A 230,686-nucleotide genomic window follows, 5' to 3' on the forward strand; every position below is an offset into this window, starting at 1 on the left:
TACTTTCTTCGGTTGTTTCTGCAGTATTTTCTCCATTCACTGCATCGCGGCGGCCGCGGCGGCGTTGCTGTCCGCGCGATCTGCGGCCAGCGGGGCGGCGAGAGGGACGTTGTTCACCATTTTCATCCTGATCTTGTTCTGCAAGGATATCTTGCTCACTCGCGTCGTCGGCTAAATGCTGAACTTGGCGTAAGTTGTCCTTTTCTTCGCGAATATTGGGTTCTTCGCGTGAGGGACGTTCGTTGCGACGGTCTTCGCGGTTGGAACGATCCTCACGATTGGAACGTTCTTCACGGGGTGTCCGTTGACGACGATTACCTCTTTCTTCTGCACCTTGTTGGGGATCGCGCTGCTGGCGATTGTTGCGCTGTTCAGGTTCTTGCTCTTTGACTTTGTTGTCGTTGGCACGATGCTCCAGGTTGTCGCGTATTTCTCGATCTTCCTTGCGGTCGCGACGGCGGTTATCACGGCGGTTGCGCGATGAGTTGCGGCGATTGTCGCGCTTGTTGTCGCGTTTGGATTTTTTCTTGTCATCTTCATCGCGGGCAAACAAATTGCCAATGCCTTTCAGGATTCTGTCAAGCAACCCTGGTTTTTTGGCGGGCTCCGGTGCAGGTTGACTGGGGGCGGTGAGCTGTACCAGGGGTTTTGGCACATTACCTACCTTAACGGTGGCATCCTCTTCCTCTTCTTTATGTTCATCTACATGCGGGACAATTTTATAACTGGTTTCAAGGGTGCCTTCGTCATCATCGCGGAGGCGCTGTACCTCAAAGTGAGGGGTCATCAGCTCGGCACTGGGGACAATCACTACACGGGTATTGTTGCGTGCTTCAATACTGGAGATGGTTTTGCGTTTTTCGTTAAGCAGGTAAGTCGCTACAGATACAGGGCATATGGCGCGTATTTCTGCACTGCGGTCTTTCTGTGCCTCATCTTCAACCAGTCGCAAAATGGACAAGGCCAGTGAACGTGTACTGCGAATAGTACCTACACCTTCACAGCGAGGGCAGATCTTGGAATGGGTCTCCCCCAGCGATGGACGTAAGCGCTGGCGAGACATTTCTAGTAAGCCAAAGCGGGAGATCCTGCCAATTTGTACTCGTGCACGATCCATCATCAGTGCATCGCGCATGCGGTTTTCCACTTCACGTTGATTGCGCACGGGTTGCATGTCGATAAAATCGATAACTACCAGGCCGCCCATGTCGCGCAAGCGCAATTGGCGGGCTATTTCATCGGCTGCTTCGAGATTGGTTTGTAGCGCCGTTTCCTCAATATCGCCGCCCTTGGTGGCGCGCGAGGAGTTGATGTCTATGGCAACCAGGGCTTCAGTGACGTCAATGACGATTGATCCGCCAGATGGCAATTTGACTTCACGCTGGAAAGCCGTCTCAATCTGGGATTCAATCTGGTAGCGATTAAATAGGGGGATATCATCCTGGTACAGCTTTACTTTGCTGCGATAGTTGGGCATAACCTGCTGAATAAACCCTGCCGCCAGGTCGAAAGCCTCTTTATTGTCAACGATGACCTCACCAACATCCTGGCGCAGGTAGTCGCGGATAGCGCGAATAATTACATTGCTTTCCTGGAACAGGAATTCGGGAGCAGGGGAGCGTTTGGCTGCATTTTCAATGGATTCCCAGAGCTGCAGCAGATAATTCAGATCCCACTGCAGTTCTTCAGCGCTGCGACCAACACCCGCGGTGCGAATAATGACTCCCATGCCTTGAGGAACTTCAATCTCTCCCAGGGCATCTTTTAATTCGGCGCGATCTTCACCTTCGATACGGCGTGAAATACCACCAGCGCGTGGATTATTTGGCATAAGAACCAGGTAGCGGCCGGCCAGGCTGATAAAGGTTGTTAGCGCTGCACCTTTATTGCCTCGCTCTTCTTTATCAATTTGAACAATAACCTCAGTGCCTTCCTTCAGGACATCTTTGATCTTGATACGACCATCGTTATTGTCACCGGGGTTTCTGCTGAAATACTCGCGGGAAATTTCTTTGAGAGGGAGGAAACCATGGCGCTCTGCACCATAATCAACAAAAGCCGCCTCCAGGCTGGGTTCTACGCGGGTGATTTTGCCTTTGTAGATATTCGATTTTTTTTGTTCGCGACTGCGATTTTCGATATCCAAATCATACAGCCACTGACCATCGACCAGGGCTACACGCAACTCTTCCGGTTGAGTTGCATTAATGAGCATTCTTTTCATGTGTTACCTAAAGCAAGTACCAGGTTGTTTTATGCGCCTGGCACAGATGCAATCAGAGTTAACACAGCGTGTTTTGTGCAACCTCGTAGACTGGTGCGCTGCCGTATGGGCTCGAACCAGCGGTTGGTGGAAATATTGGGATTGTTCAGTATTTTCGCTGATCAGCGACTGCCAAACCCATCATAAATCATTTCCATTTTTCTCATTTTTCAGGCTCAGATAACTGGCCTGTCTATTTGTACGATGCGTATTTCAACGCTGCCAACCAATGGGCAACTGCTTTCGCTTGCTTTGCAATCCTTACAGGATTGCTTGCATCTTGCCACATAAAGCCTGGATAGCCACATGGGCTCGCTATATCAATCCTGGATTAACTGGATGTCTCCAGCAAACTGGTTGCTTGTTTGCCTGCCGGAGCCTACGTTGGTCTCTCTTGCTTAACGGATCTTATGGATAGCTGAAATCGATTCAGCGATAAGTCATAAGCAATAGCTACTTGCGGTAACCCGGTTGGTCAATTTTGTGGCCTTTGGCACTGAACAACCTTTGTTTTGATGGTCAGTAATTGGCCGTTTTACGATTTATACAAATAGAAGCAAGAGTTCTACAAAACAAAGCGCTGCGAACAATAACGATAATCTGTGTTGGCGCGTTTGCTATGGCAGATGACCGGTTAAATTGGACAGCTGCCTTTTCGTCAGTTTTCAAGGGGGTGAGTCAGGTCGATGATTACGTTACCAGCATTTGCGGTGCGTTTAGCGCCTGTTGGCCCCCTGCTGGCAGCGGTATTTCCTCGCGACACGCCTTATAAACTTGCGTTGTCCGGAAACCAGCCTGAAACAGCCGTTTGACTATAGCAGTTATCTATCACATCAGCAATCAAATAACCTTTGCCTATGAAGGACTTATTACTTAGGTCATGGGTTTGAGGTATGATGCGGTATATGAAAAATCCTCCTCCCACATCATCTCCTGAAGTTCCTGTCGCGTCATCAAGTAGCTCTCCATCCTCAGACACCCCCCGGGCAATAACTGTCAGGTTCTTGACGATTGATGCTGAGTTGGCTGGTCAGCGCCTGGATAATTTTTTGATGGCTCAGTTAAAAGGGGTCCCTAAGTCGCGCATATATAACCTGGTGCGCAAAGGCGAGGTGCGTGTTAACAAGGGGCGCTCCAGGCCTGACTACAAGCTCTGTGCAGGGGATTTGGTTAGGGTGCCGCCGGTTCGCACGGCGGAAGCTAGAGTTGCTGCACCAGCCAAGGCAGGTAATCAGCTTGTCGCTTTACTTGACCAGTCTGTTTTGTTTGAAAATGAAGGGCTTCTGGTCATTAATAAGCCCCCGGGCTTGGCGGTTCACGGCGGTAGTGGCGTTAACCTGGGATTAATCGAGACACTGAGGCAGATGCGCCCTGAGGCTCGTTATTTGGAGTTGGTCCATCGTTTGGATAGGGATACGTCCGGTTGCATCATGGTGGCTAAAAAGCGCAGCTACTTGCGCCACTTGCAGGCTGCCTTGCGCGATAAGGTGGAAGGGCAAATAGAAAAGGTTTATTGCGCCCTGGTGGTCGGTCATTGGCCGGCAAGGCTTCATCAGGTAAATGCGCCGCTACTGCGAACAGAGGTGGGGGCTGATGAGCGTTATGTCCGGGTTCATCCCGATGGCAAGCCGAGTTTGACATTATTTAACGTTATCCAGCGTTATCAGGGGTTTACCTTGGTTGAGGCGCGTCCGGTCACCGGTCGCACCCATCAGATTAGGGTTCATGCCCGGCATGCAGGCCACGGGCTGGTGGGGGATGAAAAGTATGGGGATGATGACATTAATCTTCATATGCGTAACCAAGGGATAAAGCGGTTATTTTTACATGCTTCTTCACTGGGTTTTTGTTTGCCTGGAGAGGCTCAAATGACATGGGTGGAGGCTCCCTTGCCGCAGGATTTGGCCCAACCGCTTTCCTGTCTGGAGTCACTGGGTGATTAATTGTTTTTGGAGAGTTTGTTTTGCTGTTTATTTTTGATTGGGACGGTACGCTGTGTGATTCCACGGCAACCATTACCCGTGCCATGCAAGCTGCTGCCCGGGATATGGGATGGGAGCCATTGGTGGATCATGAAATCCACGAAATCATTGGTTTGGGGTTGCCTGAGGCGCTGATGCGTCTTTATCCACAAGTTTCAACATTGGAACGCCAGCAGTTGAGGGATATGTATGCCCAGCGTTTTGTTGAGTTCGACCAGGCATGCCCGGCAGAGTTTTTTCCGCATGTTAGGGCAACTCTGGATAACCTTAGGCAGCAAGGCCACATTCTGGCCGTGGCTACGGGTAAGAGTCGGCGAGGGTTGGATCGTATCTTTGGTGTAATGGGATTGAGTGACTACTTTCACGCGACACGCTGTGCCGATGAGACGGCCTCTAAACCTAACCCTTTGATGCTGCAGCAGTTATTGCAGTTGTTTGAGGTTGATGCCAATGGTGCTGTGATGGTTGGAGACACAGAATATGATATGGCAATGGCACGATCTATTCAGATGCCGCGCATTGCCGTTAGTTATGGAGCCCATCACCCTAATCGCTTGAAAACATATAACCCGGAGCTTTGCCTGGACCAGTTCTCCCAATTACTGGAATGGCCAGCATTGAGAGGGTGAGTCATCTTTAGCCAAGAGGGTCTATTCCTTCTTTATATAGCATCCTGATCAGCGCAATAAGTGGTAGGCCGACCAGGGTGTTGGGGTCGTCCCCGGTCACTTTTTCAAAGAGGCTGATCCCCAGTCCCTCTGATTTAAAGCTTCCTGCGCAATCATAGGGTTGTTCCCGGTGCAGATAATGAGTGATTTGGATATCGCTGAGTGTGCGAAAATGCACCTCACAGGTCTCAACACTGGTGTGTCTGGTGTTATTTTCCGGGTTAAGCAGGCAGAGTCCTGTGAAAAAGGTGACGCTCTTCCCGCGAAATGAACAGAGTTGCTGGAAGGCCGCTTCAAAGTGCAGGGGTTTACCGAGAGTTTTTCCTTCAAAGCTGGCAACCTGGTCTGACCCGATAATGACGTGGTCTGGATAGTCCTGGACCAGGGCACTGGCTTTTGCGCACGCCAGGCGCTCGACTAATTGTGCTGGTGTTTCCCTTGGGGCAGGGGTTTCATCAATGGCGGGATTGGCTGTTTCGAATGGCAGTTCTAGCTTCTCAAGAAGCCGACGGCGATAGATAGAGCTGGAGGCAAGCAGGATTTTCTTCATGTGTAGCGATGTCTTTGCTGGTTAGGATACCCAATATGCAGGGGGATTTTTCTTCTTTGCCGATTCAAAAGTGACCCGTGTCAAGGATACCCAATATGCAGGGGGATTTTACCTGCAAACCACTAAATAGCACTCTCTCGTTGATTTTGGCCCAGTTTTTCTTTGACAGATCAAGGGCATATCCCTATGATTGCGCGCTTATGTCAAAGCCCCCATTTCACAAGCCATTTCCACGCCAGGGCGACCCTCGCAAATTTGCCCAGCAAGGGGTTGAATTGGAAGGAGTTATTGCCATTGCTGATCTGTCTCGCCTGGCCGATGCCGTAGAGGGCAGCAAAGGTGATATTCAGGTAAAACTGGCTTTTGGTGTTAATGAAGAGGGTAAGCGAGTAGTAACTGGCAACGCTAGTGGTGATGTTTCCCTGGTGTGTCAGCGTTGTCTTGAGCTGGTTACTTATACGCTTGAAAGTGATATTTCGCTGGCTATCGTGTGGGACGAAGATGCAGCTAAAGCGCTGCCTGCTTATCTCGATCCCTGGATAGCCGGAGAAGGCGCAGCAGACTTTTACGAGATGATCGAAGAAGAATTGTTGCTGGGTTTACCTCCAGTGGCCTACCACGGAGAGCCTTGTGTTGATAGCAGGCTCTACTCCAGTGGTAAACCGGTTGAGGTAAAAGAAACCAAAAACCCTTTTAAAGTGCTGGAGCAACTCAAGAGCTCGCCGAAATAATGAGGCGCCTCGGTTCCAGTGAGTATGTAAATAGGAGCAAACCATGGCTGTTCAACAAAACAAAAAATCCCGTTCCAAGCGCGATATGCGTCGCTCACACGACGCACTGACTGGCCCAACCCTGTCAGTTGATGCTGTTAGCGGTGAAAAGCATCTGCGTCACCATGTTACTGCCGACGGTTTTTACCGCGGACGTAAAGTGATCAATAAAGGCAGCGACGAATAAGTCGGCCTGGCGACGAGTAACACTTGTCGGCAACTATTCGAATAGCAGTAGATGCTATGAGCGGGGACTTAGGTCCCCGCGTTGCTATTGATGCTGCCCAAAATTTTCTGCAATGCCATTCCGATCTTGAAATCACCTTGGTTGGCGATGAATCCCAGCTCCAGCAGGCACATTCCTTAACCGGTAAAAACTCTCGTCTGCATTACCTGCATGCTCCTGATGTCGTCACTATGGCGGATGATCCATTGTCGGCTTTGCGCCATAAGAAAAATTCCTCTATGTGGAAGTCTTTGGAGCTTCTGTGTCTGGATCGGGCAGATGCTTGTGTCAGCGCAGGAAATACGGGTGCGCTTCTCGCGATGGCCAGGCACCAAATAAAAACTTTGCCAGGTATAGAAAGGCCTGCCATTTGTAAATCTATGCCAGTGCGCTCAGGTGTAACTTATTTGTTAGATCTGGGGGCGAATATTGACGTGGGGCCAGAGTTATTGCATCAGTTCGCACTAATGGGGGCTGCATTGGCGAGAGCTGCGGGTGTTGCAAATCCCCGGGTATCTTTATTGAATATTGGTACAGAGGAATACAAGGGTACTCAGGTATTGCAGCAGGCCCAAGTGTTATTACAGAGTGATAACAGCTTTACCTATAGTGGTTTTGTTGAGGCTAATCGTATTTTCAACGGGGACGTGGATGTGATTGTCTGTGATGGTTTTCATGGGAATGTAGCGCTTAAGGCCAGTGAGGGTGTTGCACAGTTTATTGCAGACAAGATTGCTGTTGAATTTAAGCGGCATGTTTTCAGCCGGGTGATGGCATTTTTGGCATGGCCAACACTGCGTCGCCTTAAGTTACAGTTAAATCCTGCACGCTATAATGGCGCCAGTTTTTTGGGCCTGCAGAAACCTGTGATTAAAAGCCATGGCAATGCTAATGAGCAGGCCTTTATTCACGCACTTGAGGTGGCGCTCCAGCAGGTACAAGAGCGTGTTCCTCAGCGTATTCTCGAACAGATTTCCCTTCATTAATATCATCGAAAGTAATCAATTATGACTCAACAACATCTTGCTTTTGTATTTCCTGGCCAGGGTTCGCAAAAAATTGGCATGCTTGCTGAATTGGCAGCCGAATATCCTATTGTGCAATCAACTTTTGCGGAGGCCTCAGAGGTACTTGGGTATGATTTGTGGGCTTTAGTTCAAACTGGCTCGCAGGAAGAGATTAATTTAACTGAGCGAACCCAACCTTTATTACTGACGGCCAGTGTTGCTGTGTGGCGTGTATGGAATCAAAAGGGTGGGGCGCAACCTGCTTTGGTTGCAGGGCATAGCTTGGGTGAGTGGAGTGCATTGGTCTGTGCTGGTGTAGTTGACTTTAAAGCGGCTGTAAAAATTGTACAATTACGTGGCAGATACATGCAGGAAGCGGTTCCAGCAGGCGTTGGTGCTATGGCGGCAATTATCGGGCTGGATGATGAACTGATTAAGGATGCCTGTAAAAAGGCAGAACAAGGTGATGTGGTTGCTGCCGTGAATTTTAATTCACCTGGCCAGGTAGTCATTGCCGGTACCGCAGCAGCTGTTGAACGTGCTAGCGCACTGTGTAAGGAGGCCGGTGCCAAACGTGCTTTGCCGCTGCCGGTGAGTGCACCTTTCCATACAGAATTAATGCGCCCTGCGGCCGAGCGCCTTGCTGATTTAGTGAGTGCAACAGTCTTTTCTGTTCCTTCAATTCCTGTTGTACACAATGTTACAGCCGCAACCGAAAGTAATCCTGAGAAAATTAAAGCGCTCATGATTGAGCAAATCTATAGTCCTGTGCGCTGGGTGGATTGTGTCAATACTATGGTTGAGTTGGGAGCGACTACCACTATTGAATGTGGTCCAGGCAAAGTGCTGTCAGGCTTGAATAAGCGTATTGCTGCACAATTGAGTGCGTTGTCTGTTGAAAAACCTGAAGAACTGGATGTGGTATTGGCTGCTGTTTAATTTGATTAATCTGTGAGTGACATCATGAATATAAATGACAAAGTGGCGTTGGTAACTGGAGCCAGTCGCGGTATTGGTGCTGCTATCGCTGAGCAATTGGGTAAAGCGGGGGCAATTGTTATTGGCACTGCCACTAGCGAGTCCGGGGCTGCAAAAATTTCTGAGCGTTTTGCCGAGCTGGGTATTCGCGGTTCCGGTAAGGTATTAAATGTTACCGATGCTGAATCAGTGGCTAATTTATTGAAAGCCGTTGGTGACGAATTCGGTGCCCCCGCCATATTAGTGAATAACGCCGGTATCACCAAAGATAACCTGTTGATGCGGATGAGTGATGAGGAGTGGTTTGATGTAATCAACACCAATCTGAGCGCTATATACCGTCTTAGTAAGGGGGTATTGCGTGGCATGATGAAGGCCCGCTGGGGGCGCATTATTAATATCAGTTCTGTTGTCGGGTCTATGGGAAATCCCGGACAGTCTAATTATGCGGCAACAAAGGCTGGTGTCAGTGGTTTTGCCCGCTCTTTGGCGGCTGAGGTGGGGTCCAGGAATATCACTGTTAATACAGTGGCTCCCGGTTTTATTGATACGGATATGACCAAAGCCCTACCTGAAGAGCAAAAAGCACAATTGATGGCGCGCATCCCTCTTGGCAGGCTGGGGGCACCGGAAGAGATTGCGGCGGTTGTCCTGTTCCTGGCCAGTGATGCAGCGGGTTACATTAGTGGCGAGACAATCCATGTTAATGGCGGCATGTATATGTCTTAACTGCATATAAATTATCATTTTTAATCACTATTAATTATCAAAAACCCAATTTTTTTAGATTTCGGCATTACCAGAGTCGCAAAATAGATGTAAAATGCCGGACGATTTTGACCGAAACACCCGGAGTTGCTTTCAACTCAAGTCAGGTTGTTTCGCTTATACAACCACTAGGAGTTACATAACATCATGAGTAGCATTGAAGAACGCGTAAAAAAGATCGTTGCTGAGCAACTGGGTGTGAAAGAAGAAGAAGTAAAAAACGAAGCTTCTTTCGTCGAAGATCTGGGCGCTGATTCTTTGGATACCGTAGAGTTGGTAATGGCTCTCGAAGAAGAATTTGAAACTGAAATTCCCGATGAAGAAGCCGAGAAAATCACCACTGTTCAATTGGCTATCGATTACATCAATGCCAATCTGGCGTAAGCTTCAAGCTAGCTGATTTGTACTTCCAAAGGAGCCGTATTATTGAAAAATAGTACGGCTTTTTCTTTTGTTAGCTTTATCTATCAGTCAAAAGCGCGTTTAACCCCTTGTTTGTTGTTATCCGTTAGCTAACAAGACATGGCCGTTGTTATTTTTCGACGGCGGTGATTTTTTGTCCTTTGCAGGAGAAGCCTTAAGGTGTCACGCAAAAGAGTTGTAGTCACTGGTCTGGGTATGATCAGTTCCCTGGGCAATACCGTTGCTGATACTTGGCAAGGTATTGTTAATGGCAAAAGTGGTGTTGCTACTATTACTGCATTCGATGCTTCTGCTTTTAGTACACAATTCAGCGCATCGGTTAAAAACCTCAATGTTGAAGATTATTTTCCGGGTAAGGAAGCCCGTAAAATGGATCCTTTTATTCAGTATGGGATGGTTGCGGGCATTCAGGCTATTCGTGATTCAGGCCTGGAAGTTACCGAAGCCAATAGTGGGCGCATCGGTGTTTCCATTGGCTCCGGGATTGGCGGTATAGGTACCATTGAAGATGGTACCTCCACCCTTGAACACAAGGGACCGCGCCGTATTTCACCATTTTTTGTGCCCAGTGCCATTATCAATATGATTGCGGGCAATTTGTCGATTATGTATGGCTTGCGTGGCCCTAATGTGGCGATTACTACGGCTTGTACTACCGGTACCCATTCCATAGGTTTTGCGGCTCGCATGATTCAGTATGGCGATGCTGATGTCATGATTGCTGGTGGGGCAGAAATGGCAACAACACCATTGGGGTTGGGTGGCTTTGCAGCGGCACGCGCCCTCTCTACCCGCAATGATAATCCGCAGGCGGCAAGCCGCCCCTGGGACAAAGATCGCGATGGATTTGTCCTGGGTGATGGAGCGGGTGTGCTCGTGCTGGAAGAATATGAGCACGCCAAGCGGCGCGGCGCTAAAATTTATGCAGAGCTGATTGGCTTTGGTATGAGCGGCGATGCTTATCACATGACCTCTCCACCGGAGGATGGCTCAGGTGCTGCTGCATCTATGCGCAATGCTATTCTTGATGCGGCCATCTCTCCTGAGTTGATTAACTATATCAATGCTCACGGTACTTCTACCCAGGCGGGAGATTTGGCAGAGTGCCGTGCTGTTAAGTCTGTTATGGGCACAGCTGTTGATCAGGTCGCGGTCAGTTCGACTAAATCGATGATTGGTCATTTGCTGGGGGCAGCCGGTGCGGTTGAGGCTATTTTCAGTGTGTTGGCTATCCGCGATCAGGTTGCGCCGCCAACAATTAATTTGGAGAATCCGGATGAGGGCTGTGATATTAATCTGGTCCCCCATCAGGCCCAAGAGCGTAAAATTGAGGCGGTATTGTCCAACTCTTTCGGTTTCGGCGGGACCAATGGATCGCTGATTTTCCGTAAGGTGTAACTCCGGTAATTGCTGCTTTCCAGAAAACGCCGGGCTAAAGCCCGGCGTTTTTGTTTGGATAACTTTATGGGTAGACTTGGCTCATGCCTGCAAACTTTCCTTTAATCAGTGTAAATGGTCAGATCGGGGGAAGCATCTCTCCTCTTGATCGAGGTTTTGCCTATGGCGATGGGGTTTTTGAAACCTGTCGTTTATGCTATGGACACATTCCCCTGTGGGATTTCCACTACCGGCGTTTGAGCAATAGTTGTCAGCAGCTGCGAATTCCTTTGGATGAAAGGAAATTATTGGGGTTTATGCATTCATTACTGAGTCGCGATGATGTGGTTTCCCTCGCCGATGCCGTGTTTAAACTGGTCGTTACACGCGGTGTTGCGCAAGACCCGGAGGCTCGTGGTTACCGTATCCCGGCTTCGAGTCATACTACCTATTGTCTTTCCATTTCCCCTGCCAAACCCCTGCTGTCTGCCCAATACCAGCATGGGATTCGTGTGCGTATTTGTCGCCAGCGCTTGGCAGATTCTGTATTGGCCGGGTTGAAACACCTGAATCGTTTGGAGCAGGTGCTGGCCCGTAGTGAATGGACTGATGAGTATGATGAAGGCTTATTGCTGGATCTGCGTGGTAACCTGATAGAGGCAACGGCAGCCAATATCTTCATCCGTAGGGATGGGCAGTGGTTTACGCCGGATTTATCGAGTACTGGTGTCGCAGGGGTAATGCGCGATTTTTTGCTGACCACACTGATGCCGACACTGGGCGAACCTGTTCGGATCATGCCCTTGGGATTAAACAAACTTGCGATGGCTGATGAGGTCTTTTTGTGTAACAGCATGATCGGTATCTGGCCGGTTTGCCTGGCAGACACTGCTAACTTGAGTTGGCAGGTAGGAGCGGGCACGCGTCAGTTACAGTCGGCCTATGAGGCCTGGCTTCAGGCGTTTGCCAATATCAAACAGTAAAGATAGTGACTTATGGTGTCGATTAGCCGTTTTATTGTTTCTCTGTGGCGCAAGTTGCTGATTCTGGTGTTCGTGGTTTTGCTGGTTGCCTTAGGCTTGGCTTATGGTGCGTGGCGTTACTTCAATTATTGGTTGGATCAACCTTTAGCGATTCCTGCTGAAGGGTATGTTTACGAATTGAAGCCGGGGCAAAGTCTTGGCCATTTAGCGGCCCAACTGGGCGCTGATGGTGTGCTAGAGCACCCTGTTTTGTTGCGGGTATATGGGCGCCTGCAAAATGCTCACAAAATTCACGCGGGGGAGTATCGATTCGATGTAGGTGCCACCCCTAAAAGCCTGGTGAGCAAGTTGCTGAAAGGCGAGGTTATTCTCTATCAAGTGACGATTGTCGAGGGGTGGACCTATGCGCAGGCATTGGATGCTGTTGGTAAAAGCCCTTATTTGCGGCATTTGCTAACAGGTAAGGATATGGAGGCGCAAAAGGTATTGTTGGGCTTGGAGGATATGCACCCGGAAGGTTGGTTTTTCCCGGATACCTACAGTTTTCCTCGCAATACAACCGATGTGGATTTATTAAGGCAAGCTCACCAGAAAATGCGCCATGAGCTGGAGCGGGCCTGGGAGAATCGGGCCGGGCAACTACCCTATAAAACGCCTTATGAGGCGCTAATTATGGCATCGATCATTGAGCGGGAGACGGGCCACCATGCTGAACGGGACCAGATCGCCGGCGTGTTTGTGCGACGTCTACAGCAGGGGATGAGGCTGCAGACAGATCCTACTGTTATCTATGGTATGGGGGAAAAATACCAGGGCAGGATCTCGCGCAAGCATTTGCAGGAGGCTACGGCCTACAATACTTATGTGATTGATGGTTTGCCGCCCACACCCATCGCCCTACCCAGTGCTGCGTCGATTCGTGCTGCGTTACATCCGGCAGATGGCAACGCCTTGTATTTTGTTGCCAAAGGGGATGGCACCAGCGAGTTTTCGGCAACTCTGTCAGAGCATAATGCTGCAGTGAGGCGTTACCAGCTCAAGCGCCGTGCTGATTACCGCTCATCGCCACCGTCACCGCAAAGCACTAACCAGACACCCTAAGCCCCTGAAATATCGGGATTTTGCCTGATTGCCCCGGTATCAAAAGGCCGGGCGACTGAGTACAATAGAGCCATTTTTATCCGTACCACAACCATCCGTTGGTTATTGGTGCACACCTTCGTTGATTGATTGGACATACCCACGCTATGAGCGAACACGATTCCGCCGCCAACACCCATTCTGACGCAAGCGCCGAAGTTAAAAGCAAGCCCCAACATTTTATTCAACAGATCATCCGTCGCGATCTGGAACAGGGGCTGCACCAGAAGATCGTCACTCGTTTTCCGCCTGAGCCCAATGGTTATTTGCACATCGGTCATGCCAAGTCCATTTGCCTGAATTTTGGTGTTGCCCAGGAGTTTGGTGGTGTGTGTAACCTGCGCTTTGATGACACCAATCCGGAAAAGGAGAGCGAAGAATTCGTTAACTCCATTATGGCGGATGTGAAATGGCTCGGCTTCCAATGGGATGGCAAGGTGAAATACACCTCCGATTATTTCGACCAACTCTATAATTGGGCCATCCATTTAATTAATGAGGGTCTGGCGTTTGTGTGTGACCTGAGTGCAGAGCAGATGCGCGAATATCGCGGCACCCTGACCGAACCGGGTAAAAACAGCCCTTACCGTGATCGATCTGTGGAAGAAAACCTGGCGTTGTTTGAAAAAATGCGCGCCGGTGAGTTTGACGAGGGTACTTGTTCCCTGCGCGCCAAAATTGATATGGCTTCGCCTAATATCAATTTGCGTGACCCGATTATCTACCGCATCAAAAAAGCCCATCACCACCAAACCGGTGACAAGTGGTGCATTTATCCTTCTTATGATTTTGCCCATGGCCAAAGCGATGCTATTGAGGGAATTACCCACTCCATCTGCACGCTGGAGTTTGAAGATCATAAGCCGCTTTACGATTGGTTTATCCAGCATCTACCGGTGCCAGCGGTGCCGCGTCAGTATGAATTTGCACGCTTGAATATCAACTATGCGGTGACCAGCAAGCGCAAACTCAAGCAGCTGGTAGATGAGGGTTATGTGGATGGCTGGAATGACCCGCGTATGCCCACCATTTCCGGCATGCGTCGTCGTGGTTATACACCATCGTCTTTGCGTGAATTCTGTGAGCGCATTGGTGTAACTCGTTCCGATGGTGTGGTTGATGTCAGTATGCTGGAGTTCTGTGTACGTGATGACCTGGATAAGAATGCACCACGTGCTATGTGTGTGCTTCGTCCGCTCAAGTTGACTATCACTAATTATCCGGCAGACAAAGTGGAGTATCTGAGTGTACATAACCATCCCAGCCGCGAGGACTTGGGGAGCCGCGAACTGGTATTTTCCAACACCTTGTATATTGAGGATGAGGACTTTCGCGAGGAGGCCAACAAAAAGTACAAACGCCTGGTGATTGGGAAACGTGTGCGTTTGCGTGGTGCTTATGTCATTGAAGCCGATTCCTGTGTGAAGGATGACAATGGCAATATCATCGAAGTAAAGGCGCGCATTATTGAAAATACGTTGGGCAAAGATCCGGAGGATGGTGTGAAACCCAAGGGGGTTATTCACTGGGTATCTGCCGCCCATGCACGCGATTGCGAAGTGCGCCTTTATGACCGTCTGTTTAATGATGAGGCCCCGGATGCAGGCGGCAAGAATTTCCTCGACGCGATTAATCCCAATAATTTGGCGATACTGCCAAATGCCAAGGTGGAACCAGCCTTGGCTAATGCAAGCGTTGGAACTACCTTCCAGTTTGAGCGCCAGGGTTACTTCTGCCTGGATAGCAAGTACTCAACGGCAGAACACCTGGTGTTTAACCGCACCATCGGTTTGAAAGACTCTGCTGGCAAGAACGAGGATTAACAGGCATGGCATTGCAGATTTACAACACGCTCTCACGCCAGAAGGAAGAGTTCAAGCCATTAAAGCCGGGCAAGATTTCCATGTATGTCTGTGGCATTACGGTATATGACTATTGCCATATCGGCCACGCACGCGTATTGGTTGCTTTTGATGTAATCACCAAATTTTTGCGGAGCCAGGGGTGGGATGTCACCTATGTGCGCAATATTACCGACATCGACGATAAGATCATCAAACGCGCCAACGAAAATGGTGAGCAATACACTGATCTGACCAAACGCTTTATCGATTATATGCATGAGGACGAAGCGCGTCTGGGGATTGCTCGCCCGGATATAGAGCCGCGTGCTACGGCTTTTATTGATCAGATCATCAATATGAATCAAGCCTTGATCGACAAGGGTTATGCCTATCCAGCCAGCAATGGCGATGTGTACTATCGCGTAACCCGCTTTGCGGATTACGGTAAGCTCACCAACAAAAATGTAGATGAGTTGTTGGTTGGTGCGCGCATTGAAGTAGATGAAATTAAAGAAGACCCGCGTGATTTCGTGCTATGGAAAGCGGCTAAAGCCGGTGAGCCCGCCTGGAAATCACCCTGGGGGCAAGGTCGCCCTGGTTGGCATATCGAATGCTCGGCCATGAGTAAAGATTGCTGCGGTACTACCTTTGATATCCATGGTGGTGGTCCGGATTTACCTTTCCCGCATCACGAAAATGAAATTGCCCAGAGCGAAGCGGCCAATGGTTGCAAGTATGTAAACTATTGGATGCATGCAGGCGCTGTGCGTGTGGATGGGGAAAAAATGTCCAAATCTCTGGGTAATTTTTTCACTATTCGTGATGTATTGGAAAAATACCATCCTGAAGTCGTGCGCTTTTTGCTAGTGAGCAGCCATTACCGCAGTCCTATCAATTACGCGGAAGATAATCTGGTAGAGGCTCGTACAGGCTTGGAGCGTTTCTACGGTGCACTGCGTGACTATGCCGATGTGGAATCGTTACCACTGACTGAGTTACAGGCCAGTGATTATTACCGTAGTTTTGTTGCGGCTATGAATGACGACTTTAACACTCGCGTTGCTTTGGCGAGTATGTATGACCTGGTTAGGGAGTTGAATAACGCTGGTAAAACTGATGTTGAGCGTGCGCAACGTCTGGCAGGGGAATTGAAAGCATTGGGATTGATTCTTGGCATTCTGCAGGAGAATCCCAGGGTCTTTTTGCAGACTGGCACCAGCGGCCAGATTGCTGCCGAAGAGGTGGATCGTTTGGTTGCCGAGCGTATTCAGGCTAAAAAAGAAAAGAATTATGCCCGTGCTGATGAAGTTCGTAAGCAATTAGCTGATAACGGAATCCTGATTGAAGATGCCAAAGATGGTACTACCCAGTGGCGTCGTGAGTAAGTGAGGTATTGTTGTGTTTAATGATCAGGCCATGATGTGGGCGATAAGTTTTTTGGTGGTTTATGTTGCTGCACAAGTGTTTGTGGCGCGCCACCCTCGTTTTGCCAGCTATAGTCCAATTAAAAGAAGTCTTGCAGTAAAAGTTATTTCTTTAGCGGGCTTTGCCTTGGCTTATGTATTTGTCCAGATGGGAAATTCGGGCATTTAGGAGTTGCTGGGTGATGTTGCTGCGCAAGCTATTAAAAAATCGTGGACTAGGTATGAATCTGCTGGCCAGTCTGTGTCTGCTGGCGTTGTTTATCTACACCTGGGATTTGGATATGGGTGAGCTGGGCAGGAGACTGTTAGCGATTTTGCTGGCGCTGGTGATTCTTGTTGCGGCGGCGGCATGTATAGGATGGTGTTTGTATCGATTTCGCCGACGCACCCAACAGGATATTTACCCCGCTGACGATACTCCTGGACATGAGCGGGGTATCTCGACAGACAGAAAGCAGAAAGATGACTGATCTGCGCATGACAAATTTAAATGCGTTGAAGAATCATCTCCAGAACCAGGCGACTTCCGAAATAAGCCAGCATCAGGCAAATAAAACCGGCCAGTGCCCAGCGTATGGCTTTGTTTCCTCTCCAGCCCAATTGCCACCTGCCCCATAGCAAGACGGCGTAAATTACCCAGGCACAAAGTGAGAATACTGTTTTGTGCACCAGATGCTGGGCAAACATATCCTCCAGAAACCAGAAGCCAGACACTATTGCCAGCGTCAGCATGATCTCTCCCACCCACAATAACTCAAACAGCAGGGCTTCTATGGTTTGCAGCGGGGGGAGCAGACGTACACCGGGTGTCAGGTGTTTGTGTTTCAGTTGGTGGGATTGATACGCAAGTAGCAGAGCCTGGAGACTGGCAATGGTTAGCAGGCTGTAGGCGATAATCGATAAGATCACATGGGTGGCAATAGAGTAGTCCAGCAGATGGCTTGCCTGATTTTTACTCACGATTGATGCCAGAACAGAGAGTGCCGACAAGGGATAAAGAAGGACAAACAGGTTGTGAAGTGCTTTCTTCAGGCTGCTAATCAGCACCAGCAGGTTAACTGCCCAGAAAATCAACGAGGACACCCCGAAATAGCTTAGGTGGAAGCCCTCGCGATAGAAACCATTACCAATGACCCCTATGCCATGGAAGACCAGGGCAACAGCGGTGGTGACTAACAGCGATTTACGCTCCAGGTCGTGCTGGCGCAGGAGGCGGGTAATAAAATAGAGGCTTCCAGCACTGTAAAAAACCAGGGCAAGCAAGTTGGCGCCAAGAGTCAGAGAACTGGAGATAATCATGCCGTGACAAGTTCCATGGGCAAGCGATGAAAGGTGCCCAGTGTGTCACAAGGCGCAACTAATTTGAAGGGAATGAGAAATATCCTTATTTGGTAAGCTGATTTTACCAGGGCACAGGGGGTGTATTTGCAGGTATAATCGCCGCCACTTTCAGACCGGGTATGAGACCCGTATTGCCGCAGCCCCTAATTAATCGAGACTGTCCATGTTTGAGAACCTAACTGATCGTTTATCCCACACCCTGCGCAGCCTGACAGGCAAGGCGCGCCTGAGTGAAGACAATATCAAGGATGCCTTGCGCGATGTCCGCAAGGCCCTGCTGGAGGCCGATGTGGCCTTGCCGGTGGTAAAAGCGTTTATCGACCAGGTGCGCAGTCGTGCTCTGGGCCAGCAAATTAGCAAGGCACTCAATCCGGGCCAGCAATTCCTGAAAATTGTTGAGGCAGAGCTGGTTGCTACCATGGGGCAGGCCAATGAGAGCCTGAATTTGGCACAACAACCTCCTGCGGTAGTCCTTATGGCAGGTTTGCAAGGTGCCGGTAAAACCACCTCTGTGGCCAAGTTGGCGCGTTTCCTTAAGGAGCGTGAAAAGAAAAAAGTATTGGTGGTGAGTGCGGATGTGTATCGTCCTGCCGCCATCAGGCAACTTGAGACCCTGGCAGCTGATATCGGAGTGGATTTCTTCCCTTCCAGTGGTGAGCAAAAGCCATTGGATATTGCCCGTAATGCACATGATCATGCCAAAAAGCAATTCTTTGATGTATTGATTGTGGATACGGCAGGTCGCCTTCATGTTGATGAAGAGCTGATGGTGGAAATCAAAGAGTTACACGCATCACTCAAACCGATTGAAACCCTGTTTGTCATCGATGCCATGATTGGCCAGGACGCGGTCAATACAGCCAAAGCCTTTAATGATGCATTGCCGCTTACCGGGGTGATCCTCACCAAAGCGGATGGTGATGCGCGCGGTGGTGCTGCACTTTCCGTGCGCCATATTACGGGCAAACCCATCAAGTTTTTGGGGATGGGGGAAAAAACCGATGCCCTGGAACCCTTCCACCCGGATCGTATTGCTTCCCGTATTTTGGGCATGGGCGATGTGCTCTCTTTGATTGAACAGGTAGAGCGTAATGTCGACAAGGCCAAAGCGGAGAAACTGATTAAGAAAGTCACCAAAGGGCAGAAGTTTGACCTGGAAGACCTGCGTGATCAGTTGCAGCAAATGCAAAATATGGGTGGCTTGACATCGATGCTGGACAAGTTGCCTGGGCTTGGCAACGTAGCGCAGATGGCGCAAACAGCCACGATGAACAAGCAGTTCAAAACTATGGAAGCCATTATTAATTCCATGACACCGGAAGAGCGTCGCAACCCCGACGACTTGAGCGGTTCACGCAAACGTCGTATTACCATGGGTTCGGGCACCCAGATTCAGGATTTGAACCGCCTGCTCAAGCAGTACAAGCAAATGGCAAAGATGATGGGCAAAATGAAGGGCGGTGGTATGCAGAAAATGATGCGCGGTTTGGGTGGTGTTCTTCCGGGGGGAGGTATGTTACCCCCGGGATTCAAATAAAATACGCTCTGTTTATAACAAAAAGCCCGCGTTTGCGGGCTTTTTGTTTTCTGGCGAACTGGCGTTACAGGTCACCTTGCAGGGTTAATACTAAGCTGCGGCTGCCTCCGTGGTTGCGATGTTCACAGAGGTAAATACCCTGCCATGTACCAAGGTTGAGCTGGCCATTGGTTACCGGAAGGTTCACGCTGGCACCAAGCAAGCTGGCTTTGAGATGTGCGGGTAAATCATCCGGCCCTTCATCATTGTGTTCGTAATAAGACTGGTTTTCTGGAACTGCATGGTTAAAAAAACGCTCGAAGTCACGCCTTACACTGGGATCTGCATTCTCATTCAATGTGAGTGAGGCTGAAGTGTGTTTCAGGAGCAGGTTTAGCAGACCAATACGCACCTGTCTTAATTCCGGAAGTTGATCAAGGATCTCATGGGTAATCAGGTGAAACCCCCTTGCTCGGGCTTTCAGGCGGAACTCTTTTTGAATCCACATGGGCTAGTCCGTTTTCTTTGCTTGTTGTTCGCAACTGCCTGGACGGTAGCTGATTACCTGGGGATCGGCACATGCCATACAAGCATTGGAGAAAGTTTGTTGTGTACTGCTGGGGCAGGGGGCTTTGACACAGCGGATGCCGGTATCGCGTTTTGCACAGACGGGATTAAACTCCATGGTACATATCTGTGGACGCTGTTCCGGGCAGGTATGTGGTTTGGGAGTCTCTTGTGAGGGTGGTGATGATGTTGTACTGCAGCCCGTTGTCAGGGCCAGCAAAAGCATGGCAGCAGCATATCGAATACCCATAGATGTCTCCTCCTCTCCAAAGCGGGTTATACATTGATGGGGGTAAGTGCTTGTCCGTCATAGCGGACGCCATCCCATCCATAGCGGATAAAGTTGCGAATGTTTTGGTGGTCGCTGTTTTCCGGGTGCTGCAAAACATCAATGCGATAGTAGTCGCCAAAGCAGGACAGGGTTTGGTTTTTATCCAATTGGTGCATGAGGGCAAATGCAAAAAGTTTACAGGAACCGGAGTTTTGCCCTGCCTCGTTGCGGAGTTCGCCGTTGGTAAAGGATGTCGGGCTAAAATGATAATTAGCCTCAATAACAGCCATAGTATCGTTAAACTGGAGGCTTTCAGGGCGGTTATGAAGCTTGTCAAGAAATTGCTGGATCTGCATGGTTTGGTTCAATCTCTGTGAATAAAAATGGATATTCTAGTGTACCGATATGTATACCTATCTATGATCGATTTTTCGAATAAAAATTATCGATCCATCGACTGGTTGTTATTCAACAATTGCGCTATGGTTGGTGCAAATCCCGCATAGGTTGCAAGTGAATTTTTCATGGCGAAAAAACGTCCAATTTATATTCCCTTCGCCGGGCCGGCGTTGCTGGAAGCGCCATTGCTGAACAAGGGTAGTGCTTTTACCCAGCGAGAGCGCCAGCAGTTTAACCTTGAAGGCTTGCTTCCTTACAAGATTGAAACCATCGAAGAGCAAAAAGCGCGTGTTTACCAACAACTATGCTCGTTTCAATCGCCTATGGATAAGCATATCTATTTGCGCAACATCCAGGATACCAATGAAACCGTCTATTATCGTCTGGTAACCGATCACCTGACGGAAATTATGCCATTGATTTATACCCCGACGGTGGGGTTGGCTTGCCAACAATTTTCCAAAATATACCGGCGAAAACGCGGGCTGTTTATTTCCTATCCAGATCGCGACCGCATTGAAGACATGCTGCAAAATGCAACCAAGCAGAATGTCAAAGTGATCGTTGTAACCGACGGCGAGCGCATCCTTGGGCTTGGCGACCAGGGCATTGGTGGCATGGGTATTCCGATTGGCAAGCTGGCACTTTATACCGCCTGCGGTGGTATTAGTCCCGCGTACACTTTACCAATCACTCTGGATGTAGGCACCAATAATGCTGCATTGCTGGATGACCCCATGTATATGGGGTGGCGTCATCCGCGAATTACTGGTGATGATTATTACCAGTTTGTGGATGAGTTTATCCAGGCCGTGAAGATCCGCTGGCCCAATGCCCTTCTGCAGTTTGAAGACTTTGCCCAGGATCATGCAACGCCATTATTGCAGCGTTACCGCGATCAGCTCTGTTGTTTTAACGATGATATCCAAGGGACTGCTGCAGTAACCGTTGGCACTTTATTGGCTGCTTGCCACGCGAAGGGAGAGTCTTTGTCTCAGCAGCGAGTGGTATTCGCCGGAGCTGGTTCTGCGGGGTGCGGCATTGCAGAGCAAATCGTTAAGCAAATGATGGATGAAGGGCTTAGTGAGGCTCAGGCTCGCCAGCGTATTTTCCTGTTAAGTGTTGATGGTTTGTTGCGAGAAGGGGCTGCCAACCTGTTTGATTTCCAGCGACCTTTGGCGACTTCGCTTTCTGTGATTACAGGATGGGGATTGTCCGATGAGGCAAAGATCAATTTGCTGGATGTCGTGCGTCATGCAAAGCCGGGTGTATTGATCGGGGTTTCCGGCCAGGCAGGGTTGTTTACCAAGGCTGTAGTAGAATGCATGCAAGAAACCTGTGAACGGCCTATTATCCTGCCCCTATCCAATCCCACATCCCAGGTTGAGGCCCAGCCTGTGGATCTCTTGCGCTGGACTTCGGGCAAAGTCCTATTGGCTACAGGCAGTCCCTTTGAGCCGGTAGATATGGGGGATAAGCACTACGATATTGCCCAGTGTAATAACAGCTATATTTTCCCGGGTATCGGATTGGCTGTGATTACTGCCAGGATCACGCGTATTACGGACAATATGTTGATGGCTGCCAGTCGCGCCCTGGCGGACTCTTCCCCCATTGTAAAAGCCGGGCAAGGGGCACTTTTGCCGCCACTGGAGGCTATTCGTGAGGTGAGCAAACTCATTGCGAGAGCTGTTATCAGGCAGGCGATTGAGGATGGAGTAGCCTTACCTTTCCCTGGCGACTTGCTGGAGCAGCAAATAGAAGGCCAGTTTTGGTATCCCGAATACCGCGAATATCGTCGCACTTCTTTCTGACGGAGTACTTGATGGAGTCAGTTGTGCCTGGCCTGCGTAGTTTTGAGCCATTCAGTGCGTTGGCCGCTTTCCTCGAAAGTCCGGCAGTACCCGCTAATAGCATGAATATCTTTCAGCTAGATGGCTATCTTCGTGCTATTGCGCTTGCACCAGGGGCAATAGCAGAGGATATGTGGATACCATTGGTGTTTAATGATTTGGAACCTGGCTATGAGTCAGATGTACAGAGGTTGCTCATTTTGGGGCAATTACATGCACTTTATGACTACCATCGCGGCGAAATTGCCATAAATTTGTGCAATTTACCCTGTTGCGCGGTATATGCTAGGCTTCAAGAGGAGAGAGTTGACCTCGAACAGTGGGCGAGGGGGTTTATACAGGGATACATCATCCGGGAAGAGGATTGGAATAAAGCGTTAACCCGGATGACAAATAGTCAAACGGATCATAAAATCAGCGCCAATGCATTTTTTGATGAATTTGACGCCATTCTCACTATCGTTTCTACTGTGGCTGATGCAAAATATGCAGTAGAAACGGGTTTCAACCCAGGGGATCTCGTTGAGGTTTTTGAGTCTTTTCCTGATTCGATTATCCGCTGGGGACGACTGGGAAGAAGCTTAAGTGAGCGTGATCCGGTTTATGCTTAGGATGAACCGGTTACAAATATGAGCCTTAGTCAAAAAATGAAAACACTCGCAGCAACACCGGTAAGTAGGATGGGGATATACAACCCCCAGACGCTGACTGGTAAAAGCCCTGGCGCCGTTGCTTGCATTAACCCATTTGTCGCTTTCTACATCGACCTGAGTTGTTCGATAAAGGACTAAAGCATGGATTTTCTTTCTACCCAAAAATACATACTAAACAAGCACCAGGCCAAAGAGATGTTTCCCTCTGGCCCCGATATGGCGGTATACAAGGTGTGCCACAAGATGTTTGCCACCCTTACTGCCGAAGGTGGTGTTCCTCGCGTCAGCCTCAAGTGTGACCCGGATCTAGCGTTGCAGTTGCGTGAGCAGTATCCCGCAGTACGTCCGGGATTCCAGATGAATAAAAAGCACTGGAATACCATCATCCTTGATGGATCTGTGCCCAGCGCCCAGATCCAGCGTATGATTGACCACTCTTACCAGTTAATTGTGGACAACCTTCCCACGGCTGATCGCGACAGGTTGCTTGCAGCCAAGCCTTGATCCTTCCGTGCCCCGATGTTATGCATCGGGGCCGGTTTGCTTGGATAGCCCTGTTTTGGACGTTTCTGCCTCACCAGCTCTATACACTTGGAGCCACTAGCCGCGATGAATGAGGCCAATGATACCGTCATTCCCCCCTCCCTTGATTCACACATGGATCTTGGACGCAAGTTAAAAGCAATTCGTGAAGCCCATAACCTGTCACAACGGGAACTGGCTAAGCGGGCCGGTATTACCAATAGCAGCATATCGATGATTGAGCAGGGGCAAGTAAGCCCAAGTGTGCAATCCCTGGAGCGTATCCTCACGGCTTTTCCCCTGTCATTGGCAGAGTTTTTTTCTCCTGGTGGCATATTACCTGCTCCCGTATTGATAACGCGCCAACTGCTCGAACTACAACAGGATAATCAGGTTTACGGTGCGACTATCCAGCATTTGGTGAATGGAATTGATAAGCCTGAACTGGATATGCAGCGGATTTTCCTGCCTCCAGGTACTCGCTCGGCTCTTGCCTATGCAAGGGTTGGTGATGTGAGTGCCGTGCTGCTGGACGGATATATCACGCTTTATTGCGGGGAGGTGATTATGTCATTGCAACCGGGTGACGGTGTTTACCTCAGGCGTGGTCATTTTTATCGTTTTGGCAATACCCATACTGATACAGCACAACTGGTGTTGTGTACATTGGTTGACCAGTTTGGTGCTAAATAAGTCGTATCCTTCCCGTCTTAATTAATTCAAGTGCACTTCTTTCTTGTTGGAGTGTCTTTCTGTGGAACAAGGCCGGGCAGAGTATGCCCGGCCTGCTACACTCAAAAGCGCCTTTTCCCGTTAATGGTTTGCCAAAAACAAGCATTGTCCGGGAATATTGATTCGGCATATGTCTTCAATAACGATAGAGAGAAATACCATGTACCAAGGAAAAGCCCTCTCACTTACCCTGGCACCTGATGGGATCGCCGAGCTGACCTTCGACCTTCAAGGGGAATCGGTTAACAAATTCAGTTTGCAGACAGTGGCAGAACTGGAGCAGGTGCTTGACCTGCTGGAAAAAAATCCGGTTAAAGGCCTGTTGGTAAAAAGCGCGAAAGATGTCTTTATTGTCGGTGCCGATATCATGGAATTTGGCGCTGTATTCGCCGCCGGCCCGGAGCAGATTACCGGTCATCTTGCTAAAAACAATCGCAATCTTTGTCGCTTGGAAGACCTGCCGTTTCCTACGGTAGTTGCTGTTAATGGGTTTGCCCTGGGGGGCGGTCTTGAGTTTTGCCTAGCCTGTGATTACCGCGTTGCCAGTACGGCAGCCAAGGTTGGTTTACCCGAGACCAAGTTGGGGATTATTCCCGGTTGGGGGGGGACGGTACGCCTGCCACGCCTGGTTGGCTTGGATACCGCCGTCGAGTGGATTGCTGCTGGCAAGGAAAATGGTGCGGAAGAAGGCTTGAAAGCCCATGTGTTTGACTCCGTTGTTGATCCGGCAAGGCTACTTGATGCAGCGCGCCATACATTGAACCTGGCAATTGCCGGTAAGTTGGATTACCAGACCCGCCGCAATCGTAAAAAAGCACCACTGCAGCTTAACTTTATTGAGTCCATGATGGCCTTTGAAACATCCAAGGCTTTTGTGGGGGCCCAGGCGGGACGCAATTATCCTGCCCCGGTCACTGCGATCAAAGCCATGCAAAAAGCAGCCGATAAAGGGCGTGATGAGGCCCTGCAGATTGAAGCGGAAGGCTTCGCCAAAATGGCACAAACTCCGGTTGCTCAATCGCTGGTAGGCATTTTTGTCAACGATCAATTGCTTGGCAAAAAAGCGAAAACCTGGGAGAAAAAAGCCGATAAAAAAATCACCCGTGCTGCCGTGTTGGGTGCAGGCATTATGGGGGGTGGTATCGCCTATCAATCTGCCCTTAAGGGTGTCCCTATCAAAATGAAGGATATTGCCCAGAAAGGGATTGATATCGGACTGGCGGAAGCCAATAAATTGCTGAGCAAACGTGTTGAGCGCAAAAAGATGACGCCTTCAGAGATGGGCAATGTGCTCAATCGTATTGAGCCTGCGTTGGCCTATGATGGTTTTGAGCAGATCGATATCGTTGTTGAAGCAGTTGTGGAAAATCCCAAGGTTAAAAAATCGGTGTTGGCCGAGGTAGAGACCAAGGTCAATCCGGATACAGTGATTGCATCGAATACATCCACTATTTCCATTACTTATCTGGCTGAGAGTTTGAGTCGTCCGGAAAATTTTTGCGGTATGCATTTCTTTAATCCGGTGCACATGATGCCGCTGGTTGAAGTTATTCGCGGTGAGAAAACCTCGGATGTTGCAGTGGCACGTACAGTGGCCTATGCCAACGCCATGGGTAAAAAGCCCATTGTTGTAAAAGACTGCCCCGGTTTTCTAGTCAACCGGGTGTTATTTCCTTATCTGGCCGGGTTTGCCATGTTGGTGCGCGATGGTGTGGATTTTCTGCGGATCGATAAGTTAATGGAAACCTGGGGCTGGCCTATGGGGCCAGCCTATTTGCTGGATGTAGTGGGCATAGACACTGCGGTTCACGCCGAGAAAGTCATGGCAGAAGGTTTTCCGGAGCGTATGCAACGCAATTTTACGTCTTGTACCGATGCACTTTTTGCCGCAGGGCGGCTGGGGCAAAAAACAGATAAAGGGTTTTATAACTACGAGTTGGACAAAAAAGGTAAACCGGCCAAGATTGCTGCGGCCGAAGTGCTTGAGCTGCTCAAGCCCGTCATCAATGGCAGTCTTGATATCAGTGATGAAGACATAATAGCGCGCATGTTAATTCCTATGGCGACTGAACTGGCACGCTGCGTGGAGGAGGGCATAGTGGAGAGCCCTGCAGAGGCTGATATGGCATTGGTGTATGGCACAGGCTTTCCTCCATTCCGCGGTGGCGTATTCCGTTGGATTGATTCCATAGGCGCTCAAGTCTTCTGTGATATGGCGGCCAGGTTTGGTGATCTTGGTCCCTTGTACCAGGCTCCAGCCAGCTTGTTGGCGAAAGCAGCAAATAATCAAAAATTTTACGGCTAAGGAGTTATCACCATGAGTTTGCAACCACGCGATGCCGTTATTGTTGACTATGCTCGCAGCGCCATGGGGCGCTCTAAAGGCGGCTGTTTCCGCAATGTGCGCGGCGATGATATTTCCGCTGCCATTATCAAAGGACTACTGGTGCGAAATCCGCAATTGGATCCTGCAACAATTGACGATTTGCTTTGGGGCTGTGTAATGCAGCGCGAAGAGCAAGCCTTTAACGTTGCCCGTAATATTTTATTGCTGGCAGGATTGCCCCATACAGTGCCGGCGCAGACGGTTAATCGCCTGTGTGGCTCGTCCATGAGCGCCTTGCATACGGCTACAGCCAATATCTGGGCTGGATTGGGTGATGTTTACCTGATTGGTGGAGTGGAGCATATGGGGCATTTACCTATGTACGATGCTATCAATCCCAATCCGCTGTTGGGCTTATCGGTTGCCAAGGCTGCTGGCAATATGGGGATGACCGCTGAATATCTGGCGTTATTACATGGCATTACCCGTCAGCAGATGGACGAGTTTGGCGCGCGCTCTCACCAATTGGCGGCCAAAGCGCGAGAGGCTGGCAAGTTCAAGCGCGAAATTATTCCTGTGGAAGGGCATGATGCCGAAGGTTTTTTTACCTTGGTGGAGCATGATGAAACCATTCGCCCGGATACAACAGTTGAGGCATTAGCCAAATTGCCGCCTGTGTTTGATCCCAAGAATGGCCAGGTAACGGCGGGGACCTCTTCGCAAATCAGTGATGGCGCATCGGTTATGTTGGTGATGTCTGCCGAGCGCGCCCAATCACTCGGGCTGAAGCCCATAGCAAAAGTTGTCTCTATGGGGCTTGCCGGTGTTGATCCTTCGATCATGGGTTATGGCCCGGTACCTTCGACGGAAAAAGCCCTCAAAACTGCCAATCTCTCGATAAATGATGTGGAAGCCGTGGAGCTGAACGAGGCTTTTGCTGCGCAAGCCTTGCCTGTGCTCAAGGACCTTAAGTTGCTCGACTCCATGAATGATCGTGTGAACCTGCACGGTGGTGCTATCGCCCTTGGCCATCCGTTTGGCTGCTCTGGTACACGTATTACCGGATCATTGCTTACAGTCATGCAGGATAGGGATTTGACCATCGGGGTCTCCACGATGTGTATTGGCTTGGGGCAGGGGATTACTACGGTACTTGAGCGAATCAACTAAGCGGATGGTGGATGTCAAATCAAAAGCCGACCTCGGGGTCGGCTTTTTTAATTCTGTTACACTGCCTATCGCTTGACTGCACTTTTATTGCTTTTTACTGAACTTTCGTTGCTTTGATTTTTGGATAACACATTGCAAACGCTGTTTCTTGATATCGACGATCAATCCCCTGCCTCTGTGGTTGCTGCCTATCGTCGGCGTGCAGAGTTATCTATTGCTGTGGCCAATTCGGAAAATACCCAGCGGTTATTGATACAGTACCTGCATAAACCCTGGTATTTGTTGGATGCTCAGCCAATAGCACTGGTGGCAATTGTGCAATTTGATCTGTTGCAAACCGGTCTTCAAGTCCATGCCAGTGTTTTGCCTGTTGAGCAGTTCGACGCGCCTTTCTGGGGCTCCCAGCCATCTACCGATCTTGTTTTATCGCACTTGGTGAAGGCTTCTGCGCCCTGGCTGAATCTGTCTATGCCCCTTGGTTTGCAGCCTGTTCATATTCCTAAACCCTGGGGGCAGGAGGTTTGGTTTACAGGTATGGAGATTCGTGGGCAATCCGGTGTTGGCGATGGGCATTTTTCCCTGCCTTTGCCCTGGATACTGGATTTATTGGGTGAATCACACTCACTGACGTTATTGAAAGTGCTTGATCCTTTTGCTGAGGAGGTATTGGGGGATCTTTATTTCGAGCTGCATGAGACCAAGCAGGAAGTCTATATCGTGACCCGTGTCGACCCACAGGCGTGGCCTGATGGTGTCGGTGAGATATTCATGGGGTTTTCCAGTGAAAAGCGCAATCAGTATCCCTCTCGTGAGGCATTTGTACAGGCATACCTTGCCGTAGTTGATGAGTATCGCCAATTGCGTCAGCAGCTTGATGCGGCGATGGATGGTATTGGGCTTCCGGAACACCATGCGCGGCTTTCACCGGTGGAGATCTATGCCCATAAACAGCAAGCCATTGCCGATCTGGCAAACATGCCGCCGCTCATTGAGAAGGAAACATTACTGCGTCAGCAGATGAACCAATTTATTGCCCGTCGTCCCTTGCGGGTTGGGGATGTCGTCAAGGTTCCGTGTTTGACACCACACTCACTGCAGCATGGTATCCAGGTTGTAGAGTTTCAGACTCCGGTCTATGAACGCAAAATCCTGAGTTTTGGGCAAAAAGTCATGACCCAGGTGCATTGGGATACCCATGAGGCTATGGCTATTGCCAATCTTGATGAGCCACGCCTGGATGGATTGGTTGCTATTCATGCCGGTCAATCTTTCCTGTTGGAGTTGATTGCGGATTTTGATGAATTTCGTGTTGAACGCCTGGGGTGCAGGAGTGAGTGTTCCCTTGATCTTGCCCCAAGCGATGGTTTGTTATTGATGTTGATTCATGGCGAGGCAAGTTATATTCAAGGTACTTCCCGGCAATTGGACAATACAGGATCTGCTATTGGCCTGACACCGGGAAGTGCTTGGTTATTGTCAGCTATCACGGGGCCGTTGGTGCTTCGGTTAAAGCCAGGGGCGTTGGTTCTGGCGGCAATATCTTCTTCCCAACCTTGGTTGGACTTGCCGAATTAACTCTTTGGGCTTTACCTCGGGGGTTAGGGTGTTAGAATGCCGCCCCGATTTGCGCCTGCGCTGGAGATATCATGTCTTTATATGAGATTGTTGAGCTGACCAATGGCGATGTAGCCCTGCAGCGCGCAGATGATGAGGGCCATGAGCCTCTTGTCGTGATTCGTTTTTCCGAAGAGTCTTTGGCTTTTCTGGGGGAAGCCAAGTTTAATGTAGCTAAAGCCATGATTGAGGCGGGCATGGATGCGGCGGGTGAGTTAGCGGATGAACAGGCAGAAGCCATGTTCGATGACGCAACAAATGAACCCGATGAACAGGAAAAGTTGATGCTTCATTAAACCTTGCTGTTGGTAGTTGATAGCAGGGCTTTTGTCTCCCTGGCCCTTGAATAGCCTACTGCTTCCCTCCGGCCTGAATCTGCCACCTCTGAACTTTATTAATCATCCTGCGCTAGCGTAACCTCAACAGTAAACCTTGGCTGTTGCCGCGATAGGCTGCCTGTTCCAGTTGCAGCAAGTCTTTATCGGCAAGTTTTCCCGGGCTGGCAATCACTGTGTGGCTGGTTCCGGCAGCCAGGGCCTCCCAGGCAATCCAGCGCGCACTCTCACCATCCTGGGCATGGATAAATCGCAGCACCCTGGTGTTGACGCCGTAGGTTTCAAGCAGGTCACGGCTAATCGGGTGAGGGCTGATCCAGGTAACCCAACGCTCCTGTTGACTGTTGCTCAGAAACGCGATCATAGGCAGTATGAGTGCCAATTGTTCAATTGAGTCGTTGGCAAGTACCAGCTCGGTAACGCCGGAGTGGCCGGCTTGGGCGCTGCTACCCGTTGTGGTGAATGTGGCGGCACTAGTCACGGCGAATCACTCCTACGCTTAGGCCTTCGATACTGAACTCTTGATCGCGCATATCGACATGAATGACCTTAAAGTCCGGGTTTTCAGGCCACAACTCGACTTGTGCCTGATTACCCTGGCGTTTGAAGCGCTTGACGGTAACCTCCTCACCAATACGTGCAACAACAATTTGCCCATTGCGTACCTGGTCGGTGCGATGTACTGCGAGCAGGTCTCCGTCAAGAATGCCTGCGTCTTTCATGCTCATCCCATGAACACGTAAAAAATAATCGGCGCTGGGAGAAAAAAAGCTATTGGGGATATTGCAGTAGTCTTCAATATGCTCCTGCGCCAATATGGGATTGCCAGCAGCAACACGACCGACAATGGGAATACCACTTTGACTTTCGGTCAGGCGTATACCGCGCGATGCCCCCGGCATAATTTCAATAGCGCCTTTACGGGCAAGGGCCTTGATGTGTTCTTCCGCTGCGTTGGCTGATTTAAAACCGAGAATCCGTGCAATCTCTGCCCTTGTTGGCGGATAACCGGTTTCTTCGGTGTACTGTTTAATCAGTTGTAGTACCTGTTCCTGGCGCGAGGTGAGGTTGTACATAGCGACTCCGGGTTCTGTGTATTTATACAGTTATTGTGATTATATACAGTATTGCTGAAGGCGCAAGCCCCAGGTTTGAACCAAGGCTTGGATATGGGAAAAATCTCAGTCGACGCGGTCGCCACGCTCGATCCGGCGCAACCGGCCCTCGGTAAAGTAAAGGTGCTGGATGAATTTGCCTTTACCGGGTTCGTAGGTCCAGATATCGACATCCTGGCAGGACTGGATTGCAATATTGTTTTGTATGTTGTTATCGCCCTGTTGTGTAGCCTGTATTTGCAGATTGGTTGTCATGGGTGCGCAATAGTGGTCGGTAAATACAGGATCGCCGCATTTGGCAATGACTTCAGCCTTGGTATCACCGGTTTGGGTGACTTTGGTACCGCAGCGCAGGGTGTCCGCCTGGCAGCCCAGGCTTATGCTAATTAAGGCAAGGGGTAACAGTGGGTAAAGCGACGTGCGCAGCATGGGAGCTCCTTGGATCCGGGGATTGAAAAGGATTTACACCTGTTTTACTGAATCACCTATGAACCTGAACGTTTCTGATCAAACATGGGGACTAATCACGCGAAGGATTTCTAGTTACCCATGGCCTTGACCAATCGATCCAGCCAGCGTGACGGCAGAACGCGCTTCATAAAGCCTACCAGATAAGTCGGAAAGGTCACGTAATAGCGTACCTGGGGGCGCGGTGATTCCAACGCGTGGAGCAGGCGTTTGTATACAGCTTCGGGGCCGAGGGTAAATGGAGTTGTGGTCTCTTGTTTGGCCAGGCGCTCTATGGCTTTTTGATAGGTTTGGTGGTGTCGGCTTTGCTCCATATTAATGTTGTCATTCAGGGCCTTGAGGGCATTGTGTCGAAATTGGCTGCGGATCGGCCCGGGTTCTATCAAGCTGATATGGACACCACTCCCCATCAGTTCCAGGCGCAAGGTGTCGGTAATCCCTTCAATAGCATATTTGCTGGCGTTATAGGCGCCGCGCAAGGGCATAGCGGCAATACCCAATACAGAGCTGTTTTGAATGATTCGCCCGTTGCCCTGCTTGAGCATGACGGGCAATAACAGGTTGGTCAATTCCACCCAACCAAAGACATTGGTTTCGAATTGCCGGCGTAAGCTGTCGCGTGATAAATCTTCAATGGCTCCTGGCTGTCCGTAAGCGCCGTTATTAAATAGGGCAAAGAGGTTGCCACCCGTTAATGTCAATGTTTCCTGTACAGCAGAGTGGATGGAGCTTGAATCATTAAGATCCAGGTGTACCGATAAAAAACCTTCGCTACGTAAACGCTCTACATCATGTAATTGGCGGCAGCTGGCAATAACCTGGTAACCACGGGCGCGAAGCTGTTGTGCCGCGTAATAACCAATGCCGGTAGAGCATCCCGTCATCAAAATGGATTTGTGCATTTTTATAACCTTCGTGCATTAAAGATTTTCGTGTTGGCGCCGCTAGTATAAAGCAGGCGCGTCAGTTGATTTGTTTGGTTATTGACAGCGCGTATATCCAGACCAGGGTCTTAGCGATTGATTTATGGGTGCTTTATGAATTCATTCTCTGCTATTCAGCATTACGCCAGCGTTAAGGTGCATTCAGGGGTAGATGCTGCTTCTCCTCACCGCTTGATCCAGATGTTATTCGAAGGTGCCCTGGAACGTATTGCCCAGGCTAAGGGGGCTATGCAACAAAACCAATTGGCGCGCAAGGGCGAGCTTCTGGGGAAGGCGATCAATATTGTTGGGGGATTGCAGGGTAGCCTGAATGATCGTGAAGGTGGCGATCTGGCAGCCAATCTGGATTCCCTTTATGACTATGTCATCCGCCGTCTAACCCAGGCCAACTACGAAAACAATCCGGATTACCTGGATGAGTGCACGGGCTTGTTGAGCGAAATCAAAGCCGGTTGGGATGCTATTGGTACGGCTTCCACTGTGCAAGCTACGCAATCCTGAGGCCTATTTATGCAATCGCATTTGAAGCTGGTTAAACCGCCCCTTTACTCTGGCCAGGATGGTATAGCTGCCATGCGTGCGTTGCAGCGTGAACTGAGTCTTGCCCTGCAAGTAGAGGACTGGGCCCGGGTTCGGCATCTGGATCGTATTTGTGTACTGTTAATTGAGCGAGTAATTGCTGCCAATAAGGATGACAAAAGCACTCTTATCTGTGCGCTGAGTGAGTTAAAAGGGGTGTATGCCGGTCTTATTGCCCAGTGCCAGCAAGAGGTTAGCCTTATGGCGAACCATTAGGCTTTTGGCAGGCGCTGTCGATTAAATCCGTTTTTAAAACCACTGGCTTATAACAAAACTCGCAAATCTATCCGAGCCCTGCTAGCCTTATGGGATTACCTCATGGTTAGCAGGAGACACTTGTGTCCAACTACAACCCGCAAGAAGCCCTCAAACAATATCGCAAGCTGGGGATAGAATCAGAGGTTAGCAATGCCTCGCCCCATCGTTTGATTCAACTCCTGTTTGAAGGCGCGCTAGGGCGACTGGCGGCTGCCCAAGGCGCCTTGCAGCGCGGTGATCTGGCCATCAAGGGAGAAAACCTGAGCAAAGCCATAGGAATCATCGCGGGGTTGCGCAGTTCCCTGGATATGGATGCCGGTGATTTATCCGAGAACCTCGATAAGCTCTATGAGTATATGAATTTCCGTCTGCTTGAAGCGTCGACCCAAAACGATGGAGACAAAATTGCTGAAGTGATTCAGCTGCTTAAAACGCTTAAGTCCGGTTGGGATGAAATTAATCCGCAATAGTTTCCCTCGGTCTTTCACGCGTTGATCGGCACATATTTTTGCCGCTTGTTTTGCCAACTTTTTGGCTTTTATTTGTTCTTGTTGCCTCTCTCATGTGCATTCGCCAATTTTTTTCCGCCATAAATTTGACTAGGTTCACAGTCTCGTCTATTACTTAGCTCAATTCAGTCATAGGTCCGTGGGTTGATGTATCAAAACACGATCAGCCTGGTTGTGTTTTAAACCCATAAAAAGGGCATGTAAAAAGGGCTTGGGGTATGTGGCGCAATAACAAAGTGCTGGTCATCGATGACAATGTGGCGCGTAGTCATGATCTGAAAATCCTGTTGGACTTCCTCAATGAAACAACACTGGTAGCGCCCAGCGATGCCTGGCAGGCAGTGGTTGCCGAGGAAAATGCCGGTGAGGATTATATTGCTGTTTTTATCGGCGATTATCGCGATAGCAACCAGGGGCTGGCACACTTGCTCAAGGAAATCCGCAGTTGGAATGACGAGTTGGCTATCATTTTGGTGGGCGATGAGAACCAGGCTATTGCTGATACCCTGGAAGATACCTATCGTTTTATGGTGATCGCCACACTGTCGGTACCGCCGACCTATAACAAGCTGGTCGACACACTCCATCGCGCCCAGCTTTACCGCGAAGCCCAGTCCAGTTCCAAACGCCAGCCTTTGCGTCGACCTGTGCATTTATTTCGCAGCCTGGTGGGCACCAGTCGCGAAATTCAAAATGTGCGTGAAATGATGTCACAGGTTGCCGATAAAGATGTGTCAGTCTTGATTACCGGGGAATCCGGTACTGGTAAAGAAGTGGTTGCCCGTAACCTGCATTACAATTCTCCGCGTCGTGATAAACCCTTTGTCCCGGTAAACTGTGGTGCAATTCCTGCCGAGTTGTTGGAAAGTGAATTATTTGGCCATGAAAAAGGGGCCTTTACCGGTGCTATTAATTCGCGTGCCGGTCGCTTTGAGTTGGCGGAGGGGGGAACCCTGTTCCTGGATGAGATAGGCGATATGCCGCTCAATATGCAGGTAAAGATTCTGCGTGTGCTCCAGGAGCGATGTTTTGAACGTGTTGGCAGCAACCGTACCCAGAGTGTTGATGTGCGAATTATTGCGGCAACGCACCGCAATCTGGAGCAGATGATTACCGATAACAGTTTTCGTGAAGATCTATACTACCGCCTGAATGTATTTCCTATCGAGTTACCTTCCCTGAAAGAGCGTGCCGAAGATATTCCCTTGCTGATTAATGAATTGGTTTCGCGCATGGAAAGTGAACAGCGCGGCTCCATTCGCTTTAATTCCGCGGCGATTATGTCCCTGTGTCAGCATGAGTGGAGTGGCAATGTGCGCGAGCTTGCCAATCTGGTTGAGCGCATGGCCATTATGCATCCCTATGGGGTTATTGGGGTGCAGGACTTACCGCCCAAATACCGGCATGTGGATGTGACAGATGAAGATTTTGTGTGTACTCCGCAACTGAATGGCAATCGGGAGGCCAGTGCGAATTATGTCAGTATGCAGGATACTCTCCTGCTGCCGGAGCAGGGGATTGATTTGCGTGAATACATTACCAATCTGGAGATGAGCTTGATCCAGCAGGCGTTAAATGATTGTGGCGGCGTGGTAGCGCGTGCGGCAGATAAACTGTGTGTACGTCGCACTACCCTGGTAGAAAAAATGCGTAAGTATGATATGCAGCGTTAAGGTTTTAGGAAAAGGTTGACCCAACAAAAAAGGTGGCATGGCCCACTGCTGTCCCATAGTTTGTAGATAAAAGAAAAGCCTGTTTTCCAAGTTGATACAATGTAAGTGCGACCAAACATTGGTAAAACAAAGGAAAACAGGCTTTGTCACATTCTAACACCGCATTTCATCAACTACTCAAACCTTTATCGAGACATGAATTTGAAGCGGAAGCTAAAAAGCATCATGTCGGCCAAAAATTGCGCTCGGCCACCCGCTGGGATCAATTTGTCGGCATGGCCATGTCGCAGCTCTCTGGCCGCCAAAGCTTGCGTGATATTCAATCCAATCTCGAAGCACAGCAGCATAAACTTTATCATCTCGGTGCCAAGCCAATAGCCCGTTCAACGTTGGCACGAATCAACGAAGTACAGCCCGCCGAACTCTACAAACACGTATTTGCTCGTCTGCTTCACCGCTGTAAATCCATGCAGGGCAAACACAAATTCCAGTTTAAAAATCCGCTGTACTCCCTTGATGCCAGCGCGATTGATTTATCGCTGTCGGTATTTCCCTGGGCGGCGCATCGAGATGACACAGCAAATGTAAAATTAAGTGTTGGCCTGAATCATGGCACCCAAGTGCCGGAGTTTGTCGCACTCAGTGATGGCCAGGAAAACGACATGATTGAGGGACGAAAATTTGATTTTCCCAAAGGCAGCATCGTTGCGTTTGATAAAGGCTACGTGGATTACCGCTGGTTTAAGTTATTGACAGATAAAGGAGTTTTCTTTGTAACCCGCTTGCGCGCCAAAGCCGTCTATCGCGTGGAAGAACGTCGCTATGCCGACAGCAGCAAAGGTATTATCAGTGATCAGGTCATTCAATTATCCAGCGCTCATGCGATCAAACGCGGCGCACCGAAGTTGCGTCGAATTGGCTATCGTGACGCAACAACCGGCAAATTCTATGAGTTTCTCACCAACAACTTTCAGCTGGCGGCGGCCACAATTGCAGCGATTTATAAGGATCGCTGGCAGGTGGAGTTGTTCTTCAAAGCGATCAAACAAAACCTGAAGATCAAAGCGTTTGTGGGCACTTCAAGAAATGCGGTGTTAACACAAATTTGGATTGCCATGATTACGTATCTATTGTTGGCATTTTCGCGTCACAGCACTAAAGCGGGATGGACAGTTCAACGGATCATGAGGGTAATTCAGTTAAATTTGTTTGAGCGTAGGAGTCTAAAAAGCATCCTGATACCGGACCCGCCGAATCATAAAAAAAGCGAGCCTCAAATGAGGCTCGCCTTATGAGTAGAACTATGGGACAGCAGTGTGGCATGGCCACCTTTTTTGTTGTTGGCTTGGATAGATTTGATTGGTTTACACCGCAACCTTGGGGTTAGCGGATGGTGTAGGGCGTTTGTGGTTTGGTTTGCCTGGCTGGGATGAACGGGCTTGCTGTGCCGGCTTTTGTCCGCTGTTACCTGATTTGGCTTTGTTGCCCTGTTTATTGCTTCCGTTTTTAGGCTTGGTGCCTAGTGCCAGCTGTGGCTTGGTGGGTTTGTTGGGATTACCCCGATTCTGTTGCTTGCCGTTTTTTCCGGCCCCCACCCCGATAGTCATCCGGCGCCCCAGTACAATAGGCTCGGCCTTGATACTGGGATCGGGTTCAAAACCGCTAATCATTTCGCGTGGAATCTCACGCTTGATCAGTTTTTCAATATCGCGCAAAAAACTATGTTCATCGACACATACCAGGGAAACGGCTTCGCCTTCTGCCTGGGCTCGACCGGTGCGGCCGATCCGATGTACGTAATCTTCGGGTACATTCGGTAACTCGTAGTTGACGACATAGGGGAGCTGGTCAATATCGATACCGCGTGCAGCTATATCGGTAGCAATTAGCGCGCGAATCCGGCCCGTTTTAAAATCTTCCAGTGCTTTAGTGCGTGCGCCCTGGCTTTTGTTGCCGTGGATCGCCGCGGCAGAAATGCCATCATCCTGTAATTGTTCAGTTAGCTTGTTGGCGCCGTGTTTGGTACGGGTAAATACCAGTACCTGCTGCCAGTTGCCACCGCTGATCAGGTGCGATAAAAGTTCGCGTTTACGGTGGCGATCAACCGGGAGTACGCGTTGCGATACGCGTTCGCTAGCAGTATTGCGACGGGCCACTTCGATCAGGGTGGGCTGGTTTAGTAACTTGTCTGCCAGTGCTTTGATATCGTCGGAAAAGGTCGCAGAGAACAGCAGGTTCTGGCGTTGCTTGGGCAGCAGGGCAAGTACTTTTTTTATGTCGTGGATAAAGCCCATGTCAAGCATGCGATCTGCTTCATCCAGCACCAGTATTTCCACGTCCTGAAGGTACACGGCATTTTGATTGACCAGGTCCAACAGGCGGCCTGGGGTTGCTACCAAAATATCGACACCGCCGCGCAGTGTCATCATCTGTGGATTGATACTGACTCCACCGAAGACAACGGCTGAGCGCAGGCGCAGGTATTTGCCGTAGGTGCGCACACTGTCATGCACCTGGGCGGCGAGTTCGCGTGTCGGGGTGAGGATGAGTGCGCGTACCGGGCGACGTCCCTGGGGTGTTTTACCCGGATCGCGCTGGCTGAGCTTTTCCAGCAGGGGCAGGGTAAAACCTGCGGTTTTTCCCGTGCCGGTTTGTGCGGCAGCGAGAATGTCACCACCGTTGATCACGGCGGGAATGGCTTGTTGTTGAATAGGGGTTGGCGCACTGTAACCTTCATCGGCAATAGCGCGCAGAATATCGGCCCGCAGACCGAGAGACTCAAATGACATAAGGATTTCCTGTGGGCTCGGCCTCCCGCGTGGCGGGCAAGGTCTGGCGAGCAGAGATAAGGCAGACTCCGGGCCTGCATTAAGGAAGAGAGGCGACACTGACCTTCGGAGTGTCGCCGCGCATGGTACGCACTTGGACGGGACTTGGCTAGCAATAGTTTTGGCTGGTAATCGCTACTGCTGATCAAGGGCCGGTTTATCATCGGTTGATGCAGCCGGTTCGGCTGGGGGGACATTAAGTGCCTGCTTATCCTTGTACCCACCGGCTAGCAGCAAGATGCCATAGGCCATCATGCCCAGGATCAAAAAACCACAGGTGATGGGCATCAGGGTACCGTTATACAGTTGGCCAATTACAGTTCCGATGGTCATGGACATAATTGATGAAAACGCACCGATAATTGCCGCCGCTATGCCGGCAACATGTCCCATAGGCTCCATAGCCATGGCATTGACGTTACCGAATACCAAACCAAAGCAGAAAAATAAAACGGCGGCATAAACCAGGAATGCCCAGAGGTTTGGCTCAATAACAAGCTGTAATGCCAGAAACAGGGCTGAGCTCAGCACAATGCCCAGGACAGCACGATTACATAGGTAGTCCATTCCCCATTTTTGGACAAAACGGGCATTAACCAGGGAGGAGGCACCAAAAACCAAGGCCAATATCCCAAAGTAGAGGGTGAAGAGCTGGCCGGTATTGAACAATTCCTGGAAAATTTGTTGCGATGAATTCAGGTAACCGAGAAAGCTCCCGAAAAACAGACCCATACACAGGGTGTAACACATGGTGGTGTAGTTACTGATTACCTCCTTAAAGCCATCTACAAACCCCCGTGTGCTGAAGGGAATACGATAGTCCCGCGGCAGGGTTTCCTCCAGGCGCAGAAAAATCCATACCCCGATAATCAGTGCATAGACAATGTACAGCACGAAAATATAACGCCAGGAGCTGACCAGCAACACCGCTTGTCCCAGGCTGGGCGCAATAGCCGGAACCAGGATAAAAATCAGCATGACCAGTGACATGATGCGCGCCATTTCATTGCCGGTGTACTTATCGCGCACGATTGAAATGGCGGACACATAGGGGCCAGCAACTCCCAAACCCTGGATAAAACGCCCCAGCAGCAGGGTATTAATATCCTGCGCCATAAAACAGATAAGGCTGCCAAGCAGGATCAGCACAATACCGGCGTAGAGGATTTTTTTGCGACCGGTTGCATCGGACAGGGGGCCGCACACCAACTGGCCAATAGCCATACCCAGGAAAAGAATACTGATCAGGTATTGGGCCTGGTTTGGGTGGGCAAGGGGAATGTCATTGGCGATAAACCCCAGCGCAGGCAGCAGGGCATCAATCGAGATAGCGACCACGGACATCAACAGGGCGATCAATACAATAAATTCCCGCGCTGAAATTCGCGATGCGGTGGGGTGGGTAGAGTAGTCAGACATAGTTGTTTCCATAACCGCTAATTAAAGGCAGGGCGGGCATCATAGCCTTAACTTCCTGCCAGATGTTGTCAGTGAGTTGTTAAGAACAGGGCGCATCTTGACGATGCCTAAGTAGTCGGTGCAGGGGGCGGGATTTCGACATAGCACCGAATTAAGTCGTCAAATTCATTGCTGATAAGCATGCCATAACAGCCAATAGTTTGACTGCTGGAAGGAGTAATTATTTATAACTTATTGAATAATATATAAAAAATAGATTGGCATCTGACTTGCAATAACCTGCATTGAATCGCTTTCTCCTGTCGGTAGTGATGATTTATTGACGACCAGCAAAGCGCCACGATGAACAGGCTGTTGAATGAGGCAGTTATGACACAAGCAGTGACCAGTCTGGTAAAAGCGCCCGGTAGCAATGGCAAAGGCCGTTTAAACCTGCTGACAGCCGGTGCAACGGAAACCTTTACCCAGGAAAAAGGGCAGGATCTGAAAAGCGCTTTTGAATTGTTTAACCAGATGTCACAACAGTTAGCCAATTCCTATTACCTGCTGGAAAACCGTGTTGCCGAGCTGAATCAGGAACTGACCAGCTTGAGCGACCAACGCATTGAGGAGCTGGCGGAAAAAGAGAAGCTGGCCCATCGCCTCGAAAGCCTGTTGAATTTTTTGCCCGGTGGTGTTGTGGTACTGGATTCCCGCGGGCGGGTATCCGAATGCAACCCAGCTGCCAGGGACTTGTTGGGAGAGCCCCTGCAAGGAGAAGTGTGGCGCGATGTGATTGCCCGTGCGTTTGCGCCGCGCAAAGACGATGGACATGAAGTGTCCCTGCGCGATGGTCGTCGTATCAGTATCCAAACCCGCAACCTGGGGGATGACGGCCAGATTATTTTGCTCACCGACCAGACGGAAACCCGTCGTTTACAGGGGGAGTTAAGTCGCCATGAGCGCTTGTCCGCCCTGGGCAAAATGATGGGTGCCCTGGCACACCAGATACGCACCCCTTTATCGGCAGCCATCCTCTATACCGGCCATTTGTGCAGCGGCAAGCTGGATGATGGGCGCCGCCAACAATTTTCGGAAAAAATCCTCGGGCGTTTGAACAATATTGAACGCCAGGTTCAGGACATGCTGTTTTACGTTAAGGGTGAATTGCCGCTCAATGATGTGATTAGTGTGGCGGAATTGCAGGAGTCCCTGGCTGAAGCCATGGAAGTGCCGCTGATGACCAGTGAATCCCATTGCGAATGGCAAGTGCAATGCCGTGAACACTATATCGAATGCAATCGCGAAGCATTAATCGGAGCGTTGCTCAATCTGGTGAATAACGCAATCCAGGCGGTAGAGCGCCAGGCGCAAATCCGCATCGAATTCCATTTGTATCCCCAGTCGCTGAATAATCCCTCGCTTGCCCATGAAACACCGCAGTTATGGGTGCGTGTCTGTGATAAGGGACCGGGGATGTCGCCTGAGCTGCTGGCGAGTGTGGGCGATTTATTTGTCACTACCAAGGCGCAGGGGACAGGGCTTGGGTTAAGTGTGGTGCAAGCCGTAGCGCGCGCGCATCGCGGCAAGTTCCTGATTAATTCCAAACCGGGGCAGGGCACCTGTGCCAGCCTGTTATTACCTTTTGCTCAATCGACCGCGGCTGTTTAACAGGAGGCCTATTTCATGGCACTGGCATTAAAACAAGATGACCTCGCGCATGCCATCAGCATTTTAGTGGTGGAAGATGATAGTAATCTGCGCGAGGCATTGACTGATACCTTGCAGTTGGCGGAATACCATGTCATTGCGGTAGACAGCGCCGAAGCGGCGCTCAGGCAACTGGCAATGGGCGGCGATATCCGGATGATCGTTTCCGATGTCAACATGGGTGGCATGAGTGGCCATGCGTTATTGCGCCATGTGAAACAGGATTATCCACAAATTCCGCTGATGCTGATAACGGCCTACGCCAGTATCAAGGAATCGGTTGAGGCCATGCAGCAAGGGGCGGTGGATTACCTGGTAAAACCTTTTGCGCCGCAGACCCTGGTGGAGACTGTGGCCCGTCATTTGGGGGTTGCTCAGTTTTCTGGTGATGAGCCGGTTGCCGAAGCCGCGTCCAGTCGCCAATTGTTGCAATTGGCCTGCCGCGTTGCACAATCGGATTCTACGGTGTTAATTGTGGGGGAATCGGGCACGGGTAAAGAAGTCCTCGCTCGTTATATTCACGATCATTCCCAGCGTCGCAACCAGCCCTTTATTGCCATTAACTGTGCAGCTATTCCGGAAAATATGCTCGAAGCCATGTTGTTCGGCCATGAAAAAGGTGCTTATACCGGTGCTCACACTTCCAGCCCGGGAAAATTCGAACAGGCTAATGGTGGCACTTTGTTGCTTGATGAAATCTCCGAAATGGATATAGGTTTGCAAGCCAAACTGTTGCGCGTATTGCAAGAGCGCGAAGTGGAGCGCCTGGGTGGACGTAAAACTATCAAATTGGATGTGCGTGTCATTGCGACGTCTAACCGGGATATGCGCAGCGAAGTGGTTGCCGGTAAATTCCGCGAAGACTTGTATTACCGCCTGAGTGTATTGCCATTGCAGTGGGCTCCCCTGCGCGATCGTATCGAAGACATAGTACCGCTGGCCGAGCGCTTGCTGCATAAGCATGCACACAAGCAAAATCGCCGTGGTGTTGTGTTGTCCATGTCGGCCAAGCAATTGCTGATGGCCTATGCCTGGCCGGGCAATGTGCGTGAGCTGGACAATATTATGCAGCGTGCGCTGATTTTACAGCCAGGGCGCAGTATTGAAGCGGAAGACCTGGGGCTGGATGCTGGCGGTAGTTATCAGCAGCATCCGGCCAGTTACAGCCAGAAGCCTAATTTGCTGCAAGCGGCCCAGGCGTTGCAAGGGCAGGGGACGGCAGGTTTCGGTCATCCGCCGGTGATGCCTTTTGCTGTTTCCGGTGTGCATCGCGGCGATGCGATTGCTCTGGTCAGCAATACCCCGGTGCAACATTCGTCGTTGAACAACCCGGCATTGGGTAATGACCTGAAGCAGCGTGAATATGAAATTATTATGAATACCTTGCGTATGGAGCGTGGCAGCCGCAAAAACACCGCTGAGCGCTTGGGAATCAGCGCGCGTACATTGCGTTACAAAATTGCACGCCTGCGTGAAGAAGGCTATGACATTACCGAGTAGGTGCGAGTAGGCGATAGTGTCGCAGGGCGTTTAATGCGTCCTGCGGCGCCGTATTTCAGCATCCAGCTCTGATGCATATTCAAAGTCGTATTCACGCAATTCCCTGCGCAGGCGTTTTTCCTCCAGCATTTTTTCCACTCGACGGCGACATTCCATGTTGCGCCTTAGTTTTTGTGTCTTGCTTTTGGCAACCACAATATCGGCAATAAACTCACTCATCGCCTCATCAAGTACATCCCATTCCGGTGAAACAAGCGCGCTCATCATCCTGCTCCTGTGCTGTTGGGTTGTGCAGGAAATTACTCTGGCTCAATGACAATCCAGTGACACTGTGATGGCAGAAGACGTGTATTCGCATCTGCATGGCAGGTGAGCTATTGCCGGGCGGCAAAGATTGGCCTGTTTTGTGCAAAAACTCCCACAGCAACGGCAAATCCATCAGGAATGCCAATTTTTTGTCAGTGTTTTGTAGGGTGTGAACCATGACCGATCGCGTTGATATCAGCCGCCTGCTCAGCGATATGCGCGCGCTTAAAGCGCAAACCCAGGTATTTCAACGTCCTGAAGCCCTGCGTGGTGAAGGTTTGCACAATGGTATGCGCACCCTGGAGGGGGTAGAGCAGCCCACCAAGGTTCCCAGCTTTGGCGATTTAATGACGCAAGCGGTCAGCAAGGTGAATGAAACCCAGAAAGCCTCCAGCGCAATGGCCGATGCCTATGAGCGCGGTGTCGCCGGTGTGGATATCACCGATGTCATGATTGCTTCGCAAAAGTCATCGATCGCTTTCCAGGCAACTGTTCAGGTGCGCAATAAGTTGATTGAAGCCTATCGCGATGTAATGAATATGCCCATTTAATGGTTAACCGGATAAGCATTAAGCGCCCAGCTATTTCCTGTCCCTATAAAAACCAACACACTTTTCAGAGTTACGACTATGGCAACCGAAGCAGCAATAACCGACTCCAAAGTGCCAGCGCAATCCCGCCTTGGTGGCGATTTCCTTGAGGGTTTCAGCAGCCTGAATTTGCTGCGCCAGATCGGCTTGATTATTACCCTGGCCGCCAGTGTTGCGATTGGCTTTGCGGTTGTCATGTGGATGCAGGGTGACGATTACCGTCCGCTCTATGGTCGTATGGATAACCTTGACGCGGCCAATGTGATTGATGTGCTCGACCAACATAAAATCAAATTCAAAATGGACACCAACACCGGGGCCATCCTGGTCGCTGCTGACGATGTACACATGGCGCGTTTGAAACTGGCGGAATTTGGCTTGCCCTCAAGCCCGGTTGCCGGTTTTGAATTAATGGATAAAGAACAGCCCCTGGGCACCAGCCAGTTTGTTGAAAACACGCGCTACCAGCGCAGTATCGAAGGCGAACTGGCGCGCACCATTACCAGTATTACCAGTATCCGCAGTGCGCGTGTGCATCTGGCCATGCCGAAAAAAACAGTTTTTGTACGCGATGCCGCCAAGCCCACCGCTTCTGTGTTTGTGGAAGTATTTGCCGGCCGCACTGTGGCACCGGCACAAGTGAAGGCCATCATGAACCTGGTCGCTTCTTCTGTGCCGGATATGAAGATGGAAAACGTCACTGTGGTCGACCAGCATGGGAGTTTGCTGTCCACCGGTGAGGAAAGTTCGGATTTGCTGTTGGCAACCCGGCAACACCAATATGCCAAAGAAGTGGAAACCAGTGTTATCCAGCGTATCAACAGCATCCTTGAACCGGTGGTTGGCGATGGTAAATTCCGCGCCCAGGTCAATGCGGATATTGATTTCACTGCAGTGGAGCAAGCCGCTGAAACCTTTAACCCGGATTTACCGGCAATCCGCTCCGAGCAAACCCTGAATGAATCGCGCACCGGCAGCGAGCTGGCGGGCGGCATTCCCGGGGCACTGACCAACCAGCCACCTGGCACGGCAGCCCAGGCGCCTGAGCAAATCGATCCTGCGACGGGGCAACCCATACAGCAACAGCCGCCCAAAAATAATCGCGAACAGGCGACCCGCAACTATGAACTGGATCGCACCATCAGTTATACCAAGCATCAACAGGGCACACTGAAACGCCTTACTGTCGCCGTTGTCGTCGATGATAAAGTGGTGCGCAATGCGGAGGGGGTAGAAACCCGTGTGCCCTGGACCGATGCTGAACTGGAGCGCTTGTCTATACTCGTGAGGGACGCCGTTGGATTCAGTGCTGTCCGGGGCGATAGTGTGAATGTGCTTAACTCCCCCTTCTCTGGCATTGATGCAAGTGTGCAAACCCAGGTTGAAGATGCCATGCCTTGGTGGCAGCAATGGATAATGGCCAATATTAAGTACCTGGCCGGTATCCTGGTGATTTTGATCGTTGTTTTTGGCTTGCTGCGCCCCCTGTTTAAAAGCCTGTCGCGTACCGGTAGCAGTATTGCCGATGAAGAGGAGGCGCGTGAATTGGCTGCCCTGGAAGCTGCCGGTGCGGGTAAACTGGACGGTATTTCCGATGAGACCGTAACCCTGACAGGCGGCAGTGCCTTTATGCTGCCAGGACCGGAACAGGGCTACGAAGAACAGATTAATGCGATCAAGGGCCTTATTGCCGATGATCCGGGCCGTGTGGCCCAAGTGGTTAAAAAGTGGATAAACCGCGATGACTGAAAATACCGAAAACAAAGCAGTCGCCAAGATGACCAAGCTGCGCTATGTCGACCAGGCAGCCATCCTGCTGATGTCATTGGGCGAGCAGGATGCGGCTGAAATCCTGAAACACATGGGCCCTAAAGAAGTACAGCGCATAGGTGCGGCCATGACCCAACTGCAAAATGTGCAGCAAAACGAGGTGCAAACGGTCATCGGCAATTTCCTGGATGAAGTTCGCACCCTGACGGGACTGGGTGTTGGCGCGGATAATTACATTCGCAAGATGCTGATCACAGCCCTGGGGGAAGATAAAGCCAATGGCTTGATTGACCGCATTTTGCTGGGGGGTAATACGACGGGGCTGGATACCCTGAAGTGGATGGATGCCCGCTCGGTTGCCGATATTATCCGCAATGAGCACCCGCAAATTCAGGCGATTGTTATCGCCTATCTCGATGCGGACCAATCTGCCGAAATCCTGACCTATTTTACCGAGAAGGTGCGCCTCGACATCATGATGCGCGTCGCTTCCCTGGATACCGTACAGCCCAGCGCCTTGCAGGAACTTAACGATATTCTCGAAAAACAATTCTCCGGTAACGCTGCATCGCAAACCAAAGCCATGGGTGGCTACAAGGTGGCAGCGGAGATCATGAATAACCTCGATGGCTCCATCGAAGCCGAATTGATGGATAGCATCAAAGAAATTGATGAAGACATGGGCAACCAGATCCAGGATCTTATGTTTGTCTTCGAAAACCTCAAGGATGTGGATGACCGCGGTATCCAGGCCTTGCTGCGCGAAGTGTCATCCGACGTGCTGGTGGTTGCCCTTAAGGGCGCCGACGAAGACCTCAAAGAGAAAATCTTCAAAAATATGTCCAAACGTGCAGCCGAATTGCTGCGCGATGATCTGGAAACCAAACCGCCAATGCGCCTTGCCGATGTGGAAGCGGCGCAGAAGGAAATCCTTATCACGGCGCGCCGTATGGCCGATGCGGGCGAAATTGTACTGGGTGGCAGTGGCGAGCAGATGCTCTAACCCCGCCGGGATGTATTTATGACCGAGAACCATACTATCAACCGCATCCCGGCGGAAGAGGCCAAAGACGCTCGTCCCTGGGTATTGCCGCCGGTCAGCGATAACGGGCGCGTGCTTTCATCGGCTGAAAAAGAGGCGAGGGAGCGGCGCGATGCCCTGTTGCGCGGGCGCAATGAAAAAATTGAAGTGATCGATATTCCTGAGCCGCCGCCGGCCCCCGGCATCAGCGCAGAGGACATGCAGGCCATGTTCGACTCGGCGGAAAAAGAAGGCTTTACCCAGGGGCATAAAGAAGGCTTTGCCAAAGGCAATGCAGAAGGCTATGAGGCGGGGCGCCAGCAGGGCTTGATGGAAATGCGCGCCCAATTGGTTGCCGAGCAACAGCGCTTCCAGAAGTTGGCCAGTGCCTTATTGCATCCTGTTCAGGAACAGGATGATGACCTCGAACAACTCCTGTTGGATGTGATTTGTACGCTCACCCAAAGTGTGGTGCAGCGCGAGTTGCTGACCGACTCCTCACAGATTCTCGAGTTGGTGCGCAAAGCGGTGGATGCACTGCCGGTGGGGAGTAAAAATATCCGTATCAGCCTTAATCCCGATGACTTGGCCGCCGTGGAAGCCTATGCGGATGAACAGCAGCTCGATTGGAAATTCCACGGTGACAATAGCTTGCAACCCGGTGGTTGCCGGATAGAAACACCGGACAGTCGCGTGGATTATTCGGTATCAACGCGCTTGCAAACCCTGCTGGAACAGTTTGTCTCCCAGCAATTGGCCGCTAGCGATGAACCGGGGTTATTGGATGAAGCCCCTGACGACAGTGTCCAACCTGCGGGCTAGCCCTATGTTTGAACGCCAAACAATCAGTTCCCGCCTGCGTCGCTACGCTCCCCGGCACCTGGCGGTTACCGAGCCGCAGGCAGAGGGCCGTATTACCCGTGCAGTGGGACTGACCCTGGAGGCGGTTGGCCTGAATGTGTCGGTGGGGCGCCAGTGTGAAATTATCAATAGCGATAATCGCCGTATCGAAGCAGAAGTCGTCGGGTTTGCGGGTGACAAGGTTTTCCTGATGCCGGTCAAGCGGGTAGAGGGACTCCAACCCGGTGCCAGGGTCATTCCTGTTGCCGGACAGATGGGCATGCGCATAGGCCCGCAGTTGCTGGGGCGTGTTATCAATGGCATCGGACAACCGCTGGATGCTAAAGGGCCTTTGGCGGGCGATGAATACCTCGATTTTAACCCGCGCGATATCAACCCCCTGCAACGGCACCCGATCAGTGAAACCCTGGATGTCGGGGTGAGGGCGATCAACGCCCTGATTACCGTGGGGCGCGGCCAGCGACTTGGCCTGTTTGCCGGCTCCGGTGTGGGCAAGAGCGTCCTGATGGGTATGATGACCAAGTTCACGACGGCCGACATAGTGGTGGTTGGCCTGATTGGCGAGCGTGGCCGCGAGGTGAAGGAATTTATTGACCATATCCTGGGCGAGGAAGGCCTGCGCCGCGCAGTGGTTGTCGCCTCACCGGCCGATGATGCTCCCTTGATGCGTTTGCGCGCCTCCCTGCTCGCCAGCCGGATTGCCGAGTATTACCGCGACCAGGGGCAGAATGTCCTGCTGCTGATGGATTCCCTGACCCGTTTTGCCCAGGCACAGCGCGAAATTGCCCTGGCAATTGGCGAGCCACCTGCGACCAAGGGGTATCCTCCATCCGTGTTTGCCAAGATTCCCCAACTGGTGGAGCGGGCCGGTAATGCCGCAGAAGGTGAGGGTTCGATTACGGCTTTCTATACCGTGTTGACCGAAGGGGATGACTTGCAGGACCCGATTGCCGATTCGGCTCGCGCCATCCTCGACGGTCATGTGGTGCTATCGCGCCGTCTGGCGGAAGAGGGCGTTTATCCGGCAATCGATGTGGAGTCCTCTATCAGTCGCGCCATGCAGAATATTGTTGATGACGAACACCTCAAGATGATGCAGCGCTTCAAGCAGCTCCTGGCGCGCTACCAGCAAAACCGTGACCTGATTGCTATCGGTGCCTATACCCAAGGGGCAGACCCGGAAACCGATGCCGCTATTGAGCGCTTTCCCCACTTGCGAGCCTTTATTCAGCAGGGCATTCGCCAGCCGGTGCATATGGCGGAATCTATTGGCAATCTCAAGGCACTGCTCAAGCCGCCCGCCAATACCAAAGGCAATAGCCCTTTGGCGGCACAACATCGGACACCGGGGTGACCTGAGCCATGGCTGAGTCCCGTGCACAGCGAATACGGGTAGTGCTCACCCTGGCCCAACGCCAGGAAGACACCGCGGCGGAGCGCCTTGGGCAGTATCGCGACCAGGTGCGTGGTGAAGAGGAGCAATTGGCACAGTTGCGTGATTATGCCGCCCAATACACACAAGACTATGCCAGTCAGCGCCAGGGAATCTATGCCCACCAGTTAATGAACTACAGTGGTTTTGTGGCTCGCCTTGGCGAATTGTGCCGCGAGCAGGAAGCAAAACTTAAACGTATGCAACTGACGCTCAATAAAATGCAAGAGCAGTGGCGCCAATGTCATCAAAAGCGCAAATCCATTGAAGATCTGATTGAACGATTCAAACGTGAAGACGCTGTATTGCTGGATAAGCGATTACAAAAAGAACTGGATGAACTCACTACCCAGAAATTTTCCCGTATACCTTCCCGCGACGAATAAACAAAAATGCTCTCATGTGCTTTTTTATAGACTAGGCTCCAAATCATCATAACTGGGCTATCCTTAGGTGGTGTGGCAGGAGCGCTGGCTGAGGGTATGGCATTCGCGGAAAGGTTCCCTGTGGTTTTCCTAGCGTATGTATCAACACCAGAGATGCGTATCATCGTTTACACTAGCCCGGTGAAACCAACCCCATGAGATTTACGAGGTAAGACATGGCGATAACGTCAACAGTTTCTCCTGACGGTAATCAAGTCACTATTTATATTCAGGGGCGATTTGATTTCAGCTCTCACCAGGATTTTCGCAATGCCTATGAGAAGCTACCCAAAGTGCCATCACAATATCGGGTCGATTTGCAGGGGACTACCTATCTGGACAGTTCTGCATTGGGCATGTTGTTGTTGCTGCGCGATTATGCCGGTGGTGAGCAGTCCCGCATCCAGGTGGTTAATTGTTCGCCAGATGTGAAAAAAATCCTGCTGATTTCCAATTTTGAACAGTTGTTTGATATTGAATAGTGCACCCTTGTGATCAGGCTTTGTGCCTGCTCCTGTTGTCAGGCCATGGGAGATTTAGCCTATGCACCAGCCAGGGATAGCCACAGGGGCGCCAGTACAGGAGATACAGCCCCCGGATGAAGCACCTACAACCATGAATAATCGTCGTCTCAAAATTCTGGTGGCTGACGATACGGATACTGATCGGCTGATCCTCGAAAGCATTCTGCGCAAAGAAGGGCATCAGGTGCTGTTGGCGCGCAATGGCCTGGAAGCGATCAGTGCCTATGAAGCGGAGCACCCGGATATTGTCCTGCTCGATGCCCTGATGCCGGAAATGGATGGATTTGGTGCTGCGCGAACGATCAAGCAACTGGCCGGTGATGAACTGGTCCCCATTATTTTCCTCACGTCGCTCTCCGATACAGAATCCCTGGTGCGCTGCCTGGATGCAGGTGGCGATGATTTCCTCTCCAAACCCTATAACCGTGTGATCCTCCAGGCCAAGATCAAGGCCTTCAACCGCATGCGCGAATTGCATAGCACTATGCTGACCCAGCGCGACCAAATCGTGCAATACAACAACCGGCTGTTACAGGAGCAGCAGGTTGCCAAGCATGTATTTGATAATGTCGCCCACAGCGGTTGCCTCAACGCCAAGAATGTTCGCTTTTTCCTGTCGTCCCTGGCGGTATTTAACGGTGATGTGTTGGTAGCGGCCATGCGCCCCAACGGCAACATGATGGTGTTGTTGGGGGACTTTACCGGCCATGGCCTGCCCGCAGCCATAGGTGCCATGCCCCTGGCGTCCACCTTTTACGGCATGGTGCCCAAGGGTTTCGGCATGAGCGACATCCTGCGCGAAATCAATGGCAAGTTAAAAAACATCCTGCCGGTCGGTATTTTTTGCTGCGCCATCATGCTGGATATCAATTTCCGCAAACGCCGGGTCAAGATCTGGAATGGCGGTTTACCTGATGCCTTTATCTATCGCCAGAAAACGGCAACTGTGGTGCCAGTCCGCTCCACCCATCTACCCTTGGGGGTCCTGTCCAACCGGGCGTTTAAAGATAACTGTGAATATTTTGAGCTGGCCATCAACGACCGTATTTTCCTCTGGTCAGATGGCATCCATGAGGCGCGCAACCTCAATGGCGATATGTTCGGCGAGGAACGACTCAAACAAGTCTTTGTCCAAAACCGCGAGCCGTCACGGCTGTTTGATGAAATTATTGAACAGGTGCAGCAATTTGTCGGAACCAATGATAAAGACGATGACCTTTCCCTGCTGGAAATCCGCATGGATGAACCGGCCCAGGTGGATCAGGCATTTGTGGATGCCAACCAGCGATTTGCCAATGCCGAAGTTGAGTGGTCTATGCGCTTTGAGGTAAATCCGCGTAGTTTTCGTGTCTTTGATCCGCTACCCATGCTACTTAATGTGTTGATGGAAGTGCCCAGCCTGCGCAGTTTTAGCAGCACCATTTACACCATATTGGCTGAGTTATATGCCAATGCCCTGGAGCATGGTGTACTGCAACTGAATTCCACACTGAAGAAAACGCCCAGTGGATTTAGCGATTACTACCGTTTGCGTGAAGAGCGCCTCCAACAACTGGATACAGGTTATGTGCGTTTCCACATTAACCATCGCACCCATGATGAGGGGGGTATTTTGCGTGTGCGAGTTGAAGACAGTGGCAAGGGCTTTGATTACCAAAACCGTAACCGCAATAGCCTGCATAGCCTGAGCTACAGCGGACGGGGCTTGGCATTGCTGGAGAGTTTGTGTTCGTCGGTCAATTTTATCGGTGCCGGTAATACCATAGAGGTAGAGTTTTGCTGGGTGAGTGACGATTGAATGAATAATATAACTGTGGAATTCTCCAACATGAACCATCTTGATTATGACGCACTAAATACACTCAGGGATGTCATGGAGGGTGATTTCCCTCTATTGATTGACACCTTTATTCTTGATTCCACCGAGCGCCTGCAAAAGCTGCACACCATTATTAATAGTGCCAATGCCGACTTGATTCGGCGCTCTGCACATAGTTTCAAAGGGAGCAGCAGTAATATCGGCGCGATTCAATTAGCAGCTCTGTGTGCATCCCTGGAAAAAAAGGCCCTCGATGGTGACTTGGTAAACCTTGATCAGGATTTGCGTGCGATAGAGCAGGAATATGCCCAAGTGGAAAACCTGCTGCGCGCTATGTTGCAGGTGAGCCGCTGATCAGCGAATGCCCCTACCACCTGCATTCCTTTATCTGTCCTGCGCTGTTGGCACCTACCTTGCACTTATTCCCTGTGGAACACGATATCAGCCTTTTGGGCGGCAAGCATTTGCCGCTCTTAATGGCACTACCTGGTATCGGGACGTCGATGTGTAATGGGAGCCAGTATTCATGCAACACTCCGCGCAACAAAGCGGTCTAGCCGTTAATTCGCTGCTTAACCTGAGTGCCAATGTGCCTGCCAGGACGACCAAAAGTCAGTCGAACCCAGCCAACACAGATGCAACCAGTTTCCAGCAGTTAATGCAAAATACCCGGCCAGAAGTTGCCACCCGTCCAGCCGTCAAACCTGCTGCAAGTCCTGTGCGCCCCCAGGAGGAGCGACAAGCAGATACCAGGCCGGCGCCTGCTAATCACTCGCATGAGTCTCCTCGTAAGAATCCTTCAAATCCCCAAGCGCCATCGGCTAAGTGTTCCGAGCCAGCCATGTCAGAGCAGTCTGGTGCCAACCATAAAAAACTGGCAACAGATTCGGCAGTAGAAACGAATACAGAAACCGGGATAGCAACAGACAAAGCCGATGAGACTTTAATCCCGGAACAAGAGCTAATGACATTAATGATGGGTGAGTTACCCGTCGAGCCGTCCGTATTAGTAACTGAACAAGGGGATGAAACACCAGAGCCCTTAGTGGCCCCGGAGGCGTTGCTGCTGACCGCAGGGCAAATTGCCAGTCCATTAACCGGTGAACAATTGTCTGCCGATCTTTTGGTGGAGGAGGGCGAAAGTGCATTAAAAAGCCCTTTGCTAACCTTTGCCGGACGTGGCCAGGTTTTGGTACCTGAAGGGCTGAAGCCTATAGATCCCGCCTCATTAGCGACAGACCCGGTGATAGAAGGGGAATCTGATCAGGGGATTACTCTCGATCTGGATAACTTGCAATCACAGGTGTCGAAGGTGATGCCGGAGCTGGCTAAATCCCTGGTATCGGATAAGAGCCAGGCAGGAGATAAGCCCATTTTGGATGCGTTAAAAACCCCAGCTCCACCGGCACCTGTTCCGGTGGATGCACTGGGGCGTCCCCTGGATGCAAATTCCCCTTTATCTCCGACAGCGCGGAGTTTTGTGGCGCAAATGAACCTGCCGCAGGCTATGGGGAATCCCCAGTGGAGCCAGGCTGTGAGTGATCGTGTCCTGTGGATGGCTGCTCAAAACCTGTCGGCAGCCGATATTCGCCTGGATCCGCCGGATTTAGGCAGCATGCATGTCAAGGTCAGTGTCAGCCAGGATCAGGCGAGCGTGACTTTCGTTTCGCCACATCCACAGGTGCGTGAAGCATTGGATCAGCAGGCAACACGCCTGCGTGAAATGTTTGCCGAGCAGGGGTTGAACCTGGTCAATGTCGATGTCTCGGATCGCCATCAACAGCAACGAGCACAGGATGAGTCCACCTCTGGCAATCGCTCTTCCGAGTCCCAGGCGGAAGAAGAGGCTCTCCAGGTTGTGGGTGAGAGCAGCATTGGTCAATTACGTTTAATTGATCATTACGCCTGATAGTCTGTTCTTTTTATCGCCATTCCCTCCAGCCAATGCCCGGAATTATCCCGGGTTGTTGCTAATACGTTGTTTTCGCAAGACATTCACCAGCAAAATAGTAAACCACTGCTAAGCTATCTGGCATAACAGGCAGTGGCATGGCTATTGCTGATACTATTTTGGCAGAGAAAAGCGACGGAGTTTTGACATGGCGGCAGCCCCCAAGAAAACCGATAAAGCCAATGACGCAAATGCAACAGATACCGGCACTGTAAAGTCGGATAAAAAAAAGTTGTTCCTGATCATTGGTGTGGCGGTTGTATTAATTCTGATATCCGTTGGTGGGACTTTGGCTGCGCTCAAATTTTGGCGTGGGGATGATAATCCGGATGAGGCCGTGCAACCGGCAGGGCCAGTCGCTTTGGCTCCGGCTATTTACCTGCAGCTCAATCCCAATTTCACCATCAACTTTAACGTGAATGGGCGCCAGCGTTTCTTGCAGGCAGAAATAACCCTGATGTATCGCGATCCTGTATTGGAACCCTTGTTGAAACTGCATATGCCTGCCATACGCAACAGCCTGGTTATGCTGCTCAGCAGTAAGAATTTTGATGAATTACAAACCCCGGAAGGTAAAGAGGCATTGCGTACAGAGGCGCTCAGTGCCGTTCAGGGAATTGTCGATAGAGAACAGCAAGCGCAAGCCAGTGCTTCGTCCAGTGCCGCGGCTACCAGCAAGGTGGAGCAGGTACTGTTTACCACTTTCGTTATGCAATAAGGCCAATCACTGTGCAAGACTTACTCTCACAAGACGAAATTGATGCCTTACTCCATGGTGTTGATGACGGCGATATAGAAACTGAATCGGATCTGGAGCCGGGAGCGGTCCGCGCCTACGATTTAACCAGCCAGGATCGCATAGTGCGCGGGCGCATGCCCACGCTGGAAATGATCAACGAACGCTTTGCCCGCTATACCCGCATCAGCATGTTTAACCTGTTGCGTCGTACAGCGGACGTTTCGGTCGGGGGCGTACAGATCCAGAAGTTTGGTGAGTATGTTCACACGCTTTATGTTCCCACCAGCCTGAATATGGTGAAGTTTCGCCCACTGCGCGGAACCGCCCTGATTATCCTCGACGCGCGTTTGGTGTTTAAGCTGGTTGATAACTTTTTTGGCGGCGATGGTCGCCATGCCAAGATCGAGGGGCGTGAGTTCACTCCAACGGAATTACGTGTAGTCCAGATGGTGTTAAACCAGGCATTTGTGGACCTGGGGGAAGCCTGGAAAGCGGTATTTCCCGTCAGCTTTGAATATGTTCACTCCGAAGTGAATCCCTCCCTGGCCAATATTGTCAGCCCGAGCGAAGTGGTTGTGGTCAGCACTTTCCATATCGAATTGGATGGCGGTGGTGGGGAGATGCATATCACAGTGCCTTACTCCATGATCGAACCCATCCGCGAAGTGTTGGATGCCGGTTTGCAGAGCGACAGTGAGGAACAGGACGAGCGCTGGGTGCGTGCACTGCGTGAAGACGTACTGGCAGCCAAGGTAGATTTGGAGTGTGATGTGGTTCGGCGCGATATTACCCTGCGCGATATTGTCGATTTGAAAGAGGGCGATATTATTCCGGTGGAATTTCCGGATTATCACGTAGTTACCGCCAATGGTGTACCTATGTTCCGCACGCAACTCGGCCAGCACAATGACAACCTCGCATTGAAAATACTCGAATTTATTGACCGTAGCAGTGCCTATAACGTCACGGGTACGGGTTCCGCAAACAAAGGTGATAAAAATGGCAAATGATGATATTGATCAGGATGCAATGGCGGACGATTGGGCTGCTGCCATGGCTGAGCAAGCTGATGCAGAACAGGCGGCTGCCAATCCTATAGCCTTTGAGGAGTTAATCCCCGAGCCGGGTAAAAGGAATTCCAATCCGGATCTGGATGTTATTCTGGACATACCGGTTTCCATTTCCATGGAAGTAGGGCGCACCTCCATTACAATCCGCAATTTGTTGCAGCTAAACCAGGGGTCGGTTATCGAGCTGGATCGCCTCGCCGGTGAACCACTCGATGTGCTGGTCAATGGCACATTGATTGCCCATGGCGAAGTGGTGGTAGTCAATGAAAAATTTGGTATTCGCATGACCGATGTAATCAGTCCTGCGGAGCGCATCAAAAAACTGCGCTAATCTAGGCGGGCGACAGGATAAAACCTGTTGCCCGTTTTTCGGCGCCCGTGATTGGCCAGGCAAGCATGAATTTCCCGATACTCACTCACTCCCGAAAAAAAAGCGCCGTTACTCTCGCCTTGTTCTCGGTGATATGTTTTTACCTCATGATGTCGGTGCCACTTGCGGAGGCACAAACAACATCAACTGCTGCTAATGCCAGCTCCGCCGCGCAGATTCCATCGGTGGGTTTGGAGGAACCGCTAGAGCAATCCGTTCATACAATCGATAAACCTGCTGCCTCGCCTAATTACTACAGCAAAAATACACCGGGTAGTAGCGGTCATTTATTAAGTGTCACCTTGGCGCTGGGGCTGATTGTGGTGTTGATTTTCGGGGTGTCCTGGTTTATTCGCCGTTTTGGGCAGGGCATGTTGAGTGGCAATGCCCATATGAAGATGATTGCTGCCATGCCCCTGGGAACGCGCGAGCGTATCTTGCTGGTAGAGGTGGGAGGAAAACAGTTGCTGTTAGGGGTAACTGCACAGCAGGTCAATACATTGCATGTGTTTGATGAGCCTGTTGTGACCAGTGGGGGTTCTGTAAAACATACAGAGTTCAGCCGCAAACTGATGGCAATCCTGCAGCAGAAACCGGGTGGTGCATCGACTGCCTCCGATAATAATTCATCGACACAGGGTTGAGCGGCTCATGATGTTTTTTCGGCGATTTATTGGTTGGACGAGCTTGCTGTTGGCACTGTTGGTGTTGGCGCCATGGACGCTGGCGCAAACCGCACAGCCACCGGTAACGGATTCCAATCAGTCCCTGCCGTTGGCACAGCCCTCATCGTCCCTGGGATCGTTGCCCGCTATCCCGGGATTGCCTGCACTGACCATCCAAACCAATCCGGATGGCACCCAGGAATATACCGTAACCCTGCAGATCCTCGCGCTAATGACAGCGCTGAGCTTTTTGCCGGCGATTTTGATGATGATGACCTCATTCACCCGGATCATTATTGTATTTTCTATTTTGCGCCAGGCATTGGGTTTGCAGCAGTCTCCCTCCAATCAGATTTTGATTGGCCTCGCATTATTCCTGACCCTGTTTATTATGAAACCGGTGTTTGACCAGGCTAACCATGATGCCCTCCAGCCCTACATCAATGGGCAAATTTCAGCACAGGAAGCCTTGGCTAAAACAGCAGCGCCTTTCCATCGCTTTATGCTGGCACAAACACGGGAATCAGACATCCTGTTGTTTGTCGGGATTGCCAAGCATCCACCTATTGCAACACCGGAAGACATTCCGTTCACCATACTGGCGCCTGCTTTTATCATCAGTGAGCTGAAAACGGCATTCCAGATAGGTTTTATTATTTTTATCCCCTTTCTCATCATTGATATTGTGGTTTCCAGTGTGTTGATGGCGATGGGTATGATGATGCTCTCGCCGCTGATTATTTCGCTGCCGTTTAAAATTATGTTGTTTGTGCTCGTCGACGGTTGGGCCATGATTGTGGGAACCCTGGCCGCCAGTTACGGTGTATAGAGGAGCAATATCATGACACCTGAAGTGGTAATGGATATTTTTGCGGATGCGTTCTGGCTAACGATCCTGATGCTCACCGTCATCGTAGGCCCCGGATTGATTGTGGGGTTGGTTGTGAGTATGTTCCAGGCAGCGACCCAGATTAACGAGCAAACGCTGAGCTTTTTGCCACGTTTGCTCGTCACCATCGCAACCCTGATGGTGGCCGGCCCCTGGTTGTTAACCAGGTTTATGGATCTGTTCAATCGCCTGTATTCCGCAGTGCCCGGATTAATTGGCTAGGTAAATTGTGCAGCCCCTGATCATCAGCGAAGACCAGCTCATGCAATTTATTGGTCAATATATCTGGCCAATGCTGCGTATCGGCGCTTTTTATTTTGCAGTACCCGTTATTGGTGCCCGCACTGTGCCAGCGCGTATTCGTTTGATCCTGATGCTGCTCACCGTATTTTTGCTGGTGCCCGTATTACCTCCTGCACCTGTTGTTTCCCTGCTATCGCTGGCGGGGCTTATGTTGATTGCACAAGAGGTGCTGATTGGCTTGGCGCTGGGGTTTACCATGCAGGTTGTCTTGCATGTTTTTGTATTGGCAGGTCAATACATCGCCATGAAAATGGGGTTGGGGTTTGCTGCTATGAATGACCCGTCCAGTGGCGTCAGTGTCACTGTGTTATCCCAGTTTTATTTGCTGCTTTCCACACTGTTATTTCTCAGTACCAATGGTCATTTGGTGGTGTTGCAGTTAATGATCGATAGTTTTCGCTTTTTCCCCATAGGCGGTGACGGGATAAGTACCTCTGCCTATATGGTAATAGTCCAGATGGGCTCTTGGATGTTTAGCGCGGCCTTGTTGATTGCATTGCCTTTATTTACATCGCTGATGATTGTCAATATGTCATTTGGTGTTATGAGTCGTGCAGCACCGCAAATGAACGTATTTACTGTAGGGTTTCCGATTACCCTGGTCTTTGGTTTGGCGTTGATGTATTTCAGCCTGGGGAATTTCCTGCCGCTCTATATGGAATTAATGGAAGAGGGGATAGGAATACTGCGTAACCTGGTCGAGGTGCCCTGATGGCAGAAGGCGACGATAGCAGTCAGGAAAAAACGGAAGAGCCCAGTGCGCGGCGCCTTGAAAAGGCCCGCGAAGAAGGTCAGATTCCCCGCTCGCGCGATCTCACGACGACCGCTGTTTTATTGTTGGCAGCTATAGGCTTGTGGGTTTTCGCAGAATTTATGGGAGGAAAGTTACTGGGGATTACCCGTGAAAATTTTATTATCAGCCGCACGGATATCTTTGATACCAATGCGATGATTTCACATCTGGTGCGCGCGATTTACCAGGGCATGCTGAGCATGGCACCGTTAATGGTGTTATTGTTGATCGCATCTATCGTGGGACCTATTGCCCTGGGTGGCTGGTTGATGAGCTCCAAGGCCATGATGCCCAAGCTGAGCAGGATGGACCCTATTGCCGGACTCAAACGCATATTCTCATTGAAATCCCTGATTGAACTGTTCAAGGCCTTGCTCAAGGTATCTATCATACTCTTGACGACTATCTGGCTATTATTCCTGTATGCACAAGATATGTTCCGTATCAGCGATGAAGCGGTAGGTAATGCCATTGTGCATTCATTGGAGATTTCCATTTATGCCACTATTGCATTGGCAGCTACCACGATTGTTATCGCCGCTGTGGATATTCCGCTGCAGCTCTATGAGCACAATAAAAAGCTCAAAATGTCGCGCCAGGATCTCAAAGATGAAGCCAAGGATACAGATGGCAAGCCTGAAGTCAAAGGTCGTATTCGCCAGTTGCAACGTGAGATGGCGCAGCGCCGTATGATGGCAAATGTCCCTATGGCAGATGTTGTTATCACCAACCCGACGCACTTTGCGGTTGCCCTTAAGTATGATCCTGAAACGATGGATACACCGATTATGCTGGCCAAGGGAGGGGACAATATTGCCTTGAAAATTCGTGAAATTGCCAAGGCACACAACATCGAAACCATAGAGTCGCCGCCTTTGGCCCGCGCCATTTATTACACCACGGAAATAGACCAGGCAATTCCGTCAGGCCTATACCTCGCCGTTGCACAGGTTCTTGCCTATGTTTTCCAATTGCGTAATTACCGTAAAGGCAAGGGGCAAAAACCCCAGTATCCGCGCAATATCACCCTGCCGAAGGATATGCAGTTTGATGAGTAAGGGATTTTGCAAGCCGGGGGTTTTATTTTGCGATAGGCGGGTGTATAAATTTTATCCTGGTCTATTATACTGAAGGCACCCGGGGATCAAAGGATACAGACTTCATGAGTGAACCTCCCACTTTTTACCAGACGGCCAAATCCTTAGCGCGTAACCCCTTGGGGATTATTGCCCTGTTTATCATCCTGGTTTATGCCGTTGCCGGTATTGTGATCAGTATGGCCAAGCCGGATTTTTACAATAATCCCCTGCATCCGGCAGTGTTATTCCTGGCCATTTTCCCTGTTGTTGTACTCGCTGTGTTTGCTTACCTGGTGGTAAATCACCATCGCAACCTGTATGCACCCGAGGACTATGAGGATCAAAAGGATTTTTTCCGTGGCCTGGCTGTGCCCGCGGCCCTGACAGGTGCACCGGGTGAGGTGGCCATTGCCACTTCGGATACCTCTCTAAAAATTGCCGATGTGCAAGCACAAACATCATTGAATGAGTCCTACACCGGTTTAGTGTCTTTTGGCTATGCGCTTCTGCATCATGCCGAGGTAATACAGGCGCGTACATCGCCGCGCTCGGGCCGCTATCGTGTCCGGGTCTGGCTTGAATCGATCGAGCATCGCTCGCTCTCGGATATAGAATCGGTGACTTACCATGTGTGGGATGACTTTAATCAGTCAGTTATTTCCACCGCCGATGCCAGCTCCAACTTTGATTTATGGTTGTCTATTTACGGTGAGTTTCCGGTATTGGCCTTGGTCAAAACCAAAGAAGGACAAACCTATGAATTGCAGAGATACATTGACTTGCCAGGGCGACCGCCCGATTAATGATTGGGAGTTTGGGGTAATATCTTCCCGTGTGTTCCTTGTTTTTCGTTTTTCAACAATTCATCTGCTATTACCGACGTTTTGTCCCGCGCCGATTATTCCTGCCAGATAATGCTTGGGCACATTAAGCATTCGTTTACCAGTTAGCTTATTGACTTGTTCATTGATGGGGCCTAAGGCAAGTGCGTGTGTGACACTTGCCGATGATAATGTTGGTTTTTAATGCATAACCCTGGTATCAGGGTTGTGGTTGAGATTCCGTCGGTGTGCCCAAGATGTTGTCTACAACACCATCGGTAACCTGATCCAATAGGTTATTGCGGGTATTTTCGAGCGTGCGTTCTACCTCTTTGGCTTTGTCATAGGCCGTTTGCAATTCTTTGGGCAGTTGTGGCGTCAATTTTTCTTTGGCTCCTTCTATTTGCTCTGAAATAAGGTCAGCTTTGCCATTCTGAATCAGCATAACGGCTAACTGGTTAGTATCTGCATTCCATACCATACCTGCTTTGTCAGCAACTGCCTGGAATTGTGGCGGTGCGTAGCGTGATGCAATATAGAAAAGAGCCCCCTCTTGCTGTATCTCCTGGGCAGTATTGAGCAACTTCATGGCGGGTTCGTACTTGTCTCCCAATAACGCCTGCATACGCTCCTTGATGATGGGGCGCTCCAGTAATTTCACTTCAGTCGGATCAAAACCGACCAATGGCTTAAATATAGCCTTCATCAACATAGCTTGGGCGCGGTTGCCAATGAGCACAGACGCACAGGCAGTGAGGGTGGTCAGGATCAGGGTAATAATCAGTAGTCGGCGAGCGTTCTGAGACATAGGTATTCTCGATAACAGGAGGGTGGATAGACTGGGTAAGCACCAGGATGTCGCCGATTGTGCGCGATTAGCTGCCTGTCGTCCAGTTGCAGGAAAATAGTGGGATAAGTAGCCAATTTATGGGTTGTTCCTGCTTGATTGGCATTGGTTATAACCACTTAAATAGGATTGTCAGTATAAGTGTATGATTTTTGCTCGCCTTCGGCCTAAACTTCATGTGCTCTTTTCGTTACAATAGCGGCCTTTTTCTCTCTGCCCATGCCTGACAATGGATATGGTTGCGGAATTTCCTTTTCACTATTGACAGCAGGTTATGCCTTTATGACGGTTGAGCAATTTGAAACCTGGTCGCTCTATATTTGTGTTTCAGCCCTTATCCTGTTCATGTTTTTTATCGTGTGGGATTTGGCCAAAAAATCCAAGGCAGGCAAGTTGGGGACCTTTGTGCTTTTTGGTGTCCTGGGCCTGGCATTGATAGTGTTTGTTGGTAAAGAAATCGCAGTACATGTCATTGAGGGTTAGGACGTTTTCGTCATTCATGCCTGCTGCTTACAGGTAAAGGGCTGTATATGTTCCATTTTTTCGTACCCACCTCCAAAGTACAGAAAGACCGTGCCATCATGCGTGAAACGGATGCACGTGTGGCCAAATACAGCCGTCGCGGCCTGGTGCTGAATTTTATTGTCTTTGTGCTCTGCCTGGCATTTGGTAATTTCGAGCAACAGCATCACAACATCGCCATTATCCTGGTAACAGGATTACTGTTGGTCACTCTCTGGCGAAGTTACTTTTTATTTCGCTTCGATACCCTTTATGCCCGCGCTCCAGCCCGCTGGCGAAACCAGTATTTCTTTGCATCCTGCCTGGGCGCCGCCTGGTGGAGTGTTATTTTGGTGACACTGACGTGGCTGCATGGGATGCGTGGAGAAACCCTGGTCATGTGGCTCTATTCTGTCGTGTTCTATTCCAGTGTTGCTAACGTCTTTGCCCCATATCGCAATTTTCTGACTCTTTATCTGGCAATAGGACAGGTTCCCGCCGCGATTACCGCTATATTTTTGGGAGACGCTGAAGGAATCCTGTATGGCTTTATCATGCTGACCTTCTATGTCATGTTGGCGCATCAGGGTAAAGTGACTTCTATAGCATATTGGGAGCGCCTTGAAGCGAACTACGCCCTGCGTGAGCGTGCGCAGGGACTGGAGAATGAAAAACGCAGCTCCCAGGCACAACTGGAATTGAAAAATGAATTTTTGGTAAACCTGGGGCAGGAGTTCCGCTCTTCTATCAGCGATGTGATCAGTACCTTATCCCTGATCGACGAGAGCCAGCTTTCCGAGCATCACCGCGAATTATTGACCATGGCAACCAAAGCGGCAGGTCGGCAAATTGATCTGGTGAATAATGTCGTGGATTTTTCCAAAATTACAACCCACTCGCTGACGCTGGAGGATGTTGAATTCGATTTGCGTCGCGTGCTTGAGAAATTCATTCAGGATTTCTCGCTCGATGCCCATCAGCAAGGTATCGACATTTATTATCTTTTTGATCCCGCTATTCCCTTGCGCGTTAAGGGTGATGTGCTGCGCATGAATCAGATTCTCAGCACCTTGATGACCCATGCGCTGAAATCCAGCCGTATTGACCATCTGTATATCGAAGCGCGTTTTGAACAGGCAGACGATAATTTTGGCCAGCTACATGTGGTTATCAGTGATAGTGAGAAACTGGCAGAGCAAGGTTCGGAATCTCGTGAGTCATCGTATCGCGGTATCGGCTTGGCGATATGCAAGGGACTGGCTGAGTGTATGAATGGTAGTGTGTATATTCGCGAGGATAAAAGCCGGGGTAATCGTATTTTTATTCACCTTGGTTTACACGTCGTGGCTCATGAGGATCGTCGTTTTGGCTCCGAACAAAAATTCCAGGGCAAGCAATTACTGCTGGCAGATTGGCCGGAAAGTAATGTTCAGGGATTGGCAGATGAGCTGATTACCTGGGGTTTCAACACCCAAATTGGATATGGTCGAGATGAGATACTGACCAGGTTTAGGGACAGTAAGCAGCACAATAAATCGGTCGACCTGGTATTGATATATAACCGTTTGGGCAATATGAACGGTATGGTTCTTTCTGCTGAGATAGCGGCTAATCCCGAGTTTGCCGATGTAAAACAGATATTGGCTATGAGCAGTTTACAAATAGATACCCCGGAAGTAAAAAATCACTTACGCCTTTATCCTCAGGTGGCTGTTATTGAAAAACCGGTCATGCGCAAGCGCTTGTATGATGTTACTACGCAGCGTTTGCTCAATGTTGCCGTTGATTTGCGCCATGGTAATGAGCGGGAAAACCATGCGGTGACGGTGGTATACAAAATTTTGTTGGTAGAAAACCAGCGCGTCGACCAGATGGTGATTGGCGCTATGCTAAAGAAAATGGGCTGTTATGTGCAGTTGGCCCAGGATGGGCACGAAGCATTGGAAATTCTCGGCAAAGAGCGGTTTGATCTGATCCTGATGGATTATGATGCAGAGGAAAAGGATAGTTTGGTGGCCGCCCAGAAAATTCGTGAGCAAGAGCGGGAAAGCCATAGCCTGCACCATTTACCAATTGTTGCGGTTACCGCTTCTCAACTGGAAACCGATGATGCTGTTCTAGGTGCGGGATTTGATGATTATGTTGCCAAACCTATTCGCTTTGATGATCTTGAGCGGCGTTTGCAGCGATGGTTAGGCGAGAATGTTGATTAATGACACCCATACTGTCCTATAGACAGCATGGGGCTTGAGGGAATTTATTGGAAGCTTGCCCAGATAGGGCAATGATCGGAAGGTTTTTCCATCCCGCGTATATCGTAGTCAATACCGGTATCGATGCATTTATTGATTAAAGGATTGGTTGCCAGGATTAAGTCAATACGCAGGCCGCGTTTGGGATTATCCTCAAAGCCTCCACTGCGGTAATCAAACCAGCTGAATTTTTCATTACTATCCGGGTTTAACTCCCGGTAAGTGTCTTGTAATCCCCAGGCCAGTAATTTATCCAGCCATTCCCTCTCTTCGGGTAAAAAGCTGCATTTACCCGTGCGCAACCAGCGTTTGCGATTTTCCTCACCAATACCTATATCAATATCCTGATGTGAAATGTTCATATCCCCCATCACAATTAACTGTTGTTGTGGTTGATATTCCTCTGTCAAATATTGCAGCAGGTCAGCGTAAAATTTAGCTTTGCCGGGAAATTTTATCGGGTGATCACGACTTTCTCCTTGAGGGAAGTAGCCGTTTAACAGGGTTACCTCGCCTATTGGCGTATCAAATACCCCGCCAATAAAACGGCGTTGGGCATCATCGCTGTCTGTGCGGAAGCCTTTGATGACTTTTTTGAACGGATGCCTGGATAAAATGGCAACACCATAGTGGGTTTTCTGACCGAAAAACTCGATGTGGTAGCCCAGGCTTTGAATAGCCTCCAGTGGAAAGTCTGGATCATTGACTTTCGTTTCCTGCAGGCCAATAAAGTCGGGGTTATGGTTATTTACCACAGCTTCAAGCTGGTGCATGCGGGTGCGGATACTGTTGACGTTAAAGGAAATAGCTTTCATGCAGTTTGCCCGTTAACAAAAACACCCGGGCATCGCTGCTCGGGTGTTTGAGTGAGTGAAAAAGAGGGGTTAATCTTGAGCCTGTTTGGCTACTTGTTTCTCCGGAACCTTAATTTGGCCAATAAAGTCAGCTAGTACATGGCCCGCCTCTAAAAGATAGGGATCTTCAAGTGGTTTCAATTCTTTGTCCTGATCCTGGTTTTTCTTCTCATCTTCAGCTTCCTTGGCTTTTTTCAGGTCTTCGTAGGTTGCGTAAACAGCTTCTCCCTTGGCCTTGCGGCGTTCGTTTTCATTAGCAAGGGTTCGCTGCTCTATCGCTTTTTGCTCCTGCTGGCGGGTTGCCTGGCGCAGTGAAAGGGTTTTTTTGTTAGACGCCTCTTTAAAAAGCTCACTTTGTTTATTGAGATAAATGAACTCGGGGTCTTTAGCCATGCGCTCCTGGTGTTTTGTTTCTATCTTGGGAAGATAGTCGCTAATTTTGAAGTAGTTTTGGTGTGGGGCAGGGTGGATACGATCCCAGGGCAGGGCATTGTCATAACTGCTTTCACCGATTTCGGCAGGGTCGAGCAGGCTGGGTAGCTGCACATCGGGTATGACCCCTCGATGTTGGGTGCTATCGCCGGAAATACGATAAAACTTGGCTTCAGTAATTTTCAAACGGCCGTGACGCAGTTCTACCAGATTTTGTACAGAACCTTTACCAAAGGTGGGGGAGCCAATAATGATTCCGCGTCCGTAATCCTGGATGGCACCTGCAAAGATTTCAGAGGCCGATGCGCTAAGGCGGTTAACCAGTACAGCAACCGGTGCGCGGTAAACTGCAGGCTGGTATGCACGGTAGTTGCGTGAGACAGTGTCGTCACTTTGGCGAATTTGTACAACAGGACCCGGATCGACAAATAAATCCGTCAGCATTGCTGCTTCGGGAAGCGAGCCACCACCATTATCGCGCAAATCAATAATAATACCGTCAACCTTGGCTTTGTTTAATTCGTTTAACAGATTGTAAACATCGCGTGTTGTACTTTTGTAATTGGGGTCACCTTTTTGGTAAGCCTCAAAGTTCATATAAAACGTGGGTACATCAATTACCCCTAACTTATAGGTTCTACCGTTTTCGTTAACCTCAAAGATGGCTTTTTTGGCAGCCTGGTCTTCCAGTTTTACGGTTTCGCGTTTAATCGTGATCAGTTTGTTAGTGGCAGCAGTAGGATCTGCTGGAATCACCTCCAGCCTTACCAGGGTTCCCTTGGGGCCACGGATCAGTTTGACGACCTCATCAAGGCGCCAGCCAACTACATCGACCATTTCTCCATCGGCACCCTGGGCGATGGCAACAATCTTGTCATTGGGCTTTAACTGGCCCTGTTTTTGTGCGGGGCCGCCGACAATCAAGCTGCTGACTTTGGTGTAGTCATCTTCACTTTGCAGAACAGCACCAATACCCTGCAGCTCCAATGACATGCTGATGTCAAAGTTTTCTGCATTTTCGGGAGACAGGTAATTGGTATGGGGGTCGTAAAGTGTCGTGAGCGCATTCATCATCACACTAAACGCTTCTTCATTGGTTTGCTGCTTTGTCCTGCGCAATTGGTTGGCGTAGCGTTTACGCAGGGTGGTTTTGCTTTCCTCAAGCGATTTTCCCGAGAGCATGGAGTTGAGTAAACTGGATTTCAGATAAAGATGCCAGAGCGTATCGGCTTCAGCAGCGGTCTTGGGCCAGGCAGCATCTTTGCGGTCAGTTTGCAGGCTGACCTCTTCGTTAAAGTCGAATTTAACGTCCGGGTTATCGAGATCTGCAATAATTTTTTCCAGGCGAGCAATCAGGCGCTCGTTATAGCGATTGTAGATGGCAAAGCCCGCATCAAGATCGCCTTTTTTGTACAAGTCATCAAAGGCGAGGCGATATTTCTCGAATGCCTTGATGTCACTTTGCAAAAAGAAATTTTTTTGCCCATCAAGGGATTTTAAGTACTCATCAAAATAACGAGAAGACAGTGCGTCATTAAACTCTTGCTTACGGTAATGCTCTTTATCCAGGCGCTTGACGATATCAATGGCGGCTTTTTTTTGGTCAGCACTTGGTGCAAGGGGTGAGGCTTTTTCGGCAATAGTAAATGTTGAGAGTGTTATGCCCAGAACCAGAGGGGTAATCAGGGTGAAAACAAGGCGTCTGACACTAGGGGAGCTTTGTTTTACAGCGCGGTTTTGCATCAACATAAATCACAATCTCGGGGGAGTATGGCAGGCCGTCACAGGTCGGCATTACAAAGAGGAATACGCCGCTACTATAGCGGAATTATGGGGTTTAGGGCAGTTTGGATCATGGCGATACTTGGGTTTTGTGATCCATGAAGGGCTTCAGGCGACACCCTGGCGAATCCTTGCCGTTCCCCATAGAGCTGCTGGTGTTTATAGGGTTCATCCTGTTTACGCTTCTTTAACGAGGCTTTAATGGCCGGAAGGCTTACTCGTTGGCCGAAGACAGGCTTGCTGCTGATTCACCTTGCGCTTGGGAACTATGGTTTCCACCGGTGAGATCCAGCCATAACTCCTTACGGTTTAGTGGTGTTGCCTTGGGTAAGAATGGATTGTTTATACGAATCGCCCGGCGATTCTTGAGGTCAGCTTTGGCCAGCGCCTCTTTAACTTCAGGGCTATTAAAGAAGTACTGATCAAAGCGTCCATCCTTAATGGCGGATTCAAGTCCAAATTCAATATCTTTAGCCAATTGTGGGTCATGGGGTGTGACGAAGAAATAGGTAGGAAGCGGGTAAATTAATACCAGATTCTTCTCAACGGTGAGTTTGAGATTGGGAAATGCTGCCAGCTCGGTAAAAACTTCGTTGGCCCCGCGGGGAAAGGCATCGAAGCGTTCGCCATCCAGCATGTAGTAGAGGCTGGGCTTTTTGGTCGCTTTGATAACAGTCAGCCCGGCGCTTTCCAGGATTTCAGCATCCTGCCAGCTGCGCCCCTGGCCGAACTTGATACGACGCAGGTCATCCAGGGTTTGTATCTGGTCAAAACGTGCCTGGTCGCCTTCGCGTATAAAGAAGAGCCTGTGATTCATCAGGCCCCGGTAGGCATCGATGCGTACCGGAATAAACTCCCGCTCCATTTCTTCCGAGGTTCCACCCCACATGACAGATATCTGGCCCGACTTGACCGATTCCATCACCCTTGGGCGAGAGTAGACTTCATTAGTTGAGGCAAAGGTGTATTGGGTATCTGAGTAGGATAAAGCCAGACGCAACAGCCCGTTCATATAGTCGGTCTGCACATTGGACTTCATGTTGGTGGTAACTGTTTTAGTGGCTGCTTGTGTGGGGGTAGTGAGTAACGCGCCGCCTAGGGCCAATATTTGAAACAAACCGATGATATAGCTAACCGGCTTCGGGTGTTTATCTCTCATTGCGCACGCCTGCTATTGACTGATTTATCTGTTTTTAGGTCTTTTCAGCAACATTAGCACAGAAACGCTATAGGTAAAGGAGGGATATGAAGAAGATATACGCGCCGGACTTTTAATAGCTGCTACTGCAATCCCACAGCATGCGCATGAACTCCTGCTGTTCCGGTTGTATAACCGGTACTGGTGTAACTGCCTTCAGGTGTTGCCTGTTGAATGTAAGTTCATAGCGTATGAATTGCGGGTAATCAGCATCGCTGTCATCTATCTGAACCAGGGCCGCCTGTTGGAGGCGTAACTCCAGTATTTCCAGCAGTTCCTGCAGGCTTTGTAATAGGCGTTTTTCACTAAATAGTTCAGGGCATAATTGGGCGTTAATGAATACGTAATCACAGCCAAGCAATTGGCTGTGGCCGATTTGCAAGCGATTCTGGTGCAGGGCCTGAGCCAATTCAAAATGGTATAGCGTTAACGGGGAATGCACCTGTTCCGGGGCGGCAATGGCGGCTTGTGCTGGACTGCCCATTGTTTGGGAAGATGACATAGTGACTCTGCCTGTAGCGTTAATGGGGTGGCGCTTTTGACTAGGTTGCTATTGCTGTGTGCTTAGCCTGTGTTGTTCACAGCTTTGTTATTGGTGTTTGGCCATGGTGAAGCAGCACATTATTGGCACCGGGTAATATTCATCAAAATTTAACAGGCCTATGCCGAAAATACCACCAGCATTGTCGAATTATTTGACAGACATAATTAACATCATAAAAAAAGCGGCAAATGCCGCTTTTTTGTAATAAACCCTGTTTCAGGGTTGGCGCTTGCACTTCATTCATGATTCCTGTAGATGCTTGCTCGCGCTCGATTTTAGCGTTTGCTTAAAGCGTCCTTGATGGTATTGCGCATTTTGTGCAAAGCCTTCTCGGTTGTCTCCCAGTCAATACAGGCATCGGTCACAGAAACACCGTACTTCAGGTCGCACAGATTGGCAGGAATGCTTTGGCTGCCCGCACCTATATTGCTTTCTATCATCAGGCCGATGATGGATTTATTGCCTTCCAGAATCTGGTTGGCTACGTTTTCCATCACCAGGGTTTGCAACTCATGATTTTTATTGGAGTTGGCGTGGCTGCAGTCCACCATAATATTGGGGATGACTTTGGCTTTAGTCAGCTCCTGTTCGCAAATGGCTACACTGACAGAGTCATAATTTGGTTTGCCGTTGCCACCGCGCAATACGACATGGCCATAGCCATTACCACGCGTGTGGATGATGGCAACCTGGCCCTCACCATTGATTCCCAGGAAGCGATGGGGGCGAGAGACAGACTGCAGGGCATTGATAGCGACGGTCAGGCTACCATCGGTACCGTTCTTGAATCCTACCGCTGACGAGAGGCCGCTCGCCATCTCGCGGTGGGTTTGGGATTCAGTGGTGCGTGCGCCAATCGCGGACCAACTGATCAAATCATGCAGGTACTGCGGTGATATGGGGTCCAGTGCCTCTGTTGCAGCCGGCAGGCCTATTTCGGCAATATCCAGTAACAGCTGGCGACCTATGTGCAAGCCTTCTTCAATTTTGAAGGAGTCATCCAGGTAGGGATCATTGATCAATCCCTTCCAGCCAACAGTAGTACGAGGTTTTTCAAAGTAGACGCGCATGACCACATAGATGGTGTCACTGACTTCATCGGCCAATTTTTTCAGGCGCTGGGCATAATCCTTGGCCGCAGCAACATCGTGGATGGAGCAGGGACCTATGACCACAAAGATGCGATGATCCTTGCGATCCAAAATATTGCGTATGGTTTCGCGACCGCGGGTAACAATATCGCGGGCTTTATCGGTCAGGGGGATCTTGGCTTTGAGGGTTCCTGGAGAAATCAGCAATTCCTGGGATACCACATTAAGGTCGTCTACTTGTTTATTGGTCATGATGCTATTCCATAAAAAGGCCTAAACGAGGTGCATTGTACTTGAAAAAGTTTATTTTGTGGGATGTTTTACTTAATAAGTCCCATAAATTAAGGCAATGTTACTGCTTTTGATCGCGGAGAGGTTTGCTTGTCCTCTTTCAAGGGGGCAATTGGGGACGTAAAGGTGGAAATATTGGCATTTTGGTTTTTTGGTAGGATAAATGTTTTATAGGGCTGGGCCTGTTTAGGTCAGAAAAACGAAAATCGTTAAAGAAGGATGTAGAGCTTGTTTTCACTTGTACGTGTTGTATTGCCCTTGATGGGCGGATTAGGTATTGCCTTGTGCACATTGCCTGCTATGGCAGAACAAGCCTCAGGAGCTTCTGGCAAAAGGCCGGTGACGGCATTGGTACTTGGCGGCGGTGGTGCCCGTGGTGCGGCGCATATTGGCGTACTCCAGGTGCTGGAGCAGGAGCGGATTCCAGTGGATTGTGTTGTCGGTACCAGCATGGGCGCGCTGGTTGCTGGTGCCTATGCTGCCGGCCTGGCTCCCTCGGAAATGCTGGACAAGCTGGCAGAAGCCGATTGGACTGATATGTTTCTGGATACGGCCGATTATTCCCAGCTTAGCTATCGCAAAAAGCGAGTGAACAAAGGACTGCTATTAGGAACAGAAATGGGTATCACCAAGCGCGGGGTGCAAATAATGCCCGGGGTGATCGCGGGGGAGAAGATCAAGCTGTTCTTTAACTTTTTGGTCAGCGATGAGCAGGGACAGCACCAGATCGAGAACCTGTCCCTGCCATTAGCCATAGTGGCTACTGATATAGGAACAGGGGAGCGGGTAGTTATCCGTAAAGGCAGCCTTACCCATGCCATGCGTGCCAGTATGTCGGTACCGGGGCTGATGGCACCGGTTGAATATGAGGGGGGGCAATTGGTGGATGGAGGGCTTGTCGACAACCTGCCGATTGGTATTGGTCGAGGCTTGTGCAATGCCGATCGGGTGATCGCGATTAACGTAGGGTCGCCGCTGCGGCCCGCTGATGAGGTTGGCTCTCTATTGAGTGTCACCGGCCAGATGATCGGGATACTCACCAAGCAGAATGTCGAGCGCTCCCTTGCCACCCTGACGGGAAATGACATTTACATGGCTCCCGAGCTGGGCAATATCAAATCTACAGATTTCAAGCGTTATGCCGAGGCTGCAGAGGCGGGACGTCAAACCGCATTGCGTTATCTCTATGCACTGAAAGATTTATCGGTATCACCGGAGGCTTACGCGCAATGGAATGTGCAACGCCGTGTTGAGCGGGAGCCCATAGTGCGCATTGACGAGATCCATATTGCCCCGTTAAACCGGGTTAACTCCGATTTTGTCGAGCGTCTGGTACGTCAGCGTCCGGGGGAAAATGTTGACCGTCGGCGCCTGGAGCAGGATCTGATCCGTATTTATGGTGCGGGGTACTTTGACAGTGTGGACTACCGTATTTATCAGCATGATGGTGTTAATCGCCTGGATATACTAGCGCGTGAAAAAAACTGGAGTTCTGATTATGTCACTTTCGGATTTACGGTTGCCGAGGAATATCGACATGGCGCCAGTGTAAATCTGCGCGGAGCCTATCGTAATACCTGGATAAATTCCTATGGTGGTGAATTTTTTGCCGTGCTGGATGCGGGCACTGATCCCTATGTCGAGCTGGATTTTTATCAGCCATTGGATACGCGCCACAAATATTTTGTCGAGCCGCGCTATATCAGTAATCGCCAGACCTCCAACATTTTTATTGATGGTGACAAAATTGCGGAATATGAGCTGACCACTCATTCCGTAGAGCTGATGCTGGGGCGCAATGTGGGCATCTGGGGGCAGGTGCGCAGCGGGTGGCGTGAATATGATATTAAAGCCAGTGCAGATATCAGTCTGTTGAATTTGCCCGATGCCAATGAACGCTATGGTGGCTGGTTAACTGAGGTGTTATTTGATGCGCGCAATCGCCTGTATTTCCCATCGCAGGGATGGAGTGGTGACCTTGGGTATTTTGCATCGCCCCAGGCGGACTACGAAAAATTATTCACCCGACTTGATTATGCCCATCCCCTGGGAGATTTCGTATTGGGAGCCAGGGGTAGCTTTGTGACGTCAATCAATGATCCTTTGCCGGTATACGATTCTGCCCAGCTTGGGGGCTTTTTAAACCTATCAGGCTATGCAAGGAACCAGATATTGGCTGATCAAGCCCTGTATTTGCATTTGCGTGCAGAAAAAATTGTCGGGCGTATGCCCCTGGGTTTAAGCGGTGATTTGCGTATGGGGCTGGCATTGGAAGGCGCCAAGCTGGAAGATGCTTATACCTTGACGAAAGATGATGATTGGCTCAATTCCGCCGCTATCTATTGGGGTGGGGAAACACCCGTAGGTCCCGTTTATATCGGATATGGTTTTACCTTTAGCGGCGATTACAATTTCTATTTCCAGATAGGCCCTTAACCCTGCCCGGTAAGTTACAGGCTTGCCAGCTCCCATGACATGAGCTGGCAAGCCTGTTTATGCGGTTGAATCCCTGGAAATGAACAATCAGAAATGGAAAATTGCGGCGATATAGGGGCCTTTCAATTCGAGATTGGCTTCTACATCGTCCTCATAAACTTCAAGGTTGATTGCGCGATAACCTGCTTCAATACCAAAGTCCATAACAGAGTCAAAGACATAGCTGATTTTGGCGGCATAGTCTGAAACGGTCGAGTCTTTGTAGCTAATATAATTACCTTCGAATCCCGCTGAAAGGCCGGTGAAAGGCAAGTCGAATTGAAACCTGCCATAAACTAGGGGAAGTGGTAAGTCGACATCTATTTTCTGGTTGACGGTTTCTGCTTCTGCCGTCAAATGACCGGAATATTTACGCAGGGTCAGGCCGAGATCCAGATTGAACCAATTATCGAGGATTTCGTAATAGAGTGTTGCGTCGGTGTAACTTAAGTCGAAATCGCTGTGAACCCTGGAGCCGGCAGTGAATTCCGTTCCATCCAGTTCAAACGTTTGGTCGATAGTAGCGGTTTGCTGGCTGCTGATATCGTTGTATTGCAGCTTCACGTTGGGAATAAGTGGGAGCGGGTGTTCGATAGCAATGTAGTAGTAATGATTGCGCTCGTCGCTTGCTCCCAGTTCACTCATGGAAATAGCCGGGTCACCTACATTACCTTCCAGTTCCGCATTCCAGGAGCCAGCACCGGCATAAATACCAAATACTGTGTCTGCTTGCGCTGCACAGCTCAAACCCAGTGCGAGCATACTACTGGTGAGTAAACAGGGGGAAAAACGTGATTTCATGGTTGAGTCCTTCTGCGAGGTGTGTGATTTACGTGTGGCTAGTCTAGCCGTTTTTGCGGTTTGAATCTGGGGACGATGCGCCGGATTTATTACCGGTATCGCTTTGGTGTAACAAATTCAGGAATTGGTTGGCTGCATTGCTTAAGCTGCGTTGGCGATGATGGATGGCTCCCAGGGGGCGCACAATAGCTGCCTGGCTTAATGCCAGCCTGCTGAGGCTGCTATCTAGCAGCCGCTTGGGCAAAACCCCCCAACCCAGGCCAATTCCCAAGAGCATTTTAATGGCATCCAAATGGTTGGTAACCATAGCGATATTGAGTGGCAAGTGCTCCGCGTCAAACAGTGTTGTAATCAGGCGAGTGGTATACGTATTGGGGTCGGGCATGATGGCATCGTAATGGCTTAATTGCGCCAGATTGAGAGTTTGCATGTGTGCCAATGGATGTGAAGGGGCGGCAACAAACTGCAATTCATCCATCCATAGTGGGTGTGAGGCGATGCGTATATCCGGCTCCAGTGCCAGGGTAACCAGCGCCAGGTCAAAGCGGCCCTGGACAACCTCCTGGTGCGCCAGCTCTGAATCAAGAAAATGCACATCCAGTTTTACCAGTGGAAAATCCTGCGCGAATTGCTGGAGGTAAGGGGGGAGATAATGCAGGCCAATATGGTGGCTGGTGGCAATACTCAGCTTGCCGCTCACTGTTCCCTGCAGATCGGCAACTGCCTGGGCGGCAGCATCTACCTCGGCAAGAATCAATTTGGCCTTGGGTAACAGGATTTGCCCTGCCTGGGTCAAGGCAATCTGGCGCCCAATGCGATCAAACAGAGGTGCTTTTACCTGTTCTTCCAGCAAGGCAATGCGTTTGCTGATAGCTGGCTGGGTTAAATGCAGTTGGTTGGCTGCCTGGGAGAAGGAGCCGGTATTGGCGATGGCGACAAAAGCCTGTAGTTGCTGGGTATCCATGGTTGCTAGATTTAAATCATTCCTTTTGGTTATGCAATATATAAAAAAGATAAATTTGTTTTATGGTAAGTGTCGGCATACCATAGGTTCCATATTAACAAGCAATCCTACCCGTTAGCCGTAATACTGGAGATTCCCCATGGTAGCCAAAACGCTTTACGACAAGCTTTGGGATGCCCATTTGGTTCACGAAAGTGACGATGGCTCTGCGCTTATCTACATTGATCGCCATATAGTGCACGAGGTGACTTCACCCCAGGCGTTTGACGGCCTGCGCATGGCCGGGCGTAAACCCTGGCGAGTGGATTCCATCCTGGCCACGCCCGACCACAACGTACCCACCACGCAAAAAGAGCGCGCCCACGGGGTAAGCGGCATTCAAGACCCCGTGTCGTTGATTCAGGTGCAAACCCTCGATGACAACTGCGATGAGTTCGGTATTACCGAATTTAAAATCAACGACAGTCGCCAGGGCATTGTGCATGTGGTAGGTCCGGAAAGCGGCGCCTGTTTGCCCGGTATGACCATCGTGTGTGGCGATTCCCATACCGCCACCAACGGCGCCCTGGGTGCCTTGGCCCACGGTATTGGCACCAGTGAGGTAGAGCATGTGATGGCAACCCAATGCTTGGTGGCCAAAAAAATGAAAAACATGCTGATCAAGGTGGATGGCACATTGGGTTTGGGGGTAACGCCTAAAGACGTCGTGCTCGCCATTATCGCCAAAATTGGCACCGCTGGCGGCACTGGCTATGCGATGGAATTTGGCGGCCAGGTGTTTCGCGATATGAGCATGGAAGGGCGTTTGACCGTGTGCAACATGGCCATTGAGGCCGGCGCGCGCGCCGGTATGGTGGCGGTGGATCAAACCACTATCGATTATGTGAAAGGCCGGCCCTATGCACCCAGCGGTGATGTGTGGGAGCAAGCCGTGGCCAACTGGCGTGAATTGGTGAGTGACGAAGGTGCCCATTTTGATGCCGTAATAGAAATTGACGGCGCATCTATCAGGCCACAAGTGAGCTGGGGTACTTCGCCGGAAATGGTGGTGTCGGTTGAAGATAAGGTACCAGACCCTGCCAACGAGCCGGACCCGGTCAAGCGCAAAGACATGATCCGCGCCCTGGAATACATGGGGTTGCAAGCCAACCAGCCGATTACTTCTATTTATGTGGACCGCGTATTTATCGGTTCCTGTACCAATTCACGCATTGAGGATATTCGCGCGGCAGCAGAAGTAGTGAAAGGCAAGCAAAAAGCCGCCAATGTGAAAGAGGCCATTGTTGTGCCCGGTTCCGGTGTGGTGAAAGCACAGGCCGAAGCCGAAGGGCTTGACAAGATTTTTACCGCAGCGGGCATTGAATGGCGTGAGCCGGGGTGCTCCATGTGTTTGGCCATGAACGCCGACAAGCTCGGGGCAGGTGAGCACTGTGCTTCCACTTCCAACCGCAATTTCGAAGGGCGTCAGGGCTATGGCGGCCGCACACATCTGGTGAGCCCGGCCATGGCGGCAGCAGCGGCGATTGCCGGCCACTTTGTTGACGTTCGCTCATTTAATTAAGGAGTTGCCAAGATGAAAAGTTTTACTGTGTTGGATGGCTTGGCAGCGCCTATGGATCGCGCCAATGTCGATACCGATATGATTATTCCCAAACAGTTTTTGAAATCCATCAAGCGCACCGGCTTTGGCAAAAACCTGTTTGATGAGTTGCGCTACCTTGATGAAGGCAAACCCGACCAAAGCTGTGAGGGGCGCCCGTTGAATACGGAATTTCCATTGAATTTTCCGCGTTACCAGGACGCCAGTGTGTTGTTGGCGCGGGAAAACTTTGGCTGCGGTTCCAGCCGCGAGCACGCACCCTGGGCGTTGGATGATTACGGCTTTCGCAGTGTCATCGCGCCCAGCTTTGCCGATATTTTCTTTAACAACTGTTTTAAAAATGGCCTGTTGCCCATTATGTTGGACGAAAAAATCGTCGACCAGTTGTTCCGGGAAATGTATGCCAGCGAAGGTTATCGCCTGAATATAGACTTGGCGGAGCAAACGGTAACCACGCCAAGTGGCGAGAGCTTTGGCTTTGAAATCGATGCTTTCCGTAAACACTGCCTGTTAAACGGTTTGGATGATATTGGTTTAACCCTGGAAAAAGCCGATAAAATTCGCGCCTACGAAACCCGGCGCCGCGCTGAGGCGCCCTGGTTGTTTGATGTGGTGAAATAAGATTCATTCATTGGAGTTTGATTGTGGGTAAACATATTTTAATTCTGGAAGGTGATGGTATTGGCCCGGAGATCGTGCGCGAAGCGGTGCGTGTGCTGGACGTAGTCAATCGACAATTTAATCTGGGTATTACGACTGAACACGGCTTGATGGGTGGCTGCTCTATCGATGCCCACGGTGTACCGCTGACTGACGAAACCCTGGCGCGTGCACGCAAGGCCGATGCGATTCTGCTCGGCGCCGTGGGCGGTCCCAAGTGGGACAAACTCGACCGTGCCATTCGCCCGGAAAAAGGCCTGCTGAAAATTCGCTCCCAGCTTGGTCTGTACGCCAACCTGCGCCCGGCGCTGCTCTACCCGCAATTGGTGGAGGCCTCATCGCTCAAACCGGAAGTGGTATCTGGCCTGGATATCCTGATTGTGCGCGAGTTGGCGGGCGGTATTTACTTTGGCGAACCGCGCGGTATTCGCGTGTTGGAAAACGGTGAGCGCGAGGGTTATAACACCTACAAGTATTCCGAAAGCGAAATTATTCGCATTGGCCGCACCGCCTTTGAAATGGCGCGCAAGCGCAACGGCAAGGTCTGTTCGGTAGATAAAGCCAATGTGCTGGAGGCTACCATGCTCTGGCGCGAGGTGATGGATGAACTGCACAAAGACTATCCGGACGTTGAGCTGTCGCACATGTACGTGGATAACGCCGCTATGCAGCTGGTGCGCGCGCCCAAACAATTCGACGTGTTAGTGACGGGCAACATGTTTGGTGATATTTTGTCCGACGCTGCTGCCATGTTGACAGGTTCTATTGGTATGCTGCCTTCGGCCTCACTCGACAAAGATGGTCGCGGCATGTACGAACCCTGTCACGGTTCGGCCCCGGATATTGCCGGCCAGAACATTGCTAACCCCCTGGCAACCATCCTCTCGGTTTCCATGATGCTGCGCTACTCACTTAACGAGCCGGCTGTGGCAGATGCCATAGAAGCGGCAGTGGGTAAGGTTCTGGATCAAGGCTATCGCACGGCAGACATTTATACCGAAGGTAAGACCAAAGTATCTACCTCGCAAATGGGTGACGCCGTAGTGGCGGCCCTGAACTGATTTTCGCCTGGGACAAATTAAGAGAGATTGCAATGAAAGTAGGTTTTGTAGGCTGGCGCGGTATGGTGGGCTCGGTATTGATGGAGCGTATGCAGGCTGAGGGTGACTTTGCCGATATCGAGCCGGTATTTTTCACCACGTCTAACGTTGGCGGTGCAGCGCCTGCCGTGGCCAGTGGCTTGCCAGCGCTGAAAGATGCTTATTCTGTCGACGACCTGAAACAACTGGATGCCATTGTCACCTGTCAGGGTGGCGACTACACCAACGAGATTTTCCCCAAGCTGCGTTCTGCAGGTTGGCATGGTTACTGGATAGACGCGGCTTCCAGCCTGCGTATGGAAGAGGATGCTGTCATTATCCTCGATCCGGTTAACCGGGGCGTTATCGATGCCGCCTTGAAGAAGGGGGTTAAGAATTACATCGGTGGCAATTGCACCAACTCCATCATGCTGATGGGTGTGGGTGGCCTGTTCCATGCGGGATTGGTGGATTGGGTAAGCTCCATGACTTATCAGGCTGCTTCGGGCGGCGGTGCTAATCATATGCGCGAGTTGCTGAAGGGGATGGGGGTGATCCATTCCGCCGTGGCTGATGAGCTGGCAACACCCGCGTCCGCTATTCTTGATATCGATAGAAAAGTGGCCAGTACTATTCGCCAGGACGTACCTCGCGAATTCTTCCCGGCACCCCTGGCAGGTGGCCTGATTCCCTGGATTGACAAACAACTCGAGAATGGCCAATCCAAAGAGGAATGGAAGGGACAGGCTGAGGTTAATAAGATTCTCGGCAACAGCAACCCCATACCGGTGGATGGCTTGTGTGTGCGTATTGGTGCCATGCGTTGCCATAGCCTGGCATTGACTATCAAGCTTAAAAAGGATCTTCCGCTGGCTGAGATAGAGTCCGTTATCAAATCAGGTAATGACTGGGTGAAATTTGTGCCAAACGAGCGCGGGATCACCGAGCAGGAGCTGACACCTGCTGCTATTACGGGCGGCCTCAAGATAGGGGTTGGCCGTGTACGCAAGCTTAATATGGGGCCGGAGTATGTGTCTGCTTTCGTAATTGGTGACCAGCTGTTGTGGGGTGCGGCTGAGCCGTTGCGCCGTATGCTGCGTATCCTGAAAGAGGCCTGATTGGCGCCTTTTTATACGGGTTGTCACTGACAAAACCCCGCGAGCTATGCTCCCGGGGTTTTGTTTTTATAGCGATTGGTGTGCTCTATGGGGATTTAAATGTCAGTCTTTTTTCACATTTTTGCCAAAAGAGGGCTGGAATGCGCCAAAAAAGGCCGGTATTTGGCCCGATGTCAAGTCCTCGAGTATTGATAAAATGCTATTTATAATGAATACTTACGAACGATACTGAAGATACATTCGAGGTTTTTACCCGTTCCAAACCAATAATTCAGGGCAGGGTCGGAACCGATTTCATCAACTAGAATGTCAACCTGATTCTCGTGCACTACGGCCGTGGAATAATATAAAGGATAGCGCTATGCGTCTTCGTCAGTTGGTTTTAGCCTGTGGTCTCTCCTCTCTCATGCTGTCGCAGTACGCCAGTGCATTGGGGCTGGGTGAAATGACTTTGAAGTCTGCACTCAACCAGCCGTTGGAGGCCGAGATCAAACTGCTGGATACCCGCGATCTAAGTGCAGAACAGATCCTGGTTGCACTTGCCTCACCGGCTGACTTTGAGCGCAACGGGGTTGACCGCCTCTATTTCTACACAGAATTTCAATTTGATGTACGCCTCGATACTCCCGATGGCCCTAAAGTCGTCGTAACCAGTCGCAGCCCGGTACGTGAACCCTATCTGAATTTCCTGATAGAAGCGCGTTGGACAGCAGGGCGCCTGTTGCGTGAATACACTTTGCTGATGGATTTGCCAACCTTCGATGATGCGGCACCAAAAGCAGCGATTAATACGGCCGCTACACAGGCTCCGGTTGCGCAAAAACCTGCGGCTGCTCCCTCGCGTCAGGCGACCAGTCCGCGTCCAACCCAGGCAGCACCTGCCACGCGTCCCGCTGTATCCCGTAGTATTTCCGGTAATGAATACCAGATTAAAGCGAATGACACCCTTTGGAATATCGCCCGCGATGTAGGTGCCAGCAGCGGTGCCAGTATTCACCAGGCCATGATGGCACTGTATGAGGCCAATCCCGAGGCCTTTATCAATGGCAACATCAACCTTCTACGCCGTGGTCAGGTGTTGCGTATTCCCTCCAGCGAGGAAATGACCTCTCGTTCAACCGGTGAGGCTGTGCGTCAATTTGCGGCCCAAACCGGCGATGCCAGTTTGGGCGCTCAGTTGAATGCCTCACGTCGCACTACATCTGCCAATACCGCATCAACCCAGACCTCAGGCCGTGTAAAACTGGTAGCTCCGGGAGGGGGTACAGGTAGCGCAGGGCAGGGGAGCGGCGCTAATCGCGGTTCTGGTGCAGGCCTTGAAGCTGAATTGGCGGTGACACTTGAGGAATTGGATAAGTCCAAAGCTGAAAATACCGAGTTATCCTCGCGCGTGCGTGATCTGGAAGCCCAGATTGATACCATGGAGCGCCTGGTTGAGGTCAGTAATGAAAAATTGCGGGCCATGCAGTTGGCTGCCGAGCAAACCCAGCAAGCGCAAGTTACTGCTCCAACATCGACCGAGCAGCCCCCGGCATCCACGGAAACTGCTGCAACGCCAGCAGTAACAGCACCTGCTGTATCTACCGAGCCAGAGACACCTGCAACAGCACCTGTTGCGGCAAGCTCTGAAGCTGCCAGCAGTAAAGCGGCTTCATCTGCTGCGGCAGTGAAACCAGCGCGCGTTGTGAGCCCACCACCACCATCCCTGGTTGATACTGCTATCCAGAATGCTCCCTGGATTGGCCTTGGTGTATTGATCCTGGGGGCTGGTGGATATTTCTTCTATCGTCGCCGTAAAGAGCAACAGGAAGAAGCTGAGGCTAATGATGCATTTGATCAGGATGTATTTGCCATGGATTCCTCAATCGAAGATGAGGAATTGTTGGAAGATTCTATTGCGGAAACTGCGCTGCACGATGAGCAGGAATCTGATTTTGAGCTGGATCTGGATGCAGGTACAGACCATCAGGATGCTGACGATGATGTCAGTGTGATTGATAAGGCGGATATCCATATTGCCTACGGCCAGTTGGATAAAGCAGAAGAGTTGCTGTTAAAAGGGCTGGAGAAAGATCCCGGTTCTGCAGATATTCGCCTCAAGTTGTTAGAGGTCTATTCGCATCAACGTGATGTGCCTTCATTCGATAAACACTATGCCGCGTTAGCGGCTATCGGCGGTGCAGCTGTATTGGCGCGGGCAAGCGAGTTGCGTGCCGCCATTCCCGGTGCGAGTGAATTTGAGGTGGAACTGCCTGAGGCTGTGGATTCCCCGGTTGAACAATCGTTGAATTTTGACGATTTAAATTTCGATGACCTCCATGCAGACGATCAGCCCGCTGCAACTCCGGCGGCGGTGGATCTTGCCGATGACAGCCTTGATTTTAATCTGGATCTTGATGATGACCTGCTGTCGCTGGACGATCCCCAGCCGGAACCTGAACCAGCCCAGTCCTGGGATTTGCCGGAGGAACTATCCAGTTCATCAGACTTGGGGGAATTCTCGCTCGACGTTGAACCAGCCAGTGATCCTGAGCCTGCTTCCGGTGTTGAGTCCGGTACAGCGGTGGATGACGGTGAGTTTGATGTGCAGTTGGACGCTGATCTGCCAGCGCCAGCGCTGGACCCGCAGGATACCCTGGGTGAGTCGCTGTCACTGGAGCCGGAAGTAGAAGCGGAAGACCTGTCAGAGTTATCCCTGGCATTGGATGGTCTTGATGATGAAGCCTTGCCTGATGATTTGAGTGCTGCCAATCTGGCTTTGGATGATGAATTCAGTTTCGACCTGGAAGAACCTGAAACCCCCGCTGTCCCTGCTGATGTGCAAGATCTGGATGTGACCGCGGATGATTTCAATCTGGATATGGATGTTAACGATGTTGACCTGGCTGCCCTCGACCATGAAATGGAGGCGCTCGATAATGACCAGGATTTTTCTTCCCTTGATCATGAACTCACCAGCCTGGATTCAGCGTTTGATGCAGATGACCTGAATGTTCCCAGCTCGGGACTCAACCTCACCGATGATCTGGATAAGCCTGCGCAACCGGACGCTATCGATGAGGAATTCCTTGATGAAGCATTGGTTGATGCTGCCGCGCCTGTCGTTGATACCTCCCCGGCTGAGTTGCCCCATGATGACGATGTGTTTGCAGAAGCCTTGTCGGAACTGGACGCTGGTGGTGATATAGACCTCGACAAGCTGGCGCCCGAGAATTTTGAAATCACTGATGAAGATATGGACGCTGAGCTGGATTTCCTCGCTGATGCTGATGAAGCCGCGACCAAGCTGGATTTGGCAAGGGCATACATTGATATGGGAGATGCTGAGGGCGCCAAGGACATATTGGCCGAAGTCGTTAACGAAGGTAACGATGACCAGCGCGCAGAAGCACAGGATTTGCTGAGTCGTATAGACGCCTGATTGGCAGGTTGATCATCGAGCCTTGCACGGCATGCTGTGCAAGGCTTTTTGTTTTTATAGGCGGTATTTTCTGTTATGAGTCAAATCTATCCTCCGCGGATTAAACCCTACGAACGCAATGGCGAAGTGTTGGATATGAATCTCTGGCCCGAGGGAATGCGGCGCGTTGCGTTGGGGGTTGAATACAAGGGAGCCGATTTCCATGGGTTTCAGGTACAACCCAATGGTGTGAAAACTGTTCAGCAGTCGCTGGAGAAAGCCTTGTCGATTGTGGCGGATGAACCCATTACCCTGGTCTGCGCTGGCCGTACTGACGCCGGAGTTCATGCCACCAACCAGGTTATCCATTTTGATACGCTCGCCCAGCGCCCCCTTAAAGCCTGGATGCGTGGCCTGGGGCCTCACTTGCCGGATACCATCGGTATTCGCTGGGCCCAGGATGTTTCCCCGGGATTCCATGCCAGATTCAGTGCCCAAAGTCGGACCTACCGATATTTAATGTCGGATGGCGCCAGTTCGCCGGCGCTCTTGCATGACCAGGTCTCGTGGTCTTCGCGCCCACTGGATGTGGCGTTGATGCGCCAGGGGGCGGCATGCCTGATTGGTGAACATGATTTCACTTCTTTCCGGGCTACCCAATGCCAAGCGAAAAGCCCTGTGCGCAGGATCGAGTATTTGCATCTGGTGCGACGCGGCGAGCTGATTGTCATGGAAATACGTGCCAACGCTTTCCTTCATCATATGGTGCGCAATATTGTCGGTGTGTTGATGCAGGTGGGAGCCGGTTTCAAAAAACCGTCCTGGGTGGGGGACGTTCTGGCGGCACGCGACCGAACGGCGGCTGGGGCAACGGCCAAACCCAATGGCCTCTATTTAGTGGCGGTGGATTATCCACAAGAGTTTTCACTGCCATGCTGTTTGCCAGGGCCGTTGTTTTTTCCTGAGCCTTTGGGCGGTTTTGCCGATGCGGATTGAGTATCGGCAAAACCGACAGCGTTTTTTTAATAAGGAATTCTGTTAGTATCGCCGCTTCATTTTTGCCATGGCTTTGGTGTTTGTGTGAAATCACTGCATATCAAAATTTGTGGATTGACCAGCCTGGTTGATGCCAGGGCTGCCGTAGCGGCAGGTGCCGATGCCATAGGCCTGGTCTTTTACGCACCCAGCCCCCGTGCAGTGTCAGTAGCCCAAGCGCGTGCAATAGCCTTGGGCATAGGCCCATTTACAGTAGCGACCGGTCTTTTTGTCGATGCTGATCCTGGGTTTGTGCAATCCGTATTGGCAGAGGTGCCTCTGCAATTGTTGCAATTCCATGGCAGCGAATCCCGAGCTTACTGCGAATCTTTCCAGCGTCCCTACATGAAAGCCATTCGTATGCGTCCGGAGTTGGATGTGGTGGCAGCTATGGCTGAATACCCCAGTGCCTCGGCGATTTTGTTGGATGCCTATCGCCCGGGAGTTCCCGGCGGTACCGGGGAGACGTTTGACTGGGGCAGGGTGCCGCAGCATACGTCTCGCCCACTGGTGTTGGCAGGTGGATTGGCACCGGAAAACGTCGCTAATGCTATCAGCGCGACTCGCGTCTATGGGGTTGATGTGAGTGGTGGTGTAGAATCGGCGCCCGGCGTTAAAGATCATGAAAAAATACATCGCTTTATAACCTGCGCCCTGCAAGCGTCGGCGCAGTTGAATTCGAAAGGTGACTAAACAGTGAGCAATTCCCAGCCTTTTTCTACAATTGATTACAGCGCATTCCCCAGCGAGGATGGCCACTTCGGTCCTTATGGCGGCCGTTTTGTATCCGAGACGCTGATATATGCGCTCGACGAGCTGCAAAGTATTTATTCCCGCCTTAAAGATGACCCGGGTTTCCAGGCTGAATTTGATAAGGACCTGGCCTATTACGTAGGCCGCCCTTCACCGCTGTACCTTGCCGAGCGCTGGACCCGCGAGTTGGGTGGCGCACAGATTTTCCTCAAGCGCGAAGACCTTAACCACACCGGCGCCCACAAGGTCAATAACACCATTGGCCAGGCATTACTGGCCAAATTCACCGGTAAATCCCGCGTGATTGCCGAGACCGGTGCCGGGCAACACGGTGTTGCCACAGCGACCGTTGCTGCTCGCCTGGGGCTTAAATGCCGTGTTTATATGGGTGCCGAGGATGTAAAGCGTCAGGCTCTTAATGTTTACCGTATGAAGTTGCTGGGAGCAGAGGTTTTTCCGGTCACATCCGGCTCGCGCACGCTTAAAGATGCCATGAACGAAGCCATGCGCGATTGGGCTACCAATGTGGATGACACTTTCTACATTATCGGCACGGTTGCCGGTCCTCATCCTTATCCGCAACTGGTGCGCGACTTCCAGGCGGTTATCGGGCGCGAAGCGCGTCGCCAGTGCCTGGAGCAGGCTGGGCGCCTGCCGGATGCCCTGGTAGCCTGCGTCGGTGGTGGCTCCAACGCCATCGGCCTGTTCCATCCTTTCCTGACCGATGAGTCCGTCCAGATGTACGGTGTTGAAGCGGGCGGGTTGGGGATTGAAACCGGCAAGCACGCCGCTCCGCTCAATAAGGGTATTCCCGGGGTGTTGCACGGTAATCGCACTTATTTGATGGAAGATGAAAACGGCCAGATTATCGAGACTCACTCGGTTTCTGCCGGTTTGGACTATCCAGGTGTGGGCCCTGAGCATTCCTGGTTAAAGGACATAGGGCGTGTGAACTATGTCGCTATCAACGATGACGAGGCCTTGGCTGCGTTCCGCAAAGTGACCCGCACCGAAGGCATTATGCCGGCGCTGGAGTCCAGCCATGCCCTGGCTTATGTTGAAAAGCTGGCGCCCACGCTGGGCAAGGACAAGATCATTATTGCCAACCTGTCGGGGCGCGGCGATAAAGACATCCTGACGGTAGCCGGTTTGGACGGCATTACGGTTTAATTTTTCACTGCATAACCTCTCACTGCCGGGCCTACCCGGCAGTGGCATTTTTAGGATCTGTTGTCGATGAGCCGAATTTCCCAACAGCTGACCCACGCCAACGCGGCGGGTAAAAAAGTTCTGGTTGCCTATATTGTGAATGGCGACCCCTATCCCGAGGCGACCCTGCCTGCCATGCATGCCCTGGTGGCTAATGGCGTGGACGTGATTGAATTGGGCGTTCCCTTCTCCGACCCTATGGCGGAGGGGCCGGTTATCCAGCGCGGCCATGAGCGTGCACTGGCGCATCACATCAGCCTTACAAGCACGCTGGATATTGTGCGCCAGTTTCGCCAGACCAATGGCACTACGCCAGTGGTGCTGATGGGTTATGCCAACCCGGTTGAGCGTTTTGGCTATCAGGCATTTGCCAGGGCGGCGGCCGAGGCGGGTGTTGATGGCCTCCTTACAGTGGATTTGCCCCCGGAAGAGGTGGGCGTCCTCAAACAGGCTCTGGATGAGGTTAACCTGGACAATATTTTCCTGTTGGCTCCGACCACAACAGTAGAGCGCGCGCATAAGATTGCCAGCCACGCCAGCGGTTTCCTCTATTACGTGTCACTGAAAGGGGTCACTGGTGCCGGTCACCTGGATGTCGAGGCGGTTAAGGCTAAACTGGCAGAATTTGGTCGTTTAACCGATTTGCCGGTCTGTGTTGGATTTGGTATCAAAGATGCCTCTACCGCCAAAGCGGTTGCTCAACTGGCCGATGGTGTGGTGGTGGGCAGTGTATTGGTTGATAAAATGGGCGCCATGGCCGATCAGCCGGCAGCACAAATAGCAGACTCCCTCGGCGACTTGCTGAGCGAGATGCGCCAGGCGCTGGATAGCCTCTAGCGATATAATGTTTCCGGCTCTGGTAAGCTTGTACCCATGTCGCGGCTTGCCAGACCCGGCTAACCTCCAATATTCATACATAGATTAGGCATACAAAGAGACGCAACCATGAGTTGGCTAGAAAAAATTATCCCCAGTATTTCCCGCACTGAAACCAAGCGCAGCAACAAAGTCCCCGAAGGGCTTTGGGAAAAATGTGTCAAATGCGATGCGGTTTTGTATAAGCCGGAGCTGGAGAAAAATCTCGATGTGTGTCCCAAGTGCGATCATCACATGCGTATTGGAGCGCGTTCTCGCCTCAATATCTTCCTCGATCCGCAAAATCGCCAGGAGTTGGCCACGGACGTTGAGCCTGTTGATCGCCTCAAGTTCAAGGACATCAAAAAATACAAGGATCGCCTCTCTTCGGCCCAAAAGGACACCGGCGAAAAAGATGCGCTGATCGCCATGCGTGGCGAGTTAAAAGGGATGCCTGTCGTTGCTGTTGCGTTTGAGTTCGCCTTCCATGGAGGCTCAATGGGCTATGTGGTTGGTGAGCGTTTTACCCGCGCGGCCACTGTGGCCTTGAATGAAAATATTCCCTTGGTTTGCTTTTCGGCGACGGGTGGTGCCCGTATGCAGGAAGCACTGATTTCATTGATGCAAATGGCCAAGACCAGTGCGGTCATTGAACGTCTCAAGATGCAGGGCACGCCCTACGTATCGGTCATGACCGACCCTGTTTATGGCGGTGTTTCTGCCAGCCTTGCCCTGTTGGGGGATATCAATGTGGCTGAGCCGGGCGCCCGCGCCGGTTTTGCCGGGCCCAGTATTATTGAACAAACCATTCGCCAAAAACTCCCGAAAGGCTTCCAGCGCGCTGAGTTCCTGTTGGAGCATGGCGCTATCGATATGATCATCCACCGTGGTGAAATGCGTGACAAGCTGGCGTCGCTGTTGGCTAAATTTACCCGTCGCGCTGCGGTCTGACACCCCTAATGATGTTTGACTCTCTCGCAGCCTGGCTGGAGTGGCTGGAAAATTGCCATCCGCGCGAGATTGATCTGGGATTGGAGCGTATTCGCCTGGTTGCCGGGCGAATGGGGCTGCTCCAGCCGACAGCCCGGGTCGTCACAGTGGGCGGCACCAACGGCAAAGGGTCTTGTGTGACTGCAACGGCAGCGCTGTTGCGCGCTGCCGGTTACTCTGTTGGTGTCTATACATCCCCCCACCTGAGGGTCTATAACGAGCGGGTCACGATTGACGGTGAACCCGTCGATGACCAGGCCCTTTGCAACAGCTTCGAGCGGATTTACGCTTGTTGCCATGCCAACCCTCCTGCTGAACCTATTAGCCTGACCTATTTCGAATACGGAACACTCGCGGCCCTGGATATTTTTCGCGCGCGATCCGTTGATGCCATGGTATTGGAGGTTGGGTTAGGCGGGCGCCTGGATGCGGTCAATATCCTCGATGCAGATATCTCCGTGATTACCAGTATCGATATAGACCACAAGGATTGGTTAGGTGATAACCGTGAAGATATTGGCTTTGAAAAGGCGGGTATTTACCGTGCAGGACGCCCTGCGATCTGCGCTGACTTCGATCCTCCACAGAGATTGCTGCAGGCAATTATCGATCTTGGGGCCAAAGGCTACCTGCGTGGTAAGCACTTTGATTATCACCAGGAAGACACCAATCATTGGCGTTGGAGCGGCAGCGCGGGACATTTCGAGCACCAGCCCTTGCCGCAATTACCCCTGCCCAGTATGGCTGCAGCCCTTGAGGCGGTTACCCATCTTGGGGTAACAGTTACTCCGGCGTCATTTGCATTGCTGGCAGAACTGCGCGTTCCCGGGCGCTTCCAGCATCTCGCTTGGCAGGGCAGGACTGTTATTTTGGATGTCGCCCATAACCCGGCTGCAACCCTTCACCTTGCCAAAGGTCTGAGCGACTGGCGCAATACAAATCCTGGTGCACGGGTCTTTGCCGCTGTGGCTATGATGAGTGATAAGGATCGCCCAGGCAGCCTGGCTAATTTGCAAGCATTGATGGATGGCTGGCTTTTGGTCGATCTGGATATCCCTCGTGCTGCCAGCAGCGAGCAGTTGCGTAAAAACCTGCAGGATCTGGGGTTTGAGCCGCTGGCAAGTGGCAAGATGAAAGCCTGTTTGCAGGCGCTGCTACAGGTGTCAGTCCAGGGGGATCTGTTAGTGGTCTTTGGTTCTTTTTTTACAGTGGCAGCAGCCCTGGAGGTTTTGGCTCCGGGTGTTGATGGGGCCGGGCAATAGCCGGCAGGGGGATCAGGGTGAAAGAAGCCTATAAACATCGCCTTATCGGTGCGGGAATCCTGGCAGCGGTGGCTGTACTTTTCCTGCCCAGTTTTTTTAAAGACCAGCAGCAATATGCGGTTGATACCGAAAGCCATATCCCCCAGCGCCCGACGATCACGACCATGGAATTTGGTGAGCCTGAATCGCCTGCCGATATAGAGCCGGCCCCGGCTCCTGAAACCATGTTTATTCCCGATGAGTCCCAGGCTGTAACAGTACCTTCCCCGGCTCCAGAGCCCTTGCCGGAACCTGGTGGAGCCCAGGTTGTGCAAACAAAGCCCTCGCCGGATAACTTGCCGGAGATTCCCCTTAATGCACAGGGGTTGCCAGATGCCTGGATGGTGCAACTGGTCAGCCTGAGCAGCAGGGATGCGGCGCAGAAACTGCGCGATCAATTGCAAGGTGAGGGGCACAGGGCCTTTATTCGCACGGCGACCACCACTAAGGGCGAAGTGCATCGTATTTTTGTAGGACCCCTGCTGGATAAGGCTGAAGCGGGGCGGGTTAAGCAAACCCTTGACCAGCGTTTGAAGGTCAATGCCTTGATACTGCCTTTCAAGCCTTGATTCAGTGCCATTATCCCTATGAATTGTCCGCCATAAATGCATTGGCTCTGGTAGAATGCGCGCCTCTCTGATTGGAGTTGGGCGCGCCGGCCTGCTCTGATCCCAGACTAAACCGGGAGCTATCCGTGAGATGAATTGGGCAGACTGGGCAATCATCGCTATTTTTTCCCTTTCCTGTCTTATTGGCCTTATTCGCGGTTTTGTGCGCGAGGCCCTATCGCTGTTTATCTGGGTAGCTGCCGTGCTGGTGGCCCGTGTGTTTGGCGGCCAGCTTGAAGTCCTGTTGGTTGGCCATATTGAAACTCCCTCGGTACGTCTGATGACGGCTTATGCGGTTTTGTTTATCGCGACACTTTTGCTGGGTGCCATGCTCAGCTATCTCATTGGTGCGCTAGTGCGCGCCACCGGTTTATCGGGAACCGATCGCCTTCTGGGAATGGTATTTGGTGCAGCGCGCGCGTTTATTATCGTGATGGCGCTATTGATTCTTTTACCCGGTTTTTTGCCCGTCAATCAGGACGATTGGTGGAGTCAGTCGCAGATGATCCCTCACTTCCTCGCCTGTGAGGATTGGGTCAGGGCGGCGTATGGCGAGTTGAGCCTTTGGATTCAACAGTGGTTTGGCGGCGTCAGTAGCGGCCAGGCAATCTGAATGACAGGCGGAATTTGTGTTGAAGTTGTTACTACCAGTTGAGGCAAATTTATGTGCGGCATTGTAGGTATAGTGAGTAAGCGCGACGTCAATTTACAGCTCTATGACGCGCTGACCATCCTTCAGCACCGTGGCCAGGATGCGGCCGGTATAGTGACCTGTGAAGATGGTCGTATGTCCCAGCAAAAGGCGAATGGCCTGGTGCAGGATGTATTCCGGACTCGTCACATGCAGCGCTTGGTGGGTTCAATGGGGATTGGCCATGTGCGTTATCCCACGGCGGGAAGCTCTGGTCCGGCACTGGCCCAGCCTTTTTACGTGAACTCTCCCTACGGCATTGCGTTGGCCCACAATGGCAACCTCACCAATGCTGACAAGCTCAGCGAGGATCTCTTCAAGACCGATTTGCGCCACGTAAACACCGACTCGGATTCCGAGGTGCTGCTCAATGTGTTTGCCCATGAGCTGCAGTCCCAGGGCAAGTTGATACCGACCCCGGATGATATGTTCGCTTCGGTTACCGGCGTGCATAAACGCGTTACCGGTGGCTATGCGGTGGTGGTGCTGATTGCCAATTATGGCCTGCTCGCTTTCCGCGATCCCAACGGTATTCGCCCGCTGGTCTACGGCAAGCGCGAGACGGAAGAGGGAACAGAGTACATGGTAGCCTCCGAGAGCGTGGCACTGGATGTGCTCGGCTTTGACTTGATTGATGATGTGGCGCCCGGAGAGGCCATTTACATTACTGACGAAGGCGAGTTGCATCGCCGCCAGTGCGCTGATAATCCGCGCCTGCGCCCCTGTATTTTCGAGCATGTCTATTTCGCCCGTCCGGATTCCATCATGGATGGCATTTCGGTGTATAAGGCGCGCTTGCGCCAGGGTGAAAAGCTGGCGGACAAAATCCTGCGTGAACGCCCGAATCACGATATTGACGTTGTCATTCCCATTCCTGATTCGAGCCGCGTTGCAGGCCAGGCGTTGGCGCAAAAGCTGGGTGTAAAATTTCGCGAAGGCCTGGTGAAGAACCGCTACATTGGTCGCACCTTTATCATGCCTGGCCAACAGCAGCGCAAAAAATCGGTACGCCAAAAGCTCAATCCTATTGAGCTGGAGTTTAAAGGCAAAAATGTATTGCTGGTTGATGACTCTATTGTGCGCGGTACCACTTGCCAACAGATTATCCAGATGGCACGTGATGCCGGTGCCAAAAAAGTGTATTTTGCGTCAGCGGCGCCTGCGGTGAAATTTCCCAACGTCTATGGTATCGATATGCCAACGGCGACGGAGTTGATTGCCCATGGACGCACTGACGAAGAGGTATGTCGTGAAATTGGTGCTGACTGGTTGATCTACCAAAACCTGGAAGACCTGATTGCGGCATCTGCCGAAGGCAATAACAAGGTGACAGAGTTTGATTGTGCTGTCTTTACCGGTGAGTACTGTGCCGGTGATGTGACCCAGGAATACCTGGATAAGCTTGCTGCCATGCGTAACGACAGTGCCAAAACCGGTAAAAAATCCAACAAGCAAATGGAGTTACCCATCGGCTTGCATAACGGTGCCCTGAGCTGATTGCCAGTGCTGACTCCATGATATCCGGGCACCTCGCTAACGGGTGCCATGCCCACCAGAAGGTTATTATCCTATGGATGAATTTGATCCCCTTTTCGGCGCTGCACTGGATACCCTGGCGGTTCGCGCCGGGCAAACGCGCTCCCATGAAGGTGAGCACAGTGAAGCCCTGTACCTGACATCCAGTTATGTCTTTGCCAATGCCCGGGAGGCGGCTGATCGCTTTTCCGGCAGCCAGCCGGGTAATGTCTACTCGCGTTATACCAACCCCACCGTGCGTACCTTTGAAGAGCGTATCGCGGCACTTGAAGGTGCGGAAACGGCGGTTGCCACGTCATCCGGCATGGCGGCTATTTTGTGTACTTGCATTGCGCTGCTAAAAGCGGGCGACCATATCGTTTGTTCCCGCAGTGTGTTTGGTACGACCACAGTATTGTTTACCAAATACCTGCAGAAGTTTGGGGTATCTACGACTTTTGTAAATCCAACCGACTATTCCGCTTGGGAGGCTGCATTCACACCGGCAACCCGCCTGGTTTTTGTAGAGACACCCTCAAACCCGTTGTGCGATGTTGTTGATATTGCGCGCTTGGCTGACATCAGCCACGCACACAGCGCTTTATTGGTCGTGGATAACTGCTTTTGTACACCAGCACTACAAAAACCTCTGGCATTGGGCGCAGACCTGGTTGTTCATTCAGCTACTAAATATATCGATGGCCAGGGGCGTTGCCTGGGCGGTGTTGTAGCCGGTCCCAGGCAGTATGTGGATGAGGTATTGGGATTCATTCGCAGTGCTGGTCCCAGCATGAGTCCTTTCAATGCCTGGGTTTTCCTCAAGGGATTGGAAACCCTGCGCCTGCGTATGGAAGCCCATTCGCGCAATGCTATGAGCCTGGCCCAATGGCTTGCTGCACATCCGCAAGTGGAAAAGGTCTTTTATGCGGGCTTGCCTGACCATCTTGGCCATGCATTGGCTGCCAGGCAACAATCCGCATTTGGCGGTGTATTGTCATTCCGTGTTAACGGTGGGCGAGAAGAGGCCTGGAAGGTCATTGATGCAACCCGCATCATGTCGTTAACCGCCAACCTGGGTGATGCTAAAACCACCATTGTCCATCCGGCGACCACAACACACGGGCGCTTAAGTCCGGAACAAAAAGCCGACGCCGGTATCACGGAGAACCTGATCCGCATTGCGGTTGGCCTGGAAGATATCAATGACCTGAAGGCGGATCTTGCCCGTGGTTTGGGCGACTACAGGGTTTAATTGCCCAGGTAATCGCGAGTTGTTTAAGCGCACAGTCAATGCCATAAATTGCAACAAAATCTGTTTCAGGTCTTGTCCTGATGCAGATCACTTGGTAAAGTGCGCGCCCTGTCACCTGCTAGGGTGACGGTTTTAGGACTATAGCTCAGTTGGTTAGAGCACCACCTTGACATGGTGGGGGTCAGCAGTTCGAGTCTGCTTAGTCCTACCAATTTTAAAAAAGCGCCTTTTGGGCGCTTTTTTCGTTTTTAACCTTTGTATCAAATACAAAAGGCTTCTTCTTTCACCCCTTGAATTTTGTTTCCCGTGCCCCATTTCCTGCCCATAGCATTCGGCGGGATTGATGTCCGCCCATGTTTTAAGCGCTGAATCCTGCGTTTTTTAGTATTCCCCAACCTGCTACTCGTGATCTGTTAGGAGTTACATCATGACCGTTGATGCCCGCAAAGAAACTCGTGGCTTTCAGACAGAAGCCAAACAATTGCTGCATTTGATGATTCATTCGCTTTATTCCAATAAGGAAATCTTTCTGCGCGAGCTGGTTTCCAATGCCTCGGACGCTGCCGATAAATTGCGTTTTGAAGCGGTTTCCAATGGCGATCTCTATGAAGGTGACGCGGATCTGAAAATCCGTATCGATTTTGATAAAGAAGCCAAAACCCTGACCATTAGCGACAATGGTATAGGCATGTCCCGCGAGGAAGTCGTTGATAACCTGGGGACCATCGCCAAATCAGGCACTGCGCACTTCATGCAAAACCTGACGGGTGATCAGAAAAAAGATGCCCAATTGATTGGTCAGTTTGGTGTGGGCTTCTACTCTGCCTTTATTGTGGCCGATCGCGTTGTGGTCACTACGCGCCGCGCGGGCAGTCCTGCCAGTGACGGTGTGCGCTGGGAGTGTACCGGTGAGGCTGAGTTTACCGTTGAATCCGTTGAAAAGGCTGCGCGCGGTACTACCGTAGAGTTGCACCTGAAATCCGATGCGGAAGAGTTCGCAGATCACTGGCGCTTGCGCTCTATCATCAAAAAATATTCTGATCACATCGCTATCCCTGTCGTCATGAAAAAGCAAAATCCTGTTGGCGAGGATGGCGACAAGCAGGAGCCGGAAGACGAGGTTATCAATACCGCAACAGCGCTCTGGACCCGCTCACGCAGTGATGTCACTGACGAAGAATACAAAGAGTTTTACAAGCACATCAGCCATGATTTTTCCGAGCCGCTGAGCTGGAGCCACAACCGGGTAGAGGGCAAACTGGATTACACCAGTCTGTTGTTCATTCCTGCTCGCGCTCCCTTCGATTTGTATAACCGCGATGCTTCGCGCGGCCTCAAACTGTATGTTCAGCGCACCTTTATTATGGATGACGCTGAACAATTCCTGCCGCTTTATTTACGCTTTATTAAAGGCGTGGTGGACTCCAATGATTTGAGCCTCAACGTTTCGCGCGAAATCCTGCAGAAAGACCCCAATATTGATGCCATGCGTTCAGCATTGACCAAACGCGTACTGGATATGCTCGATAAGATGGCGAAAAACGAGCCGGAAAATTACAGCAAATTCTGGAATGAATTCGGCCAGGTCATGAAAGAAGGGCCCGCCGAAGATTTTGCCAATCGCGACAAAGTTGCCAAATTGCTGCGCTTTGCCTCTACCCATACCGACAAGCCTGAGCAGGATCAATCGCTGGACGATTATGTGGCGCGGATGAAAGACGGGCAGGAAAAGGTTTATTACATTGCTGCCGAAAACTTCAATACCGCCAAAAACAGTCCGCATCTGGAAGTATTCCGCAAGAAGGGTATTGAGGTATTGTTGTTGTCCGACCGTGTCGACGAATGGCTAATGAGCCATCTCTACGAGTTCGAAGGCAAGCAATTCCAGGATGTCGGCAAGGGTGAATTGGATCTGGGTAAACTGGATACGGATGAGGAAAAGCAGGCACAGGAAAAAGTGGCTGAGCAACTTAAGCCCTTACTGGAGCGTGTGAAAACGGTATTGGATGAGGCTGTTTCTGAAGTGCGTATCACCCATCGCCTCACCGAGTCGCCAGCTTGTGTGGTCGTGGGGGCTCAGGATATGGGCGCTCAAATGCGTCGTATTCTGGAAGCGGCGGGTCAGAAAGTGCCTGATGCCAAGCCCATTTTTGAGCTTAACCCCGAGCATCCACTGGTGCAAAAACTGGAACAAGAGGCGAATGAGCCCCGTTTTGCCGACTTGACCCACATCCTGTTTGACCAGGCCAACCTCGCCGAGGGGGCGCAATTGCAAGATCCGGCCGTCTATGTCCAGCGCTTGAACAAGTTGTTGCTTGAGTTATCCCATTAAATAACAGCTTGTGGTGCCGGGTGGTTTCACTGGCTAAAAAAATGACCTTGGCCGATACTGGCCAAGGTCATTTTTTATGTAGGTCCAGATTTCAACAATTCGAACAGGATTGACTCATGGAATATAAACAAAGCCCATTGCCTGCCAATAAAGCGATTGCACTGGTTGCGCATGACAATAAAAAGCAGGACTTACTGGCTTGGTGTCGTAAACACCTGGACGCCTTGCGTCACCACCAGCTGATGGCGACAGGTACTACCGGTGCCCTGATTGAGCGCGAGACCGGATTAGCCATACATAAATTGATCTCCGGTCCTTTAGGCGGCGATCAGCAAGTGGGTGCGCTGATTACCGAAGGCAAGGTCGATATGTTGGTTTTTTTCTGGGACCCTTTTGAACCTATGCCCCATGATCCGGATGTAAAAGCCTTGCTGCGCATTGCGGCTGTGTGGAATATCCCGGTCGCCTGCAACCAGGTTTCGGCGGATTTTATGGTAGCTTCTCCCTGCTTTTCGACACCTGTCGAGCGTTTGATCCCTGATTATGCGGCTTATATGGCAAGGCGAGCCCAGGGCAATTGACAGTGTGATTTGAGCGATGGATTCGCAGGGATTAGGGGTACGTTTGCCGGTAGTTTTTACCTGTCAGGCTGCAAAATGCGGTTTGATTTACCGTTTTGAGCAAAGAATCAGCAAAAAAAGACTCGCCTTATAGCCTGCTTTTGTTAATATCTGTAAACACCTGATGGCTTCGTTCTAAGTATCAGGTGATCGGAATAAAAATCAGTCTAAGAACCCGTGGTTCGATAGAACACTGAATAATCATCGGATGAAGCAAACCAAGCAGATAACAATAAGCTTTAAGAGCTGTAGAGGTGTTTCATATGGCAGATCGCGAGATTGGCACAGTGAAGTGGTTCAATAATGTCCGTGGATACGGCTTTATTACCCGAGGCGAAGGTAGTGAAGATATCTTTGTGCATTACCGCAATATTCGTGCTGAAGGGTATCGTTCATTAGCTGAAGGACAAAGCGTGGAATTTCAATTACAAAAGGGCGAAAAAGGGTTGCAGGCTGAAGATGTGATTTTGTTGAGCTAACCAAAATTACTGGCCACTTACTTAAAAAAACACCGGCATCTGCCGGTGTTTTTTTATCTGCCTTACTGCGATGTACCGGTCGGGTTATAGGGCGTCACCTTAACAATGACACCCAGCAGGGGGTGATCCAGATAATGCACTTCGTTGCTGCGCATATCGCGCACCTCTTTCATGAGAACAATCTGACGCGGAACATAGGGAGTTGATTCTTCTTCTGCTGCAAGCACATTGGCAGTACTCCAATCGGCCAGGGGATCATCCAGCAAATTGATATCACTTTCGAGGGTTAATGCTGGCTGGCTGGCTGGGCGATAGTTAGGGCGTAGTGGAATAGAGGGCCATTCCTGGGCTGTGGCCTGGTCGACATTCACATTAAATTGGGTAAACCAAAGGGTAGTGCTGAGCTTGAGGTAAGTCGCCACACTCAGGGTAATACTGCCCTCCAATTCCAGGTGTTTACCATAGGACTGGCCACCACTGATCAGGATACCCTGGGCATTTTTCGCCGATGTAACCGGCTGGCGCCAGGCTTCATGAAACAGCAGCTGGTAACCGCTGTTATGGGCAAGTCGATGGGCTTGGTCATTGAGTGTGCGCTCTGTTGCAGGCAGTAGCCAGTAGGGTTCGCGGGTCAAATCCACATTGGTACTGCCACTCGCCGATGTGTGGGTATTGTCGGTATGGCTGCTTGTCTGGTTTGGGTTTTTCAGCTCAACCCAGCGGCTCGGGTAACGGAGCTTAATGTCCCTTGGCCAGTGTTCTTCAGTCTTGGCATTTCGCCGCGCAAATACGACCAATTCCACTTGATACCAGCCTTCATTGCGCCCCTGGGCATTGGCGGCGCATGATCCGCCGACGGTCAGCAATATCAGCAGGATCGATAGATGGAGACGACTTTGTGATAGCAACATGTGTTTAACCTTTACGCATGGTGTTGTGAGCCCGGTTTTACATCACTGCGACAGACTCAGCTTTTCGGGGTTAAATAGTCGAGCAATTCGCTCAGGGTTTGCAAACGTTTTTCGGTTGATTCGAGATCCTGTGCGAATTTTAATTGGTTAGCCCCTTCCAGTTTATACACGCGCGGTTGGCTTTGTACCAGTTTGACAATTTGCAGGGGATCGACGCCGGTAGCGCCGGAAAACTCGATTTTTCCACCGCGGCTGTTGGCTTCGATTTTGGTAATACCCAATTGCTCGGCAGTAATCTTGATCTGGGTAACCCGGAATAAATTTTTGACCGCGTCTGGTAACAGGCCGAAACGGTCAATCATTTCGACTTGCAGGTCACGTAGCGATTCTGCGTTCTCGGCATTGGCCAGGCGCTTATACATGACCAACCGCAAATGCACATCAGGTAAATAGTCGGAGGGGATCAGGGCAGGAATGCGCAGGTTGATATCAATGCTTTCCTTGAGTGCCTGCTCAATATCAGCCTGTTTACCCTGGCGAATGGCCTTGACCGCACGGTCGAGCATTTCCATATACAGTGAAAAGCCAATGGTTTGGATCTGGCCGCTTTGCTCTTCTCCCAGGAGTTCGCCGGCACCGCGTATTTCCATATCGTAGGTTGCCAGGGTAAAGCCGGCACCCAGGTCCTCGGCGGCGCTGATCGCCTCCAGCCGTTTCACCGCATCATCGGTCATGGCGCGGCGTTCGGGCGTTAACAAATAGGCGTAGGCCTGGTGATGCGAACGTCCTACGCGGCCGCGCAATTGATGCAACTGGGCCAAACCGAATTTATCGGCACGGTTGATAATAATGGTGTTGGCACTGGGAATATCGATACCGGTTTCGATAATGGTGGTGCACACCATGATATTGAAACGTTTGTGATAAAAATCCGACATCACCCGTTCGAGGTCACGCTCACGCATCTGTCCATGGCCGACAGCGATACGGGCCTCCGGAATCAGCTCCTGTAATTCCCGCGCAACTTTTTCAATGGTATCCACTTCATTATGCAGGTAATACACCTGGCCGCCGCGCAGGATTTCACGCAGGATTGCCTCTTTGATAACGGCCTCATCATAGGTGCGGACAAAGGTTTTTACAGAGAGGCGACGTGCTGGTGGTGTGGCGATAATCGATAGATCGCGAATACCTGCCATGGACATATTCAAGGTGCGCGGGATAGGTGTTGCGGTCAGGGTAAGGATGTCGATTTCGGCGCGCAAGGCCTTGATCTGTTCCTTCTGGCGTACACCGAAGCGATGTTCTTCATCGATAATCAACAGCCCAAGGTTTTTAAATTTAATGTCTGGCTGTAACAACTTGTGGGTGCCAACGATAATATCGACCTTTCCTTCCGCCAGCCGCTCCAGTACCTGGTTGACCTCTTTGGTGGTGCGGAAGCGGGAGAGCACTTCAATGGTAATGGGCCATTCAGCAAAGCGATCCTTGAGCGATTCATAGTGCTGCTGTGCCAGCAGCGTTGTGGGGGCGAGAATAGCGACCTGTTTTCCGGCATGGCTGGCGACAAATGCCGCGCGCATGGCCACTTCGGTTTTACCAAAGCCAACATCGCCACACACCAATCTATCCATAGGTTTGGGCGATAACATATCCTTGACCACCGCTTCAATAGCACGCTGTTGGTCTGGTGTTTCCTCGAAAGGAAAACTGGCTGAAAATGCCGCGTAGGCTGTTTGCGGATCGGGAAATGCAAACCCCTTGCGCGCTGCGCGGCGGGCATAGACTTCCAGCAGTTCAGCGGCGGTATCACGGATCTGTTCAGCGGCCTTGCGCTTGGCTTTTTGCCAGGACTCGCTGCCCAGTTTATGCAATGGCGCCAAGTCATCTTCTGCGCCACTGTAGCGACTGATCAGGTGCAGGCTGGTGACGGGTACATAAAGTTTTGCGTCGTCGGCGTATTCAAGTGTGAGGAATTCATTGGTCTGGTTATCAACAGTAATGGTTTCTAGCCCGCGGTAGCGGCCAACACCGTGGTCGATATGGACAACCGGCGCCCCGATTTTAAGCTCCGTCAGATTTTTAACGACCAGCTCGCTGTTATCTTGCGCTTGTTTACGGCGGCGTTGTTGCTGGATGCGCTCACCAAATAACTGCGATTCGGCAATCAATACTGTATCGGGTTGCTGTTGTTGCAAGCCCTGTTCCAGTGGAGCAATCGTAATGGCAATACTCTCCTTGCTGGAGAGAAATGCTTGCCAGCTTTCTGCCGGTGCGGGGCGAACGCGAATACGGCCAAGCAGTTCAAGTAATGTTTCGCGGCGACCGGCGGATTCAGCGCAAAACAGAACACGCCCGTGATATTCCATCAGGAATGCTTCTATCGCTGCCAGGGGCTGCTCAGCTTGGGCGCGAATTGGCAGGTTGGGTGGTTGGCAGCTGGCAAAATTATAATGTCCGGCCCGCTCCTCAAGGATGTCATTGCTGATAAACGTGCGCGAATAAGGTTTTAGCTGGGTATAGAGCTCGTCAATACTCAGGTAAATATCTTTGGGGGGCAACAGTGGGCGCAACGGGTCGACGCGACGGCTTTCGTAGCGACGCAACAATTCAAGCCAAAAATTCTCTGCCGATTTTTCAAAATTACCCAGAGCATAGACCAGTGTATTTTGCGGTAAATAATCGAACAGGTTGCTGCAACTATCGAAAAAGAGAGGCAGATAATATTCGACGCCGGGTGGTGAGATACCTGCACTGATATCCTGAAATACGGGACACTCCTTGTGGTTGACATCAAAGCGTTCCAGCCATTGTTGTTTGAACAGATTGATGCCGGGTTTGTTGAGGGGAAACTCCTTTGCGGGAAGCAGCTGGATTTTTTCCACCTTATCGATCGTCATCTGGGTTTCTGGATCGAATGTGCGCAGGGTTTCCACTTCATCATCGAACAGATCGATGCGATAGGGCAGGTCGCTGCCCATGGGGAATATATCCAGCAATGCACCGCGCACGGCAAATTCACCGTGTTCGTAAACTGTATCGACGGCGTGGTATCCGGCGCGCTCAAGATTGTGGCGCAGCTGGTCAATATCCAGTTGTTCGCCTACTGCCAGCATCAGGCTGTTGCCAAGCAGATAGCTGCGCGGCATCAAACGCTGCAAAAGTGTGGTTATGGGGACGACAAGGATGCCCCGCCTGGTTGTGGGTAATCGATAAAGCGTGCGCAAACGCTCGGAAATAATATCCTGGTGTGGGGAAATACTGTCGTAGGGTAAGGTCTCCCAATCTGCCAGGTGCAACACAGGAAGTTGTTCATCGCCGCCGGTGAAAAAACTCAATTCAGTTTGCAGGCGGATGGCACTGCTGGTATCCGGAGCGATTACCAGGCTTAAGCCTGCATAGTTACGTGCGGCATTGACAATAGCTAATGCCTGGGCACTGCCGTGCAGATTTCCCCAATACTGGCGGTTACCGAGGCGATCTGAAAGCGGTGGTTGTGTCAGTGGTATTAGGGATCCTGAAGGGAAAGTTGGGTTTGTCATGCCATTCGGTTTCTGTATAGGTGGAATCGCCTTGGACTCATTGCTGGATGTGCCGATAGATGAGGGCAAAGTGGCCGCGCATTTTACCTGCCTTGGTTGCTAAATGGGTGAATGATGTATGTCATCAATTATAAAAAAATCGGGACTATAAATCGGAGTCAATAGTGGCTGTTTTTAATGGAGCAGAATCTTTATTTTTGATAATGATTATTATTTGCAATTTTGAGGCGCGTGAAATTTAGTCTATGTGGGGTGGGGGCGTCAAATCATCGCTAAAGGCGTGTTAAAAGCACAGGCTGGCTATGGTTATTGGCTCGGGTGATGATTATAATCGCCCGGATTTGTCTGGCCGACTAAAACTCCTCTCAAATCAATCTCTTGAGCATTTTAAAGCGTCCCATGATTTGGGCTGGGGAGTAGTCGCGACCAAAGAATACTCGTTTGTGGTACTGCGTCGTAAATACCGCAAGCGAGCAGCTCGTCGGTGCAGGTTGTCGCCCCAAAGGGGTGTCAGGTTCCCGCCAGGATGTAACCTGACTCACTCGGCTGGCTATGACAGCAGAATGTGCCAAGAGCTCCCACGCGGTCTGAAATAGTTTCAGGCCAACATCCACACGAACGACTAGGCAGAGACGTATGATAAAGATTCGTCGAGGATTGGATTTGCCCATTAACGGCAAGCCCAATCAATCTATTGAGGATGGCCCTCAAGTCCGCCAGGTAGCTCTCATAGGGTTTGATTACCAGGGTATGAAGCCCACTATGGCAGTGAAGGTAGGCGATAGGGTCAAGTTGGGTCAGGAATTATTTGCTGACAAGAAAATTGAAGGGGTTATTTACACTTCTCCCGCCTCTGGTGTTGTATCTGCCATTCATCGCGGTGACCAGCGTGTGTTTCACTCCATTGTGATTGACGTAGAGGGTGATGATGCGCTGGCGTTTAACCAATATGCCGCCGCTGACCTGGCTGGCTTGAGTGCTGAACAGGTTCAACAGAATCTGGTGCAGTCCGGTTTGTGGACTGCCTTTCGCACCCGTCCTTACAGCAAGTCGCCAACCCCGGGTTCCAAACCCCATTCCATTTTTGTCCAGGCCATAGATACCAATCCTCTGGCGGCTGACCCAGCGGTGATTATCGCCGCTAAGGCAGATGCCTTTGCCAATGGCTTGACACTGCTGGCGCGCCTGACCGAAGGCAAGGTGTTTGTCTGCCAGGCAGAAGCTGCCAACTTGCCCAAAGGGCAGGGCGCCAATATCGCCTATGAAAGCTTTGCCGGTGTTCATCCAGCCGGCAACCCGGGCACGCACATCCACTACCTGGATCCTGTCAGTGCGAGCAAAACCGTGTGGACTATCGGTTATCAGGACGTGATTGCCATCGGTGAGTTGTTTACCACTGGTCGCCTCAATGTTGAGCGTGTCGTAGCCCTGGCTGGTCCGCAGGTGGATCGTCCGCGCCTGGTGCGTACCCGTCTGGGCGCCAACCTGGACCAACTGACCCAAGGCCAGTTGAAAGCGGGTGAAAACCGCGTGATTTCCGGTTCTGTGTTTGGTGGTCGTCGCTCCTTTGGCAATCTCACCTTCCTCGGTCGTTTCCACACCCAGGTCAGTGTGTTACTGGAAGGCCGTGAGCGCGAAATGCTGCATTATCTGCGCGCCGGTTTTAACAAGTTCTCGGTGATGGGGATTTTTATCTCCAAGCTCTTTCCCTCAAAAACCTTCGACTTCACCACGTCTACTAATGGTTCCGAGCGCGCCATGGTGCCAGTGGGTTCCTACGAGAAGGTGATGCCATTGGATATCCTGCCCACCCAGTTGCTGCGTTCGCTGATTGTGGGTGATACCGAAACGGCACAAAAACTGGGTTGCCTGGAATTGGACGAAGAAGATTTGGCGCTGTGTACCTTTGTGTGCCCCGGCAAATACGAATACGGCCCGATTCTGCGCAACAACCTCACCCGTATCGAGAATGAGGGTTAATTGATGAGTCTGAGAAGCTTTCTGGACAATATAGAACCGCACTTCCACAAAGGCGGAAAATACGAGAAGTGGTACTCGCTGTTCGAAGCGGTTGACACAGGTCTGTTCAAGCCTGCCGATGTTACCAAGTCCACCTCTCATGTGCGTGATGGTATCGACCTCAAGCGCATTATGATCACGGTATGGCTCTGTGCCTGGCCGGCCATGTTCTTTGGTATGTACAACGTCGGCTTCCAGGCAAATACCATCCTCGCTGCCACCGGTGCTACCGGTATCGATAACTGGCACGGTGCCCTGGCGGCCCTGTTTGCCGGTCACAACCCTAACAGCATTTGGGATAACCTGGTGTTGGGTGCGGTTTACTTCCTGCCTATTTACGCCACGGTGTTTATTGTGGGTGGTATTTGGGAAGTGCTCTTCGCCAGTATTCGTGGCCACGAAGTCAACGAAGGTTTCTTCGTCACCTCCATCCTGTTTGCGCTTACCTGTCCACCGGACCTGCCACTCTGGCAGGCGGCTTTGGGGATCAGCTTTGGTGTGGTTATCGGTAAGGAAGTGTTTGGCGGTACTGGCAAGAATTTCCTCAATCCGGCACTGACCGGCCGTGCCTTTTTGTTCTTTGCATATCCCGCTGAAATTTCCGGCGATGCGGTATGGACTGCAGTGGACGGTTACACCGGCGCCACCACGTTGTCCGTGGCAGCACAACAGGGTATGGATGCGGTGATGAATCAGGTGAGCTGGCTGGATGCCTTTATCGGTTTCGAGCAGGGTTCTATTGGTGAAACCTCTGCACTGGCACTGATGCTGGGTGGTATTGTGCTATTGGTGATGGGCATTGCCTCTACCCGTATCGTGTTGGGTGTATTGATTGGCAGCTTGCTGACCACATTGCTGTATAACTGGGCCGGTGCTGAAAGCAGCAACCCCATGTTCCAAATGCCGTTCTGGTGGCACTGGGTGGTAGGTGGTTTTGCCTTTGGTCTCTTCTTCATGGCAACCGACCCTGTGTCTGCCTCCATGACCAATACTGGCAAGTGGATTTTTGGTGCCTTGATCGGCTTTATGGTAATCACCATCCGTGTGGTTAACCCTGCCTATCCTGAGGGCATGATGCTGGCGATCCTGTTCGCCAACATGTTTGCCCCCACCATTGACTACTTCGTCGTTCAATCCAATATCAAGAGGAGACTGGCGCGTGGCTAATCAACAAACAGCTAAGTACACCATCACAGTCACACTCATTATGTGTCTTGTGGCTTCTGTGCTGGTGTCGGCTTCGGCGGTGCTTTTGCGTCCGCTCCAGGTGGCTAACAAAACCCTGGACTTTAAACGTAACGTGCTTTCCATTGCCGGTATCTACGACCCGGGCAAAACGGTTGATGAGCAGTTTGCGCAAATTGAGGTAAAACTGGTGGATTTGGAAACCGGTCGCTTCAGTGATGCTATTGCTGACCTCGATCGTTTTGACCAAACCGCTTCTGCCAAAAAGCCCGACTTATCCGATCAACTTTCCTCTGAAGAGGATATTGCCAAGATTATTCGCCGTGAAAAATACGCTAAAGTTTTCATGGTGAAAAATGGTGATGAAATCAGCAAGATTATCCTGCCCGTACGCGGCTATGGTCTTTGGTCCACCATGTTTGGCTTCATCGCTTTGGATAAAGACTTGAATACCGTAGAGGGGTTCGGTTTCTACGACCAAAAAGAAACCCCCGGTCTGGGTGGTGAGGTTGATAATCCCAAGTGGAAGCAGCTTTGGATCGGCAAGAAAATCTATTCTGAGTCTGGTGATGTACGTTTGAGCGTCATTAAAGGCTTCGTGGATGGAGCTACTCCGGATGCTGAGCACAAAGTAGATGGCCTATCAGGTGCAACCCTCACCAGTAATGGTGTGAGCAACCTGGTGAAATTCTGGATGGGCGACAAGGGATACAAGCCTTTCCTGACTAACCTGAAAAATGGAGAGGCTTAATCATGAGTGTAAAAGCAAAAGAGCTCCTCACAAAACCGATCATCGAAAATAACCCGGTTATTTTGCAGATCCTGGGTATTTGTTCGGCGCTAGCGGTAACCTCCAGTGTGAAGGTGAGCCTGGTAATGGCCATTGGCCTGACCCTGGTATCCGCTTTCTCAAATTTCTTTGTGTCCCTGGTGCGCAACTACCTGCCCAGCAGCGTGCGTATCATTGCACAGATGATCATCATCTCCGCATTGGTTATTGTGGTTGACCAGGTGCTCAAGGCGGTGGCTTACGATATCAGTAAGCAATTGTCGGTATTTGTGGGCCTGATCATTACTAACTGTATTGTGATGGGGCGCACCGAAGCCTTCGCACTGAAAAACCCACCGGTTCCCAGCTTCCTCGATGGGATTGGCCACGGTTTGGGGTACTCAGCACTGCTGATTGTGGTAGCTACCTTCCGTGAGATATTGGGTGCCGGTAAATGGTTCGGCATCCAGATTCTGCCCACTGTTTCTGAAGGGGGCTGGTATGTGCCCAACGGCTTGTTGCTGCTACCGCCCAGTGCTTTCTTCCTGATTGGTTTAATCATCTGGGTACTGCGTACCTGGAAGAAAAACCAAGTGGAAAAGGCCTCTTTCACCATGGCACCCAACTCGGTTAAAACTCAGGAGATCGCATAATGGAACATTTATTAAGCCTTCTGGTGCGCTCCGTATTTATCGAGAACATGGCGCTCGCCTTCTTCCTGGGTATGTGCTCGTTCCTCGCCATGTCCAAGAAAATCAACGCGGCCATAGGTTTGGGGATCGCGGTCATTGTGGTGCAAACCGTTACTGTGCCTGCCAATAACCTGCTCCTTACGTATCTGTTGAAGGAAGATGCCTTAGCCTGGGCTGGTGTAACCGGTGTTGACCTGACCTTCCTGAGCTTCATTTCATTTATTGGTGTTATCGCTGCGATTGTGCAGATCATGGAAATGGTGATGGATAAATACATGCCGGCGCTGTACAACGCGCTGGGTGTATTCCTGCCACTGATTACTGTGAACTGCGTAATTATGGGCGGTTCGCTGTTTATGGTGGAGCGTGACTACCACTTTGCTGAAAGCGTTGTTTATGGTTTCGGTTCGGGTGCGGGTTGGGCCATTGCCATTGTTCTGCTGGCGGGTATCCTCGAAAAAATGAAGTACTCCGATATACCTGAAGGCCTGCGCGGCCTGGGTATTACCTTCATCACTGTGGGACTGATGTCATTGGGCTTTATGTCCTTTGGCGGTATTTCCCTGTAAGCGAGACGAGGAATAGACTGAATGAATATTGAAATTATTCTCGGCGTAGCCATGTTCACCTTCGTGGTGATTGCGCTGGTCGTCGTGATTCTGGTGGCCAAAGCCAAGCTGGTTAACAGCGGCGATGTGCAAATCCTTATCAACGATGAAAAAACCATTACGGTGCCTGCCGGCGGCAAGCTGCTACAAACCCTGGCAGCCAATAATGTGTTCCTGGCCTCTGCCTGTGGCGGTGGTGGTAGCTGTGCCCAATGTAAGTGTGTGGTGAATGAGGGCGGCGGTTCTATTCTGCCTACCGAAGAGCCACACTTTAACCGTCGTGAGCAGAACCAGGGCTGGCGACTGAGCTGCCAGGTTCCGGTAAAGCAAAACATGAAGATCCATGTACCGGAAGAAGTGTTTGGTGTTAAGCAGTGGGTGACCACTGTGGAGTCTAACCCCAACGTGGCTACCTTTATTAAAGAGTTGACCTTGCGTCTGCCCGAAGGTGAAAGCGTAGACTTCCGTGCAGGTGGTTATGTGCAGTTGGAAGCGCCAGTACACCATGTGAAATTTTCTGATTTTGAGATTGGTGAAGAATATCGTGGTGACTGGGAGCGTTTTGGTTTCTTCAACCTGGAATCCAAGGTGGATGAGCCGGTTATCCGCGCTTACTCCATGGCTAACTACCCGGAAGAAAAGGGCGTGGTTAAGTTCAATATCCGGATTGCGACGCCACCACCAAAGTCTCAGGGTATTCCCCCGGGTAAAATGTCCTCCTATGTGTTTAGCCTGAAGCCGGGTGACCAGATCACCGTGTATGGCCCCTTTGGTGAATTCTTTGCCAAGGAGACCGATGCCGAGATGGTGTTTATCGGTGGTGGTGCCGGTATGGCACCTATGCGTTCGCACATTTTCGACCAGCTGCGTCGTTTAAAGAGCAAGCGCAAAATCAGTTTCTGGTATGGTGCCCGCTCATTGCGTGAGCTCTTCTACAAAGAAGATTACGACATGTTGCAGGCTGAAAATGAGAACTTTAAGTGGCATATCGCCCTGTCCGATCCTCAGCCAGAGGATAACTGGAGTGGTTTAACCGGGTTTATTCACAACGTACTTTACGAGAATTACCTGAAAGACCACCCGGCACCTGAGGACTGCGAGTTCTACATGTGCGGCCCACCCATGATGAACGCCGCCGTTATCAAGATGTTGAAGAGTTTGGGTGTGGAAGATGAAAACATCCTGCTCGACGACTTCGGTGGCTAGTGAGTAAGGAAAACGAGGCAGAGAACCTGCCTCGTTTTTTTATTTCAAGGGCGTAAAATAGTCGTTGGAGTATGAACAAGTGAGGTATGTATGGCAGTCATGATTGTAACGTTGATAGTAATGCTGTTTGTGGCTCTGGCGCTGTCACTCAGTGCGTTGGCTGGACGTAAGCCGGTCAGTGGCTCTTGCGGCGGTGTGGGCAAGGCGTTAGGCCAGCCGGATTATGTGTGCCCTATCTGTGGTGACGATGAAGCCAAATGCGAAGCCGAAAAGAACAAAGACCTGGTGAAACAAGAGCCCAAAGCAAAGGTAGGTACTGCTGATTTGTCCTATGATGCTACCAAAAAGTAGTCAGGAGCATAGCGACAGGAATAACAATGGCCTCTTTGTTGCAGGTCAGGCGAAGGATTTCGCTATTACTGAGTGATTGGTGAAGTATTCGGTCGAATTAAGGGGTTTATCGTGGCTGACCACAGTTATGACCTGTTAGTAATAGGTTCTGGTCCATCTGGCGAGAGTGCTGCTATCGCAGCAGCAAAGATTGGTAAGCGGGTTGCCGTGATAGAAAACAGGGCGGTCGTGGGCGGTAGTTGTGCACATAAAGGCACAATTCCATCCAAATCCTTGCGCCATGTGGTTAAGCAAATTATCCAGTTTAAGGCGAATAGCCTGTTCCGTGAAATTGGCGATAGTCGTCGCCTGACCTTTCCCCGTGTACTGGCATCTGCTGCCAGGGTTATCCCGAAACAAGTTGAGTTGCACACAAATTTTTATGTGCGTAACCGGGTTAATGTCCACATTGGCCAAGCGTCGTTCATCGATAAAAATACCATTAGTCTCGCGATGTTGGATGGTGGGCGCGAAACTATCAATGCCAGCAAAATAGTCATTGCTACCGGCTCTCGCCCTTATCGTCCAGACGATGTGAATTTTGCGCATCCCCGTATTTATGACAGTGATACGATTCTCGGGATGGAGCATACCCCGCGTCATATTATTATTTACGGTGCCGGCGTGATTGGCTGCGAGTACGCTTCTATTTTTTCCGGTTTGGGTATGCGGGTGGATTTGATCAACAACCGCGAGCGTTTGTTATCTTTCCTTGACGATGAGATTTCCGATGCCCTTAGCTATCACTTGCGCGATAGTGGCGTGACTGTGCGTCACAATGAGGAATACGAGTCAATCGAAGCGAATGCATCCAGTGTGAGCTTGAACTTGAAATCAGGCAAGCGTCTCAAGGCAGATGCCATTCTCTGGTGTAATGGGCGTACCGGTAATACAGACTCGCTGAATCTGGCCGCAATTGGTTTGGAGGCGGATCATCGCGGCAATCTCAAGGTGGACAACAACTATTGCACCAGTGTGGACAACATCTATGCCGTGGGTGATGTCATTGGTTGGCCTAGCCTGGCCAGTGCGTCCTATGGCCAGGGCAGGGCGGTAACGGCAGGTATTTTTGGTGATGAATGTCGATTGGTAACCGATGTCCCTACCGGCATTTATACCCTGCCGGAAATCAGTTCCATTGGTAAAACTGAAACAGAGCTGACCCGTGCCAGGGTTCCCTATGAAGTGGGACGTGCCCTGTTTAAAAACACTGCACGAGGCCAGATCAGTGGTGAAGATGTCGGTATGCTCAAGTTGCTTTTCCATGTGGAGACATTGGAAATATTGGGGGTTCACTGCTTTGGTGCCGAGGCAGCGGAGATTGTCCATATCGGGCAGGCTATTATGAATCAGGAGAGTGAGGGTAATAGCATTGAGTATTTCCTGCATACAACATTTAATTACCCAACCATGGCTGAAGCCTATCGTATTGCGGCGCTGGATGGGATTAATCGCATTAACCGGCGCTAATTAGTGCACTCATATAGGGACGTATTTATTGAAAATGCAACAGATAAAAAACGCCGCAGAAGCGGCGTTTTTTATTTCAGTCATGTCTTCAGCTCATTGTGGCTCTGAGTCGCTACGCTTAAAGGTTTTTACGCTGCGGATAACATGGTCATATTCAAAATACACCACAAAATCTGCATAGACCCAGCGCGAAATGGGAGGGCTACCTACAGGTGCTGTTTGTTCCAATGGCATCCCAAAGCGTTTTTCCACCTCGGCCTTTTTCATCCCGGACCGGGGTACGGCAATAGAAGATTCCTGGCTCTGCTGGCCGATGGGAATGCGTATTTCTTCTGCGTAGGTAGATGATATGCCCGGTAAGCCTAAGATCAGGAACAAAAATACAAATGGACGGCGTAACATGAATACCTCCCAGTGATAGCTATTGTAGGACTTGTTTGCTGCGACGCTTTTCGGCCATTTGGGCGCGCATAATTTGCTGGCCGATCAGGTGCTGCTGGGTGTCGTTGATACGGTGGAATTTTGCCGCAATCTGGTACTCACCGGTGTTACTGGGTTCACAACGAATGATTTTGGCAAATACGACCAACCCGGCATTACTGGGCAAAAAGACCAGGCGCATGGCGACATAGCTCTCAATTGCCAGGGCTTGGCTGGAGCCAAAAGCGATTCCCCCTTCACTCAGGTTAACAATCTTAATGGTTTTTGACGGAGGTGGCGGTTTGTGCTCAATCAGCATCTGCTGGCTGATCAATTCAATTTTGCGGTTAAGGTTTTGCAAGTATTCGGCAACGGCGCGGTTAGATTCCCGAATCTGATGGAACAAGAGGGAGTTTTCTGTATCTATCTTGCGTAATTCGGCATAGAGCTTGAGTGAGGCGGTATTTGGAAACTGCAGCTCAGGCGCAGCGGTATTGGCAGTTACCTCGGGTACGACCCTGTATTCAAGGGCAATGCTTTCATCAATACGAAAATAACTGCGGCGTTCACTCATGGTCGTGATCTATTCTGGTAACCCTGTTCAGATTGGCTATAACCATAGCACACTCTGTCCCCGTTCGTGCTTGCCTCCTCTGGTTTCACGCTTTTACTTGAGCCTGACAAGGCAATTGGGTTTAATGCGCGCATGTTAACGAATATTCCTCTATATATCGGTTTGCGCTATACCCGCGCCAAACGCCGCAATCAATTCATATCCTTTATCAGCGCCTTCTCCCTGATCGGTATGGCCCTGGGGGTTATGGCCCTCATTATTGTGCTGTCGGTCATGAATGGCTTTGACCGCGAGATGAAGGAGCGCATTTTGAGTGTGGTCCCCCATGGTTTGGTCGATCAAAAACCGCTATTGCACGATTGGCATCTGTTGGCGGAACAGGTTGAGCAACACCCCCGGGTAGTGGCTGCGGCACCCTATTTGGCCAGTACGGTCATGATTAGCTATGCCGATGGAGTTGAGGCCGTCGAGCTGCAGGGGATTATCCCTGAGGAGGAAGCCAGGGTATCCATTGTGGATAAACGGATGCTGGTTGGCGATATGGCGTTGCTGCAACCCGGTGAATACGGGATTGTTATGGGGCGAATCCTTGCCAGCCGTCTGGCGCTGGCTCCGGGTGACAAGATCCGCATCACCTCACCGGATATTAACATTACGCCTCTGGGAGCCTTTACCCGCACCCGCCATTTCACATTGGTGGGGGTATTTGAAGTGGGGGCCCTGGTGGATAGCAACCTGGTGTTTATCCATCTGGATGATGCTAAAAGGTTCCTGCGCCAGCCCGGTGCCCAGGGGTTGCATGTTAAGACCGATAATATGCTCGATGCGCCCTTGATCATGAGTGACATCCGTCAGCGCTTGGGCGATTCGGTCCAGGTGAAAGACTGGAGCCAAACCCAGGGCAGCCTGTTCCAGGCCGTCAAAATGGAAAAAATGGTGGTGGGCGCCCTGCTGCTGATCATTATTGCAGTGGCGGCTTTCAATATAGTGTCCAGCCTTGTGTTGATGGTTGCTGACAAACGGTCCGACATTGCGGTATTGCGTACCCTGGGATTAAGTGCCCGCCAGGTGATGGCGATTTTTGTAGTACAAGGCTCGGCAGTCGGTTTCTTTGGAACCCTGGTGGGGGCACTGCTCGGTTGTTTTGTCGCCCTGACCCTGACCTCCCTGATGAATGTTCTACAGCAGTGGGTTGGTGTACAGGTGTTTGATCCTGATGTGTATTTCATTACCCAATTACCCTCTGTGTTGATGTGGCAGGATGTTGTCGTGATATGCGCTATGGCACTGTCACTTAGCTTCCTGGCAACCCTTTATCCTGCTTATCGCGCTGCCCGTATAGAACCGGCGGAAGCGCTCAGATACGAATAAGGCTCTTCTATGTCTGCTCCCGCCTCCCAAACCACTGCCGTGCTCTACTGCAAATCGGTTAGCAAATCTTACCGGCAAGGCAATCTGGCTGTGCCTGTATTACAGCAGGTTAATTTGCAGGTGAGCAGGGGGGAGCGTGTCGCTATTGTGGGGGCATCAGGTTCAGGTAAGTCAACGCTGCTGAATATTTTGGGTGGCCTTGATGTGCCTGATACCGGCAGTGTGGAAGTGGCTGGTCAATTGCTTTCCAATTTAAGTGCCGATGAGCGCGGGCGATTACGCAACCGCAGCCTTGGTTTTGTTTACCAGTTCCACCATTTATTGCCTGAATTTACGGCGATTGAAAATGTCGCCATGCCTTTGCTGATTGCCCGCAAGTCCCGCACGGAAGCCAAGGCAGCAGCGGCTGCACTCTTGCAACGGGTAGGTTTGGAGCATCGCCTGGAGCACAAGCCTTCGGAGTTGTCCGGTGGTGAGCGCCAACGTGTGGCTATTGCTCGGGCACTGGTTACCAATCCCGCCTGTGTGTTGATGGATGAACCAACAGGCAACCTCGACCGTCAGGCCGCCGATAGCATCCAGCAGCTGATGTTAGAGCTGAATCAATCGATCGGTACCAGTTTTATTGTGGTGACCCATGACCCATCCCTGGCGGCACGTATGGATCGTACGCTAACCCTGATGGATGGCAATCTTGAGGAAACCGTGTGATTAAGCCCTATATCTTTTTGTTGGGTGCTCGCTACGGTTTGTCGCACCGACACAGCCAGCTGGTGTCATTTATTTCCCGGTTATCGACCGCCGGGCTGGTGATTGGTGTTGGTCTGCTGGTGTTGGTGATGTCGATCATGAATGGCTTCGATCGCGATCTGCGCGAAAACATCCTCGGTATCATGCCCCAGGCCAGCCTTTATCACCGGGACGCTATTACCGATGCGGATGCCCTGATCGGCCAGTTGAGCCAGGACCCTCGCATTTTAGGCGCCAGTCCGTTTGTGCAGTTAAACGGGTTGCTCAGTGTGCGCAAGCAGGTTGCTCCCGTTGCCTTGTTTGGGGTCGACCCCGCGCAGGAGTCCAGTACATCCAACCTCGAAAAATATCTGCCTGGGGGAACTTTTGCCCAATTGGCGCAAAGTCCTATGGGCATTGTCATTGGGCGCGGTGTGGCAGAAAAACTCAATACCAGCGTGGGTGATAACCTGTCCCTGATCGTTCCGGCGGGCAGTGGTGATACCCAGGCACCACGTATCCAGGTGGTACATGTGCTGGCCATTATTGACAGCCATACCGAGCTGGATAACGGCCTGGCATTAATGAATCTCACCGAAGCCTCTTCCCTGTCGGGCCATCCGGGCCAGGTTACGGGGATTCGCCTCAAGGTGGCAGATTTATTTGCCGCCCCGGAAATTGTGTATGAATGGGTTGGCCAGTTGCCGCCGGGTTATTATGGCTCCAGCTGGATGCGTACCCACGGTAATGTCTACCAGGCTATTCAAATGTCCAAAAACCTGGTGGGTATGTTGTTATTTTTGATTATTGCCATCGCGGCTTTTAATCTGGTTTCCACCTTGATTATGGTGGTCGTCGATAAGCAGGGTGATATTGCTATCCTGCGTACCATGGGCGCATCCAGCGGCGACATTATGGGAATATTTATGATGCAGGGTGGATTGATTGGCATCATTGGCGCTGGACTTGGGCTGGCATTAGGTGCGTTTTTATCAGTCGTAGTAACGCCTTTTGTGCAGTTGGTGGAAAAGTGGTTGGGTATCCAGTTTTTACACTCGGATGTCTATCCCATATCCTATTTACCCTCTGAGTTTCAGTGGAACGATGCGCTGAGGGTTGTTGTTACGGCGCTGGTGATCAGCTTTTTTGCAACCCTGTATCCTGCCTGGCGCGCGAGCCGTGTGCAGCCGGCAGATGCCTTACGCTACGAATATTAAGGATTGATACACCCCCCGGATTTTGCTGGCATGGATGCTGTTGGGTGATACAGTAATTGGTACCTTAAGGACACACAATGACTATGGAACGGTTATTTACATCTCTTTCAATAACACCGCACAAGCGGGCACCACTGAACAGTCTGTTGCTACTGTTTTCACTCGGTATTCTCTGCGTTAGCTATTTTCCGGTTTTACCATCCTGCTATTGGTTGGTGTTACTCATCCCAATGCTTTTGCTAATTCGGGTGTGGCAGCGCTTTTTATTCGCTGTTGTTTATGCATTCGGTATTGCCTGGGGCGTTATCGCGGGGCATCAGTTGCTTGCCCAACAACTGGATGCAGATGATGAAGGGAAACTGATTCCGGTTAATGGATGGATCGAAGGCATTCCGCTCAATGATGCTGATAAAGTTCGCTTTGTTTTACGTGTTGATCATTGGGGCATAGAACAATCATCATCCATAAACCTGCCAGAGAAAATACTGTTGAGCTGGTATCAGCATGCACAAACAAAACCTGTCAATGTGGTGCCGGGTGAATACTGGCGTTTTCATGTGCGGCTCAAACGGCCTCGCGGTATGGTGAACCCCGGTGGTTTTGATTATCAAGCCTGGCTGCTACGCCGGGGATTGGGGGCAACGGGATACATCGTCCAGGGCGAGCCTGATACATCCGATCGTTGGATTCCAATCCAGGCTCGCATCGATCATTGGCGCTGGCACTTGCAGCAGTGGGTGCGCGATAACACTGCATCGAATAATAAAGGAATCCTGGTGGCGCTCTTGATCGGGGACACCGGGGGAGTTGAAAAAAGCCAATGGCAGCAGGTGCAGCAAACGGGTATCAGCCACTTAATTGCCATTTCCGGTTTGCATGTCGGGTTCCTGGCATTGGTGGGATACCTGGCCGGGTTGTATGTGGGGCGATGCCTGAACGGTTTTGTTCAAGGACGGCCCGCACAGATTTTTGCATATCTTGGCGCTATTGTTTTCGCATTGTTCTATAGCGCATTAGCTGGATTCAATATACCCACGGTTCGCACACTCATTATGTTGGGCGTGTTTTATCTCGCTGCGTTTTTTTATCGTCGCGCCCGTTTAAGCCATATCTATTTTATGGCGCTCGCCCTGGTGTTGGTCATCCAGCCATTGGCTGCATTTGATATAGGCTTCTGGCTATCGTTTATCGCCGTAGCCCTGTTGATTCTGGTCTTTTCCGGGCGCTATGAGCCTAAGGTAGGCTATGTGCCATTCTGGTCGAGGACTACAGCAAAAGGGCTGTTGTCAGGTTACTGCAAATCCCAGTGGGTGATGTTTATTGGGTTGTTGGTACCTTTGTCCATGCTGGTTAACACTATTCCCTTGCTATCACCGGTTGCCAATTTTGTGGCAATTCCACTGGTAACATTTTTTGTGGTTCCCTGCTTGTTACTGGGCGCTGTGTTGGCTTTTGTCAGCCAGGGATTGGGCGGGTTCTTCCTGATGCTGGCGGCAGTTGGTATTGACGGACTCATGCAATGGCTGGATTGGCTTATCGGGTTGGCATCAAGCTGGCACAGTCCAACATTAACTTTCTCCCTTCCTGTGGCAGCTGTGCTGGGGGCAGCGGGTCTGGTGTTGCTATTACCGGTTGGCTTGGTACCGCGTTGGTGGGGATATGTCAGTTTGGTCATGGGTATTGCCCTGGCGGTTTTACCCCTGCCGGATCGCCCCGAATTGCAGTTGACGATTCTGGATGTCGGGCAGGGCAGCGCCCTGGTGGCAAGTACGCCCAATCATCATCTGGTATTTGATACGGGGCCGCAGTTCAGCAAGGATTTTGATGGCGGCACGGGGATTGTCTTGCCTTATTTGCGCTCACTGGCATTGCGTAAACTGGATGCTCTGGTCATTAGTCACTGGGATAAGGATCATGCAGGGGGCTATCAGGGATTGGTGGATGCCATTCCCATCGGGCGAATCTATTGGGGTGAGCCCTCACGGCATCGGATGGATGAGCCTATGCGCGAGGGGGAAGACTGCCATCAGTCATTTGCATGGCGTTGGGATAATGTCGAGTTCCAGTTTTTACAGCGTGAAATCTCTGCCAGGGCCAGTGCCAACCATCGTTCATGTGTACTGTTAATTCGCTACGCTGGCCAGAATATATTATTGCCTGGTGATTTGGACTCCAAAGGGGAATGGGCGCTGTTGCGTGGGAATGAATTGCCTCCCGGGCTTACCCTGGTGGTGGCAGCACACCATGGCAGTCGCAGTTCATCCAATCCTGGATTTGTGGCTTATACCTCCCCGGACTGGGTAGCTTATTCCGCGGGCTATAAAAACCAGCATAACCATCCCCATCCTCAGGTACAGGCGCGCTATGCGCAACAGGGCAGCCGCCCACTGAATACGGCGTGGCATGGAGCGTTGGTTTTTCGCTGGTATAAGGATGGACGATTTGAGCAAATCCGTGCGCGGGATACATACCGGCGTTATTGGTTTGATGTAGTTCCAGAGATCACCCAATGAATCCAATAGCTTTCACAGATTTAACACCGACTGCTGGCCAGGGCATGGTTTTCTACCCATCTTATGGTATGGTACGCCGCACTTTGTGTGGGCTGCCGGGTTCGAAAGCCTGCCGTTTACTAAGCTCGAGCCAAACCATAAGAGGGTATTGCAGGTGATAGAGATTTTTTTAGCCGGCGGTTTTTTAATGTGGCCGATTCTCTTGTGTTCGCTGGTGGTTATTGGTGTAAGTCTTGAGCGTTATTGGACCCTCAACCCCGCTAAAATTGCACCCAAGACATTGCTGGCCCAAGTGTGGAGCTGGATTAAAAATAATCAGGTTGATGCCTCTAAATTGCGTGAGCTGAAACAGTCTTCTCCCCTGGGGCAAATCCTGGCCGCTGGCCTCAGTAATTCCAAGCATGGTCGGGAAGTGATGAAAGATTCGATCCAGGAAGCGGCTAACCAGGTCATTCATGACCTGGAGCGATACATTAATATTTTGGGAACGATTGCCAATGTTGTTCCTTTAATGGGGCTTTTGGGGACTGTATTCGGCATGATTGAGGTGTTTAATGCAATTATGCTGCAAGGGTCGGGTAATACCGGGGTATTGGCAGGCGGTATTTCCGTTGCCCTGTATACCACCGCCTTTGGGCTGTTGGTAGCCATTCCCGCCATGATTGCACATCGTTTCTTCCAGCGTCGTATCGATTCTATTGTCGTTACCATGGAGGAAGAGGCGATCAAATTGGTAGACGCTTTACACTCGGATCGGCGTGTCGATGTGAAACTGGTGTAATGGGGTTATCTGATGAAATTCCAGCGCCAAAAAGTCGATAACGACGGGATTAACCTGACACCATTGATTGATGTGGTGTTTTTGCTGTTGATCTTCTTTATGGTTTCTACCACGTTTACCCGTGAAACCCATCTCAGTGTGGATTTGCCAGAGGCGACGGGAAAACCCAGCAGCGATACCCCCAAGCTGATTGAAATCCTTATCGCTGCTGATGGCAGTTATTCGGTCAATGGCAAGGTCCTGGTCAATAGCAAGCCTGAGACGTTGCGCGTTGCCCTGGAGAAAACTGCCGAGGGGGATAATCGTTTACCCCTGGCAATTACGGCTGATGCCAAGACGCCTCACCAGTTTGTAGTCGCTGCCATGGATGTCGCTGGCCAGTTGGGCTTCTCCCGCTTGAGTATCACCTCCCGTCAACCGGACCCACAGGCACCCTGATGCCACATGGTCGGGTTTAACCTGGCCATGTGTATCGGTAGAATGCGACTCTTTGGTTTTCGCGGGAATTTGTCTTTGCGCCCATCATCCACCTCATCGTCCACGTCTTCGCGCCAACAGGCATGGCTTGATGCCTGGTATGGCCAGCGTCGCTGGACATTATGGTTGCTGCCACTGATGTGGATCTTCGTTGCCCTGAGCCGTTTCCGACGCTGGTGGATCCTGCGCTATCAACAGGTAAATTTGCCAACCCCCTTGATTGTTGTTGGCAATATTTCGGTAGGGGGAACGGGTAAAACCCCTTTATTGATTGCCCTGGTCAAACATTTCCAGGCCCAGGGTTATAACCCCGGTGTGATCAGTCGAGGCTATGGCGGGCGAGCCCCGAATTACCCCTATTTGGTTGAAAGCTCATCAACCCCGGCAGAGGCTGGCGATGAGCCAATTTCTATTTACCGGCAAACGGGTTGTGCCATTTGCGTCGGACCTGATCGGGTTGCGGCAGCCCGTTACCTGGAAGATTTAGGTTGTGACCTGCTGTTGAGTGATGATGGTTTACAGCATTATCGCCTGGGGCGGGATATTGAAATTGCGCTAGTCGATGGCTTGCGCGGAGTCGGTAATGGACACTGTTTGCCGGTAGGGCCACTACGCGAGTCTGCGGAGCGGTTGAAGTCGGTAGACTGGGTGGTTGCCAATAGCCCATCCGATAGTTTTTCGCTGCCTGTCGATGAACCTGTGTTTACCATTCCGATGGCAATAGCACCCCTGTGCTTTCAATCGCTCTTATCCACTGAGTCTTTGGCAATAGATGCTTTCACAGGTAAGTCGGTACATGCAGTGGCTGGTATAGGCAACCCGCGGCGCTTTTATCAAAGTTTGCAGTTACTCGGTGTCGAGCCGGTGGAGCACAGTTATCCTGATCACCACAGCTATGCCCCCGCTGATCTCGCTTTTGATGAAAACCTGCCCGTGGTGATGACCGAAAAGGATGCGGTTAAGTGCAGGGCCTTTGCGCAAGAAAACTGGTACTACCTGGTGATAGAAGCCCGGTTACCGGATCTATTCTGGTCTGCCTTGGATAATAAGGTAGGGCGGGTAAAAGAACAGAAAAAGGCTGCCTTTGAATAGGATTCCGGGCGGTTTTGCCTTATCACCCAAGAGAAGCTATTTATGAGTTTTTATGTCGTCATTCCCGCCCGCTATGCGTCTACGCGCTTGCCCGCAAAACCATTAAAGGACATTGCCGGCAAACCCATGATCCAGCATGTTTATGAGCGCGCCAGCCAAAGCCAGGCCAAGGCAGTCATTATTGCCACTGATGACGCACGTATCCAGGCTGTTGCACAGGCATTTGGTGCCCAGGTCGTGATGACTTCTGCCAGCCATAGCTCGGGTACTGATCGCTTACAAGAGGTTACCCGTACCCTGGGGCTGGCTGCAGATGACATAGTGGTCAATGTGCAGGGGGATGAGCCTTTGATTCCGCCGGCGGTCATCAACCAGGTCGCTACAAACCTGGCGGCCAATACCTATGCCAGCGTTGCCACCCTGAGCGAGCCAATCCATTACCTTGAAGATTTCCACAACCCCAATATTGTGAAGGTGGTTGCCGATAAAGCGGGCAGGGCACTGTACTTTAGTCGCGCACCAATCCCCTGGCCGCGCGATCATTTTGCAAAACCGGATGTCAACGTCCTGCCGGATAATTTCCCGGCGCAGCGTCATATAGGTATTTACTCCTATCGTGTCGCTCTGCTGGATCGTTTTGTGACCTGGCCCCAGGCAACGCTGGAATCCATAGAGTCTTTGGAGCAATTGCGTGTCCTGGCCAATAGCGAGGCAATCCATGTTGCCGAGGCTTGTGCACAGGTACCTGGTGGCGTGGATACCGAAGCCGATTTACAGCGCGTTAAGGCATTGTTGGAGGTTGGGCAGTGATTCAGGTTTTATTTGTTTGCCTTGGCAATATTTGTCGTTCACCAACAGCAGATGGAATTTTTCGCCATTTCATCGAAGATGCCGGCTTGCAAGACAAGGTTTATGTTGATTCTGCGGGCACTGGTGATTGGCATATAGGGCGCGCTCCCGATCCCCGCTCCCAGGCGGCTGCGCGCCAGCGTGGTTATGATTTATCCATGCTGCGGGCGCGCCAGGTGAGTTCGGTGGACTTCTCCCGGTTCGATTACATCCTGGCCATGGATAATGCCAATTTGCGTGACTTGCAACGAATGAAACCCGCAAATTACCAGGGCCATTTGGGGCTGTTCCTCGCCTTTGGTGAACGTCAGGATTACCGCGAGGTACCCGATCCCTATTACGGTGAAAACGATGGCTTTGAGTTGGTATTGGATTTGGTAGAAGACGCTGCTCGCGGACTGCTTACTGATATTCGTCAACGCCATTTATAGTCGAGTTTGCCGTGCCTCTGTTTCTACCGCACTTTAACCTGCAAAAACACAACACCCTGGCTGTGCCCGCAGTTGCCGACTGGTTTGTGAGCATCACTAACGATACCGAATTGCGTGAAGCCTTGGCGTGGGCCGGGGAGCGCAGCCTTCCCTTATTGGTATTGGGTGGTGGAAGCAACCTGGTGTTGCGCGATGACTTTCATGGTTTGGTGATCCATATACGCAGCCAGGGCAAAATCCTGGCCGCTGAAAATGAGCAATATGTCTGGCTACAGGTGGCCGCGGGTGAAAATTGGCATCAACTGGTTGAATACACGCTGGCTGAAGGTTTGTTTGGCTTGGAAAACCTGTCGTTAATACCCGGCAGTGTCGGTGCCGCCCCCATTCAGAACATTGGCGCTTATGGGGTGGAGCTGTGTGACGTGTTTGCCGAACTTTCTGCCATGGAAATCGCTTCTGGCCTGTCAGTCACTTTTACCGCAGAAAGCTGTCACTTTGGCTATCGCGACAGCATCTTTAAAAATGCGCTTAACGGTAAATACATTATTACCCAGGTAACCCTGAAGCTATCGCGGGAGCCTCGTTTAGTGTTGGACTATCCGGCGCTGCGCGAGGAGCTCAAGGCGATACCTATGGATCAACTGACTCCCGAAAAGGTCAGCGAAGCGGTAATCGCTATCCGCCGCTCCAAATTGCCGGACCCTGCAAACATGCCTAATGCCGGCTCTTTTTTTAAGAACCCGATTGTGGATGGCCCCGAGTATCAGCGACTCATTGCCGCTTATCCGGACTTGGTTGCCTATCCGCAAGCTGATGGCCATTTTAAGCTCGCAGCAGCCTGGTTAATCGACCGTGCTGGTTGGCGCGGGCGCCAGCTCGCCGGCGCTGCTGTCCATGAATATCAGGCACTGGTACTGACCAATCCGCAGCGCTTACCCGGCAGTGCTGTGTTGGCTTTAGCCGGGCATATAGTCCAATCGGTAGAAGAGCAGTTTGGTGTGACATTGGAAATGGAGCCCAGGATTTACCCTTGAGATGTGAATATTTCACTTTTTGGGAGTCTGATTTTTCACTGGAATTTTCCTGAAAAAACGTTATAAAAAAATATGGGCATGATTATTAGCATCTATAAGGCTATCTATGGTGAATGAAGTGGTGGTAGTTTCAACAGACTCTCACTACAATCCTTACCATGGGTGATGTAGTTTTATAGTGATGTATAGTTTTACCCGATTCCAGAAAAACACTTAGAACATCCGGGTTCGGATTGGGGGCTAGTTTGACAAAGATTCTCGTAGTCGATGATCACGATCTAGTTCGCATGGGGATAGTGCGCATGTTAGCCGACATAGATGGCTATCAGGTGGTTGGGGACGCCAAGAGTGGTGAAGAGGCTGTTACCAAAGCGCGTATTTTGAAGCCGGACGTTGTCCTGATGGATGTCAAAATGCCGGGCATGGGTGGTCTTGAAGCCACCAAAAAACTGTTGACCGTGAATCCGGCGATCAAAATTATCGCCGTGACAGCTTGTGATGATGACTTGTATCCCACGCGCTTGATGCAAGCGGGGGCGGTGGGTTACGTCACAAAAGGCGCAGATTTCACCGAGATTACTGATGCTATCAACAAGGTGACGCGCGGTGATCTCTACATGAGCAATAGTATTGCCCAACAGTTGGCGCTCAGGACTTTTTCCGGGGCTAACAATCAGGAGTCACCTTTTGAAAAACTGTCCCAGCGCGAATTGCAAACGGCCATGTTGATTGCCAATGGCCAGAAGGTAAATGATATTGCCAACACGTTCTGTGTCAGCCCCAAGACGGTGAATTCCTACCGCTATCGTATTTTTGAAAAATTGGATATCAATAGCGATGTGGAGCTGACACTTCTTGCCGTTAAACACAATTTGCTTGATCCGGAGGCCGTCGTATAACGGCGGCTTTGGGTTTTACTATTAGCGTTTTCCATGTCCCAGGATATTGTTTCCTCTTTTGATCACAGCCGCTTTTTAGCCAGTGTTAGCCAACAGCCCGGCGTCTACCAAATGTTTAACGCCCAGGGGCATATCCTGTATGTGGGTAAGGCTAAAAACCTGAAGGCGCGACTCTCCAGTTATTTTCGTAAATCCGGTCTCAGTCCCAAAACCCAGGCATTGGTAAGTCGCATTGCTAATGTCCAGGTGACTATTACGCCCAGTGAAACCGAGGCGCTGATTCTTGAGCAAAACCTGATTAAGTCCAATCGCCCGCCCTACAATATCCTGCTGCGGGACGATAAATCTTACCCCTATATTTTTATTTCCAGTGGGGAGGACTTTCCGCGCATTGCGACTCACCGCGGTGCCAAGAAAAAACGCGGTGATTACTATGGCCCCTATCCCAATGTAGGGGCTGTAAAAGACAGTTTGAACTTTTTGCAAAAAACATTTCGCGTGCGCCAGTGCGAGGACTCAGTGTTTAATAATCGCACGCGTCCCTGTCTGCAGTACCAGATCAAGCGCTGTACTGCTCCCTGCGTAGACTATATCTCGCCTGACGAGTACCAGCTGGATCTGCGTCATACCCGCATGTTTCTGTCGGGACAAAATGATGATCTCCTGGTGGAGTTGGCCAATCAGATGGAGCAGTCAGCCCAGTCCCTGCACTTTGAAAAGGCCGCTGCCTATCGCGATCAAATCAGTGCATTGCGCACGGTGCAATCACAGCAAGTCATGGAAGAAGGCCGCGGAGATATCGATGTGATAGCGGCAGATATGCGAGCAGCGGCCATTTGCGTACACATCTTGTTCGTTCGCCAGGGGCGTATTCTCGGGAGTCGCAGTTTTTACCCGCCAACAACCCTGGCGGAAACCCCGGCACAGGTATTGGCTGAGTTTATTCCCCAGTTTTACCTGGCTAACCAGGGGCGGGATATTCCGCGCGAAATCATTGTCAGTGAGCCGCTGGAAGAAGCAGAACTCCTGGCTAATGCATTACAGCAATCGGTGGGGCGGGTGGTTGTTATCAGTCAGCAGGTTCGCAGCCACCGCGCGCAATGGCTGCAAATGGCAACTACCGCAGCCCAGCAGAACCTGATCGGCCATATCAACAGTAAAAAGAGTTCACTGGATCGTTTTGTTGCTTTGCAGGAGGCGCTGAGCCTGGAAGAGACGCCACAGCGCCTCGAATGCTTTGATATCAGCCATAGTAGCGGAGAGTTGACTGTCGCCAGTTGCGTGGTCTTTGATACCAATGGCCCCTTGAAGTCGGATTACCGTCGTTTCAACATTGAAGGGATCACGCCGGGCGATGATTATGCAGCCATGGAACAGGCGCTGACACGGCGCTATACCCGCTTGCAAAACGGTGAAGGCAAGATGCCGGATATCCTGCTAATCGATGGTGGCAAGGGACAATTGGGAAAGGCCATTGAGGTGTTGGGTGAGTTGGGTGTACAGGGGGTGCAGCTTATCGGCGTTGCCAAGGGGACTACCCGGAAAGCGGGTTTTGAGACGCTCTTTGATGGGGATACGGGGGAGGAGATTGTATTGCCTGGTGATTCACCCGCCTTGCATCTGATCCAGCATATCCGCGATGAGTCACACCGTTTTGCGATTACCGGCCACAAGCAGCGGCGCGATAAAAAACGTCGTACCTCCAGCCTGGAGGATATCCCGGGGGTGGGGGCAACCCGTCGACGGGAACTATTGCGGCACTTTGGTGGGTTGCAGGAAGTACAAAAAGCCAGTGTTGTGGAGCTGGCCAAGGTACCGGGAATCAGCCATAAGCTCGCCGAGGAGATCTACTCTTTCTTTCACAATGATTAATTTTTAGAATCGAGTGCCGATAGTGTATGATCGCGCCCGTTTCTTGTGGTTTGATAAACCGCTGGTTCCGAATCTTCTGAGAGCACCCCATGACCCTGGCCAATCGATTGACGTTGACCCGAATTGTCCTTATTCCCCTGTTTGTGGTGGTTTTCTTTCTGCCTTTCTGGTGGGCACATTTTGTGTCAGCGATCATTTTCAGTGTGGCCGCTATCACCGACTGGGCCGACGGTTATGTCGCGCGTAAATATAATCAAAGTACGCCTTTTGGGGCGTTCCTCGATCCCGTGGCAGATAAATTGATGGTCGTCATAGCCTTGTTGCTACTGGTCAGTATCCATCACCATCTGGTGTGGTTTGTTGTGGCCTCAGCGGTGATTGTAGGGCGTGAAATTGTTATTTCTGCGCTGCGCGAATGGATGGCAGCAGTAGGCCAGCGCGCCAGTGTTGCGGTGTCCCATATCGGGAAGCTCAAAACCACTTTACAAATGACCGCATTGATCGTGCTGTTGACGGATATCAAGCTCCTGTACCCGGTGGGGTTTATTGCATTGGGTGGTGCGGCGGTATTGACGCTCTGGTCCATGGTGCTTTATTTACGCGCTGCATGGCCACATTTACTGTCCGAGGAAAACCAGTAAGTTCGGAGTTGTACTTCTCTTGTGCGGCTTGTGTAGTGTTTAGGCAATCCTGCAAAAAGCTGCTTTGGTCACACATAAAACACTAGGCTTTTTAAAATGAGTTCGCTAGAATTGCGGCCTCTTGAAAAGGCGCGATAGCAAAGCGGTTATGCTCTGGATTGCAAATCCAGCTAGTCCGGTTCGACTCCGGATCGCGCCTCCACATTTCCTTACGTACCGACGTAAAAGCGCTCTGCCCGGGTGGTGAAATCGGTAGACACAACAGATTTAAAATCTGTCGACCTTATGGTCGTGCCGGTTCAAGTCCGGCTCCGGGCACCATTCTTTCATCCCCAAAACAATTACTTTCCTTTCAGATAATTTTATCTGCTCTTACATCACATCCCTGAAGGCGATTAAGGCGGCAGTGACTGCTACGTTAAGCGACTCGACGCCATTGTTCATGGGGATTTTAATTTTCTCTGTGCATAGCTGGAATACCGGATCAGATACGCCATGGGTTTCATTGCCGAGTACATAAATACTGGCCCCTTCAGGGCGAAAGCCACTAAGGTTATGGTGAGCGTGGGAAGAGAGTGCGCACAGGCTTGCACCGTGCCGGGAGAAGTCCTTGAGCGCATCAACCAGGTTTTGGCAGCGTAATATCGGAGCGCGGAATAGGGTACCTGCACTGGCTTTAATGACCAGCGGATCAATTTGAGCTGCCCCTTTGAGCGGCAGTAAGATGCCATCGATATTTCCAGCGCAGGCAGAGCGAATGATCATACCCAGGTTTTGGGGGTTGGTGATGCCGTCGAGGGCCAGCAGGCGATAGTTGTTTTTAGGCGGGGTAGCGAGGAATTGCTCGTAGGTTTGGTAACCGGGTAACTGCAAGTCTGCTGCCACCCCTTGGTCCTGGCTGGCGTTTTTTGAAATGCGTGAAAGCGCATTGCGCTCGTGATAAATAATGTCTGCGCCCTTAAGTTTGGCCAGCTCAATAATCTGGTCAAGGATCTCTGCCCGTTTATTGGAGTTGGCCAGATGCAGGCGATAAATGGATACCGCTTTCTCCTGCAGCGCTTCCAGAACTGTTTTGCGGCCGTAGATGGTCATCAGCGAATCAAAAAAACGCTTCTTGGCTTTATAAGCCTCGGAGTCCTGGGGTTGGTTCATAGTAATCAGTGGGTGCAGAGTTTTTTGTAGGCAGCGACGGCGTTGTGCATGCCCATGGCAAGGGCATCGACAGTGAGTGCGTGGCCAATAGATACTTCGAGCAGTGCCGGTACCTTGCGGAAATGGCCGAGGTTGTCGAGGTTGAGGTCATGACCGGCATTAAGTCCTACACCAATGGCTTGCGCATGTGCTGCCGCATCGTAATAGCGTTTGAACAGGGTATCGAAGGTGCTGCCGGGTTGTTTGAAGGCTTCGGCGTAAGGGCCTGTGTATAGTTCAATACGCTCTACCCCCAGATCTTTGGCGAGGCTGATTTGCTCCGGGTCGGGGTCCATAAACAGGCTCACACGAATACCAAGGCTTTGCAAATGCCGAACAATGGGTTCAAGTTGCACTGATGATTTCTTAAGGTCGAAGCCGTGATCGGAAGTCAGCTGATCGTTGCTGTCGGGAACCAGGGTGCATTGGTGGGGGCGGGTATTTTCAACCAGTTGTAAAAACCCCGGGAAGTTTCCCACTTTTTCTGCAAAGGGATTGCCTTCGATATTGAATTCAATGCCTTGGTGCGCACCAACCAGTGCACTGATTTCATAAACATCCTGCGGGCGGATGTGGCGCTGATCCGGACGCGGGTGAACCGTGAGGCCATCCGCTCCTGCTGCGAGGCATATTTCACCGTGCTTGACCACGTCAGGATAGTTGCCAGGGCGTGAATTGCGAATAAGCGCAATTTTATTCAGGTTGACGCTGAGTGCCGTTGCTGTTGGATGTTGGCTCATTGCGGCTTTACCAGTGCATCTTTTATGCGTGAATTTACCAGCGGACTTGTACTTGAGCTGGTAGCGCTTGAACTGGGATCGTAGCGTTTGGCACTCAAAATGCGTACTGCGTAGTTGGGCGCCTCAGGGTGTGCTTTAAACATACCGCGCGGTTCCTGCGCAATTTTTTCAATAACTTCCATACCATCGATAACCTTGCCGAATACCGTGTAACCGGGACGTTTTTCGGTGGCGTTAAGGCCGGGGTTGCCCTTCAGATTAATATAAAACTGTGACGTTGCGGAGTTGGGGTTGGAGTGCCTGGCCATGGCAACAGTTTTATATTCGTTGCGCAGGCCGTTATCGGATTCATTGTTGATGGGGTCGCGTGTTGGCTTTTCGGTAAAATCAAAAGTCATGCCTCCGCCCTGGACAACAAACCCTGGGACAACGCGATGAAAAATAGTGCCGTCGTAGAAATTACTGTCTACATATTCGAGAAAGTTTTGTACGGTAATCGGTGCCTGTTTGGGATAAAGCTCAATGATGACCGTACCGTGGTCAGTTTTCAGCTCGACTTTGGGATTGTCAGCAGCTGTCGCCAGTGATGCTCCCAGGAATAAAAGGCCGGTACTAACCAGCAGGCGAGTAAACAACGTAATCATGGATATTCCTCGTACTAACACAGGTAATTAACGCCATTCAGACTTGCGTTTGCGGCGGCCTAATCCCTGTAACAAAAATGACAGTATTACACCACCCAGTACCAGGATGCCGCCATTAAGCCATTGGTTGTAGCGATCGGTATCGCGCAATTGTTCATTCTCGGCGTTGAGTACATCTACACGGGTTTGCAGCAGTTGGTATTCAGCATGGATGCGCTGGGACTCCTCCTCCAGATTGAGCGCGGTAGTTGCAGCCTGACGCATATCCTCGGTATCTGCTAATAACTGCTGGTAATCCTGCTGCACTTTTTCCAACTGCTGTTTTAGGTCAACATTTTCATTTTGTAATGCCAGCAAGTCGCGAGAACCCGAGGGGAGATTGGCTAACTGCAGCGCGGCCGTTGGTTTATCCGTTAAATTTTGGCTGCGAGCCCAGCCTTCAATACCATCCGGTGTAGTAACCAATGCCCAGAGGTTATTATCTGTTCCTGTCTCTTCGCGAATGAACGTCAGTTTAGTGCCACTTGCCAGGCCGCTTTTGATAATACTGGATTGGGGATTTTTATCGCTGCGCAGGGCTATGTAAACCACATCAGATACATAGCGTGTAGCAGCGTTGGCATTGGATATGCCAGCGGTCACCAACAGTGTGAGTAGCGGCAATGCCGCCAGGGAGATTATTTTTTTCACAGGCTGGACTCCAATAGCCATAACAATCAGGGAAGGACTTTTTTAAAGGGTTTGACGTTTACTTGCGCGTAAACACCCGCTTCGATATAGGGGTCTGCATTCGCCCAAGCTTGCGCTGCTTCAAGGGAATCAAACTCTGCAACAACCAGGCTGCCGGTAAATCCGGCTTCGCCGGGATCTTCTGTATCAATGGCGGGGTGGGGGCCGGCAAGTAGCAAACGACCAGCGTCTTTCAGTGCTTGCAGGCGAGCGAGATGGGCAGGACGTGCTTGCTTGCGTTTGCTTAGGCTGTCAGTGATGTCCTCACTGATAATGGCATAAAACATGGGTGTCAATCCTGTGTGAATGTACGGCAAAAAATCAGTTGTTATCTTCCCTGCCATCGTTAATAACATCTTCCAGGGTTAGGTGTGTAAGCAGGCGAATGCTGCGAAAGAGATAAAACAAGGTGCCGATCATAATGAGCATCATCGGCAAGGCGATGACAGGATAGCTGAGCGCTGTCATTTTTCCTAACTCGGCATTGAATTCGGCAGTGCCGGGAGGGCTGACCATAATGATTTTGGCTAATACATAATTCAATACTGATGACAGGAAGAACGAACCGGCAATCAGCAGGGAGGCTGTATTCAGGGTGCGCTCAAATTGTGAGCGGGTTTGGTAATGATCCAGAGCGGCGTTTACTTTGTGGATTTTGAGGATCTTGTCGTTGTAGATAAATGTGCGTACCAGAGGGTAGCGTGTTTTCATTGAAATCAGGGTCACGATCCCTAGTAGACCCGGTATGGCGGCTTCCTTGATAGCAATATATTTGGGATCCAAATGTAACAGGCTGATACCTCCGGTCAGCAGGACACTGACAAAGCCCAATACCGAAAAAAAGTTAAGCTTGCGACTTCTGTAGAAATCATACAGGCCGTAACAGACTGGAAATGCCAGTGCTACCACTACGCCCCAGGTTACGCCCAGATATTCATCGGTACTGAACTTGGTCAGGATTAGTGTGGGGATAACGATATTGAGCAGCAGGTTGGCGAGGAAGTTTTCCTTATGGGGCTTCGCCGTTTGATTCGTTGGTGTTCCCTGCTGTTCGGGTATATGGGCGGGGCTTTTTTGTGCTTCGGTTGAGTCCTGGGCAGGTTTATCAGCTAACATGGGCAGAATGTCTTAATAGATAATGTTGAGTCGTTAACAGGTTGTGTTTGGGCTACCAAGCGTCCAACCAATAATCGGCTTTGTGTGTTTTTTGTTCGTTGGATGTCGTCGAGGTATACGGGTGATTCACGATCTGCACAGCCACACTCATTATTCCGATGGTCGCTTGAGTCCGGCGGAATTGTTTGCGCGTGCCAAGGCTCGGCAGGTAGGCGTCCTCGCAGTGACGGATCACGATACCATAGCTGGCTTGCAAAGTGCACAGGCAGCGGCGCTGGAGCAGGGAATCGGGTTTGTGGCAGGCATAGAGTTTTCCTGTCGCTGGGGCAAGGTCAATGTCCATGTGTTGGGGCTGGCGATAGATCCACAGGCGGCGGCCTTAATCGATGCCGTACAACAACAGGAAGATGCCCGCCGCCTGCGTTCGGAGGAAATTGCCCAACGCTTGGTAAAACTGGGGTTTCCCGATGCACTGGAAGGCGCCCGGGCAATTGCTGGAGACGCTGTGGTGGGGCGCCCCCATTTTGCTCAATACCTGGTTGCTTGCGGGGCAGTAAAAGATATCAATACCGCTTTTAAAAAGTATTTGGGAGCAGGTAAGCCGGCGGACGTGAAGTACGAATGGCCTGCCATGGAACAGGCTCTTGGCTGGATCCATGCCAGCGGCGGTCTTGCTGTGTTGGCCCATCCGGCTAAATACGATCTGACCAGAACCCGTATGTGTCGCCTGATTGCGGAGTTTGCTGAAATGGGGGGGGATGGTTTGGAGGTTGTTAATGGCCAGCAACCCGCGCCCCTGACTCAGGATCTTGCCAAAATTGCCCAACATCATGGGTTGTATGGTTCTTGTGGGTCAGATTTTCATTTTCCCGATCAGCCATGGCAGGAGCTGGGGCAGTTCAGCCACATGCCTTCACTGGTAAAGCCCATATGGGAAGCGCCAGGATTTTATGCCTAAACCTCACAGGATTTGTTTATGGCCCAGTTTTTTCAGATACACCCGGATAACCCTCAGCAGCGCTTGATCCAGCAGGCGGTTGATATTATTCGCAAGGGTGGGTTGGTGGTATATCCCACAGATTCTGCCTATGCCCTGGGTTGCCATATTGGTGACAAGGACGCCCTGGAGCGAATCCGCACCCTGCGCCAGTTGGATAAGTACCACAACTTCACCCTGATGTGTCGCGACCTTTCCGAGCTGGCGACCTATGCGAGGGTCAACAACCAGGCGTTTCGGCTACTTAAAAACCACACCCCGGGCGCCTACACCTTTATTTTGGAGGCTACCGCCGATGTGCCTCGCCGCCTGATGCATCCCAAGCGCAAAACGATAGGCCTGCGGGTGCCCGATAATGCTATTGCCCTGGCGCTGCTGGAGGAACTGGGTGAGCCACTAATGACTAGCAGCCTGCTTTTACCGGGGGAGGAATATCCGATGACCGATCCCTACGATATCCGCGAGACCCTGGAGCATCAGGTAGATTTGGTGATCGATGGGGGATATTGTGGCCTGGAACCTACCACGGTTGTTGACTTGACTGGCGATGCCCCTGAACTGATACGCCAAGGTAAAGGTGACTTCTCAAGTTTTTGACATAACTGATTGATAGGGAATGCATTTTTCTCTGTATGATCTCCGCTGTCCCGGTGTGGGATAAATGGCTATAATGCCCGACCTGATATTAAATAGCGCCCTGTGTGCCCCTTGTTGAGCCTGATTGCGTGAGCGAAACCCTGGAACAATCCACCCCGACGGCTGCAGAGACTTCCGCACAGGAACCGTCTCCGGCAGCTGCACATCCCAAGCAAGGGGAGATGCCTTTCGCGATTGTCCACGGTCAGGCCTACACCCAGATTCCCCAAGATCTCTATATCCCTCCCGATGCCCTGGAGATTTTCCTGGAGGCCTTTGAGGGGCCGCTGGACTTGCTCCTTTACCTTATCCGCCGCCAGAACATCGATATTCTCGACATCAATGTGTCCGAGATTACCTCCCAGTACATGGCTTACGTTGATCTGATGGAGTCCCATCAGTTTGAGTTGGCTGCCGAGTATCTGGTGATGGCGGCTATGCTGGCAGAAATCAAATCGCGTATGCTGCTGCCGCGCAGCCAGGAGCAAGCGGAGGAAGAGGAGGACCCACGCGCCTCGCTGATTCGTCGCTTGCAGGAGTATGAACGTTTCAAACAGGCGGCCGAGGACCTTGACGCCTTACCGCGTATGGCGCGCAATATTTATACGGCGGCAGCAAATGCCCCCGATCGCGCTTTAACCCGCCCTGATCCCGATGTGGAATTACACGAGATATTGCTGGCTTTGTCCGAAGTACTGCGCAGGGCTGATATGTTCGAAAGCCATCACGTATCGCGTGAGCGTCTCTCAACCCGTGAGCGTATGGCACAGGTGCTTGATAAATTGGCACACCAGCATTTCGTACCCTTCGTCAGCCTGTTCAAAGTGGAAGAGGGGCGTTTGGGGGTTGTGGTCACCTTCCTGGCAGTCATGGAGTTGATCAAGGAATCCCTGGTAGAAATTGTACAGAGCGACGCCTTCGGGCCGATTCACGTAAAAGCTAGAACACAATGAGCAACGATATTCACAACCCAGATGATGTCGAGAACGGTTTGGATGATTCCGGACTGGAAGAGCAACAACATGAGCGCCATGAGTCCCTGTTGGGACTTGAAGTGCTGGAATCTGTTGTTGATGGTCGTAATCGCGGTATGCCGGGATCGCAAACAGCGGTAACTCCCGAGCTGTTACGCCAGATTGTAGAGGGAGCGATTCTTGCTGCGGGCCAGCCCATGACGATTGTCCGTTTGCGAGAATTGTTTGATGAGGAATTTGCCCCGACCAAGGAAGATATCCAGGCCGCGCTTGAACAAATCCAGGCCGACTCGGAAGGGCGTGGTTTTGAGCTGAAAGAAGTAGCATCCGGTTGGCGTTTCCAGGTGCGCGAAAACCTTGCTCCCTGGGTTAATCGCCTGTGGGAAGAGAAGCCGCAGAAATACTCCCGCGCCTTGCTGGAAACCCTGGCGTTAATCGCCTATCGCCAGCCGATTACCCGTGGTGATATCGAAGAAATCCGCGGTGTGGCGGTGAGTTCCCATATTATGAAAACCCTGTTGGAACGCGATTGGGTCAAGGTTGTCGGGCACAGAGATGTTCCCGGCAGACCAAGCCTTTATGCCACCACCCGGCAGTTTTTGGATTATTTCAACCTGAAAAGCCTCGATGAGTTGCCGTCGCTGAGTGAAATCCGTGACCTGGATGATCTCAACCCTATGTTGAACCTGGGGGGCGAGGAAGGATTAGGTGAAAAGGACACGGATGCACCTATCCCTGATTCAGCGCAGCCCGAGCTTGCTTCCCTGGATGAACGTCAGGAGGATATGCAAGAGACAGAGGTGATTGCGTTAGAAGACGGCTTCAGCGATCAACAGGATGCTTACGAAGATACTGAAGTTACCCCGGATGCTGAGATCAACGATTTTGTTTCTGCCAAGACAGAAGATAACCTACCTGCCAATGAGGACGCTGACAAAACCTAAGGTTTTGTGATTATTTATGATCAAGAAATATACCCCGGATTCGTCCGATACCCCTACCAGGGCTGTGAAGCCAGTAGCCAGCAAAAAACGCGCAGATGTTTCTGCCAAGCCAGCGAAATCCTCACGTCCTGAAAAACTGACCAACAGCACGTCTACCAGACCGGCTTCTGGCAAGGCTGACTCAAAATCTGCCAAACCGGCAAAGACACCGCTAAAGAGCCTCCCGAAAGAGGCAAAGATTGCGAAACCATCGGTAAAAGAATCTGCCAGCCCGGTGGATGAAAAACTGCAGAAAGTATTGGCGCGTGCCGGTATCGGATCCCGTCGTGAAATGGAACGTGCCATTGAAGAAGGGCGCGTTAAGGTTAATGATCGCATTGCCACCCTTGGTGATCGCGTAACCCTGACGGATAAAATTTTTGTAGGCGGACAACGTGTGGTATTGCGTACAGAAGCTGCCCGTCGGCGAGTCATCCTTTATAACAAGCCGGAAGGTGAAATTTGTTCACGCCATGACCCCGAAGGGCGCCCCACGGTTTATGACAGCCTGCCGTCGTTAAAGGGAGAGCGCTGGATTTCGGTTGGACGCCTGGATTTCAATACCAGCGGGTTACTGCTTTTTACCAATGATGGTGAACTGGCTAATAAACTGATGCATCCATCTTCCGTGATTGATCGCGAATATTTAGTGCGCATTCAAGGGGACGTGGATGATGATATGAAAGAACGTTTGCTCGAAGGTGTATTACTGGACGATGGCGTAGCGCGCTTTACCGATATCGTGGATGGCGCGGGAGAGGGGAAAAACCGTTGGTTTTATTGTGTGGTGATGGAGGGGCGCAATCGTGAAGTCCGTCGTTTGTGGGAGTCACAAGGGGTAAAGGTAAGCCGTCTGAAGCGAGTTCGCTACGCCAATATTTTTATTCCTTCCCATGTGCGGGTTGGTCAATGGACAGAGTTAACCGAGCAGGAGATTCGCGACTTGTGTATGACCGCAGGTTTTGATAGCAACAACTATACGCGTATCATGAGGCCCAGCCGTGAGGAAGTTGCGCAAATAGAGCGCCACGAGAAGAAATTGCGTTCGGCCTCATCTGCGCCAAAGCGGGTTAAAGTCGATTTGCGTAAACGTTCCCCCAGGAAGTAATCCAGAGCAATAAAAAGGCCGCAATTGCGGCCTTTTTATTGATTATTGTTAAATTAACCTTGCAGGATGACGCGGTTGCGTCCGTCGCGTTTGGCGCAGTACAGGGCCTTGTCTGCGCGCTCAAACAAGTCTTGTACGCTATCTTTTTTATCGCGTAAGTGGGAGGCGATACCAATACTCACTGTGGACTGGAAACTGTGGCCATTGTGTTCCAGTTGTGTGCTGGCGACTCGTTCACGAATGCGCTCGGCAATAATGTGAGCGCCACGGGTATTGGTTTTACCCAGGATAACCACAAATTCCTCTCCGCCGTAGCGAAATGTCAAATCGGAGCCGCGGCTTGATTGCTGAATAATTCCGGTAACTTCTTTTAACACCTGATCACCGCGCGTATGGCCAAACTGGTCATTGATACGTTTGAAATGATCCACATCGATAAGCAGTAAGGATAAATCCTGGCGATAGCGCTCTGCTATTTGTAGTTCACGATTCAGTGCTATATCCATCGCTGTACGATTACCAATACGTGTCAATGGATCAAGCATGCTCAAACGCAGGGCTCCCTGGTAATGCAGGGCGTTCCGCAGGGGATGTACCAGGAAACTGAGCCAGCGTTCTATGGCTGCCAGTTCGCGTTCGGCAAAGCGCTTGCTGCGGCTAAAAATAATATTCCCTAGCGGTTCCTCCTCCAGGGAGAGTCGATAGTCGCAATGATGGACGCCCTCCCGGCCCAACTTAATGGCAGGATGGATTTCTGTGCCGCTGTAGCGCAGGCCTGAAATAGCCAGGAGCGGTTGGAGATGATTGAAAAAAATCTGGAGCAGTCCCTCTGGCTGTAGAGAGGTTTGCAGGGCTTGCAACAGTCGGAAACGAGCATCGAGTTCCTGTTCGGGAGTAAGTTCCGGGAGTAGGGCAATTCCATTGGCGACTGGCGCATTGGATACCATGTACATGTCCCGCATAGAAAAGTACCTGTAGGTAAGGCTTTATGGTTGGCTGCCATTCGCCGGCTAGTTGGCAATTTGGCGCCCTTTTCCCTTATGAGCGAAATCTATGCCACAGGCTTATAAATAAATTTAATATTAATAAAATCAATATCTTATATTATTTTTTTGATGTTTTTATTCAAGTGTTACACAAAAGCGGTGACGGTCTTCCATCGTGGGTTAAAAGGGGCGGAAATAAATTGCCGCCAGCTGTTGGAATCGTCAAAAGGCTGGCGCCGCAGCATTGGCGAGGAGAGGGTTAGTCGCAGTTATAAGCGGGTAACTTGACGCTGACGAACAAGCCGCCTTCAAGACGGTTTTCCGCTTGGATAGTGCCCTGGTGCAGGCTGACACTGCGCTGGGCGATAGCCAGTCCCAAACCGTAGCCGCCGCTCTCACGGGCCCTGGCCTGATCGGTACGGAAGAAGGGTTGGAAGATATCCTCGAGGCTGTCTTCAGCAACTCCGGGACCCTGGTCAGCAATGGATACCAGATAGTGCTTGCCGTCATCAGGGGTATCCAGGTGGATACGGATTTCCGAGTCAGTCGGGGTATAAAGCAGGGCATTGCGCAAAATGTTTTCGAATACTCCCACCAGGGTATTGCCATGGGTTGCGACAAGGGCTTCATCCAGGGGGCACTGGAAGCGCAGGTTCACATTTTTTTCGGCGGCCTGGTCGCGATAGTTGTCCACCAGGGTTTGCAGGAGTGCGACCAGGTCCAACATATCGTCCAGCTCCCAGTCTTCGGGGTTTTGCACTGGCAGCGTGAGGATATCGGTGATGATGTCGTTGAGATAATCCGCGGCTTGTTTGATTCGTGCCAGCTCGGCGTCGATCATGCCTCGACTGCGCTGCTGGGCCAACGCCAGTGCGATTTGCAGGCGAGCCAGTGGAGAGCGCAGCTCGTGGGATACGTCTTTAATTAACCGCTTTTGCTCCAGCATGGCTTTTTCCAGCCGTTCGGTCATATGGTCAAAATCCCGTCCCAGATCGGCGATTTCATCTTTGCGGCCATGGAATTGTTCGCCGATACGCACACTCAAATCGCCTTTGGCGATTTGGCGTGTGGCCTTTTGCAGGGTATTGATACTGCGGGTGAAATGGTGTGCCAGTAAAAAACAGGCGGTGCCGCTCACCAGGATTGAGACCAGCAAGAGTGGCCAGATATTTTCGAGAAACATTTCCCAAATGATATCCCGGTCTGGCCCTTCGTCACGGCCAGCAGAGATGGTGACTACCTTGACGCTGTTGCCATCATTGAGCGTGATATGCCGGCCGTAAAGTTTACGGTTGCGATCCTGGACTTTGTCGTAAGGGTGTTTGGCGGTCAGGCGCGGTGCCAGTACCATAATCCCGGGAGGGAGAGGGCGTTTAAGCAGGTCCTGGTTGTTGCGATCCACGATATACACAAAGCGCAAAGACCAGTTCGGCATGGCGCGCAGATCCTGGGTGAGTTGCTGGGTATTGCGATTGATCGCATTGCCGACCATTTGGAACAGCAGGCGCTTGGCTGGAGAATCGTCTGGCAGGTAGGCGTTGCTTTGGAAGTTGCCTTCCGGCGTTATATCAAACCAATGCACCACTATATTGGTGCCCACAATAATGGCTGCGGTAATTAGCCAAAACGTAAAAAAGATTTTGATATAAAGCCGGGTTAACACAATTTACTGCTCGTCATTCAGGGTCAACATGTAGCCTGCGCCGCGAACGTTGATGATCAAATCCTTGGTTGATCCAGCCAGGGCAATTTTCTTGCGAATATTGCTCACGTGTACGTCAATGCTGCGGTCATAGGGTGTGAGTTTGCGGTTCAGCGCTTGCTCGGTCATATCGTCTTTGCTGATAACCTGGCCTGCGCGTCGCACCAGGATCTCCAGTACACTGAATTCGGTTCCGGTCAGTACAACATCCTGGTTATCCCAGGTAGCAGTGCGGGTGCCCAGGTGCAACGACAGCTTGCCTGATGTCAGGCGTTCAACATTGGGTTGGTTGGCCTCGGCAATACTGGCGCGACGCAGGATGGCGCGAATGCGGGCAACCAGTTCACGCGGATCACAAGGCTTGGCAAGGTAGTCGTCTGCGCCAATTTCCAGTCCGATGACACGGTCAACCGTATCGCCTTTGGCGGTTAGCATAATGACTGGCGTCTGGCTGTGTTGACGCAGGATTTTCAATACATCAAAACCGCTGCGTACCGGCAGCATGACATCCAGCACAATCAATGAATAGGCGGCTTGCTCCGTCAATTCCACTGCCTGTTGGCCATCGTGGATCATGTCGACTGCAAAACCTTCGTTGCTTAAATATTCGCTCAGGAGTTGGCAGAGTTCTTTGTCATCATCAATGAGGAGAATTTTGAGCATATCTTATTGTGGCCTCGGTGCGGGGAGTCGGCAGTGTGCATTAGCCCCAGTTAAGAGTCATGATTCTTGGTAAGTGTTTAACCAATCTTAACAGTATAGGGTAGATAATGAATTCACGTTTTGCTGGCAGAACAGAGGTGCACTCTAGAGTGTCTTTTGTTGGTCAGCCAGTGAAATTTGTCATGGGCAGTAGGGCCTAACCCGCTGCCAATCCCGGTGTCATAACCTTCAGGAGACACATTATGCATACACGTATCAAACACCATTTTTTGCGTTCCTCTGCGGTCGTAAAAGGAGCTGTATTGGGCAGTCTTTTGGCGGGTGTGCTGATCAGCGCATCCCCCAGTTTTGCCGGCCCTGGTTTTAAAGACTGCAAGCAGGCCCAGGCAGGTGAATTTTTTGGTCCTGGCAAAGGCGCCCATCGCTTGGCAAAAGCGCTTGAATTAAGTGATGTACAGCGCGAAACACTCAAAGCCCAGCGCGATACCCAGGTGGAAACCGGTAAGGCCCTGCGTGATCAGACACAACAGGCGCGCCAGGCGTTGACTGCAGCGGTAGAGGCAGGGGAAAGCGATAGCCGTCTACAGGCGCTGGCGGATCAATTGGGTAAGCTGGAAACCCAGCAGGCATTGGAGCGAGCCAAGGCGCACAAGGCCTTTTTGGCGGTATTAACCCCGGAGCAGAAAACCAAGCTCGCCGAGCTGAAAGCCGAGCGCGAGGCGAAACTTCAGGAGCGCCGTGAGAAATGGTCAGATAAACGCCAGGAAAAGCAACAAAGCTAGATGGGTATTTTTGCATAAGGCCAGCATTGTCTGGCCTTTTTTACGCCTGGTTAGCGGTTGATACTGCGCCGGGCGCTTGCGCAGTGGCGGCATTGTTGGGAGAATTCGCGCCTCTTTTCCTGTGCATAGAGTTTGAGGTGCCTGTGGCCAAAATAGGTCTGTTTTTCGGCAGTGATGAGGGTAACACTGAGAAGGTTGCCTATCGTATCCAAGCCCGTTTCGGGGCTGATGTTGTGGATGTCAAGGATATTGCCGATGTTACCCAACTGGACTTTGCCGATTACAACCACATCATCCTTGGCATCCCTACCTGGGACTTCGGCCAAATCCAGTCCGATTGGGAGGAGTTTTGGGATGATATTGCCGCCGTTGATTTTTCGGGTAAGCAAGTTGCTTTGTTTGGTTTGGGCGACCAGTTTGGTTACGGCGATTATTTCCTGGATGCCATGGGCATGTTGCATGATGTGATCATTCAATCAGGCCCGGAAATCGTAGGGCATTGGCCTACTGATGGTTATGAATTCGAAGCCTCCAAGGCAGAGATCCCGGGTAAGGGGATGTTTGTTGGCCTGGCGATTGATGAGGACCAGCAGGAGAATCTCACGGCAGATCGCCTCAATCGCTGGTGTGCCCAAATCCATATAGAGTTTGGGCTGGATACCCCCCTCGCAAGCCTGGACGATTAAACCTCTGCTACAAACACTGCCCGTATGGGGGCTGGATGTCCTTCTGCGGTGAGCGCCGGGTTTTCCGGGTGGAGGAATTCTGGCAGCGAATGAAACCGCATCCAATGGGTTGATCGCTGTTCTTCGGTGGTGGTGGGGCAAATATCCACTACTCTTGGCGCTTTAAAGCCCATTTTTCGCAGCCAGGATAAGAGCGTTGCGCAACTGGGTAAAAACCACACATTGTTCATCATGGCATAACGCCCTTCGGGTACCAGGACATCTCCCTCCTTGCCGTTAATCACCAGTGTCTCCAGTACCAGTTGCCCTCCGGGACGCAGGGCATTCTTTAATTCCAGCAGGTGATCCATGGGGGCGCGGCGGTGATAAAACACACCCATGGAAAACACCGTATCAAAGGCGTGCAACTTTTCTGGTAAGTCCTCAATACCAACAGGTAAAACATCCACCGGGTAATGCAATCCTGCCAGTTGCTTGATCATATGGAATTGCACTACAAAGCGCGGGGATGGATCTATACCAATAACCCGTTTTGCCCCGGCACCCAGCATACGCCAGCAGTGATAGCCATTACCGCAACCGACATCCAGGATCAGGCGATCTTTTAATGATGCCAGATGGGGCAGGACCCGATCCCATTTCCAGTCGGAACGCCATTCAGTGTCTAGGTGGATACCGTGTATCCAATAGGGCCCTTTGCGCCAGGGAATCAGTGCCTCCAGCACAGATTGCAATTGTTCACGGGTCGTTTCATCGCAATCACCGGGGGCACCAATGCTGACTCGCTCGGCCAGTTCGGTGTGGCTACTGGTAATAGCGGGTAATTGGGCAAGGACTGTTTTCCAGGCGGGCAGGTCACCATAGCGTTCTTCGCTGAGTCCCTCGGCAATTTGCTCTGGCAGGATTGATGCCCAGCGCGCAAGGGGGCCTTGGCTTATAGCATCCAGTAAGGCGGAATAATTCATAGGATGGGTTCTGGTTTCGGCAAGTTATTTAATGGCAATGAGCGACGCAAAATTAAAACACTGGAACCAGACATCCACACTGTGAAATCCGGCGGTGCGCAGCCTGTGGCGATGGGCTGCCAGGGTTTCGGGGATCAGGTAATTCTCGATGGAGGTGCGTTTTTGCGCAATTTCCAGGTCGGAATAGCCATTGGCACGCTTGAAATTGTGGTGTAGGTCAATCATCAACTGTTGGTGGGTTTCATCTTCAAACGCAAGTTTTTCCGACAAAATCAACACCCCGTTAGGACGCAGTCCGGCGCAGATATTGTTGAGGACCGATTGGCGCTCATCCAGCGGAATAAACTGTAAAGTGAAGTTGAGTACAGCAACGGACGCGTTGGTGATGGGGACATCCTGGATCCTGGCCTCTACCAGATCCACTGGTATATCGCTGGTATCTGCCGCCATGATTTGGGCACAGCGCTGCAACATGGCAGCGGAACTGTCGACACCGATAATCTTGCAATCTGCCGCCTGAATCCGATGGCGCATGGCGAGTGTGGCGGCACCCAGAGAGCAGCCCAGGTCATAGCATTGGCTGCCGCTTTGGGTATAGCGTTCTGCCAGGTTGCCGATCATGTTAATGATGGTGGCATAGCCGGGCACTGAGCGTTTGATCATGTCGGGAAATACATCGACGACATTTTCATCGAACACAAACTGGCTCACTTGTGCCAGCGGATTGGCGTAGAGCCTGTCGGTTTTACTGTGGGTCATGGCAAATGCTCTGTTTTCCGGCGCTGGATGGGCTAGGGTGCAACGGGCGGCTATTGTAGCCTCGGACTTTTGTGACAACAAATTTACCTATTCATGAAAGTGTCATATTGGGCTTGGAAGATGGAGTTCTATGCCTGTGATTAATCGCATTATCTGATTTACGCCGATGCAAGCTTCCATGTCTACTGATTACCCCTTACCGACACCGATGGATTTGCACAAGGAATTGCGGCGGATTATCGATGCCAAACTGCTCAACCCTGTGTTCCAGCCGATAGTAGCGTTGGCGAACCCACGTATTCTTGGTTACGAAGCCCTCATTCGGGGGCCCGAGAATAGCCCTCTGCATTATCCTGATGCGCTGTTCGCCACTGCGCGCCAGTCGCGCCTTTCTGCAGTCCTGGAGTTTGCCTGTCGCGAGGTCTCCTGTGTGCGTTTTGCCGAGTTGTGCTTACCGGGTAAACTCTTCCTGAATATGTCACCCATCAGTTTTACCGACAGCCAATACCGCGATGGTGTCACCCGGGAGATTTTGCAGCGTGTTGGCCTGAGCGCCGAGCGGATCGTATTTGAGCTGACGGAAAGCCAGCCGCTGGATGAAACCGAGTTGCTGCGTGCTGCGTCAATCCATTTCCAGCGTCAGGGATTTGCCATTGCACTGGATGACCTGGGCGCCGGTTATTCCGGTTTGCGGGTATGGAGTGAGTTGGGTCCGGATTATGTAAAGATTGACCGCCACTTTATTGCCGGCATTGACCGCGATCCGGTCAAGCGTGAGTTCGTGCGGGCGATGCTCGATATCGCTCATCGCATGGGTAATAAAGCCATCGCAGAAGGTATAGAAACCGCCGAGGAACTCAGCACATTGATTGCAATGGGTGTGGAATACGCACAGGGCTATTTTATCGCCCGTCCCCAACTGCAACCCCCAGCCGAATTACCGGCGCATGTATTACCCCTGTGTCGCACCCGCCCCAGCCTTCACCAGGATTCTTTTGTGCGCAAGGTTGGGGAAATTTTGGTTGATGCACAAACCGTTGCTCCCCGTGTGCCAGCAGCGGAAGTGGTAAAATTGTTTCGCTCCGATGTACGCCTGGCATGTGTACCTATCGTGGATGGCGATCGCCCCTTGGGGATGGTAAGCCGTGCGGAATTACTGAATGTCTTTGCCCATCGTTTTGCCCATGAACTCTATGCAGCAAAACCAATTCGCGATTTCATTAGCCCGCTGTCAGTGATTGTCGAGATAGATACCGAACTAAAAGCCCTTGGGCAAATTATGACCGAAGACCCGCAACAAAATCTGAGTGTGGATTTTATTGTGTGTGAGCAGGGTCGTTATCGCGGCGTAGGCAAGGTACGTAATCTGTTGCGCTGTATTACCGAGGAGAAATTGCGCGTTGCCCGCCATAGTAATCCGCTCACCCAACTGCCCGGTAATGTGCCGCTTTATGAATGGATTGATCATTTATTGATTGAGCAGCAACCGTTTGTCGCAGCCTATTGCGATATTAATCATTTCAAACCCTTTAACGATTATTTTGGTTACAGCCTGGGCGATGAGGTCATTTTGGCAATGAGCCGGTTACTGGTTTCCGCAATTGACCAGCGTCAGGATTTTATTGGCCACGTGGGGGGCGATGATTTTGTAGTCGTTTTTCGCAGCAGCGATTGGTTGATGCGCTGCGAACAACTCATGGCGGCTTTTACCCAGGTTTATTGCCAACTGGTTCCTGCGGATCAGCAAGTCTATTGGAGCCAGGACCGCCAGGGGCGTCGGCAAATTTATGGCCCGCTGACCCTGGCGATCGGTTGTGTGGTGCCGGAAGTTGGCAGTTGTAAGACCCATCACCAGATTGCCCAATTATTGGCCGAAGCTAAACATGCAGCCAAGCGCCAGGAGGTGAGCCAGGTTTTTGTATCGCGCCGCCGCAGGCCCCTGATTCTGCCGGGATAAGCAAAAGCGCGGGATCTGCCGCGAAATATTGGTTTTATCCCAAGCTGGTCTATCCTTAAGGCTGAATTTTACAGGGCAGGGGACTAACAGCTTGGCAATCAGTTATCACAAATTGCATGCGCTCATTGTCGACGATTTCGAGAGCTTTCGTTCGACACTCTACAAAATGCTGATGGACATCGGTATTGGCAATGTGGACTCCGCCAGTAATGGCGAGGAAGCACTCAGGTATTGCAAGTCGCGGGCTTACGATTTAATCCTTTGTGATCATAATTTGGGCAAGGGCAAAAGCGGCCAGCAAGTGCTGGAGGAAATCCGCGTCGGCAGCAACCTGTGTAGCGATAGCTTGTTTATTTTGGTGTCAGCTGAAAACAGCAAAAGTATCATCATGGCGGCATACGATTACGAGCCGGATGCCTATCTCACCAAACCTATCAATACCAAAGCACTGGAGCAGCGTCTGGCGCGTCTGTTTGAGCAGCGCCATGTGCTTAAGCCTATCCTCCAGGCGCAATCCAGCGGCAATCATGCAGAGGCAATCAGACTGTGCCTGAATGAAATGAATGCAGCGGGTCGCCATACCAACCAGTGCCAAAAAATGCTTGGTAACCTTTACCTTAATACGGGCCAGGTTAATGAAGCAGAAGCCTTGTACCGCAATGTTCTGGAAAACCGGGAACTGGAGTGGGCGCAGTTGGGTATGGCACGAACCAAAATGTTGCAGGGGGACAACCTGGGGGCGCAACAATGGCTCGAAGCTGTTTTGCAACGCAATCCGCTTTGTATGAAAGCCTATGACATGTGCGCCGAGATTTTTCGCAGCCAGGGCGCGATCCAGGCGCTACAAGATGTGCTTGTGCAGGCCACAGAACTTTCACCACTATCGATTCTACGCCAGCAATCCCTGGGGGAAGTCGCCCATCAAAACAATGATCTGGTTATTGCTGTCAGCGCATTGCGCCGCGCGGTGAGACTGGGTGAGCATTCTATTTTCGACAAGCCCCAGGTGCACAACCAGTTTGCCCAAACAACGGTTGATCTTTTTGCCACGGATAGAGAACTGGCCAAACCACTGTTGCGCGAAGCATTAAAATCCGTGGCTGATATTGAGGACCGTTTTGGCAAATCCTCCCTTCAACGTGCGCAATCCCAGTTTTTAGAAAGCCAACTGTGGTTTTGTTCTGGTGAAGAGCGCAAAGCCCAGGAGACATTGGCAAAAGCACGCGCAACATTGGCAAGTGTAAACGGGGATGACGCCATTGCAGCAGAAATGGAAATGGTTCGAACCCTGCGCACCTTGGGAAAAGATGAAGAGGCCCAGGCGCAATTAGCGCAATTGTCGGCCAAATATGCCGGTAAGGAAGAGATCCTGGAACGGCTTGATGTTCTTCAGGATGAGCCCCAGAGCGAGAAAAACAAACAGCTGGTGGCTGACATCAATAAAAAAGGTATCGCTGCCTACAACAGTAAAAACTACGCGGCAGCGGCAGATGCCTTCCGGATTGCCTTGCAAAGCCTGCCCAACCATATTGGTTTGCGCCTTAATTATGTACAGGCGATGGTGGATAGTTTGAAAGTCGACTTTAATCGCAGCAGCAGCGACAAGATGGCACAAATCCTGATTAAGACCGGTATGTTAATTTCGCAGAATCACCCGCAGTATCGCCGTTATCGGCAACTGCACGATAGTTTCCAGAGCCTGCTGAAAGAGCAGGGTATCTCCTGAGGCCGTTTTCGATGAATCATCCGCTTATTCGTAATGACAATACCGAAATGGATTTTTCGTTTGTACTTGCATCCAGTGTGCACGATATGAAAAATTCGCTGGGTATGTTGATTACAACGCTGGCCGCCATGACTGAAAAATATCCACCGCAGGATACACAGCAGGCCAAATTACTTTCTACCCTGGAATATGAAGCTGCACGTATTAATACGGAGCTGATCCAGTTGCTTGCATTGTATCGCATGGATGAGCAAAAGCTGGTTTTTGAAGTTGATGAGCATCATGTGCTCGATATTATCGAGGAACAGGCAGCGCGTAACGATACGCTATTGGGTTCTCGCGGTATCCAGTTGGATATAGCTTGTGATCCGGATTTGGTTTGGTATTTCGATAGTGAAATGATCGGTGGTGTGATCAATAATCTACTGGTGAATTGCGCACGCTATTCACGGCAGCGCATTCGTATTGGCGCCGCTATCGAAAACGGTTACCTGGTCATCTCAGTCGCAGATGATGGTAGTGGTTATCCTGACTCTATGCTAAGGGATGCGGCAACGGCGACGGGTATGTCCTTTAGTTCTGGCAGTACACGCCTGGGGCTGGTATTTGCACGTAAAGTCCTGGAAATGCACAAGTCCAAAGATCGCTGTGGTTATTTGCGTTTGAGTAATGGCGGTGACTTGGGCGGTGGTATTGTTCAGTTGTTTTTGCCCTAGATTTGATAATGAAATCGATTTTGTTGCTTAAATACAGCAAAGGTTTACAGATTTATTATCAGTTTTTTCCTAACATATGCAGAATGCCAGTGTTGTTTTAGGCGTCACGGTATCCAGTTGAAATAGCGTTTACGCTATTGCATCATCGTCGTCATTCGCTGATTTTCCTTTGAACAAAGTGTTTCTGCATAAAACAGGCCTGCTTATATGTTAAAAATCCGCTTCAAAGACAAAAAATACAATGCGGTTTGGTTGGTGGAACCCAAAATTACCATTGGTCGTTCGGCGACGAATGCGCTTGTGATTGATGATCCTATAGCGGGTGATGTGCATGTTGAGGTGCTGGTAGATAATGAAAACCTGACCTTGAAAAACCTCCTGCCGGCGGTACCGGTTAAGGTGAATGACCTGGAGGTAACCGGTGCTTGCGAGCTAAAGCCTGAGGATCAGATCACTATTGGTACTGTTGAGTTGGTGGTAATCGATCCCAAGCGCGAAACCAAAACCCTGGAACAGGCCGCCTCCAATGTCACCCAGTTGCGCCCCTCCAAGCCCACCGGTTGGTCGCTTAAGGCGAATCATACGGCCCTTGGAAACCGGGTTTTCCCTTTGAAAGACATTACTGTGATTGGTCGCGCCAATGATTGTGATATTAGCTTGGCGGCGGCCCATCTCTCCCGCCGACATGCCCAATTACAGGTGGTGGATGGGATGCTGTTTGTGAAGGATCTGGGATCTGCCAATGGCACTTTCCTCAATGGCAAACAGGTGAGCGAGGCCCGGGTTAAACGTGGCGATGAGTTGCGTTTTGATGCGCTGAGCTTCGGCGTCATTGGCCCCTCTGACGATATGGCTAAAACCAGTGTGCGCAAGCCACCCTCCAGGGCGGAGGCTATCCAGGAGGCTAAGGCAGCACCTGTGGCTAAGGGAAAGCCGGCACAGCGCCCGTCTCCTGTGGTTCCTACCCGTGCCTCTTCTGCCAGTACCCCTGTGTCTGACAAGGTGGCAGAGGCGGGGAGCAAGGGTCGTTATGGGCTGATTTTCCTTGGGATTTTGGCAGTTCTGGTTATAACCGCATTGTTTCTTACCCGTAAATAACCTTGAAGTATCTATCCTATTGGCCGATAACCTCTGCATCCCGACCTGCGTCCGGAGTAATCCGGGCGTCTTTGTATCGTTAAATAGAGGTTGCCATGAATATTAATCCACTGAATTCACCCAACCAGCTGCTGACCAGCCAGGATGCCCAAACCCAGGCTCAAATGGCGAAGCGCCTAACTTCTACCAGTAGCCCGGTATCAAACAGCACAGCGGCAACCCCGGCACCTAAAACACTGGAGGAAAAGCGCCAGGAGGCTTTGCTGCTGGTTGATCAAACCCTGGCGCGGGCCTATGAAAAGCTAAGTTCCCGCACCTTGTCTGCCACCGAGCAATACCAGGCTTTCGAACCCCTTACCGCTGAGAAGGTAGCGAACAACATCCTTGGTTTTATTGAGCGCCGTTTGCGCCAGGACGCAGCCGAGGGGGCTACGCCAGAACAATTGGAGGCTCGCCTGGAGGCGGGGTTGTCCGGTTTCAAAAAGGGATTTGCAGAAGCTGAGGAAAAACTGAAGGCACTGGATCTATTGGCTCCGAAAGTCAGTGCAGATATAGGCAAGACGTATGACCTGGTGATCAAGGGTATTGATGACTTGCGACAAGGTATCCTGGATGGCGTAAAAACCCCTGAACCTCAAGCAGAGCCGCCCTCGACAGCCTTGGCTAATGCCGGCAGTCGTATCCAGTCTTTTGCAAATCTGGGGAGTGCCAGTTCACGCAGTTTTGAGTTTGAGCTGACTACTCGCGAGGGTGACAAGGTTCGTATTAGTGCCGCGGCCAGCCAATCCCTGGGGTTGGCCTATGCGGCAGCGCGCGATGGCCAATCAAGCAGCCTGAGCCTGGAGGGCAGTTATTCCAGCAGCCAGCGTTTTTCCCTGAGCATTGAAGGGGAGTTGAATGACGATGAACTGGGCGCGATTAATAAGTTGTTGGGCGATGTCAATGATCTTGCCGGACGGTTCTATGCCGGTGATTTGGATGCCGCCTGGAACCAGGCACTGGCTCTGGGCTTTGATTCTACCCAAATTGCCGACTACGCCTTTCGCCTGACCCAGGTTGATGTGCAGGTTGTCAACCTGCGGGAGACAATAACAAATGGCGCACCGGCAACCGACCTGCCTGAGCCGGTTAACAGCGCAAGTGATTTTGTCAGTTCGCTCTTGAGTCAATTGGATGCCGCATCTACCTTTCGCGAGCCTTTCAAGTTACTCGAGTCCTTGGCAGCCGGGGTTGATCGTCTCTACCGGCAGGATAAGGAGTCTGCGTTAAATAGCCCTGTCAGTTTTGCCGATTTTATCCGTGAGCGCTTGCTGGAATTATCCGCACGTCAAACGGATAACCAGCCTGAATCAGCACCAGCGGATACCCGGAGTTAATTACTCCGATAGCTTCCAGGTATGTAAAATGTTTGCACAATCCACCTATTGGTGGATTGTTTTTTTATGCGTAATAGAAGACGGCATGTGAGAAACAAAGCCTGCTCAATTAGGTGGAGAGCCTAGTGAAGACACTTTATCTGTACACCACCAGTGGATGCCATTTATGTGAGCTTGCCACAGATATCCTGTGGCCCTTGCTCGATGAATTGGGATGGCACCTTGAGGAACAGGACATTGCAGACAGTGATGTTTTGATAGAGCGCTACGGTATGCGTATCCCGGTGATAGCAGCGGCGGGGGTTCAGGGCGCTGAAGAATTGGGATGGCCGTTTGATCAGCAACAAGCACGTGCTTTTTTACAGCGTATGGACAACCACTGATCGATTTCAGTAATGCCTGCGCAACTAGGGTAATTATTCCTCTGTCATTCCCAAACCCGCCATCGTTTCCTTTACCCAGGCGAGTGCGTCTACATAAAGTTCGGCAAGGGTTTGCGGGTCTATCCCCTGGGTTTTCAGGATGTCCCAATCCAGTTTGTCCCATTCGCCGCGCTCATGGGTTTGGACAATTTTTAATACCATGCCTTCCGGACCTTCGTGCTTTAGCATGGCAAGATTCAATGAAGGGCTCAGTGAAAGGTTGCCCAGTAGTTCCTGCAATGGCATATCCAGGAAGGCATCCAGTGTCGATAAAAGGCCGACAGTAAAAAAACCGTCGCTGCGATTCCGGCTCGCCGTACCTTGCAATTTACGTGAAATTAATTCGCACAGTCGTGCGCGGGTTAAGGCAGTAACGCTCAACTCATGGGGTTTGCCGCCCAAGTTGGATAGGGCTAGCAAATTGACCCAATTGCGCAATTTATTCAGTCCTAGCAGCATAATCGCCTGGCGCAGCGAATCCACTTCGCGATTCAAACCAAAGGCGACCGAGTTAACCAGGCGCAACAGCTTGAAGCTTAGCAGGGTATCGCTGGCGATCATACGCTCCACTTTATCCAGTGGAATATTGGGATCATGCAGGGCGGAAAGCAGTTGCAGGACGGATTGTTTGTTTTCGGAAATTTTGCGCCCACTGATCACTTGGGGTTTGGCAAGAAAATAGCCCTGGAACAAATCAAACCCCAGTTTCTTGCAGTGTTCGAACATGTCATAGGTTTCAATTTTTTCGGCGAGTAGCTGCACACCAAACAAGCGAAGCTGCTGTATATGGTGGCGAAGCTGTTCATCGTTTAATGCCAGTACATCCAACTTGATAATATCTGCGTAGGCAACCAGCCCTTCGGTATCCGGGGTTAGCTCAAAATCATCCAGGGCGATGATATAGTTTCGCTCGCGCAGTTTTTTCAACGCGTGCAGCATGGCCGCATCAATTTTTTGCCCTTCGAGGACTGGTTAACTTTAAACAAAACCCCGGTTTTATCCATAGCGAATGATTCTCGTTACTGGACGCGAGAATCAACGCAATCAGCTTAAAACGTTTCCTTCAACTCCTGGCACCAGTCCACTTTCGTAAAACTGATCAGGCATGTATGCTCATACAAGTTATTGATCAAACAAGACGTTTAATGTGATCCCAGTTGATTATCTCAAACACATCCCGCCCATCCTCGATTTTGAGGCAAGTAGCCTTTCCGATTGCAGCTATCCCATTTCTGCCGGCTTGATCGTAAACGGTCAAATACATTATTGGCTGATTAAACCGAAACCAGAATGGATTGATTGGTCGTTGGCAAGTCAGGCGATTCATGGCATGAAACGCTCGTACCTCATGGAGAATGGATTAGATGTGCAACGTGTTTATGAGGAAATTATTCAGGCCCTTGCAGGATTTGATGTGGTTTATTCCGATAATCCCTATTGGGAATCAAGATGGTTAACTCAACTAGGTCACTTTGGCCTTGAGGTAAAAGACATTCAGCAGCTAATTCCCTCCCACCATAAAGACTCATGGAAAACCATCTTTGAACTGCAATTTCAAAAACATCTTTTAGTGCACCATCGCGCTGATCACGACGCGCTCGCCTTGGCATTAACTCTCCAACATACGCAAAATAACTGATGCTTCACTCTTTAATTGAGTGTAAAAATCTGACAGTTAAAAAGTCATCCGGTGCAATAATCTCAAATGATCCGTCATCGCTCGGAATGAACTGGGCTATGCGATTATGATGTAATACATATTTCAGTTGAAGTGACTACAATGGCTATCCTAAAAATATGAGTGAACGTCTTTATATCATTGGGAATGGATTCGATATATACCACGGAATCCCTTCACGTTATTCAGATTTCAAAAATTATGTAAAAAATGTTGATAGCTGTCTGCATGACCGGATTGAAGAACACCTACCGATTGATGAACAGTGGAATGAGCTGGAAGCAGCTTTCGCGGATCTGGATGTTGACCATATTACGGATGAGGCCGGGCAATTTCTGATGCCTTATTCAGCCGAGGACTGGAGCGATTCAGGTCATCACGATTACCAATACGAGTTGGACAATATAGTCAGCGATTTATCCCAAGGGCTGAAATCGCTTTTCTGTGAATGGATACGTGGTCTTAACATAAAGCCAGTCAGGCAACCTTTCTGCAAGCCACTCCCTATTGATACGCAAGCCATTTTCTTAACCTTTAACTACACGCAAACCCTGCAAATTACTTATCAGGTAGAGGATAAAAATATCCTGCATATTCATGGAAAGTCCGAAGACGATGATTCTGATATCGTGTTGGGGCACTCCTGGAATCCGGAAGATATTCCTGACTTTAATGACATTCCTGATCCTGAAGATCGGGATATTCGGATTCGCGAAGGCTATGAGCTGATCAATAACTATTTTCGGGGTACATTCAAGCCTTCTTCGACGATCATCCAAAGTAACCGATTCTTCTTTAACAACCTGAAAAACGTGCGCCAAGTTTTTGTACTCGGTCATTCATTGGCTAATGTCGATATGGAATATTTTGAGGTTTTGGTAAGAGACCTACAAGACAGCGCTGACTGGGTTATCACGTTTTATGGCGATGATGAATTAGAACGGCACCGCCAAACAGTGCGTCAACTTGGAATTAAGCGAGTAAGATTTTGCGCAATGCATGAACTGGATGGCGACATCATGAATGCTTGTCAATGAGGGCTTATCAACTATTGTCCATAAAAGAAGGTCGCTCGCCTCCTTCAAAATAGCGAATCGCCTGTTGAGCACGCTGAATTTCACTCTCATCTGGAATATCGAGGCCACCAAGCTTGTCGATACCTGCTACATAAAAAGAACTGATGACATCAAGAAAGCTCACGACAGCCAATTCAATTTCATCGATTTCCATCTGGAGAATATCTCTTAATTCAGAATCAGCTTCTGCATCATGAAATTTGACAGTGTCCGTAGGGACATTAAAGAGTTGTGTGATGACCTTAACTCTATGAATGGATGACAATCTACCCGCATTGCGACTTTCACCACGATGAGAGTAAAAGTTTCTATGGTCCGCTAATTTCCCTGTTTTTTCATATAAATCGCCTAACATTGTTGCGGTATTTGAGCATCGTTGTCTGATTGGCTTAATTATCTTTTTGAACGTGACCTCTTTTTCCGGCAACTGGATATCCATTAATAAATTCGCCAGCAATAGCGCGCGGTCAAGTGCGGAAAATAACACCAGTGAATAGTGGTCCAGGCATTGCTGAATAAATCGATAACGGGATAATCGAACACTCTCAAGCCACTGATCGGGAGGTGTTTGTTCGATTTGCTTTACTATCGATTTGGCGGTGGTGATGGATCGATAAACATTGCCTGCCTTATGATGAACATCCAATACATAGACATGGCGGGGATCATTCAGGATTGACGGTGAAGGACATCCGTCGCTGTCAATGTGCGCCAACCTTTTCATGAAGTGAATCGATATATCTTTTTCGATCAGTGCCAGAAAAATGGATTGTGAAGCCACATTAGCCATCCAACATTAACAATGTTATGTTTACGATTCCCCTACGATTAATTATCGGGGTTCTTCTGTTATGAATCATCGCTGTGTTATAGATTTAATGTCATTGATTCGACATCTTCTTCCTTGAGTTGGCTGACGCGACCAAATGCCTGGAATTGTTTTTCTTCCAGCATTTTTTGTAGTTCATTCACACGTTTTCGGCGCGACTTTGCCCATTCACTGTCTCTAAATGATTTTAGATTCAGATTTATCACGAAAACACTCGACATGGCACCGGCGACGGCAGCACTGACCCCAGCACCACTGTCTCCTCTGGCAGCTTCGAAGCCCATATCAAACATGGCAACACCATGGTCTATCAAACGAATGCAATATTCACAAATCCTGATAGGAATTTCCGTGGCCTCGCGTAATTTTTCGTTCGCTTGATCGCTGAGCTTTCTTTTTTCTTTCTCAGTAGTCGCTTTGTCACGAGCCACTCTTAATTTAATGACCTCATCAAAAATTTCTGCATCATGATCAAACAATTTCAGCAGTTCTGGTTCGATGTCATTTTCGATACGCTCAATGATGTATTGTATCTTACTGTGGTCTTTGGCGTATTTAGGTCTATCCAGGCTAAGTTTTCCAACAGTAATTATCAGCTTTCCCGCAAGAATACCCATAAGTGCGGCAGCAGAGCCCGATCCTGGTTTGTGACTGCCAGCCCCGAACTTGTCCAATAGCTGGTTTGCGGGTAATGCCATTAACGTTTGCTGATTGTCCACCATTTTTGATTAATCCTGCGCGATTTCTGTTTCTAATTTGATAGGCACCAACGTTCACTTTCTTTTGGATAATTAGGCTGGATAAATTGAGTCCGTCGCTTACTAACGTCTGCATTAAGATTCTTAACCAACCCTTCGGCGACCAGTTCCTTCATGCCGAGTTGAAGATCCGACGGGTATAGATCACTCTCTTCCAACCAGGTGGCCCAAAGATCATAATCGACCAGCACCGGGGTAATTGATAACTTTTTTAACAGGAATTGTTTTGCCAGGAGCCGGTTATCGGTTGCAGTAATACAGTGTTCTGCTACATCGTCCATAGCAAATAAATCCGAAACAGGCGCTGCTTCGAACTGCTTTCGCAGCTGAACTTCTGCATGCGTTACTCGCTGGGCTACCATCATTTTCTCGGCGGCTTCTTTAAATACCTTGATGCCCAGTGGGTGTCGAGTCAGGTACACAAGAAAATAAAGAAGTTTGGTTGTGCCAGGTCGATTGATGGGAACGTATGCTGATCTACCACCATAGGTATTTTGGGTGTTTTTTCTATACAGGCCAAGAAAACGATCCTGTCGTATATCGGCGGTTTCATCTCCGTCGAGCGCCAATGCTTCGCCTAATAATTCCACCATGTCTGCTTCATGCTTCTCAATGCTTGCAGCGCGATTGGCAAAGTCATACATCAAATTAATCAGAAATTCTGTTTTGGGTCTTTCCAACAACATCTGCATCGTGGTGGGGCCAATAATCCCTTTCCATCCTTTGGGGTCGACAAAGAAGAAAGTAAAGTGATCCTGACTCCACGCCATAATATCGGGTATTAATGTGGTGTAGTCGCCGTGGCGGCACTCCACATGCACTGCAGGATCCCGATGCTTGTCCAGATACTCTTGTAGCCGTGAAAACGCTGCCCGGTCTTTTTCGATATACAATGCTCTGAACGTGACCGTTTTTTGATGGTTTTTCCGTAAGGTGGCAACGCATTTGCGCATTTGTTCAATTGATAAGCCAATGGAGGTATCTTTCAACTCTTTATTATCATCCGCCCAAGGACCTGCAAAGCAGTCAACATAATTGATGGTGACCTCGGCACGACCGATGATCATAAACAGACGCTGCAAATAGGTCTCAAGAATAGTGTGTTTAAGAAAGGATTGTTCGCGACCGACATAATCTTTGAGGGAAAGCATGTTGCTCCTTGTTTTCAGTAACAAATATCGTTTTTAAAGCTGCACGGTTTTATCTTGCATAAGCAATTAATTACAAAATTTATAGAAATAACGGTTTTTGTGAGTATTTAAGAGTATCTGCCATTTTCAGTTGCCTCGCCGTACCAGGCTGTTTTCCTTCGGGAGTGATAATTTTTATTTCCCGTAGGTCAAGTGAGAGCTGGATGGCAGATTTAATCTCTTGGCCTGATGCCGGTGTCAATGATCCAATCCGATCAACAAGATCCTGGAATAGCATTCCTTCTTTGCTATCGAATATTAATTTGGGTACGGCTTCGGCAAGCCGATTGATACAGCGCAGTCTCGCCTCTGAACCAAAGTCAAATTTCTGCCCGAAGTCGATGGCATGCTGTCCGGGTATCGTTGTTGCCTGAAAGCCCAATCTAAATAATCCATCGCCCAGAAAATGCTCGAAACCCTTGGAGGTGTTTGCATAGCGCCAGTGCAGGTCCATCATGACATCCCTTGCCCTGTACAAGCGGGTAAGATGTACCAGCCAGTAAGTCCACCCGTTTAATGGTTTCACAAAAAACAACGTCATGTGTTTTGCACCGGAGGCTTGGTAAATAGCATGAGCAAGCTGCTCCTGAATCGCTTCTTGCCACTTGTTTGCCTCCTTGAACATTTGCAGTCGTTGCCAATCGATGTGCTGTGCCAAGCCGATTTTTTCCAATGCTTTTCGATTGGTAGAGTCTTCCGACAAAAACCCTTGTAACGAATCAAAATTAAATGTCAGTATCACTTCGCTATAGGTTGTGGTTAACAGCTGACGGATAATCGGGAAAGGAACATCCTTGTAGGCGTATTGATCAAGAATAAAAATGCCGCGCATAGCGCGTCTGCGATTTTGCATGGTTGTAATTATCGTTTGCGCAACATCAGCAAACGTATTGTGATACAGCGTAATTTTTTTGTTATCGAGTAAATGCTTATATTCGGAATGCTGAAGCTCATGCTGTAGAAAATCATGGTGAGGCTTTAGCTTTTCAATGAAGTGATATTCAGCATCTACGAATCGAGGTTTTTTGCGATTGAAATTTAATTGTGCCTCTGCTTCTCGCAATGACCTAAGGATGAGGAACGGTGAACCATCGACAACGTCTGTCGTATCGAATCCGCGATAACGACCCCCGCCGGCAAATCCATCAATAATGGTGAGGGGGAGTCGTTCGATATTTGCATTGCTCATATACACTTCGACATATCGCTTTAAATAATCAGCGATAATCATGTGCTTTGTTTCACTGTGTTCATCCAGTGAAGGAATGTCTGAGCCTATTTGCCATGCATATTTATCGTTATTTTTCATGTAGCAAAAATCCCTATTATTTTAATTTTATATCGCTACAGCAGGGATCATATCCCACGTTTGACCCTGTAATTGCCGACCGTTAGCGCCTTTTGTTCGCTTCACGCCGTCTTGCCCCCAGGAGCCCCACTGCTTGAAGAAGAAATCAATTTCATTGCGTTGGCATTGATCGCGTAATTTTAGTACCCAGGATTCTTCCATTGGCCTGGCTTTAACGCCTGATTCACCGCCAACAATGACCCAGTGAATACCCTTTAAGGAGAAGCGCCCCAAATCTTCCAATAATGGCTCAATGGAAAGAAAGCGGGTTTTGGCTTTGATGGCTTGTAGGTAACCAATCCGGGGAATGCCATATTTTTTATCCTCGACGGAAACACCCAGCCAGGCATTGTCGGGTACCGGCCGGGTTTGGAAATACTCATTCATTCTCTCTGCGCGCTTGGTCAGTATTTGATAGGCATGCTGCGGTGTTGCGCGGATAGTATCGAATATGCGATCAATAAAATCATAAGGCACTGCCTCATGAAATAAATCGCTCATGGAGTTCACGAAGTAAATGGTCGGCTTTTTGCGATGCAGTGGCTGGTCCAGGCGCTCATGCATCAGGGTGATGGTGTTAAAACCATTTTCATAACCCGGTGCGCCCATGGCCTTCAATCGCTTTGCCATCACCTCGGCATAACAATATTTGCATCCGGGGGAGACCTTGGTGCACCCCGTCACTGGATTCCATGTTTGTTCGGTCCATTCAATCTTACTGTTTGTAGCCATGCTAATTCTCCATGAATCGTGTCAGTGTAGTTGCCCCTGGCGGGATCATCAATTGGCGCGTAATGGCGTGTTATTGCGGCCGTAACGACTGGCCCAAGGTTTCAAAAAGCTGATTTTTTACCGTCAATTCAGTTCGGACACTGACCAGCGAGCTGGTGGTGTCAGACAGTTTCGCCTCAAGCTCATCAACGATCCGGTTCAGATCTTCAATAGTTGATTTTCGCCGCTGGTTGTCTTGCTCCAGCAGTGCCATGGCCGTGAGGGTTTCTTGCGCTGTGCGCTCGCTCGCTTGCCGACGTTGCTCCACTTGCTGTAACTCCCGACGGGTGTCCGCCAGTTGCGTCGTTAGCTGGGCATTGTCTTTGTTGAGCTGGGTAATGTCGGTTTGCTTGAGGGATAAGGTTTGGTTGAGTAGCCGCAGCTCGCCCTGGAGTTGCTGTATCTGGTGCTCATGGCGGCGTTGCTCCTGGTCGCGCTGGTCTTTCACACTGCTGCGAAAGTGCTCCAGGTTATCGCGCGCATGTTGATACTTCTCTTCGAGGTTGCGCAGGTGCACCTCTTTATCGTTAAGCTGGATATCTTTATCGGCCAACTGCTGTTTCAGTCGTTCTGCTTCAATGCGTAGCGCTTGATGGTCAAGGGTTAAGGCATTGTAGGCCTGCTGAGAGTCCGACAATTGGGATTGGATCTGGTCAATGGTCGCCGTAGCAACCATTAATTGCTGAGCCTGCTGGTCAATTCGGCTTTTCAATTCGTTGTAAGTGATGGTATGGCGCGCTTGATAGTCATCTACAACTTGTTGCGCCTCCTGCTGAAGCTGGCTGGCCAGGCTTTCCACAAGATGATTTATGGCATCACTCGTAGCAGCTTTTTTTCCGAGCCGAGACGCACTCTCCTCATTCAATTCCTTCAGATAACGATGAATGGTCGCTTTCGATCCGGTATTGCCAAGTGCTACGCGAACCGCATCAATAGAGGGATGTTGGCCTTTTGCAAGGAGGGAATCCCTGGCTTGTTGAACCTGAAATTTAGTAATGCCGCTATTTGCCATTCTAACCGCCCGGATTATTTCGTACTGTATTACATACCATGTATATACATACTAAATCATTTGGTAGGCATGTACAAATAACGCTCATTGATAATATAAGATAATGGCCATTTATCTAATGTCAGGACGTTTTACATCGCGAAACTGGCTCGAAACGGTACAGTTTGGAGGGTTGTTGGAAGACAGGGGAAAAATGGCAATCGAAGGGCTGGGTGGTCCGAAAAGAGAATGTAAATACTGTGGAAGCCTGCTCACTGTCATCCATAGCGCTGGACGTTGGGGTTCCCGGTGGACTATCCTTAGACTTCCGTCGTTTCATTCCGGCTATTGTTCATGGTCATTCAACAACGTCGCCCTGTGTGGTTGATCGCACTGCTTATCTTGGTCTTCTTAGGCCAATCGTTGGCGGTTGTGGCTATGCCATGCCAGTTAATGGACGTTGCGCCCATGAGCCATGACATGGAATCCATGGATCATTCGATGATGGGTATGCAGCACGATATGAGCCAGATGGATGCCCAGGATGACGTCATGGATATGAAAACCACCCACGATTGTTGTAAAACCATGGGGCACTGCTCCTCCAATAGCTGTTCGGCACCGGCGTTGAGCTACAGCGTCGCGTTTGCAATCCAGTCTGACACCTCCGTGAATACCAACTCGTATCACGAGCACCTCCCCAGTTCGCCCGTTTCTTCCCTCTATCGTCCCCCCATTTTCCGCTGATACAGGACAGTTACGCCTGAAATTTGGCGTATCGATCTTCCAATTGTATTCGCGGGAGCGACATTAGCTCCCTCCGTTGATGTTTAACAACCTTATGTTGTTTTGGAGCTTTTATGGTTTTCCAGCGTTTTATAGACGCTATCGGTAGCCTAGCGATTTCGTTTTTATTGATAAGCCATACCGCATACGCCTCATCCACCCCATCGCCAGTTGCGGCTGCCGATAAACCTATTCAGTTAGCGGTATACAAAAGCCCGACCTGCGGCTGTTGTGAAGAATGGATTTCCCACCTGCAATCCCATGGGCTGAAATCCACTATTCATCACCCGGATGATCTGAATGCGATCAAAAACCGCTACCGGATCAGCCCCCAATACCAGTCCTGCCATACCGCCGTCTCCCCAGATGGGTATGTATTTGAGGGGCATATTCCAGCTCCGGTCATTACCCGTTTTCTCGCCGAAAAGCCACGAGGAGCCATAGGGCTGGCCGTTCCCGGTATGCCGGTAGGAAGTCCTGGTATGGAAATGGGCGAACGCTTCACACCCTACGATGTGCTCTTGCTAAAAAGCGACGGCAGCAGCGAGGTGTACATCCGCATCACCAGCTTGACGCAAACTTTCTAAGGAGAAATGGGTATGAAAATTCCCGATACCCGCACAGCGGGGATACACACAACAATGGAGTTGAGTAGCGCCATGGATCATTATCCGGCGAAACCAAACCCGTCATCACCAGACCAGTCCCGTCGTCGGTTTGTGCTTGGCGCGACCTCATTGGTAGCGCTGAGTGCGTTGCCGCTATCCAGCCAGGTATTTGCCAACACACCTCGGCAAACCAATGGACCGCAAACCTTGTCCGGAAACCAGTTTGATCTTTCGATTGGCTTCCAGAAGGTCAATTTCACTGGAAAACAACGAATCGCCACTACCGTTAACCAAAGCTTACCCGCGCCGATACTTCGCTGGAAAGAAGGAGAACGCGTGACCTTGCGAGTCACTAATACGCTCGATCACGACAGTTCCATCCACTGGCACGGCATCATTTTGCCCTCGGAAATGGATGGTGTGCCGGGTATGAGCTTCGACGGTATCAAACCGGGCGAGACCTTCGTGTACGAATTCGATGTGAATCAAAACGGGACTTATTGGTACCACAGCCATTCCGGATTTCAGGAGCAAACCGGGTTGATGGGCGCCATTGTTATTGACCCCAAAGATCCTGACCCGGTTGCCTACGACCGGGATATGGTTGTGCTGCTGTCTGACTGGACGGACACCGCGCCGGAAAAAGTGTATGGCACTTTGAAAAAGATGAGCCATTACTACAACTTCCGCGAGCGGACGGTCGGTGATCTGGTGCGTGACCTGAAAACCAAAGGCTTAGCAGCCACATGGAGTGAGCGTGCCATGTGGAACCAGATGCGCATGAGCGAAACCGATATTTCGGATGTGACCGGTTATACCTACACCTACCTGATGAATGGCGTTACACCCGCTCAGGGATGGCTGGGGCTGTGTAAACCCGGTGAAAAGGTTCGCCTGCGGTTTATTAACGGTGCAGCGATGGGTATTTTCGACGTGCGCATCCCGGGATTGAAAATGACTGTCGTGGCGGCCGATGGTCAGAACATCCAGCCAGTGATAGTGGACGAATTCCGCATCGCGGTTGCGGAAACCTACGACGTCATAGTGGAGCTGGCCGAAAACACGGCGTACACCATTTTTGCCCAGAGTAATGATCGCACAGGTTATGCACGTGGCACGCTGACGACCGATATTGCTTTGCATGCCGAGATACCGGCGATGGATCCGGCTCCCACGTTGGGTCACCGCGAAATGGGGATGGATATGTCCGGCATGGATCACAGTGGTCACGATATGGGCGGTATGGATCATAGCAGTCATGATATGTCGGCGATGAAAGCTATGGATCTCGGCAAGCAGGGTGAAAAAACGATGGACCACAGTGGTCATGACATGTCAGGCGCGATGCCGGGTATGAACCACAGCCAACATTCGAAGCCCGCAATGGAAGGCATGGATCATTCCGGCCATAACATGGGCGCGATGGACCATAGCGGGCACGATATGTCAGCCATGAAAATGGATCATAGTCAGCACACTGGTAAATCGCGGTTGGCCAAAGCGGGTTTTGGCAGCAATTTCGATCCCCTTGCCAAAATCAAACATCCCGATACGGAATTCGGCCCTCATGTAGATAGCCACTCCGAAGCCCCCCAAAGCGGATTGGCCGATCCAGGAATTGGTTTGCGCGACCATATGAAACTGTATGGCCGACGCGTGTTGACCTACGCCGACATCCGCGGACTGCACCCCACTTATGACAAGCGCGAACCCTCACGGGAAATTGAGCTGCACCTGACCGGCAATATGCGTCGTTACATGTGGTCGATTAACGGTCTCAATTTTGCCGATGCCGAGCCACTGGAATTGGCGTTTGGTGAGCGTGTCCGAATTATCCTGGTCAACGACACCATGATGACCCATCCCATCCATTTGCATGGGTTATGGAGCGAGTTGGAAACGGGTGATCCTGAGTACATCCCTCGCAAGCACACCATCATTGTCCAGCCTGGTTCACGCATAAGTTACCTCGTGACTGCAGATGCCAAAGGGCGCTGGGCTTATCACTGCCATTTGCTCTACCACATGCCCGGCATGATGCGTGAAGTCAGGGTCATTTAGGAGAATACCAATGAAAAGCCTACCAAAAAAACTGACCTTGACTCTATGGGCAACCACATTCTTCAGTTGGCCCGTCATCGCTCATGAGGGGCATGACCCTTTACTGGCACGCGTCATGATTGACCAATTCGAATGGCGCGATATGGATGAAGCAGATCCTTACGTTTTGGAAGCCCAGGCATGGATCGGTAAAGATCTGCACAAACTCTGGATTAAAACCGATGTGGAACGTGTGAATGGTGAAACTGAGGAAGCTGAAATACAAGCGCTATACAGCCATGCCATTGCCCCTTTTTGGGACGTACAAGTCGGTGTGCGCAAAGACTTGAAGCCCACACCTGATCGCGAATGGGGTGTCATTGGTATCCAGGGACTAGCGCCGTATTTCTTTGAAATTGATGCGGCATTGTTTGTCGGGGATTCCGGGGATACGGCCGCGCGTCTGTCGGCAGAATATGAATGGATGTTTACCCAAAAAGTAGTTTTATCCCCGGAAATCTCGGTGAACTTTTATGGCCAGAACGATATGCACCGGCTGACGGGTTCAGGTCTCTCGGATGCCCAGGCAGGCTTACGGTTGCGTTACGAAATTCGTCGTGAATTTGCACCCTATATTGGTGTGAACTGGACGAGAAGCTTCGGCAATACCGCCGATTTTGTAAGAGACCATGGCGAATCAACCAGTGATACCCAATGGGTAGCTGGCGTTCGCGCCTGGTTTTAAATAGCTGTTTATCCAACGTTAACTAACGAGGACTTAATGATGAAAAAAATACTGATGAATGCTGCTCTGATCTTGTCCAGCACACTACTGATCGCTCCAGCGTTTGCGCATGATCCGGCAGAACACGCCAAAACGGCGGAAGCACCCGATTGTGAAGCCATGAAAAAAATGGATCATTCCAAGATGGATATGAACGATCCGGTCATGCAAGCGCTGATGAAAAAATGCAGCGCTGCACACAGCGAGCATGGCGATCAACACCAGGGAATGGACCATGGTAAGACAACTACCACCAGTAAAGCGGCATCCAGTACAAACCACGAAGGTCATGGCGGCCATTAACAAATTGATGGGAGTGCGACGGTCGTCGCCCTCCCATCTCTATGAGGAGAAGACTGTATGACGTTGATCAAAGTGATACTGCTAACAGCCATTATTATGCTGCTCGCAGGGCTGGGTTTTATTTATTCCGGCGTTTACCCGATGGGTGCCGATGTCCCGCATAACCGGCTGACTTATAGGGCATTGGAAACCTTGCGGGAACAATCGATTGCACGTGCTGCCGCCGATATTCAGGTACCGGATCTTTCGGATGCTGAATTGCTGTTGGCGGGTGGACCTGACTATAACGACATGTGCGCCCAATGCCATTTGAAACCGGGCGTGAAGCGCAGTGATATGAGTATCGGGCTTTATCCCAGTCCGCCTAATTTGTCCCTGGCTCTCGATGCTCATGAGCACACCCATGATGCCGGCGACGCCGCCAGCGCGCAGCGCCAATTCTGGATCATCAAACACGGGATCAAGGCCAGTGGTATGCCCGCCTGGGGTCCAACCCATGATGATCAGCGTATCTGGGCAATGGTGGCGTTTATCCAGAAATTGCCGACCTTGACTCCAGAGCAATACCAGATCCTGACCGCACGCGAGCCAGCTGAAACCAGCCACCACTAAGCGCCCGATAAATAGGGATCGGTTTGATACATCTCAAACAAGCACTATCAGTGACCCCTATGATTACTGAATAACTCAACTGCCAAGAGGTTTACTGATGGAACACACACACGCACATTCTCACCATGAACAAAAGGCGAACCTTACATTGAAAGATCCGGTTTGCGGTATGGCGGTCACCCCTGCATCGCCCCATCACATTGAGCATCAGGCAAAAACCTATCATTTCTGTAGCGCGAGCTGTCAGGCAAAGTTCAAAGCTGATCCCGGCAAGTATCTGAGGACACCAAGTAACGGCAATGTTGGCGATACAGCACCGGCAATATCTGGGTCCGGAGCCGTTTATACCTGCCCAATGCACCCCGAGATTCGTCAAGATCATCCCGGCAGTTGCCCAAAGTGTGGAATGGCTCTGGAGCCACTAATTCCCGAATTAGAAGAGGAGGAAAATCCTGAGTTGCGGGATTTCCAACACCGGTTTTGGTGGACATTGCCACTAACCATTATCGTTACTGTTCTGGCGATGTTTGGTCATCAGCTTCATTTGTTTGATGTACTTACCCAAACCTGGATCGAATTGATCCTGACGTTACCGATTGTATTATGGGCTGGAGCTCCTTTTTTCGTACGCGGCTGGCAGTCGATTATCAATCGCAACCCCAATATGTGGACGCTAATTAGCTTGGGGACAGGTGCGGCGTTTGTTTACAGCCTGGTGGCCACGTTGGCTCCCAGTGTATTTCCGGATTCCTTTGTATCCATGGGACGAGTTTCTGTCTATTTCGAGGCGGCGGCCGTCATCATTTCGCTGACCCTTTTAGGGCAATTACTGGAATTAAAGGCGCGCTCGCAAACCTCGGCGGCGATCAAATCCTTACTCGGTTTAGCTCCAAAAACAGCGCGACGCATTCGCGATGATGGGAGTGAAGAGGATGTGCCACTGACGCATGTCCATGTCGGCGATAAGTTGCGTGTTCGCCCCGGCGAAAAAGTGCCGGTAGATGGTGTCGTTGTGGAAGGTAGCAGCGCAGTGGATGAATCCATGCTGACCGGTGAACCGCTGCCAGTGATGAAACGCGCGGGTGATAAGGTGATCGGTGCAACACTCAATACTAATGGAGCACTCACCATTCAATCTGAGCGCGTTGGATCGTCTACCGTCTTGGCGCAGATTGTTCAGATGGTAGCGCAAGCGCAGCGGTCCAAAGCACCAATGCAACGTATGGCGGATTCTGTTGCCGGTTATTTTGTCGTTGCGGTGGTCGCGGTTGCCGTGCTGACCTTTTTTGCCTGGGGGCTGTTCGGCCCGGAACCGCGTTGGATATTTGGATTAATTAACGCGGTGGCGGTACTGATTATCGCCTGTCCTTGCGCGCTAGGACTGGCTACGCCCATGTCGATTATGGTCGCTACCGGACGTGGTGCGACACAGGGTGTGCTCTTTCGGGATGCCGCTGCCATCGAGAACTTCCGCAGGATAGATACCCTCATTATCGACAAAACAGGAACTCTTACCGAGGGCCGGCCAGCGTTCGACCGCGTGGTGCCTGCCGATAAATTTAGTGATGAAGATGTGTTGCGCCTCTCCGCAAGCCTTGATCAAGGCAGTGAGCATCCGCTGGCCGATGCCATTGTCCAGGCAGCACGTGAGCGCAATCTCACACTGGAAAAAGTTGAACAATTTGAGTCGGGTTCCGGCATCGGAGTCTATGGGAGAGTTTCGGGACGCAGGCTGGCCTTGGGGAACACGGTGCTGATGGAGCAACAGGGTGTTGTTGTCGCGCCGTTGATGTCCACCGCCGAAGCCCTGCGCGGTGAAGGTGCCAGTGTTATGTATCTGGCAGTGGATGGCCAACTCGCGGGTTTACTGGCGGTATCTGACCCCGTTAAACCCAGCACCCCGGAAGCCTTGGCAACGCTAAAAGCGGCTGGTTTGCGCATCATCATGGCAACAGGAGATGGGCTCACAACGGCCAAGGCTGTAGCTGCACGCTTGGGTATCGATGAGGTCTATGGTGAGGTGAAACCGGAGGACAAATTGCGTTTGGTGGAGCGCTTGCAAACCGAGGGCAAGATGGTTGCCATGGCAGGAGACGGGATCAACGATGCACCCGCCCTAGCCAAAGCCGATGTGGGAATTGCCATGGGAACAGGTACCGACGTCGCCATGAATAGCGCACAAGTGACCTTGGTTAAAGGTGATTTACGCGGGATTGCGGTCGCGCGTTTCTTATCGGAAGCCACCGTAACCAATATGAAGCAGAATCTGATGTTTGCATTCTTGTACAACGGACTGGGAATTCCCGTTGCTGCAGGGGTTTTGTATCCCTGGACTGGCTGGTTATTGTCACCCATGATTGCAGCACTCGCGATGAGCCTCAGTTCCGTCTCGGTGATTGGCAATGCGTTGAGGTTAAAACGGCAAAAATCTCCATCAATGATCAACAGACCGGGGTGAATGGATGTTGAAAGCTTGCAAACCCTCAATCCTGGTGGGATATTTTTCTAACGCGTGCATTGAGCTATACTGACACCATGCGCCGCTATTCGTTGTTATTTATCTTACTCCTGAGCTTTGTGATGCCCCTGCAAGTCGCGGCAGACATTCTGTTGTCTGTGTCGCTCTGCCCTGAAGAAATGACAATGGTGATGGATGAGTCCGGTGATAGTGAAACTATGCCTTGCTGCCCTGATGCGGATGAAGCTGACGCTATAAATTCCTGTGAAACCGCTAAATCCTGTCATCTCTGTAAAACACCCGTGCAGGTATATCTCTATACACCCGCGTCGTTTTTCTCTCTTTCAAGCATGTCGGCACGCTCAAAAACTCGCCCATTGAATCTTGCTGTCTTCAATCCCGCCAGTATCTGGCGACCTCCGAACGCCTCCTGAGTTAATACGATTTCACCTCGCTTGAACCGGTAAAGATGCCGGGTGTTTAGGCGGGACGTTTTTTATCGTCTCTCAGGAATCATATGAATGAACAATAATCTCTCTGTACGCCTACTTGCAGCCGTTGGGCTAAGCACGTTGGTACTTGGCATTGCGATAGGTATTGGTTGGCAGCACCTGCATAAATCTCTCCCTATACCGTCACCTCAAAAGGATGCTGCTGATAAGGCCAAACAGGAACCCAAGGTGCTCTATTGGTATGACCCCATGGTGCCTGACCGGCATTTTGACAAACCGGGGCCATCACCTTTTATGGATATGGATCTGGTACCCAAATATGCGGCGCCATCAACCCAGGAATCGGGGCTAACCATTGATGCAGCCCTGGTGCGAAACCTCGGTATGCGCAAAGCCAGGGTGCAGCGCCTACCAATACATAGCGAGCTGGAAGTCGCTGGGCAATTGCAATTTAACCAGCGCAACCAGGCGATAGTGCAATTGCGCGCGGCGGGGTTTGTGGAAAAAGCCTGGCCGCTAGCGGTGGGTGACAAGGTCAGTGCCGGTCAGCCGCTTGCCGAATTCCAGATACCCGAATGGCTGGACGCCCAAAATGAGCTGCTCTCCCAACCGATTGACCAGAATCCTCATTTGTTAGCGACATTGCGTGCACGCCTGCAATTACTCGGGATGCCCAATGCCTTGATTGCCAGAGTGGAAAAAACCCGCCAACCAGAGACCCGTGTAACCATCACGTCACCCATCTCGGGTGTGGTGGATATGCTGGATGTTAAAGTCGGTATGGCGCTGACCGGTGGTGCTACTCTGGCAAAAATTAACAATCTGGACAGCCTGTGGCTGGATGCTGCCATTCCTGAAGCACGAGCAACCGGCTTGCGCGCAGGTGACAAGGCAATTTTCAATTCCGCTAATCCCGGTGACCCTGTACTGATCGGCACGCTGGAATACCTGTTGCCATCTATCAATGTCGGCTCCCGCACCTTGACTGCCCGTATCCTGTTGGATAATCCCGAAGGACGCCTGAAACCCGGCACCAGTGGACGTGTAATCTTGCAATCATCCACTGGAGAAACCGGATTGTTTGTACCCACTGAGTCGGTAATCCGCACGGGAAAACGGGTGTTGGTGATGCTGGCTGAGGCTGGTGGCAAATTTCGCCCAGTGGAAATTATTACTGGCCATGAGGTGGGTAACCAAACACTCATCAGCGAGGGTTTAGAGGAGGATCAGGAGGTGGTGGCCAGCGGCCAGTTCCTGTTGGACTCTGAAGCCTCCTTTTTGGGAATTGCACCAAAAACAGCGGGAGGACACGACAATGATTAGCCGGTTGATTCATTGGTCTGTCGCCCACCGGGTTTTGGTGCTTTTAACCTCGCTGTTGCTCAGCGGCTGGGGAGTTTGGGCCATCAAATCCACACCCATTGATGCCTTACCCGACTTATCGGATGTGCAAGTCATTATCCGCACCAGCTTCCCCGGCCAAGCGCCCGAGCTGGTGGAAAACCAGGTGACTTACCCCTTGGCCAGCAAAATGCTTTCGGTGCCCGGCGCTAAAACCGTGCGCGGTTATTCAATGTACGGCGATAGTTTTGTGTATGTTTTGTTTGAGGATGGCACCGATCTTTACTGGGCGCGCTCCCGCGTTTTGGAGTCCTTGAGCCAAATGCAAGCGCAGCTACCGGCCAGCGCCACTCCGGCATTGGGGCCGGATGCCACCGGTGTGGGCTGGATATTCCAGTACGCCCTGGTCGATAAGACGGGCCAACAGGATATTGCCCAATTGCGAGCATTGCAGGATTGGTTCCTGCGTTTTGAACTGGCGCCTTTACCGGATGTGGCCGAAGTCGCCGCTATCGGCGGTATGGTCAAGCAATACCAAGTGGTGCTGGACCCGATCCGCCTTGCAGCCCATAACTTGTCCCATGAGGCGGTGATTACCGCTGTGCAGCAGGCTAATCAGGAAACTGGTGGCGGTGTTCTTGAGCTGGGTGAAGCCGAACTGATGATCCGTGCCAGCGGTTACTTGCGCACATTGGATGATTTCAAATCTATACCGCTAAAGTTGGTGGAGAACATTCCCGTTACCCTGGCCGATGTTGCCCACATCCAGCTCGGGCCGGAAATGCGCCGGGGTATTGCGGAACTGGATGGAGAAGGTGAAGTCACCGGCGGTATTGTGGTGATGCGCTCGGGCGGAAATGCCCGCGCTACTATCGCAGCGGTTAAGGAAAAATTGGCGCAACTTCAAGGCAGTTTGCCAGACGGAGTCGAGATCATCGCCACTTACGACCGCAGTTTGCTGATCGACCGCGCCGTTACCAACCTGACCTATAAACTACTTGAAGAATTTTTGGTGGTTGCACTGGTCTGTGCTTTATTCCTCTGGCATTGGCGCTCTGCGTTGGTAGCGATTGTGGCCCTGCCACTTGGGGTGTTGATTGCTTTTGTAGTGATGCGCTACCAGGGGATCAACGCCAATATCATGTCCCTTGGCGGCATTGCCATTGCCATAGGGGCGATGGTGGATGCAGCCATCGTTATGATTGAAAATGCCCACAAACATCTGGAGCGATGGCAGCAGCAACATCCCGAGCAAGAACTCATCGGTGAGAAACGCTGGCAGGTATTGACCCAGGCTGCTGCTGAGGTGGGACCCGCGCTGTTTTTCTCGCTGCTTATTGTCACTCTCTCGTTTATTCCGGTATTTACGCTAGAAGCACAGGAAGGTCGGCTCTTTGGCCCACTCGCGTTCACCAAAACTTACGCGATGGCAGCAGCAGCTGGTTTGTCTATCACGCTAATTCCAGTGCTGATGGGTTACTGGATTCGTGGCCGGATTCCGGAGGAACACCAAAACCCCATCAATCGCTGGCTGATCCGGGGTTATCGTCCACTGTTGACCGGAGTTTTGCGTCACCCGAAAACGACACTGGGTTTTGCATTGGCGGTATTACTGAGCACCGCCTGGCCACTGAGCCAGCTGGGCAGTGAATTCCTGCCGCCGCTGGACGAAGGGGATTTACTGTACATGCCCAGTGCCTTGCCGGGGTTAAGTGCCCAACAGGCCAGCCGCTTGCTGCAACAAACAGATCGGCTGATTAAAACTGTCCCGGAAGTGGAGCGCGTGTTTGGCAAGGCTGGCCGCAGCGACAGCGCTACTGATCCGGCCCCGCTGGAGATGTTTGAAACTACCATCCAGTTTAAGCCCCGTGATCAGTGGCGCCTCGGCATGACTCCCGAAAAACTCATGGCTGAACTGGATGCACGGGTCAAAATACCGGGGCTATCCAATATCTGGATTCCGCCCATCCGCAACCGCATCGATATGCTGGCCACCGGGATCAAAAGCCCCATCGGCGTCAAGGTTGCAGGCCAGAACCTGGCCGATATAGACCATGTCGCCCAACAGGTTGCGCAAGTTGCCAAAACCGTCCCCGGTATCTCCTCGGCAGTTGCCGAGCGCTTGGGTGGTGGGCGCTATCTTGATATCCAGTTCGACCGCGCTGCACTCGCACGTTATGGTCTGAGCATCACTCAGGCGCAGTCCGTAGTAAGCAGTCTAATTGGCGGCGACAATATTGGTGAAGTCGTAGATGGACGTGCACGTTTCCCTATCAACCTGCGCTATCCGCGCGATTGGCGTGACAGCATTGGCAAGCTGCAAAACCTACCCATCATTACTCCACTCGGCAGCCAAATCACACTGGGTACGATTGCCACCATCAAGGTCACCGATGGCCCCAGCATGCTCAAAAGCGAAAATGCCCGCCCCACCAGTGTGGTTTACATTGATGTACGCGACCGCGACTTGGGATCGACGGTGAGAGATCTACAACAAACCATTAAGCAACAGGTGACTTTACTACCGGGCACCAGTATCAGCTACGCAGGCCAGTTTGAATTTATGGAACGCGCCAATGCCCGCCTGCAATGGATTGTCCCGGCAACGCTCGTTATCGTTCTTGTGCTGTTATTCCTGACCTTTTCCCGCCTGGATGAAGCCCTGTTAATCATGGGCACTTTACCTTTTGCATTAACTGGCGGCATTTGGCTGTTATACCTGATGGACTACGAGCTATCAGTTGCAACAGCCGTCGGGTTTATTGCACTGGCCGGGGTGTCTGCCGAATTCGGGGTAATCATGTTGCTCTACCTGAAACAGGCCTGGCAGCGGCGCATCGAATTGGGCACTACAACACAGCAGGATTTGCTTGATGCTATTCAAGAGGGTGCAGTATTACGGATTCGCCCCAAAATGATGACGGTGACGGTAATTGTTGCGGGCTTGCTGCCGATATTTTTAGGCAGTGGTACGGGTTCGGAAATTATGAGCCGAATTGCCGCGCCGATGGTGGGCGGGATGCTCACAGCGCCATTGCTGTCATTGTTCGTGATACCCGTTGCGTATCAAATGATGCGGGGCAGCACTAGAATGAAATCAACCCATAACGATCAGGAATGACAGGCACACACATGCTGGACGAAACCTCTCAACGGTTAAGCGCACTCTACGCGCGTTTTTCTCCTGCCTCGAAGGAGCGCTTTGTGGCATCACTTTTCATGATCGCCAACATCCAACCGCAGGAGCCGTGCTGGTGCGGCAGCCAAAAACTATTCATGGATTGCCACCGCGACCGGCAACGTCAGCGAAAAATAACGGACAGTGAAACGCGATCTAACCTGTCCCGCATTATGGATGCCAATGAATTTTGTTGCGCGACATTCGATGCGGCCAATTGCGGAACGTTTATAAAGGGCGCCCATACCATCCAGCGCGGTCGTGTATTGCAAAGTATGGCCAAGAATGGGCATGTCGGCACTTTTTACCGAAACATTCATGGATTTAGCAATGTGGGGGATATAAAAAATGGCGTAAAGCGTCAAGCATCTATTTTTTACGGATTTTGCGATTACCACGATACCGAATTATTTAAAAGCTTTGAGGTTTCGGAATTCACAGTATCACCGGAAAATTGTTGGGCCAGTTCCTACCGCGCCATTTGTCATGAGTATTATCAGAAGCATGCGGCGAAATCCGCCGTGGCGTGGCAAAAAGACCATAGCGATCGGGGTTACGAGCTATATGAACAATTACTGCTGCAGGAACAACTGGCATTGCTTGAGCGCGACATCCGTAAAGGGTTTGACGATATCAACTTCATCAAACAAAAATTTGAGGCGTTGAAAACGAACAATCAGCTGCATCAATTTACGAGCTACATCGTCCAGCTTGACCAACCACTGGATATTGCCGTGTGTGCCACTGTATCGCCGTACTACGATATCAACGGAGTGAAAATTCAAAACCTCGGCGACCCATATATAAACTTTCAACATTTTTTTATATCGACCGTGACACTGCAAGGTAACGCCGCTTACCTCATTGCCCATTTAAATGAGCACTCGATCATAAAGGACTATTTGCGTGACGTATTTTCCAGAGACAACCCATTTATTCTGGATTGGCTGACCAAATCCATTTTTGCCTACTCTGAAAATACCTATTTTCGTCTCGACTGGTGGTCATCACTGGATCCGCAACGTCAGCAAGCCATTTACGGCTTAGCCATGGACGAAAATTACACTAGACCGTTTGAATACGATGACATGGTCAGTGCGTCTGTGCGTGCAAAAATCCAATCAATTATGGTTGTGTAATGCGTGGCGTGAAACCGCGTTCCTATCAGCGGCACAATGTAGCGCCTAAGAAATTTTGGCAGCTCATGCCTGCACTCAGAGGAACGCAAGGCAATGGGCGATGCCCAAGGAGTCCCGACCTTATCAAAGGAGGCAAACCATGCAAATTTTTCCCGCCATCTCATGTTATTTATCGCGCGCTGCGCTTGTGATGTGTCTCGCCAGTGCGAGCGCACTGAACGCCGTCGCAGAAGAACCCGGCAAAGGAAAAACCGCGCCGTTTGAGGTGCATTATCTGACCATGATGATTGATCATCACTTCAGTGCATTGCGAATGACAGAACTCGCAGCGGGCACTGAACAGAGGATTGCCAGCGAAGTTTCACCGCATGACCGAGTGCATCCCAGCCCCGGTTTTAGCGCAACGGAGCCGCATGCCGTATTGCCGGAAATCAAATCACTGTCACGCAGCGCTAATCGTATGCAGCGCGAAGAAATCCTGACCGCGCAAAAATTCCTGAAAGAATGGTACGGGGTTGATTACGAACCGAAGCTGTCCGAGGAGGCGCGACGGGACATCGCCACGCTGGAAGCCTTACAGGGTGCGGAATTTGATAAAGCGTTTTTGAAAATGTTTTCGCAGCACCACTACCAAGCAGCAGAATCATCACTGCAATGTCTCGTGGCGCGCGATCTTGAGCATCACGATTTGCATCGCTATTGTGAAAATATTATGCACGCACAAGTCAATGAAATTGACCACATGCGCCATCTCGCCTGTAAACATTACGAAAAGTGCGACATCCAACCGCAGCACAAAAAATCGCGTCGTCACCATTAACCCCGATGGGCGACAAGGACGTCGCATTGATGAAACTTCTCTGCGCAATCATTCGTTGCATGACTTACGCTCTTCTGCTACCTGCCGAAAAACATCGAGGTCTTCTTGCGGTAGGTAGCAGCATGCACGTGCGAGAGTGGCCCTGAATTAAGCCGCCATTTCCCGGCAGCTCTCGGCGCACTTGCGACACGCCGCAACACAATCCTCCATATCACCGACAGCTTCACAACTGTTTGCACAGGCTACGCAAATTTCTGCGCAGACTTTGCAGAGTTGTGCGCTGAAAGGCGATCCACTTAATTGTAAACACGCGGAGGTTTCACACACTTTGGCGCAATTGAGCATAAGTTTGAAATGCTCGGGCTCGACGTGTTTACCGCCCATGGGCAGGCAATGGTTAAGCGCGGTGGAATAACAGGTTTCAGCGCAGGATGAACAGATATCTGCGCAATCGGAATGCATAGCGTTATGGGACATGGTTGGTCTCCTCATTGTGTGAATGTTGGTACGACAACGGTGCTACCCAAGGGCTCGGTGCGATGACTGCAAAACCGCAAATACGGTAAAAAATCGCGATGAATCCGGTAGTCCGGTCTTGTTTGGAGAACCTGACTGCCGGAATCGTTCAACCGTGTAAAAGAAAGTCGCCGAATTATTCACTGGCGACGGCCACCTCATAATCCACAGCTTCAATGGCTTTTACCAAGTCCCCAACGGGTTGGGTACTATCGATACTTACCTTGCGTGCCGGTATATCGATAGTCAGTTGTGCATCGGGATCCAAAGCTTTGACGGCTTGGGTGATATGCCGGGCACAGCTACCGCAGGTCATGTTTTTAACGAGTAATGTAGTCATCACTTTCTCCGGGTTGGTTAATAAACACAGCCAGTGTCAGGCTTGCCTCGGTGGCAAGGTCAAGTATTTCTGTATCCCCTGATGTCATTTAAAAAAAGTGCTTGACCTTACCATGATGGGAAGGTCGAAACTGATGTTACTGTGACATTGAGGAATAACATCATGATTGACTCAACAACGACTGATTACGACCTACCCATTGAAGGGATGACGTGCGCCTCTTGTGCCGGACGCGTAGAAAAAGCACTGCGCGCAGTACCCGGCGTAGAAGACGCTGCGGTGAATCTAGCAACAGAAAAGGCCCACATCCGTACGAAAGGCCACACGGATGCGAAAGTTCTGCAAACAGCCGTTGAACGGGCTGGTTATACCGTAACCGCTGCCGAGACCACACTGGGCATTGAGGGAATGACCTGTGCGTCCTGCGTGGCCCGTGTCGAAAAAGCGCTTAGGGCGGTACCGGGTGTTATTGATGCGACTGTGAACCTCGCTACCGAGAAAGCCCACATTAATGCCTTGCCCGGTATTTCGCGCGCTAGCCTGGTGTCAGCTGTGCAAAAGGCCGGTTACGACGTTCGTCCGGAAAATCCTTTCACTGCGCCCGCTGTCGCCGAGCCTGCTCGCTGGTGGACTGTGCTGGAAACCCGGCACCTTGTACTGGCCACCATCCTTTCTTTTCCGCTGGTGGTGCCCATGTTGTTGTCGGTGTTCGGTGTTCACCTAACGATTCCCGGTTGGATCCAGTGGGCGCTGGCAACGCCGGTCCAATTCTGGCTGGGTGCGCGCTTCTACCATGCTGGCTGGAAAGCGCTGAAGGCTGGCAGCGGCAATATGGATTTACTGGTTGCGCTGGGTACCACCGCCGGTTACGGATTAAGTGTGTACCAGTTGTTTTCAGCCCATGCTGCCCATGGGGAAAGCCATTTTTATTTTGAAGCTTCTGCAGTAGTTATCACCCTCGTACTGCTGGGGAAATGGCTCGAAAGCCGCGCCAAACACCAAACCGCTGCCGCAATTCGTGCCCTGCAGGCGTTGCAACCTGCCACGGCTTGGGTTCGAGTGGACGGACGCGAGATTGAAACACCCATTGAACAGGTCATGCCCGGCGACCAGGTTGTGGTGAAACCGGGCGAACGGGTACCCGTGGATGGCGTCATCCTCGAAGGCCAAACCCATATGGACGAATCCATGATTACTGGTGAAAGCCTGCCGGTTACCAAACAGCCAGCGGACACCGTGACCAGCGGCGCCATTAACGCGGAGGGGCTGGTTGTAGTAGAAACCCAGGCGGTGGGCGCAGAGACGACGCTCGCCCGGATTATTCGATTGGTGGAAAACGCGCAAGCGGCCAAGGCGCCCATCCAGCGCCTGGTGGATAAAGTCAGCGCTATTTTCGTCCCGGTCGTTATCGTTATTGCTGCTGCGACCTTCATCGGTTGGTGGTGGTACAGCGGCGATGTGCAACAAGCCATTATTAACGCCGTGGCGGTACTGGTTATCGCGTGTCCCTGCGCGCTGGGCCTTGCGACACCCACCGCGATTATCGCGGGCACCGGGGTGGCTGCACAGCACGGGATTCTGATCAAGGACGCTGAAGCATTGGAAATTGCGCACCGGGTCTCGACAGTCATCTTTGACAAAACGGGTACCTTGACGCTCGGCAAGCCACGCCTGACGGCCTACGAAGCGATGAATGGCGATCACCAGAATTTGTTACGCCTCTCCGCAGCGGTACAACACGGTAGTGAACACCCCTTGGCGAAAGCTGCCATCACCGCCGCCGGGGAACAGCGTCTTCAGGTACCCTCGGCGAACAATCACACGGCATTGGCGGGACGCGGTGTCTCTGCGCAGGTTGAAGGAACCCTGCTAAACCTCGGTAACACCCGGCTAATGGATGAACTGGCAATCGATTTATCACCGCTAAAAGCACGGGCAGCAAGTCTCGAAGCGCAAGGTAATACCATCTCCTGGCTTGCCCGTGTCGGGGATTACCGGGAATTGATCGGGTTATTGGCCTTCGGCGATGAAATCAAACTCGAAGCACAAGCAGCAGTTAACGAGCTTCATCGTCACCACATCAATACCGTCATGATCACGGGCGATAACCAAGGCAGCGCCAGCTCTGTGGCAGCTACCCTGGGCATTCAGGACTTTGTGGCTAATGTGCTCCCAGCGGATAAAGCGGCGGCCGTGAGCCGGTTAAAAGCACAGAATGCGGTAGTGGCGATGGTGGGTGATGGTATTAACGATGCACCGGCGCTGGCAGCGGCAGATGTTGGTATTGCCATGGCCACCGGGTCGGATGTAGCCATGCACACGGCCGGTATTACACTGATGCAAAGTAACCCGCAGCGGGTGGTTGACGCGATTGATATCTCCCGTCGCACCTACGCGAAAATCCGGCAGAACCTGTTTTGGGCGTTTATCTATAACCTGGTGGGGATACCGCTCGCCGCTTTGGGTTTGTTAAGCCCGGTCATTGCCGGTGCGGCCATGGCATTCAGCAGTGTCAGTGTGGTGACCAATGCGCTGCTGTTAAAGCGATGGCAGCCACGGTCTTCAGAAAAACACTCATCGTCGGCGCAGTGAGGTAACGATTATGAATATCGGACAAGCAGCGAAGGCCAGTGGCGTGACCGCGAAAATGATCCGCCATTACGAATCGATAGGACTCATCGTCCAATCACATCGGACTGAGGCCGGGTACCGGCAGTACACCACCACGGATCTGCATAATTTGCGTTTTATCAAAAGCGCGCGTTCACTCGGTTTTTCGCTGGAGGATATCAGACAATTATTGTCACTCTGGCAAGACAAAGCGCGTGCGAGCGCCGATGTGAGAATTTTGGCCCAGCATCACCTCGACGAGCTTAATAAAAAAATCCACGAGCTGACGCAGATGCGCGATGTGATCCAGGGACTCGTCGCGCACTGTCAGGGCAATGAGCGGCCGGATTGCCCGATTATCGCCGGCATTGCCCATTCGTGTTAATGCCGATGCTCAACATTCTGGAAACGCAGAGACGTCGTTAACATGGGCATGAGATACGAAAAGATACACCTAGCTTGGCGGGTGATTTTTACTGTGGATTGCTTTTAGCCTGGCACCAAGTGTATGCGCGAATCATCAAGTCTCCGTCAGGGCTTTCAGAATTCCACAGTCTTTAACGGATCGAGAGCTATTACACTGTGTCCGCAGACTGATTAATTGTTCACGCAATGTGGTTAATTCCGCGATACGCGCATCAACCTCCAGCACATGTGCATCAACAATCTGATTGATCTCGCCACAGGCCTCTTCCGGTGTTGCCTGATATTTAATTAACTCACGTATTTCATGCAGGGTAAGACCAAGGTTTCGGCATTGTTTGATAAACCCCAATTGCCGTGATGATTCGGTGTCGTAAAGGCGGTAATTACCCTCAGTTCGCTCTGGAACGGACACCAATCCCGCCTGTTCGTAGAACCGGATTGTCTGTACAGATAGACCCGTTTGTTTTGCCAAGGCACCAATTTTCATGTAATAACTCCCGCTTGACCCTCTAGTAACTATAGAGTTTATAGTGAACACATCTACTTTGACACAAGCGAGGCAGTACCATGAGTGATTGCGATTGCGATGTTGAGCTAAAAGACGGTGACCAGAAGACCGTCCTGTATTGGTTACTGGGTATCAATGCAGTGATGTTTATGCTGGAGTTGGGCGTTGGTTGGTTTGCTCAGTCCACTGGCTTGATTGCAGATTCCCTGGATATGTTGGCAGACGCGATTGTGTATGGCATTGCCCTGTACGCTGTAGGTCGTGCCATAACCGACAAAGCCAGAGCCGCGTTGGTCAGCGGTTATTTTCAGCTAATCCTCGCCGCCTTTATTGTGATCGATATTGTTCGGCGCGTGGTGTTTGGCAGTGAACCGGCGTCCCAACTGATGATGGGAATGGGTCTGCTTGCACTGGCCGCTAATGTTACCTGCCTGCTGTTGATCCAGCGGCACCGCCACGGCGAAGTGCACATGCGAGCCAGTTGGATCTTTTCTACCAATGATGTACTGGCTAATCTCGGGGTGATTATCAGCGGCGCATTGGTGGCCTGGATGAGTTCGCGCTGGCCAGACATTATTATCGGCAGCCTGATTGTCATACTCATCTTGCGCGGAACCTGGTTGATACTGGGTGATGCCAAACGGGAACTTAAAGAGCACAGCGCACCGGTAGAGTCTTGCTGTGATAAACCATGCGGGTCCTCACAAAACAGCGGACACAAATGATGCCACTACACGGTTTACTGATAGGCTTTGACCTGCGACCGGCCAGTTCCGCTCATACCTCACATCTTTAGGATCCTGATCTGGTGAAGCCTTTGTTACGCCATCGTCATTTTGCACTTGTTGCCCTGGCACTCTGGCTGATAGCCAGTTGGAGCGGTGTGCAAGGGCATTTTTGCTTCGATGGCAGCGAGCCGCCCATTGCCTTTCACATCGATGTCATGGATGGGCACCTGTTTGATGAACCCGGTGAGGCAGACCAGGACGTTGATATCCAAAAGCCGCAGTCGCTCTCCGCCAAACCGTTTCAGTGGGATGTGTTCGCGCCGTTAATGGCCGTTGTTTTCATCATCCTGCTGCAACAGCAGCAAGTAACCTCCGTTTTACCCGTCAGAAACTTACGTTTTCATCCTCCGTTACGCCTGCGTCCACCACTGCGCGCTCCTCCTGCCACTGCCTGATTCTTGCTCCTGAAAATATCCTTCGCCCCCGATGAGTAAGTATTACTTGCCGGGAGACATTTATTTCAGCTGGAGTCCACATCCATGCGCTTTTTCTCTACAGCAATCACCAGTATTGCGGTCGCTTTTCTTAGTTATTCTTCTTCAGGTATGGCAGCGCCTTCTGGCGCTATCCGACTGGACGAAGCGCTCAAGGCAACACTTGAGCATAATCCGGCATTGGCTGGATATCACTTTAAAGCCGATGCCTTGGCCGGTGAGCAGACAACCGCCTCGTTGCGTCCGGAATACCGGATTGCCGCCGAACTGGAAAATGTAGCAGGTTCCGGAGATCTGCATGGCACGCAGTCGGGCGAATTGACTATTGCCGTCTCCTCCGTCATTGAACTGGGTAACAAACGCGATGCGCGGGCGGGCGTCGTCACCGCCCGGCAGCAGCAATTGCAGTCTGAACAACGCCTCCTTTCACTGGATTTATTGTCGGCGGTGACCCGCCAATTCTTGCTGCTGGTCGCCGCGCAGGAACAGCTGGCAATACATAAAGATGCGGCGCAACTCGCGCGTTCAACCCAGGATTCGCTGCGTAAATTGGTGCAAGCAGGACGGTTACCAGAGGCAGAATTACTGCGCGCGGAAGCCGGTCTTGCCAGAGCCGCTATTGCCCTGCAACAAGCTGAACAACAAGTGCGTGCTGAACGCCTCCGGTTATCCGCTTACTGGGCGGATCCCACACCCGATTTCGCGACGGCACAAGGCGATCTCTACGCATTGATACCATCAATTCCTTTGACTGACCTTGAATCACGGCTCGATGCCAACCCTGACCTGGCGGTATTGGTCTCGGAGATTGACCTGCGGTCGGCAGAACTGCGGGAGGCCCGATCACACCAGCGCGCTGACCTGGAGTGGAGCGCCGGTGTAAGACGGTTTGAAGAAACCGGCGATTCAGCGGCGGTACTAGGCCTCAGCATGCCACTGGGTGCCAGTCGACGCGGCAGTGGCGCGGTTACAACGGCCACCGCACAACATGCAGGCGCCGAGCAAGCCTTAGAAAGTGCGCGAATTCGTCTTCAGGGCGAACTGACAGCTCTTTACGACGAACAACAACAAGCGGTCAGTGAACTGGCCATGCTCCGCACCCGGGTAGTTCCTGCATTAAAACGTGCGTTGCGGGAAACCGCCCAGGGGTTCGATGTGGGCCGGTACAGCTATCTGGAATTTACCCTTGCCCAGAGTGAGTTCCTGGATGCTCAGTTGGCCGTGATTGATGCTGCCCAGCGCGCGCAGCATACCCGCATTGAGCTGGAGCGGCTTACGGGTACCGCAATAACTGATCAACACGAGGTTACACCATGAATCTATCCTGTAAAAAACGGCTGGCATGGATCCCGGCCACGGCCTGCCTTCTGGCATTGATCTGTGTCACGAGTCTGCCTGCGGCCCGCGCCGCGGATAAGGACGATGACAAACATGTCGAGCACAAGGAAACAAAAAAAACACCCAAACCGGCAGATGGCAAAGAATCTGAAGAGCATGAAGACGATGAAGCCGAAGGACATATCCGCTTGTCCAGTGAGCAATTACGGAAGGCGGGTATTCAGGTAGTTTCAGCAGGTTCGGTCTCCATTCGACAAACCTTTCCTGTACATGGCGTTGTAACCCCGAACGCCGAGGGCATTGCGCGCATCGCCGCTCGTTTTCCCGGCGTCATACGGCAGTTCACCCGCAAACCAGGAGAACAGGTGGCAATGGGCGATGTGCTCGCAACCATCGAAAGCAATGAAAGCCTGAAGGTGTACAGCGTGACCGCGACGGTAGCGGGCATTATTACTGATCGTCAGGGCGCTGTTGGCGAGCAAACCACCGATACCCCGTTGTTTACCATCCTCAATAGCGCAAACCTGTGGGTAGAGTTGAGTGTTTTTCCCCGGGATGTTGTACATGTGAAGCAAGGACAAACCGTTGTCATTCGCCAACCGCAGCGTGGATTGATTGCCGAAGGCCGACTGGATTATGTCGGCAACACCGCCAACCCGGTTAATCAGGCTATTACGGTTCGCGCTGCTGTGAACAACACCGAGGGCCACTGGATTCCCGGGCATTTTGTGAGTGCAGAGGTCGTGTTGTCGGAGAGTCCGGCGGCGGTTGCGGTACGCAACGAGGCTTTGCAGACACTCGATGGAAAGACCGTCGTATTTGTGAAGGAGCCTAATGGTTTTGCTCCGCGAGCGGTTCAAACCGGACGTACCGATTACCGATACACAGAGATTACTAATGGTCTCGCTGCCGGTGAATCCTATGTCGCGGTGAACAGCTTTATCCTGAAAGCGGATCTGGGTAAGGAGAGCATTGAAGATGATGATTAATTCTCCTCACGGTGGCACCCGTTTCTCCAGCGGGAGTGCCGCACTATGATTGATGCATTGATCCGATTTTCCATCGCGCGCCGATGGCTAATTATGGTGTTTGTTGCACTCATTACCGTAGCCGGAATCTGGAATTACCAACGTTTGCCTATCGATGCGGTACCCGACATCACCAACGTACAAGTCCAGATCAACACCCAAGCACCGGGTTATTCGCCACTGGAAGTCGAACAGCGTATTACCTATCTCGTTGAAGTTGCTATCGCCGGGCTTCCTCATGTGGAAAGTACCCGGTCTATTTCCCGTTACGCCTTGTCACAGGTGACCGTGGTATTTGAGGACGGCACGGATATTTACTTTGCTCGCAATATCCTCAATGAACGATTGCAACAAGCGAAAAGCCAGATGCCTGCGGGTATTGAGCCAGAGATGGGGCCCGTAGCTACGGGCCTGGGTGAAATATTCCACTATTCAGTACATGCCGATGCCAAGGCACGCCAACCCAACGGTGAGCCTTATGACGCGATGGCGCTACGCACGTTGCAGGATTGGGTCATACGGCCGCAACTGCGGCTGGTCCCCGGTGTGACTGAGGTGAATACGATTGGTGGTTTCGAAAAACAGCTTCACGTTACACCGGATCCCGCACTTCTGCTGGCCTATGGTGCCGTGTTCGATGACCTGGTAGATGCACTGGAAAAAAACAACACCAACATTGGTGCGGGCTACATCGAAAAAAATGGTGAGCAATACCTGATTCGGGCTCCCGGCCAACTGGCAGATATCGCTGCCATTAAAAAAGTCATTGTCACTCGTCGCGATGGGGTGCCTGTCACGATTGGGGATCTTGCCGAGGTCGAATGGGGTAAGGAGCTGCGCACCGGTGCTGCGACCCGCGACGGTGAGGAAACCGTTCTCGGAACTGCCGTTATGCTGGTTGGCGAAAACAGCCGGACAGTATCGCGCGCCGTGGCGGCGAAATTGGACGAGATCAATCGCACACTTCCCGAGGGCGTGAAAGCGGATGCGGTGTATGACCGAACGGCCTTGGTGGAAAAGACCATATCCACGGTGCAGACCAATTTGCTGGAAGGCGCCATCCTGGTGGTGGTCGTGCTGCTTGTCATGTTGGGAAATGTCCGCGCAGCGTTGCTTACCGCATTGGTCATTCCACTGTCCATGCTCATACTCATGACCGGGATGGTGCAGACCAAAGTCAGTGCCAACCTGATGAGCCTGGGTGCACTGGATTTTGGCCTGATTGTCGATGGTGCAGTAATTATCGTCGAGAACTGCCTGCTTCGGCTTGCGCAGCGTCAACATCATGTAGGTCAGATCCTTAGCCTTGAGGAGCGGCTGGACACGGTGTTTAAGGCTACCCGCGAGGTGTTCACGCCCAGCCTTATCAGTGTGTTGGTCGTGATTCTGGTAAACATCCCGATCCTGGCGCTCACCGGTGTGGAGGGCAAGATGTTCATTCCGATGGCAGTTACCGTGATCATGGCATTACTCGGTGCGCTGGTATTGTCGCTGACTTTCGTCCCCGCCGCTGTCGCGTTGTGTATGACAGGCAGGATTGAGGAAAAGGAAAACCGGGTGATCGCCAAGTCCCGTGCCGCTTATGGGCCAACACTCGATATGGCGCTCCAGCGTCGGGTACCCATCCTGATCGGCGCCGTGGTATTGGTCATTGGATCCGGCTGGTTAGCGTCCCGCATGGGCACTGAATTTATCCCCGAGCTGGATGAGCACGATGTCGCCGTGCAAGCGTTGCGGATCCCCGGTACCAGCCTTACCCAATCTGTCGAAATGCAGTTCCAGGTGGAGCGTGCACTGAAAGCGGTCCCCGAAGTGAACACCGTGTTTGCCCGGGTCGGTACGGCTGAAGTAGCCAGCGACCCCATGGGGCCTAACGTGTCTGATGGCTATGTGATGTTAAAAGACGCCAATGACTGGCCGGATCCAGACAAGCCCAAGGTGGAGGTATTGGAAGCGATTGAGGAAGCACTGGAGAAAGTCCCGGGCAATGCGTACGAGATCAGCCAGCCAGTCCAGATGCGCGTCAATGAATTAATTTCCGGCGTCAGATCCGATCTGGGTGTGAAGATTTACGGTGACGACATGGAGCAGCTTCGTATCGCGGGCACCCGGATTGCCGCTGTGCTTAATCGCATTCCAGGTGCAGATGAAGTCAAGGTGGAGCAGACAGAGGGTTTACCCATTCTCTCTGTCGACGCTGATCGTGATCTATTGCTACGTTATGGACTCAACATGGCTGAGGTGCAAGATACATTAGCCGCCGCCACAGGTGGTGAAGAGGCAGGACAGCTGTTTGAGGGTGACCAACGCTTCGGGCTTGTGGTCCGGCTCCCTGAAACGTTGCGCAATGATGTGAAAGCGTTAGCGTATCTTCCCATCCCGTTACCAGAGGGTGGTTATGTTCCCTTGGGCGAAGTTGCCCGCCTCACCCTGGCACCTGGGGTCAATCAAATCAGTCGCGAGAATGGCAAGCGACGCCTGGTGGTAACTGCTAACGTCGGCGGCCGCGATCTGGGCGGATTTGTAGCCGAAGCTCAGGAAAAAATTACGCAACAGGTCAAGCTGCCACCTGGCTACTGGCTCGATTACGGTGGCACCTTCGAACAATTGCAGTCAGCCTCCACACGCTTGACCTTGCTGGTGCCATTGACCTTATTGATGATTTTCGCATTGCTGATGATGACCTTTGGTTCAGCCAAAGATGCGTTATTGGTATTTAGTGGGGTGCCGCTCGCGTTGACCGGTGGAGTTATTTTTCTGTGGTTGCGGGACATTCCATTATCAATCACGGCCGGGGTCGGATTTATCACCTTGTCCGGGGTGGCAGTGCTTACCGGCGTCATGATGGTGTCTGCGTTTCGCGATGGATTGAAACACGGTTTGCCACTGGAAAATGCTATCCGCGAGGGTGCCATGCTGCGCTTGCGTCCGATCCTGATGGTCGCCCTGGTGGCGGCATTGGGGTTTTTGCCGATGGCATTGAATACCGGTACCGGCGCAGAGGTTCAACGGCCACTGGCCACCGTGGTGATTGGCGGGATTATTTCATCCACTATGTTGACCCTGCTGGTATTGCCGGGCTTATACCGTATGGCTTATCAAAAAATACACAAAAGCCAATAAACAAACTGTCACCGGCTCCGTGCTGGTGACAATTTAATTCTGGCGCACTGAATATCCACAGCGCGCCTTTGCCAGGAGACTGGAATTATGAAACTGATCACTGCGCTTTTACATCATGTGCGAGTAACCGCTGTTATTGATGCACTGAATGATGCCGGTTATCGCAACCTCAATTTGCAAGATATTAAGGGCACGCTTAAACCGTTGGGTGATTTTGAATTAACGTATTCGTCAGAGGCCCGGCTGGTTATTTCTGAAGTGCAACTATCACTGCCCTGTGAAGACGGGGAAGTGGAATCGATTACCCGGATTATCCGCGAGGCTGGTCGTATCGGCAGCGAAATTTCCGGGTGGGTCTATGTTAGCGCTATTGAACAGGCATTACCTATCGGCGGCGCCTAGGTTAAAAATGTGCGACTGGGGCCGCTTTCCCAGTCGCCTTGAGGTTCACTACGCAAGAGTTTTTATGATTACCCTGTCCAGGATACTCATTGCATTTTGCCTCACGTCAATGATGGTCAAAATTGATAGTGAACAGATTTATATCCACTCGATTCCTAAACTTGGAGGTAAAAACAACGGTGAATAATTCGAAACGTTTCCATATGAGTATTAGGAGTGTATTTGTAACCTGGTTTCTGATTGCGGGTTCTGCATTCGCACAAAACGCTGCCCCCGGAGATTCAAAGCAGCTATGGCAGCTCCTTGACTACGTCGCGGTTGACTACAGCGGAGCGGTCGCAGACGGTGTTGTCATCAGCGAAGCGGAATACGCTGAAATGCTGGATTTCACAATGAATGCGGGCACGCAGTTACAGTCGTTACCCGAGCATGAATCCAAGCAAAACATCGCCAGCAAAATTGCCGAACTGCGCGCAGCTGTCCTGCAAAAACACGCCGCTAACGATGTCGCCCACCTTGCGCAACAAGCAAATGCACTCTTGATAACTGCTTATCCCTTTCGGGTAGCGCCAGGAACTGTTCCCGATCTTGTTCGCGGTCAATCCCTGTATGCAGTGCAATGCGCTTCATGCCATGGCACCGAAGGAAAAGGTGATGGTCCGCTTGCAGAAAAGTTGGAGCCCAAACCCATTGCGTTTACGGATGCGGAGCGTGCTCGCACGCGCAGCATCATGGCGCTTTATCAGGTAATTTCCCAAGGGGTGGAAGGCACGTCGATGGTGAGTTTTAATTCACTACCCGAAGAGGATCGATGGGCGCTCGCATTTTATATCGGTACATTTTCTTACGATGAATCCATGCGCGAACAGGGCAAGCAACTGTGGGATAGCAACGATGGGCAGGCAAAGAACCTCTTCACCGATTTAACCGCGCTCACCACAATCACTGAAGCAGCACTGGCCGATACAACGCAAGAAAATACTGCTCGTCCCCTAATGGCATACCTAAGGGCCAATCCCGCCGTAGTAGAAGCAAACAAACCCGTGGGCTTGGCGTTATCGCGGTTACGTCTTGCAGAAAGCCTCGCCGCTGTGCGAGCCGGAGATCGAGATCGTGCTACCCGCTTGAGCTTGTCGGCATACCTGGATGGTTTTGAACCGCTTGAACCCGTAGTCGCTACTCGTGATAGTGCGTTGATGATCGCCGTTGAAAGAGCAATGCTTAACTATCGCTCAGCCGTCGCTAAAGGAACGGTTGATGATGCTGAAGCAGCGGCTGCCGAATTAGAGCAGCTTTTCTCGCAAGTTGATGGCTTATTGCAAGAAGCCAAAACAGACCCGACGACTACTTTCATCGGGGCGCTCACGATTCTTTTGCGCGAAGGAGTTGAAGCATTGTTAATTGTTATCGGCATGATCACGTTCCTGAAAAAGACGGATAAACCCGATGCGCTCCGCCACGTTCACAGAGGATGGATAAGTGCCTTGATAGCGGGTGTCCTGACGTGGGTGGTAGCAACCTATTTGATAGGAATCAGTGGAGCTAACCGCGAGGTGACCGAGGGTGTCGGGTCATTACTCGCCGCTGTCGTTTTGCTGAGTGTTGGGTTATGGATGCATCAAAAAAGCAGCGCGGGTAAGTGGCAAGATTATCTGAAAGGAAAACTATCAGCAGCGGTTTCGAGTCGATCCGCATGGGCGCTATTTGCACTGGCATTCATTGCGGTGTATCGGGAAGTTTTTGAAACGGTGCTGTTTTATTCCGCACTGGCAGCAGATGGCAACAGTGGAGCGCTGATCGCTGGCTTTTTAACGGCAGTATTATTATTGGTTGTGATTGCATGGATATTATTGCGCACCACTGCACGCATGCCGTTAGAGATGTTTTTCTCTTTCACGTCCATCCTGGTAATGATCCTTGCAGTAATTTTGACAGGTAAAGGCGTGTCAGCGTTACAAGAAGCAGGATGGATTGGTGTAAATCTAATTGCTGCTCCTCGCATAGAATGGCTTGGTCTTTATCCGACGTTAGAGACATTCGCTTCACAGGCAGTGGTTACATTGATAGCAGTGGGATATTTCAGTTTTGACTGGATTAAAACCAGTAATAAGGAAATCAAAACATAAAAAATAATTGATATTTACGAAATACATTTACACGGTGTAAAGCGGCTTGAAAAAGGGGAATAAAATCAAAGTTGAAAAAGCCCGACCATTCTTGAAATCGTCGGGCTTTTTGCTTTTTCAGTCGCCGTCTTCAAGTGAGTTGATGAGGATATCCAAACCCTCGTGAGGATCGACGCCCAGGACTTGGCAATACCTCACAAACTCAAGGACTTCAATTTTCCGGCGATCCTGTTCCATCTTACCCAGAACCGAATGATGCCGCCCCATGGCGAGCGAGGCTTCGCGGAGCGTCAAGCCACTCGCTTCCCGCTGCTTTTTTAGCCAGGTGCGTAGCTGCTCATACTGAGGTGAGTAAGGAGATGATTTCATTGTCTCGATGATAGAGACAGGATAGAATGGCGCGAAATTCGAGACACGGGGCGCCAATCTCTATCATGAAATCTCTCACGGTCAAGTCGGGGCTAATGACAGTCCTGTCCCGGTTAGAGGGTCGTGAATTCACCGTCGACGACCTGACAGAAACCTACATAAAGGATCCGCTCAGTCTCCACCAATCCAAAAAAGCGGCACGCCAGTTCGTGTACCGCAATATGCTGCGGCTGATCAGCGCGGGTGATATGACCCGGGTCGTAGTGGATTCTGGTTGGCCGCTGTACCGGCTGACCGCCCAATTCTTTAAACGTGTACCTCCATCCGAGACACCGCTAGCCATAACGCCGGAGATTCAGGTGGAATCACCACCGAAAGAGGACCCGCGCCAGCCCCTTCAAGAGCGTCTGAGGCGGCATAAATTGGAAATGCTGTCGGCAATGGGAGAGACCGAGGAATACGACGCGATTTGCGCAGAGATGCCTGAGTTACGCGATGAAATCCAGCCCCTTTATAACGAGTCGCGGGACAAATGTTCCAAACTGCTCGGACGGGTCAAGGCCCTGGAAAGCCTGTTAGCCCGTGAAACGGGATCACCATGATGCGCTTGCGTGGTTGGCAATCTGCCTGTGTTGAAAAAGCGTTAACCCAATTTCGTCGTGGTGATAATCACTTTCTGTGTCTGGCTACACCCGGCGCCGGAAAGACCGCGATGGCTGCGACCCTTGCACAACGGTTACTGGTGCTCGGATTGATCGATCTGGTGGTGTGTTTTTCGCCCTCGATTATTGTGGCCTCGGATTTCCAGATTAGCCTGCAAGCGCATACGCAAGCGCGAATGGATGGACTGATCGGCTCGCGCGGCTGCTCACTGACGTATCAGTCGATGTTGCACCTGGACGACGGATTTTGGGAGCTGCTACAGGCTTACCGGGTGTTGGTCATCTTTGATGAAATTCACCACTGCGCCGGGGACAGTGTGGAAAACGCCAATGCCTGGGGTGAAAAAATCATCCGGCATATCCAGGGACGCGCCGCCTATACACTGGCACTCACCGGAACACCCTGGCGTTCCGACCGAATTCCCATCGCGCTTTCCCAATATTGCCAGGAGAACCGAATTCACTGTGATTTTGTCTACGGACTGGCCCAGGCTATTCGGGATAATGTCTGTCGCGCACCGAGTATCACCCTCGTGGACAATGATCGCATTGTGGTGAAACACGGCGATAAGACCGACCGTTACTCTTCCTTCGCCGATTTATTGAAGGAATCCGAGTGTTCCTACCAGCAATTGATCGATAACGATACCTTGATTGTGTATTTGCTCAAGCAATCGGCCAAAAAGTTATCGCAGGTGCGTAAGCACCATGCTACGGCCGGCGGTCTGATTGTCGCGGCATCGGTGGATCACGCCCATAAAATCGCCGTATTGCTCGAACGCCATCTCGGCCAGCGCGCCTGCATTGCGACCTACCTGGAAGACGATGCTCACGCGGCGATTGATGCGTTTCGCAATAACACCGACCTCTGGATTATTTCGGTGGGCATGGTGAGTGAAGGAACTAATATCCCGCGCTTGCGGGTCTGCTGTCATTTAACGCGGGTCAAAACCGAATTGCATTTCAGACAAGTATTGGGGCGAATTCTGCGTATGGAGGCCCAGCCGGGAGAGAGTTATTTGTATTTACCGGCAGAACCTAACCTTGTGGAGTACGCCAATCGGGTGGCCGAAGAAATACCGGCATCAGCAACTGTTCGCCGCGAAACCATGCCACCTCAGGACGATGGAATTCCCGTTGTCATTAAAATGGATGAGCCGCCGACACCGATGTTGGACGCCGGGGAAATCATACTGGAGAATCTTCTTGCGCCCAGCGCCTTTGCAGATGATGGTGGGTTGCAACCGATTCACATATCCTTGCTCGCCCAGTCTTACGACACCACGATTAATATGTTTGGTCGCTTTCGCCAGGAGTTGCTGCAGTTGCACCAGCTTTACATACCGGAGCCCAATCGCCCCTTGTCGTAACCATGAAAGCCCGATAGCCTCAGTCCTGATTTAAACCACAGTGGACAACCTATGAGTGATATTGATCGTTACATCCAGGCGGCCACGCGGGACAACACCCGCCGCAGCTACCAGAGCGCGATCGAGCATTTTGAAGTTGAATGGGCCGGTTTTTTACCGGCGACAGCCGATAGTGTGGCGCGATACCTCGCGAATTATGCCGGACAGTTGTCGACCAGTACGCTCAACCAGCGTCTTGCAGCGCTGGCACAATGGCACCAAGGCCAAGGTTTTCCCGATCCCACCAAAAGCCCGCTGGTAAAAAAGGTAATGAAAGGCATCCAGGCATTGCATCCGTCCCGTCCCCAACAAGCAAAACCCCTGGTGATCACACAGTTGGAATGCATTGATGGAAGTCTCGCACAACAGCTCGACGCTGGCGCGACCCGGACGCAACAACTCAGAATTCTGCGTGATCGAGCGATACTGCTTCTTGGGTTCTGGCGGGGTTTTCGCAGCGATGAGCTGAGCCGAGTCTGCGTTGAACACCTGGAGTTATGCCCGGGTGAAGGCATGGTACTTTATCTACCCCATACCAAAACGAAGTACGTGGGAGCCACGTTCAAGGTGCCTGCCTTGCAACGATTATGTCCGGTCGAGGCCTGCCATACATGGCTTATGGCGTCGGGCCTGACGCAAGGGCCGTTGTTTCCCGCTATTGATCGCTGGGGTCACCAGGGGACGAAATTCATGCACCCGACAAGTTTCATTGCAATACTGCGGAACCTCATCAATGGAGCCGGTATTGCGAATGCCGATCAGTTTTCCAGCCACTCACTTCGCCGTGGCTTTGCCACTTGGGCCAACGCCAATGGTTGGGACCTGAAAGCCACCATGGAATACATCGGCTGGAAGGATGTCCGCTCCGCCATGCGCTACATCGATACCGATCCGTTTGCCACCAGCGCGCTGGCGCTACCTTCCTAAGAACAAACCACCCATTGCAATTGTTCTCTTTTCAATCGGCTATCCCGTGAGGGATCGTCCATAGCCTTTCTCATTTTTGGATCTTTGTATGATTTGGATCACGGGATGATCAGTCGTCGTGTGCTGCATTTATCATCCTTTGGTAGATTGTATGAAAAAAATTCGCTACATTGATCCAGTCGCACTATCCAGGGATGAAGTCGAATAGCGGAAAATGCACCAAATGCGTGCATTTTTTGGATTGTACACACGAAAATAGCGAGATTAGGGGGAGAAAGCGGGAGGCAATGACAGTAAGAGCGACCTTCGATACCTACGAGACGCTGTTAAAAGCGTACGACTATTTTAATGAAGCACTCTTCGGTGGGCAACTCCCGGAAGTGATCATTACGTATCATCGTCAGCGTAAAGTCATGGGTTATGCCTCGATTGGGCGGTGGGTGAATGCTCAGCGCCAGTATGTCGATGAACTCGCGGTCAATCCAGAATATTTCGCCAAATATCCCTTGATCGAAATCTGCCAAACCCTGTGCCATGAGATGGCGCATATCTGGCAAGCCCACTTTGGCAAACCCGGCCGACGCGGTTACCACAATATCGAGTGGGCCAAACAAATGACCCGGATTGGCCTTATGCCATCCTCCAACGGGCTTCCCGGTGGTGAAAAAACCGGGGAATGGATGATGGACTACGTTATTTACGACGGTGCCTTCCACCGCAGTTGCCAGGCATTGCTCGGCAAAGGTTTTATGTTGCCGTGGGTAGATCGCTACCCGGTCCAACGGCTCGCGGTACCCATCCTGGTCTATGATCTCCAGGGGCATGCCATTGAACTGGACGCCGGGTTGTTCAGAAAACCTGGACCATCCCGGCTGGTGGCGGCGCGCACCGCACCCGTGATGGCCACAGCCACCCTGATGGCCGCGCGTGATCTGCCACCCGGTGATGATGGAGATTCAGAACTTCTTCTGGCAGATTCGGCGTCCATTGGGACGGACTCGTTTGTTCCCGCCGATACGCCGACACCCGCCCAATGGGAGGGCGTGTTCCAGCGGGACGATGTGGATGAGGCCGAACAGCAGCTCATCCGGGAAATATTCGATTCCAGGCCACGGGCCAAATCCGGCCGCATCAAATATTGTTGCAAAACCTGCCATATCCAGGTCTGGGGCAAACCCGGTCTGAATATTGAGTGTGGGGATTGCAAAAAACCGCTGCTGGGAGAGACCTAGACCTCACTAAATTTTTTATAACACCCGTACATTTCACACTCCGCTAGTCCACTAACGATGCAAGGAGTGTTGTATGTCAGACAAGTCAGATATCCAGATATTCCACGATAGTCCTCCCACGTTTAAAGCCAATGATCGAAAGCGCTATTTCTACGCCGATGAAAAATTCGGGCGAGAAGTATTAGCGACGATTCGCGGTGATGCCAACAAACTGTACATCATGCTTGCCTACGGATACTTCCGTGCCACTGGGCAGTTTTATGACTCTGCCAATCAAGCGGATATTGATTATCTGAAAAGCAAATTCACACTGAATGGTGTTTTTAATTGGCAGGAATACCGTCCACAAACACGGGATCGCCACCGCCAACAGATCATGCAGCAGTTGGGTTATACCGCCTTTCAGGCGGCCAATCTTGATCCCTTGCACACACTGATTCGAAATCTTGTGCGCGGGCAAAAAAATCCGGATCGCTGTTTTGAGGAAGTGTGCCGCTGGCTGTTTGACCATCGTATTGAAACCCCCGATTTTATGACGGTGAAAAAAACCGTTGATACGGTGTATGACGAACACCTGGCGGAGCAGGTGAAAAAAATCACCCGGACACTCACCAAAGAAAATGGCATCGTACTTGATCAATTGTTTGAAAAAGTGCCGGAGTCAGGCGACCAATGGCAGGTGCATCGACTGACATTGCTGAAGCGATTCCAGCAGTCCATCCGGCCCATGAAAATCAAGGAAAACAATGAGGCCTTCGATGTACTGAAGCCGCTGTACGATATTTGCAAACCCTTGGTTGAAACGCTTGATTACACCCACGACGGGCTTAAACATTTCGCGGCGCGGGTTAACAAAAAACAGGTTTTTCAAATTAAACGGTTGAAGGATCCTGCGCGCTATCTGCACCTGTCCACGTTTGTGGTCCACCAATTCCGGCAATTGGAAGACACGATGTCGGACACATTGATGGCCGCCATTACCGCAGCGCGCCATGAGGTGGAGCGCAAAGTTAAAGACGAATATTTTTTGCAGCGCAATACCCATACGCAACATACCCGACGCCTCGTTGAAGACACCGGTCAATTACTCAAAGTGGTGCACGCGTTGCGAGAAACCCTGGACAGCCCCACCTTAAGTGATACGGAAAAAGTGAAGCGCGGCAGAAAATTACTGTCACCGGAAAAAGTTGCCGGTGAAGAGATCGCCACGCACGTTACCGATGTTCAGCAAGATCTCTTGCGCGTCAGCGGACAAGCGTTAACCATGCGCTTTTATGAAGAAATTTCACTGAAACTGCAACGCAAATGCAATGACATCGTATTGCGCCTGGAATTTAGCGCTGACAACAGTTGTGCGGCACTGTACAGCGCCATCCAACGTTTTAAACAAACCAAAGGCAATATTGATAATAAATTCCCGATCAGTTTCATGACGAAATCCGAGCAGGGTTTTGTAGAGACCGACAAGGTCATTAACAAATCACTCTATAAAGTGCTGCTGTTCATGCACATTGCCGATGCCGTCAAACGTGACTCCCTCAGTATCGTGGATTCCTATCGCTACAAAAAACTGGATAAATATCTTATCTCTCCGGAACGATGGGCAGCAGACCGGCTGTATTTGCTTACGCAAGCCAACATGCAGGACTTTGCCGACGCCAATACCGTATTGGATACCCTTGCGTTGCAATTGGATGCCCAATACGTGGAAACCAATGAGCATTTTTTGGAAAACAAAAATGATTACATTGAATCGGATGGCATGGGTGGTTACAAGCTGACATCCGAGCGCAACACCTCTGGCGAAAACCTGGCATTGACGCAAACACTCGATGTGGACATTCTTCCGGAGGATGTGCTGATTCCCATTGCGGAAGCAATCCACACGGTCAACATGGCCACTCACTTTCTGGATGAGTTTGAGCACCAGGATCACGCTTACTTGAAAGAGCGGCCAGCGGATCGGAATTTTTATGCGGGCATCATCGGCATGGGTGCGCACATGAATACGCGGCGATTGGCAAAGCTGTCGCGCGATATTGAAAATTCCGTTTTACAATCCATTTATGCATCCTACTTCAACCTTGAAAATGCCCGGCGCGCAAGTGATGCCATTATTCGATTTGTAAACAAGCTGCCGTTGTCCCAGCTGTTTCTCACTGAATTTGGCCTACAAACGTCCAGTGACGGACAAAAGTGGAAAGTCTCAAAAGAATCGTTCAATGCAAATCATTCGTTTAAATACGGTGGAAGGGATATTGTGCTTGCAGAATACTCCTTCATGGATGCGCGGTGTCTGTTTCCCCACTCGGAAGTGATTAGCGGCGCTGAGCGCGAAGCCCATTACATGATTGATGGTTTACTGCGAAATGAGGTGGTCAAATCCGATCTACATTCAACCGATACCCATGGCTACACCGAAGCTGTATTCGGCGTGACATACTTACTCAAATTCTCCTTCGCGCCACGTATTAAAAATGTGCATCGGCAACACCTATATGCCTTTAAATATCCCTCCGTTTATAAACAGAAAAAGTTCATGGTCTTGCCGGAGAAGCGGCTTGATATCGAGTTGTTACGAAAAAACTGGGACGATATTTTACGTCTCGTGACCTCTATCAAACTGGGGTAAGTCACAGCCTCACAAATTTTTAAACGGCTTAATTCGTATGCGGAAGATGAAAATTTGTTATACCGATCATTAAAGGAATTTGGCCGGATTCCCAAATCCCTGTACATCCTGCGTTACATTGATGATCCAGACCTGCGTGACGCCGTAATGAAGCAATTAAACAAAGGCGAATCCGGCAATCGATTAAACAAGGAACTTGCGCTGGGTCGCCTTGAATATACCCAGTCGTTGAAGGAAGAGCAGGCGCTTGCAGAATCCTGCAAACGGATCCTGAAAAACGTTGTTGTCTGCTGGAATTTTATGTTTGTGTCGCAACGGCTTTTACACGCGCGATCGGAGCAGGAGCGGGCTGCCATTCTGCGAAAAGTAAAATCGTCCTCCTTGTTAGCCTGGGAACATTTTAACTTTCATGGTCAATTTGATTTCTCGGAAGCGACGTTACGGGACTCACAACAGTTCGACTTTAAAGGGATGATTAACCCATCTTTGATCCAGGGAGCGGAAGGGATTTAACGGCAAGACCGACCAGGCTTGAAACGGTTTCCCAAAAAAAGGTGAATCAACGCGCCGGACTTTGGGAAACCGATTCATCCATAACTCATTGAACCAGCTGCAAATTTTCAGCTATCTACGGACAAAAAATCAGTTCTGTTTAAACTTAACCTTTATATGTCGTACTGCATACATCGCTTAGTGGTAGCTTTAATAAAGCCATGGTGGAGAAGGTGGGATGTAATGATTTCCTGTCCAAATTCCAACCTGATGAATTGGCTGCTGTTGTGCAAAAACGCTTGGGCGAATATTTAAAAGCACATTCCTGAATATCATCTGTGCAACTGACAAAAAACCGGCCTTGTGCCACTGCTGTCCCATAGTTTGTAGATAAAAGAAAAGCCTGTTTTCCAAGTTGATACAATGTAAGTGCGACCAAACATTGGTAAAACAAAGGAAAACAGGCTTTGTCACATTCTAACACCGCATTTCATCAACTACTCAAACCTTTATCGAGACATGAATTTGAAGCGGAAGCTAAAAAGCATCATGTCGGCCAAAAATTGCGCTCGGCCACCCGCTGGGATCAATTTGTCGGCATGGCCATGTCGCAGCTCTCTGGCCGCCAAAGCTTGCGTGATATTCAATCCAATCTCGAAGCACAGCAGCATAAACTTTATCATCTCGGTGCCAAGCCAATAGCCCGTTCAACGTTGGCACGAATCAACGAAGTACAGCCCGCCGAACTCTACAAACACGTATTTGCTCGTCTGCTTCACCGCTGTAAATCCATGCAGGGCAAACACAAATTCCAGTTTAAAAATCCGCTGTACTCCCTTGATGCCAGCGCGATTGATTTATCGCTGTCGGTATTTCCCTGGGCGGCGCATCGAGATGACACAGCAAATGTAAAATTAAGTGTTGGCCTGAATCATGGCACCCAAGTGCCGGAGTTTGTCGCACTCAGTGATGGCCAGGAAAACGACATGATTGAGGGACGAAAATTTGATTTTCCCAAAGGCAGCATCGTTGCGTTTGATAAAGGCTACGTGGATTACCGCTGGTTTAAGTTATTGACAGATAAAGGAGTTTTCTTTGTAACCCGCTTGCGCGCCAAAGCCGTCTATCGCGTGGAAGAACGTCGCTATGCCGACAGCAGCAAAGGTATTATCAGTGATCAGGTCATTCAATTATCCAGCGCTCATGCGATCAAACGCGGCGCACCGAAGTTGCGTCGAATTGGCTATCGTGACGCAACAACCGGCAAATTCTATGAGTTTCTCACCAACAACTTTCAGCTGGCGGCGGCCACAATTGCAGCGATTTATAAGGATCGCTGGCAGGTGGAGTTGTTCTTCAAAGCGATCAAACAAAACCTGAAGATCAAAGCGTTTGTGGGCACTTCAAGAAATGCGGTGTTAACACAAATTCGGATTGCCATGATTACGTATCTATTGTTGGCATTTTCGCGTCACAGCACTAAAGCGGGATGGACAGTTCAACGGATCATGAGGGTAATTCAGTTAAATTTGTTTGAGCGTAGGAGTCTAAAAAGCATCCTGATACCGGACCCGCCGAATCATAAAAAAAGCGAGCCTCAAATGAGGCTCGCCTTATGAGTAGAACTATGGGACAGCAGTGGGCATGACGCCGCTTTTTTATTGGTGCTTTGCGTGGAGCGATTATTCCAGAGTGGGCAAAAATCGATAGCCAACGCCAGGTTCGGTTTCAATATAGCGGGGGTTGGATGGATCATCACCTAATTTAGTGCGCAGACGCGCAATAAAAATACGCAAATAATGGGTGTCTTCAACATGTGTCCCTCCCCAGATTTCACGCAGTAGTTGCTGTTGGGTAACCAGGCGGCCCGCGTTATTAATCAGGCGTTTTAGCAGCTCAAATTCTTTTCTGGATAACTTGACGATCTCACCATCCACCTTCAATTTTCGCTCTTGCAAATCAATATGGATACGCTCGTCCTGGAATTCCCTGACAGATTGATCGGCAGGGCCAAAAGCTTTAATCAAGCCGCGAATGCGTGCCAGCAGCTCCTGGATGCCAAATGGCTTGACGACATAATCATTGGCGCCAGCATCCAGTGCCTGCACAATTTCTGTCTCGCGGTTGCGTACAGAGAGAATGATGATAGGGGCATGGTAAAAGTCGCGCAGCTTTTTCAAGACAACCATTCCATCCAGGTCTGGCAGGCCTAGATCGAGAATAATCAGGTCAGGTGGGTTATCTGCCGCCATGCTCAATCCCTGGCGCCCCACCTCAGCTTCAGCAACCTTGTAGCCTTGGGCGCTCAGGCCTATGTGTAAAAAACGACGAATTTGAGGTTCGTCGTCGATAATAAGAATGTTATGCATATCATTTCCCCTTGATGCGACGAGTCTAGCAGCTATGGGCCAGTAGGGGCGGTAATAGCGCGTTAAATCTTGGCGCTGTCCTCGGGTTGCTCCTGGTGTTTCTCTTCCTGGACCAATGGCAAGGTAATCCGCATACAGCATCCAGGTGGCTGTGAAGGGCTGTAAAAATTATCGTGAATGGTGACTGTTCCTCCATGAGCGGCAATCATTCCCTGGCATATAGTCAAGCCCAGACCGCTGCCGGATTTGCGCCTGTCGCCTTTTTCCGCGGTGTGAAAACGCTCGAATACCCGCTCCCGTTCATCTTCCGGGATACCGGGCCCCTGATCGCAAATATCAATAAATATTTGTTGTTGGGTCGCATAACACCGAGCTTTTATCGGCGCGCCCGGCGGTGAAAACTTGATGGCATTATCCACAATATTAAAAATGGCCTGTTCCAATAACGCTGAATGGACATAGAGTGGAGGAACATTAGGGCTAATATCCAAAAGCAAATCGTTATTGATTAGCAACGGCTTTAGCCGCTTTTTGGTGACGCTCATAACTTCTTCAATGGTCACCCAGGCAAGCTCAAGACGCAGCTGCCCAAAACCCAGCCTGGTCATATCCAGCAGGTTTTGGATGTAACGGTTCAGGCGTTGGGCTTCTTCCAATACTGTGGTGAGCAGTTCATTGATTTGCGGCGGTGACAGTTGCTCTCCCAACTCAAGTACAGTTGAGGTCGCGCCAATCATACTGGTTAAGGGCGTGCGGAAATCATGGGAGACAGAAGACAGCAGGGCAGAGCGTAATAACTCGTTTTCCTTGGCGATTTTTTCTTTTTCCAACTCGGCCGCCAGGCGGGTTCGCTCAAGTGAAATGTTGACCTGATGCATTAACAAAACAAAAATGTCTTTGGGTAAATGCTTGAGATCCTCAACTGCAATTTTGACCAAGCCAATAATGTTGCGTGAGTTATACAGGATATAAACATCGTGAACACGCTCCAGTTCACTGATTTCCTGCTCGTAGTGGTCTGACAGGCGATGTCCCAGCAATTCTTCCAAATCCGTTTTGCGCTGATGGCTAAGTCGTCGAATCATGGGATGTGTCGCCCAGTTTTCCTGTGGTGTAATCAGCACACAACGTTCTTTCCAGGGGATCAAGGCTTCGCGCAAAGCACGGATAACATCATCGGTGTTAAGTGCTTTAGGCAGTTTTTCGAGCAACTCCAGTTCTATATCGGTCATGAGTTCTCGAAATCGTATTTTCTGTATCGTATTTTTATGCTGTGTCGTCATATATCCGACCAACACAGACGTAAATAAAAACAGCGAGGCTGTCAGCAAATCTTCGTCGTTATGAATGACAACAGAGTGGTATGGCTCGGCAAAGAAAAAACTAAATGCAAAAAAACTGGAGATTGCATTAATGATGGCTAATTCCACCGTAACATTGATGGCAATAAATACCACCATGCTGATGTATAGCAAGGGAACATTGGTTTTGGGCAGATAATCAGTAATAAAAAACGCAAACGGCGTCAGCAACCAGGGGAATAATATGCCAATAGGGTAGGCAAAGCGTTTTATAAAACCGGGTGGGGACTCAATCATGATCGCCAGAATACTCGTGAAAACAATACAAGAATCGTCAAAAACTCAAGACGCCCCAGTAACATTCCTGCGGACAGTGCATATTTGGCTGTATCGCTCAAAGGTGCAAAATTACCCGCTGGACCAATAATATTGCCCAAACCAGGTCCCACATTCATGACTGCAGTTGCCGAACCGGTAATAGCCGTCACCAGATCAAGGCCTGTCAATGCCAGGATAATAGCAATAACGATAAAACACCCCATCATGAGGAACATATAAGAAATGGACGAGGCGATAATTTCCGAGCTGATTAAGCGATTATTATAGCGGCGGCTAATAATGGCGCGGGGGTGAATGGCGGTAATAATCTGTTCGCGCATTAAACCACCAAAAATCTGTAAACGGAAAATTTTGACGCCACCACTGGTAGAGCCTGAGCAGCCGCCAATAAACATTGCAAAAAAGAAAATCATCACCGCGAGTGATCCCCAGGTTTGGTAATCAGCAGATGCGAACCCGGTTGTTGTGATGACGGAGACCAGATTAAACGTCGCCATGGTAATCGCCTGTAGGGGAGGCATCTGCTCCGAGATAATCAAATGGATACTGACGACTAAAGATGTTGAAACGATTGCCAGCAATAGCCCCTTGACCTGGGTATCTGTAAATACCCGCCAATTGTGGCTCACCACCAGTCTGACAAACAGTACGAAGGGCATAGCACCCGCAAACATAAACAGGATACAAATCCAGTGGATTAGCAGGTTGTTAAATTGGGCAAAGGAGCTATCAGCAGTAGAGAAACCACCGGTTGAGACAGTGGCCATCGCGTGGTTAATGGCATTAAACCAATCCATACCTGCCAGCCAATATAACAAAAAGCAGAGGACTGATAGGGATATATAACAGTATATGATCATGGCAATTAAGCTGCGCGCTCTTGGCATTGCCTTGTCCGACCACTCTGAGGATTCGGTTTTAAATAGCCTCATACCCCCGACCCGTAAAAATGGCAATACCACGATTGCCATACCAATAATCCCTATGCCACCAATCCAGTTAAGCAGTGATCGCCAGAGCAAAATGTCACGGGGTAACTTTTCCAATCCTGAAATAACCGAGGAGCCAGTAGAGGTAACGCCAGACACAGCCTCAAAAATAGAATCTGCCAGGGAGAGGGGATTATCGATTAATAAAAAGGGGAGTGAACTTAGCAGGCAAACGCCTAACCAGGAGCCACTGGTAATCAGGAATACCTGTCTGGGCTGCATGTAATCAAAGTTAGCCTTGCGTCCAATTAGCAGGAAAACAATGCCAACGAGGCTGGTTATGGTGGCTGAGGCAAAAAATGCTAACTGGTTATCGCTATCATCTATGACGGAGAAGGCCAGGGGAACCAGCATGAATAAGGCAAGGAGATTCAGGATTGCCCCTAAAATGAACAGGGTAGGCCCTAGTAATTTCATAATATTCGTCTATTGGCCAGGCAAAAAAGTTGCGGCATTGTAAACCTTGTCGGCGTACTAGCCTATATACCTGCCGAGTTTGGGTATATAGGCCAGGGCCAGCGTGGCTACTTGGATTGCGTTATCTCAGCATAGACCAAGGTGACATAGAGGTTGAGGATGTGGGGAGACTGCTGCATAAAAAGTGTCAGGTCACTTTCAATGCCGAAACTCATCATCTGTGAGCGGCGCTCATCAACATAGCGCTTGGCCGCACGCTCAAGAACCTGGCGGAATACCAGGGGATCATGGAAACGTATATCAGGGTGGTTAATACAATATTGGGTAAATGCATAAAGGGCTTCGACAACTGCGCTTTTATAATAGGCGGGATGTAACTGGTGTGTGAGCTGGTCAATAAGATGGGCGAAACTATCTTCACCCGGTGTCATGGAACTGCGTGTAATTTCACAATCCAGGGCATGACTGGAGCCATCCATGCCGAATACCAATATACGTGCGCACATTAAGCTGTGCCAAATATCGCGCAGGAAATTGCTATCGAAATGAGTAATCAATCCACGAGCGGTACGCCACTCCAGCCAATCTGTATCCATAGCATCGCTCAGTATGGAGTTTTCATCCTCTGTGGCAGATTCCTGGTGATGGATTTTATAGGGCGTCACGTGATTGATACCCTGGGCAAATACTTTTTTGCGTGACGTCAGGATTGTGCGAATTTTCTTGTACAGCTTGGCTGGTGATTGCAAGCCAACCCATTCAACCAGGCTGACGTCTTCGGCGTCCCCCTTGTCCATGGCACATAGCAACATAAAGTTACGTAACTGCACAGAGTGCAGACCGTCAAACAGCGGTGGGTCAGAGCGTATCAACGAACCTATGGCTGACAGGACTTCCTGGATCAGGGTGCGCTCTAACTCATCGGGAAAAAGCTTGCGGACTCCCTCAAAATAGCTGGCATTGGAAAAAGACTGGTCAACCTTGATTTCCGTAAAATTATTATCTCCAACCGTTATGACCAGGTTTCTTGCAGCCAGTAGTGTCAGGCTGTCAGTAAGATCAATCAATGAATAATTGAATTGGGCAAAACAAAAGCGAGATAGTAACCAGTAGTTAACCTTTTGGGAGCGTACAAAAATATCGCGGATCAAATCCAGCAAGCTAATGTGTGCGCCGTTAGCCCCGATATTGGAATCCAGTGAACGGCCTTTTACGTACTTGGCGAATTTACGATAGGTAATAATATCGCTTTCTGTGTAAAAGTTTTCCAGCAGGGCTCTGGCTACGGGCTCCAACAGCTCAGGGCGAATATGCCCCTCTGCATCCGCTACCTGTTCAGCACTGGTCGTATTTGTTAACGATACAATTTGGGAATAGGGGACATTCAGGTGATTGACCCGTGAAGCACGATAAGCAAGATTAGCTGATGCATAGCCGACGTATTCATATTTGTTGCGTAATTGCAAATCGCGCAAAGCATCAAATACAACACTAACATTGGGTATGGCGCTTAAGCGCTGGTCTACCATAAGAGTAAAAACAGCGACTTCTTTACTTAGCCAATTCTTGTAAATAAATTCAATTTCCCGAGTCAGGTTCTCCACAACCCATTGAGCATCGAAAAGGCGGTAGTCTTCTCGCTCGGTTTGCATCCAGGAGAGACTTAAATAAACCTTATTGTTGATTTCATAGGTTTGTGAGGTAGCCAAACTCTGTGCTCGACGACGAGGGCGCCCGGTCAATCCCAGGCTTTTATTCTCACCAACATGGGAGTACACCTCCATTAAACCAGTGGCTGAAACAACTCCCATAGGTTTAATATCTTGCAAGCTTTCTGCAATAACACCGTATTTTACTAGCTGATTTTTAATACTTTCGTTTTCTGCCAGTACCACCAAAGCAATATTGGACTTGATAAACCGGGTAGAGCGCCTGCGCATTTTCAGGGGGTCAAGGTCATCTGTGCTAACCAATCCTTCATCTAACATTAGTCCGGTTAGATAAAGGCTCTGCGCCCAAACCAAGGGAATATTTTCATTGGGCACACGCGGCTGAGAGCGCGGGCTTTTCTTTTCTGCCTCGATATTTTCCTGCGGCAAATAATAAAGCTCAGGTAGCAAACCATAGCCATCTACATGAACCATTAGGGATTCCAGTTTTTTACGATAGTATTTAGCCGTTGCATCGCTGCCATCAAAGAGCGCGGTAATATATAAATAGGTAAAAAACAGCGGCCATTCTGATTCAATATTGGCAAAATTCACTAACTCGGCATGTTCATAATAAATGCGCGAACTCTCTTCCAAAACCGTTTGATGGCCATCCCATAAAAAGCGTTTGCAACCATAGTTCCCGCCTAATTTGGTCAGGATTGAATCGCGTGTTCGCCGTGCCAGGGTTTCCTTGCCTACAGCAAACGCAGGAAACCCGATAATACTCAGCAGGGCACTATCAGTTTCCTTGGAAAGAGACTCGCGGGGAAGTAGTGAGGCGAGGGTGGTTCGGGCCAGGGAGATGGCGTCAGCAATCACATGGATAATCCCCCGTTTATCGCCGTGCTTGCCGAATACATTAAACCCATCCATGGCCTGCAATGCTGCTTTAGCCATACCCACGGAGCTGGCATTAATTTCTGTCTTACCATTATTGACTTTATTCCCGCGCTCCCAAATCCCGTAATCCGGGGTGCGGTAGGCACTTGAAATGTAATAAACGAGGTTCTGGACGAAATCCACCTCATCAGGTGTACAAACAATACGCAAACCTGATGCACTCATTTGACCCAGCATCAATAGGTAGAGGGAGGTTGCATCTATTTGCAGGTGTCCCCAGGCATCATCGGCCACAACCGGCAAGCCTGTGGCAGTGTCGTATTTGGCGTGAAGGGAATCGCGGTTATCGAGCGAATATTTGAAGGCTTCTACCTTGTGAGCCTGGCGCATCATCGCCTGTAACAAACCGCGCATGAGTTTAATGGTGGCTTGTTCTAACAGATCACTGCGATGGTTTTCTCCCTGACGGCGATATGCCAATCCCAGACTCCAGACGCAAATCACTGAATAAACATTATCGCGAACCCAGGCATCTGTGTAATCACCATGATTATTAACAGCCGTACTGGCAGGTAACAAACCGGATACCGGGTGTTGGCGGTTAAGGATTACGGTATGGATTTCAGAATATAAACGTTCCAGAAGCTGAGAGTGTTTCATAGGATCTACAACTTGCCTTATGCAAGGCGGGGCAGCGAAAAATGCAGGTATGTGCTTACTGGGAATGGCATATTTTTAATTTAACATAATATACATTATGCGCAGTTATACATCCCAAACCCTAAAATGACCAATCAGTCATCTTTAGGCCACAACCCTGATTCCCGCCAACCTGCCTATCTATCGGTTATCGAATCTACAAGGCACCCAGTTGGGTCGCGCTACGCTCCATAGTCGCTTCGCGCTCCCGGATGGGTGCCGGAGGTTTGCTGAAAGCATACACAGTGACCCCCTTGAGTTCAAAAGCAAAAACGGAGCCAGCGCGATAAATTAGCGTATAACCGAATCGTGACAGCTGTTCAGTCGTTAGCGTGACGGCTCGGTCATCCGGCAACTGTGCCTCAAAATAGTTCAGGTCGTTGATGGATGCCACAAAATACAGCACCTGGAACCAGGTGCATTTGGATAAGTAAGAACCAAGCGGAAACCTGGATAACCGGATTAACGCCCTCGCCTTCTTTTGGGGATAAGCAACAAGTCTGTTGCGAATTGAATAACTGGTGGGCGCGCGCCCTAATGGTACGGGTAGTTGCAGCCCTGTGTTGCTAAATCCAACGCAATAACCATACATCTCGTCTGGTTGATTTCACGCGCCAGTATGCCCTGCAAAGAAAATACATGCCGATCAGAAATACGGCCCACACTAAATAGGCTCGCCACAATGCTGGCTCATATCCTACCGGCCAATCATCAGAACCCGCCGTGAGCATATTTACCGCATTACCGTAGTTCAAAGCGGTCCAGATTTGTGAGGATAAATGAATCAATGGAATATGTAGCAAATAGAAAAACAGCGGCACCTTACCGAAAGTAGCTAATATACTTGCCCCCCAAAACTGGAATCGCTGGGCAAATGCCATTAGTAATAAACATAATCCCAAGGTAATAGCGATAAATTGCAGCGATGCGGGATATTTACTCACATTCAGAAAGGACAAAATGGAAAAAACAGAGGTTGATTGGGCGAGATAAGGAGAAGGATCACCGTATTGTCCCCAGGCCCGTAATACAATAAACAGGCACAATGAGGCCCCACCCAATAAGGTAGTCCAGGGCACAATATGTTGGGGATATTTTACATACAAGTGGCCCAATAAATAACCCAACAACATCACTCCGGGCCAAGGTAACAAAGGATAGGCGATGAAAAAGTGATACCCGCTGTTAAACACTTCGAACCCACCGCGTTGATGCAAAATATGCCACCACCACTGCCATCCATCGGTGGGCTGAATACCATTTAACAAATCATGTCCAGCCACCATTATTACTGCCAATAGTGCCAGTGGCAAAACAGGCAACCAAATAGCGGCGGCACAGAAAATCATTGATAAACCGATAACCCAAATCACTTGTAGCCAGAGATAATCAATGGGTAAGGCTGCCTTCCAGCTGATATTGACAACCACGATTTCCAACAAGACCAACCACAATCCCCGCAACAACAGGTAGCGGCTTAATGCCATTTTATCCCCCTGCTTGGCCAACTGGAGATAAGCAGATACCCCCGCCAGGAAAATAAAAGCCGGGGCACAAAAATGAGTTATCCAACGCGTCATGAACCATGCGGGGGATGTGTGGGAAAGATCCAATGTCGAAAAAGCCGTAGGAGCCCAATAATCCCTAATATGATCCAGAGCCATCAATACAATTGCCAATCCCCTGATAACATCAATCCCCTGATAACGGTCAGTGTGCGTCATACTGCTCATCACATCTCTCCGGCACGTCGAACTGAAGTGGTCCAGAAGTTCACTGAAAGCGATAAGGAAAGTGAACGAACATGGTGAAACCAGCCATCAGGGATAAACAACATATCACCGGATCCAACCAACACTTTTAAAAAGTTAACCTCTTGTGCTTCCGGATGACGGGAATAGTCAGGTTCCTCGGCATTAACCTCGCTTCCTTCGAGGCCGCCATCCTTGTGGGTAGCCCAGGCATATAGATGTGTTCGCTCATGCGGTGCAGCAAGAATAAAAGCTTTTTCTCCCCAGACCTGGGCAAACAGGTTATCGGAGTCATCGCGATGCAAGGGGGTTACAGTACCCTGGGGGCCAATCCAGATACGTGGAGGAATATATTGGTCATGTCGGAAATATACCGGCCAGCGAATTAATGTTTCCAGGGATTCCGGCAGTGAATTACTACCGAGATACTCAGGCAGTTTATTATCTCCTGTTTTATATGCTTTAGCGGAGCGAATAAAGTCTGCCATAGATTCAGCTTTGAACTTGCGGTTTTTGGAAAAAGTTTGCGATACATAATCACCTGTTCGGATCATGCCTTGCAGTCCTTCAAAATGAAGTACACTTTCTTCCTGGCTCATGTTGTAAAGCGGCCACTCTTTCAAGGCATTGGTAATGATGACCGGTTTGCATGGGAGCACATACTGCTGATAGAAAACCTCAGGTGACAAGTCATCACTATCCCACCGCTCTACTGTACGAAGTGGTGGCTGTGCAGCTGTTACAAACTCTGAATAGCGTTCAGGCGCAGGAAAGCGTTGCTCTTCAACATTTGAATCAATTTTGTTTTCGGTATTCCTGTCACTCAGGGATGCTCGAATTGCCTGGGGTAGTAAGGTGGCCAATCCGAAATCGCCTTCTACCAGGATTTTCCCCGCCGTGAATAAGCGTTCAAGATCACGACTTTTATTGGCTACAGCAACGAAGTCATCGGTTGACATCTTGATCGTAACATCGGAAGGAGCATCACAATGCCCGACCTTCACTGAATCGGATACTGTGATGGAAAGGCTGTCGCCAGAAGTAAACTGAAATGCCAACACCCCCTGCATACCGGGAATTTCATTTGCTCGGGCGAATATTTTTTCAGCAATTCTCTCAAGCTCCATTCTTGGCATCCTCATTAAAGAAGTGTTGTTATCTCACAGCATCTTAAACGAGATGATTAAAGTAAAATTTACCTGGCAGCCTATCAACTTATGTAAATGATCTTGAATGGGGAACCATTAACCCAGAGTTGAGCTAGAGTAAGACGAATAGGAAGTGCAACTTCTTTCAGGCAAGATGGGTCCTAAAATAGGATGACCCCCTAATATTTGTGCCAATCAGGGAGCTTTGAGGTAAAATATCTTAATGAAAAAGCAAACCGATATCCCCTCAGCAGATAATAACGTTGACGCTATAGTCAGGGCGGCGGCAGACTGGTGTATGCTCATACACTCGGACGAGTGCAGTCCAGCGGACCAGGTAGCCTTTAACCAGTGGCTCAAGCAAGATCCGGCTCATGAACAGGCCTATAACAAAATACGCCAGGTTTGGGGGCTGAGTGAGCAATTGACGCCAACAATATCTTCCCCATGGGCACAAGCCAATACCTCCCCAAAAACTACCCAGCCTTTGCCAATCGCGGCCAAAACACCTTATTGGCCATGGCAATCCATCGCCTGGGCGGTATCACTGGCAAGCATCCTGTTGGTAACACTGGGCTACCTTGGTTGGACATTAAATTGTGTGCCAAATGAATATCATCGTTACAGCACGGAACAAGCCCGCAGCCACGTGATATTACCCGATGGCACCCGGGTTGAAATGAACCTTAACACCCAAATCAGTTATGCCAACTACCGCGACAGGCGCCATGTCAGTATTAATGGCAATGGAGAAGCGTTTTTCAATGTCTCGCACAATACAAAACACCCCTTTAAAATCAGTGCAGCCAACGGGACGATAACGGTTACAGGAACAGCATTTAATGTCTGGAAATATGGAAAAGATGTTGCAGTGACTGTTACAGAAGGTTCAGTAATCGTCCAAAATGGCAAAGATACTGTTCATCTGACACCTGGCATGAAAGCAGAATATACGGCTAAATACTCACTCAAGGTATCATTTGGTGATCTTGACCAGGCATTGGCATGGCAATCCGGCAAGCTCATCCTGGATGATCAACCTCTCGCGAAAGCCATACCACAGATTGCTCGCTATCTTGATGAATCTATTATCCTGACCGATGCCACTGTGGCCAATTTACGCATTGGTGGTATCTACAATACCGAAAATCTTGATGATCTCATTACTGCCCTCCCCCAAATATTGCCCCTATCTATCAAAAAACGATTCTGGAGTGGTATAGAAATCTCCAGTTATCCGCATTAAGTCTCACCATATGTTGCAGCCAAATAGTGTTTCCACTTACAAAAACACTATTTAGCTGCAATGAATAAAGTAAGGCGGTGCCCTTCCCCATCCCTACCCTACATGGCGACTATTTATATTCCTTGGGGAAAAAGTGTGATGCGTTTCAATACGCCAGACTCGATTTGCACATCGGTAAATGGTAATTCAGGCCACGATTGCTGGGAAAATAGTTGTGTTTGATCAACAAAGTGTTCAGATAGCGGATCACTGGATTGAGAATAAGCCAGTACTCCCCACGCTTTGGGGCCTGCATTGTCAAACTCAACCAATTGAATATAACTACTGCCTCTGGTCACTTTGAAATAATCTTCATCAAGCTCAGACTCTATAACGTTATACACACCCAGTTCACCATAGCCCCCCGGAATTGGGATTTTGCGACCATTCTTTACAACGGCCTGTATATCTCCCCAGTGAATATTAGATGGAATCCCCATGTTCTCTAACTTATCATTAGCAGCACGCAATACGGTCACTACAGCTTGCACCACCTCAGGGTTGTCCAAATTGATACCGTAGGGCGTGTGTAACGGATTCTTTGGATTAAATGGAACGCGCCATCTATTTTCTATCTGCGCAAACCCCATGGCAAATTCAGAAAAAAGCAACAAGCCAGCCCCACTGTTCACGTTGGCTTTGCTATCCCATTGGTCTAATTTTGCGCAAGCTTGCTTTAAATCCTTGCTGTCTCTATGTAACTTACACAAGCTAAGAAGATCATCCATAATCAGATCGGCCAAATACACGCGGTTGTCAGTCACCAGCTCGCGTAAATCAGCCGCCGTTGTTCTATTTGATTCCTGCAGACGACTGACTGCAAATCGCGTCCTTAATCCAAGTTGCGAATCAGATCGGCTGACTAATGGCGAAAAACCCGTTAGTGGATCTAATGGGTTGCTTAACCAGGCGCTGTCATTGGAGTTTTGGACATAATCTTCCCGTACTAACGCCGGCAACTTAACCGCCGGAACAATACCAGGTTGAGCAGCTCTTTCATCAACTATCCATTGGCATTGTTGCGTTGAGCCATCCAGCACAACCAATCCGTGTTTGATCAGCATTGGATCAGCACAAGTGTTTAACTGGTTATCAGTCAAAAATGGTATAACAGATTGATTCAAATACAACGCTTTTCCCGTTGCGTCTACAGCTACTGTATTTACCCACGGAATTCCCTGTAATTGGGCCAGGCTTCGCTGCAATTCCTTCGTATCTCGCACCTGGTTTATCGAGTACCACTGTGATAAAACACGGGTATTGTCCCGGTTGGCATCGCGTAGAGCAAAAGCCGTATTTTTGTCCCAGGCAAGCATTCCGGGAATGACCACTACAGGGCCGTATTCAGATTCATAAATGGCGTGTTTGACTTCGGATACATTACCGTCATTATCCTTGGCAGACACTGTTATGGTTATTTTCTTAAGTGGTCGTGACTCATCTCCTACAAGATATCGTGTTGGATCTTTGGGATCGAGCTTCAATCGATATAACGTAAAATGGCTGGAGGTATCAACGGTATGGGTCCAGGCTATGTGCTGATTAAAACCAATATTGATCAAGGGTAAACCCGGTAGTGCTGCCCCCATCACATCCAATTTACCAGGAATAGTCAAATGCATCTGGTAAAAGCGTTGTGCTCCCACCTCCCAGGGAAAATGGGGGTTTGCCAATAACAATCCCTTGCCATTCATCGCACGGGCCTTACCTATTGCAAGCGCATTACTGCCCAGTGATGAGACGGACTTGCCACCAAACAACCAGTTCCTATCGAACTCAATATGAGCTAATAACTGGCTGGTATTGGCACGAATTGACATACTATCTAAATGCTGTGGCGGAGAGGCGCCAATCATAGGACCGACAAACTGTTTTAATCCTCCCTCCACCAACAGGCTACGTACAAGACGAACCAGGTCCTGGGTCAGGATTGGCCTTAGCCACTCGTCTTTTTGACAACTTATATCACCTGGTTTTGCTTCCGCAAGATAGCGATTAAATCCCTGTACATACCCCCTTAATAATTGTTGGATAGCTTCTGGTTGTTTTTGCCAAAAAGTATCAACCTGATAATCATTATTCAACCATGAATAAAATAGATCAGATGCAAGATTATTGATCTGTGCACTGGATGTTTTTTCAGTGCCAAAGAAGCGGGAACGCTCTCCATTTGCAGTAATTATTTCCTGCACCAGGAGACAAGCATTGTCACGTGAATAGGCATAACCAATTCCATATCCCAGGCCAAATTCATTATCTGCCTTAATATGAGGAATGCCATAGGTTGTCCAGCGAATATCGGCTATCTGCTGTTTTTCGGTGTTTACAGCACAACTGATCAGAAATCCAATTATTATAGAAATCAACAATATCGGTAGCTTTTCTATAGTTGTACGCAATATTGGAAAAATACTCTGCCTACCGAACATTTACTGTTCCCCTTTTATACATTAATAAATAGCCTATTAGTACTAAGTAGGTAACGAGCATCCAACAGTAAAATTTATAGGGGTAAAGAGCGATGAGAATGATACGTTTATAGTAGGGAGCATTTATTAAGCGAGACTTCATTATGTCTAGATTACCAATAAAAAAAGTCCTGGACGAACAGGAAAAGCTAACAGGAACCTATATCAGCTATTGCCGGGGAATACCGGTGACGGTGTATTACCACAATCAGGTATTGACTGTAAAACCAACACCACATTCAAAACAGCAGATTTGGTCATGGCAACCTGAAACCGGCATTCTAGCCACAGAAGAAGGTGACTATGATGGACTACTCCCCATACTTGAAAGCCTGTTCGGTCAAATACCTTTACCGGATAGAATTTACCTAACCTTGAGTGCATCACTTCAATCTTTGTTACTCCAATCCGGTATGGTACATATATCTCCTACCGGAAAAATGGTTATCAGTCGAGATATTTTTTGGCAATTAAATGATCTATGGCTGACCTTCCCTTCTTCTCCTTATCCACAACAGCTGATTATGGGAAATGCCCAATGTCGGCACCCCATCCGGCCAGCCAAAAAAACAGGTACCTTATATCGCCGTTTTATTCCCTGGTTGAGTCAAACCCTAAGTTTCAGGGCACTGGATATCAAAGAGGACTTAATAGATTTCCACCGGTGGATGCACAACCCGCAAGTTGCTGAATTTTGGCAACAAGCCGATAGTTGTGAAACACTATCTGACTATCTACAAACATTGGAACAAGATGCTCATTGCCAAACCATCATTGGATGCTTTGACGAAAAACCCTTTGCTTATTTTGAAATCTATTGGGCAAAAGAGGATCGAATTGCTCCATTTTACATACCTGATGACTATGATCGCGGCTGGCATCTCTTAGTGGGAGAAGAGGCCTATAGAGGGAAAGATTGGTTCTGCGCCTGGTTTCCCTCATTGCAACATTATCTTTTTCTTGATGATTCCCGCACACAACGCATTGTCGCCGAACCAAGGCATGACAATATTAAGTTAATTCGCAATGCCCATAAGTTTGGGTTCGGGACAATAAAAACCTTTGAGTTTCCACACAAAAAAGCACAACTTCTTATGTTATTGCGAGAAAACTTCTTTCAGGGAAACCATATACATCCTTCAATATTGTTATAGGCCCATCTACATTCAGTTAAATTCGGGCTTCCTCAAGGGCAACATGACTAACATTTGATGGGATGCGGCACTGCCGTAGATAATTATGCAATGAAACCGCTATCTCTTCAGATCGATAAGGCAGTACAGATAGTAAAGTATCACTCAGCCCATGTGTGGATTCGCAAAAACCCTGCATATAAATGGCGGGTTTACAACGGGGATCTGTTTGAATACGATAATCCCGACCTACCGAATAGTCTCCCAAATACCTGTCCAACTGGGCCAGCAAATGGCGGTGCTGTTTTCTTTCATATCCTGTTGCCAAAATAACAGCATCATACCGCTCGCGGCTAAACTCACCATTACTTTTATCCAATAAATTTAACCATATACCTTCCCTATTGGCTTCTGCACCTTCAATATTGCGTAAACGGCAATATCTGTGGCGCATATTCCCTTCAACTTTCTGACGATAAAAGATAGCGTAAATGCGCTCAATCAGATCAACATCTACTACGGCATAATTGGTATTATGGTATTCCTTGATATAACGCACCCGCTCCGCTTCATCCTGGTTGTAGATTAGGTCAGTAAATTCAGGCGCAAAAATTTCATTGACAAAAGGTGTATCATCAGCTGGCTTTATGGAAGATCCTCTGATAATCCAATCAACGGATACAGAGGGATAACAATCATTAAGATCAATAAATGCCTCTGCTGCACTCTGGCCTCCACCGACGATGGCAATACGCATAGAGGTTGATGGAGAAATGCCCAGCTGGTTAATACGCGCAATATATTCCGCATGATGGAAAACCCGGCGATCTCCCTTTAATAACTGGAAAACAGAAGGAATACTTGGTGTGCCACCAGCACTGATGACTACGGATTGGGTTTCCCTGTACTGCTCATTCCCCTCAACACCCTGTGATACCACTCGTAGAGTATCTACAACACCATGACGAAAAACTGGCTCAATTGCGGTAACTTCTTCGCCATAATGACATACGGATTTAAAATGACTGGCAGTCCAACGCAGATAATCATTAAATTCCATGCGGCATGGATATAACGTGCCGAGATTAATGAAATCTACTAAACGCCGATGTTTATGGAGATAGTTAACAAAAGAATAAGGGCTTTTAGGGTTTCTGAGCGATACTAAATCTTTTAAAAAAGAAATTTGCAAATCACTCTGTCCAACCAAAGTATTACCATGCCATTGGTAATTCACTTGTTTATCTAAAAATAGAGTATTTAGCGTTTTATATTGAGAGGACTGCTCTTCAAGTGCGATAGCCAAAGCCAAATTGGATGGACCAAAGCCTATGCCAATCATATCATAAAGCATGGATTCCGCTGTATGGGTCATGTACCAACTCCCCTTGTGCTATTCAAGTGACTTATGGAAATATAAAAAATCATCGGTGTTGTTAACAAATAACGAATCTTAAATAATGGAATTTACTGTTGTTACGGCTGTTTTCTATCAATTATCGAAACTTCGTATTAACGATAGTGTGGGGATATGTCAGGAAAATTATTTTTCCAGTTTTAAATTGCGTGCATACCATGGGCGGCGAGCAATCCGCCGTAGCAAATCCGGTACATCGGTTTCTCCACTGAGCGCAATACGCAAAGCTAACTTCATCTCTTCTTTATTTAATGCAACCCTATCACGCCTGTTTTTTGAGGGTATACAGCCATAAGAAGATGCTCCCAACCAGGGATCTGCTATTTGTACCCATCGTCCTGGGGCAAACCATGACACCCCCTTTATGGTCTTTCGCTCCACCTCACCAGGGTGAATACGCTCATGGGCACGAAACCAATCCTCAACACGATCATCAATCCAGCCGTGAAACATCCAGAACACCGGATTGACGTGTGATGAGAAAGGATCACCTAGATAATCATTTTCTGGTAAAAACCAACGGGGAGAAAAATCGGTATAACGCCTATCCCAAAATAATGGCATTCCATTGCTGGGGTCACGGGTGACAGTAGCCCAGCGCATGTGTAACCAATCATGAATACCCAATTCTAATTCCGAGCCAAACTCACCCAGTGTCATTTGACTTAGGTACTCAGGATCATGATAGAGGGATTCCCATACCTGATAGTTACTGTAAAAGGCTTCACTGCCCTTGACACTACGCAACCACTGGGAATACTCCTCATCTTCTGTAGGCTCCCAGGCCGGGGGTACAGAACAGCCATCAACATTTTCGTAGTAGCGAATAAATCCCTGGCGATCGTATTCTATAAATGGGGCTGGCAATGGCAATCGAGACCAACACACTAAATCTGGCTGTAGTTCACGCGCTCGCTGCATCATGCCTCGGTGCATAAACAGAAAATCTTCGCCAGAGCCATTGCGATGCTTGGCTCGTCCACGAGCGTCACGCTCTCGTCCAATTGGGCCCGGCTGCCACCCTAAACCCCTGAGTGCCTCGCGTTTTTTTTCAGACAACTGATGCCACTTGTCGCGAGATGCATGCCATATTTGATGAAATAAACGATGTTCTACTGACGATAGCCAAGCTAATAGTTCGGCATTAAGTGGTTTGCGTTCACGCGCCTCAGGGAATAATCGCTTGTGTGCGACAAAACGCTTTTTTTGCTCTGGTAGTTGTAGTGAATAACCTAGGTCTCGCAAGTTTCCACTCAAGGTTCCCGCACCGGCATTTCCCCAGCTATCCCATATTTCGTCCATGACAGCGTCACATTCATAACGGGGACCATGTTCATCACATAGAATCCAGCGTACGCGGGGTGCACTTAATGTAGCCAGGCTACCCAATACTCGATATTCAGGCTCGTTTTTATCACGCAACGATATTGCTGTGCCTAAATAACCACGCAATGCGCGACCGGTTACTCCCACATCCAGGATCATTTCCAATTTGTCGTGTGGTAAAGCATCCAGCTTGCCATTATCGAGCAACTGAAAATCCCAGATGCCGCGTAATTTCTCTGCCAGTAGATCACCTTGGTGTGAAGCAGGTTCAGCAACAGCCTCGCCCGCTGTAACGTCTTTATCATTATTTATTAACCGATTCCGGATCTCCCGCTGGGCGTAATAAACCCCTGGAATTACCAGGCCAGCAGCAGTAAGGGATGCCAGGAACTTTCTGCGGGAAAACGTCATCCGGAAAATAGCCTTAAGTTATGATCATTACTAATGACTTTCTGCTCCACTTACCCGCAATGACAATGCCTGTAATATCTATGTGGAGACCGACAGCCGGTTATTTTTTATAGTAACGTCGAGTTAATAATTAAATTTACCCTGTAACCACGATTTAAAAATCAACCCGATAACCTGTGCCCTACAAATTAAATTTCAATGGTAATTACTCGTTATTACCCAGACAGACAAAAGTACATACGAGGTTTTGATGAAGCCACTTCGCATTATTAAACCAAAATCGATCTGGTTTTGGTTGGTATTAATTTTGGTAGTAATTGGGGCTTTAGGCGCCAGTTATTGGCTGTGGTTACAACGAAGCGATATCAATTACCCCAAAGAAATTAGGGAGCATGCCAAAGCACTGCATGAACGGATTATCTCTTTTGATAGCCATATCGATATTCCTATCACTTTTAACACCAGTGGCAGGGAAGCGAATGTTGACGGCCCTTATCAATTCGATCTGATTAAAGCGGGAAAAGGACGGTTATCCGGAGCGGCACTGACTATTTTTGCCTGGCCTGAGATGTGGAGTGGCCCTAATGCCCCGCATCGCCCGACACCTGGCATGGTTGAGGGCGCGCGCAATGAACAGGAGGCCCGCTACAAAATTATCCAGAGTATTGTCCGGGATTTTCCCAACCAGGCAGGTATTGCCTATACACCGGATGACTTTTACCGCTTGGTGGATGAGGGAAAATTCGCCATTGTAATCAGCATGCTCAATGCTTACCCATTTGGTGAGGATATATCACAACTCGACCGCTGGGCTGCTCGTGGTATGCGCATGTTTGGCTTCAGTTATGTAGGTAACAACCTATGGGCTGACTCATCGCGCCCCATGGCTTTTTTTAATGACACACCTAATGCCTTGGGTGGTTTATCTACATTAGGAAAACAAGCTGTAAGACGGCTGAACGATTTAGGCGTAATCATTGATATTTCACACATGTCAAACAAAGCTGTAAAAGATGTCGTTGAATTAACCCGTGCCCCCGTTGTTGCTTCACACTCAACCGTGCGGGGTATTGTTGATATTCCTCGCAATCTGAGCGATGAAGAATTGCAGCTGATCAAGCAAACTGGCGGCGTAGTACAAATTGTCGGTTTTCCTACCTATCTGCGCCCGCTCAGTAATTTAACTTTACAAAAATTGAATAAATTACGGGAAAAATTCCAACTTCCCCCCCTGGAAACACTGGATAACCTGGCCAATGCCCATATGCCTGGTGACGCAATAATCGCCATTTGGCCTGAGCAGAAATTCGCTGAATATGCCGGTGCCCTCTACGATATTATTGAGCAAGAACCAAAGGCAACATTAGATGACTTGGGTAATGCCATCGACTACGCCGTAAAGAAAGTAGGTATTGATCATGTTGGTATCAGCTCCGACTTTAATGATGGCGGAGGTGTTATCGGCTGGAAGGATGTCAGTGATACCCGCAATGTCACGGCTGAATTAATAAAACGGGGCTATTCAGATACCGATATCGCCAAGTTATGGGGTGGCAATTTTCTGCGAGTATGGAAAGAGGTTCAAACCCGGGCGCACCCCATCGCCGCTGCAGAACAACCAATTTCTATTCACTAAGAGACATACATGAGCACATCTACCCTATGGCAGGAAACTAATTCCCTGCTCAAACCGTTCCGATTACGCATACTGATCGCCGCCCTACTCGGAATTTTCAGCGGTTTGGCCACGACAGCACTATTAGCGACGATTAACCTTACGTTAAATGCTGATGGCTCTAATAACCAACTTATTGTTACCTTTGTCGGTTTGTGCCTGCTGGTCATGGCCTGTACTGCCGGGTCAAACCTGATGGTTAACTATATTGGACAGCATGTGATCTTGCGGTTGCGGCAGAGTTTGGCCAAGAAAGTATTATTGGCCCCTATTGAACAGCTGGAGCGTTTTCGCAGTCACAGGCTTATTCCTGTACTGGTTGATGATGTTGATACCATTAATAAGTTTGTCCTTGATATTGCTCCATTAATTGTGTCGTTTGCGATTACCCTGGGCTGCCTATCCTATCTGGCTTACTTATCTTGGCAGATTTTACTCCTGACGATACTTACCGTTGCAATCGGCAGTTTTGCCCAATACCTGGCCCATCGTTTCGGCAAGCCCCATCTGGACGAGGCCCGCGATGCTACAGATGACCTGCAAAACCTGTATGAAACATTATCTGATGCCGCCAAAGAACTACGTATCCAACGGCCTCGTCGCTATCAATTATTCTCCGTCCAAATACCGCAAGTAACGGAGCGTATTTGCCGAGCCAATATTCGTGCAACAAATGTTTTTATCAGTGCGGGTACTTTTGGCTCCATTTTGTTTTTTGTGGTGATCGGTATGGCTATTGTCTATCAGGCAATGTGGCCATTGGTTGATAAAACGATGCTGGGTGGATTTGTACTGGTCATGCTTTATGTAAAAGCACCCCTGGAGTTTATGATAACGACTATACCCAATGTCACCCGGGCTCAAGTTGCCTTCCAGCGTATTGCTACGCTATCTAGGCAATTTCTCTCTCCGGAACCTCACCTGCTCACCACAAAAAATCTTCATTCATCCGTTGGGACTGTACCTGGTCAGGAATGGCGTAATCCAGTTGCCCCATTCCAGCGGCTACAGCTCAAATCCATACAATACACCTTTCCCTCCAATGATGATCTTCCTCCTTTCAAGCTGGGGCCGTTGAGCCTGGATATTCATGCCGGAGATATAGTGTTTATTGTCGGCGAGAACGGTTGTGGCAAAACCACACTCATTAAATTACTGCTCGGACTCTATGAGCCCCAACAAGGTCAAATCCTCCTCAATGGCAAACCGGTTTTCAGGGAGTCGTTGGATGATTATCGCCAACTGTTTACTACCGTCTTTTCCGATTACCACCTGTTTGAGGAGCTTGCCCAGGGCTTGGATCATTTACCTGAACAGGCTATGCATTACCTGCAGCGCATGGATATTGCGCATAAAGTTGGTATACGCAATGGGGCCTTTACGACGACAGAACTATCCACCGGACAACGCAAGCGTTTGGCACTGATCAATGCATGGCTGGAAAATCGCTCCATTCTCATCTTCGACGAATGGGCAGCGGACCAGGATCCCACCTTTCGGCGGATTTTTTATACGGAGTTATTGCCCGATTTAAAGCGGCTGGGCAAAACACTCGTTGTCATTTCACACGATGATCGCTATTTTCATGTGGCGGATAGGATTGTCGAACTTAATGCAGGAGTGGTCGTAGACAAGGCAGAGGAAGTAGTATAGGTTCCTTCCATAGTCGATACGGAAGGAAAAATTCCTATATAAATCAATTGGTTATAAATAGCCTATAACGAAATTAAAAAATAATCAATTATTCCTAAATTTTCTACCGGACCGTTCGTTTATCTTGGATGACAACATCAACAAGAGAGGGCCATATGTCCGATAAGTCTATTTCTGCATTGAGAACCAAAAAGAAAGCAAAACCTGGTATTGATCACATTTGGCCATGGGCCAGGCATTCATGTATTGCACTGGCAATGGCTGCATCAATGCAGGTAATTGCACAGCAACCCATTAATATCCCTGCCCAACCATTAGCAGATGCACTAAAGCAACTGGGGGAAAAAACAGGCCTGCAGATTATTTATGATGCTGCAATTATAAAAGGCCTCAACAGCCAATCGGCGCAAGGATCGAACTCCCAGGAAGTGCTGCGGCAACTCCTGGGAAACACCAATATAAAATATACGATTTCAGGTAATTCGGTGACTTTACATGCACAGAATAATGCTGCCGCTTTGCCATCAGTACAAATTATTAGTGCCCCATTAGGTTCTACTACTGAAGGTTCCGGTTCTTATACGACTGGTGATACCAACAGTTCTACCGGACTGGCCTTGTCCTTGCGCGAGACCCCCCAATCAATTACGGTGATGAGCCATGATCGCTTGAAGGATCAAGGCCTGACTGATGTCGACAAGGTGATGGAGCAGGTTGTAGGTATAGAGCCAGACAGAAGAAGCTCAATAGGTGGCGATTCTGTTGGGTATGTCGCGCGTGGTTTTTTCGTGTCAAATTATCAGGTTGATGGAATCCCCAGGCCAGCTGCTATTTACGGCTTCTCTGAAGATAAAGCCGATCTGCTAGCCTATGACCGCCTTGAAATTGTACGCGGCCCCTCAGGTTTGATGACCGGTGCAGGAAACCCATCCGCTGCTATCAACTTGATCCGCAAACGCCCCACTGATGATTTTCAGGCTAATATATCAGCCAAAACTGGCTCCTGGGATTTGTATCGCCTGCAAACCGATGTTGCTGGTTCATTGAGTGATAGTGGCAAGGTGCGTGGCAGATTTGCTGTAGCCAAACAGGAAAACGATACTTTTGTTGAGCGTGAGCACATTGACCGGCAGATAGTCTATGGTGTTGTGGACGCGATGCTCTTTGAGACAACTGAGGTGTTTGCCGGGGTTGAGTATCAGGACATCAAAGCTACAGGCGTGTCTCGTGGTGGTGTGCCCTTGTATTTCAGTGATGGATCAAAGACAAACCTGGATACCTCCACCAACTCCGGCACTGACTGGTCGGCATTTAATCACGACAGCACAACGGTGTTTGTTGGGTTGGAGCACTTTTTCAGTGAGATCTGGAAGCTGAAACTCGACGCTGAGCATAAAGAGGGAACCTATGACCAGAAGTTTGGCTATGCCTACGCAAGAACCATTAATAAAGACACAGGGGCTGGTGCCATGCTGTACAGCACGCGCTGGAATGGCGATACAGAACTCAACGCCTTCAATGCCAACCTTCAGGGAGCTTTTGAGTGGTTCGGGCGCAACCATGAACTGGCATTCAACCTGTTCCACGCTGCCTATAAGTCAGAGGCACCGGCTTATCCCGGTTGGTATGACGGTGGGGACTACAGGGCTACCATAAGCAATATTTTCGATTTTTATAACACTGGCGCATGGCCGGAGCCTGATTTAAGTGCAACGGGTATCATCAATGGTGGAGATGTAAAAACGACTTCATTGTCTGGTGTTATACGCCTGAAACCATCGGATTCCGTTTCAGTTATTTTGGGTTCACGGCTTACTGACTGGGAACAAACAAGATGGAGTAAAAATACTGGCGCCGCTGCAATAACCTCACCGGTAACCAAGGAAAACGGTGTTATTACTCCCTACACTGGTCTGGTAGTAGATATTACCGATAATTGGTCAGCCTATGCCAGCTATACCAGTATCTTTGAGCCGCAGAGTGTAAAAGATATTACCGGTAACACTCTGGACCCCTTGGAGGGCAATAACTACGAGTTGGGATTAAAGGCGGGATATTTGAACGGGCGGCTTAATATCAGCGCCGCTGTATTTCAAATGAAACAGGAAAACTACCCGGTGATCATAGGTAACCAAGTTACCGCTCCGGATGGCAGTCGTGCCTATCGCGCAGAAAAAGGAGTGGAAGCTGATGGCTTTGAAGTGGAAATCGCTGGCCAGTTGCTTCCAGGTTGGCAGATTGCAGGCGGCTTTGCACGTGCCAAGGCAGAGGACAACAATGGAAAACCATTGAGAAGCAGGATACCTGAAAATACTTTCAAAGTGTTTAGTTCCTACCAGCTCCATGGAGCGCTAAGTGGTTTTACTGTTGGAGGAAGTTTGCGCTGGCAGGATACAACTTATTTAGAAAATACTGGTCCGAATGGTGAAACTTTTGAGCAAAAGGAAGTGTTTTTGGTTGACACAATGGCCAAATATCTCGTGAATGATCATGTCACTCTTAGTCTGAATATCAACAACCTGTTTGATGAAACCTACTACGGTGCACTAGACGTAGGTAGTGCACGTTATGGTGAGCCGAGGAATATTAGCTTATCAATAAGCTATGATTTCTAGGTAATCCATCAGTTTGATAGGCAGCCCAAGCATCTACACTTATGTGTGGATGCTTGTTACATATGGAGGGGATAAAATTTAGAAATTTAGCTGGGATTGAATGCTCTTTAACCAAAGGATTGTTTCTTTATAAATATTATCAACCTCATCAACAATTCCTCCCATACGTAAATAATCATGCGTTAGCGCGTTTTCCACAGTCAGCTGGACGCAAGTTCCATGAGTCTGAAGTAACTGTGCATAAGCACTACCTTCATCATGTAATGGGTCAAATTTAGCAAGTCTTATGTAGGTAGGTGGCAAGATAGGAATATCTGATATCAATAAGGGAGATATCGTCCAATGGCTCCGTTGATCAGTTTCAACATAGTGCTGATAAAACCACTCTAAAGTTTCGCTTTCGAGCAAATAACCTTTTCCATAATCCCGATGAGATGCTCGTAGTCTGGTTGTATCTGTTACTGGATAAAACAACAATTGGGCTATCGGTTTTACCTCCATCCAATCCGGGTGTTTTACTGAAGTAATGGCTAATGTCGTTGCCAATGTTGCGCCAGCACTATCCCCAGCAACGACTACGTGTGCAGAGTCCAAGTCAAATGCTGCCCCTTGTTTTGATAGCCAGTTTGCTGTATCCAAAGCATCCTCCACTGCAACAGGCCAACGATACTCTGGTGCCAACCGATACTCCGGAGCTAATACGGCGAAATCGCCATACCAGGCTAAACGACGACATATCCCTTCATGGGAATCCAGGCTGCCAACAACATAACCCCCTCCGTGGAAATATAGTATCACTGGCAGCTTCTCACTGACTTTACCCGTTTTTCGATACAGGCGAGCACGGATTGTCTTACCATCCCTTGTCGGTATAAGCACAGCAGTCACTGTTATTGATTTAGGTGGATCAGGATCCAATACCAGTGACGTCTGTTCAAATACTACGCGAGCTTGCTCAACGGATAGTGCATGTAATGGTTTATTTTGCCCACTCATACGACCCAATGTGATCAGCTCAAGAAATGTCTCTAATTCAGGATGCAATGACATAATGTTCAGCTTCCATTGTATAAATCACCAACTCAACTCTACAATAAAACATTTATCCAATCAGATATCGGATGACAGATTGTAGAAAACAATCATGTCTCAAGATGTCATAATGGGTTGCCTCTATATTAGTGCTGGCCATTCTACCAATAAAAGTAGACTCTAACTCATTCACCTTATGCTTAGGTTTTTTACCGGCCCACCAAAAATATGTTTGAGCCGCCGCCATTGGTATCTCTTGCAATTGCCGGGACAGTAGTTTCAATTTCATACCCACTGTAAAAATATGAGCCAGCTCACTAGCATCAACCTCTCCATAGAGAGTATTGCGACCAAGGCGATTTTGTACCTGTATGAGAAATTGCTCTGTTGCTATCTGATCACCTACTACCAGCGAATCCATGTTTTCTGGTAGTAAGTGCTGCCCAGGTATCGCATATACGTGTGTTAAAAATCCCCTCAACTCTTCGAGTTGCTCATTATCTATCACAGTAACATCCGGGCGGGGAACAAAACTGTCAACTAAACCAAGAAACGCAATAGACTCCCCTTCCCTTTCCAACTGATTAGCGATCAGTGTTGCCAATGTTCCGCCCAGAGACCACCCCAGCAAATAATATGGGCCTTTTGGCTGTACGCGTCGTATGTCATTAATGTAATTAAACGCCATAGCCTGTAATGATGTGTCATTCCAGGAAGTATCCAACAGCATGCGGCAACGTATTCCATAAACGGCATAATGACCTTCAAGCTGTTGTGCTAGTGGCTCGTAGTCGAAGACTGTGCCATAACCTGCATGGGGACAGAACAATATCGGTAAACCTGTTTCCCTTTTATTTAGCGGCGTCAATAAATTTACCGGCAAAGAGATCAGGGGAGAATAGCCTGAGAGTTCTGCAATAGTTGGCTTACTCATCATATCCGTAAGCTTTACTTTAAGATCGATATCGGATTGAGAGCGTATTTTACTTAGCACTTTAAGTGCTCGTAATGAATCCCCTCCAAGTGCAAAGAAATTGTCTGTCACACCAATCTGTTGTACACCTAATACATCTTCCCATATACCTGCCAATGTCCGCTCTACCTCATTGCGAGGTGCCACAAAGGTGTGCGATTTGAAATGAATATCGGGAAGCGCGTTGCGATCTACCTTACCGCTAGGGCCTACGGGAAAAGCTGGCATTACCTGAATCATCGCTGGCACCATGTAATTCGGTAATGATGAAGCCAACTGACGGCGCAAGGTGTCCCCCATATCAGGGATCGCTGATACAACATAAGCGACAAGTTGTTTACCTTGTTCACTATCTCTGGCAATGACAACTGCATCCTGCACGGATGGTTGTTGCCGTAACCGGGACTCAATTTCTCCCAACTCAATTCTAAATCCACGTATTTTAACTTGGTGATCCACTCTGCCAATATAATCTACTATCCCATCCCGACGATAACGAACCAGATCACCGGTTCGATACAGCCGCTCACCACAGGAAGAAAATGGATTGGCAATAAAGCGCTCCGCCGTCAATGATGGTTGCCGGTGATAACCACGCGCCAAACCGACACCACCAATATACAATTCGCCAATTACTCCAACAGGTACCGGATTGAGCTGTTGGTCCAGGACGACTATGCTGCGCTTACCTACCTGTCGACCAATAGGTGCGTAGGGGGCTTCACATACACCATTGCTATCCGTCTTCCAGAGCAATGGAGTAACAACTGTTTCTGTAGGGCCATAACCATTGGTCAAATAGCGAGGTTTCAAATGGCGTTTGACCAGTTCGAAATTAGCATCGGCAACAGCATCACCACCAAAACAATAAATATCGACCGCTGGTGGAGCACCGTCCTGTCCCTTTGCAAACTCCGCAAGTTGTTGCAAATAGGCGGGCGGGAAACAGGCAATAGTAATGTGATGATAGTGTAATGCTTGCCAGGTTTCTTCCGGTGTCCACAGGTGGTTATCGCGAACTATCAAACACCCGCCTTTAATAAGCGTCGTTAGGGAGCGTTCTTGAGCGCCATCAAAGGCAAAAGACATAAACAGCAGTTCCCTGGTGTTCGCGTCCATCTCATAAAGTTCCGCAATAGCAGTACAATGCATCGCCAATGCGCCATGAGTGACACTGACTCCTTTAGGTTTTCCCGTGGATCCAGATGTATAAATAATATAGGCAAGATTTTCCGCCATAATTGATGTCGATAGGCAATTGTCTGACTCACTATTCAGCACCACAAGATCTATCATCACCGCTGTGTCAACAGTTAGTGCTGGTAGTTGTTCCAGAACACTCGCCGTGGTTATCAATGTCTTCATACCAGAGTCTTCAATAGACCACTGCAATCGTTCTTGTGGATAGTCGATATCGAGAGGCACATAGGCTGCACCGGTTTTGAGTACAGCGTAAAATGCTACTATCATTTCCACTGAGCGGGGTAGCGCAACACCAATACAGGTTTCACAATCAGCCCCTATAGTAATAAGATGCTGGGCTAATCGATTTGCTTGTTGTTCAAGCTCACCATAAGTTAACTGTACATCACCACAAATGACTGCCACTGCCTCGGCTCGGGTCATAGCTTGTTCTTGAATCAATTCCACTATCAACTTGTCAGCAATCGGTATTAATTTTGATGGAAGCTCTGCTTGTGCCACAAAGTCGGGAATATGCTTTATGGTTGTCCGGAGATTCCCCAATCGGGCATTGGGATTATTGAGCATATCCTTCAGCAGGGTGTCAAAACTTTGTTGAATCATTTCTACCGCTTCACGACCGAAATGGTGGGACATGTACATAAACTCAATTTCAAGGGTATCCCCCAAACGAATAGCTAAATCCATTGCATAGTTGGTCACGTCACGACTTGAAACAGCTTCGAATTCAAGTTGCCCGTTACCCGCATCTTTCAAGCTTTCATCAATCGGATAATTTTCAAAAACGATGATGCTATCGAATAGCGCCTGCCCTGGGCGGCCGGCCCAACGTTGGATATCAGCTAAGGGGGCATGCTCAAAATCGCGTATTGCAAGGTTAAAGTTCTGTAACTGCTGTAACCAGTCAAGTACTGTTTGCTCCTCGCGCAGTGTTTGGATAACCGGTAGGGTATTTATAAACAACCCCAGCACGGTGTTTGCACCATGCAATCCTGTTGGCCGGCCGGCCACTGTTGATCCGAAACAGACAGTTTTCTGACCGGTAAAGCGTTGCAATAGCAACAACCAAACGCCTTGAATCAAGGTATTTGGTGTGATGCGATGACGTTGACTCCATTGGATCAAATCATGCGTTTTATCTTCATCCCAATGCAGGTAAATAGCCTCATGCTTTCCAACAGCGTCTGTTGGCTTGGGATAAAGTGTATTCGCCAGTAATGTAGGCTCCGTCAATGGCGCTACAGTCTCTACCCAAAAGCGTTGCAACTCTTCGCTAGATTGTGCCTGTAACCATTGTATGTAATTACGATAACGGCTTTCCCTGGCAGGCAGAGAGCGCCCAAAATAATTGGCCAGTACTTCAGCGACCAGTAATGAGCCACTCCAGCCATCCATTAGAATGTGATGACGAGTCCATATCAGGTAATAGCGATCACCATCAAGCTTTACCAAGGTAAGTCGCATTAAAGGTGGTGATAATAAATTGAAACTATTGTCGCGATCAGCTATTGCTAAATTCTGCAGCTCTATTTCTGTGACGTGCCGGTCGGACCAGTCTATACGCATAACCGGTAAGCGGGCTTTTTTATAAACTACTTGTAATGGTTCATTCAAATTACTAGCGGTCAAAAAACCGGTTCTCAATATTTCCTGTCGTTGTATTACCTGTTCCCAAGCAGTTACAAACCGATCGCCATCTAAGCCAGTAATAAGGACAATGGTCTGGTTTATGTAAACACCTGCATCATTATCCTGTACGGTATGAAACAACATACCCTGCTGCATCGGTGACAATGGATAAATGTCTTCAATATCAGAAACTGCAACCGGTAATCTGTCCAGCTGCTCTTGTGTCAACGCAATCAATGGGAAGTCCGACGGCGTAACTGCCCCCTGATCATTACTACAACAATGATCTATCAACGATCGAAGCTCCTCTCCATAGGCATCTGCCAACTTCTGTATCGTCTCAACTCGATACATTTCCCCACTGAAATTCCAGCCCAGATTCAACTCACCGTTGTAAACTTGGCCATTAATTGATAGCCAGTTACCCAGTGGTGACTCTTCACTGTGTCCATCGCCACTGAACTCGCCTGATGGAGTGAATAATCCTTTTTCTGTATCGAAGCTATTGTCGAACTGTCCCAGGTAATTAAACGTAATACGTGGAACCGGTAACTCTCTGAGTTGATGCTGTATCAACTCATCACCTAAATAGTGCAGTACACCAAATCCCAGTCCCTTGTTTGGCACAGCACGCAATTGCTCCTTGATGGTCTTGATCGATGTATCCAGGGAAACCGATGGACTCAATTTCACCGGGTACATGGTTGTGAACCAACCCACTGTCCGCGTCAGGTCAATTCCCTCAAACAGATCCTCACGGCCATGACCCTCTAACTGAACCAGCACCGACGGCTGTTGTGTCCATCGTGCAATCACCCGCGCCAATGCCGTTAACAGCAAGTCATTGATCTGTGTGCGATAAGCTCGCGGGGCTTCTTTCAGCAGACGCTCGGTCCACCTTGAATCCAAATGTGTGACGACATGACATTCATATTTTCTCTGTAATCCGCCTGAGAGAATATCCCTCGGTAAGTCTCCTGAAACATTGGTCAGAGCCGTATGCCAATAAACGACCTCATCTTGCAACACATCACTGTGTGCATAATCATACAGACGTTCAGACCATGCCTGTAATGAACTGGTCTTGAGTGGCAGGTAAACCGGTTTACCACCGTACTGCTGCCGATAAGCCGTTTGCAAATCCTCCAGCAATACCCTCCATGACACACCATCCACCACCAGGTGGTGGATCACCAGCAATAAACGCTGCTCACCATCAGGCAATTCTGCCAACACTGCCCTCATGAGCGGGCCTTCTGTCAAACACAAGCTGCGCTGGGCTTTATTGCACAACATCTCCAGTTCATCCTTGTCAGCAACGACTACTTGCCACAACACATCACGCCTAACCTGCTCTGGTGTCATAAACATAGCTTGCCAGCCTGAAGGCTCTATCTCCACAAAACCAAGACGTAAGGCATCGTGATGTAACAGCAGATATTCGAGACTGGCTTGTAAGTAGTTCGCATGCAATGGCTTGATCGGTGTTAATAACACCGATTGATTCCAATGGTGGCGTTCCGGAATGATGTCAGTGAAAAATGACCGCTGGATCGGTGTCAACGGCAAAATACCGGCCACTGGCCCTTGATCCAGATGGACTGTTTTGTCACCTGCCTGCGCCACCATCGATAGTTCAGCCAATGTCTGGTATTGGAAAATATCCTTGGCTGTAAACTGGATACCCTGTTGCCGGGAACGGCTCACCAGTTGAATGGATACAATGGAGTCACCCCCCAGCTCAAAGAAATTGTCATGGCGACCGACCTGTTCCACACCCAGCACGTCTTGCCAGATCCTGGCCAGGTGTTGCTCCATCTCCGATTGTGGTGCTTCGTACTTGTGCCGGAACTCACTGGCATCCAGGGCTGGTAATGCTTTGCGGTTCAGTTTGCCGTTGCTTGTCAGGGGCATTGATGCCAGCAATACATAATGGTAGGGAACCATATATTCTGGCAGTATTGCTTGCAGGTGGTTTTTTAAGATGGCTCGATAGGTCACGATTGCTTCGGTATTGACGTCTTCTGCGACCAACCCTGCATCGGTCGGCACGACATAGGCCACCAACTGCTGGCTATTACTGCCGGGGACATCCTGTACTACCACAGCGGCATTTTTGACACCGGCCTGTGATTGCAGGTGTGATTCAATTTCACCCAGTTCAATCCGGAAACCACGGATCTTTACCTGGTGGTCTATTCGACCAAGGTATTCCAACTGTCCTTTTCCATTCCAACGAGCCAAATCTCCTGTTCGGTAGAGCCGGCTATCAACGCGGGCATCGGGATTTGCAACAAAGCGCTCCGCAGTTGTATTCGCTCGATTCAAATAGCCGCGGGCCAAACCATCACCTGTGACATAGAGCTCACCTGCAACACCAATCGGCGCCAAATTGAGTGTATTGTCCAGTACATAAAGTCCTAAATCTGGCATTGGTATACCAATTGGACTGCATCGCTCTGTTAAATCTTTTCTAGTGATTAACCGGTAAGTCACATGTACAGTCGTCTCGGTAATACCATACATATTGATAATTTGCGGTTGGGTATCCCCCAGTTGTTCCATCCAGGGCCTCAAGCTTTCCGGTTCCAGTGCTTCACCACCTAAAATGACTATTCGCAAACTCAAGGGGTGTTCATACATCGCAGGCATTTGTACCAGTTGATTAAATGCCGATGGGGTTTGGTTTAATACCGTAACTTGCTGTTCACGCAATAGATGCATAAATTCTTCCGGTGAACGGCTGATCCAAAAGGGAACAAGTACTAGTCTTCCGCCTGAACACAGTGAACCAAACAGTTCCCATACAGAAAAATCAAATGCATAGGAATGAAAAAACGTCCAAACATCACTGGCGCTAAAGTCAAACCATTCTTTTGTAGCCTTGAACAAACGCGAAACATTGTGATGACAGATCTGGACCCCTTTGGGCCGACCTGTAGAGCCTGATGTGTAAATCACATATGCCAGATTGCTGTCGCTCAGGTTAACAATCGGATTAACCATCGACTGGGTATCCAGATTGATCTGGTCCAGCTCCACTATCCGTTGTTTATTTATTGCAGCAAACCGTGGGGCAATGGCACTGTTGGTTAGCAATAGTTCAATATCGCTATCCTCAACCATGTAGCTCAGTCGTTCTGGTGGGTATTCCGGGTCCAAGGGCACATAAGCTCCACCTGACTTCAGTATGGCGAGTAACCCCACAATCATTTCCAATGAGCGATCCAACGCAATCCCTACTCTTGATTCCGGTTTTACACCAGAGGCTATCAAATAATGGGCAAGCCTGTTCGCTCTCAAATTCAGGTCGCCATAAGTCAATTCTTCACTGCCACAAGTTAGGGCCACCGCATCAAACTGTTGTGCTGCTTGTTGTTCGAACAGACCGTGGATAAGTTCACCACCTGTATAACCTGTGTGAGGTGCACTCCATTCAAGTAGTTGCAATCGTTCTACTTCACTAACAATATCAACTTCACCTACCATTTTTTCCGGTTGTTCTGCCAGCATCTGCAATAATTTGAGATAATGCTCAGCCATTCTCTCTATAGTCGCATGTTCAAACAATTCCTTTGCATAGACCATGATGGCCTGTATTCCACCATGAGAATCTTCTGCTGTATGTAACGTTAGTTCAAATTGAGCATGTTGTTCTCCCAAGGAATAACTTTCCAGACGTAAACCTGGGAGTTCATGCTGGATTTGATGATCTGTGCGTTGATGATCGAACATCACCTGGAACAGTGGGTTCTGCCCCATATGGCGTTCTGGCTTCAGTACCTCCACAAGCTTTTCAAACGGTAAATCCTGATGATGTTGCGCAGCTAGTGCAGCCGTTTTAACCTGTTGAAGTATCTGCTGTAATGATGCATAACAATCAACTTCTGTACGCAATACCTGGGTATTAACAAAAAAACCAACAAGTCCTTCCGTTTCTGCCCAGTGGCGATTGGCAATAGGTACACCCACCCGGATATCCTTTTGTCCACTATAGCGACTCAACAATAATTGAAAGCCCGCTAACAACACCATGAACACTGTGGCATTCTCGGTACGAACGCGATGTCTAAGGCCCTCTACCAATGAGGGCGGAAATTCAAAACGATAGGAGGCTCCCAGGTATTTACCATCAGCACGGCGTGGAAAATCCGTTGGTAACTGCAACACCGGGTGTTCCATACCCAGTTGATTTTTCCAGTAGGCCAGTTGCTGTGCTTCCTGCCCGCTGTCCCTTAGTCTCTGCCGCTGCCAGATTGCATAGTCCACGTATTGTATAGGTAGCGCAGGTAGTTTTAGGGATGTTCCTTGTGCCTGTGAGCGATATTGAGCAACAAACTCATCTATCAGAACCTGCATCGACCAACCATCAGAAATTATGTGGTGCATCACCACTACTAAGACATGTTGCTCAGCATTTGAGCGAATTAGCCCTATCCTCAACAAAGGGCCTCGCGTCAAATCAAAAGGTGTTGTACGCAAATGCCTGGCTTCGCGTTGAATATAACTATCCCGTTCAGCAAGTGGCTTATCGGTAACATCCAACAATGGAATGTCCAGTGTAAGTGAACCTACGGGTTGAATATGTTGTTCAGCTTGACCATCATTTCCGAGATGAAATACCGTACGAAGGGATTCATGACGTGCTACTAGCACAGCAAAACTATTATGCAATGCCTCTACATTTAATGGGCCATACAATGTTAATGCCTGGGTAATGTGATAAGCCGTACTTTCAGTATCCAGTTGCCATAAAAACCACAAGCGTGCCTGTGCATAAGAGAGCGGGAGTGGACGTTGGCGATCAACATCTGATAAGGCGTGGATAGGGATAACATCTTTTTCACCCTGGCTCTCACTAATAACCACTTCAGCAATTACAGCCAGCACTTGATGTTCAAACAACTGTTGCGGCGTCACATGAATTCCGCGCTTTCGTGCACGTGCAATAACTTTCAAACTGAGGATAGAATCTCCACCAAGGGCAAAAAAATTATCATGCCTACCAATAGGCTCGACACCCAATACATCACCCCAAACCTCTGCCAATATTTTTTCCACTTCGCCTTGGGGAGCATCGAAGGTTTTATCCTTCGGAATATCTTCCGGTTGGGGCAGTGCTTTGCGATCAAGCTTACCGTTGGCAGTAAGCGGTAATGAATCCAGCAACACAATGTGAGACGGCAGCATATGATCCGGCAGCAAAGTCTGCAATTGCCGTTGTATTTCATCAGATGTGATCGCCTTTTTGGTTACACAGTACGCCACGAGCTGTAGATGTGAATCACCACTCACCGACTTGGCCTGAACAACAGCCTCTTGCACTTCGGCAAGTTTTTGCAGTGTGTTGGCAATTTCAGAGAGCTCGACGCGATATCCACGAATTTTAACCTGGTCATCTGCCCGTCCGAGGAATATTAATTGCTCTTTAACATGCCGAGCCCGATCACCTGTACGATAAAGGCGCCCACCATTAGCTCCTGGATCAGGAACAAAGTAAGTGGCAGTAAGTGCTGCCTGGCCAATATAACCATGGGCTACACCTTGCCCACCAATATAGAGTTCGCCTGGTACTTGTACAGGTACCGGATTGAGATAGTGGTCAAAAATTTGAATCGTGCTATTCGCCAGGGGTTGTCCGATCGGGACATTGTTGAAATCTTGTTCCTGCTTTGTTATTTCATAGGTTGATACACCCACTGTCGTTTCGGTTGGCCCATAGTGATTAATGATACGGCAACCTGGACGCAACTGTCTGACTTTATTCACCAATGACCACTGGCATATTTCCCCACCTACAATCAATGCATGTTGCGGTAGTACTTGTTCCGGCTGACTGGCTTGTAATAACCCTTGTAAATGGCTGGGAACAATTTTCAATATCCCGACCTGATGTGTTGCCATATAACAGGCAAAACTGTCTGCATCAAATGCACAATCATATGGTAACAAATGTAGCAATCGTCCTGACGCGAGAGCAGTAAATAACATTGTGTGGCCAAGGTCGGCAGCGATGGTGGATACCATGGCCATATTCGCGTCAGGAGCGAGTTGCAATCGTGCTTGTAATACTTGTACATAATTCGCCAGCGATTGATGGCTGATGGCAACCCCTTTGGGCTGCCCGGTAGAACCTGATGTATAAATAATGTAAGCCACCTGTTGTGGATCAATCGCAGGTGAGGTGAATACACCACTATAGTGACACCATTCATCAGCCACATAGGGAATTGCAGTGCAAACATCAAGCAATTTGGCTTGATGGTCGTCTGGGTGATGTATTAAAAAAGCAGCGCCACTGTCTCGCAGAAAGTACTGTAATCGATCTACAGGTTGCCGGTTATCCAACGGCATATAAGTGCCACCAACTTTCAATACCGCAAGCATACTAATGGCCCATTCAATGGCGCGTTCCTGACATAGTGCCACAATAGTTCCCGGCACAACTCCGGATGCCTGCAGATGTTGTGCCAATTGGTTGGTTTGTCGCTCCAGGTCTGCATAATCCAGAACCTGTTTATCAGAACATAGCGCAGGTTTGCCACTTCCCTGCTGCAACCCATGTTGCCATAACGCCAAATAGTCCATGCACTCATTTCGGACTATTTCCCTGGGAACGGGTTCGGATAGTATTTCAGGATAGTCTGCTATGCGTCTATGGAAATGAAAGGTTAATCTGTGCAACACTTCTCGTAGAGATGTGACAAGGCGCTCTATCGTTGTTGGCTTGAATAAATCCGTAGCATAGGTGAAGGATGCATCAATACCCTGCGCTACATCCGTAAAATCAAAAGCCAAATCGAAATGTGATGATCTTTCGTGAAGCGGAAATTCCTGCACGGTCAAACCGGTAATTGGTGAATATTCCTTATTGTTGCCCAGCATTTCTCTTGTAACATTTTGATTAATTTTAACCTGAAACAGGGGGTTGTAACTCAAATTACGCTCAGGTACCAATGCATCCACGAGTTGCTCAAAAGGAATCTCCTGATGTGATTGGGCACCAGACACTGTTCGCTTGACCTGTTGCAATAGCTCGGAAAAAGTACAGAGCTCATCAACTTGTACTCGCAATACCTGAGTATTGATAAAAAAGCCAACCAACCGCTCCAACTCTTCGCGGTTACGTCCGGCATTAGGTGCTCCAATACAGATATCCGTTTGACCACTATAACGTGACAGGGTCACAGCCAAAGCCATGGTCATCACCATAAAGAGCGTACAGCCGTTGTTTCGAGCCAGCTCTTTCAATGCTGCACTTAATTCTCGTGGTATATCGACTCGAATTGTTGCGCCACCAAAGCCAGGATTTATTGGTCGTTCATAGTCAACAGGTAAGGACAGCAAAGTATGCTCATCACCCAGTTGCGTTTTCCAGTAACGCAATTGTCTTTCACCTTCCCCTGCCTCCAACCAACTGCGCTGCCATATTGCATAATCTGCGTATTGAATAGGCAAGTTTGGTAGAGAAGGTTTTATATTCGATACCAGTGCACTGTAGCACTGCGAAAACTCCTCCATCAGCAATTGTCCTGACCAACCATCAGAAATGATATGGTGCATGCAAACAACCAGTATATGTTCCGCTGTTGCCAGGCGAAATAATTTGACGCGTATTAATGGTCCATTGATAAGGTCGAACGGTCGATTCACCTCATTGTTAACCTGTTCCTCAATTAAGGATTCAGGCGTACGTCCCTGCTCGTTGGCAATATCGACAAGTTCCAGCACTACCGAGTAGCTATCGTCAATAATTTGATAAAACTCACCTTCTATAGAGGAGAATCTGGTTCGTAACACTGCATGCCGTTGTATAAGTAGATCAAATGTTAACCGTAAGGCACTTTCATTTAATTCACCAAGCAAACGCACCGCGACAGGAACATTATAAGAAGTGTTATCAGGGTCTAACTGCCATAGGAAAAGCAACCGTTGCTGCGCGTAGGAAAGTGGAATCTGCTCAACAGCAGATCGACTCTGAACAATGGGTAACCATTCGAATCGTTGCCCGGCTTCACGCATTTTTTCCAAAATCTGACGGCGCTGCTCCACTGGTAATTGAATAAAACGATTGGCAATACGTACTGCTGTTGTGTTTTCAGTTTCCACGCTCAACCCTCTACTAATTCATCCATCATTTTTTCTATATCTGACATAGTGTCATCGGCTAATTGAGAAGCACATGTCTCCAACTGTTCAGCAAAATCGCTGAAAACAGCGCTCTCGAAAATAGTGCGCAATGATATATGCCTGCTTATGCGAGTCTTTATCATAGATACCAAGCGAACGGCTGATATCGAGCTACCGCCAAGTTCAAAGAAGTTATCGTTGAGCCCTACCCGCTCAACACCCAACACCTCTTGCCAAATACTGGCCAGCTGTTGCTCCAGTGCCGTTCGCGGTGCTTCATAGGCCCGTTGAAATGCCTGGCTATCCACACGCGGTAACCCTTTGCGATCCAGTTTGCCATTCGGTGTCAGCGGCAGCGTTTCCAATAACAGGTATTGGTTGGGCACCATGTAATCCGGCAAAGTATTTTGCAGATGCGCTTTCACCTCGGCGCAAAAATGGTTGCGGGCGTCCTGCTCCACGTCGGTATCACCGGCAACCAGTGCTGTATTGGTTGGCACCAGGTAGGCCACCAGTTGCTGGCTGCCTGTTCCTGCCTGTGCAAGGACAACAGCGTCTTTGATCGTCACCTGGGATTGCAGCCTTGCTTCAATTTCCCCGAGTTCAATGCGGAAACCGCGGATCTTCACCTGGTGATCGATCCGGCCGGCGTATTCGATGTTTCCGTCTGGACGGAATCGGGCCAGGTCTCCGGTTCGGTACAGGCGACCGCCGCCGGTCTCATCAAATGGATCGGGGATAAAGCGTTCGGCAGTGAGGCCGGGGCGGTCGTGATAACCTCGCGCCAGGCCAATACCACCCAGATATAATTCACCGTTGGTAATAATTGGCACGCAATGTAAATCGGCGTTCAATATAAAGATTTTTAGGTTGGCAATAGGTCGACCAATGGGAACATTGGTTCCGCCAGCATCAATGCAAGTCCAATGGCTCACATCAATAGCGGCTTCTGTGGGGCCATACAAATTATGTAATTTTGCGAAAGGGAATAAGTGCCCTGCTTGATCTCGCAGATCGGGGGATAAAGCTTCGCCGCTACAGATGATATGTCTTAGCGTATTACACCTTCCTGCTGCATCGTGCTGCATAAACGCTTGCAACATGGAAGGAACAAAATGCAGTGTCGTAATAGCAGTTTGTTGGATTAAGGTCATTAAACGCTCAGGATCCCGATGGTCACCGGGTGAGGACACAACCAATCGCGCCCCGTTCAGTAATGGCCAGAAAAATTCCCAAACCGATACATCAAAACTGAATGGTGTTTTTTGCAAGATACTATCGTTGGGTGTTAATCCATAGGCATCCTGCATCCAGGCCAAACGGTTATGTAATGCCTTATGTGTATTGCCTGCTCCTTT

At 50.1% G+C, this 230,686-nt stretch carries 197 protein-coding genes, 3 tRNA genes and 1 pseudogene (2 of these 201 cut by a window edge); 141 read left to right on the forward strand and 60 right to left on the reverse strand.

Annotated features, from left to right (window positions below; translation table 11 throughout):
• A protein-coding gene (rne, locus tag CJA_RS08125) for a ribonuclease E (protein WP_012487290.1) crosses the window boundary here: on the reverse strand, nucleotides 1-2,224 show its 5' portion. Its footprint begins 620 nt before the window's first position; only the first 2,224 of its 2,844 coding nucleotides appear in the window; the start codon lies at nucleotides 2,222-2,224; the stop codon falls past the left edge of the window.
• Nucleotides 2,225-3,168: 944 nt separating this feature from the next.
• Between rne and rluC the strand changes: the two genes are divergently transcribed.
• A complete protein-coding gene (gene rluC, locus CJA_RS08130; protein WP_148208826.1) occupies nucleotides 3,169-4,206 on the forward strand; it encodes a 23S rRNA pseudouridine(955/2504/2580) synthase RluC in 1,038 nt (345 codons plus the stop codon).
• A gap of 20 nt (nucleotides 4,207-4,226) precedes the next feature.
• The gene (locus CJA_RS08135) at nucleotides 4,227-4,874 is read left to right on the forward strand and encodes an HAD family hydrolase (protein ID WP_012487293.1); all 648 of its coding nucleotides are present in this window, start codon (nucleotides 4,227-4,229) and stop codon (nucleotides 4,872-4,874) included.
• 7 nt (nucleotides 4,875-4,881) lie between these two features.
• Here CJA_RS08135 and CJA_RS08140 read toward each other — a convergent pair whose 3' ends face one another.
• Nucleotides 4,882-5,463 (reverse strand): Maf family protein, encoded by a 582-nt coding sequence (locus CJA_RS08140; protein ID WP_012487294.1) that lies wholly within the window; start codon nucleotides 5,461-5,463, stop codon nucleotides 4,882-4,884.
• A 95-nt stretch (nucleotides 5,464-5,558) separates the two neighbouring features.
• Between CJA_RS08140 and CJA_RS08145 the strand changes: the two genes are divergently transcribed.
• The 13 genes from CJA_RS08145 (at nucleotide 5,559) to CJA_RS08205 (ending at nucleotide 16,873) form a co-directional block, all read left to right on the forward strand.
• A complete protein-coding gene (locus tag CJA_RS08145; protein ID WP_012487295.1) occupies nucleotides 5,559-6,194 on the forward strand; it encodes a YceD family protein in 636 nt (211 codons plus the stop codon).
• A 43-nt stretch (nucleotides 6,195-6,237) separates the two neighbouring features.
• Nucleotides 6,238-6,420, forward strand: a complete 183-nt coding sequence (rpmF, locus tag CJA_RS08150; protein WP_012487296.1) for a 50S ribosomal protein L32 — start codon at nucleotides 6,238-6,240, stop codon at nucleotides 6,418-6,420.
• Between the two features lie 23 nt (nucleotides 6,421-6,443).
• Nucleotides 6,444-7,445, forward strand: coding sequence for a phosphate acyltransferase PlsX (gene plsX, locus CJA_RS08155; RefSeq protein WP_012487297.1), 1,002 nt, complete (start codon nucleotides 6,444-6,446; stop codon nucleotides 7,443-7,445).
• Between the two features lie 21 nt (nucleotides 7,446-7,466).
• Complete coding sequence (gene fabD / locus CJA_RS08160) at nucleotides 7,467-8,405, forward strand: ACP S-malonyltransferase (protein WP_012487298.1); 939 nt, start codon at nucleotides 7,467-7,469, stop codon at nucleotides 8,403-8,405.
• A gap of 24 nt (nucleotides 8,406-8,429) precedes the next feature.
• A complete protein-coding gene (gene fabG / locus CJA_RS08165) occupies nucleotides 8,430-9,173 on the forward strand; it encodes a 3-oxoacyl-ACP reductase FabG (protein ID WP_012487299.1) in 744 nt (247 codons plus the stop codon).
• Between the two features lie 186 nt (nucleotides 9,174-9,359).
• A complete protein-coding gene (gene acpP / locus CJA_RS08170) occupies nucleotides 9,360-9,596 on the forward strand; it encodes an acyl carrier protein (protein ID WP_012487300.1) in 237 nt (78 codons plus the stop codon).
• Between the two features lie 198 nt (nucleotides 9,597-9,794).
• Nucleotides 9,795-11,033, forward strand: coding sequence for a beta-ketoacyl-ACP synthase II (gene fabF, locus CJA_RS08175; RefSeq protein WP_012487301.1), 1,239 nt, complete (start codon nucleotides 9,795-9,797; stop codon nucleotides 11,031-11,033).
• A gap of 83 nt (nucleotides 11,034-11,116) precedes the next feature.
• Nucleotides 11,117-11,995 carry an aminodeoxychorismate lyase gene (gene pabC, locus CJA_RS08180; RefSeq protein WP_012487302.1) on the forward strand — a complete coding sequence of 293 codons (879 nt, stop codon included), beginning with the start codon at nucleotides 11,117-11,119 and terminating at the stop codon, nucleotides 11,993-11,995.
• 12 nt (nucleotides 11,996-12,007) lie between these two features.
• On the forward strand, nucleotides 12,008-13,096 hold the full coding sequence (mltG, locus tag CJA_RS08185; RefSeq protein WP_012487303.1) for an endolytic transglycosylase MltG: 1,089 nt from the start codon (nucleotides 12,008-12,010) through the stop codon (nucleotides 13,094-13,096).
• A gap of 146 nt (nucleotides 13,097-13,242) precedes the next feature.
• Entirely contained in the window at nucleotides 13,243-14,958 is a 1,716-nt protein-coding gene (locus CJA_RS08190; protein WP_049765427.1) for a glutamine--tRNA ligase/YqeY domain fusion protein, read from the forward strand.
• Nucleotides 14,959-14,963: 5 nt separating this feature from the next.
• Nucleotides 14,964-16,364, forward strand: a complete 1,401-nt coding sequence (cysS, locus tag CJA_RS08195) for a cysteine--tRNA ligase (RefSeq protein ID WP_012487305.1) — start codon at nucleotides 14,964-14,966, stop codon at nucleotides 16,362-16,364.
• 13 nt (nucleotides 16,365-16,377) lie between these two features.
• Complete coding sequence (locus CJA_RS08200) at nucleotides 16,378-16,572, forward strand: hypothetical protein (protein ID WP_012487306.1); 195 nt, start codon at nucleotides 16,378-16,380, stop codon at nucleotides 16,570-16,572.
• Between the two features lie 10 nt (nucleotides 16,573-16,582).
• Complete coding sequence (locus CJA_RS08205; RefSeq protein ID WP_148208827.1) at nucleotides 16,583-16,873, forward strand: hypothetical protein; 291 nt, start codon at nucleotides 16,583-16,585, stop codon at nucleotides 16,871-16,873.
• Between the two features lie 16 nt (nucleotides 16,874-16,889).
• On the opposite strand, the gene CJA_RS08210 is transcribed toward CJA_RS08205, so the two are convergent.
• Complete coding sequence (locus CJA_RS08210; protein WP_012487307.1) at nucleotides 16,890-17,702, reverse strand: cytochrome C assembly family protein; 813 nt, start codon at nucleotides 17,700-17,702, stop codon at nucleotides 16,890-16,892.
• 205 nt (nucleotides 17,703-17,907) lie between these two features.
• Here CJA_RS08210 and ffh point away from each other — a divergent pair, with 205 nt between their 5' ends.
• Nucleotides 17,908-19,281 (forward strand): signal recognition particle protein, encoded by a 1,374-nt coding sequence (gene ffh / locus CJA_RS08215; RefSeq protein ID WP_012487308.1) that lies wholly within the window; start codon nucleotides 17,908-17,910, stop codon nucleotides 19,279-19,281.
• 64 nt (nucleotides 19,282-19,345) lie between these two features.
• Here the strand turns inward: ffh and CJA_RS08220 are convergent, their stop codons facing one another.
• The 3 genes from CJA_RS08220 to CJA_RS08230 are packed head-to-tail and all read right to left on the reverse strand — an operon-like array spanning nucleotide 19,346 to nucleotide 20,454.
• Nucleotides 19,346-19,768: a secondary thiamine-phosphate synthase enzyme YjbQ gene (locus CJA_RS08220; RefSeq protein WP_012487309.1), complete on the reverse strand. Its 423-nt coding sequence runs from the start codon at nucleotides 19,766-19,768 to the stop codon at nucleotides 19,346-19,348.
• Between the two features lie 3 nt (nucleotides 19,769-19,771).
• On the reverse strand, nucleotides 19,772-20,077 hold the full coding sequence (locus CJA_RS08225; protein WP_049765428.1) for a hypothetical protein: 306 nt from the start codon (nucleotides 20,075-20,077) through the stop codon (nucleotides 19,772-19,774).
• Nucleotides 20,078-20,103: 26 nt separating this feature from the next.
• Nucleotides 20,104-20,454 carry a HopJ type III effector protein gene (locus CJA_RS08230; protein WP_041551327.1) on the reverse strand — a complete coding sequence of 117 codons (351 nt, stop codon included), beginning with the start codon at nucleotides 20,452-20,454 and terminating at the stop codon, nucleotides 20,104-20,106.
• A gap of 168 nt (nucleotides 20,455-20,622) precedes the next feature.
• On the opposite strand from CJA_RS08230, the gene CJA_RS08235 reads away from it, so the two are divergent.
• The 8 genes from CJA_RS08235 to CJA_RS08270 all read left to right on the forward strand — a co-directional run bounded on the left by CJA_RS08235 (nucleotide 20,623) and on the right by CJA_RS08270 (nucleotide 29,663).
• Entirely contained in the window at nucleotides 20,623-22,311 is a 1,689-nt protein-coding gene (locus CJA_RS08235; protein ID WP_012487311.1) for an NAD-dependent malic enzyme, read from the forward strand.
• Nucleotides 22,312-22,334: 23 nt separating this feature from the next.
• Nucleotides 22,335-22,961, forward strand: coding sequence for a YecA/YgfB family protein (locus CJA_RS08240; RefSeq protein ID WP_158304060.1), 627 nt, complete (start codon nucleotides 22,335-22,337; stop codon nucleotides 22,959-22,961).
• 183 nt (nucleotides 22,962-23,144) lie between these two features.
• A complete protein-coding gene (locus CJA_RS08245; protein WP_012487313.1) occupies nucleotides 23,145-23,507 on the forward strand; it encodes an MmcQ/YjbR family DNA-binding protein in 363 nt (120 codons plus the stop codon).
• Between the two features lie 105 nt (nucleotides 23,508-23,612).
• Nucleotides 23,613-24,218, forward strand: a complete 606-nt coding sequence (locus CJA_RS08250) for a helix-turn-helix domain-containing protein (protein WP_012487314.1) — start codon at nucleotides 23,613-23,615, stop codon at nucleotides 24,216-24,218.
• 199 nt (nucleotides 24,219-24,417) lie between these two features.
• Nucleotides 24,418-26,562 (forward strand): fatty acid oxidation complex subunit alpha FadB, encoded by a 2,145-nt coding sequence (gene fadB / locus CJA_RS08255; RefSeq protein WP_041551329.1) that lies wholly within the window; start codon nucleotides 24,418-24,420, stop codon nucleotides 26,560-26,562.
• 12 nt (nucleotides 26,563-26,574) lie between these two features.
• Nucleotides 26,575-27,753, forward strand: a complete 1,179-nt coding sequence (fadA, locus tag CJA_RS08260; protein ID WP_012487315.1) for an acetyl-CoA C-acyltransferase FadA — start codon at nucleotides 26,575-26,577, stop codon at nucleotides 27,751-27,753.
• 132 nt (nucleotides 27,754-27,885) lie between these two features.
• Entirely contained in the window at nucleotides 27,886-29,328 is a 1,443-nt protein-coding gene (locus CJA_RS08265; RefSeq protein ID WP_041551331.1) for a hypothetical protein, read from the forward strand.
• Between the two features lie 68 nt (nucleotides 29,329-29,396).
• Nucleotides 29,397-29,663, forward strand: a complete 267-nt coding sequence (locus CJA_RS08270) for a hypothetical protein (RefSeq protein ID WP_041551333.1) — start codon at nucleotides 29,397-29,399, stop codon at nucleotides 29,661-29,663.
• 112 nt (nucleotides 29,664-29,775) lie between these two features.
• On the opposite strand, the gene CJA_RS08275 is transcribed toward CJA_RS08270, so the two are convergent.
• The 4 genes from CJA_RS08275 to CJA_RS08290 all read right to left on the reverse strand — a co-directional run bounded on the left by CJA_RS08275 (nucleotide 29,776) and on the right by CJA_RS08290 (nucleotide 32,187).
• Nucleotides 29,776-30,183 carry a cell division inhibitor SulA gene (locus CJA_RS08275; RefSeq protein ID WP_012487318.1) on the reverse strand — a complete coding sequence of 136 codons (408 nt, stop codon included), beginning with the start codon at nucleotides 30,181-30,183 and terminating at the stop codon, nucleotides 29,776-29,778.
• A complete protein-coding gene (lexA, locus tag CJA_RS08280; RefSeq protein WP_012487319.1) occupies nucleotides 30,176-30,778 on the reverse strand; it encodes a transcriptional repressor LexA in 603 nt (200 codons plus the stop codon). The genes CJA_RS08275 and lexA overlap by 8 nt, the downstream gene beginning before the upstream one ends.
• A gap of 105 nt (nucleotides 30,779-30,883) precedes the next feature.
• The gene (locus tag CJA_RS08285) at nucleotides 30,884-31,246 is read right to left on the reverse strand and encodes a DUF2845 domain-containing protein (RefSeq protein ID WP_012487321.1); all 363 of its coding nucleotides are present in this window, start codon (nucleotides 31,244-31,246) and stop codon (nucleotides 30,884-30,886) included.
• Nucleotides 31,247-31,356: 110 nt separating this feature from the next.
• Nucleotides 31,357-32,187: an SDR family oxidoreductase gene (locus CJA_RS08290; RefSeq protein WP_012487322.1), complete on the reverse strand. Its 831-nt coding sequence runs from the start codon at nucleotides 32,185-32,187 to the stop codon at nucleotides 31,357-31,359.
• A 135-nt stretch (nucleotides 32,188-32,322) separates the two neighbouring features.
• On the opposite strand from CJA_RS08290, the gene fliS (CJA_RS08295) reads away from it, so the two are divergent.
• From fliS (CJA_RS08295) to CJA_RS08315, 5 genes are all read left to right on the forward strand, one after another.
• Nucleotides 32,323-32,730 carry a flagellar export chaperone FliS gene (gene fliS / locus CJA_RS08295; protein WP_012487323.1) on the forward strand — a complete coding sequence of 136 codons (408 nt, stop codon included), beginning with the start codon at nucleotides 32,323-32,325 and terminating at the stop codon, nucleotides 32,728-32,730.
• A gap of 9 nt (nucleotides 32,731-32,739) precedes the next feature.
• Nucleotides 32,740-33,024 carry a hypothetical protein gene (locus tag CJA_RS08300; protein WP_012487324.1) on the forward strand — a complete coding sequence of 95 codons (285 nt, stop codon included), beginning with the start codon at nucleotides 32,740-32,742 and terminating at the stop codon, nucleotides 33,022-33,024.
• A gap of 122 nt (nucleotides 33,025-33,146) precedes the next feature.
• Nucleotides 33,147-33,536 (forward strand): flagellar export chaperone FliS, encoded by a 390-nt coding sequence (gene fliS, locus CJA_RS08305; RefSeq protein ID WP_012487325.1) that lies wholly within the window; start codon nucleotides 33,147-33,149, stop codon nucleotides 33,534-33,536.
• A gap of 257 nt (nucleotides 33,537-33,793) precedes the next feature.
• A complete protein-coding gene (locus tag CJA_RS08310) occupies nucleotides 33,794-35,248 on the forward strand; it encodes a sigma-54-dependent transcriptional regulator (RefSeq protein WP_012487326.1) in 1,455 nt (484 codons plus the stop codon).
• A 143-nt stretch (nucleotides 35,249-35,391) separates the two neighbouring features.
• A complete protein-coding gene (locus tag CJA_RS08315; RefSeq protein WP_012485938.1) occupies nucleotides 35,392-36,543 on the forward strand; it encodes an IS4-like element ISCja2 family transposase in 1,152 nt (383 codons plus the stop codon).
• Nucleotides 36,544-36,612: 69 nt separating this feature from the next.
• Here the strand turns inward: CJA_RS08315 and rhlE are convergent, their stop codons facing one another.
• Both rhlE and CJA_RS08325 read right to left on the reverse strand, forming a co-directional pair.
• The gene (gene rhlE / locus CJA_RS08320; RefSeq protein ID WP_012487327.1) at nucleotides 36,613-38,037 is read right to left on the reverse strand and encodes an ATP-dependent RNA helicase RhlE; all 1,425 of its coding nucleotides are present in this window, start codon (nucleotides 38,035-38,037) and stop codon (nucleotides 36,613-36,615) included.
• Nucleotides 38,038-38,211: 174 nt separating this feature from the next.
• Nucleotides 38,212-39,495 (reverse strand): multidrug effflux MFS transporter, encoded by a 1,284-nt coding sequence (locus CJA_RS08325; protein WP_148208828.1) that lies wholly within the window; start codon nucleotides 39,493-39,495, stop codon nucleotides 38,212-38,214.
• A gap of 369 nt (nucleotides 39,496-39,864) precedes the next feature.
• Between CJA_RS08325 and CJA_RS08330 the strand changes: the two genes are divergently transcribed.
• Entirely contained in the window at nucleotides 39,865-41,145 is a 1,281-nt protein-coding gene (locus tag CJA_RS08330; RefSeq protein WP_012487329.1) for a sensor histidine kinase, read from the forward strand.
• A 15-nt stretch (nucleotides 41,146-41,160) separates the two neighbouring features.
• The gene (locus CJA_RS08335; RefSeq protein WP_012487330.1) at nucleotides 41,161-42,684 is read left to right on the forward strand and encodes a sigma-54-dependent transcriptional regulator; all 1,524 of its coding nucleotides are present in this window, start codon (nucleotides 41,161-41,163) and stop codon (nucleotides 42,682-42,684) included.
• Nucleotides 42,685-42,714: 30 nt separating this feature from the next.
• Here the strand turns inward: CJA_RS08335 and CJA_RS08340 are convergent, their stop codons facing one another.
• Nucleotides 42,715-42,951, reverse strand: coding sequence for a PA3496 family putative envelope integrity protein (locus CJA_RS08340; protein WP_148208830.1), 237 nt, complete (start codon nucleotides 42,949-42,951; stop codon nucleotides 42,715-42,717).
• Nucleotides 42,952-43,166: 215 nt separating this feature from the next.
• Here CJA_RS08340 and fliE point away from each other — a divergent pair, with 215 nt between their 5' ends.
• The 19 genes from fliE (at nucleotide 43,167) to CJA_RS18655 (ending at nucleotide 60,094) form a co-directional block, all read left to right on the forward strand.
• Nucleotides 43,167-43,541, forward strand: coding sequence for a flagellar hook-basal body complex protein FliE (gene fliE / locus CJA_RS08345; RefSeq protein WP_012487333.1), 375 nt, complete (start codon nucleotides 43,167-43,169; stop codon nucleotides 43,539-43,541).
• Between the two features lie 78 nt (nucleotides 43,542-43,619).
• A complete protein-coding gene (gene fliF / locus CJA_RS08350) occupies nucleotides 43,620-45,329 on the forward strand; it encodes a flagellar basal-body MS-ring/collar protein FliF (protein ID WP_012487334.1) in 1,710 nt (569 codons plus the stop codon).
• Complete coding sequence (gene fliG, locus CJA_RS08355; protein ID WP_041551336.1) at nucleotides 45,322-46,353, forward strand: flagellar motor switch protein FliG; 1,032 nt, start codon at nucleotides 45,322-45,324, stop codon at nucleotides 46,351-46,353. The genes fliF and fliG overlap by 8 nt, the downstream gene beginning before the upstream one ends.
• Nucleotides 46,354-46,371: 18 nt before the next feature.
• Entirely contained in the window at nucleotides 46,372-47,193 is an 822-nt protein-coding gene (locus tag CJA_RS08360) for a flagellar assembly protein FliH (protein ID WP_012487336.1), read from the forward strand.
• A 4-nt stretch (nucleotides 47,194-47,197) separates the two neighbouring features.
• On the forward strand, nucleotides 47,198-48,586 hold the full coding sequence (gene fliI / locus CJA_RS08365; protein WP_041551338.1) for a flagellar protein export ATPase FliI: 1,389 nt from the start codon (nucleotides 47,198-47,200) through the stop codon (nucleotides 48,584-48,586).
• 8 nt (nucleotides 48,587-48,594) lie between these two features.
• Nucleotides 48,595-49,050: a flagellar export protein FliJ gene (gene fliJ, locus CJA_RS08370; protein ID WP_012487338.1), complete on the forward strand. Its 456-nt coding sequence runs from the start codon at nucleotides 48,595-48,597 to the stop codon at nucleotides 49,048-49,050.
• 215 nt (nucleotides 49,051-49,265) lie between these two features.
• The gene (locus CJA_RS08375; RefSeq protein ID WP_012487339.1) at nucleotides 49,266-49,571 is read left to right on the forward strand and encodes an STAS domain-containing protein; all 306 of its coding nucleotides are present in this window, start codon (nucleotides 49,266-49,268) and stop codon (nucleotides 49,569-49,571) included.
• A 133-nt stretch (nucleotides 49,572-49,704) separates the two neighbouring features.
• Entirely contained in the window at nucleotides 49,705-51,411 is a 1,707-nt protein-coding gene (locus CJA_RS08380) for an ATP-binding SpoIIE family protein phosphatase (RefSeq protein WP_041551341.1), read from the forward strand.
• Between the two features lie 30 nt (nucleotides 51,412-51,441).
• A complete protein-coding gene (locus CJA_RS08385; protein ID WP_041552138.1) occupies nucleotides 51,442-51,786 on the forward strand; it encodes an Hpt domain-containing protein in 345 nt (114 codons plus the stop codon).
• Nucleotides 51,787-51,958: 172 nt separating this feature from the next.
• On the forward strand, nucleotides 51,959-53,341 hold the full coding sequence (locus CJA_RS18650) for a flagellar hook-length control protein FliK (RefSeq protein WP_012487342.1): 1,383 nt from the start codon (nucleotides 51,959-51,961) through the stop codon (nucleotides 53,339-53,341).
• A gap of 190 nt (nucleotides 53,342-53,531) precedes the next feature.
• On the forward strand, nucleotides 53,532-54,101 hold the full coding sequence (locus CJA_RS08395) for a flagellar basal body-associated FliL family protein (protein WP_012487343.1): 570 nt from the start codon (nucleotides 53,532-53,534) through the stop codon (nucleotides 54,099-54,101).
• Between the two features lie 11 nt (nucleotides 54,102-54,112).
• Nucleotides 54,113-55,132 carry a flagellar motor switch protein FliM gene (gene fliM / locus CJA_RS08400; protein ID WP_012487344.1) on the forward strand — a complete coding sequence of 340 codons (1,020 nt, stop codon included), beginning with the start codon at nucleotides 54,113-54,115 and terminating at the stop codon, nucleotides 55,130-55,132.
• Nucleotides 55,122-55,523, forward strand: coding sequence for a flagellar motor switch protein FliN (gene fliN / locus CJA_RS08405; protein WP_012487345.1), 402 nt, complete (start codon nucleotides 55,122-55,124; stop codon nucleotides 55,521-55,523). Before fliM ends, fliN begins: the two co-directional genes overlap by 11 nt.
• A 146-nt stretch (nucleotides 55,524-55,669) precedes the next feature.
• The gene (gene fliO / locus CJA_RS08410) at nucleotides 55,670-56,206 is read left to right on the forward strand and encodes a flagellar biosynthetic protein FliO (RefSeq protein WP_049765430.1); all 537 of its coding nucleotides are present in this window, start codon (nucleotides 55,670-55,672) and stop codon (nucleotides 56,204-56,206) included.
• A gap of 10 nt (nucleotides 56,207-56,216) precedes the next feature.
• Nucleotides 56,217-57,056: a flagellar type III secretion system pore protein FliP gene (gene fliP, locus CJA_RS08415; RefSeq protein ID WP_012487347.1), complete on the forward strand. Its 840-nt coding sequence runs from the start codon at nucleotides 56,217-56,219 to the stop codon at nucleotides 57,054-57,056.
• A gap of 12 nt (nucleotides 57,057-57,068) precedes the next feature.
• A complete protein-coding gene (gene fliQ / locus CJA_RS08420) occupies nucleotides 57,069-57,338 on the forward strand; it encodes a flagellar biosynthesis protein FliQ (RefSeq protein ID WP_012487348.1) in 270 nt (89 codons plus the stop codon).
• A gap of 7 nt (nucleotides 57,339-57,345) precedes the next feature.
• Entirely contained in the window at nucleotides 57,346-58,131 is a 786-nt protein-coding gene (gene fliR, locus CJA_RS08425; RefSeq protein WP_012487349.1) for a flagellar biosynthetic protein FliR, read from the forward strand.
• A complete protein-coding gene (gene flhB, locus CJA_RS08430; protein ID WP_012487350.1) occupies nucleotides 58,131-59,270 on the forward strand; it encodes a flagellar biosynthesis protein FlhB in 1,140 nt (379 codons plus the stop codon). The genes fliR and flhB overlap by 1 nt, the downstream gene beginning before the upstream one ends.
• A 104-nt stretch (nucleotides 59,271-59,374) precedes the next feature.
• Complete coding sequence (locus CJA_RS18655) at nucleotides 59,375-60,094, forward strand: pYEATS domain-containing protein (protein ID WP_012487351.1); 720 nt, start codon at nucleotides 59,375-59,377, stop codon at nucleotides 60,092-60,094.
• Between the two features lie 238 nt (nucleotides 60,095-60,332).
• Here CJA_RS18655 and CJA_RS08440 read toward each other — a convergent pair whose 3' ends face one another.
• Nucleotides 60,333-60,920: a hypothetical protein gene (locus CJA_RS08440; protein ID WP_012487352.1), complete on the reverse strand. Its 588-nt coding sequence runs from the start codon at nucleotides 60,918-60,920 to the stop codon at nucleotides 60,333-60,335.
• Nucleotides 60,921-61,241: 321 nt separating this feature from the next.
• On the opposite strand from CJA_RS08440, the gene CJA_RS08445 reads away from it, so the two are divergent.
• A complete protein-coding gene (locus CJA_RS08445) occupies nucleotides 61,242-61,442 on the forward strand; it encodes a DUF2788 domain-containing protein (RefSeq protein WP_041551343.1) in 201 nt (66 codons plus the stop codon).
• Nucleotides 61,443-61,489: 47 nt separating this feature from the next.
• Nucleotides 61,490-63,673 (forward strand): response regulator, encoded by a 2,184-nt coding sequence (locus CJA_RS08450; RefSeq protein ID WP_012487354.1) that lies wholly within the window; start codon nucleotides 61,490-61,492, stop codon nucleotides 63,671-63,673.
• 44 nt (nucleotides 63,674-63,717) lie between these two features.
• Here the strand turns inward: CJA_RS08450 and xthA are convergent, their stop codons facing one another.
• From xthA to CJA_RS08475, 5 genes are all read right to left on the reverse strand, one after another.
• Entirely contained in the window at nucleotides 63,718-64,527 is an 810-nt protein-coding gene (xthA, locus tag CJA_RS08455) for an exodeoxyribonuclease III (protein WP_012487355.1), read from the reverse strand.
• A gap of 69 nt (nucleotides 64,528-64,596) precedes the next feature.
• Nucleotides 64,597-66,747 (reverse strand): carboxy terminal-processing peptidase, encoded by a 2,151-nt coding sequence (locus CJA_RS08460; protein ID WP_012487356.1) that lies wholly within the window; start codon nucleotides 66,745-66,747, stop codon nucleotides 64,597-64,599.
• Between the two features lie 247 nt (nucleotides 66,748-66,994).
• On the reverse strand, nucleotides 66,995-67,939 hold the full coding sequence (locus CJA_RS08465; RefSeq protein WP_012487357.1) for a transporter substrate-binding domain-containing protein: 945 nt from the start codon (nucleotides 67,937-67,939) through the stop codon (nucleotides 66,995-66,997).
• 112 nt (nucleotides 67,940-68,051) lie between these two features.
• On the reverse strand, nucleotides 68,052-68,480 hold the full coding sequence (locus CJA_RS08470) for a hypothetical protein (RefSeq protein ID WP_012487358.1): 429 nt from the start codon (nucleotides 68,478-68,480) through the stop codon (nucleotides 68,052-68,054).
• 317 nt (nucleotides 68,481-68,797) lie between these two features.
• On the reverse strand, nucleotides 68,798-69,865 hold the full coding sequence (locus CJA_RS08475; RefSeq protein WP_012487361.1) for a 3-deoxy-7-phosphoheptulonate synthase: 1,068 nt from the start codon (nucleotides 69,863-69,865) through the stop codon (nucleotides 68,798-68,800).
• 267 nt (nucleotides 69,866-70,132) lie between these two features.
• Here CJA_RS08475 and CJA_RS08480 point away from each other — a divergent pair, with 267 nt between their 5' ends.
• Nucleotides 70,133-72,340, forward strand: a complete 2,208-nt coding sequence (locus CJA_RS08480; RefSeq protein ID WP_012487362.1) for a patatin-like phospholipase family protein — start codon at nucleotides 70,133-70,135, stop codon at nucleotides 72,338-72,340.
• Nucleotides 72,341-72,427: 87 nt separating this feature from the next.
• On the opposite strand, the gene CJA_RS08485 is transcribed toward CJA_RS08480, so the two are convergent.
• Nucleotides 72,428-73,180 (reverse strand): TIGR04219 family outer membrane beta-barrel protein, encoded by a 753-nt coding sequence (locus CJA_RS08485; RefSeq protein WP_012487363.1) that lies wholly within the window; start codon nucleotides 73,178-73,180, stop codon nucleotides 72,428-72,430.
• A gap of 43 nt (nucleotides 73,181-73,223) precedes the next feature.
• A complete protein-coding gene (locus CJA_RS08490) occupies nucleotides 73,224-74,144 on the reverse strand; it encodes a LysR family transcriptional regulator (protein WP_012487364.1) in 921 nt (306 codons plus the stop codon).
• Nucleotides 74,145-74,283: 139 nt separating this feature from the next.
• On the opposite strand from CJA_RS08490, the gene leuC reads away from it, so the two are divergent.
• The 19 genes from leuC (at nucleotide 74,284) to CJA_RS08585 (ending at nucleotide 95,641) form a co-directional block, all read left to right on the forward strand.
• Nucleotides 74,284-75,705, forward strand: coding sequence for a 3-isopropylmalate dehydratase large subunit (leuC, locus tag CJA_RS08495; protein ID WP_012487365.1), 1,422 nt, complete (start codon nucleotides 74,284-74,286; stop codon nucleotides 75,703-75,705).
• A 12-nt stretch (nucleotides 75,706-75,717) separates the two neighbouring features.
• Nucleotides 75,718-76,365, forward strand: a complete 648-nt coding sequence (gene leuD, locus CJA_RS08500) for a 3-isopropylmalate dehydratase small subunit (RefSeq protein WP_012487366.1) — start codon at nucleotides 75,718-75,720, stop codon at nucleotides 76,363-76,365.
• 23 nt (nucleotides 76,366-76,388) lie between these two features.
• Complete coding sequence (leuB, locus tag CJA_RS08505) at nucleotides 76,389-77,465, forward strand: 3-isopropylmalate dehydrogenase (RefSeq protein WP_012487367.1); 1,077 nt, start codon at nucleotides 76,389-76,391, stop codon at nucleotides 77,463-77,465.
• A 32-nt stretch (nucleotides 77,466-77,497) separates the two neighbouring features.
• Nucleotides 77,498-78,601, forward strand: a complete 1,104-nt coding sequence (gene asd, locus CJA_RS08510; RefSeq protein ID WP_012487368.1) for an aspartate-semialdehyde dehydrogenase — start codon at nucleotides 77,498-77,500, stop codon at nucleotides 78,599-78,601.
• Between the two features lie 361 nt (nucleotides 78,602-78,962).
• Nucleotides 78,963-82,022 carry a motility hub landmark protein FimV gene (locus CJA_RS08515; protein ID WP_012487369.1) on the forward strand — a complete coding sequence of 1,020 codons (3,060 nt, stop codon included), beginning with the start codon at nucleotides 78,963-78,965 and terminating at the stop codon, nucleotides 82,020-82,022.
• A 75-nt stretch (nucleotides 82,023-82,097) separates the two neighbouring features.
• Nucleotides 82,098-82,997, forward strand: a complete 900-nt coding sequence (truA, locus tag CJA_RS08520) for a tRNA pseudouridine(38-40) synthase TruA (RefSeq protein WP_012487370.1) — start codon at nucleotides 82,098-82,100, stop codon at nucleotides 82,995-82,997.
• A gap of 84 nt (nucleotides 82,998-83,081) precedes the next feature.
• On the forward strand, nucleotides 83,082-83,729 hold the full coding sequence (locus tag CJA_RS08525; protein ID WP_012487371.1) for a phosphoribosylanthranilate isomerase: 648 nt from the start codon (nucleotides 83,082-83,084) through the stop codon (nucleotides 83,727-83,729).
• Nucleotides 83,730-83,732: 3 nt separating this feature from the next.
• Entirely contained in the window at nucleotides 83,733-84,959 is a 1,227-nt protein-coding gene (gene trpB / locus CJA_RS08530) for a tryptophan synthase subunit beta (protein ID WP_012487372.1), read from the forward strand.
• A gap of 66 nt (nucleotides 84,960-85,025) precedes the next feature.
• Nucleotides 85,026-85,835 (forward strand): tryptophan synthase subunit alpha, encoded by an 810-nt coding sequence (gene trpA / locus CJA_RS08535; protein ID WP_012487373.1) that lies wholly within the window; start codon nucleotides 85,026-85,028, stop codon nucleotides 85,833-85,835.
• Between the two features lie 108 nt (nucleotides 85,836-85,943).
• Nucleotides 85,944-86,804, forward strand: a complete 861-nt coding sequence (accD, locus tag CJA_RS08540) for an acetyl-CoA carboxylase, carboxyltransferase subunit beta (RefSeq protein WP_012487374.1) — start codon at nucleotides 85,944-85,946, stop codon at nucleotides 86,802-86,804.
• A gap of 8 nt (nucleotides 86,805-86,812) precedes the next feature.
• Nucleotides 86,813-88,105: a bifunctional tetrahydrofolate synthase/dihydrofolate synthase gene (folC, locus tag CJA_RS08545; protein ID WP_012487375.1), complete on the forward strand. Its 1,293-nt coding sequence runs from the start codon at nucleotides 86,813-86,815 to the stop codon at nucleotides 88,103-88,105.
• A gap of 17 nt (nucleotides 88,106-88,122) precedes the next feature.
• Nucleotides 88,123-88,713 carry an SPOR domain-containing protein gene (locus CJA_RS08550; RefSeq protein ID WP_012487376.1) on the forward strand — a complete coding sequence of 197 codons (591 nt, stop codon included), beginning with the start codon at nucleotides 88,123-88,125 and terminating at the stop codon, nucleotides 88,711-88,713.
• A 130-nt stretch (nucleotides 88,714-88,843) separates the two neighbouring features.
• A complete protein-coding gene (locus CJA_RS08555) occupies nucleotides 88,844-89,365 on the forward strand; it encodes a CvpA family protein (protein WP_012487377.1) in 522 nt (173 codons plus the stop codon).
• A 51-nt stretch (nucleotides 89,366-89,416) separates the two neighbouring features.
• The gene (purF, locus tag CJA_RS08560; protein WP_012487378.1) at nucleotides 89,417-90,940 is read left to right on the forward strand and encodes an amidophosphoribosyltransferase; all 1,524 of its coding nucleotides are present in this window, start codon (nucleotides 89,417-89,419) and stop codon (nucleotides 90,938-90,940) included.
• A gap of 73 nt (nucleotides 90,941-91,013) precedes the next feature.
• Nucleotides 91,014-92,210, forward strand: a complete 1,197-nt coding sequence (locus CJA_RS08565) for an O-succinylhomoserine sulfhydrylase (protein WP_041551350.1) — start codon at nucleotides 91,014-91,016, stop codon at nucleotides 92,208-92,210.
• A 134-nt stretch (nucleotides 92,211-92,344) separates the two neighbouring features.
• Nucleotides 92,345-92,421 (forward strand) — tRNA-Val (locus tag CJA_RS08570).
• A gap of 216 nt (nucleotides 92,422-92,637) precedes the next feature.
• Nucleotides 92,638-94,542, forward strand: a complete 1,905-nt coding sequence (gene htpG / locus CJA_RS08575) for a molecular chaperone HtpG (protein WP_012487380.1) — start codon at nucleotides 92,638-92,640, stop codon at nucleotides 94,540-94,542.
• A gap of 116 nt (nucleotides 94,543-94,658) precedes the next feature.
• Entirely contained in the window at nucleotides 94,659-95,123 is a 465-nt protein-coding gene (locus tag CJA_RS08580) for a methylglyoxal synthase (RefSeq protein ID WP_012487381.1), read from the forward strand.
• A gap of 302 nt (nucleotides 95,124-95,425) precedes the next feature.
• Nucleotides 95,426-95,641: a cold-shock protein gene (locus CJA_RS08585; RefSeq protein ID WP_012487382.1), complete on the forward strand. Its 216-nt coding sequence runs from the start codon at nucleotides 95,426-95,428 to the stop codon at nucleotides 95,639-95,641.
• Nucleotides 95,642-95,703: 62 nt separating this feature from the next.
• Here the strand turns inward: CJA_RS08585 and CJA_RS08590 are convergent, their stop codons facing one another.
• Both CJA_RS08590 and mfd read right to left on the reverse strand, forming a co-directional pair.
• Nucleotides 95,704-96,552 carry a CsiV family protein gene (locus CJA_RS08590; RefSeq protein WP_148208832.1) on the reverse strand — a complete coding sequence of 283 codons (849 nt, stop codon included), beginning with the start codon at nucleotides 96,550-96,552 and terminating at the stop codon, nucleotides 95,704-95,706.
• 56 nt (nucleotides 96,553-96,608) lie between these two features.
• On the reverse strand, nucleotides 96,609-100,094 hold the full coding sequence (gene mfd / locus CJA_RS08595) for a transcription-repair coupling factor (RefSeq protein WP_148208833.1): 3,486 nt from the start codon (nucleotides 100,092-100,094) through the stop codon (nucleotides 96,609-96,611).
• 636 nt (nucleotides 100,095-100,730) lie between these two features.
• Here mfd and CJA_RS08600 point away from each other — a divergent pair.
• The 8 genes from CJA_RS08600 to sthA all read left to right on the forward strand — a co-directional run bounded on the left by CJA_RS08600 (nucleotide 100,731) and on the right by sthA (nucleotide 108,433).
• Nucleotides 100,731-102,074, forward strand: coding sequence for a Na(+)-translocating NADH-quinone reductase subunit A (locus CJA_RS08600; protein ID WP_012487385.1), 1,344 nt, complete (start codon nucleotides 100,731-100,733; stop codon nucleotides 102,072-102,074).
• A 3-nt stretch (nucleotides 102,075-102,077) separates the two neighbouring features.
• Nucleotides 102,078-103,280: an NADH:ubiquinone reductase (Na(+)-transporting) subunit B gene (locus tag CJA_RS08605; RefSeq protein WP_012487386.1), complete on the forward strand. Its 1,203-nt coding sequence runs from the start codon at nucleotides 102,078-102,080 to the stop codon at nucleotides 103,278-103,280.
• Nucleotides 103,273-104,049 (forward strand): Na(+)-translocating NADH-quinone reductase subunit C, encoded by a 777-nt coding sequence (locus CJA_RS08610; protein ID WP_012487387.1) that lies wholly within the window; start codon nucleotides 103,273-103,275, stop codon nucleotides 104,047-104,049. Before CJA_RS08605 ends, CJA_RS08610 begins: the two co-directional genes overlap by 8 nt.
• 2 nt (nucleotides 104,050-104,051) lie before the next feature.
• Nucleotides 104,052-104,720 carry an NADH:ubiquinone reductase (Na(+)-transporting) subunit D gene (locus CJA_RS08615; protein WP_012487388.1) on the forward strand — a complete coding sequence of 223 codons (669 nt, stop codon included), beginning with the start codon at nucleotides 104,052-104,054 and terminating at the stop codon, nucleotides 104,718-104,720.
• A complete protein-coding gene (gene nqrE, locus CJA_RS08620) occupies nucleotides 104,720-105,328 on the forward strand; it encodes an NADH:ubiquinone reductase (Na(+)-transporting) subunit E (protein WP_012487389.1) in 609 nt (202 codons plus the stop codon). The genes CJA_RS08615 and nqrE overlap by 1 nt, the downstream gene beginning before the upstream one ends.
• A gap of 21 nt (nucleotides 105,329-105,349) precedes the next feature.
• A complete protein-coding gene (gene nqrF / locus CJA_RS08625; RefSeq protein WP_012487390.1) occupies nucleotides 105,350-106,573 on the forward strand; it encodes an NADH:ubiquinone reductase (Na(+)-transporting) subunit F in 1,224 nt (407 codons plus the stop codon).
• 90 nt (nucleotides 106,574-106,663) lie between these two features.
• Nucleotides 106,664-106,924, forward strand: coding sequence for a (Na+)-NQR maturation NqrM (gene nqrM, locus CJA_RS08630; protein WP_012487391.1), 261 nt, complete (start codon nucleotides 106,664-106,666; stop codon nucleotides 106,922-106,924).
• A 111-nt stretch (nucleotides 106,925-107,035) separates the two neighbouring features.
• Complete coding sequence (gene sthA, locus CJA_RS08635) at nucleotides 107,036-108,433, forward strand: Si-specific NAD(P)(+) transhydrogenase (RefSeq protein WP_012487392.1); 1,398 nt, start codon at nucleotides 107,036-107,038, stop codon at nucleotides 108,431-108,433.
• 93 nt (nucleotides 108,434-108,526) lie between these two features.
• Here sthA and CJA_RS08640 read toward each other — a convergent pair whose 3' ends face one another.
• Both CJA_RS08640 and CJA_RS08645 read right to left on the reverse strand, forming a co-directional pair.
• Entirely contained in the window at nucleotides 108,527-108,835 is a 309-nt protein-coding gene (locus CJA_RS08640; protein ID WP_012487393.1) for a hypothetical protein, read from the reverse strand.
• 19 nt (nucleotides 108,836-108,854) lie between these two features.
• Nucleotides 108,855-109,427, reverse strand: coding sequence for a PilZ domain-containing protein (locus tag CJA_RS08645; RefSeq protein ID WP_012487394.1), 573 nt, complete (start codon nucleotides 109,425-109,427; stop codon nucleotides 108,855-108,857).
• A gap of 132 nt (nucleotides 109,428-109,559) precedes the next feature.
• On the opposite strand from CJA_RS08645, the gene CJA_RS08650 reads away from it, so the two are divergent.
• From CJA_RS08650 to CJA_RS08720, 15 genes are all read left to right on the forward strand, one after another.
• A complete protein-coding gene (locus tag CJA_RS08650) occupies nucleotides 109,560-110,798 on the forward strand; it encodes a lipoprotein-releasing ABC transporter permease subunit (protein ID WP_041551354.1) in 1,239 nt (412 codons plus the stop codon).
• Nucleotides 110,799-110,807: 9 nt separating this feature from the next.
• Nucleotides 110,808-111,509, forward strand: a complete 702-nt coding sequence (gene lolD, locus CJA_RS08655) for a lipoprotein-releasing ABC transporter ATP-binding protein LolD (protein ID WP_012487396.1) — start codon at nucleotides 110,808-110,810, stop codon at nucleotides 111,507-111,509.
• Nucleotides 111,506-112,744, forward strand: a complete 1,239-nt coding sequence (locus CJA_RS08660) for a lipoprotein-releasing ABC transporter permease subunit (RefSeq protein WP_012487397.1) — start codon at nucleotides 111,506-111,508, stop codon at nucleotides 112,742-112,744. The genes lolD and CJA_RS08660 overlap by 4 nt, the downstream gene beginning before the upstream one ends.
• 83 nt (nucleotides 112,745-112,827) lie before the next feature.
• Nucleotides 112,828-115,257: a DNA internalization-related competence protein ComEC/Rec2 gene (locus tag CJA_RS08665; protein ID WP_262369372.1), complete on the forward strand. Its 2,430-nt coding sequence runs from the start codon at nucleotides 112,828-112,830 to the stop codon at nucleotides 115,255-115,257.
• A 154-nt stretch (nucleotides 115,258-115,411) separates the two neighbouring features.
• The gene (locus CJA_RS08670) at nucleotides 115,412-116,038 is read left to right on the forward strand and encodes a MotA/TolQ/ExbB proton channel family protein (RefSeq protein WP_041552152.1); all 627 of its coding nucleotides are present in this window, start codon (nucleotides 115,412-115,414) and stop codon (nucleotides 116,036-116,038) included.
• 12 nt (nucleotides 116,039-116,050) lie between these two features.
• Nucleotides 116,051-116,476 carry an ExbD/TolR family protein gene (locus CJA_RS08675; protein ID WP_012487400.1) on the forward strand — a complete coding sequence of 142 codons (426 nt, stop codon included), beginning with the start codon at nucleotides 116,051-116,053 and terminating at the stop codon, nucleotides 116,474-116,476.
• Nucleotides 116,477-116,551: 75 nt separating this feature from the next.
• The gene (gene lpxK, locus CJA_RS08680) at nucleotides 116,552-117,607 is read left to right on the forward strand and encodes a tetraacyldisaccharide 4'-kinase (protein WP_041552154.1); all 1,056 of its coding nucleotides are present in this window, start codon (nucleotides 116,552-116,554) and stop codon (nucleotides 117,605-117,607) included.
• A 42-nt stretch (nucleotides 117,608-117,649) separates the two neighbouring features.
• Entirely contained in the window at nucleotides 117,650-118,417 is a 768-nt protein-coding gene (gene kdsB / locus CJA_RS08685) for a 3-deoxy-manno-octulosonate cytidylyltransferase (RefSeq protein WP_012487402.1), read from the forward strand.
• Nucleotides 118,414-118,887 (forward strand): low molecular weight protein-tyrosine-phosphatase, encoded by a 474-nt coding sequence (locus tag CJA_RS08690; RefSeq protein WP_012487403.1) that lies wholly within the window; start codon nucleotides 118,414-118,416, stop codon nucleotides 118,885-118,887. The genes kdsB and CJA_RS08690 overlap by 4 nt, the downstream gene beginning before the upstream one ends.
• 11 nt (nucleotides 118,888-118,898) lie before the next feature.
• Entirely contained in the window at nucleotides 118,899-119,921 is a 1,023-nt protein-coding gene (murB, locus tag CJA_RS08695) for a UDP-N-acetylmuramate dehydrogenase (protein WP_012487404.1), read from the forward strand.
• Nucleotides 119,922-120,166: 245 nt separating this feature from the next.
• On the forward strand, nucleotides 120,167-120,820 hold the full coding sequence (locus CJA_RS08700) for a response regulator (RefSeq protein WP_012487405.1): 654 nt from the start codon (nucleotides 120,167-120,169) through the stop codon (nucleotides 120,818-120,820).
• A gap of 33 nt (nucleotides 120,821-120,853) precedes the next feature.
• Nucleotides 120,854-122,692, forward strand: coding sequence for an excinuclease ABC subunit UvrC (gene uvrC / locus CJA_RS08705; RefSeq protein WP_012487406.1), 1,839 nt, complete (start codon nucleotides 120,854-120,856; stop codon nucleotides 122,690-122,692).
• An 89-nt stretch (nucleotides 122,693-122,781) separates the two neighbouring features.
• Nucleotides 122,782-123,333, forward strand: a complete 552-nt coding sequence (pgsA, locus tag CJA_RS08710; RefSeq protein WP_012487407.1) for a CDP-diacylglycerol--glycerol-3-phosphate 3-phosphatidyltransferase — start codon at nucleotides 122,782-122,784, stop codon at nucleotides 123,331-123,333.
• 128 nt (nucleotides 123,334-123,461) lie between these two features.
• Nucleotides 123,462-123,535, forward strand: a tRNA-Cys gene (locus CJA_RS08715).
• Nucleotides 123,536-123,567: 32 nt separating this feature from the next.
• A tRNA-Leu gene (locus CJA_RS08720) sits at nucleotides 123,568-123,654 on the forward strand.
• Between the two features lie 51 nt (nucleotides 123,655-123,705).
• On the opposite strand, the gene CJA_RS08725 is transcribed toward CJA_RS08720, so the two are convergent.
• From CJA_RS08725 to CJA_RS08750, 6 genes are read right to left on the reverse strand one after another with little or no spacing between them, the layout of a single operon-like run.
• Nucleotides 123,706-124,485 carry a TrmH family RNA methyltransferase gene (locus CJA_RS08725; RefSeq protein WP_012487408.1) on the reverse strand — a complete coding sequence of 260 codons (780 nt, stop codon included), beginning with the start codon at nucleotides 124,483-124,485 and terminating at the stop codon, nucleotides 123,706-123,708.
• A 5-nt stretch (nucleotides 124,486-124,490) separates the two neighbouring features.
• The gene (locus CJA_RS08730) at nucleotides 124,491-125,264 is read right to left on the reverse strand and encodes a pyridoxine 5'-phosphate synthase (RefSeq protein WP_012487409.1); all 774 of its coding nucleotides are present in this window, start codon (nucleotides 125,262-125,264) and stop codon (nucleotides 124,491-124,493) included.
• A complete protein-coding gene (locus CJA_RS08735; protein WP_012487410.1) occupies nucleotides 125,261-125,908 on the reverse strand; it encodes a peptidylprolyl isomerase in 648 nt (215 codons plus the stop codon). The genes CJA_RS08730 and CJA_RS08735 overlap by 4 nt, the downstream gene beginning before the upstream one ends.
• 27 nt (nucleotides 125,909-125,935) lie before the next feature.
• Nucleotides 125,936-126,598, reverse strand: coding sequence for a TIGR04211 family SH3 domain-containing protein (locus tag CJA_RS08740; protein WP_012487411.1), 663 nt, complete (start codon nucleotides 126,596-126,598; stop codon nucleotides 125,936-125,938).
• 26 nt (nucleotides 126,599-126,624) lie between these two features.
• On the reverse strand, nucleotides 126,625-126,924 hold the full coding sequence (locus CJA_RS08745; RefSeq protein WP_041551359.1) for a YciI family protein: 300 nt from the start codon (nucleotides 126,922-126,924) through the stop codon (nucleotides 126,625-126,627).
• 34 nt (nucleotides 126,925-126,958) lie between these two features.
• Nucleotides 126,959-127,753: a VC0807 family protein gene (locus CJA_RS08750; RefSeq protein ID WP_012487413.1), complete on the reverse strand. Its 795-nt coding sequence runs from the start codon at nucleotides 127,751-127,753 to the stop codon at nucleotides 126,959-126,961.
• Nucleotides 127,754-127,874: 121 nt separating this feature from the next.
• Here CJA_RS08750 and CJA_RS08755 point away from each other — a divergent pair, with 121 nt between their 5' ends.
• From CJA_RS08755 to rluB, 5 genes are all read left to right on the forward strand, one after another.
• A complete protein-coding gene (locus CJA_RS08755) occupies nucleotides 127,875-128,711 on the forward strand; it encodes a PHP domain-containing protein (protein ID WP_041551361.1) in 837 nt (278 codons plus the stop codon).
• 18 nt (nucleotides 128,712-128,729) lie between these two features.
• Entirely contained in the window at nucleotides 128,730-129,347 is a 618-nt protein-coding gene (locus CJA_RS08760) for an L-threonylcarbamoyladenylate synthase (RefSeq protein WP_012487415.1), read from the forward strand.
• A 128-nt stretch (nucleotides 129,348-129,475) separates the two neighbouring features.
• On the forward strand, nucleotides 129,476-130,339 hold the full coding sequence (locus CJA_RS08765) for a segregation and condensation protein A (RefSeq protein WP_238526850.1): 864 nt from the start codon (nucleotides 129,476-129,478) through the stop codon (nucleotides 130,337-130,339).
• Entirely contained in the window at nucleotides 130,336-131,304 is a 969-nt protein-coding gene (gene scpB / locus CJA_RS18660; RefSeq protein WP_316246147.1) for an SMC-Scp complex subunit ScpB, read from the forward strand. Before CJA_RS08765 ends, scpB begins: the two co-directional genes overlap by 4 nt.
• A gap of 238 nt (nucleotides 131,305-131,542) precedes the next feature.
• Complete coding sequence (gene rluB, locus CJA_RS08775) at nucleotides 131,543-132,451, forward strand: 23S rRNA pseudouridine(2605) synthase RluB (RefSeq protein WP_148208998.1); 909 nt, start codon at nucleotides 131,543-131,545, stop codon at nucleotides 132,449-132,451.
• 53 nt (nucleotides 132,452-132,504) lie between these two features.
• Here the strand turns inward: rluB and CJA_RS08780 are convergent, their stop codons facing one another.
• The 3 genes from CJA_RS08780 to CJA_RS08790 form a co-directional block, all read right to left on the reverse strand.
• A complete protein-coding gene (locus CJA_RS08780) occupies nucleotides 132,505-133,413 on the reverse strand; it encodes a GGDEF domain-containing protein (protein ID WP_238526851.1) in 909 nt (302 codons plus the stop codon).
• A 283-nt stretch (nucleotides 133,414-133,696) separates the two neighbouring features.
• Nucleotides 133,697-135,100, reverse strand: a complete 1,404-nt coding sequence (locus tag CJA_RS08785; RefSeq protein ID WP_012487420.1) for an ATP-binding protein — start codon at nucleotides 135,098-135,100, stop codon at nucleotides 133,697-133,699.
• A 3-nt stretch (nucleotides 135,101-135,103) separates the two neighbouring features.
• Nucleotides 135,104-135,802, reverse strand: a complete 699-nt coding sequence (locus CJA_RS08790; protein ID WP_012487421.1) for a response regulator transcription factor — start codon at nucleotides 135,800-135,802, stop codon at nucleotides 135,104-135,106.
• Between the two features lie 242 nt (nucleotides 135,803-136,044).
• On the opposite strand from CJA_RS08790, the gene CJA_RS08795 reads away from it, so the two are divergent.
• Both CJA_RS08795 and CJA_RS08800 read left to right on the forward strand, forming a co-directional pair.
• On the forward strand, nucleotides 136,045-136,584 hold the full coding sequence (locus CJA_RS08795; RefSeq protein WP_012487422.1) for a Spy/CpxP family protein refolding chaperone: 540 nt from the start codon (nucleotides 136,045-136,047) through the stop codon (nucleotides 136,582-136,584).
• A gap of 143 nt (nucleotides 136,585-136,727) precedes the next feature.
• Entirely contained in the window at nucleotides 136,728-137,270 is a 543-nt protein-coding gene (locus CJA_RS08800) for a flavodoxin (RefSeq protein WP_012487423.1), read from the forward strand.
• Here the strand turns inward: CJA_RS08800 and cmoB are convergent.
• Entirely contained in the window at nucleotides 137,267-138,235 is a 969-nt protein-coding gene (gene cmoB, locus CJA_RS08805) for a tRNA 5-methoxyuridine(34)/uridine 5-oxyacetic acid(34) synthase CmoB (RefSeq protein ID WP_012487424.1), read from the reverse strand. The two genes, CJA_RS08800 and cmoB, sit on opposite strands and share 4 nt — an antisense overlap.
• 24 nt (nucleotides 138,236-138,259) lie before the next feature.
• A complete protein-coding gene (gene cmoA, locus CJA_RS08810) occupies nucleotides 138,260-138,994 on the reverse strand; it encodes a carboxy-S-adenosyl-L-methionine synthase CmoA (protein ID WP_041551365.1) in 735 nt (244 codons plus the stop codon).
• Between the two features lie 178 nt (nucleotides 138,995-139,172).
• Between cmoA and CJA_RS08815 the strand changes: the two genes are divergently transcribed.
• The 6 genes from CJA_RS08815 to CJA_RS08840 all read left to right on the forward strand — a co-directional run bounded on the left by CJA_RS08815 (nucleotide 139,173) and on the right by CJA_RS08840 (nucleotide 146,250).
• A complete protein-coding gene (locus tag CJA_RS08815; RefSeq protein ID WP_148208835.1) occupies nucleotides 139,173-140,951 on the forward strand; it encodes a bifunctional diguanylate cyclase/phosphodiesterase in 1,779 nt (592 codons plus the stop codon).
• A 91-nt stretch (nucleotides 140,952-141,042) separates the two neighbouring features.
• A complete protein-coding gene (locus CJA_RS08820; protein ID WP_012487427.1) occupies nucleotides 141,043-142,677 on the forward strand; it encodes a response regulator in 1,635 nt (544 codons plus the stop codon).
• An 11-nt stretch (nucleotides 142,678-142,688) separates the two neighbouring features.
• A complete protein-coding gene (locus tag CJA_RS08825) occupies nucleotides 142,689-143,393 on the forward strand; it encodes a sensor histidine kinase (RefSeq protein ID WP_012487428.1) in 705 nt (234 codons plus the stop codon).
• A 207-nt stretch (nucleotides 143,394-143,600) separates the two neighbouring features.
• On the forward strand, nucleotides 143,601-144,491 hold the full coding sequence (locus CJA_RS08830) for an FHA domain-containing protein (protein WP_012487429.1): 891 nt from the start codon (nucleotides 143,601-143,603) through the stop codon (nucleotides 144,489-144,491).
• Between the two features lie 95 nt (nucleotides 144,492-144,586).
• Nucleotides 144,587-145,867, forward strand: a complete 1,281-nt coding sequence (locus tag CJA_RS18665; RefSeq protein WP_012487430.1) for a DUF5610 domain-containing protein — start codon at nucleotides 144,587-144,589, stop codon at nucleotides 145,865-145,867.
• Nucleotides 145,868-145,992: 125 nt separating this feature from the next.
• A complete protein-coding gene (locus CJA_RS08840) occupies nucleotides 145,993-146,250 on the forward strand; it encodes a glutaredoxin family protein (protein WP_012487431.1) in 258 nt (85 codons plus the stop codon).
• Nucleotides 146,251-146,283: 33 nt separating this feature from the next.
• Here CJA_RS08840 and CJA_RS08845 read toward each other — a convergent pair whose 3' ends face one another.
• Complete coding sequence (locus CJA_RS08845) at nucleotides 146,284-147,228, reverse strand: EAL and HDOD domain-containing protein (RefSeq protein WP_012487432.1); 945 nt, start codon at nucleotides 147,226-147,228, stop codon at nucleotides 146,284-146,286.
• A gap of 208 nt (nucleotides 147,229-147,436) precedes the next feature.
• Between CJA_RS08845 and CJA_RS18670 the strand changes: the two genes are divergently transcribed.
• Nucleotides 147,437-147,928: a 3'-5' exonuclease family protein gene (locus CJA_RS18670; RefSeq protein ID WP_012487433.1), complete on the forward strand. Its 492-nt coding sequence runs from the start codon at nucleotides 147,437-147,439 to the stop codon at nucleotides 147,926-147,928.
• Between the two features lie 158 nt (nucleotides 147,929-148,086).
• Nucleotides 148,087-149,004: a bacteriophage abortive infection AbiH family protein gene (locus CJA_RS08855; RefSeq protein WP_012487434.1), complete on the forward strand. Its 918-nt coding sequence runs from the start codon at nucleotides 148,087-148,089 to the stop codon at nucleotides 149,002-149,004.
• A gap of 7 nt (nucleotides 149,005-149,011) precedes the next feature.
• On the opposite strand, the gene CJA_RS08860 is transcribed toward CJA_RS08855, so the two are convergent.
• The 6 genes from CJA_RS08860 to CJA_RS08885 all read right to left on the reverse strand — a co-directional run bounded on the left by CJA_RS08860 (nucleotide 149,012) and on the right by CJA_RS08885 (nucleotide 154,951).
• Nucleotides 149,012-149,824 carry a Cthe_2314 family HEPN domain-containing protein gene (locus tag CJA_RS08860; protein ID WP_148208836.1) on the reverse strand — a complete coding sequence of 271 codons (813 nt, stop codon included), beginning with the start codon at nucleotides 149,822-149,824 and terminating at the stop codon, nucleotides 149,012-149,014.
• Nucleotides 149,825-149,910: 86 nt separating this feature from the next.
• Nucleotides 149,911-150,594: a cyclodeaminase/cyclohydrolase family protein gene (locus tag CJA_RS08865; RefSeq protein ID WP_012487436.1), complete on the reverse strand. Its 684-nt coding sequence runs from the start codon at nucleotides 150,592-150,594 to the stop codon at nucleotides 149,911-149,913.
• Nucleotides 150,595-150,623: 29 nt separating this feature from the next.
• Complete coding sequence (gene tcmP, locus CJA_RS08870) at nucleotides 150,624-151,781, reverse strand: three-Cys-motif partner protein TcmP (protein WP_012487437.1); 1,158 nt, start codon at nucleotides 151,779-151,781, stop codon at nucleotides 150,624-150,626.
• A 79-nt stretch (nucleotides 151,782-151,860) separates the two neighbouring features.
• The gene (locus CJA_RS08875) at nucleotides 151,861-153,129 is read right to left on the reverse strand and encodes a three-Cys-motif partner protein TcmP (protein ID WP_012487438.1); all 1,269 of its coding nucleotides are present in this window, start codon (nucleotides 153,127-153,129) and stop codon (nucleotides 151,861-151,863) included.
• Nucleotides 153,130-153,156: 27 nt separating this feature from the next.
• A complete protein-coding gene (locus CJA_RS08880) occupies nucleotides 153,157-153,900 on the reverse strand; it encodes a phage Gp37/Gp68 family protein (RefSeq protein ID WP_012487439.1) in 744 nt (247 codons plus the stop codon).
• Between the two features lie 70 nt (nucleotides 153,901-153,970).
• Nucleotides 153,971-154,951, reverse strand: coding sequence for a DNA-binding protein (locus tag CJA_RS08885; protein ID WP_012487440.1), 981 nt, complete (start codon nucleotides 154,949-154,951; stop codon nucleotides 153,971-153,973).
• Between the two features lie 333 nt (nucleotides 154,952-155,284).
• Here CJA_RS08885 and CJA_RS08890 point away from each other — a divergent pair, with 333 nt between their 5' ends.
• From CJA_RS08890 to CJA_RS08940, 11 genes are all read left to right on the forward strand, one after another.
• Entirely contained in the window at nucleotides 155,285-155,677 is a 393-nt protein-coding gene (locus tag CJA_RS08890) for a hypothetical protein (RefSeq protein WP_041551373.1), read from the forward strand.
• Nucleotides 155,678-155,790: 113 nt separating this feature from the next.
• Nucleotides 155,791-156,303, forward strand: coding sequence for a DUF411 domain-containing protein (locus CJA_RS08895; RefSeq protein ID WP_012487442.1), 513 nt, complete (start codon nucleotides 155,791-155,793; stop codon nucleotides 156,301-156,303).
• Nucleotides 156,304-156,309: 6 nt separating this feature from the next.
• Nucleotides 156,310-158,385, forward strand: a complete 2,076-nt coding sequence (locus tag CJA_RS08900) for a copper resistance system multicopper oxidase (protein ID WP_148208837.1) — start codon at nucleotides 156,310-156,312, stop codon at nucleotides 158,383-158,385.
• 10 nt (nucleotides 158,386-158,395) lie between these two features.
• Nucleotides 158,396-159,109, forward strand: a complete 714-nt coding sequence (locus tag CJA_RS08905) for a copper resistance protein B (RefSeq protein ID WP_012487444.1) — start codon at nucleotides 158,396-158,398, stop codon at nucleotides 159,107-159,109.
• 36 nt (nucleotides 159,110-159,145) lie between these two features.
• Nucleotides 159,146-159,451, forward strand: a complete 306-nt coding sequence (locus CJA_RS08910) for a hypothetical protein (RefSeq protein ID WP_012487445.1) — start codon at nucleotides 159,146-159,148, stop codon at nucleotides 159,449-159,451.
• 57 nt (nucleotides 159,452-159,508) lie between these two features.
• Nucleotides 159,509-160,063: a c-type cytochrome gene (locus tag CJA_RS08915; protein ID WP_012487446.1), complete on the forward strand. Its 555-nt coding sequence runs from the start codon at nucleotides 159,509-159,511 to the stop codon at nucleotides 160,061-160,063.
• A 97-nt stretch (nucleotides 160,064-160,160) separates the two neighbouring features.
• A complete protein-coding gene (locus CJA_RS08920) occupies nucleotides 160,161-162,521 on the forward strand; it encodes a heavy metal translocating P-type ATPase (protein ID WP_012487447.1) in 2,361 nt (786 codons plus the stop codon).
• A gap of 521 nt (nucleotides 162,522-163,042) precedes the next feature.
• The gene (locus tag CJA_RS08925; protein WP_012487448.1) at nucleotides 163,043-164,296 is read left to right on the forward strand and encodes an efflux RND transporter periplasmic adaptor subunit; all 1,254 of its coding nucleotides are present in this window, start codon (nucleotides 163,043-163,045) and stop codon (nucleotides 164,294-164,296) included.
• Nucleotides 164,289-167,435 carry an efflux RND transporter permease subunit gene (locus CJA_RS08930; protein ID WP_012487449.1) on the forward strand — a complete coding sequence of 1,049 codons (3,147 nt, stop codon included), beginning with the start codon at nucleotides 164,289-164,291 and terminating at the stop codon, nucleotides 167,433-167,435. Before CJA_RS08925 ends, CJA_RS08930 begins: the two co-directional genes overlap by 8 nt.
• 11 nt (nucleotides 167,436-167,446) lie before the next feature.
• Nucleotides 167,447-168,631, forward strand: coding sequence for an SEC-C metal-binding domain-containing protein (locus tag CJA_RS08935; protein WP_148208838.1), 1,185 nt, complete (start codon nucleotides 167,447-167,449; stop codon nucleotides 168,629-168,631).
• A 139-nt stretch (nucleotides 168,632-168,770) separates the two neighbouring features.
• Complete coding sequence (locus CJA_RS08940; protein ID WP_012487452.1) at nucleotides 168,771-169,451, forward strand: DUF305 domain-containing protein; 681 nt, start codon at nucleotides 168,771-168,773, stop codon at nucleotides 169,449-169,451.
• A 147-nt stretch (nucleotides 169,452-169,598) separates the two neighbouring features.
• Here CJA_RS08940 and CJA_RS19045 read toward each other — a convergent pair whose 3' ends face one another.
• On the reverse strand, nucleotides 169,599-169,928 hold the full coding sequence (locus tag CJA_RS19045; protein ID WP_083766848.1) for a four-helix bundle copper-binding protein: 330 nt from the start codon (nucleotides 169,926-169,928) through the stop codon (nucleotides 169,599-169,601).
• A 175-nt stretch (nucleotides 169,929-170,103) separates the two neighbouring features.
• Nucleotides 170,104-170,307: a heavy-metal-associated domain-containing protein gene (locus tag CJA_RS08945; protein ID WP_012487453.1), complete on the reverse strand. Its 204-nt coding sequence runs from the start codon at nucleotides 170,305-170,307 to the stop codon at nucleotides 170,104-170,106.
• A gap of 162 nt (nucleotides 170,308-170,469) precedes the next feature.
• Between CJA_RS08945 and CJA_RS08950 the strand changes: the two genes are divergently transcribed.
• Nucleotides 170,470-172,899: a heavy metal translocating P-type ATPase gene (locus tag CJA_RS08950; RefSeq protein WP_012487454.1), complete on the forward strand. Its 2,430-nt coding sequence runs from the start codon at nucleotides 170,470-170,472 to the stop codon at nucleotides 172,897-172,899.
• A 10-nt stretch (nucleotides 172,900-172,909) separates the two neighbouring features.
• Nucleotides 172,910-173,302 (forward strand): Cu(I)-responsive transcriptional regulator, encoded by a 393-nt coding sequence (gene cueR, locus CJA_RS08955; protein WP_012487455.1) that lies wholly within the window; start codon nucleotides 172,910-172,912, stop codon nucleotides 173,300-173,302.
• A 135-nt stretch (nucleotides 173,303-173,437) separates the two neighbouring features.
• On the opposite strand, the gene cadR is transcribed toward cueR, so the two are convergent.
• Nucleotides 173,438-173,830: a Cd(II)/Pb(II)-responsive transcriptional regulator gene (gene cadR / locus CJA_RS08960; protein WP_012487456.1), complete on the reverse strand. Its 393-nt coding sequence runs from the start codon at nucleotides 173,828-173,830 to the stop codon at nucleotides 173,438-173,440.
• Between the two features lie 80 nt (nucleotides 173,831-173,910).
• On the opposite strand from cadR, the gene CJA_RS08965 reads away from it, so the two are divergent.
• The 7 genes from CJA_RS08965 to CJA_RS08995 all read left to right on the forward strand — a co-directional run bounded on the left by CJA_RS08965 (nucleotide 173,911) and on the right by CJA_RS08995 (nucleotide 183,090).
• Nucleotides 173,911-174,576, forward strand: a complete 666-nt coding sequence (locus tag CJA_RS08965) for a cation efflux transmembrane domain-containing protein (RefSeq protein ID WP_012487457.1) — start codon at nucleotides 173,911-173,913, stop codon at nucleotides 174,574-174,576.
• 83 nt (nucleotides 174,577-174,659) lie between these two features.
• Complete coding sequence (locus CJA_RS08970; RefSeq protein WP_012487458.1) at nucleotides 174,660-175,034, forward strand: hypothetical protein; 375 nt, start codon at nucleotides 174,660-174,662, stop codon at nucleotides 175,032-175,034.
• Between the two features lie 84 nt (nucleotides 175,035-175,118).
• Nucleotides 175,119-176,390, forward strand: coding sequence for a TolC family protein (locus tag CJA_RS08975; RefSeq protein ID WP_012487459.1), 1,272 nt, complete (start codon nucleotides 175,119-175,121; stop codon nucleotides 176,388-176,390).
• Nucleotides 176,387-177,400, forward strand: coding sequence for an efflux RND transporter periplasmic adaptor subunit (locus tag CJA_RS08980; protein WP_012487460.1), 1,014 nt, complete (start codon nucleotides 176,387-176,389; stop codon nucleotides 177,398-177,400). Before CJA_RS08975 ends, CJA_RS08980 begins: the two co-directional genes overlap by 4 nt.
• 45 nt (nucleotides 177,401-177,445) lie before the next feature.
• A complete protein-coding gene (locus CJA_RS08985; protein ID WP_012487461.1) occupies nucleotides 177,446-180,562 on the forward strand; it encodes an efflux RND transporter permease subunit in 3,117 nt (1,038 codons plus the stop codon).
• 87 nt (nucleotides 180,563-180,649) lie between these two features.
• Nucleotides 180,650-180,964, forward strand: a complete 315-nt coding sequence (locus tag CJA_RS08990) for a P-II family nitrogen regulator (RefSeq protein ID WP_012487462.1) — start codon at nucleotides 180,650-180,652, stop codon at nucleotides 180,962-180,964.
• A gap of 179 nt (nucleotides 180,965-181,143) precedes the next feature.
• Complete coding sequence (locus tag CJA_RS08995) at nucleotides 181,144-183,090, forward strand: cytochrome c/FTR1 family iron permease (RefSeq protein ID WP_041551376.1); 1,947 nt, start codon at nucleotides 181,144-181,146, stop codon at nucleotides 183,088-183,090.
• Between the two features lie 117 nt (nucleotides 183,091-183,207).
• Here CJA_RS08995 and CJA_RS09000 read toward each other — a convergent pair whose 3' ends face one another.
• Nucleotides 183,208-183,516: a helix-turn-helix domain-containing protein gene (locus CJA_RS09000; protein WP_012487464.1), complete on the reverse strand. Its 309-nt coding sequence runs from the start codon at nucleotides 183,514-183,516 to the stop codon at nucleotides 183,208-183,210.
• 8 nt (nucleotides 183,517-183,524) lie between these two features.
• Here CJA_RS09000 and CJA_RS09005 point away from each other — a divergent pair, with 8 nt between their 5' ends.
• The 6 genes and pseudogenes from CJA_RS09005 (at nucleotide 183,525) to CJA_RS09035 (ending at nucleotide 192,432) form a co-directional block, all read left to right on the forward strand.
• Complete coding sequence (locus CJA_RS09005; protein WP_041551378.1) at nucleotides 183,525-184,061, forward strand: hypothetical protein; 537 nt, start codon at nucleotides 183,525-183,527, stop codon at nucleotides 184,059-184,061.
• Nucleotides 184,061-185,491: a DEAD/DEAH box helicase gene (locus CJA_RS09010; protein WP_041552177.1), complete on the forward strand. Its 1,431-nt coding sequence runs from the start codon at nucleotides 184,061-184,063 to the stop codon at nucleotides 185,489-185,491. Before CJA_RS09005 ends, CJA_RS09010 begins: the two co-directional genes overlap by 1 nt.
• 51 nt (nucleotides 185,492-185,542) lie before the next feature.
• Nucleotides 185,543-186,457 (forward strand): site-specific integrase, encoded by a 915-nt coding sequence (locus CJA_RS09015; protein WP_012487467.1) that lies wholly within the window; start codon nucleotides 185,543-185,545, stop codon nucleotides 186,455-186,457.
• Nucleotides 186,458-186,744: 287 nt separating this feature from the next.
• Nucleotides 186,745-187,689, forward strand: coding sequence for a SprT-like domain-containing protein (locus tag CJA_RS09020; protein WP_012487468.1), 945 nt, complete (start codon nucleotides 186,745-186,747; stop codon nucleotides 187,687-187,689).
• A 73-nt stretch (nucleotides 187,690-187,762) separates the two neighbouring features.
• Nucleotides 187,763-190,834, forward strand: a pseudogene (locus tag CJA_RS09025) (Tn3 family transposase).
• A gap of 446 nt (nucleotides 190,835-191,280) precedes the next feature.
• Nucleotides 191,281-192,432 (forward strand): IS4-like element ISCja2 family transposase, encoded by a 1,152-nt coding sequence (locus CJA_RS09035; RefSeq protein WP_012487471.1) that lies wholly within the window; start codon nucleotides 191,281-191,283, stop codon nucleotides 192,430-192,432.
• A gap of 63 nt (nucleotides 192,433-192,495) precedes the next feature.
• Here the strand turns inward: CJA_RS09035 and CJA_RS09040 are convergent, their stop codons facing one another.
• The 7 genes from CJA_RS09040 to CJA_RS09070 form a co-directional block, all read right to left on the reverse strand.
• Entirely contained in the window at nucleotides 192,496-193,182 is a 687-nt protein-coding gene (locus tag CJA_RS09040; RefSeq protein WP_012487472.1) for a response regulator, read from the reverse strand.
• Nucleotides 193,183-193,244: 62 nt separating this feature from the next.
• Nucleotides 193,245-194,780, reverse strand: a complete 1,536-nt coding sequence (locus tag CJA_RS09045; RefSeq protein ID WP_012487473.1) for a sensor histidine kinase — start codon at nucleotides 194,778-194,780, stop codon at nucleotides 193,245-193,247.
• Nucleotides 194,777-196,228 (reverse strand): TrkH family potassium uptake protein, encoded by a 1,452-nt coding sequence (locus CJA_RS09050; RefSeq protein WP_012487474.1) that lies wholly within the window; start codon nucleotides 196,226-196,228, stop codon nucleotides 194,777-194,779. The genes CJA_RS09045 and CJA_RS09050 overlap by 4 nt, the downstream gene beginning before the upstream one ends.
• Nucleotides 196,229-196,335: 107 nt before the next feature.
• Nucleotides 196,336-199,440 carry a phosphorylase b kinase regulatory subunit alpha/beta gene (locus tag CJA_RS09055; protein ID WP_012487475.1) on the reverse strand — a complete coding sequence of 1,035 codons (3,105 nt, stop codon included), beginning with the start codon at nucleotides 199,438-199,440 and terminating at the stop codon, nucleotides 196,336-196,338.
• 196 nt (nucleotides 199,441-199,636) lie between these two features.
• On the reverse strand, nucleotides 199,637-199,873 hold the full coding sequence (locus CJA_RS09060) for a hypothetical protein (protein ID WP_148208839.1): 237 nt from the start codon (nucleotides 199,871-199,873) through the stop codon (nucleotides 199,637-199,639).
• Between the two features lie 172 nt (nucleotides 199,874-200,045).
• Nucleotides 200,046-201,212 (reverse strand): acetyltransferase domain-containing protein, encoded by a 1,167-nt coding sequence (locus CJA_RS09065; protein WP_041551384.1) that lies wholly within the window; start codon nucleotides 201,210-201,212, stop codon nucleotides 200,046-200,048.
• Entirely contained in the window at nucleotides 201,212-202,357 is a 1,146-nt protein-coding gene (locus tag CJA_RS09070) for a cupin-like domain-containing protein (RefSeq protein ID WP_012487477.1), read from the reverse strand. The genes CJA_RS09065 and CJA_RS09070 overlap by 1 nt, the downstream gene beginning before the upstream one ends.
• 244 nt (nucleotides 202,358-202,601) lie before the next feature.
• Here CJA_RS09070 and CJA_RS09075 point away from each other — a divergent pair, with 244 nt between their 5' ends.
• Complete coding sequence (locus tag CJA_RS09075) at nucleotides 202,602-203,624, forward strand: FecR family protein (RefSeq protein WP_012487478.1); 1,023 nt, start codon at nucleotides 202,602-202,604, stop codon at nucleotides 203,622-203,624.
• Nucleotides 203,625-203,737: 113 nt separating this feature from the next.
• Here CJA_RS09075 and pvdQ read toward each other — a convergent pair whose 3' ends face one another.
• Nucleotides 203,738-206,092, reverse strand: a complete 2,355-nt coding sequence (pvdQ, locus tag CJA_RS09080; protein WP_012487479.1) for a bifunctional acylase PvdQ — start codon at nucleotides 206,090-206,092, stop codon at nucleotides 203,738-203,740.
• A gap of 143 nt (nucleotides 206,093-206,235) precedes the next feature.
• Between pvdQ and CJA_RS09085 the strand changes: the two genes are divergently transcribed.
• Nucleotides 206,236-207,285 (forward strand): GNAT family N-acetyltransferase, encoded by a 1,050-nt coding sequence (locus tag CJA_RS09085; protein ID WP_012487480.1) that lies wholly within the window; start codon nucleotides 206,236-206,238, stop codon nucleotides 207,283-207,285.
• Between the two features lie 16 nt (nucleotides 207,286-207,301).
• Here CJA_RS09085 and CJA_RS09090 read toward each other — a convergent pair whose 3' ends face one another.
• A complete protein-coding gene (locus CJA_RS09090; protein ID WP_012487481.1) occupies nucleotides 207,302-208,639 on the reverse strand; it encodes a lysine N(6)-hydroxylase/L-ornithine N(5)-oxygenase family protein in 1,338 nt (445 codons plus the stop codon).
• A 168-nt stretch (nucleotides 208,640-208,807) separates the two neighbouring features.
• Entirely contained in the window at nucleotides 208,808-210,418 is a 1,611-nt protein-coding gene (pvdP, locus tag CJA_RS09095) for a pyoverdine maturation tyrosinase PvdP (RefSeq protein ID WP_012487482.1), read from the reverse strand.
• Nucleotides 210,419-210,668: 250 nt separating this feature from the next.
• On the opposite strand from pvdP, the gene CJA_RS09100 reads away from it, so the two are divergent.
• From CJA_RS09100 to CJA_RS09110, 3 genes are all read left to right on the forward strand, one after another.
• Nucleotides 210,669-212,054 (forward strand): dipeptidase, encoded by a 1,386-nt coding sequence (locus CJA_RS09100; RefSeq protein WP_012487483.1) that lies wholly within the window; start codon nucleotides 210,669-210,671, stop codon nucleotides 212,052-212,054.
• A gap of 9 nt (nucleotides 212,055-212,063) precedes the next feature.
• Nucleotides 212,064-213,746: a cyclic peptide export ABC transporter gene (locus CJA_RS09105; RefSeq protein ID WP_012487484.1), complete on the forward strand. Its 1,683-nt coding sequence runs from the start codon at nucleotides 212,064-212,066 to the stop codon at nucleotides 213,744-213,746.
• Nucleotides 213,747-213,901: 155 nt separating this feature from the next.
• The gene (locus tag CJA_RS09110) at nucleotides 213,902-216,361 is read left to right on the forward strand and encodes a TonB-dependent siderophore receptor (RefSeq protein ID WP_012487485.1); all 2,460 of its coding nucleotides are present in this window, start codon (nucleotides 213,902-213,904) and stop codon (nucleotides 216,359-216,361) included.
• A gap of 78 nt (nucleotides 216,362-216,439) precedes the next feature.
• Here the strand turns inward: CJA_RS09110 and CJA_RS09115 are convergent, their stop codons facing one another.
• The 3 genes in view from CJA_RS09115 to CJA_RS09125 are tightly spaced (at most 52 nt apart) and all read right to left on the reverse strand, a layout consistent with a single transcriptional unit that may run on beyond the window.
• Entirely contained in the window at nucleotides 216,440-217,411 is a 972-nt protein-coding gene (locus CJA_RS09115; protein ID WP_012487486.1) for an alpha/beta hydrolase, read from the reverse strand.
• 52 nt (nucleotides 217,412-217,463) lie between these two features.
• Nucleotides 217,464-229,307, reverse strand: a complete 11,844-nt coding sequence (locus CJA_RS09120) for a non-ribosomal peptide synthetase (RefSeq protein ID WP_012487487.1) — start codon at nucleotides 229,305-229,307, stop codon at nucleotides 217,464-217,466.
• Nucleotides 229,308-229,309: 2 nt separating this feature from the next.
• Nucleotides 229,310-230,686, reverse strand: partial view of a non-ribosomal peptide synthetase gene (locus CJA_RS09125; RefSeq protein WP_012487488.1) — the 3' portion only. Its footprint extends 9,969 nt past the window's final position; the window shows 1,377 of its 11,346 coding nt (coding positions 9,970-11,346); the start codon falls outside the window, past its right edge; its stop codon occupies nucleotides 229,310-229,312.

Source organism: Cellvibrio japonicus Ueda107, from assembly GCF_000019225.1.
In the GTDB taxonomy this organism is placed as follows: domain Bacteria; phylum Pseudomonadota; class Gammaproteobacteria; order Pseudomonadales; family Cellvibrionaceae; genus Cellvibrio; species Cellvibrio japonicus.

What these genes read in the sequence shown, in the direction of transcription:
- rluC (WP_148208826.1), top strand. Translation starts at nt 3,169, where the DNA reads ATGAAAAATCCTCCTCCCACATCATCTCCTGAAGTTCCTGTCGCGTCA.
- CJA_RS08140 (WP_012487294.1), bottom strand. Translation starts at nt 5,463, where the DNA reads ATGAAGAAAATCCTGCTTGCCTCCAGCTCTATCTATCGCCGTCGGCTT.
- CJA_RS08145 (WP_012487295.1), top strand. Translation starts at nt 5,559, where the DNA reads ATGCAGGGGGATTTTACCTGCAAACCACTAAATAGCACTCTCTCGTTG.
- rpmF (WP_012487296.1), top strand. Translation starts at nt 6,238, where the DNA reads ATGGCTGTTCAACAAAACAAAAAATCCCGTTCCAAGCGCGATATGCGT.
- fabD (WP_012487298.1), top strand. Translation starts at nt 7,467, where the DNA reads ATGACTCAACAACATCTTGCTTTTGTATTTCCTGGCCAGGGTTCGCAA.
- fabG (WP_012487299.1), top strand. Translation starts at nt 8,430, where the DNA reads ATGAATATAAATGACAAAGTGGCGTTGGTAACTGGAGCCAGTCGCGGT.
- acpP (WP_012487300.1), top strand. Translation starts at nt 9,360, where the DNA reads ATGAGTAGCATTGAAGAACGCGTAAAAAAGATCGTTGCTGAGCAACTG.
- pabC (WP_012487302.1), top strand. Translation starts at nt 11,117, where the DNA reads ATGCCTGCAAACTTTCCTTTAATCAGTGTAAATGGTCAGATCGGGGGA.
- mltG (WP_012487303.1), top strand. Translation starts at nt 12,008, where the DNA reads ATGGTGTCGATTAGCCGTTTTATTGTTTCTCTGTGGCGCAAGTTGCTG.
- CJA_RS08190 (WP_049765427.1), top strand. Translation starts at nt 13,243, where the DNA reads ATGAGCGAACACGATTCCGCCGCCAACACCCATTCTGACGCAAGCGCC.
- cysS (WP_012487305.1), top strand. Translation starts at nt 14,964, where the DNA reads ATGGCATTGCAGATTTACAACACGCTCTCACGCCAGAAGGAAGAGTTC.
- CJA_RS08210 (WP_012487307.1), bottom strand. Translation starts at nt 17,702, where the DNA reads ATGATTATCTCCAGTTCTCTGACTCTTGGCGCCAACTTGCTTGCCCTG.
- ffh (WP_012487308.1), top strand. Translation starts at nt 17,908, where the DNA reads ATGTTTGAGAACCTAACTGATCGTTTATCCCACACCCTGCGCAGCCTG.
- CJA_RS08220 (WP_012487309.1), bottom strand. Translation starts at nt 19,768, where the DNA reads ATGTGGATTCAAAAAGAGTTCCGCCTGAAAGCCCGAGCAAGGGGGTTT.
- CJA_RS08225 (WP_049765428.1), bottom strand. Translation starts at nt 20,077, where the DNA reads ATGGGTATTCGATATGCTGCTGCCATGCTTTTGCTGGCCCTGACAACG.
- CJA_RS08230 (WP_041551327.1), bottom strand. Translation starts at nt 20,454, where the DNA reads ATGCAGATCCAGCAATTTCTTGACAAGCTTCATAACCGCCCTGAAAGC.
- CJA_RS08235 (WP_012487311.1), top strand. Translation starts at nt 20,623, where the DNA reads ATGGCGAAAAAACGTCCAATTTATATTCCCTTCGCCGGGCCGGCGTTG.
- CJA_RS08245 (WP_012487313.1), top strand. Translation starts at nt 23,145, where the DNA reads ATGGATTTTCTTTCTACCCAAAAATACATACTAAACAAGCACCAGGCC.
- CJA_RS08250 (WP_012487314.1), top strand. Translation starts at nt 23,613, where the DNA reads ATGAATGAGGCCAATGATACCGTCATTCCCCCCTCCCTTGATTCACAC.
- fadB (WP_041551329.1), top strand. Translation starts at nt 24,418, where the DNA reads ATGTACCAAGGAAAAGCCCTCTCACTTACCCTGGCACCTGATGGGATC.
- fadA (WP_012487315.1), top strand. Translation starts at nt 26,575, where the DNA reads ATGAGTTTGCAACCACGCGATGCCGTTATTGTTGACTATGCTCGCAGC.
- lexA (WP_012487319.1), bottom strand. Translation starts at nt 30,778, where the DNA reads ATGTACAACCTCACCTCGCGCCAGGAACAGGTACTACAACTGATTAAA.
- CJA_RS08285 (WP_012487321.1), bottom strand. Translation starts at nt 31,246, where the DNA reads ATGCTGCGCACGTCGCTTTACCCACTGTTACCCCTTGCCTTAATTAGC.
- CJA_RS08290 (WP_012487322.1), bottom strand. Translation starts at nt 32,187, where the DNA reads ATGCACAAATCCATTTTGATGACGGGATGCTCTACCGGCATTGGTTAT.
- fliS (WP_012487323.1), top strand. Translation starts at nt 32,323, where the DNA reads ATGAATTCATTCTCTGCTATTCAGCATTACGCCAGCGTTAAGGTGCAT.
- CJA_RS08300 (WP_012487324.1), top strand. Translation starts at nt 32,740, where the DNA reads ATGCAATCGCATTTGAAGCTGGTTAAACCGCCCCTTTACTCTGGCCAG.
- CJA_RS08310 (WP_012487326.1), top strand. Translation starts at nt 33,794, where the DNA reads ATGTGGCGCAATAACAAAGTGCTGGTCATCGATGACAATGTGGCGCGT.
- rhlE (WP_012487327.1), bottom strand. Translation starts at nt 38,037, where the DNA reads ATGTCATTTGAGTCTCTCGGTCTGCGGGCCGATATTCTGCGCGCTATT.
- CJA_RS08325 (WP_148208828.1), bottom strand. Translation starts at nt 39,495, where the DNA reads ATGTCTGACTACTCTACCCACCCCACCGCATCGCGAATTTCAGCGCGG.
- CJA_RS08330 (WP_012487329.1), top strand. Translation starts at nt 39,865, where the DNA reads ATGACACAAGCAGTGACCAGTCTGGTAAAAGCGCCCGGTAGCAATGGC.
- CJA_RS08335 (WP_012487330.1), top strand. Translation starts at nt 41,161, where the DNA reads ATGGCACTGGCATTAAAACAAGATGACCTCGCGCATGCCATCAGCATT.
- CJA_RS08340 (WP_148208830.1), bottom strand. Translation starts at nt 42,951, where the DNA reads ATGATGAGCGCGCTTGTTTCACCGGAATGGGATGTACTTGATGAGGCG.
- fliE (WP_012487333.1), top strand. Translation starts at nt 43,167, where the DNA reads ATGACCGATCGCGTTGATATCAGCCGCCTGCTCAGCGATATGCGCGCG.
- fliF (WP_012487334.1), top strand. Translation starts at nt 43,620, where the DNA reads ATGGCAACCGAAGCAGCAATAACCGACTCCAAAGTGCCAGCGCAATCC.
- fliG (WP_041551336.1), top strand. Translation starts at nt 45,322, where the DNA reads ATGACTGAAAATACCGAAAACAAAGCAGTCGCCAAGATGACCAAGCTG.
- CJA_RS08360 (WP_012487336.1), top strand. Translation starts at nt 46,372, where the DNA reads ATGACCGAGAACCATACTATCAACCGCATCCCGGCGGAAGAGGCCAAA.
- fliI (WP_041551338.1), top strand. Translation starts at nt 47,198, where the DNA reads ATGTTTGAACGCCAAACAATCAGTTCCCGCCTGCGTCGCTACGCTCCC.
- fliJ (WP_012487338.1), top strand. Translation starts at nt 48,595, where the DNA reads ATGGCTGAGTCCCGTGCACAGCGAATACGGGTAGTGCTCACCCTGGCC.
- CJA_RS08375 (WP_012487339.1), top strand. Translation starts at nt 49,266, where the DNA reads ATGGCGATAACGTCAACAGTTTCTCCTGACGGTAATCAAGTCACTATT.
- CJA_RS08380 (WP_041551341.1), top strand. Translation starts at nt 49,705, where the DNA reads ATGAATAATCGTCGTCTCAAAATTCTGGTGGCTGACGATACGGATACT.
- CJA_RS08385 (WP_041552138.1), top strand. Translation starts at nt 51,442, where the DNA reads ATGAACCATCTTGATTATGACGCACTAAATACACTCAGGGATGTCATG.
- CJA_RS18650 (WP_012487342.1), top strand. Translation starts at nt 51,959, where the DNA reads ATGCAACACTCCGCGCAACAAAGCGGTCTAGCCGTTAATTCGCTGCTT.
- CJA_RS08395 (WP_012487343.1), top strand. Translation starts at nt 53,532, where the DNA reads ATGGCGGCAGCCCCCAAGAAAACCGATAAAGCCAATGACGCAAATGCA.
- fliN (WP_012487345.1), top strand. Translation starts at nt 55,122, where the DNA reads ATGGCAAATGATGATATTGATCAGGATGCAATGGCGGACGATTGGGCT.
- fliO (WP_049765430.1), top strand. Translation starts at nt 55,670, where the DNA reads ATGATGTCGGTGCCACTTGCGGAGGCACAAACAACATCAACTGCTGCT.
- fliP (WP_012487347.1), top strand. Translation starts at nt 56,217, where the DNA reads ATGTTTTTTCGGCGATTTATTGGTTGGACGAGCTTGCTGTTGGCACTG.
- fliQ (WP_012487348.1), top strand. Translation starts at nt 57,069, where the DNA reads ATGACACCTGAAGTGGTAATGGATATTTTTGCGGATGCGTTCTGGCTA.
- flhB (WP_012487350.1), top strand. Translation starts at nt 58,131, where the DNA reads ATGGCAGAAGGCGACGATAGCAGTCAGGAAAAAACGGAAGAGCCCAGT.
- CJA_RS18655 (WP_012487351.1), top strand. Translation starts at nt 59,375, where the DNA reads ATGAGTGAACCTCCCACTTTTTACCAGACGGCCAAATCCTTAGCGCGT.
- CJA_RS08440 (WP_012487352.1), bottom strand. Translation starts at nt 60,920, where the DNA reads ATGTCTCAGAACGCTCGCCGACTACTGATTATTACCCTGATCCTGACC.
- CJA_RS08445 (WP_041551343.1), top strand. Translation starts at nt 61,242, where the DNA reads ATGACGGTTGAGCAATTTGAAACCTGGTCGCTCTATATTTGTGTTTCA.
- CJA_RS08450 (WP_012487354.1), top strand. Translation starts at nt 61,490, where the DNA reads ATGTTCCATTTTTTCGTACCCACCTCCAAAGTACAGAAAGACCGTGCC.
- xthA (WP_012487355.1), bottom strand. Translation starts at nt 64,527, where the DNA reads ATGAAAGCTATTTCCTTTAACGTCAACAGTATCCGCACCCGCATGCAC.
- CJA_RS08460 (WP_012487356.1), bottom strand. Translation starts at nt 66,747, where the DNA reads ATGTTGATGCAAAACCGCGCTGTAAAACAAAGCTCCCCTAGTGTCAGA.
- CJA_RS08465 (WP_012487357.1), bottom strand. Translation starts at nt 67,939, where the DNA reads ATGAGAGATAAACACCCGAAGCCGGTTAGCTATATCATCGGTTTGTTT.
- CJA_RS08470 (WP_012487358.1), bottom strand. Translation starts at nt 68,480, where the DNA reads ATGTCATCTTCCCAAACAATGGGCAGTCCAGCACAAGCCGCCATTGCC.
- CJA_RS08475 (WP_012487361.1), bottom strand. Translation starts at nt 69,865, where the DNA reads ATGACCAATAAACAAGTAGACGACCTTAATGTGGTATCCCAGGAATTG.
- CJA_RS08485 (WP_012487363.1), bottom strand. Translation starts at nt 73,180, where the DNA reads ATGAAATCACGTTTTTCCCCCTGTTTACTCACCAGTAGTATGCTCGCA.
- CJA_RS08490 (WP_012487364.1), bottom strand. Translation starts at nt 74,144, where the DNA reads ATGGATACCCAGCAACTACAGGCTTTTGTCGCCATCGCCAATACCGGC.
- leuC (WP_012487365.1), top strand. Translation starts at nt 74,284, where the DNA reads ATGGTAGCCAAAACGCTTTACGACAAGCTTTGGGATGCCCATTTGGTT.
- leuD (WP_012487366.1), top strand. Translation starts at nt 75,718, where the DNA reads ATGAAAAGTTTTACTGTGTTGGATGGCTTGGCAGCGCCTATGGATCGC.
- asd (WP_012487368.1), top strand. Translation starts at nt 77,498, where the DNA reads ATGAAAGTAGGTTTTGTAGGCTGGCGCGGTATGGTGGGCTCGGTATTG.
- CJA_RS08515 (WP_012487369.1), top strand. Translation starts at nt 78,963, where the DNA reads ATGCGTCTTCGTCAGTTGGTTTTAGCCTGTGGTCTCTCCTCTCTCATG.
- truA (WP_012487370.1), top strand. Translation starts at nt 82,098, where the DNA reads ATGAGTCAAATCTATCCTCCGCGGATTAAACCCTACGAACGCAATGGC.
- trpA (WP_012487373.1), top strand. Translation starts at nt 85,026, where the DNA reads ATGAGCCGAATTTCCCAACAGCTGACCCACGCCAACGCGGCGGGTAAA.
- accD (WP_012487374.1), top strand. Translation starts at nt 85,944, where the DNA reads ATGAGTTGGCTAGAAAAAATTATCCCCAGTATTTCCCGCACTGAAACC.
- folC (WP_012487375.1), top strand. Translation starts at nt 86,813, where the DNA reads ATGATGTTTGACTCTCTCGCAGCCTGGCTGGAGTGGCTGGAAAATTGC.
- CJA_RS08555 (WP_012487377.1), top strand. Translation starts at nt 88,844, where the DNA reads ATGAATTGGGCAGACTGGGCAATCATCGCTATTTTTTCCCTTTCCTGT.
- purF (WP_012487378.1), top strand. Translation starts at nt 89,417, where the DNA reads ATGTGCGGCATTGTAGGTATAGTGAGTAAGCGCGACGTCAATTTACAG.
- CJA_RS08565 (WP_041551350.1), top strand. Translation starts at nt 91,014, where the DNA reads ATGGATGAATTTGATCCCCTTTTCGGCGCTGCACTGGATACCCTGGCG.
- htpG (WP_012487380.1), top strand. Translation starts at nt 92,638, where the DNA reads ATGACCGTTGATGCCCGCAAAGAAACTCGTGGCTTTCAGACAGAAGCC.
- CJA_RS08580 (WP_012487381.1), top strand. Translation starts at nt 94,659, where the DNA reads ATGGAATATAAACAAAGCCCATTGCCTGCCAATAAAGCGATTGCACTG.
- CJA_RS08585 (WP_012487382.1), top strand. Translation starts at nt 95,426, where the DNA reads ATGGCAGATCGCGAGATTGGCACAGTGAAGTGGTTCAATAATGTCCGT.
- CJA_RS08590 (WP_148208832.1), bottom strand. Translation starts at nt 96,552, where the DNA reads ATGTTGCTATCACAAAGTCGTCTCCATCTATCGATCCTGCTGATATTG.
- mfd (WP_148208833.1), bottom strand. Translation starts at nt 100,094, where the DNA reads ATGACAAACCCAACTTTCCCTTCAGGATCCCTAATACCACTGACACAA.
- CJA_RS08600 (WP_012487385.1), top strand. Translation starts at nt 100,731, where the DNA reads ATGATAAAGATTCGTCGAGGATTGGATTTGCCCATTAACGGCAAGCCC.
- CJA_RS08605 (WP_012487386.1), top strand. Translation starts at nt 102,078, where the DNA reads ATGAGTCTGAGAAGCTTTCTGGACAATATAGAACCGCACTTCCACAAA.
- CJA_RS08615 (WP_012487388.1), top strand. Translation starts at nt 104,052, where the DNA reads ATGAGTGTAAAAGCAAAAGAGCTCCTCACAAAACCGATCATCGAAAAT.
- nqrE (WP_012487389.1), top strand. Translation starts at nt 104,720, where the DNA reads ATGGAACATTTATTAAGCCTTCTGGTGCGCTCCGTATTTATCGAGAAC.
- nqrF (WP_012487390.1), top strand. Translation starts at nt 105,350, where the DNA reads ATGAATATTGAAATTATTCTCGGCGTAGCCATGTTCACCTTCGTGGTG.
- nqrM (WP_012487391.1), top strand. Translation starts at nt 106,664, where the DNA reads ATGGCAGTCATGATTGTAACGTTGATAGTAATGCTGTTTGTGGCTCTG.
- CJA_RS08640 (WP_012487393.1), bottom strand. Translation starts at nt 108,835, where the DNA reads ATGTTACGCCGTCCATTTGTATTTTTGTTCCTGATCTTAGGCTTACCG.
- CJA_RS08645 (WP_012487394.1), bottom strand. Translation starts at nt 109,427, where the DNA reads ATGAGTGAACGCCGCAGTTATTTTCGTATTGATGAAAGCATTGCCCTT.
- CJA_RS08650 (WP_041551354.1), top strand. Translation starts at nt 109,560, where the DNA reads ATGTTAACGAATATTCCTCTATATATCGGTTTGCGCTATACCCGCGCC.
- lolD (WP_012487396.1), top strand. Translation starts at nt 110,808, where the DNA reads ATGTCTGCTCCCGCCTCCCAAACCACTGCCGTGCTCTACTGCAAATCG.
- CJA_RS08665 (WP_262369372.1), top strand. Translation starts at nt 112,828, where the DNA reads ATGGAACGGTTATTTACATCTCTTTCAATAACACCGCACAAGCGGGCA.
- CJA_RS08675 (WP_012487400.1), top strand. Translation starts at nt 116,051, where the DNA reads ATGAAATTCCAGCGCCAAAAAGTCGATAACGACGGGATTAACCTGACA.
- kdsB (WP_012487402.1), top strand. Translation starts at nt 117,650, where the DNA reads ATGAGTTTTTATGTCGTCATTCCCGCCCGCTATGCGTCTACGCGCTTG.
- uvrC (WP_012487406.1), top strand. Translation starts at nt 120,854, where the DNA reads ATGTCCCAGGATATTGTTTCCTCTTTTGATCACAGCCGCTTTTTAGCC.
- pgsA (WP_012487407.1), top strand. Translation starts at nt 122,782, where the DNA reads ATGACCCTGGCCAATCGATTGACGTTGACCCGAATTGTCCTTATTCCC.
- CJA_RS08725 (WP_012487408.1), bottom strand. Translation starts at nt 124,485, where the DNA reads ATGAACCAACCCCAGGACTCCGAGGCTTATAAAGCCAAGAAGCGTTTT.
- CJA_RS08730 (WP_012487409.1), bottom strand. Translation starts at nt 125,264, where the DNA reads ATGAGCCAACATCCAACAGCAACGGCACTCAGCGTCAACCTGAATAAA.
- CJA_RS08735 (WP_012487410.1), bottom strand. Translation starts at nt 125,908, where the DNA reads ATGATTACGTTGTTTACTCGCCTGCTGGTTAGTACCGGCCTTTTATTC.
- CJA_RS08745 (WP_041551359.1), bottom strand. Translation starts at nt 126,924, where the DNA reads ATGTTTTATGCCATTATCAGTGAGGACATCACTGACAGCCTAAGCAAA.
- CJA_RS08750 (WP_012487413.1), bottom strand. Translation starts at nt 127,753, where the DNA reads ATGTTAGCTGATAAACCTGCCCAGGACTCAACCGAAGCACAAAAAAGC.
- CJA_RS08760 (WP_012487415.1), top strand. Translation starts at nt 128,730, where the DNA reads ATGGCCCAGTTTTTTCAGATACACCCGGATAACCCTCAGCAGCGCTTG.
- scpB (WP_316246147.1), top strand. Translation starts at nt 130,336, where the DNA reads ATGAGCAACGATATTCACAACCCAGATGATGTCGAGAACGGTTTGGAT.
- CJA_RS08780 (WP_238526851.1), bottom strand. Translation starts at nt 133,413, where the DNA reads ATGCGGGACATGTACATGGTATCCAATGCGCCAGTCGCCAATGGAATT.
- CJA_RS08790 (WP_012487421.1), bottom strand. Translation starts at nt 135,802, where the DNA reads ATGCTCAAAATTCTCCTCATTGATGATGACAAAGAACTCTGCCAACTC.
- CJA_RS08795 (WP_012487422.1), top strand. Translation starts at nt 136,045, where the DNA reads ATGCATACACGTATCAAACACCATTTTTTGCGTTCCTCTGCGGTCGTA.
- cmoB (WP_012487424.1), bottom strand. Translation starts at nt 138,235, where the DNA reads ATGAATTATTCCGCCTTACTGGATGCTATAAGCCAAGGCCCCCTTGCG.
- cmoA (WP_041551365.1), bottom strand. Translation starts at nt 138,994, where the DNA reads ATGACCCACAGTAAAACCGACAGGCTCTACGCCAATCCGCTGGCACAA.
- CJA_RS08815 (WP_148208835.1), top strand. Translation starts at nt 139,173, where the DNA reads ATGTCTACTGATTACCCCTTACCGACACCGATGGATTTGCACAAGGAA.
- CJA_RS08825 (WP_012487428.1), top strand. Translation starts at nt 142,689, where the DNA reads ATGAATCATCCGCTTATTCGTAATGACAATACCGAAATGGATTTTTCG.
- CJA_RS08830 (WP_012487429.1), top strand. Translation starts at nt 143,601, where the DNA reads ATGTTAAAAATCCGCTTCAAAGACAAAAAATACAATGCGGTTTGGTTG.
- CJA_RS18665 (WP_012487430.1), top strand. Translation starts at nt 144,587, where the DNA reads ATGAATATTAATCCACTGAATTCACCCAACCAGCTGCTGACCAGCCAG.
- CJA_RS08845 (WP_012487432.1), bottom strand. Translation starts at nt 147,228, where the DNA reads ATGCTGCACGCGTTGAAAAAACTGCGCGAGCGAAACTATATCATCGCC.
- CJA_RS08855 (WP_012487434.1), top strand. Translation starts at nt 148,087, where the DNA reads ATGAGTGAACGTCTTTATATCATTGGGAATGGATTCGATATATACCAC.
- CJA_RS08865 (WP_012487436.1), bottom strand. Translation starts at nt 150,594, where the DNA reads ATGGTGGACAATCAGCAAACGTTAATGGCATTACCCGCAAACCAGCTA.
- tcmP (WP_012487437.1), bottom strand. Translation starts at nt 151,781, where the DNA reads ATGCTTTCCCTCAAAGATTATGTCGGTCGCGAACAATCCTTTCTTAAA.
- CJA_RS08875 (WP_012487438.1), bottom strand. Translation starts at nt 153,129, where the DNA reads ATGAAAAATAACGATAAATATGCATGGCAAATAGGCTCAGACATTCCT.
- CJA_RS08880 (WP_012487439.1), bottom strand. Translation starts at nt 153,900, where the DNA reads ATGGCTACAAACAGTAAGATTGAATGGACCGAACAAACATGGAATCCA.
- CJA_RS08885 (WP_012487440.1), bottom strand. Translation starts at nt 154,951, where the DNA reads ATGGCAAATAGCGGCATTACTAAATTTCAGGTTCAACAAGCCAGGGAT.
- CJA_RS08890 (WP_041551373.1), top strand. Translation starts at nt 155,285, where the DNA reads ATGGTCATTCAACAACGTCGCCCTGTGTGGTTGATCGCACTGCTTATC.
- CJA_RS08895 (WP_012487442.1), top strand. Translation starts at nt 155,791, where the DNA reads ATGGTTTTCCAGCGTTTTATAGACGCTATCGGTAGCCTAGCGATTTCG.
- CJA_RS08900 (WP_148208837.1), top strand. Translation starts at nt 156,310, where the DNA reads ATGGGTATGAAAATTCCCGATACCCGCACAGCGGGGATACACACAACA.
- CJA_RS08905 (WP_012487444.1), top strand. Translation starts at nt 158,396, where the DNA reads ATGAAAAGCCTACCAAAAAAACTGACCTTGACTCTATGGGCAACCACA.
- CJA_RS08910 (WP_012487445.1), top strand. Translation starts at nt 159,146, where the DNA reads ATGATGAAAAAAATACTGATGAATGCTGCTCTGATCTTGTCCAGCACA.
- CJA_RS08915 (WP_012487446.1), top strand. Translation starts at nt 159,509, where the DNA reads ATGACGTTGATCAAAGTGATACTGCTAACAGCCATTATTATGCTGCTC.
- CJA_RS08920 (WP_012487447.1), top strand. Translation starts at nt 160,161, where the DNA reads ATGGAACACACACACGCACATTCTCACCATGAACAAAAGGCGAACCTT.
- CJA_RS08925 (WP_012487448.1), top strand. Translation starts at nt 163,043, where the DNA reads ATGAACAATAATCTCTCTGTACGCCTACTTGCAGCCGTTGGGCTAAGC.
- CJA_RS08930 (WP_012487449.1), top strand. Translation starts at nt 164,289, where the DNA reads ATGATTAGCCGGTTGATTCATTGGTCTGTCGCCCACCGGGTTTTGGTG.
- CJA_RS08935 (WP_148208838.1), top strand. Translation starts at nt 167,447, where the DNA reads ATGCTGGACGAAACCTCTCAACGGTTAAGCGCACTCTACGCGCGTTTT.
- CJA_RS08940 (WP_012487452.1), top strand. Translation starts at nt 168,771, where the DNA reads ATGCAAATTTTTCCCGCCATCTCATGTTATTTATCGCGCGCTGCGCTT.
- CJA_RS19045 (WP_083766848.1), bottom strand. Translation starts at nt 169,928, where the DNA reads ATGTCCCATAACGCTATGCATTCCGATTGCGCAGATATCTGTTCATCC.
- CJA_RS08945 (WP_012487453.1), bottom strand. Translation starts at nt 170,307, where the DNA reads ATGACTACATTACTCGTTAAAAACATGACCTGCGGTAGCTGTGCCCGG.
- CJA_RS08950 (WP_012487454.1), top strand. Translation starts at nt 170,470, where the DNA reads ATGATTGACTCAACAACGACTGATTACGACCTACCCATTGAAGGGATG.
- cueR (WP_012487455.1), top strand. Translation starts at nt 172,910, where the DNA reads ATGAATATCGGACAAGCAGCGAAGGCCAGTGGCGTGACCGCGAAAATG.
- cadR (WP_012487456.1), bottom strand. Translation starts at nt 173,830, where the DNA reads ATGAAAATTGGTGCCTTGGCAAAACAAACGGGTCTATCTGTACAGACA.
- CJA_RS08965 (WP_012487457.1), top strand. Translation starts at nt 173,911, where the DNA reads ATGAGTGATTGCGATTGCGATGTTGAGCTAAAAGACGGTGACCAGAAG.
- CJA_RS08975 (WP_012487459.1), top strand. Translation starts at nt 175,119, where the DNA reads ATGCGCTTTTTCTCTACAGCAATCACCAGTATTGCGGTCGCTTTTCTT.
- CJA_RS08980 (WP_012487460.1), top strand. Translation starts at nt 176,387, where the DNA reads ATGAATCTATCCTGTAAAAAACGGCTGGCATGGATCCCGGCCACGGCC.
- CJA_RS08985 (WP_012487461.1), top strand. Translation starts at nt 177,446, where the DNA reads ATGATTGATGCATTGATCCGATTTTCCATCGCGCGCCGATGGCTAATT.
- CJA_RS08990 (WP_012487462.1), top strand. Translation starts at nt 180,650, where the DNA reads ATGAAACTGATCACTGCGCTTTTACATCATGTGCGAGTAACCGCTGTT.
- CJA_RS09005 (WP_041551378.1), top strand. Translation starts at nt 183,525, where the DNA reads ATGAAATCTCTCACGGTCAAGTCGGGGCTAATGACAGTCCTGTCCCGG.
- CJA_RS09010 (WP_041552177.1), top strand. Translation starts at nt 184,061, where the DNA reads ATGCGCTTGCGTGGTTGGCAATCTGCCTGTGTTGAAAAAGCGTTAACC.
- CJA_RS09015 (WP_012487467.1), top strand. Translation starts at nt 185,543, where the DNA reads ATGAGTGATATTGATCGTTACATCCAGGCGGCCACGCGGGACAACACC.
- CJA_RS09020 (WP_012487468.1), top strand. Translation starts at nt 186,745, where the DNA reads ATGACAGTAAGAGCGACCTTCGATACCTACGAGACGCTGTTAAAAGCG.
- CJA_RS09040 (WP_012487472.1), bottom strand. Translation starts at nt 193,182, where the DNA reads ATGCATAACATTCTTATTATCGACGACGAACCTCAAATTCGTCGTTTT.
- CJA_RS09045 (WP_012487473.1), bottom strand. Translation starts at nt 194,780, where the DNA reads ATGATTGAGTCCCCACCCGGTTTTATAAAACGCTTTGCCTACCCTATT.
- CJA_RS09050 (WP_012487474.1), bottom strand. Translation starts at nt 196,228, where the DNA reads ATGAAATTACTAGGGCCTACCCTGTTCATTTTAGGGGCAATCCTGAAT.
- CJA_RS09055 (WP_012487475.1), bottom strand. Translation starts at nt 199,440, where the DNA reads ATGAAACACTCTCAGCTTCTGGAACGTTTATATTCTGAAATCCATACC.
- CJA_RS09065 (WP_041551384.1), bottom strand. Translation starts at nt 201,212, where the DNA reads ATGAGCAGTATGACGCACACTGACCGTTATCAGGGGATTGATGTTATC.
- CJA_RS09070 (WP_012487477.1), bottom strand. Translation starts at nt 202,357, where the DNA reads ATGGAGCTTGAGAGAATTGCTGAAAAAATATTCGCCCGAGCAAATGAA.
- CJA_RS09075 (WP_012487478.1), top strand. Translation starts at nt 202,602, where the DNA reads ATGAAAAAGCAAACCGATATCCCCTCAGCAGATAATAACGTTGACGCT.
- pvdQ (WP_012487479.1), bottom strand. Translation starts at nt 206,092, where the DNA reads ATGTTCGGTAGGCAGAGTATTTTTCCAATATTGCGTACAACTATAGAA.
- CJA_RS09085 (WP_012487480.1), top strand. Translation starts at nt 206,236, where the DNA reads ATGTCTAGATTACCAATAAAAAAAGTCCTGGACGAACAGGAAAAGCTA.
- CJA_RS09090 (WP_012487481.1), bottom strand. Translation starts at nt 208,639, where the DNA reads ATGACCCATACAGCGGAATCCATGCTTTATGATATGATTGGCATAGGC.
- pvdP (WP_012487482.1), bottom strand. Translation starts at nt 210,418, where the DNA reads ATGACGTTTTCCCGCAGAAAGTTCCTGGCATCCCTTACTGCTGCTGGC.
- CJA_RS09100 (WP_012487483.1), top strand. Translation starts at nt 210,669, where the DNA reads ATGAAGCCACTTCGCATTATTAAACCAAAATCGATCTGGTTTTGGTTG.
- CJA_RS09105 (WP_012487484.1), top strand. Translation starts at nt 212,064, where the DNA reads ATGAGCACATCTACCCTATGGCAGGAAACTAATTCCCTGCTCAAACCG.
- CJA_RS09110 (WP_012487485.1), top strand. Translation starts at nt 213,902, where the DNA reads ATGTCCGATAAGTCTATTTCTGCATTGAGAACCAAAAAGAAAGCAAAA.
- CJA_RS09115 (WP_012487486.1), bottom strand. Translation starts at nt 217,411, where the DNA reads ATGTCATTGCATCCTGAATTAGAGACATTTCTTGAGCTGATCACATTG.